The organism is Vicinamibacterales bacterium (genome assembly GCA_041659285.1).
In the GTDB taxonomy this organism is placed as follows: Bacteria; Acidobacteriota; Vicinamibacteria; order Vicinamibacterales; family UBA2999; genus 12-FULL-67-14b.
This window is the reverse complement of sequence record JBAZYO010000005.1, coordinates 57672-288357: the sequence shown is the minus strand read 5'-3', so window position 1 is coordinate 288357 and position 230686 is coordinate 57672. Positions and strand designations below refer to the sequence as shown.

The window sequence follows — 230686 nt, the reverse complement described above, 5'->3', positions numbered from 1 at the left end:
ATCTGGCCGAGCTTGCGTGGCGCTTGGTCGTGGGCAAGAATCACGGGCTGTTGTGGGGGCCGTCGTCGATGATTCCGCAGCCGCGTGACGCCGTGCAGTTCTGGCAGCACCTCATGTGGTTCGCCGGCAAGGCCGACCGCCCACGATTCGATCGCTACACGTATTGGGAGAAGTTCGATTACTGGGCCGTGTTCTGGGGCATGATCATCATCGGTGGATCGGGGCTGCTGCTGTGGTTCCCGCAATTCTTTGCGTCGTGGTCCCTCCCAGGCTGGATCTACAACGTCGCCACAGTGCTCCACGGTGAGGAGGCGCTCCTCGCCACCGGCTTCATTTTCACGATCCATTTCTTCAACAGCCACTTCCGGCCCGAGAAGTTCCCGATGGACATGGTGATGTTCACCGGGCAGGTGACGGAAGCGGAGCTTCGGCGCGAACGGCCCGCCGAGTACGAGCGGCTGGTCGCCGAAGGCAAGCTCGACAGGCTGGCCACGCCGGCGGCACCGGTGTGGCTCTCGAGAGGCGGCCGCGTGATCGGGGCAGCGGCAGTGGCGCTCGGACTGGTGCTGCTGGTATTCATCATCGCGGGAACATTTCAATGAGTGAGGATCGACCGGATCCATCCGAGCCATCGTCAGCGTCGCCCGTCGCCGTGCTTCGTAATCCCGTCACGGTCATCGGCGCGCTGCTGACCACGATCGCGGTGTTGCTGTTCGCTGGGTTCTTTGCCATCGAATTGACCGGCCTGACCGGTCACGAGAACCCGTATCTCGGCATCGTCTTCTTCATCACCCTGCCCGCGCTCGCCGTCATCGGCCTGCTGCTGATTCCGTTTGGCGCGTGGCTGGAACGGCGCCGGCGCCACCGGGGGCTGCCCCCGAGCCTGCGGCAGTGGCCGCGGCTCGACCTCAATCACCCTCACACGCGAACGACGTTGTTCATCATCGCGGTGCTGACACCCGTCAACCTGCTGATTGTGTCGGCCGCCGCCTACAAGGGCGTCGAGGCGATGGACTCGGTCGGCTTTTGCGGTCAGGTCTGTCACGAGGTGATGGAGCCGGAATACGTCGCCTATCAGAACGGCCCTCACGCCCGCGTCAAGTGCGTGTCGTGCCACATCGGCTCGGGTGCGGGCTGGTTTGCCAAGTCGAAGCTCTCCGGCACCCGCCAGGTGTTTGCCGTGCTGTTGAACACGCATAGCCGGCCGATTCCGTCACCGGTCCACGACCTTCGGCCGGCACGCGAAACGTGCGCGGAATGCCACTGGCCGGCGCAGTTTCACGGTGACAAGGTCGAGACCAGGCGCGAGTACGCCGACGACGAGAAGAACACCGAGTCGGTGACCAACCTCCGGCTGCGCATCGGCGGTGTTGACGGCACCGGCCGTCCGACCGGCATTCACTGGCACGTTGCGGAGGAGAACGTCGTCGAATACATCGCATTGGACCGCGAGCGCCAAAAGATTGGATACGTCAAGCTGACGACGGGAGACGGGGAGAGCCGCGAGTACTACGCGGAGGGCGTCACCGAGGCTGAACTTGCCGGCGGCGAACGCCGGCGTATGGACTGCGTTGACTGTCACAATCGCCCGAGCCACATTTTTGCCCGGTCGGCCGATCGGGCGGTCAACGAGGCCATGGCGTCTGGTGCCATCGCCAAGGACCTGCCGTTTGCGAAGCGCGAGGCGGTGGCGGCGCTGACCGTGCCCTACCCTGACCGCGCCACGGCCGAACGCGAGATTGCCAGCCGGGTGAGCGCGTTCTATCGTGACGGCTACCCCGCGCTGTGGACGTCGCGGCAAGAAGATATCGAGCGCACCGTGCGAGGGGTACAGGGCTTGCACAGCCGCAATGTGTTTCCAGCGATGAAGGTGACGTTTGGGACCCACCCGGACAACAAAGGCCACACGGAGTTTCCGGGCTGCTTCCGGTGTCATGACGAGGAGCACAAGACTCGCGATGGCAAGGTGATTTCGCAGGATTGCTCGACCTGCCATGAAGTGTCCTGAATGAGACAGTCAGGGCGTAGGCACCGGTGGGATATTTCCCAGCGGTGGGAAAGAATTCAGCACCGGCTAAGCCCGGAGGATGTCTATGTCGATCACTAAATATGTCTTGGTGTTGACGGCGGGCCTGTGGGGCGCGCTGTTCGTGACGCGCGGCGTCGCGTCGCCGCCAACGCCGGTTCCGGCCGCGCCGGTCGCCGTCGAGGCGCCCGCGCCGCAGCAGGCGCCCGCGACGCCGCCGGCCGGGTATGTCGGCGCCGAGGCCTGTGCCACGTGCCACGAGGGCTACGACAAGAACGTGGACGGGACCAAGCACGGGTTCAAAGCCAACGCCCGCACACCGATGGCGAAAATGGGCTGCGAGTCGTGCCATGGCCCCGGCGAGGCTCATGCCAGCGACCCGGAGAAGATCAAGCCGATTCAGTTTGACAAGGTCGCGGCGAGCGAGGGCAACCGCCAGTGCCAGACGTGCCATAACCGGGGCGAGCACGCCCTGTGGGACGGCAGCCAGCACGAAAACCGGAACCTCAAGTGCATCGACTGCCACAGCGTCCACTCGGCGGAAGGGCCGACGCTGATGCGCGCGAAGACCCAGCAGCTCACCTGCGCCCGCTGCCATCAGACCATCACCAACAAGCAGCAGCGCTTCAATCACATGCCGGTCCGCGAGGGCAAGATGACCTGCGCCTCGTGCCACAACGTCCACGGCTCGGTGAACGTGAAGCTGCTGCGCACGGGCACCACGGTGGATCAGAGCTGCACCAGCTGCCACACCGAGAAGCGGGGACCGTTCCTGTGGGAGCACGCTCCGGTTGTCGACAGCTGCACGACCTGTCACGACTCGCACGGCAGCAACAACGACCGGATGCTGGTCGCGAAGCTGCCGTTCCTGTGCCAGCGGTGTCATGTGACCTCGCGGCACCCTCCAACCGTTTACGAGGGCTCTACCCTGAACAACACGCAGAACGCCAACAAGATGTACGGCAAGTCCTGCGCGAACTGCCATCAGCAGGTTCACGGGTCGAACCACCCGAACGGCAAATTCTTCCTGCGGTGATTGGAGGCATGCGATGCGCAAACGAACGATAGCAATCTGTGCGGCACTGCTGCTGGCCTCCGCCCATCTGGCGCAGGCCCAGACGCCGCCGACCAAGCCCCTGCCTCCCGCCGGCGTGCCCACCGTGGGCCTGGCCGACTTCGGGTTCCGTGGCGGCAGCATTGATGGTGACGAAGCGCGCTTCGAGCGCTACCGGGACCTGCGCCCAGGCGCGACGACGCTCTTCGAGATGAAGAAGGACACCGAGAAGTACCGGTTTGAGGCCAAGGCCTCCAACATGGGCTACCGCGATCAGCGCTACTCGGCCGAGTACACCAACGGGAAATTCACCATGAGCGGCGTGTACGACTCGATTCCCTTGAACTACCTGTACGACGCGCCGCTGGTGTGGAAGAACGAAGGCAACGGGCGGTTCACGCTGGATGCGGCCGCGCGCCAGGCCATCCAGGGGCCAACCAACGTGGCGGGCGACGGCACGGCGGTGGGTGTACCCTGCGCCCCGGGCAGCGGGCCGACCTCCTGCAACGCCACCACGGCGGCGGCGGCCAGGGCCAACCGGTCGATCTACAACCAGTTGCTGCGGCCGGACGACATGGAAGTGCTGCGCAGCATCGCCGGAGTAAAATTCAAATACTCGGCGACGCCGTCGTTTGACATCGACGCGGACTTCTCGTCAACCGGCCGCAACGGCTCGATGCCGTGGGCGGCGTCCTTCGCCTTCAACAACGCCAACGAGCTGGCGGCACCCATCGATCACCGCAACAACGAGCTCAAGGCCGGTACCGAGTGGGTGAATGCCAAGGGCATGTTCCGCCTGAACTACTGGGGCAGCTTCTTCGAGAACAGCGTGCAGACGCTGACCTGGGACAACCCGATTCGGGCGACCGACTTCAATAATGGCCTGCTGCCCCCGAGCGGTCCCTATGACGCGAGCGCCTACAGCAACGGCAATGGTCCGGCGCTTGGGCAAGCCGCCCTCTGGCCGAGCAACACGCTCAACTCGTTTGGCTTGACCGGAATGTACAAGGTGTTGCCCAAGACCACGGTCAACGGCAACGTGCAGCTGACCTACATGCGGCAGAACGAGTCGCTGTTACCGTGGACGCTCAATTCGTCGATCAATAACGCCGTCGTGCTGGATGCATTCCACGGCTTGCGCGCCCTTCCCCGTGCCTCGGCGCAGGCCGAGGTGAACAGCCTGAACGCGCTGTTCAACCTCACCAGCCGGCCGATGCGGTACCTGACCATCCAGGCGCGCTACCGCTACAACGAGCACGACAACAACACCCCGCACTTCGACGGCCGCGAGTACGTGCGCTTCGACGGCGTGCCCGAGGAACTGGCGGACGAGCCGACCACGCCGTTCGTCGAGGGCTACTCGGAGTATTTCCACATCACGCGCAAGAACTTCGATGCCAACGCCACGTTCGGGTTGCGCGACATGGGGTCGCTCCGCGTGGGATACGCCAACGAGATGTTCGAGCGCGAGGGACGCGGCTTCAGTGACGTGTCGGAGAACACGTTCCGGTTGGCCTATGACGCCAACCTGTACAACCGGGCCACCGTGAGAGCCACCTTCGACGCGGGAAGCCGGCGCGGCGACGGCTATATCCTGAGCGGCATCGACTATGAGTCGGGCCCGGCAGGCACGCAGCCGGGGCTGCGCTACTACGACGAGGCCGACCGGGATCGGACGCGCGCGTCCGTCATCTTCAGCGTCAATCCGGCGCCGATGGTCGATGTGTTCGTGCAATGGTCGACGACCAAAGACACGTTCCTGGCCGATGAGTCCATCCCCGCCGGACGCGAGTACTTCGGCCTGATGAGCCAGGATGTGGACGCGGTGGTCGCGGGCCTCAACCTGAACCCCAACGACACCGTGCACTTCGGTCTCAGCTGGGGGCGCGACAAGTTTGACGCCTTGCAGAAGTCGCGCAACTCCAACCCGCCGCCAGACGCGAGCTGGATCGACCCGAGCCGGAACTGGACGCTCGACAACAACGAGGTCGTGAACACGTTCATGACCTACCTCGATCTGAACGGGCTGGCCGGCGCCAAGGCCGACGTCCGGTTCAGCTACGAGTTGAACGATTCGGACAACGCGTTTACCTACGGCGGCCCGCGCATTTCGGCGCTGCAGGCGACCAACGCCTTCGTCCCGCTGCCAAACGTCGTCAACGAGTGGCAGCGCTTCGCGGTGGACCTGAAGTACTTCCTGACGTCCGCCGTGGGCGCCGGCATCGGGTACGCGTACGACAAGCAAAGCATCACCGACTGGAACACCATCGACTCCAATGGTCCGGTGGGCTTCACGGATGCCACGGGCATCCCGCGCATCGACTGGCTGGGCAGCCTGAGGACCGGCTACGGCAACCGGCCCTACGAGGGGCACCGGGTATTCGTGCGCCTGCTGTACCGCTTCTAGGGCTGCTCCGTTCCGACAGGAATCCTCCGGGGCGGCCGCCAGCCGCCCCGTTTTTTTGTACCGATCCGAAAGGCACCTTTTTTGCTTAAGCAGGCCTCATCCGACGGGGTCATAAATGAAAATTCCCGAGCAGGTCAAACGGCTTTTGGTCGTGAATGCGGTGCTCGTCGGCACCGCCCTGGCGATCCGGTTTTATGTGATCCCGAAGGACCTCGTCTCCACCGAGGTGCACCGCTCGACCACCGTCGAACGGGAGCTCGCCAAGCCGGTGAAGTTCGCCGGATCCGAGACGTGCGTCGTCTGCCACGAGGACGAGGGCACCACCAAGGGTAAGAGCTTCCACCGGAGTCTCTCGTGCGAGGGGTGTCACGGGCCGGCCTCGGGCCATGCTGCTGACCCGGGGGCGATAAAGCCGCCCGCACCGCGCGACCGGAAGTTCTGCCCCGTCTGCCATGCCTACGACGCCTCGCGGCCGACGGGCTTCCCGCAGATCAACCCGACCGCCCACAATCCGCTCAAGGCGTGTATCGAGTGCCACAACCCACACGATCCGTCGCCGCCTGAGACGCCGCGGGCCTGTTCCGCGTGTCATGCGCAGATCGAGCGGACCAAGGCCGTCTCGAGCCACGCGCTCCTGGACTGCACGACGTGCCACGTCACGCCCGAGTTGCACAAGACGTCGCCGCGGACGGCGCTGCCGTCGAAGCCTCAGTCGCGGGAGTTCTGCGCCACGTGTCACGGGAACGATTCGAAGCAGAAGGACCCGCCGAAGGTTGACATCACGACCCACGGCACTCCGTATCTCTGCTGGCAATGCCACTATCCGCACCTTCCGGAGGGCCGGTGATGAACAAGCGCGAATTCTTGAAGAGCATGCAGGGCCTCATCCTGTTCTTCCCGGCGGCCGGCGTGCTGGGCGCGCTGGGCGTGGACGTGCAGGCGCAGGAGGCGGCGCCCGCGCCACCGGGCACCCCTGACTACAACCCCCAGGACCACCTCTACGGCATGGGCATCGAGATCGACAAGTGCATCGGCTGCAACCGGTGTGTCGAGGCGTGCAAGGCGGAAAACGACGTGCCGCAGGACGACTTCCACTACCGCACCTGGGTGGAGCGGTACGTGATCAAGAAGGACGGCGAGGTCACGGTGACCAACATCAGCCGCCACAGCGAGGCCGCCAGGGAGGCGTTGCCCGAGGATGCCGACGTGCTGCGGACCTTCTTCGTGCCCAAGCTCTGCAACCAGTGCGTGAATCCCCCGTGCGTGCAGGTCTGCCCGGTCGGCGCCACCTTCTCGACCGAAGACGGGGTGGTGCTCGTCGATGCCAATCGCTGCATCGGCTGCTCGTACTGCATCCAGGCGTGTCCGTACGGCGCGCGGTACATGAACCCGAAGACCCACACCGCGGACAAGTGCACTTTCTGCTACCACCGCGTCCGCCAGGGGTTACTGCCCGCTTGCGTCGAGGTCTGCCCGACCCAGGCGCGCGTCTTCGGCGACCTCAGGAGCAAGGCCAGCCGGCTCGTGCGATTCGCGCGGATGAACAAGATCCACGTCCTCAAGCCGGCGCTCAACACCGAGCCCAAGGTCTACTACGCGCAGCTCGACGGAGAAGTGCGATGACCCCCGAAGCCACGGCGCACCTGTCGGAGTTGCTGGCCCAGGTCACCGGGTTCATCTATCCCAACGAGATCGAAATCCACTGGTCGATCCTGATCGTGGTGTATCCCTACATCACGGGCCTGGTCGCGGGGGCGTTCATCCTGGCGTCGCTCGAGAATGTCTTCAACGTGGAAGAGGTGCGGCCAACCTATCGGCTGGCCCTGCTCACCGCGTTCAGCTTCATGATGGTGGCGCCGCTGCCCCTCTTGCTGCACCTCGGTCACCCCGAGCGGTTCTACGAGATCCTGCTGGCCCCGAACCTGACCTCGGCGATGGCCATGTTCGGGTTCGTCTACGGGTGGTATCTCGTCGGTGTCCTGCTGCTCGAGGTCTGGTTCGAGTACCGGCGGGACCTCATCCTGCTCTCGCGGCGCGCGCCGGTGCCGATGCGGTGGTTCTACCGGGCGGCGTCGCTGTTCTCGACTGACATCAGCGCGGCAGCGCTGGCGTTCGACCAGAAGGCCATCCGGATCATCACCATCGTCGGCATCCCGTCGGCCTTCCTGCTGCACGGGTACGTGGGCTTCATCTTCGGGTCGGTGAAGGCGAACCCCTGGTGGAGCAGCGTGCTGATCCCGATCGTGTTCCTGATGTCGGCCATCGTCTCCGGGATCGCGCTCGTCATCTTTCTCTACATGATCCTGGCCGCGCTCCGGAAGGAGCAGGTGGACATGAAGTGCCTCGACACCATCACGTCCTACCTCTTCTACGCCGTGATCGTGGACTTCACGCTCGAGGCGCTCGACTTCACCCACCGTCTCTACGAGAGCGAGGAGTCGGTGCGAATCCTTGGCTCGCTCATCAGGCAGAAGCTGTTCCTGAGCCTGATCGTGCTGCAGATCCTGCTCGGCATGCTGGTCCCGCTCGGCCTCCTGATCGTCGCCAAGTGGCAGAAACTCAGCGAGGACGGCCGGAAGCTGCTGTACTTCACGGCGGTCATCCTGATCCAGGTGGGCATCTTCAGCACGCGCTGGAACATCGTGATTGGCGGGCAGCTCTTCTCGAAAAGCTTCCGGGGGCTGATGGAATACAAGATGGCGATCATGGGCCTCGAGGGTTTCCTGACCGCGCTCTTGCTCCTCGTGCTGCCGTTCGTGGTCCTGGCGGTGTTGATCAAGCTGCTGCCCACCAAACCGCTCATGGACGAGGCGCACACGCCCGCGTGAGCCGGCGGCCGCGTCACTCCGTCAGCTTGCGCAGCCGCGGCACCAGCACCAGCGCGGCGCCGTAGAACGCCAGCGCCGCGAACAAGGTCGATGCTTGCGAAGAGCGAAGGTCGATCGCCACCAGCTTCAGGCCGGTTGCGGCCAGCAGCGGGTACGCCAGCCAACCGATCGCCGAGAAGCGTCCCGTGCGAGCCAGCCGCGCGCATCCAACCGCGACCATCGACAGCACGGCCGTGCGCATCGTCGTCAACATGTCGGCGCTCACCGGCAGCGACACCGCGGCGGCGGCCGCGACAGCCGCCAACGTGACGAGGCCCGCGAGCCCGACCACGGCGACGAGCCCGAGCGTGAGGCCCGGCGCGTCGGCTGCCGAGAGCGCGCCGCGGCAGGCGGTGAGCCGGCTCCCGCTGAGGGCCAGCACGGCGCCGAATGCCACCAGCGCCGGCCATAGCGACAGGCTGGCGGACGGGAGCTCGCCCATGAACACCGCGAGACCCAGGGTCAAAAGACCGGCGTCCCCGGCGGCGGCGACCAGGGCAATCGCCGTGTGAGCCCCGAGCGTGGCCCGCGACGATCGCGACCACGCCACCGCCAGCGCGACGCCGATGCCGGTCAGCGCCAGCGCGCGGGCGGGGCCGTGAAGCGCCGTCCACGTGCCCACCATCACGAAGATCAGCGCCAGCGAACTGTAGAAGTAGAAGTTGAGCGCGCCCGGCGCGTGGCGGGCCAGGAACTGGAACGACACCGCATACGCGGCCGCGCCCAATCCGATGATCACGCCACCGAGCAACCGGTCGCCGTCGTCAGCGCCGTGCCCGACCGCGATCATGCCGCCCAGGCCGACGACGAGGACCAGCACCGTCTGCGCCATCTCGAACACGATCACCTGCCGGCCGCGTACGAGTGTCCGGATGGCGATCGAACCGAGATACGCCACCAGCAGGAACCCCTGGATCGCCCACGCCGTCGTGGCCGGATCCACCGGCGGCTGCGCCACGGCGCGCAGGGTGACGCCGAGCACGGCAAAGCAGGCCACCGCGCCGGTGGGCCAGCGCAGCCCGCGCCATTCACGCAAGTAGCCCAGCCACAGCGTGCCGACGCCAAGGCTGGTGAAGTAGAACGACAGGGGCGCCACCGCGCCGGTGCGGGCCATCAGCGTCAGACCGGTCGCGAGTCCGCCCAAGCTGGCCAGCCACGCCAGACTCTGTAACCGGCCGTAGTTGGCCGACAGGAGGACGCAGGCGGTGAAGACGCCGAGAGCGGCGGCCGTCATCGTGGGTGTGAACAGGCCGAACTTGAGCGCCGCCTCCATAATCAACGGGAAGCCGATGGCGACCGCCGTTCCCCCGTCGAAGGTCGCCAGGAGGCGGCGGCCGCCGGCCGCCGCACGGCCGGACGCCACCAGCCATGTCAGCGCGTAGAGGAGTCCCATCGAAACACCGACGACGGGCGGCCAGGTGCCGGCTTCGGTGAGGGCGCGGAGCAGAAAGGCGCCGCCTAGAATAATGAGCGATCGGCCCAGGTAGGTCAGCGCGCCCAGTGGATCGAAGGCGGTGGCGGTGGCTGCCGGCGGTGGGGATTCGACGGCCGTGGCGAACACGCCCGCGCGGGGTGCGGCCTGTTCGATGGCTGCCAGGCGTGACTCGAACTCTTCGAGCCGGCGCGTCAGCTGCTGAACTTGCTCCTCGATCGAACTCGACAGAGGCGGCATGTTCGGTCTCCTCCGCGGCGCCGGGGCTGACAGCAAGCCGCAGTTGAATTCTACACCCCAGCCGTGTGAGCGGAGGTGTATACTCGGCGACAGCGGAACGCGGCCCGCCGATCCACTTCCAGGTCCACTCCACGCCACCTCGCCGCAACGGGGTCACGTCATGTCGTCTCAGGACGCGCATCTCCAACAGCGAGAGTCGCCGCGACGCACTTTCCTAGACACGCTCCTCGGCCTCGGCTTCGCCTCGACCTTCATGTCGATCCTTTATCCCGTCTGGCGCTACGTCATTCCGCCGGCGAACGCGGAACCGGCCACCGACAGTGTGGTCGCCGGCAAGGTGTCGGAGTTCAGGCCCAACACCGGCGCCGTCCTGAAGTTCGGCACCAAGCCCGCGATCCTGGTGCGCACCAGTGACGGGCAGTTCAAGGCCTTCAACGCCGTCTGCACCCACCTCGAATGCACGGTTCAGTACAAATCCGAGACGTCGCAAATCTGGTGCGCGTGCCACAACGGCCTCTACGACCTCTCGGGCAACGTGATCTCGGGGCCGCCGCCGCGCCCGCTGGAAGTTTTCAAGGTCAACCTGCGCGGCGAGCCCGGGCAGGAAGACGTCGTCATTTCGCGGACCTAGCACACGCCAGATGGTGAGGGCATGACCGAGCACCTGTTCGCGTGGCTTGATGAGCGCCTCGACCTGAGCGAGCTGCGCGCCTTCGTGGCCGAGAAGAGCGTGCCGAAGCACCGGCACAGCGTCTGGTACTACATGGGCGGCATCACGCTGTTCCTGGTGGGCGTTCAGGTCGCCACCGGCATCCTGCTGCTCCTCTACTACCGCCCCAGCGCCGGCGAGGCCTACGAAAGCGTCAAGTTCATCGTCAGCCAGGTCCAGTTCGGGTGGCTGATTCGCAACGTCCACAGCTGGTCGGCCAACCTGCTGATCCTCATGGCGTTCGTCCACCTGTTCAGCACGTTCTTCCTGCGCGCCTATCGCAAGCCGCGCGAGCTGACCTGGATCACCGGCGTGCTGCTGCTTTTCGTCATGATGGGCTTCGGCTTCAGCGGCTACCTGCTGCCGTGGAACGAGCTGGCGTTCTTCGCCACCAAGGTGGGCACCGGCATCGCCGGCGCCATTCCGTTCGTCGGCGACTTCATGGTCCGCTTCCTGCGCGGCGGCGACGACGTGACCGGCGCGACGCTGACGCGGTTCTACGGCATCCACGTCGCCATTCTTCCGGCCATCACCACGGTGTTGCTCGGCGTCCACCTGCTCTTCATCCAGCGGCAGGGCATGAGCGTGCCGCCAAGCGTGGAGAAGCGCGAGCAGGCCGGCGAGAAGATTCCGCAGGAGCCGTTCTTCCCAAACTACGTCCTGCACGACGTGATGTGGTGGTACGTGGCGCTGGCGGTGCTGGCCGCGCTGGCGCTGTTTCTGCCGTGGGAACTCGGCACCAAGGCAGATGCGTTTGCGCCGGTGCCCGCGGGCATCCGGCCCGAGTGGTACTTCCTCGCCATGTTCCAGACCTTGAAGCTGATCCCGAGCCATGTGCTCGGGATCGAAGGCGAGATGCTTGGCGTGCTGGGCTTCAGCCTGGCCGCCCTGCTGCTGTTGGTGATGCCGTTTCTCGATCGCGGCGCGGCCGTCGGCCGGCCCAGCAAGATCATCACCGCCGCGGCCGTCCTCACCGTTCTCTACCTGATTATCTTCACCATATATGGCTACCTGGCCGCGTAACGTCGTTGGTCCGGCTAAAGCCGGACGCCACATGACCGTGGCGAAAGCCGGAGGCCACATGACCGTAGCTAAAGGCGGACGCCACATCGTCGCGTGTTGGCTGCTCGCTGCGCTGGCCCTCATCGCGATACCGGGCCTCGCCGCAGCCCAGCCAGCCCAGGTCTCGGGGTGCGAGACCTGCCATAAGGAGCATCCGCAGCCGGCGCTCTCCTCGCCGGCGAAGGACTTCTCGGCCACCGACGTGCACCGCGATCGCGGCTTCACGTGCGTGGATTGCCACGGCGGCAACCCCAGCGAAACCGACAAGGTCCGCGCCAAGGCGCCTGCGACCGGCTTCAAGGGCAAGCCGTCAGGCCAGGCGGTGATTGCCGTGTGCTCGCGCTGCCACAGCGATGCGACGTTGATGCGCAAGTACGCGCCGAAGCAGCGGGTGGACCAGGCCACCGAGTACGCCACGAGCGTGCACGGCCAGCAACTGGCCAAGGGCGATACCAAGGTCGCCACCTGCATCAGCTGCCACGGCGCGCACGGCATCCGCCTGGTCAGCGACGCCCAGTCACCGGTCTATGCGATGAATGTCGCGGCCACCTGCACCAAGTGCCACGCCGACCCGGAGCGCATGAAGGGCTACACGCTGCCGGACGGCTCGGCCCTCCCCACCGACCAGCGCGCGAAGTACGAGAAGAGCGTGCACCACGCGGCGATGGTCGGGAAGAACGACCTCTCGGCGCCCACCTGCAACGACTGCCACGGCAACCACGGCGCGGCGCCCCCGGGCGTGGGCGCGGTCGCCAACGTCTGCGGCACCTGCCACAGCGTGTTTGCCACCAAGTTCGCGCTGAGCACGCATAGCCAGATCTTCGATCGCGGATGCGTGGAGTGCCACAGCAACCACGACATCACCAAGCCGACCGACGCCATGCTCGGCACCGACAAGACGAGCGTCTGCGGCAATTGTCACAGCGACGGCGACAACGGCTTCAACGCCGCCACCAGCATGCGCGCGGAGATCGAGAAGCTGAAGACCGCCATCGATCGCTCGCACGCGCTGGTCGCCTCGGCCGAGAACGCCGGCATGGAGATGGGCGAACAGTCGCTGACGCTGCGGGAAGCCGCCAACCACCTCACGCTCGCCCGCACCGAGATGCACACGTTCGATCCGAAGAAGGTAGACACCGTGCTGCAGGCCGGCCTGGGCCTGACGAGCAAGGTCGATGCCGAAGGCCAGACCGCCCTGGCCGAGGTGTCGTTCCGCAAGACCGGCCTGTCCGTGTCGCTGGGCGCAATCCTGCTGGTCGTGGTGGCGCTCGCCTTGAAGGTCCGGAGCCTCAAGCCGCGCGAGTGACGGGCGCGCTGGTACGGCGCTTGCTTCTGGGAGACGGGGAGTATTCCCGTGGACACACCAAGCAGGCTCCAGATCGGGCGCGTCTTGTGCCCGGTAGACTTTTCGGAACATTCAGAGCACGCGCTGAAGCACGCCGCCGCCGTGGCCCGCTGGTACGGCGCGCAACTGCGGGCGCTGCACGTCTTTGCCATCGCGCCACCGGTAACGATGTTGCCGCCGCTGGCGAGCCCGCCACCGGTTTTTGCCCTCACGCCAGGCGACCGCAAGCAAGTCCTCAATCACATGCGGCAGCTGGTCACGCGGGCCGGCGGCCGCGACGACGTGGAGCTGCTGGTCCAGGAGGCGCCCAATGTCGCCAACGAGATTCTCGATCACGCACTGGGGTGGAACGCCGACCTCCTGGTGCTCGGCAACCACGGCTTCTCGGGCGTCACCAGGCTGGTCCTGGGATCGGTCGCCGAAAAGGTGTTGCGGCTGTCGAAATGCCCGGTGCTGTTGGTGCCGCACGGCGCGGAGCGGCCGGCGCCTCCGGGCGACGTCGAGTTCGATCGCATCCTGTGCGCGGTGGACTTCTCCGAGAGTTCACACCATGCCCTGGCCCTGGCGCTGTCGATGGGCGCCGAAGCCGGCGCCCACGTCACCGTGCTGAACGCCATCGAGATGCCGCCGGAGCTGCGCGAAACGCCGATCTCATACGATTTCAGCGTCGAGGCGGTGCGCGCCAAAGCCGAGTCCGCGCAGTTGCAGCGCCTCGAGGGGCTCATCCCCAACGCGGTCCGCGACTACTGCACCGTGGAAATGTCGGTGGTCGAGGGCAAGGCCTCCCGCGAGATCCTGCGGATGGCCGCGGCGCAAAAGAGCGATTTGATCGTGATGGGCGTGCAGGGCCGCCGCGCCCTGGACATTGCTGTATTCGGATCGAACGCGCAGGAAGTGGTGCGCCACGCCACCTGCCCCGTGCTGATCGTCCGTGCGCGCAAGCCGTAGGCGGTGTCCAATACGGAACAGCGTGGGCAACCCGCAGGTGCACTAAATGAAGGTGATGGCAAGAATGCGGTTTACCGGGTTGGGCGTCGTGGTGGCGGTCGTGTGCTTCGCATCCACGGCGGCGGCCCAGGCGCCGGTGACGCAACCGGCCCCTCGGGCTCCTGACTTCAGGGTCGAGATCTGGGGCGACGCCGTCGCGGATTTCAGCGCCCGCATGACGGCGTATGCCGCGCTTCGGGCCAGGCTGGCGCAAGGCTTGCCCGTCCTCGCCGTCACCGACAATCCGGTTGAGATCCTGAAGGCCGAAACCGCGCTGGCCGAACGAATTCGGCAGGCCCGGGCGGGGGCGCGGCGAGGCGCAATCTTTTCACGGGACATTCGCGCCGCATTCAAGCGGGCCATGGCCGGCCAACTCAACGAGGGAATCTGCGAGTCGATCCGCGACGACAATCCCGGCGAGTTTTCCTACCGCATCAACGGCACCTACCCGAAGCAGGAGCCGCTCTCGACGATGCCTCCCAGCATCCTCGCGGCGTTGCCCAGGCTGCCCGACGATGTCATGTATCGCTTCTTGGACCGCAACCTGGTCCTGCACGACACGCGGGCCAACATCATCCTCGACGAGATCCACGAAGCCATCAAGTGTAAGTAGCCCCGCGCGTCAGGGTTTCTTCGGGTGCACGTGCTTGCTCGAGGTGCCGTCGCCCACCAGCACCGTGCCCATCAACCCGCCATCGGCGTGATCGAGGATGTGGCAGTGGAACATCCACTCGCCGGGCCGCTCGTCAAACGTCACCAGCAACCTCATCGTCGTCTTCATGGGAATGTTGACGGTGTCCTTCAACGCCAGCGGACGAACCGGCTGGCCCTTGTCGTCGATCACCTGGAAGAAGAAGCCGTGCAGGTGGAACGGGTGATCCCAATCGCTGTCGTTCTTGACGATCCACAGCTGCGTCTCGCCGAGCTTCGCCAGGAACGGCTCGGCCTTCCAGAACGGCACGCCGTTGATCCGGAACTCCGACTTGCCGTTCTCCATCGGCGGCAGCGTCAGCACCACGTTCACCGGGGTGGCACCCTCGACCTTCGGGAGCGGCAGGGCGCGGCTGACGCGGACCGGCGCGGCGGTCACCGGCGGCTGGGTCGTGAACTCGACGAACATCACGTCTTCAACGCTGCGGTACTGGACGCTGCCATAGCCGCGGTTGTAGAGCATCGCCCGTAGCGTCAGCGGCGTGCCGGCCTTGCCTTTCGGCGTCACGACCACGTCCACGCGCTCGCCCGGCGTCACCAGCAGGATGTCGCTGGTCACCGGCTTTTCCTGCAGCCCGCCATCCACGCCGATCACGGTGAACGGCTGGCCCTCGAGATCCAGATAGAAGAAGCGGCTCTTGGCGGTGTTGACGATGCGCCAGCGCTGCGGCGCGCCGGGGCGGGCTTTCAGCGTCGGGCGGGTGCGGCCGTTCACCAGCACGTAGTCGCCCTCGCGGCCGAACACCATGCCGGCGGATCCGCCGCTGTCGGCGGGCTCGAGCACACCCTTGGCGTCGAACCCGATGTCGCTCAGCACGATGGTGACCTGGTCGGCCACGCCGACGCCGTCATCCGGATCTTCGACGAGCAGCGCGCCGTAGAGGCCGAACCCGACCTGCGCGGCCGACATCACGTGCGGGTGATACCAGTAGAGACCGGCATCGCGAACGACGAAGTCGTAGAGGAACGTCTCGCCCTGCTTCACTTCGGGCTGCGAGATGTCGGGCACGCCGTCCATCTCGATGGGCACGCGCACGCCGTGCCAGTGCACCGTCGTCGGTTCCTTCAGTTCGTTCTTGAAGTGCACGATCACCCGATCGCCGACGCGCGCCTTGATCAGCGGACCCGGGAGGCCGCCGTCATAGGTCCAGGCGTGCACCAGCTTGCCGGGCGCCACCTCGACGTCGGCCAGCTTCGCGGTGAGGTTGATTTCAACGATGCGCGGATCGGGATTGAGATCCGCTGGTTCGTTCAGCTTGAGGCCTGCGTCCCAGCCGGCTGGCGCGAGCGACTGCGCGGCGGCCATTTCGGGCATGAGCAGGCATACAAGTATCAGGATGAGCATCGTCATTGATTAGCAGGCTGCAAGTTAGGATCCTATGATCCTTGTCAGATCTGTGGGATTTTGTGTGAAATTCTTCGCTTTCGCGGGGAATATCCCGAGATTCCGCAAGCCCGTCCGTACCAGGTGGAGCGTTTCCACTTAATGGCATGAACTGTGCTCCATCAGCCTGCGAGGGACGTATGGCAACAGTAGCCTTGAATGCGGGGGGAACGATGACGCTCTTCATCCGGCGGTTCATCGGCGCGCTCGTTTTGGATCCGGTGACATTTGAAGACGTGGAATCGGACCGCAAGGCCGGCGGCCAGGCCGCGCTGGTGGTGCTGCTGGCCTGCATCGCTGCCGGGTTCGCGGCCATGGGCAGCACGTCGATATCGCTGGCGACGTTCGCGGCCGGCATGATCGCCATGCTGGGGGCGTGGGTGGTGTGGGCGATGCTGATCACGACCATCGGCACGATCCTCCTGGCGGAGCCGCAAACCAGCAGCAAGCCGACCGAGTTGTTGCGAACCATGGGGTTTGCCGCCGCACCGGGCGTGTTCATCGCCTTCGGCGCGATGCGCGCCGCCGCGCCGTTTGCGTTCGTGGCCGGGTCGATCTGGATGATCGCGGCGACGGTGCTCGCCGTGCGGCAGGCGCTCGACTACAAGAGCCTGGCCCGCGCCGTGGTGGTGTGTGTGGTCGCGTGGTTCGTCGCGTTCGGGCTGGTGGCGCTCGGCGCGGTGATGTTCACGCGCCCGGTCAGTTAGTCGTGGCTGGAATTCGCCTGCGCCACGTCGGCATCGGACTGGTCGTCATCGCGGCGGCGGCGGCGGCCACGCTCGTCTTCACGATGAGCACGTGGAACCGGGCCACGGCCGCCAAAGTCGAAGAGTTGCGGGCGGCGGGCAGGGCACGGCCGGACGCCTACTCGCCGGCGCTCGTTGAAGGCTTGCCGGCGCCGGTCGCACGATACTTCAAGCGCGCGCTGAGGAACCGCCAGAGGTTCATCACCTGGGCGGTGGTGACACAGGACGCGGAGTTCCTTGTGAATGACGCGTGGCGCCCGTTACGCGCCACGCAGCACTTCAGCGCGGTGCCGCCCGGGTTTGTGTGGGACGCGCGCATCGAAATGGCGCTGTTGATGCCCGCCCACGTGCGGGATGCCTACGTCGCCGGCCACGGGTCGATGCAGGCCACCATGTTCGGAGCCTACTCGCTGGTCGATCAATCCGCGCTCCCGCAGCTCGACTCAGGCGCCCTGCAACGCTACCTGGGAGAAGCCGCGTGGTTCCCCACGGTGCTGCTGCCCGGCGAGGGCGTGACGTGGCAGGCGGTGGACGACCGCTCGGCCCTGGCAACGCTGACCGACGGCTCGACCTCCGTGTCACTGACCTTTCGCTTCGACGACCAGGACCGCATCATCGAAACCAGCGGCGATCGGTATTTCGAGAAAGACGGCGGCTACCAGCTCCGGCCCTGGCGCGTGGTCTGTTCGGATCACGTGGAGCACGAGGGCATCATGATTCCGCAATACTGTGAAGTGGCGTGGATGGGCGACAGGGGACCCGAGCCGTACTGGCGCGGGCGCCTCGCCTCGATCGTTTATTCATTCGACTGATTGGAGTAGCATCGAACCATGCGTATCAAACACATGGCGGCCCTCTCGGTATTGGCCGTGGCGGGCTTCGGGCTGGTGGCCTCGGCCCAACAGAAGCCGGCCACCGCGCCGCGAACTTCCAGCACCCCTTCGGTGGTGGTCTACAAGTCACCGACTTGAGGGTGCTGCAGCTCCTGGATGCAGCATCTCCAGGCGCAAGGCTTCCAGGTGGAAGCCAACAACGTGAACGACTCTCAACTGCGCGCCATCGGCATGCAGGCCGGCGTGACCGACGACCTCGCCTCGTGCCACACCGCGAAAGTGGGCGGCTATATCATTGAAGGCCACGTCCCCGCCGCCGACATCCAGCGGCTCCTGAAAGAGAAGCCGGCCATTGCCGGTCTCGCCGCCCCGGGCATGCCCCAGGGAGCGCCCGGCATGGAACAGGGCGGCATGAAGGAGCCGTACAACGTGATCGCGTTCACGAAAGACGGCAAGAAGTACGTGTTCGCCAAGCACTAGCCGGCTTCGCCGGGCCTTTCTGGGGGCGCGATCGTGAATGACCTCGACGCGTCACCGTGGAGCACGCCGGCCACGGTGGCGGGTTTCGCGACCGCGGCCCCCAATCTCACCTTGATTGACTACGCGGCCGCGCAACTGGGCCGCACCCATTCCGCTCACTTGCTCGACATTGGCTGCGGCGCCGGCCGTAATGCCGTGCCGCTCGCCCGCATGGGGTGGCACGTCGCCGGCACCGACCTGTCGCGGCCCATGCTGCAGGCGGCCGCCGCCCGCGAGGGCGGCCACCGCCTTCGCCTGGTGAACGCGCCCATGCACGCGCTGCCCATCCGCGGCGCGTCCATGGACTTCATCGTCGCGCATGGCATCTGGAACCTCGCCCGCTCCGGCGGCGAGTTCCGGCAGGCGGTGAACGAAGCCGCGCGCGTGGCGAAGCCGGGCACGGCGCTGTTCGTCTTCACGTTCTCACGACACACGCTGCCGGACGCCGTCGAACCGATGGCCGGCGAACCGTTCGTCTTCACGCAGTTCTCGGGCGCGCCGCAGTGCTTCCTGACCGAGCCGCAACTGCTCGCGGAACTGCAGGCCGCGGGATTCAGGCCGGACCCCACGCTCCCCTTGCGCGAGCTCAATCGCCCCGGGCCGGGCCTGCGCACCACCGGGGCCCCGGTCATCTACGAGGGCGGCTTCCGTTTTTCATGAGGAACAGAGAATGACGACCACTGGAACCATCCCCGCCGCCGAAGCATTGGCGCTCGCGGATCTGATCGCGCCGACCGAGCGCGGCATTGCCAGCCGCGTGCTGGCGAAGAACGGCGGCGGCAACGTCACGCTGTTCGCCTTCGACCAGGGTGAGGGCCTGAGCGAGCACACCACGCCCTTCGACGCGCTGGTGATCGTCCTCGATGGCCTGCTCACGCTCACCATCGGCGGCCAGCCCGTGATCGCCAGACCCGGCACCATCGTCCGCATGCCCGCGAACGTGCCGCACGCGGTGGAGGCCATCGCGGCGGCGCGCATGCTGCTGGTGATGCTGCGGGAGCCAAAGACGGGAGCGTAGAAGATCTCCTGTTACGGGTGCGAGTAGCTCGACGCGTTGGGGATCAACTGGAAGAACATGTCCTCGGGCGTATTCCCGTGCCAGTGACCGGTAATCCGCGCATACCCAATCACCACGACGAAGATCGCGGCGACGCCGATGGCAATGCGCGGGGCGGTGACGCGGCGGCGGGTGCGCAGCGTGCGCATCTCCAACGCGCCTTTCACCGGGCATACCGTCACGCAGGTGAGGCAGCCGTTGCATTCCGGCGTGCGGACGGTCATCAGCCGGTCCACCGGGATCAATGACGGGCACGCCTTGGCGCACTTGCCGCAGTCGATGCACGAGATCGGGTCGCGCGTGATACGCGTGGGGCTCAGCATCGACACCAGTCCCATCAGCGCGCCGTACGGGCAGAGATAGCGGCACCAGAAGTTCTTCGTGAACACCGACAGAATCACCAGGACCAGGCAGACCTGGAGGGTGAGGCGCCCGGCGTCGCGGAAAAAGTCGAGCATCTTGACGTCGGCGACCAGCCCGTAAGGACTCGACAGGAATGCGCGCAGTTCCGGTACCGGCATGCTGACCACGGCATACGCGAACAGTCCCAGGAGGATGTACTTCAGGCTTCGCAGCGGCATGTCGGCCCACCGCGGCAGCGCGAAGTTGCGGCCGACCAGCTCGCGCCCGCCCTGCCATAACCACTCGGAGATCGTGCCGATGGGACACAACCAGCTGCAGAACGCCTTGCGGAACACGATCGACATTGCCAGGAAGGCGATCAGCAGGAACAAGCCGGCGGGGTGAACCTCGGGAACGCTGGCGGTGAGGACCAGGTACTTCAGGTTCATCAGCGCGGCGACCGGGAGCCAGCCCTCGACGCCTGGCGGGCGCGAGACGTACATCGACTGGCCGCCGGTTTCGAAGTAGCGCACCCAAATGTAGAACTGGACACCCAGCCCGAGGTTCAGGAGCAGGAATGCCGTCTGCACCCCGCGGCGGACCAGTGGCGTGTGTTCGATCGGGCGCTTCTCGTAGGCTCGGGCCATGCGGCCTTATCTCCGGATCGAAGATATCGGGCCGCCGACACCCGGCGTATGACACCGGTCATATCGCCGGCGCCGCCGATTGCCTACGCTGCCCCACTGAAGGAGGCGAGCCATGAGGCAGCCACAAACACTAACGAGCGTTCTCCTCGGAACCGCGGCCCTGGTCGGTCTGCTGGCACTGGTTCCCGCCCACGCGCAAGGCACGAAAGACATCGTCGACGTCGCGGTCGCCGCAGGCTCGTTCAAGACGCTGGTGGCCGCCGTCCAGGCCGCCAACCTGGTGGACGTACTCAAGCGCCCCGGCCCACTCACCGTGCTCGCCCCCACCGACGAGGCCTTTGCGAAAATCCCCAAGGCCGACCTCGATGCGCTGATGAAGGACAAGGTCAAGCTGGCCGCGGTGCTGCAATACCACGTCCTCACCGGCAACGTCGCTGCCGCCGACCTGAAGATGATGAAGGACTTCGGCACGGTGCAGGGCCAACGCGTCCGGATTTCGAGTGCCGGCTCGGTACTCAAGATCAACAACGCCACCATCATCAAGGCCGATGTCCCCGCCAGCAATGGCGTGATTCACGTGATCGATACCGTGCTGATGCCCAAGTAGCCGCGAGATGCTGACCCGGGCCGGGGCCTGATCATTCGCGCCCGCTTCGCCGATCCACAAATGTGCGGGGCTCCAGCACACGGCCGGCCGGGGCAAGGCGGGCGTCGCGGCGGGCGCTCCACAAGAGCATCGGACCCACCAGCCGATCGATCACCGGCGCCAACCCGCCGACCTCGCGTTCGATTTGCACCCGCAAGTCGGCGATCCGGTCGCTGACCACGCGGTTCGACTCCCTCAGGTATTTCTCCATCGCCCAGAGGGCCGCTCCGTATCCCAGTCGCAACTGCGCGGCCTCCCCTCGCACGCGCGCCCGCACGCGGGGGTCGGGGTCGTCACGATAGCGCCGCCAGCCTGTGAGCATGCTGGCAATCAGCCGGTACAGGCTCGGGCCGTTCAGCTCGAAGTCGCGGCGGAACGCGCGGTCGAGAAAGCTCTTCGACTGATCGCGGGAGATCGCGGCGTGCCGGAAGTTGAACTTGAACTGGCCGTGGATGTCGGCCAGGTCCACGCCCTCGAGGAGCCGCCCCTCCGCTTCGACCTCGCGGTAGAGCGGCGTGCCCGGCACCGGCGTGTAGAGCATGAACTGGTGAAACACCGTTTCGTGCGCCACGGCGTGCTCGATGACCGCGTCGATGTTGCCGGGCGTGTGGTGCTCGAGGCCGATGATGGTGGAGCCGTGCACGCGAATGCCGTGCGACTGGAGCTCGCTCGCCAGTGCCTGCGTATCGGCGCCCTTGAGTTTTTGGTACTGGCTGCCGGAGGATTCCAGCCCGAGCCAGATCCACTCCACGCCCAGCTCCACGAGCTGGCGCACGTCGTACTTGCGGATGGCGTTCGCCGACGAGAACACATACAGCGACCAGGACTTGCCGTGGGCCTTCATCAGCTCGAGCAGCTCGAGGGCCCGCTTCTTATAGAGGAGGAAATTCTCGTCCATCATGAAGAACGCGCGGGCGCCCAGGTGCTGTTCCGCCTCGCACATCACGCGGAACACGTCTTCGCCGCGCTCGAGGAACGTCACCATCTTGCCCTTGCCGCCGAAGAACTCGGAGGTCGTGCAGAAGTTGCAGCCCATCGGACACCCGACCGACGGGATGATGGTGGCCGCGGCGTTGCCGCCGCCGCGAGGCGCCGGCAGGCCCATCAGCCGGAAGCTGAACGACGACGGAATCAAGGGATGCGCGATCCGGTGTTCGCTGTCCTCGCCGAGAAACGCCCGCAGCCACGCGACGCCCTCGCCCTTGACGATGTGATCGGCGTCGATCATCTGCTCGATGCCGGGGATCGCGGTGACGTGACCGCCCACGATCAGGGTTGAGTGGGGAGAGTGCTCACGGACCAGCCGGCACATCTCGCGAATCTTGCCGACATTGACGATGATGCCGGTGAGCCCGACCACGTCGTACTGGTGCGCGGTCAACTCGCGCACGAAGCCCTCGCGGGTGGGGAAATCGAGCACCGTGCACGGTGCCGAGATGTTCTGCTGCAGCAGCATCAGGCTCCAGGTGCGATGGAACATGCGGAGCGAGAACGGCCCCTGCTCGCGTGTGACCTGGTTGTGGTAGAGCTCGACCGGGTTGATGGCCCGGCTGCCGTATTCGTCATCTTGCGCGAACGGCTTGAAGACCGAAGAGAGGAGCACGTGGGCGCGCGGGCCCTTGGGGTGTGGCTGCATGAGCAAGCCCTCCTTCTCCCGATGGTAGCGAGCGGGGCGCCCGGCGATTGTAAGGGTTGTGTATTAGTTGCGCCCGGACCGCTGCGGGGCGCTACAAATCCAGCACCTCCCGAACCTTTCGGAGCAACGCCGTCGCGGTGAACGGTTTGTTGAGGAACGGCGTCTGCGCCTCCAACACCCCGTGTCGCACGATGGTGTCGCCCGTGTAGCCGGACATGTAGAGCACCTTCATTCCCGGATGAGTCTGCGCGAGCTGCTCCGAGAGTTGCCGGCCGCTCATGCCGGGCATCACCACATCGCTGAGCAGGAGGTGGACCGGTTCCTCATGACGTTCCAGCAGGCGCAGCGCTTCCTCGCCCGTGGCCGCCCCGAGCACGGTGTAGCCGGCGCGTTCGAGCACACGCGTGGCCAACATGCTGAGCGCGACGTTATCTTCCACGAGGAGGACGGCTTCGGTGCCGGAACTGGACACCACGGTCGGCCCCGGTCGGGCGGTGCTCGCTGCCCCGGTCGTCACCTGTGGCAAATAGATCTTGAAGCTGGTCCCCCGGCCGACTTCGCTATCCACCCAGATGAACCCGTGGCTCTGCTTGACGATGCCGTACACGGTCGACAGCCCCAGCCCCGTGCCCTTGCCCGGACCCTTGGTGGTGAAAAACGGCTCGAAGACGCGCGTGCGGGTGGCCTCGTCCATGCCGGCGCCGCCGTCACTCACGGCCAGCAGTACATACGGTCCGGACCACCCGGTCGCACCGCGCTGGCGGGCATCGTCTTCGTCGATCGTGACGTTCTGCGTTTCGATGGTCAGCCGGCCGCCCTGCGGCATGGCGTCTCGCGCATTCACGGCCAGGTTGGTGATCACTTGCTCGATTTGCCCGGGGTCCGCCTTGACGGTGCCCAAGCCTGGTGCCGGCACGATCACCAGGTCGATGTCCTCGCCGAGTAGACGCCGGAGCAGACTCTCCATCCCGGCGACGACCGTGTTGAAGTCCATGACCCGTGGCTCCAGCAGCTGCTGGCGGCTGAAGGCCAGCAGCTGGCGGGTCAACGTGGCGGCTCGCTCGCCGGCTCGGTGAATCTCCCGCACATCCGCGTGTACCGGATCGTCTTGACTGACCTGCTCCAGCACCAGGTCCGCCATCCCGTTGATCACGGTAAGCAGGTTGTTGAAATCGTGCGCAATGCCGCTGGCGAGCTGCCCCACACTTTCCATTTTCTGCGCCTGACGGAACTGGGCCTGGAGCTGCAAGCGCTCGGTGATGTCTTCTTTGACCGCGACGAAGTGCGTGATGGCGCCGGACTCACTCAAGACCGGCGTGATGGACAGGTCCTCGCTATACAGGCTGCCATCTTTGCGGCGGTTGGTGATCTCGGCGCGCCACGTCCGTCCGGAAAGAACCGTGTCCCACAGCGACTGATAGAACGCCCGATCGTGCTTGTCGGACTTGAGGATCCGGGAGTTCTTGCCAAGGACGTCGACCGCGGCGTAACCGGTGAGCGCCGTGAAGGCGCGATTCACCCATTCGATTGTGCCGGAGCGGTCGGTGACAACGATGGCATTGGCGGCGGCGTTCAGGGCGGCGCTCTGCAGGTGCCGGGATTCGTCCGCATCGATGTGATCGAGCGCAAACGAGACGTCACCGGCGAGCTCGGTGAGCAGCTGCATCTCCTTCGTGTCGAAGAAATTCGTTTCCGATGCGTAGAGCGCGAGGACGCCCAATACCTTATCGCCGAATTGCAGTGGGAACACGACCACCGACCGATAGCCGCGCGGCAGCGCGTCCGCGCGCCAGCGCGCCATCCGCGGATCGGTGTCGATATCGTTGCAGACGACGGCCGTCTTTTCCCGCAACGCCCACGCCAACAGCTCGCAGCGGTCGGGCGCACCATCCCTGGCCGTCAGTTGGATACTGTCGAGGTAACCTTCGTCGACGCCCGCCCTGGCCACGGGCATCACGTCCACGCCATTGGCGTCGAGCAGGCCGATCCAGGCCAACCTGAACTCGCCTTCTTCCACCGCGATGCGGCACGCCTCATCGAACAGCTCCTGCCGATCCCGCGTGCGAACGATCGTCGTGTTGATGCCGCTCAGGACGGCATACACGCGGTTCAGGCGGGTGATGATCTTTTCGTGCTTCTTTTGCTGCGTGATGTCGCGCGCGATGGTGGACAGGTACTCCACCGATCCGTCGGGTCTCTTGTGCGCAATGATCGCCTGGGAAACGGGGATTTCGTGACCATCACGCCGGAGCAGTGCCGTTTCCCCGCTCCAGGCGCCATGCTCGATGGCGTGGGGAATCCCGGTCTCCGCCACCAGCTTCGCCGCCCACTCCGGATGGGTGTCAAGAAAGCGTACCGTCGACGGATCCAGCCCCGGCTCGAACCCGAGCATCCGCAGCCCCGCCCGGTTGTAGTAGAGCACATGACCATTTGGGCCACCCGTGGCTACCAGGTCCGGTGTCGCCTCGATGATCGCCACCAGCCGGGCCTGTTCTTTCTCGATACGCTTTCTTTCCACGATCTCCGCTTCGAGCGCAGCGGTTCTCTCGTGCACCAAGCGCTCCAGATGTTCGTGCAGATGCGCCCGCTCCAGCGCCACCGCCACCTGGTTGCCGACGCCGTACAGGATCTTCAGTTCCGCTTCATTGAACAGTCCCTTTTCCGGCCCGACGAGATTCATCACGCCCAGTGTCCGGTCGCCAAGCCACAATGGAACGGCGGCGTGGTAGCACAGGCCGCGCGTGTCGCCGGTTGCCTTGCCGAGGCGTTCGCAGGCCATGATGTTGGTTACGTGGTCGAGTTCGCCGGAGACGAGCCGGCGACGGCAGGCGCAATCCCCCTCCATGGCGCCGGCGGCCTCGAGCGCCGGCGGCAGGTTGCGAGCGCCGCCCAGCCGGAAGCCCGACTCTCCCTCCCGCAGGGAGATCCAGCCGGCCTGGATCCCCGGCAGCTCCATCGCCCGCTCCAGCACGGTCTCCACCACCTCCCGTTCAGTGCCCGCGCGATTGAGGCCTTCCGCGATACGGTACAGGGCGGCAAGCACTTCGCTGGAATGCGCCAGGTCCTTTTCCCGCTGCTTGAGTTCGCTGTTGATCTCGATCGCCTGCTCGTAGGTCGAGATCAGCAAGTCCAGGATCTGTTGCCGTTCGGAACTGATGAAATGCTTCTGACCTCCCAGGTCGATCTCCATGCCCATCTGCATCTTCTGGTTCTTGCGCAGCGCAAGATTCATCAGCAGGTAGTCGATGCGCGAGAGCAGGTAGCGCTCGTCGTACGGCTTGCGCAGGAAATTGTCCGCGCCGCACTCCAACCCGCGGATGAGGTCCCGCGGATCGGAGAGCGTGGTCAGCAGCATGACCGGGATGCCCTTCAGTTGCTCGTCGGCCTTGATCGCCTTGCACAAGCCGTAACCATCCAGCTCCGGCATCACGATGTCGGTGATCACCAGCGCGGGCTTGTGTCGCTCGATCGAGGCGAGCGCCTCGCGGCCGTTGGCGGCGGTCGTCACTGAATAACCGTTCTGCTCGAGCAGGTGCGCCAGTTGCACCGCCTGGGTCGGGCTGTCCTCGGCAATCAGAATCTCCGCCTTGCCGTTGGCTCGCTGGTCAGTTGTCATGGACCGGTCCTCGTTCGGGCTCTTCGGAGAATCATGTGGACCATTCGGCAGGAGAATACAGTATCGAGCGGTCGTGGTTCCGAATGATTGTTCTCAGTTGGACGGCGCCCCTGGCACCGGTCCGAGTCGGTCACCCACGCGACGATCGCTGCGAAGAAGGGCGCGAGGTCAAGCCTCGGCAGGCGGCAATCCGACGTCCGGCGGGGCGAGTCGACCTTGCTCAACTGCCGCAAAGTGTTCTATAACCAGCAACGTCGCCACCCGACGCCTGCGCGTAACTACACAGCCCACCGAATCGATCAGGGCGATGCCGCGCAAATAGGAGCCCTCATGCAAGAGCACGGTTCGTCCCAGTTCCATCGCACCGTCGCCAGGGTCAACCACGCGGCCACACTGATCGTGGACCATCGCGACCACGTCGGTGAGCCGCTGTGGCGCCGCCTGTTTGAAGTGCCGCTGGAACCCAGTCTCATCGACGTTACCAGACACTTCGTGGCCGCACTCGATGAGGTGATGGGGACGCCGGCGGTGGAGCTGAGCCGACAAGACGTGGCGACCGTTGAGAAGCACGTCAATCAGGTTGTGGATCGGCTGGAGTTGCGGATCGACGCGATGTCAGATTCGAAGGAGGCCGTGGTGTTTGCAACGGCGATCTACATCTTACGCGCTCGCTTCGAGAAAATCGCCGCGCGGGGCGAGCAGCATCGCGACGACCCTCAAGCCTGACGTTCCCGCCAGCAACGCGTCATCCACGTCATCGACACCGTCCTGCTGCCGAAGTAGCCACGCTGTACCGGTCGATGGGGAGTAATCCGCTGTAAGAGCGGAAAAACCCGGTCCGCCAGGTCCGGCGGACCGCTGCCCCAGCCGTGCACCTGGGGATTCTGCCGGCTGATGGCACCTCCCTACCGACAGCCTCCGGGCACGGCTCTTGCTCATTTGGAGTGGATCGGGCCGGTCTCTGCTCGCAGGGGCTGACCGGCATATGACACAGGTCATAGCGCAAGCCGGCGAACTCGCACACGCTGCACCAAGAAGAGGGGCTGATGGGCATTCGTACGGAACTGCCGGATCTCGCGCACTGGAAGGCCCAGGTCAAGTGCCAGGCCGGGTGTCCCGTCGCCACCGACGCCGGCCGCTACGTCCAGCTCATCGCCGACGGCCGCCCCGAAGAGGCCTTCCTGGTGGCGCGTGCGCCCAACCCCTTTGCCTCGGTGTGCGGACGCGTCTGCGCCGCACCCTGTGAAGACGCCTGCCGCCGCGGCGCCATCGACGCGCCGGTGTCGATTCGCGCGCTCAAGCGCCACGTCACCGAACAGTTCGGCGTCGAGTCGATCCGGCCCGACACGCAAGCCCGGCTGCTAACCGAGGGCATTGCCGAAGGCAACCGCTACACCGGCCATCTGCCGCTGCCCTTCTATCGTTCATCCCCTCCGCCCGCCACCCGGGGCCCACGCCGCCGTATCGCGGTGATCGGCGCCGGTCCGGCGGGCATGGCCGCCGCGCACGACCTGGCGCTGCTCAACTACGACGTGTCAGTGTTCGAGGCCGCGGCCGAACCCGGCGGCATGATGCGATTCGGCATTCCCGAGTACCGGCTGCCGCGCACGCTGCTGCGCGCCGAAATCGACCGCATCGTCTCGCTCGGCGTGGACCTGCGGCTGAACACGCCGCTCTCGCCGGAATTCGGGATTGCCCAGCTGCGCGCGCAGGGCTTCGAAGCGGTGTTCCTGTCGGTGGGCGTCTCGCGCGGCCGCGACCTGCAGGCGCCCGGGGTTGAGCTCGACGGCGTGATCAAGGCCGTGGACTACCTGCTCAACGTCAATCGCGGTTATCGCGTGGACCTGGGCAGGCGCGTGGTCGTCATCGGCGGCGGCTTCGTCGCCTTCGACGCCGCCCGCACCGCCCTCCGCGCCGGCCGCGACGAAGAGGCGCCGGCCGACCGCGCCGAAACCGACGCACGCGTGAAAGAAGCGCTGGATTCGGCGCGCGCCGCCATCCGCGGCGGCGCCACCGAGGTCACCGTTGTCTCGCTCGAAGACTTCTCGGAGATGCCCGTGCTGCGGACCACGCAGGGCCATGAGGAATTCGAGGAAGCCAAGCGCGAGGGCGTCCGCTTCATCACCCGCCGCGGACCCAAGGAGTTCAAGGGGACAGCGCGCCTCGAGACCATCGCCCTCCGCGCCGTCACCTCGGTGTTCGACGCCAACGGCCGCTTCGCGCCGCAGTTCGTGGAAGACGACGTGCTCAACATCGAGGCCGACGCCTGCGTGCTCGCGATTGGCCAGAAGGCCGACCTGTCGTTCCTCACCGCGGCTGATGGCGTGACGCTGACGCCCGGCGGCACCATCAAGATCGATCCGGCGACGCTGGCCACCTCCGCGCCCGGCATCTATGCCGGCGGCGACGTCGCCTTCGGTCCCCGCAACCTGATCGAGGCGGTCGCCAACGGCAAGCGCGCCGCCCGCTCGATCCACGAATTTCTCGCGGGTCAGGATGCCCGCATCGACACGCACCTCGAGGTCGAGGCGCTGGTGACGTCGCGCTACCGGATGGTGGCGGGCTTCGAGCACTTCGATCGCGAGGCGCCGCCCACGCTCGACGTCGGCCGCCGCACCGGCATCACCGAGGTCGAGACCGGCTACGACGTCGACGCCGCGCGCGTCCAGGCGGCGCGGTGCCTGATCTGCCACGTGCAGACCATCTACGACCCGGAAAAATGCGTGCTCTGCAACCGCTGCGTGGACATCTGCCCCGAGTACTGCCTCTCGTTCGTGCCGCTGGACACCCTCGACCTGCCGCCGGACCAGCGCGCCGAGGTTGAGGCGCGGGCCGAGGTCTCGCCGGAGCGGCCTTGGGCCGCGAAGGCGAACGGCCCGCTGGCGGCGCTGATCAAAGACGACGACCGCTGCATTCGTTGTGGCCTGTGCGCCATCCGGTGCCCCACCGAGGCCATGACCATGGAGCGCTTCACCATCACGGAACGCTGGAACGGGAGTGCGGCGTCATGAGCCATGACCACAAGCCAACCGATCGACGCGACTTTCTTCTCACGCTGGGCGCCGGCGCCGGCGTCGCCGCCATCACCGTCCAGGCCGCGGCGTCCCTGCGCTCGCTGGTGCCGAACGTCTCGTACGACTCGCCGACGACCGTGAAGCTGGGTCCGCCCTCGGACTTCCCCGACGGTCTCAAGTTCCTTCCCGACGAGCGCGTGCTCGTGTTCCGCGAGGGCAACACCTTCCACGCCATCTCGGCGGTGTGCACACACCTCGGCTGCACCGTGCGCGCCGAGGCGCTGCCCAACCCGCAGACCACCGAGGCCGGCGGCGCCGCGCTGCGGCTGACCCATCGCTTTCTCTGCCCCTGCCACGGCTCCGAATACAAGGGCGACGGCACCAACGTGGCCGGCCCCGCGCCGAAGCCGCTGGCCTGGTTCCGCCTGCTGCTGGCGCCCGACGATGGGCAACTGGTGATCGACCTCGCGGACGAAGTCGGCCGCGATTTCCGCCTGACGGTGGGGTGATTGTGATGCGTCTGCCTTCCCTGAACCGCACCAAGCCCGAGGCTCCGGGCGTGCACGCCGAGCCGCTCTGGAGTTTGCGCCCGCAGTCGGACCGCGAAGCCGGCGACGCCGTGGTCTCGAACTTCATGCTGCACTGGTTCCCGGCCAAGATCAGCAAGGCCTCGATGGCCTGGAACTACTCGTTCTGGCTCGGCACCGTTTCCGCGGCGCTCTTTTTCCTGACGATTCTCTCGGGCCTGCCGCTGCTCTTTCTCTATGTGCCGTCGGTGGAGCGTGCCTATCAATCGGTCAAGGACATCGAGTTCGTGATCACGTTTGGATCGTGGATTCGTGCCGTGCATCGCATCTCGGCGCACCTGATGGTGATCGTCGTCGCCCTGCACCTGATGCGCGTGTTCCTCACCGGCGCCTACAAGAACGGCATCGGCCGCGGGCAGCAACGCGAGATCAACTGGGTGATCGGCGTGGTGATGTTCCTCGTCACGCTGTTCCTTTCGTTCACCGGCTACCTGTTGCCCTGGGATCAGCTGGCGTTCTGGGCGGTCACGGTCGGCACCAACATCGCGTCGTCGATCCCGGCGATTGGCCCGGCGGTCCGCGAGCTGCTGATCGGCGGCCGCAACATCGACCAGCCCACCCTGATCCGCTTCTACGTGCTGCACGTCGTCTTCCTGCCTGGCCTGCTGGGCGTGCTGTTCGCGTATCACATGTGGCGGGTCCGCAAGGATGGCGGCCTGGCTCGCGCGGATGCCCAGTGCGTGCTGGAATCGCCGCGCACCACCGACGCGGTGCCGACCAAGACCTACACGTTGCTGGGCGTCGCCCGCGGCACGGCGCCGACCGTGACCACGCGGACGCTCGAGGCGGCGGACACCACCGTCAATGCGGTGCCGGACCTGACACGGCGGGCTCTGATCGCGACGCTCGGCACCATCGCGATCGTCAGCATCATGTCGGTGTTCATCGCCTCGCCGCTCGAAGAGCCGGCCAACGCGCTGATTACCCCCAACCCGGCGAAGGCGCCCTGGTACTTCCTGTGGCTGCAGGAAATCGTCACCGACACCACCATCCGGATCGGTTCGTTCACGCTGAACGGCGCCTTCGTCGGCGGCGTGATCCTGCCGGGCCTGCTGGTCGGGTTGATGACGTTCTGGCCGTGGCTCGATCGGTCGCCGCACCTGGCCGCCGGGGTCTGGCTGCCGCGCGACCGCCGCCGGCAGAACATCGTCTTCCTGCTCCTCGTCCTGTTCATCCTGGCGCTGACGTTCGTGGGCATGGTGCTGCGCGGGCCGTACTGGAACTTCTACTGGCCGTGGGAAGCCTGGCCCGACATCCCCGGGAGGATCTGACATGGAACAGCGCACATCCTCTCCGTATCCCCGCGTTGACCGCCTGGTGCTGGCCGTCGTCGGCGTGGTCCTCGTGATCGGCACCGGCCTGTTCATGTGGAGCGACCGCGCCCACGACTGGCGGTATTACCAGGCCGAGTTCAAGCAGCAGGTGGCCGAGAAGTTCGGCGACGACAAGGCGGCGATTATCCCGGGCGGCGTCCAGCAGGTCTGGGCCGACGAGCTGTCGCGCGCGGACCGCTGCATCACGTGCCACCAGGCCGTGAGCTACAAGGGCTTCGAGCAGGCGGAGCATCCCTATCGCACGCATCCGATCGAGCCGCTGAAGCTCCACGCCGTTGAAGACTTCGGCTGCACGTCGTGCCACGGCGGCCAGGGCTGGGCCATCGACACGGCGGCGGCCCACGGCGAAGTGGCGCACTGGGAAGAGCCGTTGCTCAGCCGATCGCTCGGCGAGTCCTACACGCTCGCCGGCAACAAGAACGCGCTGATGCAGATGAACTGCAACACCTGCCATCGCTACGACCGCGAGACCAAGGGCGCCGAGGCCATCAACCTGGCCAAGCGCCTGGTCAACGAGAAGGGGTGCCGCGCCTGTCACGTGGTCAACGGCTTCGGCGGCACGATTGGCCCCGACCTCACCAACGTCGGCGAGAAAGCGCCCGAGCAGTACGACATGAGCCGGCTGTCTGGCCAGCGCACGGCGTTCGCCTGGCACATGGCGCACTTCAAGGATCCGCGCGCGCTGACCGAGGGCACGGTGATGCCCAACTTCAACTTCAGCACCGAGCAGGCGCAGGCGCTGTCGATGCTGATGCTGTCGTGGCGGCGGCAGGAGGTGCCGGCGCTGTTTGTCTCGGGCACGCCCCGGACCGACCCGCGCAGCGCCGATGAACTGAAGGCTGAGGAGGCCATGAAGACCGGCCCCGGCGGCTGGTTCGTGCAAACCGGCTGCTTCGTGTGCCACTCGATCTCGGCGCTCGGCGTGAGGAGCCCGGCGCAAATTGGACCGGACCTGTCGAACGCGGTCGAGGACGTGCAGAGCCGGTTCGGCGTGACCATCGACACGTTCCTCGCCAACCCCACCGGCACGATGAGCGTGGTGCTGTCGCGCCAGATCATCCTGACACCCGAGCAGAAGCAAGTGGCGATTCAGAAATTGCGCGAGGCGTTTGCCGAGTACCAACGCCAACGCGGAACGCCCGGCACCGTGGTTCCCAAGTAGGAGGAGGCATTCATATGGATCGAAAGAATCGCGTGGCGTGGTCGAGGGCATCCGCCCTGTTGGTGCTGGCGCTGATCGCCAGCCAGTGCACGCCGAGCCAGCCCGCGTCACGGCGCGCCGGCGGCGGGGTGCAGTCGGACGCCGCAGTGGCCGCGCAGAAGACCTACGTGGCGCCGGGCGACCTCGACGAGTACTACATGTTCTCCTCGGGCGGGCATTCCGGCCAGATCTACGTCTACGGGCTGCCCTCGATGCGGCATCTCTCGACCATCCCGGTCTACACGCCCTACCCGGCCACCGGCTACGGCTTCGATGACGACTCCAAGAAGATGCTGGGCGAGCTGACCTGGGGCGACGCGCATCACCCGGCGCTGTCGGAGACCAAGGGTGACTACGACGGCCGCTGGCTGTTCATCAACGAGATGAACGGGCGCATCGCGCGCATCGACCTGCGCGACTTCAAGACCAAGCAGATCCTCGGGCCGGTGCCGAACCTGCATGGCAACCACGCCTCGTCGTTCGTCACGCCGAACACCGAATACGCGATGATGGCGACGCGGTTCTCGCGTCCGGTGCCCAACCGGGTGGTCGGCATCGACAAGTACGCGACCGAGTACAAGGGCATCATCGCCGGCGTCAAGATCGATCCGAAGTCTGGCGAGATGTCGCTGGCCTGGCAGATCCTGATGCCGCCCTTCGACTACGACCTCGGCGACGCCGGCAAGCTGGCGTCCGACGGCTGGATGTTCTTCAGCTCGTACAACTCCGAGCGGGCCACCGGCAAGCTCGAGGTCACCGCCTCGCAGCGCGACCAGGACTACATTGCCGCCGTCGACTGGCGCGCCGCCGAGAAGGCGATTGCCGAAGGCAAGGGTGACGTCATCGCCGGCGTCAAGGTGCTCGACCCGAAGAAGGTGCCCGGCATCGTCTACCTGATGCCCTGCGGCAAGTCGCCGCACGGGGTCGACGTGTCGCCGGACGGCAAGTGGATCATCGGCTCCGGCAAGCTCCAGGGCGTGACCACGGCGTTCAACTTCGAGAAGATCCAGACGGCGATTCGCAACAAGGACTTCACCGGCGAGGAAGACGGCATCCCGGTGCTGAAGTACGAGTCGATCAAGGACGCCGAGATCGCGGTCGGTTTGGGCCCGCTGCACACGCAGTTCGGCACCGACGGCTGGGCCTACACCTCGCTGTTCGTAGACAGCGCGATCGCTAAGTGGAAGCTCGGCACGTGGGAGGTCGTTGACAAGGCGCCGATGTCGTACTCGATCGGCCACCTGGCGGCGGCGGAAGGCGACACCGTGAGCCCCGACGGCAATTACCTGGTCGGCCTCAACAAGCTGTCGCACGGCCGCCACCTCAACGTCGGACCGTCGCAGCCCGAGTCGTCTCAGCTCCTCGACATCACCGAGGAGAAGATGAAGCTGCTCTACGACGCCTTCACCGAGCCCGAGCCGCACTACGCGCAGATCATCAAGGCCGACAAGATCCACCCGATCGAGGTGTATCCGAAAGAGGAGAACAAGCACCCGATGGCGGTCTGGGACGTCAAGGACGCCGGCGTCACCCGCAACGGCAAGAAGGTGCTGGTCAAGGTGGTGGCGGTGCGCTCGACGCTGACGCCGACCTCGTTCGAGGTCAGCGCCGGTGACGAGGTGACGGTGGCCATCACCAACATCGAGCAGACCACCGACGAGCTGCACGGCTTCGGGCTGCTCGACTACAACATCAACGTCGTGATCGACCCGGGCGAGACCAAGACGGTGACCTTCACCGCCAAGAAGAGCGGCGTGTTCGCCTACTACTGCACCAACTTCTGTTCGGCGCTACACCAGGAGATGCAGGGCTACATGATCGTGAAGTGAGCAGTCGGAAGTGAGAAGTCAGAAGCAGTTTTGAGGTGGTCATCATGCAGGCGTCCCTCCAACGCGCGAATCGGTTTCTCGATCAACCGATCGGCTACCCGGCGAGACTCATGCTCCTCGCCGCGGCGGTGCTGCTGGTGGCCACCTATTTCTTCCCCCTCTGGAACCTGACGATGTTCGCACCGCAGTATCCAGAGGGGCTTCGCCTCGACATCTATTCCTACACGCTGGTCGGCGGCAACAACGGACAGGACGTCAAGGAAATCAACCTGCTCAACCACTACATCGGCATGCACGACCTGGTGAACGAATCGTTCACCGAGTTCAAGTGGATGCCGTTCGTGATTGGTGCGCTCGGCCTGATCGTGCTGCGCGCCGCGGTCCACGGCACCGTCGTCGCGCTGGTGGATGTGACCATGCTGTTCGTCTACTTCGGCGGTTTCTCGCTGTGGTCGTTCGGCTACAAGCTGTATCGCTACGGCCACGACCTGGCGCCGGAGGCGGCGGTGCAGGTGCCGCCATTCATGCCGCCGATGTTCGGCTACCGGCAGATCGCGAACTTCGAGGTCTATTCGTACCCCCGGCCGGCGTCGTACGCGATGGCCGGCGTGGTGGTGCTCCTGCTCGGCGCGTTGCTCTGGACGTGGTGGCAAGCCCGCCACCGCGTGCCCCCCGTGGCGGCGGACCGGGGATGACCTCATGACGGCGGGCACGGTATTGTTGCTGATGGGCCTGCTGCAGGGGGCCGTGACCGACCCGGACGCGCTGCCGCCTGGGCCCGGGGTCGAGGGACGTCCGCCCGCGCAGCACGCCTCGCCCCTCCAGGCCCTGGTCGATCGCGCGCACCGTGGCGATCGAGTGGTGGTGCCGGCCGGCACCTACGACGGCGACCTGTTCATCGATGTCCCGATCACCCTCAGCGGCATGGGTCGTCCGACCCTCCGCGGATCGGGCACCGGTAGCGTGGTCCGCGTGCGTGCCGCCGGCGTCATCATCGAGGGCTTCGATATCGACGGCCGCGGCACCGGCGACCTGGGCCGGGACACCTCCGGCATTCACGTCGCCGCGGCGCGCGTCACCATTCGCGACTGCCGCATCCGCCAGGCGCTGTTCGGCGTCTACTTGCGGGAAGCGGACGATGCAACGGTCGAGCAGACCACGATCACCGGCATTCCCGGGCGCGATCCGGGCGAGAAGGGCAGCGGCATCCACGTCTGGAACAGCCTGCGCTTCCGCCTGACCGGCAACACCATCACCGGCGCCCGCGACGGGTTCTACATCCAGTCCTCGTCTCACGGGTTGGTGCGCGGCAACCACGCCAGCGACCTCCGCTACGGCCTCCATTACATGTTCTCGGACGACAACGTGTTCGAAGACAACGTGTTCGAGCGCGGCGCCGCCGGCGCGGCGCTGATGTATTCCAACCGCATGGTCTTCCGCCGCAACCGCTTCGTGAACAACCGCGGCTTCGCCTCGGTCGGCCTGCTCCTCAAGGCATGTGACGACGTGGTGGCCGAAGACAACCTGATTGCCGACAACGCCCGCGGCATCTTCCTCGAGGGCTCGTACCGCAATCACTTCCGCCGCAACCTCGTGGCGATGTCCGACATGGCGCTGGTGATCTACGACTCGAGTGGCGCCAACACCTTCGAGGGCAACGCCTTCGTCGGCAACCTGACACCGTTGTCGCTGTCGGGCAAGCGCACCGACACCGTGTTCGACGGCAACTACTGGTCCGACCACGGCGACCCCGACCTCGACGGCGACGGCGTCAGCGACCGGCCGTACCGGTTGTCGAATGTGTTCGATCACCTGCGCGGCAACCTGACCGCCGCCGACCTGTTCTCGCGCAGCCTGGCGGCAACGGCGCTGGGCGCGGCGGAACGGGCCTTCCCGGTCCTCGACCCGATTCCCGTTGTCGACGCGCATCCGCTGGCGCGTCTTCCCGTTCTCGACGCGGTGCCGACGCAGGCGTCCGTCGCCGCATCCCGCTCCGTCGCGAGCACCGGCCCGCCGCTCCTTCTCCTCCTGCTTGGCGGCGGGTTGCTCGCGGCGGGCCGCCTCCGCCCAGGCTTCGGCGGGCCAAGGCGGGCATCGTGATCGAATACCGCGCCTTCACGAAGCGCTTCGACGGCAGGACCGCCGTGGACGCCCTGACGCTGGTGGTGCCGTCCGGGGCGGTGGTGGCGCTGCTCGGACCGAACGGGTCCGGCAAGACCACGTCGATCAAGGCGGCGGCCGGCCTGATCCGGCCCGACGCCGGCGAGGTGGTGTTGGGCCACGATCGCATCAGCGCACTCGACCCTCGCGGCCGCCGCTCCTGTTCGTTCCTGCCGCAGCGGGTGTCGTTTCCGGAAACGCTCACCGGCCGCGAAGTCGTCGAGTTCTACCGCCGGCTGCGCTCGGCTCCCGCTGATGCCGCCGATCGCGTCCTGAAGTTCGCGTCGCTCAACGGCGCCGGGGCGCGGACCGTCGGCACCTACTCCGGCGGCATGGTGCAGCGGCTCGGGCTGGCGGTGGCCACGCTGGGCACCACCGAAGTGCTGCTGCTCGACGAGCCCACCGCGGCGCTCGACCCCGATGGCCTTTGTGCGTTCTATGGCCTGGTCGAGACGCGCCGGCGCTCGGGCGGCACCGTCTTCTTCAGCTCGCACCAGCTCGGCGACATCGAACGCCTCGCCGACGTCGTCGCGGTCATCGTCGCCGGCAAGCTCGTGGCCCAGTTCACCGAGCGCGACCTGGCGGCGCGGCTGGCGGACCGTGGCGTCATGCGCGTGCGGCTGGCGGCGCGAATCGACGGGCTGCTCGAGCGCGTCCGCGCCAGCGCCCCCGAGGCCCGGTGGTCCGGCGATGAGCTGATCATCCCCGGCTCGGCATCGACGCGCCCGCTGGTGCTCGATCTGATCCGCGAGTCCGGCGCCGAGATCCGTGGCCTCACCGCGGAAGAAGGCCGGCTCGACGCGTTCTATCGCGAGCTGATTGGAGCGGCGTCATGACGAGGTGGATGCTGGCCGCCGCCCTGGTCACCATGAGCGCGTGTGCCGGAGGGCCGCCGGAGCCGGCCACCGTGGCACTGGGCGAAGACGCGTGCGCCTACTGCCGCATGACGATCGTGTCACGCGCCACGGCCGCGCAAATCGTCCGCGCCGGCGACGAGCCGGTGTTCTTCGACGAGATCGGCTGCCTGCGGGACTACCTGGCCAGGCGCGCCGCGCCGGCCGATGCGGTGGTCTACGTGACCGACCATCGCACCGGTGCCTGGGTGGAGGCACGGACCGCGGTGTTCACCAGGACCTCAACTTCCACGCCGATGGCGTCTGGCCTGCTCGCCCATGCCGACGCGGCGTCTCGAGACGCCGATCCGGCCGCGGCCGGCGGCAGCCAGGCGGCGGTGATCCCATGACCTCCCTGCGATCGGTGCTCTGGATCTGCGCGCGTTACGAGCTCGTGCTGGCCGTGCGGTCGCGGTGGCTGCAGTTGTTCGCCGTGGTTTTCGCCCTGCTCGCGCTCGCGGTGTCGGGCGCCGGCTACATCCTCTCCGGCGGGTACGGCGTCCAGGACTTCTCGCGCACCGCCGTGTCGCTGGTCCAGATCGTGTTGTTGCTGGTGCCGCTGGCCGCGCTGGTGTTCGGCGGGCTCGCCCTCACGCCCGACCGCGGCGCCGCGGAGCTGCTCTACTCGCAACCGGTGCACCGGGGCGCCATCCTGCTGGGGCGGATGCTGGGCGTGTGGCTGGCGCTGGCCGCGGCGGAGTTCATCGGCTTCGGCATCGCGGGGGTGTTCATGCAATACCAGGCCGGTCCGGACGGGCTCTGGCGCTACGGCGCGCTGGTGCTGACCGCCGTCGCCATCACCGGCGTGTTTCTCGCCATCGCCACCCTGCTCGCCAGCATCAACGCCGGCCGCCGCACCCGCGTGCTGGCCGCGGCCCTGGTGGTCTGGTTCGTCACGGTGGTGATGTTCGACGTAGCGGTGCTTGGCGTCGCCTCGATGTTGCGGTCGGGCACCGCGTCGCGCCTGCTGATTACGGCGACGTTGATCAATCCGGTGGACGCGGCCCGCACCGGGTCGCTGCTCGCCATCGAAGGCACGGCCGCGTTCGGGGCGGCGTCGCTGGCGCTGTTGCGCTTTACCGGCGGGGCGGGAATGGCGGCGGTCCTGATCGCGGCGTCGCTCTTCGCCTGGTTGATCGCGCCGCTGCTGGTGGCCATGCGCGCGCTCTCACGCGCCGACATCTAGGGCTCCGCCGCCTCTCCTACCACCCAGCAAAAGGCTCGTCAGACGTGTCGTCGACTGCTTTCTGGTCAGGGCCGGCGCCCGGCTTCGAGATGGAATTGCCAGCCGGCCGCGCCGACCGCGGTCTCGAGTGCCTCGCGGAAGTGCCCGATGTCGAATGTCCCGCCGCCCGCGATCGACTTCACGGTGGTCGACTGCCTGGTGCGCATGCCCGACTGCGAGGTGACCTCGACCTTGAAGCCTGGCGGCGGCACGCCCCAAGACGACTCCGTGGTCATCTCGCGGAACTTCACGTCGTGGGCGCTGTCATCGAGATTGCAGGACATGCGGTACACGGCTTTGCGGCCGCCGAGGAACCACTTGCCCATCGGGATCTCGCGCTCGGCGGTGAGGCCGTTCGCGGCACTTTCGGCGTGGAGGCCTTCGGCCTCGGCGAGCGTGCGGAGAGTGTCGAGGAGTGCGGCGCGTTGAAGACTAGCCATGATTCCCTCCGAACATGTTTCTGAGCGTGATCACTGCTGCTTGGGGTCTCGGCCTTCCAGGCAGGCCAGCAGGACGCTGTCGCTCACATTGACGGGGCAGCCGCAAACGACCACCTCCATCGGTGCCGCCGAGGGCTGGCCAGACGGGTCGGGCGGATTCTTCGCCGCCTCGGCACGGTAGTACGCCGTCGGCGACATGCCGGCCGCCGACGCGCTCTCGAGAACGCTGGCGCAGAGGTTGTCGTCGTTGTCCGGCTTCGGATCATCGACGGGCGTCGCGGCAGAGTTTACGTTCACGTACTTGAAGTCAATATAGGCGTAGTCGCTCTGCGCCGCAGTGCGCTTGCCGACAAGCGCCACGCCGACTTCATTCCTGCCTGGACGCAACTCGTACATTCCGTTGACGCTCTTCTCTGCGGGCGCGCCATTGAGGTAGATCAGGGCTGCGGACTCCGCGGCACCAGTCACTTTGAAGGCGAACTTGACGTAGGTCTGCTCGATGACCGCGCCCTCCGTCAGCGGCGTCGGCTGGCCCTGTTCGTTCACCCAGTACAGCTGGTATCCCGGAAACAAGCTGGTCCCGATCGACCCGGCCTGCATCTCCCCCCAGCGGCGACCAATCACCCCCCAGTCGACCGTAGCCGACTTCGCGGCGTACTGAATCGTTTCGAAGGCCTGGCCATGGCCTGCGGCGATGGCAGCCGCATTGAGTCCCGAGTTGTAGGGCTTGAACTTTCCGGTCGCATGGTCGAACACGATTCGACGATTGTTGTCACCCGGATAGTTGGGGTCGGCGATGTAGAGAGTGCTGTCCTTTATCAGGTACGCGACCATGTCGTGGCCACCCCCCGTGGAACTGAAGATGCCCACTTCCTGCGGTTCACCGGTGGCGATCATCGCGTACGCGAACGCGCGGAGCGTCAAGTGATCGCTCGCGCCGGCCAACTGGAACATCAGCTTGTTCTCCCACGTCCCCCAGTTGATGTCGTTGTGAACAGTTGAGGCCAGGCGATATGCCCGGCTGTCGTCGTACCACAGGTCGGGCGTGGCCGGCCTGGCGCCGTTGCGATCGTAGCGGTTCCAAAGGTGCACGCCAGGGCCGTCAGGGCGGTTCACGAAGTACCACAGGGCGGTGAGTGACTGGCCGGCGCAGTGACCGTCGGGTTCGATATACGAACCCAGGTTCGGAAACTCCCAGTCGTCCAGGCCAGGCCGGAAACCCGTGTCGATCATCCCGCTGAGGATGGATTGGTCGAGCTCCGCCAGCGGGATCATGCTGACCAGAAACGAGGAGAAGTGCCTGGTTGCAACGGTGATCGCCTCACGGCTGATCGCCAGCAGCGGCATGCCTTCGAGCTTTCCCGACCGCGGGTCAACAAAGAACCCCATCGCAAAGTAGCCTTCCGGCACCTTGACGGGGATCGTGACTCTCATCATGGCGTCGGCCAGGGCGCCGCCGTTATCCACGGTGATCAAAGGCGAAATCGGCGTCACGCTGCGGCCCAACGTGTGGCTGACGATCGGCTCATAGGAAACGGCAAAGCGGCGGGCGGCGGGGTAGGAGTTCAGTGGCACCTCGATCGTGAAGCGATCCAGGGGATCGCCGGGTCTCTGGACGCTCAACGTTCCGCCGGCCGGCGGCACGTTGGCCGACAAGACCTGAACGGCCGGCCCCGTCCGAACTCCTCCAGCGCCCGGAGATGGCGGCACCGTGCCCCCTTGAGTCCCGCCGGTCGTGAGCACCCCGTTGCCGGGCGCCGTGATCTTCAGGTTGCGGAACTGCAACACCTGCACGTCCCCCGCGTCGTATACGCGCGCGCCAAAGGCCAGGTGCCGCCGCTCGCCCGGGCGCGGCGGCGACGCCAGGGGGTAGGTGACGGCTGGAAATCCCGCGGACTCGTACGTGACCCGCCCGTTCGCGATCGTGAGAACGTGCCTGGCGAATCTCGGCTCATTCAGTCCCGCGAAGATCGCATCCGGATGGTCCTTCATCACGCCACCGACGTTGATGGTGACGCCGCGCGTGCCGCGGTTCTCCCAGCGATAGGTCGCCTGCACGCCGATCAGCGGAGGCCCCGTGCTCACATTGCCGGCACCGGAGAGATTTCTCGCATCGGCACTCCACCACACGGTGGGACCCACGTAGCCCCTGCCGGTGCCGGCTTCGCCGCGGAACTCGAACTCCACGCGCACGTTGTCCATCGGGAACGTATCGACGGTCTCGACCAGGTCCTCGATGTACTCGCCGGTGCCGAGGGCCTCGAACGACAGGCTGTTGTTGTTGATGCGCCACGGGCTCTCCTCGGCGCGCACCGTGTTTCGCCGCAGCGTGTACTCGCGCCAGCGCGGACCGGGAGTGTTGGCGTCGGGACTCGCGAAGCGGTCCTCGAACAGCACCGCGGATGCCGCCGGGGTCGACACGGTGGCGGTCTGAGGGGACTGGGCACTCGCAACGGCCACGAGGCCGGCGAAAGCGAGGCTGGCAAGGAGCGCAGAGCGGGTCACGGCGGCACCTCCAACGGGCCAACCACTCGTCCCACGGGTGATCGCGATCGAGGACGATCGCTGGCTGCCTATCCCTTGGATAGAGGCAAGGTACGTGCCGCCGGTTACCCCTCAGGGTGGCCGTGCATAACCGGAAACCGCACCCGGCACTGGGGAATATTCGCAACTTTCGTGGAAATCTCCGCCGTGGTTCACGCGATCGTACCAGGCCCGAGGCCGGCCCCCGGCACGTCTCTAGCTCAGCAAGTGGAGGCGGGTCGACTTCTGCGCAGCGGGCCGGCGAACTCGCGCGCGCTGTCGCGCGCCGACATCTGAGCGACCGCCTGTTTACCTGGGGAAAAGACCCTTGAACTCAATGCGGATCTGTGGCCCCACTTTCAGCAACCCCAGCATCACCACCGGCGGATCGACGCCGAACTTCGTCATGTCGATTCGCGTGTTCCCCTCGATCTGAACATCCTTGTCGGATGCTTTCAGCGCGACGGGCAAGCTGATTGGCTGCGTCACACCGGTAATCGTCAGCGTGCCTGTCGCCTGAGTCTGTCCGCCCTTCACCTCGTATTGCTCCAGGCGGTAAACGATCTCGGCGAACTTGTCGGCCTTCATGGCCTCGAGAAGATGTTGCGTCATCTCGTCGTTGGGGCACTTGAACTCCTTGACCGGAACCGTAACCGTCGCGGCCTGCACCCCAGTCGCAAAGCCCGGCGCCGCCGGCTGGGCCGAGCCGGCGCCGGGAGTCACGGCCATCACACCCCTCACCGAACACGTCCACCCGCGGATGGTCGATGTCCCAGACACCGTGAAGTCAACGTTTTGTTGTTGCGCGGCCGCCGAGCGCGCCGGCACGGCCACCAGTCCGGCACTGAGCGTGATCGCCAGCCCAAGCTTGATTCCCCAACGCGGTGACATTCGCGACACTCCTTCCGCTCCCGCCGGCGTCGACATCACAGACCGAAGCCCAGGTTGTTGTTGCGCGTCATGATCGGCGCCCGCCCTTCCATCACGAACTGCGGACCGATTTGATCGATCGTCGTCGTCCGCGTCTGCCTCATGACCATCGTGAACTCGTCGAGGAGCAGCCCGATCACCTTGTCGACGCCTTCCTGACCGAACGCGCCAAGGCCCCAGACGTAAGGCCGGCCGATCCCCACGGCGTCGGCGCCAAGCGCAAGGGCCTTGAAAATATCGGCGCCGCGGCGGACGCCGCTGTCGACGAGAACGGGAACCCGGCCCTTCACGCCGGCGACGACCTCGGGGAGGGCCTCGATCGTCGAACGGAGGCTGTTCTCGGCGCGGCCGCCGTGGTTGGACACGAAGATGCCGTCGGCGCCGTTGGCGATGGCCAACTCCGCGTCCTCACGCGTGACGATGCCCTTCAGGATCACCTTCATGCTGGTGGCATCCTTAAGACGCTTGACGTAGTCCCACGTGTATGACGGACGAGGTCCGGGAGGACCGTCCAGGCCGCGGCGCATCGGCCTCTGGTAGCCCGGCTTGTGGTTGTGACAGTTCTGGCAGAGCGGTCGGTCGTATTGCTGGCTGCCGAGAGAGCGCCTCGCGAGCTCCCGATTGCTGCCACCCAGCAGATCAATGGTCCACACCAGAACGGGGCACCCTGCCGCCGCCACGCGGTCGATCACTTTCTTATTCACGTTCCAGTCGGGTGTCGTGTAGAGCTGAAACCACTGTGGCTCGCCCCTCGCCTCCGCGATGGCTTCATACGACTGCGAGCTCTGATTCGACTGAATCTGCAGAATGCCTCGCGCTCGCGCCGCGCGGGCGGCTCCACTTTCGCCCTGGGTGTGATACGCCTCGAGCGCCGCGACCGGACAAAGAAACAGCGGCGTGCCCCATTTGCGACCGAACAACTGGACCGACGTGTCCAACTTGGTGGTATCAGGCCCCAGGCGCCGTGGGCGAAGCATGAGGCGCTGGAAGCCTTCTCGGTTCGCCACGCGCGTCTCGAGATCGTCGACACCCATGTGGAGGTAGGCCCAATGTTCAGGCAGGTTGCCGGCGTGGGCGACCCTCTCGAAATCCCACACGTTGATAGCTTCAGCGGCCGTCTCAATCAGCTGCCCGGTGAAGTGCGTATCCAGGGCGCTTGGTGCCTGCAGCGTTGCGCCGCCGGCCTGCAGCTCCTGCCTCACCGCCTGCTGCCAGCTGGACGGCAGTGTGGGGTAGGCCAGGGCGAGCAGCGGGCTTCCAGCTAGCAGCTTGAAGAAATGTCGCCGACTTGTCAGATGGTCTGACGCGGCCATGTCCGCTGCTCGATCGTCGCCGGTATCAGGGGGAACCATGTTCGCTCCATCCTTTCTCTTTCCCGCACCGCGAACGCGGGCGGCCGTTCAACACGGCCGCCCGTTAGTCCGCTCATCTACCCTCGACTGCGCTCAGAAGGCGAAGCGGACGCCCATCTGCGCTTGTCGTGGGAACCCGCCGCCGCCTCGCAGATTCGTCAGCACGAGGAAGGTCGCGGCTGTCCGGCGATCCGACGAGGCTGCCGTCGGATTGTCGAAGTTCGCGCGGTTGGTGAGGTTGAAGACGTCCAGAAAGAGTTCCAACGCCCTCTCACCGCCGACCTTGCGACGCCAGCCGGCCCGGAGGTCGACCTGGAAGTAGTCGGGGCCGTACGCGCCGTTGCGCCCGCCAGCGTACTCCACGTCTTTCAACGCGTTCGTGCCGGTGCCGCTATAGGTACCGGCCGGGAGCGGATCGTTGAGTTCGCCGTTTTGATTGGCATCGATGCTGCTGTCGTACAGCGTGAACGGCGATCCGCTCATGTACCGCACGGTGGTGGACACGGTCGCCCCGCCGGTCTTCGGAATCTCGGCTCGGGCGCCGATCGACAGGATGTGACGGCGGTCTACGTCGCTCGGTGCCCGCCACTCGTCCAGGTTGAGGTCGGTCAGGACCTGGTAGGTGTTCTTGTCAGCCTGGTTGTTGGCCGTGCCGACGCCTTTCGACAAGGAGTACGAGACCCGGCCCGACCAGTTGTTGGAGTGCCGTTTTTCGAGCGACAGGTTCAACGCGTTATAGGTCGATTCGCCCGTGTTCTCCATCACCCAGACCTGCTGATTGTACGGCTCGCCCAGCACGCCAAAGGCATCCACGCGCGTGATCGCGCCGGTGCGGGTGGTGTTCGCCCGGACCATTGGGTTGAGGTTGCGCGCCAGGAACATGTCCTTATTGGCCATCCGGACGTAGTCGACGTGGAGCGCCATCGAGGAGGCCAGCTCCCGCACGTAGCCCACTGTGAGCTGATGCGCGTAGGGGATCTGCCGGTCCGGAGAATCGAAGATCACGGCCCCCGCGTTCTTCACGAGCGCCCCGGCCGGGTACTGCTGCCGGAGCAGCGTCCAGTTGACGACGGGGCCGTTGACGAGGAACGGGTCGGTCGGGAAGCGTCCCGCCGCCGGACCGGGGTCGGCGCTGTTATTCGGGAAGGTGGCGTTGACCGACGAGGTGTACTTGCCGAATTCCAGCGTGTCGTCGATGGCTCCCAGAATCGTCCGGTTGTAGAAGATCCCATATCCGGCACGCAGCACTGACTTGCCCGCCTCGTCCATCGAGTGCGTCAGCCCGATTCGGGGTGCGAAGTTGTTGCGATCGACCGGGGACTTGCTGCCCGCAGCAAACAGCGGATTGCCGGTCTCGTCGATCGGGATGATCTCGAGGTCGTAGCGAAGCCCGATGCTCAGGGTCGTCCGCGCGCCCATCTTCCACTTGTCCTGGGCGAACGCTTCGACCGTGTGGTTCTTCATGGTCGCGTCGTACTCCCCGGTCCGGATGGTGAGCCGTTCGGGATAGGTTCTCGGATTGGCAGCGTCGAACGGCAGGTCCGTGTTGAAGCGGAACGTGCCATTCATGTTGATTTGAGAAACCCGCCGCAGCTCCGTGTAGTTGTAGCGGGCGCCGAACTTGATCTCGTGGTCCCCCCGCTTGCCTGGGAGGAACCAGGAAAAGTCGTCTTCAATCTGGTAGTTGGAGTCCCAGGGGCCCTGGGCCTCGGTACTGGCCTGGCCCAGGAAGCTCAACTGGTCGAGCTGTGGCGGGCAATCGGACATCTTGGCAAGGTCTTCCTCACCCAGGGCACGGGAGCAGGCGTTGCCGTGCCACCAGTGTTCCCACGTCCGCGCCACCCGAAACGTATTGACCCGGGCATTGCCGAGCACGCTCGTCAAGGTGCCGACCGCGGTCTGATCGATGTCGGTCTCGTCCGACACCGATTGCAGGGTTTGTCGGGTCCCGACGATGGGGAACTGCGGCGCGCTCTCGCGCAGCCAGCGGACCGCCCACGTGTGATTCCCGCTGATCTGGTGGTCGAAGCGGACGACCGTGTTCCAGCCGGTACGATCCTCAGCAATCGAGAAGTTCAGGTCCGGCCGGTTTTGAAACACCCGCGTCCGGTTTGGGTTATCCACCTGCCGCTCGAGACTGACGAAGAAGTGCGCCTTGTTCTTGATGATCGGGCCCCCGAGCACGCCCCCCCACTCCTGCTTCTTGGATGTGGGCTTAGTCAGGTTTCCCGTCTTGACGAAGTAATCGGCGGCCGTCAGTTTGGGGCTCGCCATGTATCCGAACACCACACCCTTGAACTGGTTGGTCCCGGCTTTGGTCACCGCGTTGATGATCGCGCCGCCCGCGCGGCCATACTCCGCGTCGTACATGCTGGTCACGACCTGGAATTCCTGGATCGCCTCGAGCGGGGTGCGAACCTGCGCACCCGAACTGGTGCCGAGGGCGTCGTCCCCGTTGTAGCCGCCATCGACCGACACGTTGTTCCCTTGCGTGGACTGGCCGGACGCGACGATGGTGTCATTGCCCATCTGGTTGGAGGCCGAAAACTGAATGCCCGGCAGGAGGGCCACCACCGAAAAGTAGTTGCGGTTCATCGCCGGAAGCTCGCTCAGTTCCGCGGTGCCGATGTTGCCGCCCACCCTGGAGCTGGTCGTATCAATTAGCGGCGATTCGCCCGTGACACGCACGGTCTCCTCGAGCCCGCCGACCGCGAGCGACAGGTTGATCGTAAGCGTCTTTCCGACCTGCAGGATCAGGCCGGTCCGATCGGTCGTGCGGAAGCCCGGAAGCTTGGCGACGAGCCGGTACGGCCCTGGAACAAGCTGGGAGAGGAAGAAGGTCCCGGCGGGGCCACTGGTGGCCTCGCGAAACACGCCGGTGGCTTCGTTGGTGGCGACAATCGCCACGCCGGGAAGCACCGCGCCCTGTTCGTCCGCGATCTTTCCGGCGATTTCCGCCGTGCCCTGTTGAGCCCGCAACGGGACCGCCGCCGCGCACAAGAACAACGTGACGAGCCAACTGACAAGCAGCCTGCGCATCTACCACCTCCGGATTCGTCGTTTACGAGTGCGGAGCGGAGCAAACCGAACGCTTATGAAAGCGGACTCAAGAAAATGAAGGGACGGCCGGGACTATACCAGAATCTTCGCGCGCAGAGTGGGTGGGAACCGGGGCGCCCCACGTAATTCGTGCACACCCGGCCGCCGATGCCGTTTACGTCGCCGACGCCTCGTCCAGCGCGTTGCGATCGAGCACCACGAATCCGTCCTTCTCCGTGTGCAGGACGTTTTCCTTCTGCCAGCGGCTCATGATCCGGATCGCGGTTTCGATGGTCGTCCCCGTCAGGTCCGCCAGCTCCTGCCGCGACAGCGGCATGGCGACATACACACCGCCGCGCTCCGGCCGGCCGATCTGATCGCACAGCTTGAGGAACAGGCGGGCAAAGCGGGCTTCGACGCGCGCGCCGGTCAGCTCGGCCAGGCGGCGCGTCAGCTCCGCCAGGCGCAGGGTCAGGCCCGACAGCATGCCGCGCACCAGCGACGGATCCTGCTCGAGCAGGCGGAAGAACGCCGACTGCTCGATGTGCAGGCACTGCGTCGGCTCGAGGGTCAGCGCCGACGCCGGAAACGGCGCGCCCTCGTAGACCGCCACCGCGCCCAGCGGATCGCCGGCACCGAAGATCTCCAGGATGATTTCCTTGCCGGCCGGCGTGGACTTGAACACTTTGACGCGGCCGGTGACGATGGCGATGAAGCAGTCGCCGGGCTCGCCCTCGGAAAAGATCAGGTCACCGCGCTCGTAGGACTTCAGGTGCGCGACCTGTCCCACCCGGGCGCGGGCCTCAGGCGGGAGGCGCCGGAACAACGCGATCCGGCGTAGCAGGTCGTCATCCGGAGGCGCGGGCACGGGGGCATGATAGCCCACCCGCGCCAAGGCCACGACCGAGAGGCCGGCTAAGGCAGGCGCCGTTCGAGATCGAGCGCGCGTGGGAACAGCTCCTCGTTCTCGGTGCGGTGATGCTCGCGCAGGTCGGCGTCGAGTTGCGCCAGCTGGGTCAGGCAATGTCGCCACGCCAGGGTGGCGTCGTCCTGCGGAGCAAATCCCTGCGTCAGAGCGCGCAGGCGCGCCATCGCGGTCTCAATCCTGGCGTGCTCGGTCTCCATCATGCGGATGGGGTGAAGCACGGTGGGGAACGGCAGCGGGGGACGGCTCCTGCCTTCGCGATCCGCCTGCGCCAGCGCCACCAGCGCGGGGAACAGGACGTTCTCTTCCTTCGAGAGGTGGCCTTTCAGTTGCTGCATGAGGTCGGCGACCACGGCGCGCGTCTCGGCCAGCGCGCCCGCCGCACAGTCGTCGTCCGCCAGGCGGCCGAGGTCTTCCTGGATGATCGGCAAGGCGCGGTGCAGGTAAGCGTGGTGCCGCGAGACAATGCTTGCGCAGAGGTCGTCGATGGGCGGTGCGACGTCGTGATTGCCTTCGCGCATCCGGTGTTCCCTCCTGGGACACCCCCAGGCACTCGCGCCTCACTCGATGCTACCGGAGCGGCGCCACCCGCCACATGATCGCCGTCATATGGCCCCGCGCGGCGCGCTGAGCGCTGGCTCAGCGTGGAGCCAGCTTGCCGCCTTCGGCGAGAGTCTTCATGTTGGTCATCGCCCGCTGGAACGTGGCCGTGCGAGACGCCTTGTCCTTTTCCCTCGCCGCATCGTCCGGCAGCATCGAGTTGTCGTACATCAGCGTGTAGACGATCTTCGAGGTCTTGTCGGTGACCGGCCTGGCCTCAAGCGTGCCGTGATAAAGGTTGTACGGCCGGCCCGCGCGCACGGTCTGCGTGTAGGTGTATGACAGCTCGGTCTTGCCGACGAGCACTTCATTGGCGACCGATCGCACCGAGCCTACTTCGCCTTCGACTCCAGACAGCATCTTGCAGCCGGCTGGGATCTGCAGCCATTCGGCGATGTCGCAGTACTTGCCAACGCGCTTCCACACGTCCGCGGCGGGCCGGTCCACGGCAATCTCGAGGGGGATCGTGATGTAGGCCGGGTTGTCGACGACGATGCCGGCGGCCGGTGCGGCGGCCTGGGCGGCCGCCGCGGGCGCCTTGGCGTGGGCGATGTGAGGGGTGCAGAACAATGCCAGCGCGCCGGCGGCCATGGTGTGAGCGAGAGCAGTCCGCATCAGTCCTCCAATGCCCGTCGGCCGTGACTCGGCCCGGCGCGAGCTAGTCTACGTCAAGGCCATCGCAAATGACCCGGTGGCGAGCAGGATCAATCATTACGCGCAGGTGTGTCGTACCGCATCATCGTCATGAAGCCCATGTCCATGTGGAACTGATGGTGGCAATGGAACAGCGACAGCCCCGGCTGGGTGGTGGGCACGTCGATCTCCACCTGGCTCCACGCCGGCACGACGACGACGTCCTTCCAGATGCCTGAGACGCGCTGGCCCGCGTATTTGACCAGCTCGAAGGTGTGGCGATGCAGGTGGATCGGATGCGCGTCGGCGCTCTGGTTGTCCATCAGCCAGCGATAGCGCTGGTTGGCGCGCACGACGATCGGGTCGATACGCGGGTGTGACTGGCCGTTGATGGTCCAGCTGTGCCCGTCGCCCTTGGGCTTGAACACCATGGTCAGGCGGCCGTCGGGCTCCGCGACCGCGTCGGGCTTGCCGAACGGCAGGTAGCTCCAGCCGTCGATCGCCGGCGGCAGCCATCGCGGCGGGCCCGCCTGGCCCGCGTACTCGATGGCAATCCCCAATCCGGCATCGCGCTGAGCGGTCCGCGTCTCACCGAGGATCCACACGCCGGGACGGTTCATCTCGACAATCGCATCCACGCGCTCGCCGGGGCCGAGTTCCAGCATCGGCACGCTGGCCGGCGTGGGCACCGCGTTGCCGTCGAGGGCGATGACGTGAAACAGGTGTCCGGGCAGGGCCAGCTTGTGATGCAGCGTGGCGCTCGCGTTCAGGATGCGGAACAGCACGCGCTGCCCTTGCCGCACGCGCACCGGTTCGCCGGCGCCCAGCATCTTGCCGTTGATCGAGTGGTAGCGGTAGGTCACGTCGGCCGGGCCTTCGGCCGTCACCCGCGGATCCCATTCGTGAAGCAGGATCGGCACTTCCAGATCGTGGGCGCCCGGTTCATCGCCGTTCTCGACCACCAGCATGCCGAACTGGCCGGTGTAGGTGCCCACCTTGAAGTTGCGGCCGGCGGTGTTGTGGCTGTGGTACCAACGGGTGCCGGCGGGGTCCGGCGTAAAGCGGTAACGGGTGCGGCCGCCGTTGGGCGGGACGCCGGGCGTGCCCTCGTCATACACGCCGTCGACGTCCGACGGGATGTGAAGGCCGTGCCAGTGGACGATGTCCATTTCCTTGCTGTCGTTGTACACATCAAGGATCACGGGGCGGCCGCGCTGCGCACGCAGCAGCGGACCCGGCACCTGGCCGTTGTAGGCGAGGGTCTTCACCGTGCGGCCGGGCTTCAACTCGAGCGACAGCTCGCCGATGCGCAGCGTGATGTCGGCCGGTTCCGTAAACTGTTGGGGCTGGAGCGGAGACTGGGGCCGCGGCGCGTCCCCGTGTTGGGTGTGCTGGGCGCGGCCGATCGCAGCAGACGAACCCCACCAACACGTCAACGCGAGGAGTTGACGACGAGTCATGGGTGTGACGCTAGCACGTGCGGGCGAGGCGAGGGAACGGCCTCGCCCCGCCGACGGGACTTGAAACTAGGGCTTCTGCAACGACTTGATGTAGTCCGCCAGCGCCGCGACGCGAAGCTGGGCGGTGTCACGGCTCAACGAGTTGAACAAGGTGCCCCACATCGGCATGTCTCTGGTGCCGTGCGCAGGTACTTCATCCAGGCCCTCGATGTAGCGGCGAACCTTGACGTCCGGGAACTTCCCGCCATTCCGCGTGCTGACCTTGGTGAGATCGGCGGGAACCTTGGCGAGCGCGGTGGCAGCCGGGCCTTTGCCCAGGCCGTCCTTGCCGTGACACACGGCGCAGTAGCTGTCGAACATGCCCTTGGCGTCCGAAGCGGAGACGTTCTTGATTGGACCGGTTTCGATCTTCGGCTGGGCGAATGCCGAGCCGGCGGAAATCACGAGAGCGACGAGCGTGGCGAAGACAAGTCGGACCATCTGGAGCTTCTCCTTCTGCTGTGGGTCAGCTTTTGTAACGTTAAGCAGGAGCCATGCCAAGCGCCATGACCGTCGTCATACTGCCTCGGATCGCCGCAAAAAGCTATCTGCACAGTATGACCAAGCGGGACACTGCGAAATAGTCCGCAGGGATGGGAGATCCTGAGGGGCCATCTGGGGGGGGCGGCGACACACTTCTGGAAATCACAGGACGAGCATCAGCGCGCCGGCCACCGCCATGGCGAGCAGCGAAGCCGCCACCTGCCAGGCGAACCGCCGCTCCCCGACGACAGCCGCTATGCCGGCCTTCATCAACGAATTGGCGATCACGCCCATGAGGATGGCACGGCACGCCAGATCGATGGATGTGCCGGTCGAGACGCTCCGGGTCATGGCCAGCGTGAGCGCATCCACGTCGGTGAGACCGAGCAGGAAGCCGCCAGCCATCAGCCCGCCTTCGCCCAGCCACGATCGCGCGAAGTGCACGCCGTACAGGACGGCCTGGAACAGCGCCGCCATCTCGAGCGCGGCGCGAAACTGCAGCGGGTTCTTCAGCGCCGACGGCGTGGACGCGGGCCCGTCCATCGATCGCCACGCCAGCGCGAGCGCGATCAGGCCGGCCACGAACGGCGCCGCCAGGTACCACCCAAGCGTCTGGAGCAGCGTCGCGTTCAGCACCGCCACGGCGACGGCGACGCGCAGGAACAGGAGCGTGCTGGCGGCCACGGCGCCGGTGGCCAGCGCCGGGGCATGCGCGCGATGCACGCGGCTCAGGCGCGCGAACGCCAGCGTCACGCTGGTCGATGAGACGATACCGCCCAGCAGTCCGGTCAACGGATAGCCGGCGGCGCCGGCCATCTTCTGCGCGATGAAACCAATGAAGCTCAGACCGGAGAACAGCAGGACGAGGATCCACAAGTCGCGCGGCCGGATCCCGGGTGCCGGCCCGAACGGGCCTTCCGGGAGCAGCGGCAGGATCACGACCGACATCACCGCCACGCGCGCTGCCGCGACCAGCATGGTCTCGTCAAGGCGGTCAACGAACCGGTGCAGGCCCTGCTTCTCGGCCAGCAACAGCACCGTGAGCGTCGTCAGGGCCGCGGAGAAGCGCAGTTCGCCCAGGCCGCTGAGCACACCGGCGCCCAGGACGACAAGCGCCGCCACCTCGGTGGTGGCGTCGATGTCTTTCTTGCTGGCGCGAATGTAGCCGGCCACGACCAGGGCAAGGGCGCCGGCGATCAGCAGCCCCGCAGTCAGGCCGTAACCCGCGCCGGTGAGCAGGCCGACAATGCCCGCGAGCGCGCCGAGCAAGGTGAAGGTCCGCACGCCGCCCAGCCGCGCGTCGGGGCCGGTCGCGTGCCCGGATCGCTGGCGCTCAACGCCCACCGCGGCGCCGCCCAGGATGGCGACGACCAGGCCGGCAATGGCGTTCAGATCGAGGCTCACAAAGACAGCATACGTCTACCGCCAGGCCGCGACAGCCTAGCGGGTGGCGCGGACGTCACGCTTGCCGAGCGCGTCTTGCAGGGCGCGGAGGCCGTCCTCGCATCTCGCCGCCAGCACGCCCTTTTCGCCCAGCGCGAGGGCCAGCGCGCGCACGTTGCTGTTGCGCCGCGACAGGCTGGTGATCTCGACATTCAGGGCGATGAAGCGATCAAAGGCGGTGTGTGCCTGGGCGAGCGCGGCTTGCGGGGAAGCAGGGAGCGCGAGGGCCAGTTGCCGCAGTGATTGGCGCGCGACCGCTTCAGCGGCGGCCATTTGCTGTTCCAGTCGTGTCATGGCCGCGTCGTCGTCTTCGGGAATGTGCTGAAACTGAAGCACCTGGATTTCGCGCACGGCCGCCACCGCAGTCGCGCCAAGCGCCCGCCCGCGCCACATCGCGTCCGCCGGAACCGAATCGGTTGCCTTTTGTATGCCTTGCTGCACGGCATTGGCGGCCTCGTGGGCCGGCCCGGACGCCTGCTCGTGCGCCTTGACATTGCTGCCTTCGAGCGCCAACGCGAGAATCCGGCCGTCGAGCGCGCGGTAGTCATCGAAGCGGCGCCGGAACTCCGCGAGCAGCCGCGACTCCTCGGCGTAGCCAAGACTTTCGAGCAGCGGCTTCAACGCCTCGGCGTTCCGCTGCGCCGCCGCGGTGGCGTCCTCGGCTTGGCGCGCAGACCTCTTCGACAGGTCGTTCCCGCCCGCCATCACTGTCCGGTTGGTCGCATCCGCGGCGCTGGTGAACTGCTGCAAGAGATCGGCGGAGAGTCGACGCGCCTCGAAAAGGCGACGCAGTGCCGGGTCACCGGCACAGCCGATGGCGCACGCCAGCAGCATGACCGCGCTGCCATATCTGAGACCCATCATGACCCCTCCTCCCGCGCCGCCGGCGCCATTGGCAAGGTGAAGGTGAACGTCGCGCCCCGGCCGGGTTCGGATTGCACGATCATCTGTCCGCCGTGGCTTTCGACGATCCGCCGCGAGATGGCGAGGCCGAGCCCCGCGCCGCCGGCCGGCGGCCCCGGCACCTGGATGAATGGGACGAAGATGCGATTGAGGTACTCCGCCGGAATGCCGTAGCCATTATCGGCGACCGCCATCGCGACGCGCGATCCGGCGACCGCGGCACTCAGGACGATGCGGCCGCCGGCGGGGGTCGCACGCACCGCGTTGGTGAGCAGGTTGGCAATCACCCGTTCGATCTGCGTGCGGTCGGCCATCACGTCGGGCAGGCCCGCCGGCGCCTCGACCACGAGCGAGATGTCGTGTGCTTCGACCTGCAGGCGAATCGGTTCGATCGCACCGTGCAGCAGCTTGTCGACCGGAATGCGCGCCAACCGCGGCGCGGCCTCTCCCGATTCGATCTTCGAGAGGTCAAGCAACTCGCTCGACAACCGGACCAGCCTGGCGCTCTCGTCGCGGCACAGATGCAGCAGCTCGAGCTGCCGCGCGGTCAGGTTGCCGGCGTCCTCCAGCAGGAGGTGCACGCCCATCTGAAAGCTCATCAACGGCGTGCGCAGTTCGTGCGACGCCGCGGCGACGAATGCTGACTTCAACCGATCGATCTCCTTGAGCTGGTTGACGTTCTCGAGCAGCACCTGGCGCGCGCGCATCAGCTCGCCGAGGTTCGAATCGCGCACGTCGCGGAGCTTGCCGGCCATGTCGTTGAAGGCCGCCGCCAGCCCGGCGATCTCCCGGCCACCCGTGGCCGGCACCGTGACATCCAGGTCGCCCGCCGCCACCGCCGCCGTCGCCGCCGTCAGGCGCCCGATTGGGCGGAGGAGCGAACCGACGATCAGCACCGCGATCACAATGCCGGTGACGGTCAGAACGAGGGCGAGCGTCACGGCCGTGACGACGTTGCCGCGGGAGATCGCGGCTGCCTCCGCGGCTTTGCGGCGCATCGCCTGTTGATTGAGGGTCAGCAGCTGGTCGCATTCCGCGCGCAGGCGGTTGAAACGCGGCTCGGCGTCGACAAAGTACGTCCGGCTCGGCAGGCCTCCGGCCAGCGCCGATCCCGACACCAACGTGTCGACACCGCGGGAGTAGTCGGCGAAGTTGCGCATGATCGCCTCGACCACTTCGCGCTCGCCCTGTTCCGTGATGTTGTGAGCGGCACGGTCGAGCGCAGCCGCAAACCGCCCCCGATGCTCGGCCAGTTGCCGTTCGGCCCTGACCCGTTCGCCGACGAGCAGAAAGAGGATGGCGGAATCCTGCCGCTCCAGGCTCTCCTTCATCTCCTGCGCGGCCACGACCGAGTCGTAGTTGTCGGCGATGATGCGGTTGGACACCGCGCCCATTTCCCACTGGCGCCATGCGCTCCAGGCGCCGAGACCGGCCAGCGCGGCCAGCACGATCGCGAAAGCGCCGATGAGCCGGACCCGCAGAGACACGATGCCCTGCTACTTCCCCGTCGGCCAGAAGTTGATGCTGTTCAGGTCGTCGGCAGTGACGTCCTTCAGCACGATCGGCTGCGTCGGAATGTGCTGGTCGTTCCAGAGAAAGGCGGCGAGGTAGTCCTCGGCGAGCACTTCCCAGTGCGGGCCCGCCGGATCGAACGGGCGGCCGACCAGCCGTTCCACGCTTGCCATCGCGTCCTTGCTGATTTGAACGACAACGGGGGCGCCGGTTTCCGACGCGCCAGAGAAGACGAGAAACCGATGGCGGCCGTCGGCCGCGTCCGAACTTTCGTGCACGATGCGAAACCCGTTCATCGTGATCATTTCGATATCGGGACGCTCCTTGCCCTTGGCGCTCGTGACCGCGACCGCCGAGCCGGGCCGCACCTGCAGGGCGGCCGCGACCGCCGACCGCAGGATGTCGGGCGTCACCGGCTTGCGCAAGAAATCGACGGCGCCGATCTTCATGGCATCAACCGCCAGGTCGATCGACGGGTAGGCGGTGATCATGATCACGGGCACGGCCGTGGTGATCGCCTTGATCCGCCTCAACACTTCCAGCCCCTCCATGCCCGGCATGCGTTGATCGAGCAGCACCGCGTCCCAGCCGGCGCCGACGCCGAATCGCGCCAGGCCCATGGGCCCGTCGTCGGCCGTGACGACGTCGTAGCCGGTTGGCTCCAGCGCCATGGTCATCAGCCGGCGGATGGCGGGTTCGTCTTCGACGATGAGAATGCGTTTCTTCATGGCTGCTGGACCTCGCCCAGCGGAACCACTTGCACGGCCGCGTCGGGCACGGCGCTGAGGAACTTGTTGAGCGTGGATCCGCGCCAGAGAATCTCGATGCGCGTACGCGCGCTTTGCCCGAAGATGACGTGCGTGATGCCTTCACGCTGGGCAAAGGCGGTCAGGCCGTCGGACGCATGATCAGCCTTGACGCGCACGACCGTGGCGCCGAGGCTCTCGGCCAGGCGAATGTTCTGCTGCAACGCCTCGGCATGAGCGGTCTTGATGCGCCCGGGCTGCTCGCGCGGTGTCTCAACGTAGACGGCGTACCACTTGGAGCCCAGGCGCCCCGCGATGCGGGCCCCGGTCCGCAGCACGCGCGGCGCCAGCGCGTTGGAACTCATGCACACCATCACCCGCTCGGGAATCTGCGCCGGCTCGAGGCCTTCGCGGGCGCGATAGCTCGCCGCCTTCTCGCCGACTTCGTCGGCCACCGCCCGCAGCGCCAGCTCCCGGAGTGTCGAAAGATTGCCCTTCCGGAAGAAGTTGGTGAGCGCCTGTTCGACCTTCTCGGGCCGGTAGATCTTCCCTTCGCGGAGGCGGTTGCGCAGCTCCTCGACCGTCACGTCGACGTTGATCACCTCATCGGCCCGTTCGAGGAAAGTATCGGGCACCGTCTCGCGGACGCGCACGCCGGTGACCTTCGCCACCGCGTCGTTCAGCGTTTCAAGATGCTGGATGTTGACGGCAGTCAGCACGTGGATGCCGGCATCAAGAATGTCGTTCACGTCCTGGAAGCGCTTCTCGTTCTTGCTGCCGGGGATGTTGGTGTGCGCCAGCTCGTCGACCACGCACACCTGCGGGTGGCGCCTGATGATGGCGTCGACATCCATCTCGTCCAGCGTCACGCCCCGGTACTCGGTGGCGCGGCGCGGTATCTGCTCGAGGTCCCTGACCTGCGCGTCGGTGTCTTTCCGCCCGTAGGTCTCGACGACGCCGACGACCACGTCCAGGCCGCGAGCGCGTAGGGCGTGCGCCTCCTGGAGCATGGCGTAGGTTTTGCCGACGCCGGGCGCGGCGCCGATGTAGATGCGCAGGCGGGCCTTGTCGCGCTCTTTCAAGCGCGCCAGCAGGGCGTCGGCGGACGGGCGTTGTTCAGGCAGCATCACGGCACTATCGGCGCATCGGCGCGCGCTCGTCCAGGGCGAGGTTCAGCATCAGCACGTTCACCACGGGCTCGCCCAGCACGCCGAACTGGCGGCCCTCGGTGTGCGCGTCCACCATCTGGCGGACCATGTCTTCGGCCAGGCCGCGTTCGCGCGCCACGCGCGGCACCTGGTAGATCGCAGCGGCGGGGCTGATATGCGGGTCGAGCCCCGAGCCCGAGGTCGTCACCAGGTCGATCGGGATGGCCACGCCCGGGTTGTCGGCCTGCAGCCGCGCCACGTCGGCGGCGACGCGGTCGATCAGCTTCTTGTTGGTCGGGCCCAGGTTCGAGCCGGACGACGCGCCGGCGTCGTAGCCACTGCCCGCGGCCGACGGCCGCGAGTAGAAGTAGCCGGGCGAGCTGAACGGCTGGCCGATGATGCGCGAGCCAATCACCTTGCCGTCGCGTTCGATCAGCTGCCCGTTGGCCTGGTCGGGAAACAGCACCTGCGCCAGGCCGGTGATCACGAGTGGGTAGACGAGTCCCAGCAACACGGTGGTGACCACCGTCATCAAGGTTGCGGTCCAGAGATGTTTGATCATGATTACGCCAATCCAATCGCGGTGATGAGCATGTCAATGAGCTTGATGCCGACAAACGGCGCGATGATGCCGCCGAGACCATAAACCAGCAGGTTGCGGCGCAACAGCGCCGCGGCGCTCAACGGCTTGAATTGCACGCCTTTCAGCGCCAACGGCACGAGGGCGATGATGATCAGGGCGTTGAAGATCACCGCCGAGAGAATCGCCGACTCCGGTGTCTGCAGGCGCATGATGTTCAACGCGCCGAGCGAGGGGTACGCCACCAGGAACATCGCCGGGATGATCGCGAAATACTTCGCCACATCGTTGGCGATGGAAAAGGTCGTCAGCGTGCCGCGGGTCATCAGCAACTGCTTGCCGATCTCGACGATCTCGATCAGCTTGGTCGGGTTGGAGTCGAGGTCCACCATGTTGCCGGCTTCCTTGGCGGCCTGGGTCCCGGTGTTCATCGCCACACCGACGTCGGCCTGGGCCAGTGCCGGGGCGTCATTGGTACCGTCGCCGGTCATGGCGACGAGCTTGCCGGCGCGCTGCTCCTGCTTGATCAGCGCCATCTTGTCTTCCGGCGTGGCCTCGGCGAGGAAGTCGTCGACGCCCGCCTCGCTGGCAATCGCCGCGGCGGTCAACGGGTTGTCACCCGTGATCATCACCGTCTTGATGCCCATGGCGCGAAGGGCCGCGAACCGCTCGCGCATGCCGCCCTTGATCACGTCCTTGAGGTGGATGACGCCCAGGGCGCGGTTCCGTTCGGCCACCACCAGCGGCGTGCCGCCGGCGCGGGCAATCCGCTCGACAATCGCGTTCAGTTCGGGTGACGCCGTGCCGCCGTTGGCCGCAACGTACCTGGCCACGGAGTCCGCCGCGCCCTTGCGGATCTCGCGTCCATCCAGATCCACGCCCGACATGCGCGTCTGCGCGGTGAACGGCACGAAGGCGGCGGCATGCGCGGCGAGATCCCGTCCCCGAATGCCGTATTTCTGCTTGGCCAGGACCACGATCGACCTTCCCTCGGGCGTCTCGTCCGCCAGTGACGCCAGCTGCGCGGCGTCGGCCAACATCGCCTCGGTGACGCCGGGCAGCGGGATGAACTCACTGGCCTGCCGGTTGCCGAGCGTGATGGTCCCGGTCTTGTCCAGCAGCAGCGTGTGCACGTCGCCGGCGGCCTCGACGGCCCGGCCCGACATCGCCAGCACGTTGTGCTGAATCAGCCGGTCCATGCCGGCAATGCCAATCGCCGACAGCAGGCCGCCAATGGTGGTCGGGATCAGGCAGACGAGCAGCGACACCAGGACGAACACCGATTGCGGTGCGTTGGCGTAGACCGCGAACGGTTGCAGGGTGACCACCGCCATCAGGAAGACGATGGTCAGGCCCGCCAGCAGGATGTTGAGCGCGATTTCGTTCGGCGTCTTCTGCCGCTCGGCGCCTTCCACGAGCGCGATCATGCGATCGAGGAACGTGTGTCCGGGATCGGCCGTGACCTTCACCTTGATCCAATCCGACAGCACCCGCGTGCCGCCGGTAACGGCCGAGCGATCGCCGCCGGCCTCGCGAATGACCGGCGCCGATTCACCGGTGATGGCCGACTCGTCCACCGACGCCACACCTTCGACGATCTCGCCGTCCGACGGAATGAACTCCCCCGCCTTCACCAGCACGACGTCGCCTGACCGCAGGGATGCAGCTGGCACCGTCTCGGTCGTGCCCGACGAGGTCAGCCGGTTGGCCACGGTTTCGGTGCGCGCTTTCCGCAGCGTGTCAGCCTGGGCCTTGCCCCGGCCCTCGGCCATGGCTTCCGCCAGGTTGGCGAACAGGACCGTCGCCCACAACCACAACGTGATCTGCAGCTCGAAACCGATGCTGCTGCCGCCGGATACCAGGTCGCGGACGAGCAGGACGGTCGTCAGGGCAGCGCCGATTTCGACCACGAACATGACGGGGTTCTTGATCATCACGCGGGGATTCAGCTTGCGCAGGGCGTCGACGACGCCCGCGCCAACCAGCGCCGGATCCCAGATGCTGAGTTTCTGTGTCTTTGCCACGATTCAGTTCCTTTTGCCTTCTGCCTTCAGAACGTGGTTCCCGCGCGCATGAGGAAGTGCTCGACGATCGGGCCGAGGCTCAGCACGGGGAAGAACGTCAGGACGCCGACGATGAGAATCACGCCGACGAGCAGCGCCGTGAAGAGCGGCGTGGTCACCGGGAACGTCCCCAGCGACGGCGGCACCAGCTTCTTGCGCCCGAGGTTGCCGGCCAGGGCCAGCATCGGGATGATGATCATGAACCGGCCGAGCAGCATCGCGATGCCGAGCGTGACGTTGTACCACTTGGTGTTAGCGGAGATGCCGGCAAACGCCGACCCGTTGTTCGCGGTGCCGGACGTGTAGGCATAGAGCATTTCCGACAGTCCGTGCGGGCCGGGGTTCCAGATGCTGGACGTCCCGAAGTCAGGCGACACCGCGGAGATGCCGGTGAACACCAAGATGGTGAGCGGGAACACCAGCACGGCGAGCATCGCCATCTGCACGTCGAACGCCTCGATCTTCTTGCCGAGATACTCCGGCGTGCGGCCGACCATCAGGCCGGCGATGAAGACCGAGAGCACGACGAAGATGAGAATGCCGTACATGCCCGCGCCGACGCCGCCGAAGATCACCTCGCCGAGCATCATGTTGACGAGCGGCACCAGGCCGCCAATCGGCGTGAACGAATCGTGCATGCCGTTGACGGCGCCGCAGCTGGCGTCGGTCGTGACGGTGGCGAAGAGCGCCGAGTTGGCGATGCCGAACCGCGCCTCCTTTCCTTCCATGTTCCCACCCGGACACATCGCACCTGCCGTCTGGTCGGTCCCGGCCAGCAGGGGATTGCCGGCGGCCTCCGCCCAGTACGCGGTGGTGACACCGGCCAGGAACAGGAAGGCCATGGCGGCCCACACGGCCCAGCCGTGGCGGGGCGACTTCGTCATGGATCCCAGCGTGTAGGTGAGGCCGGAGGAGATCGCGAAGATCGCGAACATCTCGATGAAGTTCGTGAACGGCGTCGGGTTCTCATACGGATGGGCGCTGTTGGCGTTGAAGAAGCCGCCGCCGTTGGTGCCCCACTCCTTGATTGCCTCCTGCGACGCCACCGGGCCCTGCGCGATGACCTGCTCTTTGACGTCGCCCTGGGGATCAACCAGCTGCACGCGGTCATAAGGCTTCAGGTTCTGCACCACACCCTGCGACACGAGCGCCAGGGCGCCGACGATGCAGAACGGCAGCAGCACCCACAGCGTGGCGCGGGTCATGTCGACCCAGAAGTTGCCCAGCGTGTCCTTCTCGCGCGAGGCAATGCCGCGGATGAACGCGATCGCCAGGGCAATGCCGACGGCCGCCGACATGAAGTTGTGATACGCCAGCCCCGCCATCTGCGTGAAGTAGCTCATCGTCGTCTCGCCGACGTACGACTGCCAGTTGGTGTTCGTGGTGAACGAGGCCGCGGTGTTGAACGCGAGGTCGGGCCCCACGGCCGCGAGCGCCTGCGGGTTGAACGGCAGCACGGCCTGCAGGCGCTGCATCGCATACAGCACCAGCATCGACACCACGCTGAAGGCGAGCATCGCCAGGCCGTACTCGGTCCACCGCATCTCGTGCGTCTCGTTGACGCCGGTGAGCCGGTAGATCAGGCGTTCGAGCGGGCGCAGGACGGGGTCGAGCCAGGTCCGCTCCCGCGCGAACACGCGCACCATGAACCGGCCGAGCGGCACGGTCACCGCCGCAATCGCGGCGAGGAACAAGGCGATTTGGAACCAACCATTGAGAGTCATGTCAGAACTTCTCCGGACGCAGCATCGCGTAAACGAGATACCCGAGCAGCAGCACCGAGATCACGAGGCCGACAATCGATTCAATACCCATGGTCCTGTTGCCTCACTGAAGCCGCCGGCAGCCGGCCACGTAGGCGGCGCCGAGGACGAAGAACAGCAGCGACAAGCCGACGAAGATTACGTCCGCCATGGCCTCACCATGCTCCTTGCTTGTTGCCGAACCACCACACCAGGCCGACGAGCGCCGTGTTCTGGTGATCGCTGAGGTCGTCCGGACGCGCGCCCGTGAAGAACCGCTGATTCGACCAGTCGCGGCGGAACTCGCCGCGGACCAGGAAGCCATCGGCGAACTTGTACTCGACGGTCGCGGTCAGTTCCTGGAGTACCTGCTCGATGCCGCCGAACAGGCCTTGGTCATCGAGCCGCTCGTAGCGGAGCGCCAGGGCGGACGGACCGCTGATCTGGTAGCGCGCATAGGCACCGACGCCCTGAAGCGACAACTCCGGATCGGCCTTGTTCACCTCGTTGGTCACGTAGTTCACGTCAATCCCGAAGCTCGCCTTTGGCGTAGCGGTGTAGCTGATGTAGCTGTCGATCACGCGGAAGAATCCGTCGGGGCCGTCCGGCGCGAAGCCGTCGGGCTGCTCCTGGCCGAAGTAATAGCTCGTCGTCCACGCCACGCTGCCGGTGGGCTTGACGATGGCCGCGAAGTGACTGCTCTTGAAGTTGTTGAAGTCCTCGGTCTGCTGGATGCCGTTGGTCAGCATGTACATCACTGTCACCTGGTCGCTGAGCGGAAGGGTGGCGCGAAGCCCCGAATGGTAGAACGGCAGGAAGTTGAACAGGTACGCGCGCGAGAACTGATTGTTGTCTTTCGCGTAGTTGGTCTCGTAGCCGAGGTTCGACGCGAACTTGCCGAAGTCGGTCTGCAAGCCGCGGCCGACCGGGAACACGTAGGTGCCGTAGGCCTGCCACACGTGGCGATACGCATCGGGTCGCGGCTCGTTAGCGGCGCCGCCCTGCACCGTCTCAGTGGCCTGGCCGAACTGCAGGTCAACGCGCGCGCCGAAGCGGCGGCCCTTGTCCACGGCCGGCACACTCTCGACGATGACGTTCGCCTGCTGAATGCCAAACACGTTCGCGCGCGTGTCGTAGGCGCGCAACAGGTTGGTGCGGTCGTACGGTTTGTTGGCGTTGTACTGGTAGAAGCCTTCAAGGCCGACGCCAAAGACGACGTGCTCGAAGGGATCGGAGGGGGCTGGCGCCGCCGCCGGTTCCTGCGCGTGGGCAAGCGTGGCGATGCAAAGAAAGAGAGCGACGTAGCAACTCAAGCGAACCATGACTCGTGAACTCCTGACTCCACGATAGGAAGTCAGGCCTCAGAACGGGCCAAAAGGTTCCTGAAAAAGTCCTAAGAATCCTGGGCGGCGGTGGTGAACCGGTAACCAACCCACGGCTCACTAAGGAGATAGCGTGGCGCGGTGGGATCGGGTTCGATCTTCTTTCGCAGCTGGGCGACCAGCGCCCACAGGTGCTCGGGCTGGTTGACCGCGTTGGGCCCCCACACCGCCTTGAGGATGGCGCGATGGGTCAGAACGCGGTCGTGGTTCCGGGCCAGCAGCGACAGCAGTTCGAACTCCTTCGGCGTGAGGCGAATCTCGTCGTCGCCGCGGACGACGCGGCGCCGGTCGTAGTCGATCGTCAAGTCGCCTGCCTGCAATTGACCGGTCGCTTCGTCGTCCGCCGCCATGGCGCGGCGAAGGGCGACGCGAATGCGCGCCAGCAGTTCTTCCGGCCCGAACGGCTTGGTGACGAAATCGTCGGCGCCAAGATCGAGCGCGCGCACCTTGTCGGCTTCGCGATCGCGCGCCGACAGGATGATGATCGGCACCTTCGACTCCTCGCGGATGCGACGGCACACTTCCGTGCCGTCGAGGTCGGGCAGGCCGAGGTCGAGCACGACCAGATCCGGCGGATGATCGGCGGCCGCCGTCAGCGCGAGCTGCCCAGTCCCCGCAATCTCCACGTCGTAGCCATGCGACTGCAGGAGCGGTGCCAGCGACCGCTGAATCGACACCTCATCGTCCACGAGCAGGATGCGCGGGATTCTCGTCATGACAGCGGTCGTGCCTCGGCCGGGACGACCATGGTGAACTGCGCGCCGCCATCGGCGCAATTCTCTCCCCAGATGCGGCCCTGCTCGGCCGCCAGCAGCCCGCGGGCAATCGACAGGCCCATCCCGGTGCCCGAGGTGTGTGCCTTGGCCGCGCCGCCGCGGTAGAAGCGATCGAACAGGCGTGGCAGGTCCGCCGGCGCGATGCCAGGGCCATGATCGCGAATGCTCACGACCAGGCCTTCAGCAGTGACCGCGGTGTGCACGGCAATGACCGACTGCGCCGGCGCGTACTGGGCGGCGTTCTCCAGCACGTGGGCGATCGCCGACGCGGTCAGCCGCGGATCGATCATCACCGGCGTGTCCGGGTCGACCACGACCTCGACCTTGTGGCCTTGCATCACGCGCTCGACCTGCCCACGCGCCGCGGTGATGACCTCAGACGGGTGGACCCAGCGCAGCTCGGTCGCCACCGCCCCGGAGTCGATGCGGGCCATCTCGATGATGTTCTCGAACAACCGGCCGAGCCGCTCTGCCTCTTCGAGGATGAGGGTGCTCTGTTCGCGGAGACGATCGGGACCGAGGTCCGGCGATTGCAGGTTGCTGGCGGCGACGCGAATGGCCGTCAACGGCGTCCGCAGGTCGTGGCCGAGCGAGGCCAGGAGCGTTGTCTTCAGTTCCTCGCCGCGGCGGGCCACCTCCGCGGCCTTGCGTTCGTCAAGCAGCGACGCCCGCTCGATGGCAATGGCCACCACGGCAGCCAGCGCGTCGAGCGTGCCGGGCTCCACCGGGCGTCCGGTCGCCGCCATCAGCCCAATCGGTTTGGTGCCCACGCGCAGCGGCACCAGCCGCACCACGTGGTCTCCGACGGTCATCGTGCGATGTCCGGAGTAGGTGCGCTCGTAAGCATCGAACTCGAGGCCGCCTTGCGCGCCGGCAAAGGCGAGGGAGAGCGGGTTGGTGTCGAGCGCGATGGTCAACGGGCCTGCCTCGAACAGCTCCCATTCGGCGCCCCGCGGCAGCGCAATCGCCACGTAGGCCAGGTCGAAGCGCCGGGCGATCGATCGCGCCAGCGCCGAGATGGCCTCGCGGCCCTCGGTGGTCAGCAGCACTTCCCGGCTGAGGTCGAACAGCCGTGCCACTTCGTCGCGGCGCGAGCGGGCTTCATGCGTGCGTGCGCGCGCCTGCGACGACAGGTTGCTGGCCACCAGGCTCACCGCCAGAAACGCAAACAGGGCCACCCAGTTCTGGGGATCGGCGACCGTCCAGGTGCCGACGGGCGGCAGGAAGAAGTAGTTGAAGCTGAGCATCGCCAGGACCGACGTGACGGCGGCCACCCAGAAGCGCGAGGTGGCGGCCACCACCAGCACGATCAGCAAAAACGTCATTGCGACCGTGGTGGTGTTGGACACCTGCAGCCAGCGCGCGTAGACGACAGTGGCGCCGGCGATCCCACCCGCGCCCCCGGCCAGCCGGGCGATCTCGTCCCACTTCGGCATCTGGCTCAGCTTACTGGAGGGAACAGCCATTTCAGCATCGGGCCCACCCGCGCCGCCCACGCCCCTTCGCTGTGCGTCGCGCCCTCGTATTCCGCGTAGTGCAGGTCCACGCCTTCGACGAATCCCGCACCGACCAGCGCCGCCTTCAGCAGCCGCGCGTCATCCAGTCCGCTCCGCCCTTCGGCGGTGCCCATGTCCACCCACAGGCGCAGTTTTGGCTTCGGCCGGGCCTGCCGCACGGTCTTGAGAATCGCGCGGCGGTCCCACCACACCGACGGCGACAGCACGGCGAGGCGGCTGAACACGCCGGGGTGCGCGAAGCCGAGGTGCAGCGTCACCAAGCCACCCAGCGATGAGCCGCCCAGCCCGGTATGCGCGGCGTCCGGCAGGGTCCGGTAGGTGCGGTCGATGAACGGCTTCAATTCCTCGACCATCAGCCGGCCGTAGTCGCCGGCCAGGCCGCCGCCGCGATCGACGTCGTTGGTCGGGGTGTATTCGTGCAGGCGGGTCTCGCCGGTGTTGTAGACGCCGACGATGATCAACGGCTCGAGCCGCGCCGCCGCGATCAGCTCGGCGGCGGTTTCGCCGAGCCGCCAGTGCTCGCCCGGCTGGAACGCGGTGTCGGGGTCGAACAGGTTCTGACCATCGTGCATGTAGAGCACGGGATACCGCCGATCGCCGGCGCCCTCGTCGTAGCCCGGCGGCAGCCACACCACCACGTCGCGATCGTCCGGCAGGAATGCGGAATGGAACTGATCGTGCTGGCGGAGCGTGGCGTTCGGAGAGTGCATCGGGCGGCACGATCAGTATATGTTTCTGGGTGCATGACTCGCGACCACCATAAATGGTTCTCGCGTTCGCTGAACCGCGACATGGAGATGCTGATCTTCGGGCACGACGGCCCGCCGGTCATCGTCTTTCCTTCGTCGATGGGCGCGTTCTTCGAGTACGAGGACCGCGGGATGATCGGCGCGCTCGCCGACAAGCTGGAGCATGGCCGGCTGCGCCTGTTCTGCGTGCCGTCGGTGGACAGCGAAAGCTGGTACTGCAGGAAGATTCACCCGCGCCACCGCGTCGAACGGCACCTGCATTACGAGGACTACATCCTCAACGAGGTGGTGCCGCTCGTGCGCCACCTGACGCGGCACGACGGCATCGGCGTGACCGGCTGCAGCTTCGGCGCCTACCACGCCATGGTGCTGGCGTTGCGCCATCCCTACACCTTCACGTCGTGCGTCACCATGGGCGGCGCCTTCGACATCTCGCAGTTCCTCGACGGCTATCACGACGAAGACTGCTACTTCCTGAACCCGCCGTCGTTCCTGCCCGGGCTGTCGGAAGCGTACTACCTGGATCAGTTCCGGCGGAACAAGTGGGTGATCGTCACCGGCGACCACGACATTTGCCGCGCCCCCAACGAGCAGTTCTCGGCGATCATGCGCGCCAAGGGCATTCCGCATGCGCTGCATGTCTGGAACGACTCCAGGCACGACTGGCCATACTGGCGGCCGATGGCGCAGGCGTATTTGCCGTAAGATGCCCAGAGTTCCCTTATGAAAAAAATCGGCGTCCTGTTCGGAATGGAAAACACGTTTCCCGGCGCGCTCGTCGAGCGCATTACCGCCATGAACGTGGCCGGCGTGTCGGCGGAATTCGTGCAAATCGGCGACGTCCGCATGGCCGAACCGTGCGGCTACGACGTGATCGTCGACCGCATCTCGCACGACATTCCCTACTACCGCGCGTATCTCAAGAACGCCGCGCTCTGCGGCACCCGGGTCATCAACAACCCGTTCTGGTGGAGCGCCGACGACAAGTTCTTCAACTACGCCCTCGCCACCAAGCTGGGCGTCGCCGTTCCGCCCACGGTGCTGCTGCCGCACAAGGAACATCCGACCGGCACTACCGAGCGCTCGATGCGCAACCTCCGCTACCCGCTCGACTGGGCGGCCATCTTCGAGTACGTCGGCTTCCCGGCGTTCCTGAAGCCGTTCGACGGCGGCGGCTGGCGCGACGTCTACAAGATCAACACGCGCGAGGAATTCTTCGAGGCCTACGACCAGACCCGGACGTTGTGCATGACGCTGCAGCGCGGCGTCAACTTCAAGGAGTACTTCCGCTGCTACGTCGTCGGGCAGGAGCATGTGCACGTCATGCCCTACGACCCGCGGGCGCCGTTCCACGAGCGCTACGTGCTGAACCCGCCGGCGTATCCCAAGGAGTTGATGGCGCGGGTCGAGCGTGACGCGCGGACGCTGTGCCAGGCGCTCGGCTACGACCTCAACACGGTCGAGTTCGCGGTCGAAGACGGCGTGCCCTACGCCATCGACTTCATGAACCCGGCCCCGGACGCCGACCTGCATTCCGTGGGACAGGTGAACTTCGACTGGATCGTGAACGCGGTGGCCGACCTGGCGGTGAAGCAGGCGACCGAGACCACGCCGCCCGCCACGTATCGCTGGGACAGGTTTCTCAGAGGCACCCCATGAAGGGGTGCCCTACCAACAGGTCCCCTGTAGGGCGCCCCTTTATGGGGCGCCGGCGATGAAGCCATCTTTCAGCATCGGCATCGAAGAGGAATACCAGACCATCGACCCGGTCTCGTACGACCTGCGCTCGCACATCAACGCCGAGATCATCTCGAAGGGCAAGCGGCAGCTCGATGAGCGCATCAAGGCCGAGATGCACCAGTCGGTGGTCGAGGTCGGCACCGGCGTCTGCCGCAACATGCAGGAGGCGCGCGCCGACATCCTCAACCTCCGCCGCGCCATGGTCAAGCTGGCGCGTGAGAACGGCCTGCTGCTGTGCGCCGGCGCCACCCATCCGTTCGCCGACTGGCGGGCGCAGGACATTTATCCCGACGCCCGCTACCTGCAAGTGGTCGAAGACATGCAGCTGGTGGCGCGGTCGAACCTGATCTTCGGCCTGCACGTGCACATCGGCATCGAAGACCGCGAGGTCGCCATCCACCTGATGAACCAGGTGCGCTACTTCCTGCCGCACCTGCTGGCGCTGTCGGCCAACTCGCCGTTCTGGATCGGCCTCAACACCGGCCTCAAGTCGTACCGCTGCAAGGTGTTCGACAAGTTTCCGCGCACCAACATCCCCGACACCTTCACCAGCTGGGCCGACTACGAGAGCTTCGTCAACCTGCTGGTCAAGACCAACAGCATGGACAACGCCAAGAAGATCTGGTGGGACGTGCGCCCGCACCCGTTCTTTTCCACCGTCGAAGTGCGCATTTGCGACATCCCGATGCGCGTGGACGAGTCGCTGGCGCTCGCCGCCCTGATCCAGGCGACCATGGCCAAGCTCTACAAGCTGCACTCGCGCAACCAGGGCTTCCGGATGTACAGCCGCGCCCTGATCATGGAGAACAAGTGGCGCGCCGCCCGCTACGGCCTCGAAGGCAAGCTGATCGACTTCGGCCGCGAGATCGAGGTGCCGGCCAAGGAACTGATGCTCGAGTACCTCGACTTCGTGGACGATGTCGTTGACGAGCTCGGGAGCCGCAGCGAAATCGACTATGTCAAGACCATCCTCGAACAGGGCTGCGGCGCCGAACGCCAGCTGAAAGTGTTCGCCGAGACCCAGGATCTCAAGAAGGTGGTCGAATACATGGTTTCGGAGACTCAGGCGGGATTGTAGAATTTGAACATGACCTCGACGATTGACCTCGAGCTCGAGCCGGGCGCCCGCAACGCCATTCGCGTCTGCCTCAACGTGCAGCCGCACGAGCGGGTGACCGTGGTCGCCGATCGCGAGTGCGCCGACATCGCCGCCAGCCTGGTGCACGAGATCGAGGCCGTCGGCGCGCCCTACCGGGCGTTCATCCTCGAAGACGTCGCCACCCGCCCGCTGGTCGATCTGCCGGCGGTGATTGCCGCCGACATGGAGCACAGCCAGGTCAGCATCCTCGCGGTCCACGTGCAGCGCAACGAGCTGAAGTCGCGCATGCAGCTCACCGACATCGTCAATCGCCGCCGGATGCGCCATGGCCACATGGTGAACATCAACCGGCAGATGATGCTCGAGGGCATGCGCGCCGACTTCCACAAGGTCGACGTGCTCAGCTCGAAGGTCATCGACATCGTCCGCCACGCCAGGCGCGTGCGCGCCACCACCAGGGGCGGCAGCGACTTCGTCGCCGACCTCAACCCCAACTATCGATGGGTCAAGACCAGCGGCCTGATCAGCCCCGACAAGTGGGGCAACCTGCCGGGCGGCGAGGTGTTCACGACCCCGGGCAACGTCGACGGCACGCTGGTGATCGACGGCGTCGTCGGCGACTTCCTGTGCGAGAAGTTCGGCAGCCTGGCCGGGGCGCCGTTGACGCTGCGCGTGAAAGACAACCGGCTGGTCGAGGCGTTCAGCGAGAACAAGGAGCTCGAGAACGACTTCTGGGCCTACACGCACACCGACGAGAACTCGGACCGCGTCGGCGAGTTCGCCATCGGCACCAACATCGAGCTCAAGCAGGTGATCGGCCACATCCTGCAGGACGAGAAGTTCCCCGGCATCCACATCGCCTTCGGCAACCCCTACGGCGTGCACACCGGCGCCGACTGGTTCTCGTCCACGCACATCGACGTGGTGGCCACCCGCTTCGACATCTGGGTGGACGACCGCCAGATCATGGACGATGGGAAATTCCTGATCGACTAGGGGTCTGACCCCGAGCCAGCAGTTCCGAGGGGTCTGACCCCTGCGTTGCGCATGAAGCCAGCAGTTCAGAGGGGCCTGACCCCGCCGTACCGCGCATGATCCAATCCCTCCGGCAGCAATTCAACAACTCCTGGACCGAGGCCCGATACCGCGACCTCGTCGCGCGGCTCGAACTAAGCACGGGCGCCACGCTCGGCTTTCCGATCTGCGAGACCCCCTGCTTCTTCCCGCGCGCGTTGATGGACGAGTTGTCGGCCACCGGCCTCGAACTGGTCGAACAGATCCTCGGCAATCCCGCGGCCCGCGCCGCCGCGCTCGCCGCCGTGCCCGCCCGCTTTCGCGGCCCCAACGCCGAATCGCTTCCCACGTTCCTGCAGGTCGACTTCGGCCTGGTGCGCGGGCCGTCCGGCGCGATCGAGCCGAAGCTGGTCGAGTTGCAGGCGTTCGCCTCGCTCTACGGATTTCAGCTCGCCGTGGCGCGGGCCTATCGCGACGCGTTCGGCCTGCCGCCGGCGCTGGGCCTGTATCTCGGCGGCTTCACCGACGCCTCGTATCACGAGGCGATGGGCCGGGTGCTGCTGAACGGGCACGACCCCAAGCACGTGGTGCTGATGGAGATCGAGCCGCGGAAGCAGAAGACGTGGCCCGACTTCGTGGTGACCGGGCAGATGTGGGGCATCCGCGCCGTTGACACGTCGGAGGTGGAACGCGAGGGCCGCCGCCTGTTCTACCGTCACGACGGGTTGCGGTTGCCAATCGCGCGCATCTACAACCGCGTCATCCCCGACGAGCTCGAGCGGAAGAACGTGCCGCTGCCGTTCGACTATCGCGACGACCTCGACGTGGAATGGGCCGGGCACCCGTCGTGGTACTTCCAGATCAGCAAGTTCTCGATTCCGTGGCTGAAGCATCGCGCCGTGCCCGAAACCACGTTCCTGCACCAGATCGATCGCCTGCCCGCGGATCGCGATCGCTACCTGCTGAAGCCGCTGTTCTCGTTCGCGGGCGGCGGCATCGTGTTCGCGCCGACCGACGCGCAGATTGCCGCCATTCCCGATGCGGAGCGCGCCAACTACATCCTGCAGGAACGCATCCGGTTCGAACCGGTGATCGACACGCCTGAAGGGCCGGCCCAGGCTGAAATCCGCATCATGTATGTGCGTGTGAACGGGGCGTTCCAGCCGGTGCTGCCGCTCATTCGCATGGGCCGCGGCAAGATGATGGGCGTCGATCACAACAAGGGGCTGCGCTGGGTGGGCGCGTCCGCCGGCCTCATCGCTCCCGGGATCTAGCGCGCCTGCCGTGCGGTTGCCGACGGCGGACCCGCCGCCACCACCAAGCCAGCGTCGAGCTGCAGCACGCGATCCGCAATCGCGTTCAGCTCGGTCTCGTCGTGGGTGACGTAGACGAGCGGGACGTGCAGGTCGCGGCGAATGCGCAGCACGTAGGGCAGGATGCGGTCGCGCCGGGCGCGATCGACGCCGGCCAGCGGCTCATCCAGGAGCAACACCGCCGGCCGGGTCATCAACGCGCGGGCAATCGCCACGCGCTGCTTTTCCCCACCCGACAGCTTCTGCACGCGGCGCTCGAGCAGCGTCGAGAGATCGAGAATGTCAACGAGCGCGCCGCGGCGGTCGCGGCTCGCCGTGTCGGCGTGGCGGATCCCATAATCGATGTTTCCTGAGACATCGAGATGGGGAAACAACAGCGCGTCTTGCGGCACGTAGCCGATGTGGCGGTCGCGAGCCGGCACGTTGAGGCGCGACGACGACGAGAACAACACGCGCTCGCCGACGCGAATCTCGCCCGCATCGGGCGTCCGGATGCCGGCGATGGCCTCGAGCAGCGAGGTCTTGCCGCTCCCCGACGGCCCGAAGATGCCCAGCACTTCCACCGCCGAGGTGTCGCGGACCTGCAACTCGAACGACTGCTGCCGAAGCGTGACGTCGATGGTCAGGGCGATCATGGCTTGACGGCGACCAGGCGGTTGGAGAGATAGATCGCGCCGAAGGCCAGCAGCGCCGACAGCAGGAGCAGGCCCCAGGCCGCCTCTTCGCGACCGGTTTCCACGAACGTGTAGATGCCGACGGCCAGTGTCTGGGTGCGGCCGGGGATGGCGCCGGCCACCATGATGGTGGCGCCAAATTCGCCCAGCGCGCGGGAGAAGCCGAGCACGGCGCCGGCCACGATACCGCGCGAGGCGAGGGGCAACGTGATGGTCCGCAGGATCCGGAGCGGGCCGGCGCCGAGGGTCGCCGCCAGGTCCTCGTAGCGGCGGTCGACCTGCTCGATCCCCGACCGCACGCTGCGCGCCACGAGCGGAAAGCTGACCACCATCATCGCAATCACCACGGCCTTCCACGTGAAGACCACCTCGATGCCCAGCGCATCCAGCGCCTGCCCCACCGGGCTCCGGCGCCCGAAGAGCCACAGCAGCAGCAGGCCGGTGGCCACGGGCGGAAGCACCAGCGGAAGCGAGACGACGGTCTCGACCAGGGCCTTGCCGGGAAACGTGCGGCGCGCCAGCAGCCAGCCCGCGGCAATGGCCGGCGGCAGCGTCAACGCGGTGGCGATGAGCGCCATCAGCACGGTGAACCGCGCGATGGCCCAGGTTTCCGGGCTCATCCTTCGACTCGTTCAAACTGACGTTTGGGTTCGCTCAGGACAGGCGGCCGACCGAAGCCGCGCCTGTCGAACACCGCGCGTGCGGCGGGTCCTTGCAGGTACTGCAGGAACCGCCGCCCTTCGGCTTCAGCCGGCCCCACAATCACCGCCGCCGGCTGCACGATGTTCAGGTAGGCGTGGTCCTTCGCCGCCAACGTCGCCACCAGGCGCGCGGACGACTCGCGCGCGTCGGTGCGGTAGACGATGCCGGCATCGACGCGGCCGGCCTCGACCGCCGAGAGCACCGCGCGCACGGTGGGAAACGGGATGACCTTGGGCTGCAGGCGCGCCCACGCGCCCTCGTGCTCGAGCCAGCGCCGGCCGTACACGCCAGCCGGCACGCTGGATGTCTCACCCATGGCGAGACGCGCGAGCCGCCCTTCGAGCAGCGCCGCCAGGGTGAAGGACGAGGGCGCATCGACCGGCACGACCACGGCAAGTTCGTTGGTCAGCAGCGGCGTGCGCGTGCCGGCGGCGATGCGGCCGGCCTTCTCGACCACGTCCATCTGGAGGTCGTCAGCGCTCAGGAAGACCGCGGCGCGCGCGCCTTCGACAATCTGCCGCGCGAGGGTGTTGGAACTACCGGTATTGAGGGCGATCGTGACGCCGGTCGCCGCGCGATACGAGCCGGCGATCTCGGCGAGCGCCTCGTGCATGCTCGCGGCGACCGAGACGACCACCGCGGGAGGCTGCGCCACGGCGGGTGCGCTGAACGCCGCCAATAAAGCGAGGCCGGCCAGCCAGCACTTCGCCAACTCCATGGCCGAACGGGGCGTGGTCATCAGGGGGTTAATTTAGTATGCTTCGAGCCGATTTCTACAACGATTTGAGGTGATTCAGTGCTGATGGGAAGTTCCGTGAAGGTCGCCGTCGCGGTGGTGGTGTGCGCGCTGGCGGTGGCCCTGCCGGCCCGCGCGCAATCGAGCGTCGACGTCGTGGCGCTCGACGGCCGACGGGTCGCCGTGACCTTCGACGGGATGGATCGGAAGACCGTGATCACGAGCGACCACGGCTTGAAGACCACCTTCGAGGGCGTGGCGCTGCGCGACATCCTCGCCAGGGCCGGCGTGCCGCTCGGCGAGGCCCTCCGCGGCAAGGCACTGGCGCGGATCATCATCGCCACCGCCACCGACGGTTACCAGGTCGCGTTTGCCATCGCCGAGGTCGATGCCGGGTTCACGGACCAGGTCATCCTCGTCGCCGACAAGCGCAATGGCCAGCCGTTGCTGCCCGATACCGGCCCCCTGCAGATCGTGGTGCCGCTGGACAAGCGGGCCGGTCGTTGGATCCGGCAGGTGACGAAGCTGGAAGTGCGGGACGTGAGATGAGCGACCTGCTGACCGTGCGGGCGGCCGCCGACCGGCTCGGCGTGGCGTATTCCACGCTCAAGCAGTGGATCTACGACGGCTCCATTCGCACCACGCGAACACGCGGCGGACACCACCGCGTCGCGGAGTCCGAAGTGTTGCGCCTGCAAATGTCGGCGGGTAAATCGGCGTCATCGGCGTCATCGGCGTCGTCTGCGGCCCTGGTCCGCAAATCGGCGTCATCCGCCGCCGCGCTTCGCGCTATGGCGGACAAGTCGGCGGCCCGGGGGGTGCTGGTGGCGCTCAGCGGCCGCAATCAACTGCGCGGCATCGTCGAAGAGGTCCGCAGCGACGGCCTGTTGTCGCAGGTGCGCTTGCGCATCGGCAATCAGATGCTGACGGCGGTGATCACGCGCGACGCGGTCACCGAACTGAAGCTGAAGCGCGGCGACGAGGCGGTGGCGATTATCAAGTCCACCGAGGTGATGATCGGCCGGGAAAGCCCGGCACCGGCGCCGGCGGGGCGATCCCGGCGCTCCTGATGCGGCGCGGCCGGCCTTGGCGTCGGCCCACCCGCTCGAGCGTGCCTCGGTCCGCGCGCTGGCCACGTGGATCGAGACGATCCCGATCCGGTTTACAACGAATCCAGAAAACTAGCGACGCGGGCCTGGAGCAACTCGCGATCGCGATCAATCGCGACGAGGTGAGCCGAGCCCGGCAGGTCGAGGCGCTCCACACGCGCGGCGCGGGTGAGCGACGCGGCCAGCCCGTCCACTTGCGCGCGCGATACGGTGGCATCCAGGTCGCCATGCACCAGCAACACGGGCTGCGTCACCTCGCCCAGGCGCCGGCGGACCGCGGTCATCATGTCGAGGAGCTGACCGAGCGTCTCCAGTGGATAAGCCGGCAGCGATCGCAAGCCCGCCGCCAATGAGCGGTCGCTCACGTTCGGGCCACCGCCGGGCTTCGGGATCACGTTGAGCCGTTGTGGGCGAAGGGCCGCGGGAATCAACAGGCGGAGGCGGATCTGCGAGGCGACGACCGGGCGCAGCGAGGTGGGCGTGGCCAGCAGCACGAGGCCGCTCACGTCGCGTGGGCGCGTGGCCGCCAGGTGCAGCGCGAGCAAGCCGCCGGCCGACGCGGCCACCACCGCCGCCGGGTGGCCGCCCGCCACGCACGCCGTCAACGCGGCATCGGCGGACGCGAGCCAGTCGGTCCAGCGCGTCGCCGCCAGCGCCGCCACATCGCGGCCATGGCCGGCCAGCATCGGCGTGCTGACCGCGCGGCCGGTGGCCGACAACGCGCCGGCCAACGGCAACAGCTCATCCGGGCTGCCGGTGAGTCCGTGAACGCAGAGCACCGGACCGCGGCCAGCCCGTCGATCGTCAGCCACCCGTTACTGCGGCCGCCTGAACAGCCCGACGTAAACCGCCTTGCCGAGGACGTGTCCTTGCGCCGCCTTCATCACCGCGGTGCGCGTCTCGAACGCATCGGCGCCCATCGGCACGTCGAGTTTCGTGTCCAGCGCGTAGATCTCGAAGGTGTAGTGGTGCGGCGGACCGCTGGCCGGCGCGCCCGGTCCGCGATACACCGGACCGCTCGCGCTGGTCTGGTGGCTGCCGTCCGGCAGGTCGGCGCCCTTCGGCACGCCTTCGGGCAGGCCGGTGGCGGTCGCCGGGATGTTCCACATCAGCCAGTGCACTTGTGTCTCGGTGGTCTTGTTGCGGGCGACGTCGGGGTCGTGCATGTGCAGCAGGAAGCTCTGCGTGCCCGGCGGCGTGTTGGTCCACCGCAACTCCGGTGACACCTGCTCCCCCGCCTGTGTGTACTTCGCGGGAATGGGATCGCCATCCGGGAAGGCGGGCGTGGTCAGGGTCATCGCGGGCCGCGGCGGCGCGGCGGCCGGTGCGGGCGCCTGTGCGGCGGCGGCGACAGCGGTCGCAAGGCATGCCGCCAGGGCGGCCATGGGCGTTCGGATCAGGTGGGTCATGTTCATTTGCTTCGCTCCAGACTGCCGACAATATCAGACACGAGTTTGAGAATAGAATCTGGCTCATGCGACGTTTGATGTTTCTGACCTCCGCCCTGCTCACCATCACGCTGACGTTGAGCGCGCAGGCGCCGCCGGCCGGCGTTGACCCCGCCACCATCAACCGGATTCGCGGTGAGGCGGTCACGCGTTCGCAGGCGATGGAAACGCACTGGTGGCTGTCGGAGGTGTACGGCCCGCGCGCGACCGGCACGCCGTCGTACACGCAAGGCGCCGATTGGGTGATGAAGAAGTTCAACGAGTGGGGATTGAAGAACATCCACGTCGAGCGCTTCCCGTTCGGACAGGGATGGACGATCGAACGATTCTCCATCCACATGATCGCGCCGCAGACCGCCGCGCTCATCGGCCAGCCGCGGTGGAATTCGCCGTCCACCAACGGGCCGGTCGCCGCTGACGTCGTGCACGTGCAAGCCGCGACCGAGGCCGACCTCGCCAGGTACAAGGGCCAGTTGCAGGGCAAGATCGTCGTCAGCCAAGGCGTCCGCGCGGTACGGATGCTCGATGGCCGCGTCGTCCTCCAGATGACCGACGCCGACTGGGCAGAAGCGATGAAGGTGCCGGAGCCGGCGGCGGCACGTCCTCCGGTTGCGCCGGCCGCGGGCGCGCCCGCGCCCCTGACGCCCGCGGCGCTGCAGCGCTTCCTCGTCGCTGAAGGCGCCGCCGCGTATCTCGATCGCGGGTCCGACAACGACGCGCCGGCCGGCGGCAGCAACCTGTCGTGGCAAACCCAGCTCGTTGACGGCGGCACGATTTTCCCCGGCAGCGGCGGCAGCCGCGACCCCAAGGTACCCGCGCTGGTGCCGTCGGCCACCATCGCCGTCGAACACTACAACCGCATCGTCCGCCTGCTGGCACGCGGCCAGGCGGTGCGGATGGAAATCAACATCCAGGCCACGTTCCATCCGGAAACGGATCCGGCCGGCAACGCCTTCAACATCATTGCGGAGATCCCGGGCACCGACCTCGCCAACGAGGTCGTGATCATGGGCGCGCACTTCGACACCTACCCGTACGCGACCGGGGCCACCGACAACACCACCGGATCGTCGGCGATGATCGAAGCGGTGCGCGTGATCCAGGCGCTGGGGCTGAAGCCGCGGCGGACGATCCGCGTGGCGTTATGGGCGGCCGAGGAGCAGGGCCTGCTCGGCTCGCGTGAGTACGTCGCGCGCCACTTCTACGATGCCAAGATCAAGACCCCGAAGCCGGGCCACGAGAACGTGCAGGCCTACTTCAACCTCGACAACGGCACCGGCCGCATTGTTGGCATCTGGGGCCAGGGCAATACCGGCGCGATGAAGCTGTTCGAGGAGTGGGGCAAGCCGTTGAAGGACATCGGCTGGAAGAACGTGAGCCCACGCTCGGTGAGCCAGACCGACCATGGCTCGTTCGAGGACGCCGGCATTCCCGGCTTCCAGTTCATCCAGGAGCGCCTGGAGTACAACTCGCGCACGCATCACTCGAACATGGACACATTCGATCACGTTCAAAAAGACGATGTGATCCAGCAAGGCGCGGTGGCCGCGGTGTTCGCGTGGTACGCCGCGAACACGCCCGGGCGTTTACCGCGCAAGCAGTAGCCCCTCCGCGCCGCTTTTGTAACCACGTTTCTGACGAAGGGTTGTTCCGATGTGGAACAGCCCTTCACCTTCCAGCTCATCTTTGCACTCGCGCTAACTGTTTGAAGGCTTGCCAGTTCGGCCGCGGTGGCGACCGAGGTACATTTCTTGCGAGGCAGCCCGCAAGTTTGTCTTCGACATGACGTCCATCCGTCTGCTGCAGGTCGAAGACACCGAGGATGACGCGGCCTTGGTGTCTGTCGCGCTGACGCGCGCCGGTTTTGACTTGTACTCCAGGCGGGTCGGCACCGCCGCCGCACTGCGCCACGAGCTGGACACCGAGGAGTGGGACCTCGTCATCGCCGACTACGCAATGCCCGGCTTCAGCGGCGCCAAGGCCCTCCACATCGTCCGCGAGCGGCGCGCGGATCTGCCGTTCATCTTCGTGTCGGGCACCGGCGGCGAAGACACCGCCGTGGCCGCCATGCGGACGGGCGCGCACGACTACATCATGAGGGGCAACCTCTCCCGGCTCGCGCCGGCGGTGGAGCGCGAGCTGCGCGAGGCCGCGGCGCGGCGGGAACGCCTGCTCGCCAACCAGCGGGTCGCCTACCTCGCGTACCACGATTCGCTGACCGACCTGCCCAACCGGGCGCTGTTTCACGATCGCCTGCAACAGGCCATCCTGCGGTCGCATCGGGATGAGCGGGGCCTGGTCGTGCTGCTGATCGATCTTGATGGCTTCAGGGAAATCAACGACGCGCTCGGCCACCATGCCGGCGACCAGGTGCTGCAGGAGGTGGCGAGCCGGCTGCGCGGCGCCCTGCGCGCGTCCGACACCGTGGCGCGGCTCGGCGGCGACGAGTTCGCGGTGCTGCTGCCGGCCACCGACGTGAACCGGGCCGAGCTGGCGGCGCGCAAGATCCTGCACGATTTGGAGCACGCCTTCGTCGCCGACGAGCGGCCGCTGATGGTCACCGCCAGCATCGGCATTGCCGGCTGCCCGGCGCACGCGTCCACGAGCGACGAGCTGCTGCAGAAGGCCGACTCGGCGATGTACGTCGCCAAAGGCGACGGGTGCGGGTGCGCCGTCTACGACGTCACCCGCGATCAGCGCGTCTATCAGCGCGTGAGCATGGCAACGGCCCTGCGCCAGGCGCTCGACGCCCGCCAGTTCGAAGTGGACTACCAGCCGATCGTCCATTTGCACACCGGCACCGTCATCGGCGTCGAATCGCTGGTGCGCTGGAACCATCCCGAGCGCGGGCGGCTGCTGCCGGACGACTTCATCCGGGTGGCGGAGCGCACCGGCCTGGTGAACCCGCTGACGGCGTTCGTGCTCGACCGCGCCTTTTCGGAGTGGCCGGCGTCGCAGCTGCCGGCGGGATGCACGATTGCCGTGAACGTTTCGCCGCGCAGCCTGCATCACTCCGCCTTCCCCGGGCGGGTGAGCGAGTTGCTCGACGGCTACGGCACGCCGCCGGGGTCGCTGATGCTGGAAATCACCGAGAACATGGTGATGTCGGATCCGGACGGGGCGGCGCGGTGCCTGCACCAGCTTCACGAGATGGGCGTCAACCTCGCCATCGACGATTTCGGCCGGGGCTACTCGTCGCTGAGCTACCTGCGGCAGCTGCCGGTGGATCAACTGAAGATCGATCGCTCGTTCCAGATCGGGCTGGCCAGCGGCGAAGACGAAACGCTGGTGCGCTGCATGATCGACCTGGCGCACAACCTGGGCATGATGGTGGTGGCCGAGGGCGTGGAAACCGAGGGCGTTTACCAGCAGCTGGTCGGGATGGGCTGCGACGCGGTCCAGGGCTTCTTCATCAACCGCCCGGCCCCGGCGGCCGACGTGGCCGGCTGGATCGGGCGCCGGGCCCCTGCCTAGCCGCCATTTGCAATTCCCGCCGCGGATCAATTACCCTTTTCAGGTCATGTCGTTGGTCCACCACGCGCACCGCAGCCATCATCACCGTTCACGGAACGGCACGGCAGGAGTTTGCGCGTAGAGTTCGGGACGACATCCAACAGGATTCGTTTGACGCAAAGGCCCGCCGGCAACGGCGGGCTTTTTGTTTTTAACCCCCCAAGGACGCGAAGGAACAGGTCATGGATTTCTCCAAGCTTGACGGGCTGATCCCGGCGGTCGTGCAAGACGAAACCAGCAGTGAGGTGTTGATGGTGGGCTTCATGAACGACGAAGCCTGGGCGCTGACGAAACAGACCGGCTACGTCACCTTCTTCAGCCGCACCCGCAACCAGCTGTGGATGAAGGGCGAGACGTCGGGGAACAAGCTGGCGGTGCGCCAGGTGTTCCTGGACTGCGACGAAGACACGCTGCTCATCAAGGTCAGGCGCGAAGGCGACGGCAATGTCTGCCACACCGGCCAGCGCTCGTGCTTCTACAACGAGATCGAGAACGCGCAACTGGGAGAAAGACGATGAAGCTGAAATTGGGGATCCCGAAAGGCTCGCTGCAGGACGCCACCATCCAGTTGTTCCAGCGCGCCGGCTACCAGATGCGCGTGGACTCGCGGTCGTACTTCCCGTCGATCGACGACCCCGACATCGAGTGCATGCTGATTCGCGCGCAGGAGATGGCCCGCTACGTCGCCGACGGCGTGCTCGACGCCGGTCTCACCGGCCAGGACTGGATTGCCGAGCACGAGATTGGCCACCCTGAACAGACGCCGCTGGCGCGGATCTGCGACCTGGTCTACTCCAAGCAGAGCTTCGGCAAGGTGAAGTGGGTGCTGGCCGCGCCGGAGGATTCGCCCTTCAAGACCGTGGCCGACCTCAACGGCAAGCGCATCGCCACCGAGCTGGTGCGGGTGACCAGGAACTACTTCACCACCAAGGGCCTCGACGTGGACGTCGAGTTCTCGTGGGGCGCGACCGAGGTCAAGCCGCCGGTGCTGGCCGACGCCATCGTCGAGGCCACTGAAACCGGGTCCACGCTTCGCGCCAACCGCCTGCGCATCCTCGAGACCATCATGGAGTCCAACACCCAGTTGATCGCCAACCAGCCGGCGATGACCGATCCGTGGAAGAAGACCAAGATCGAGAACCTCGCCATGCTGCTGCGCGCCGCCATCGACGCGCAGGGCCGCGTCGGCCTCATGCTCAACGCGCGGCGGACCGATCTCGAGAAACTGATCGCGATCCTGCCCGCGCTGCAGCGACCGACGGTGTCGTCGCTGAGCGATCCGGAGTGGGTGGCGATCAACACGATTCTCGAAGAGAAGGTGGCGAGAGACCTGATCCCGAAGCTGAAGGCGGCCGGCGGCCAGGGCATTGTCGAGTATCCGCTGACGAAGATCGTCGTATGAAGATCGCCGACTCGACCAACCGCCGCGCCGTCGCTGCCCTGTTGTCGGCGACGCGCATCCGCGATCGCGCCACCGAGACGGGCGCCGCCGCCATTGTCGATCGCGTGCGCAAGGGTGGCGACGCCGCGCTCCTCGAGTTCGCGCGCGAGCTGGATGGGCTGCAGGGCCGCATCGAGGTGCCGCGGCGGGTGTGGGAGGCGCAGGCGCGCACGCTCGCCCCCGGCACGCGGCGGGCCATCACGCGCGCCGCCGCCAGCATCCGCAAAGTGGCGAAGGCGCAAGTCCCCAAGGGTTGGCGCCTGAACGTGGGCGGCGGGATCAGCGTCGAGCAGCGGGTCATTCCGGTGTCGCGGGTTGGCTGCTACGTTCCCGCCGGCCGCTATCCCCTCCCGTCGTCGCTCCTCATGTCGGCCATACCCGCGCGCGCCGCCGGCGTGCCCGAAGTGATCGTGGCCTGCCCGCGGCCGGACGCCGCGGTGTTTGCGGCGGCGCTGGAAGCCGGGGTCGATCGCCTGTTCCAGGTCGGAGGCGCACACGCGGTGGCCGCCATGGCCTACGGCACGCGCACCGTGCCGCGCGTGGACAAGATCGTCGGGCCCGGCAACCGCTGGGTGGCCGCGGCCAAGTCGATCGTCTCGGCCGACTGCGGCATCGACTTCTACGCCGGACCGACGGAGATCCTGATCGTGACGGCGTCGGGCCCGGCGTCGTGGATTGCCGCCGACCTGATCGCGCAAGCGGAGCACGACCCCGATGCGCGGGCCGTGTTCGTCACCTCGAATCGCCGGCTGGCCGAACAGGTCGCGCGCGAAGTGGCGGCGCAAATGCCCGACACCGGGCCGGCGCTGCAGTCGCTCGAACGCCACGGCGGCATCATCGTCTGCCGCGACATGAACGAGGCGATCGACCTCGCCAACGCGGCGGCGTCCGAGCACCTCGTGGTGGGAACCGAGGCGTTGGCCAAACGCGTCTGGAATGCCGGAGCCGTGTTCGTGGGCGCCTGGACGGCGCAGGTCGCCGGCGACTACGCGATTGGTTCGAATCACGTGCTGCCCACGGCGGGCGCGGCCCGCTACCGCGGCGGACTGAACGCCGCTGATTTCGTGAAGCTGGTGTCGGTGCAACGCCTGACGAAGCGAGGGCTGCAACGCCTTGCCGGCACCGTGACAACATTGGCCAGAGCCGAAGGCCTCGAAGGCCACGCCCGATCGATTGCGGTTCGCGTTTCGACTCCCGACTCCCGACTCCAGACTCCCGGCAGGAAACACTGATGACCACCATTCAAGGCGTCCCCGATCTCGGCCCCGGCCTCCGGCTCCATCTCAACGAGAACACCGGCGGCTGCTCGCCGAAAGTGGTCGAGGCCGTCCGCGCGTTCGACGCGCAGCGGCTCGCCACCTACCCCGACTTTCGCGACGCCATCTTCGAGACCGCGGCCTTTCTGGGCGTGGACGCGGACCGCATCGTGCTCACCAATGGTCTCGATGAAGGCATCCTGCTCGCGTCGGTGGGCTACCTCGGCCAGCGCACGCCCGAGGCGCTGGTGGAGCTCGGCGCGCCGCTCACCGCCGTGTCGGGCGCGCCGGAGATCGTGGTGGCGCAGCCGGCGTTCGAGCCGTACCTGAGTACCGCCCACGCCATGGGCGCACGCGTGGTGTCGGTGCCGGCGGGCAGGGACTTCGCGTATCCGCTGGAGGCCGTGCTCAAGGCCATCACGCCCAACACCCGCATCGTTTACGTGAACAACCCCAACAACCCGAGCGGCCAGCCGGTGCCGCAAGAGGCCATTCGCACGGTCGCTCGCGAGGCGGGCCACGCGCTGGTGTTCGTGGACGAGGCGTACCAGGACTTTCTCGGCGAGAACTTCCTGAGCGAGGCGGGGAACTATCCGAACGTCATCGTCGGGCGCACGTTCTCGAAGGCGTTCGGCCTCGCCGGCATGCGCGTCGGCGTGATGATCGCCTCGCCCGCGATTCTCAAGCCCATTCGCCGGGCCATGCCGTTGTTCAATTTGAACGTGGTCGCCGTGGCGGCGCTGCGCGCCGCAATCGCGGATCCCGAGTTCCGGTCCTGGTATGTGGCGCAGGCGAAGGCATCGAAGGAACTGGTCTACGCCGCCTGCGAGCGGGCCGGCCTGCGCTACTGGAAGAGCGGCGCCAACTTCGTGCTGATCGACGGCGGCGCCCGCGCCCGGGCGCTGGTGGACGGGATGATCGCGCAGGGCGTGTTCGTCCGCGATCGCACGAGCGACCCGGCTTGTCCCAACTGCTTCCGGCTGACGGCCGGAGTAGTCGAGCACACGCGCCGGGCCGTGGACACGCTGGAGGCCCTATGCGCCCGCCTCCGCTAAAGCTTCCACCTCCGCTCAAGCTACGGCGGACAGGACGGCCGGCAAGCCGCAAGGCCGTGATCGATCGGCGGACCGCCGAAACGCAGATCAAGGTGACGCTGTCGCTCGACGGTAAGGGCAAGTACGAGAACCGCACCGGCATCCGCTTTCTCGATCACATGCTGGACCTGGTGGCGCGCCACGGCGGGTTCGACCTCAAGGTCAAGGCCACCGGCGACCTCGACGTCGATCAGCACCACACCGTGGAAGACGCCGGCATCGCGCTGGGCGAGGCGGTGCTGGCGGCGATCGGCAACAAGCGCGGCATCAACCGCGCCGGCTACTTCGTGATGCCGATGGACGAGACGCTGGCGGTGGCGGCCATCGACCTGAGCGGGCGCCCGCACGCGGTGATCGACACCAAGGTCACGGTGCGGATGGTCGGCGACCTGCAGACCGAGCTGGTGCACGACTTTTTCGACGGCTTCGCAATGGCGGCCCGCGCCAACGTCCACCTCAAGGTGATGTACGGCCGCTCCAACCATCACAAGATCGAAGCCTGCTTCAAGGCGTTCGCGCGCGCGCTGCGGGTGGCGTGCTCGAAAGACAAGCGGATGGCGCGCACGCTGCCGAGCACCAAGGGCCTGCTGTGATCGCACTCGTTGACTACGGCGCCGGCAACCTCACCTCGGTGCGCAAGGCGCTGGCGGCGATCGGCGCCAGTGCCTGGACGCCGACGGTGCCCGGCGAGCTCGGCCGCGCCCACGGCATCATCGTCCCGGGCGTCGGCCACTTCGACGCCACGCGCGGACTGACGGAAGACTGGCGGACGGCGATCACGGCCACGGTCGCCGGCGGCACGCCGCTGCTGGGCATCTGCGTCGGCCTGCAGTGGCTGTTCGAAGGCAGCGTCGAGGCCCCGGACGTTCCCGGGCTCGGGCTGTTTAAGGGAATGTGCCGGCGCGTAGGGGTCAGACCCCTCGACATCAGGAACCCCTCTCGGGGTCAGACCCCCTTGAAAGTGCCGCATGTTGGCTGGAACAGCCTCTCCATGCCCCGGCCGAGCAAGTTGATGGCCGGAATCACGCCGGGCACGCAGGTCTACTTCACGCACTCCTACGCCGCGCCGGTGATCGACGACACCGTGGCGATCTGCGAATACGGCGTCCCGTTCAGCGCTGCGGTTGAGCGGGGCCGGGTGTCCGGTGTTCAGTTTCATCCTGAGAAGTCCGGCGATGCCGGCCTGAAGATTTTGAGTAACTGGTTGCAGTCGTGTGACCCGAAATGATCTGTGTAATCTGCGCCATCTGCGGCCCTGGACGAAATGATCTGTGTAATCTGTGTAATCTGCGGCCCTGGTGATCATCTGTGTTATCCAAACGAATAATTGCCTGCCTCGACGTCCGCGACGGCAAGGTCGTGAAGGGCGTCAACTTCGAGGGCCTGCGCGATGCCGGCGATCCGGCGGCACTGGCGCGGCGCTACAACGTGGAAGGCATCGACGAGATCGTGATCCTCGACGTCACCGCCACGGTGGAGGCGCGCCAGGCGCGCGCCCATACCATTGCGGCCGTGGCGCGGGAGATCTTCCTGCCGCTGGCGGTGGGCGGCGGCATCCACAGCGAAGCCGATGCCGCGGCGGCAATCGAAGCGGGCGCCGACAAGGTCAGCCTGAACACCGCGGCGCTCAAGCAACCCGGGCTGATCACCACGTTGGCGAAACGCTACGGCAGCCAGGCGGTGATCGTGGCCATTGATGCGAAGTCAATCCGGCTAAAGCCGGACTCCACGGAAACCAGGTACGCGGTCTACGTCCGCAGCGGGCAGGCGGCCACACCGCGCGACGCCGTCGAGTGGGCGCGCGAGGCCACCGACCGCGGCGCCGGGGAGATCCTGCTCACCTCGATCGATCGGGATGGGACGAAAGCCGGGTTCGACTGCGCGATGACGGCCGCGGTGTCGGACGCGGTGAACATCCCCGTGATCGCGTCAGGCGGCGCCGGCACCTTCGAGCACTTCGCCGAGGTCTTCCGCGAGGGCCACGCCGACGCCGCGCTGGCCGCATCGATCTTTCACTTCAATGAGAAATCGGTGAGCGCGCTGAAGGCCTTTTTGAGCAACGCTGGCATTCCAGTAAGAATATGCTGATCCCTTCGATTGATTTACAAGGCGGCAAGGTTGTCCAACTCGTCCAGGGCGACAAGCTCGCGATCTCGTCCGACGATCTCGATGGCTGGATCGCGAAGTTCGCGAAGTTCCCCAAGGTCCAGCTGATCGACCTCGACGCCGCCATGTCGCGCGGCAACAACGACGCGCTGGTGCGGCGGATCGCCGCGAAGCTGCCCTGCCGGGTCGGCGGCGGCGTGCGCAGCGTGCGCCGCGCCGAAGAGCTGATTGCCGCCGGCGCGCGGGCGGTGATTGCCGGCTCGGGATTGTTCCGCCGCGGCGACGGCAACGACCTGTCGCAGATGATCGACCACGACTTCGCGCGCGCGCTGGCCGACACCGTCGGCATGAGCCGCGTGATCGCCGCGGTTGACTCACGCGCCGGGCACGTCTGCATCCACGGCTGGAAGACGGTGCTGCCGCTGACCGCTGTGCAGGCCGTGCGGCTGCTCGAGGGCTACTGCGAGGAGTTCCTCTACACGCACGTGGACAAAGAAGGCTTGATGCAGGGCACCGACATGGCCGCCATCAAGGCCGTCGCGGGCGCCACCGAGCGCAAGCTCACCGCCGCCGGCGGCATCACCACCCGCCAGGAAATCGACGCCCTCGACGCCCTCGGCATCGACGCCGTCGTCGGGATGGCCATCTATACGGGGTCGTTAGCCATCGATTGAGCCGCAGAAAGACAGCCATGGATCAGGCACAGATCTTATGGGGTAGGATGGCCGGCGAAGGAGGGGCCCCATGGTTCCAGTGCTGACGTTGCTCGTCCCGATCCTGGTCTCGGCCATCTTCGTGTTCGTGGCCAGTTCGATCATCCACATGTTCACGCCGTTCCATAAGGGCGACGTGAAGCGCGTGCCCAACGAAGACGGTGTGATGTCGGCGTTGCGGAACTTCAACCTCGCGCCCGGCGACTACGCCATGCCGCTGGCCTCGTCGATGGCGGCAATGGGCTCTCCGGAGTTCCAGGACAAGATGAAGGCCGGTCCAGTGGTGATGATGACCGTCAGGCCCTCCGGCAAGTTCAGCATGACCGGCAGCCTGATCCAGTGGTTCATCTACTCGATCGTCGTCTCCCTGTTCGCCGGCTACATCGCCGGCGTGGCCCTCGCCCCCGGCACCGACTACCTCAAGGTCTTCCAGATCGCGGGTTGCGTGGCGTTCACCGGCTACGCCATGGGCCTCCCCCAGGCGTCCATCTGGGGAGGGAAGAACTGGGGCACGACGCTGCGCGGCATGGCCGACGGCTTGCTGTACGGCCTGCTGACCGGCGGCACTTTCGGCTGGTTGTGGCCTCGGTAGTCGTAGAATAGGGGCATGCGGTACGTCCTCGCCCTCGCCCTCGCGTGCACCATCGGCGTCTCCGGCCAGGAGTTGCTGCCGGGCACGGCTCGCCCGCTGATCGATCCCAGCAAGCCCTCCACCACCAGCGGATACATCTGCCCGATGCATCCCAACGAGGTGAAGGCCGAGCCGGGGACGTGCAGCATTTGCGGCATGACGCTGGTGCCGGGCGATCCCATGGCGACGGCGGATTACGTGATGGGCGTCACCCTGGAGCCGCGCGCGCCGAAGGTGGGGCAGAAGGTGAAGTTCCGCTTCGCGGTGCTGCACCCGCTCACCGGCGCGCCGGTGAAGGACTTCGCTGAAGTCCACGACCGCCTCTTCCACCTCTTCATCGTCAGCCGCGACATGACGCAGTGGTTCCACGAGCATCCGGTGATGGACAAGGACGGGAGCTTCGTCCTGGAGCACACCATCCCCTCGGCCGGCCACTACGTGCTGTTCAGCGACTTCATGCCGCTTGGCGGCGGGCCGCAGCTGATTGCCACGCCGTTCTCAACCGCGGGTTTCGAGGGCGACCTTGCCTCGTCCATCCCCGCGCTCACGCCCGACACGACGTTCACCAAGACCGCCGACGGCGTGGTGGTCGAGCTCGCCGCGACCCCGGCGAAGCTGATCTCCGGCGAAGAAACCGACCTTCCGATTCACTTCGAGGATGAGAAGACCGGCGAGCCGGTGAAGAACCTGCAGCGCTACCTCGGCGCCTTCGGCCACGCGATGATGCTGAGCGAAGACATGACCGAGCACGTGCACGCGCATCCGGAAGAGATGCTCGAAGGCACGACCGTCACCGAGGGCGGCGGGCCGGATCTCGTCTTCCACGCGCTCTTCCCGAAGCCAGGCATGTATCGCATCTGGCTGCAGTTCCAGCGCAACGGCCGCCTGTCGATGATCCCGTTTACGGTGCGAGTGTTGCGGGCGGGCGAGACGCCTGCCTCGCCGTAGCGACGCGAAGGCGGGGCGGAAAGGCAGTAACCGACAGCAGCGGCTGGGCGCGCAGCGGCGCGCCGGCCGTGTTGTCGTAGAACGCGGTCACCACCAGGCGGGTCCCCGCCGGCAGCGTCACCGGTTCCTTGAAGATGTAGGGCGACGGCCAGTCGGCCCGGTAATCTTTCAGCCACAACAGCGACTCGACCACGCCGTCCGGGCGGATGGCGGTGACTTCCACCGACCTGGCGCCGGCACCCAGGCTGGGCCACAGCGCCGCAGTGGTGGTGGCGGCCTTCAACGTCAACTCGGTCCGCACGCGCTCGCCGGACTTGCCGGCGGCCACCGTCACGGGCGGCGCGCTGATTTCAAGCGCCGAGGCCACCTGCGCAGGCTTCTGCTCAGAGAAATAGAGGCCGATCTCGCCGGCGCCGCTCGCCGCTTCGGCCGTGCCCCGATACCCGATCTCCACCGCGATCTTGCCGCTGGCCGGCAGCTGGATGCCGACGCCCTCGGGCATGCTGCTCACCTGATGCGTGGGTGTCCACGTGCCGAGCCATTGTCCGGTGCGCAGTTCGTAGACCGCGGCGTAGCGGACCACGCGCCGATCGGTGAAGTTCAGCTGCATGGCGCGCAGCCACTTCGCCTGCTTCAGCCCCGTCGCCACTTCGATGCGGGCCGTGCGATCCTGCGAATCCGCGGCCACCTTTTCGCCGGCCGCCACGGCCACCACGGCGTCGGGTTGGCCATGGTCCCAGCCGCTGAGCGCGGGCACGATCACCGCCGGCTTGTCTTCATCCGCCACCAGCACGCCGCTCGGCGCGCCGCCGTCGGCCCACGACAGGATCAGGCTCACTTCGCGCGCGGTCAGGCTGACGTCGTTCGAGAAGTGGCCGTAGCCGTTCACCGCGCTCCAGGGCGGCATGCGCCGCTCGAGAATCTCTTCCTTGATCGCCACCGCCCACGGCCGCGCGTCCCGGTAGGTGGTAAGCGACATCGAGACGTTGGCCTCGGTGTGGCACTGGAAGCACTTCTTCTGGAAGATCTGCGAGACCTCGCGGTTGAAGACGATGCTGGTCGTGATGCGCCCGTGGGTGTAGACGGGCTCCGGGCGGAGAGCCTGCCAGCTGACCACGGCCAAGCCAAGGAACACCACACCGGCGAGAGGCTTCATCCATGTCTTCATGATGGGTCTGACCAATAGGCTACCGCACTCGGGGGCCGAGCGCACCCCCTTCCGATCTCCTGAACTCCTGTCGCTATTGTTGTTGGGTAGCTACCGGCGACGCTTTCTTCTGTGCCGCCAGGAACTCGAAGGCTTTCGGCAGGTTCGGCACCACCACGTCGGTGTGGCTGCCGCCGGGAATCTCGAGATAGGTCACGGTGGCGCCGGCCTGTTTCAGCGCCGCGACCATCGATCGCGATCCGTTGACGTTGACGGTGGCGTCGTTGTCGCCGTGGACCACGAACTGCGGGATGCCCTTCATCCGCTCCGCCATCGTGGCGGCGCCCATCCCCGAAAACGGCACCAGCGCCGCCCAGGTGTCCGGGTACTTGGCGCCGAGCGCCCATGTGCCGATCGCGCCCATCGAATGGCCGAGGAGGTAGATCCGCGACTCGTCCACCTTGTAGTTGGCCTTCATCAGGCGCAGCACCTCGAGCACGTCTTTCTCGCTGTATTCGACGCGGCGCCTCGACGCGGCGTCACCGGCGCCCATCATGGTCGAGCCGTAGAACCCGTCCACCCGGAAGCCGTTCGGCGCGGCCAGCAGGAAGCCGTGCTTCTCCGCGAGCTGCGGCGGCAGCTTCGAGTACTGGTCGAACATCGAGTCTTCGTTCCCGCCGAGGCCATGCAGCGCGATCACGAGCGGCGTGCCGGTGGTGGCGGAGTACGACTTGGGCACGTAGACGCGGTACGGCATCACCTCGTTCGGTCCTTCGAGCACGTAGTGGCGCTCGAAGTCGCCGGTCTTCGTCTTGAACGGGTTCTTGCCGCCCTGGGCCGCCGCCAGCACCGCTTCGGCCGTGGCGATCTCGGGGCCGACGCTGAACGTGCCGAGGCCGTAGCGGCCGCGGTTGACGTTGCGGATGTAGTCCGCCGGATAGGTGACGTCGGCGCGAACTGCCGGCACCAGGGACGTCGCCGCGGCCTCGAGCGCGCGCAGCCGCGCGTCGAGCCCCTTGTGCAGCACGACGCCCAGCGTGGCGGTGGCAAGCGACGTCGTGCCGTCCAGCACCTCGGTCTCAATCACGTACGGTCCGTCTTCGGCGCCCGCCAGGTTGAGCTCGATCGCGAATGGCGACTCGCGCAGGTCGCGGCTGAGCCCGTCGAACACGCCAAGCTCGCGCCCCGGCGGCGCCATCGCCGGCGCGCTCCCGGGCGGGGGCGGCGGCATCCGCTTGCGCAGCACGACCTTGGCCGAGAGCGCCGGGGTCAATTCCATCGACGGGCTGTAGATCTGCTCGAGCCGCAGCGCGTACGGCACCGACGAATCGATCACGGTCCGCTCGCTGCGCAGCGCGAGTGAGTTCTGGAAGTCGAGGGCCGGCGTCCACGGCTGGCCGTCGAGCAGCGTCATGCCCTTCGCGATCTGCCGACGCACCTCGCCGATCCTGCCGAGCCGGTTCGCCGCGGCGATCTCCTTGTCCACCGCGTCGATCTGCGCCTTCAGCTCGCCCTGAGGCTTCACCGTCGCCTTCCGCGTGTTGTAGCGGACCGACAGCGAACTGATGTTCGGTAATGCCTGCGCGGCGGCCAGCGACGGGACCATCACAAGGGCGGCCACGACGATGGTCCGGCTGACGTGGAATATCCGGCTGAAGCCGGATGCTACATTTCGCATGATTACGACCCCAATGTGAATGCAATCAGTTCAGCCGACGCACCACTGCCCGCGGCAACAACCAGGTACTGAACGCCCTGGAACGAGTAGGTCATCGGCGACGCCAGCGGGCGCGCCGGGGGCAGGAATTCCCACACCAACGCGCCGGTGGCCTTGTCGTAGGCGCGGAGCTTGACCGGGTCGGGTGTCACGCCTGTGGACAGCGGACGTCCGCCGACCGGCAGGTTGCGGCCACCGCCGAGGTTGCCCTGGCCCGTCGCGATGAACAGCAGGCTCCTGGTCACCAGCGGCGCGTGGCGAAGCGCCGCGCCGAGCGGCGGCAGCTTCAGGTCCTTGAGCAGCGGATGCTCGCGCGGGCCGTCGCCGACCGCCGTCATCCACTTGGTGTCGCCCTTGTTGAGATCGATCGCCGTCACGCGCCCGTACGGCGGCTTCACCACCGGCAAGCCGTCCAGCGTCGGCGGCGCCTGCACGCCGCCGCGCACGTAGAGGAGGTTGCTCTTCGACGGGTCTGGCTTCACCAGCTGAATGACGATGGGGCTCGTGAGCGACGGCACGTAGAGCGTGCCGTGCTCCGGATCGAACGCCGCTCCGGCCCAGTTGGCGCCTCCGACCCATCCGGGCAGCGCGATCGTGCCCTTCTCGGACGGCGGCGTATACAACGGACCGTAGTCGAACGGCTTGATCGCCTCGAGCGCCGCCTGCTTCAGCTCGGGCGTGAAGTCGATGAGGTCGCTTTCGGACAGCCCCTGCCGCTCGAACGCGGGCGGCTTGGACGGAAACGGCTGGGTCGCCGAGGTGCGTTCACCGGGCACCGTGGACTGCGGCACCGGCCGCTCCTCGATCGGCCATACCGGCGTACCGGTCCGCCGATCGAGCACGTAGGTGAAGCCCTGCTTGCTGACCTGCGCCACCGCCTTGATGTCCTTGCCGTCCACGCGTATGTCGGCCAGCACCGGCGCCGCCGGCAGGTCGTAGTCCCACACGCCATGATGCACGGCCTGGAAGTGCCACACGCGCTTGCCGGTGCGCGCGTCGAGCGCGACCAGGCTTTCCGCGAACAGGTTGGCGCCCGGACGATGGCCGCCGTACCAGTCGTCGGTCGGCGTGCCGAAGGGCAGATACACGTAGCCGAGCTCTTCGTCGGCTGACATGTTGGTCCACACGTTGGTGCTGCCGGAGTAGCTCGCCGAGTCGTCCGACCACGTCTCGTTGCCGAACTCACCCTTCTGCGGGATCGAATGCAGCGTCCACAGCTTCTTGCCGGTGCGCACGTCGAAGCCGCTCACGTCGCCGCGCGGCCACTCCTTGTGCGTCGGGACGTCGTGGATGCTGGCGCCGACGACGACCACGTCGCGGCAGATGATCGGCGCGGCGGTCACTGCGTAGTTCGTGCTGCGCACGGCGTTGGCCAGGCCGTCCATCAGATCGATCCGCCCGCCCTGGCCGAACGTGGGGTCGAGCGCGCCGGTCTTCGCGTCCACCGAGATCAGATACGCGTCGGACGTGCCGAGCAGCAGGCGTTCCTTCGCGCCGCCTGGCCCGAGCGCAGTCGAGGGCTCCGACCAGTACGAGATGCCGCGATGCACGAACCCGAGGTTGCCGGGCCGGCCCGCCTTCCAGTTGGCGGGGTCGAACACCCAGATCGACGCGCCGGTCGCCGGGTTGATGGCGGCAATCTGCCCCAGCGACGTCACCGTGTAGAGCACGCCCTTCACCATCAGCGGCGTGTCGTGGTACATGCCGGGCCGCGACATCGGGTTCGCCGCCACAATCGCGTTGTCGGGCGACGTCCACCGCCAGGCCACCTTCAGCCTGGCGACGTTGTCCTGGTTGATTTGATCGAGCGGCGAGTACTTCTGCGAGGCCGCGTTGCCACCGTAATGCGTCCACTCGACGGACGGTGATTGGGCGCCAAACGTCCCGGTCCAGCAGACGGCGAGCGCGATCAGGATTCCGACTCGGCGCATAAGTTGTGGACCCCTTGGGAAAGACGGACCATCCTAGCATCCGCCTACGCTCGCGGACATTCTGGCGAGCTACGGCGGGACCTCGCCGAAGCGGCCTTCGGCCGCGAAGGCGGGCCCTTGGCACTTGTAATCCCATGTAACGCATTTTTGGGTTAGCATTCGCGTGCCCCTAAGGAGGGTCTAGAGATGAAGTCGATTTTTCACAAGGTCAGCGCGGTCGTATTCGTGATCGGATTGCTCGCTTCCGCACAGGTGCTCGCCCAGGCGACCAACGTCACCGGCGACTGGAACTTCAACGTCACCACCGATCAGGGCGGCGGCACGCCCACCATCACCTTCAAGCAGGAAGGCGAAAAGCTCACCGGCAAGTACAACGGCCAGTTGGGCGCCGCCGATCTGACGGGAACCGTGAAGGGCAACGCCATTCACTTCACGTTCAGCATCGACATGCAGGGCCAGATGGCGCCTGTTACCTACGACGGAACGGTCGAAAAGAACACGATGAAGGGCACGCTGGACATCGCCGGCCAGGTGAACGGCACCTTCACTGCGACCAAGAAATAGCTCCGAAATCAGAACGATCGGTCAGTCAGGCCGCCATTGACACTTTGGGGCGGCCTGCTGCCTAATGATGCGGTTTACGCGGACTTTACTTTGGAACGGTAATTCAATTCGTTTGGTTCGTCGCTTCGGTCGCTTGTTTGAAATGGTGTCACCCACGCGCCGTGGGCGGTTGGGCTTGCAACTTCGTGGAGGTCTTGTGATGCGTGCGCTCACGGTTCGGATTTCTGTAGTTCTCTGTCTTCTTCTCACGCCGATCGTCGCATCGGCGCAAACCAGTACCATTTCAGGCACCGTGAAGGACGCGTCGGGTGGCGTGCTTCCGGGTGTCACCGTGGAAGCCGCGAGTCCGGTGCTGATTGAAAAGACCCGCTCCACGGTCACCAGCGGGTCGGGCACCTACTCGATTCTCGCCCTCCGGCCCGGCACCTACACCGTCACCTACTCGCTCCCGGGTTTCGGCACCGTGGTGCGCGCAGGCGTCGTGCTGACGTCGGACTTCACGGCCACCATCAACGTCGACCTGAAGGTCGGCGCGCTCGAGGAAACCCTCACCGTGACCGGCGAATCCCCCATCGTTGACACGCAGAGCATCACGCAGCGCGTGGTGATGACGGCGGAAGTCCGCGAGGCGCTGCCGACCGGCCGCAACATCCAGGCCGTGGGCATCATGATCCCGGGCACGACCATTGCCCAGGGCGGCGGCGGCGCGCTGTCGCGCGACGTCGGCGGTTCGGGCAACCTGCAGCAGTCGCCCCTCCAGTACCGCGGCTCCGGCGACACGGTGCAGACCATCGACGGCATCCGCCTCAACAACCTGTGCGCCCAGGGCGCGTATAGCGGCGTTTACTGGAACGACTCGAGCTTCGAGGAGTTCAGCTACGTGACCGGCGCCGACTCGGCCGAAGTCGGCCAGGGCGGCATGCGCGTCAACATGGTGCCGAAGGACGGCGGCAACTCGTTCCGCGGCTCGATCATCGCGAACTACGCCGGCAAAGACTTCACCTCCGACAATTGCGGATCGCCGGGCATCGGCCAGCCGTGCACCCGCTCGAACCTGAGCGGCAGCAAGACCTTCAACGCCAACAACACGCTTACCAACGTGGACGCGATCCAGAAGATCTGGGACGTCAATCCCTCGATCGGCGGTCCGATCCTCCGCAACAAGATCTGGTTCAACTACACGTTCAGGCACTGGGGCTCATCGAAGACCAAGGCCGACTCCTACTTCGACGCCGACCCCTCGCCCTTCCGCTATGTGGCCGACACCAGCAAGCCTGGCATCGACGATGGCCACATCGTCAGCAACGCGGGCCGCGTTTCGTGGCAGGCGAGCAGCAACGACAAGTTCTCGGGCTATTTCGACAACCAGCGGAAGTACCGCAACCACTGGGGCATCGCCTCGACCATTCCGCCCGAGGCGGCCGGCGTCCAGGTAACGCCGACCAGCTACGTGGGCGTGGCCAAGTGGACGAGGACCCACACCAACAAGCTGTTGTTCGAGGCCGGCTTCGGCGTCTACAACCAGAATTACACCGAGCTGTACCAGCCCAGCGTCACCGGCTCCGAAGACAAGGTGTGGAGTGACGACGCGATCATGGCCGCACGGGTCTACAACGTCGTCGATCAGTCGAACGGCCGCCAGGCCAATGCCTGGCCGAACCCGGCGGACCACTATTCGGTGCTCCGCACGTTCTCGGGTGCGGCGTCGTACGTGGCCGGCGCGCACAGCTTCCGCCTCGGCGGCACCTTCAGCAACGGCGACTGGAAGCTGCTCACCCGGTGGACCGGCGACATGCAGCCGATCACCTACAACGCCGGCGTGCCGGTGTCGGTGACGCTCCGGCTGCCGTCCGACCGCAACAACGGCATCAATCGCGACCTCGGCATCTACGCGCAGGACCGCTGGTCGATCGGCCGGATCACGTTGAACCTGGGCATCCGCTTCGACCAGTTCATCGGCGAATCGCGCGAGAGCTCGGTGCTGGCCAGCCGGCTGAGCGGCGGCGCCACGTTCGGCGAGTGCTCGGACGGCAAGGTCGATCCGGGCGAACTGTGCACCGGCACGGTGCAGAACTGGAAGGACATCTCGCCGCGCGTCGGCGTCGCCATGGACGTGTTCGGCAACGGCCGCACGGCGATCAAGGCCAGCTGGGCGCGCTACGTGGCGGGCCAGGCAATCGCCTTCGCAAACCAGGTGAACCCGATCGGCGCGCTCACCGGCACCGACACCCGGGCGTGGCGCGACCTCGACGGCAACGGCCTGCCGCTCGATAACGCCGGCAACATCCAGTTCGGAGAGCTGACCAACTCCGCAGCGACGCCGACCTTCGGCCGGCTCACCGTTCCCACCACTCAGTACTCGCCCGACCTGCTCGATGGATGGGGCAAGCGCGGCTACAACAACGAAATCACTTTCGCGATGCAGCACCAGCTGGCGGATCGCGTGTCGGTGAACGGCGGTTACTACCGCCGCACGTTCGGCAACGCGACGTTCGTGGACGACCTCCGCTACGACGAGAGCAGCTACGACACGTTCTGCATCAAGGCGCCCGTGGATCCCGACCTCCCGGGCGGCGGCGGCTACCAGGTGTGCGGCGTGAAGGACCTGAAGCCCGCGGTGTTCGCCCAGAACCTGCCGGCCAACAGCTTGATCCGGTTCTCGGACGACTTCGGCGGCGAGACCAACCTCTACCAGGGTTTCGACCTCAACCTCGAAGCCCGCTTCCGCAACGGCGCGTTCCTGCGCGGCGGCATCGCCGCTACGGCGCGCACGTTCGACAACTGCAACCTGCTGGCGGCCGGCCTTGATGCCGTGGTCGGCGCTGCCGCCCAGGGGACCGAGATCTACGAGGATGGCTCCACCGGGTGCCACCGCGAGTACGGCTACCGGCCGGACGCCAAGGTGTCGGGTTCCTACACGCTGCCGCTCGACATCCAACTTGCCGGCACGTTCCAGCATTCGCGGGGCGTGCAGAACGGCGGCGCCGGTCCAAGCGTGGGCGCGAGCTGGGGTGTCATCAACGCGGTGGCCAACCCCCAGATCGGCCGCAACTGGACCGGCGTGGCATCGCGCACCGTCCAGTTGATGCGCGAGGGTCTCGAGTACGGTGAGCACAACCTCAATCAGCTCGACCTCCGCCTCGCCAAGCGCTTCAACGTCGGCAAGGCGCGGCTGCGCGTGGACTTCGACCTCTACAACGTCTTCAACAGCAGCTGGCCGTTCACCATCAACGCCGCCTACTCGACGGCGGCCACGGGCACGTGGCAGCGTCCGACCAACGTCCTGCAGAGCCGCTTCTTCAAGCTCGGGGGGCAGATTAGCTTCTAATCGCCTCAGCGGCAGTTAGAAGATCGACGCAAGAAGTCGTAGAATCGACGTCGTGAAGAGCGGGAAGTCCAGGCACATCGTCCAGGGCTTCCCGCTCTTTGTCTTTCTGGTTGTCCTTCTCACCTCGTCCTTCCCACTTCTCACCTCGCCGGCGGCGCAGCATGCGGCGCACGCCATCCCGGTGGTCCCGCAAGCGCTGCTGGAGCGCGCGGTCCCGCTGCGGACTGGCATCGGGCGGGCGCACGACGCGGTGTCCACGCAGTCCACCGAGGCCCAGGCCTTCTACGACCAGGGCCTGGCCTATCTGCATTCGTTCGTCTGGATCGAAGCGGCGCGATCGTTTCACCAGGCGCTGCGCAGCGACCCCGGGCTCGCGCTGGCCCACGTCGGCCTCAGCTACGCCTACATCGAAGTCAATAAGCCCACCGAAGCCAAGCAGGCGATCGAGCGGGCGAGGGCGCTGATCCCGAAGGCCACCGGGCACGAGCGGCAACACATCGAGACGCGGGCGCTGCAGATGGCCGCCGAAGACGCCCCGCGCGACACGGCGAAGCTGGCGGCCTATCGAAAGGCGCTCGATTCCGCGATCGCCGCGCTCCCAAACGACGCGGAGTTGATCCTGAAGCGCGGGATTGCGGAGTCACCCGATCCCGCGGATCGCGGACAGGGTTCGGTGACGGCGTCGATCCCGTTCTTCGAGCGGGCGCTCAAGGTGTCGCCGAACCACTTCGGCGCGCAGCATTACCTGGCGCACGCCTACGAGAACAGCGGCCGCATCAACGAGTCGCTCGCGCAGGCCGCGGCTTATGCGGCGCAGGCGGCGGAGGTGCCGCACGCGCGCCACATGCATGGACACGAGCTCCGCCGGGCTGGAAGGCCGGTGGAAGCGGTGGCGCAGTTCGAGGCCGCCGACAAGCTGCAGCGCGAGTATTTCGCGCGCGAGAAGGTCAGCGCCGATCTCGACTGGCACCATCAGCACAATCTCGATCTGCTGGCCGCCACCTACCAGTACCTCGGGCAGATGAAGAAGGCCGAGGCGCTGTTGAAACAGTCGTTTTCGCTGCCGTCGAACCTGCTCACGCAGGTGGTGAACAAGCGCGAGTGGCCCGCCTACCTGCTGGCGCGCAATCGCCCCGCGGAGGCGCTGGAAGCCGCGAAGGTCCTCATCGGCCACCCGCACCCCATCGTCCAGGCGGCCGGCCACATCGAGGCCGGGTTCGTCTACCTGGCGACCAGCCGCCCGGGGGATGCCGCCACCGCCTCGAACGCGGCGCTCCGCGCCTTCAAGAGCGCGCCGGATGGGCAGGCGCTGGTCTTCATCACCCTCGAGGCGCTGCAGGGCGAGTTCCGGCTGCGGACGGCGCAGCGCGAGCAGGGCCGCAAGGGCATGGAGAGCGCGGCGCAGAAATGGCGCTCGCTGCCCGGGCCCGACGCGTGGAGCCAGTCGCTGTTCCGGCTCGAGGCCCTGGCGCGATCGGCGAGGGCGGTCGGCGATTGGGAGCTGGCGGGACGAATGGCGCAGCTTATGGTCGAACACGACCCTGCCTACTTCGGCAGCCACTACGCCCTGGCCCTGGTGGCCCAGCACGACGACAACCTCCCCACCGCCCGCCGCGAGTTCGGTCTGGGGCTGAAAGCGTGGGCCACGGCGGATAAAGACCTGCCGGAACTGGCCGTCGCCCGCAAAAAATAACAGGAGATCAGAAGGGTGGAAGAAACGCCTCCTGTGGCAACCCTTGGGGGATGGCTCTCGTCTATTTCCACCGAGGACATATGCTCAAGACCACTTTCGCCCTGTTATTCGCCCTGGCCCTGGCGGCTCCGGTCGCGGCCCAGACCAACACCGAGAACGTCGAGAAGACCCTCACCCTTCAGCCGGGCGGCACGCTGCGGCTGAAGACCTTCTCCGGCCGCGTCCGCATCACCGGCGTGTCCGGTGACCAAGTCGTGATCAAGGCCGTGCGCCGCGCCAAGCAGGACCGGCTCGACGACATCAAGCTCGAGATCACGCAGAGCGGCAACACCATCGAGGTGGACGCCAATCACCGCCTGGTGGAGCGCCGCAATGACAACGTGGTCGAAACCGACTTCGACATCCAGGTGCCGTCCCGCACGCGGCTCGAGATCAAGACCTTCAGCGCGCCCGTCACCGTGATCGGTGTCAACGCCAACCAGGACATCGACGGCTTCAGCTCCAGCGTCACGGTGGAGGCCACCGAGTGGGCCGACCACGACCTCGACATCAAGACGTTCAGTGGCGGCGTGCGCCTGCGCCTGCCCGACGGCGCGCGCGGCAACATCGACTTCAACAGCTTCAGCGGCACCTTCGAGAGCGACCTGCCGGTCACGCTCAGCAACAGCAGCCGCCGCAACTTCCGCGGCGCCCTCAACGGCGGCGGCAACGGCGACTTCAGGCTGAAGACCTTCAGCGGCGACGTCTCGATTCGCAAGTAGGTCTGGGATCGGGGATCAGCAGGACGCTCTTGGAGAAAACGGCACCGCTTACGGTGCGCTTCATGAGCTCATCTCAACGGCTTTCTCCAAGAGCGTCCTGCTGATCCCTGATCCGGCTATGATGTGCCCGGATGTTCGCCCGGTTAATGGCCCGCGTGGGCCTGGTCACGCCTGAGCAGCGCGCCTGGGCGTGGTACGACTGGGCCAACTCCGCCTTCTTCACCACCGTCGTCACCGCCGTCTTCCCCGGCTTCTACGCCACCTATGCCGCCGCCGGCCTCGCACCGGCGGAGGCCACCGCGCGCTTCGGGCTGGTCACCACGCTGTCGATGGCCACGGTCGCGATCTCGGCACCCGTCCTGGGCGCGTTTGCCGATTACACCGGCGCCAAGAAGAAACTGCTGGCCGGGTGCACCGCCGTTGGCGTGTCGGCGTGCGCCTCGATGGTGTTCATCGGCGAAGGCGACATCGGCCTGGCGTCGGTGCTGTTCTTCATCGCCAACCTCGGCGTCTCCGGATCGATCGTTTTCTACGATTCGCTGTTGCCGCACGTGGCGAAGCCGGCGGAGACCGACCGCGTGTCGGCGGCCGGCTATGCCATGGGCTACATCGGCGGCGGGGTGTTGCTGCTGATCAACCTCGCGTGGATCCTGCAGCCGGCCTGGTTCGGGTTCTCGGGCACCGTGCCTGCCATCAAGGCGTCGTTCTTCTCGGTCGCCGTGTGGTGGGCGGTGTTCTCGCTGCCCATCTTCAGGAAGGTTCCAGAGCCCAAGACTCGAGCCAAGCACGACGGGGAGTCGGGGATCGCGATTGTCGCGGCCTTTGCGAGGCTCGCCACCACCTTCCACGAGGTGCGGAAGTACCGGAACGCGTTCCTGCTGTTCATCGCGATGCTGCTCTACCAGGACGGCATCCAGACCATCATCCGGATGGCCGGGGTCTACGGCGCCGAGGTCGGCGTCGAGCAGACGGCGCAGATTGCCGCCTTCGTGATGGTCCAGTTTCTCGGCATCCCGTTCTCGTTCCTGTTCGGGTCGCTCGGCGTCCGCATCGGCACCAAGCGCGCCATCTTCATCGCCATCTCGGTCTACGCGCTGGCCACCGTGCTCGCCTACTTCATGACCACCGTCACGCACTTCTTCATCCTGGCGGGGATGATCGCCACGGTGCAGGGCGGGGCGCAGGCGCTCAGCCGCGCCCTGTTCTCGCGCATGGTGCCGGCGGACCGCACGGCAGAGTTCTTCGGGTTCTTCGCGGTGGCGGAGAGGTTCGCCACCGTGCTCGGTCCGCTGGTGTTCACGCTGAGCGTGACGATCACCGGCAGCAGTCACGCCGCAATCATCGCCATCCTCGGCTTCTTCGTCGCCGGAGCCTGGGTACTGAGCCTGGTCGACGAGGACGAGGGGATTCGGGCGGCTCAGATGATTTCGTGATCTGGTGATTTGGTGATGTGGTGATTTGGAATCCAGATCTCTAGATCCAGCGATCTTCAGATTTCGAGTCCCAGATCACCCGATCACGAGATCGCAAGGTCCCCAAATCATCCGAGCCGTTTCGACGAGCGGAGCGTGGCGAGTGCGAGGACCGTCGCTCCCCAGGTGAAGAGGGCGAGCGCCTGCGGCCAGAGCACTTCCATCCCGACCCCCTTGAGGAAGATCCCCCGGACAATCACCAGGAAGTAGCGCAACGGAATCAGGTAGGTGAACGGCTGGATCCACTCCGGCATGTTCTCGATCGGGAAGACGAACCCTGACAGGTAGATCATCGGCATCAGGAAAAAGAAGATGGTCGTCATCATCGCCTGCTGCTGGGTGTTCGAGACCGACGACACGAACAACCCGAGGCCGAGCGTGGACATCAGGTAGATCAGGCACATCCCGAACAGCAGCGGGATGCTGCCGCGCATCGGCACCTCGAACCAGTAGATCGCCACCACCAGCACCAGGACGACGTCGATGATGCCGATCAGGGCGTAGGGCAGGAGCTTGCCGGCAATCAGCTCCCAGCGCGCGAGGGGCGTGACGCTCAACTGCTCCAGCGTGCCGAGCTCCTTCTCGCGGACAATCGCCATCGCCGACAGGTTGGTGGTCACCACCAGCAACAGCAGGGCGACAATGCCGGGGATCATGAAGTCGCGGCTTTCGAGCCGCGGGTTGAACCAGACGCGGATCTCGGCGCTGACCGGCGCCGCCACGGGGAGACCCGGCGCCGCCGCCGCGATCACGTCCTGCGCGTAGCCGCCAATCAGCGTCTGCGCGTAGCCCAGCGCCACGGTGGTGGAGTTGGAGTCCGTGCCATCGGCCACCACCTGCAGCGTGCTGGCCCGCCCGGACGACATCGCCTGTCCGAAGTTGGCGGGTATGTTCAGCGCCATCCACGCCTCGCCGCGATCGAGATAGGGATCGATCTCGGTGGTCGAACCCGGCATGCCGACAATCTTGAAGTTGGCAGACGACTCGAAACGGTGGATCAGGGCGCGGCTCTCGGTCGAGCGGTCGGCGTCCACGATCACGATCGGCACGTCTTTGACGTCGGTGGTGGCGGCGTAGCCGAGCACCGTCAACTGGATGATCGGCGCCATGATGACCACGCTGAACAGGCGCGGATCCATCTTGAGCTCCAGCATCTCCTTCCGCATCAAGTGGAGCACGCGCCTCATGCCCACTCCCGTCTCAGGCGCAGCGACGCCAGCCCCATGGCCACGGTGGCGAAGATCGCCAACGCCGCCAGGTCCTGCCAGAACGCCGTGATGTCGGCGCCCTTCAGCACGATGGCGCGCAACGCGACCAGAAAGTAACGCGCCGGCACGATGTGCGTGATGGCCTGCACCACCGGCGGCATGCTCGAGATCGGAAAAATGAACCCCGACAGGATCATCGTCGGCAGCATCGACGACAGCAGCGCCAGCTGAAAGGCGACCTGTTGCGTGTCGGCGATCGTCGAGATCAACAGACCCTGCGCCTGCGCGCCGACGAGGTAGAGGAGAAGGGAGAAGCACAGGAGCAGCCAGGAGCCGCGCATCGGCAGGTCAAAGAGGACCATGGCCGACAGCACGATGATGATCGCCGAGGTGAACGAGATGGCCAGGTAAGGCAGCGCCTTGCCGAGGATGTACGAGACCGGCCCCACCGGCGACATCCGCACCTGCTCCATGGTGCCGCGCTCCTTCTCGCGGACCACCGAGAGCGCCGTCGACACCACGGCGGTGATCATCGCGATGTAGGCGATCAGGCCGGGCACGAGGAACAGCGCGCTGCGCAGCTGCGGGTTGTACCAGATGCGGGGTTCCACGCGGACGGCCGGGAGCCGGGATCCGGGAACCGGGCTCCGGGTGGTCATCTGCACCGCACCGAACTCGGCGATCAGTGTGCGCGCGTAGCCTGACACCGTCGACGCGGTATTGGCGTTGTCGCCGTCGATCACCACCTGCACCGTGACCGGGCGCTTGAGCGTGAGGTCGTGCTCGAAGCCGGAGGGGATCGACAGGATCGCGCGCACTCTTCCTTCATCGACCAGGCCCGCCAGTGCCGCGTCCGAGTCTTCGTAGCCCACGAGCTTGAAGTACCCCGAGTTGACGAACGCCGACACCAACTTGCGGCTCTGCGTGCTGCGGTCGCGGTCCTGGACGGCGAGGCGGACATCGCGGATGTCGAAGTTGAGGGCGTAACCGTAGAGCAGCAGGAAGAACGCGGGGATGAACAGCAGGATGAGCAGCGTCCGCCGATCGCGGACGATCTGGCGCATCTCCTTCGAGCCCACGGCCAGGATCTTGCCCATCACGCGGCTCCCACGCGCTCGACCACGTCGAGAAAGACGTCTTCGAGCGACGGCGACACCGGATCGATCCCGCGCACGTCCACGCCGGCGCCGGCCAGGGCGGCGGCCAGCATGGCCGGCGAGGTCTGCGCGCTGCGCATCACGGCGTGAACGGCAGTGCCGAACAGGCTCGTCTTCTCGACGCTGTCGAGGCGATCGAGCGCGTCCATGGCCGCGACCGGATGCGCCGCCTGGATCTCCAGGATGGGCCGGGAGGTGAAGACCTGCTTCAGTTCGTTCGCCGTGCCCATGGCCGCCAGCTTGCCGGCGTGGATGATCGCCAGGCGATGGCAGTGCTCGGCCTCGTCCAGGTAGTGCGTGGTGACGAGCACGGTCACGCCATTCGACGAGAGGCTGCCGATCAGGTCCCAGAAGCGCCGCCGCGACAGCGGGTCGACACCGCCGGTCGGCTCGTCGAGAAACACGATCTTTGGCTCGTGCAGGATGGCGCACCCCAGCGCGAGGCGCTGGCGCCAGCCGCCGGGCAGGTCCCTGGTGAGCGTGTTCTCGCGGCCGTCGAGCCCGGCCATTGCCAGCACGAACTTGCGCCGCGCCGCGAAGCGCTCTCCCGACAGCCCGTAGATGCCGCCAAAGAAGCGGATGTTCTGGTCCACGGTCAGCGGCTCGTAGAGCGAGAACCGCTGCGACATGTAGCCGATGCGCCGCTTCACCGCCTCGGGGTCGCGGCTCACGTCCACGCCGCCCACCAACGCCGTGCCGCTGGTCGGCTTGAGCAGCCCGCACAGCATGCGGATGGTGGTGGACTTGCCGGCGCCATTGGCGCCGAGAAAGCCGAAGATCTCGCCCTGCTTCACCGAGAACGACAGATCGTTCACGGCGACGAAGTCGCCGAACTTGCGCGTCAGGCCGCGCACGTCGATGGCGAGATCCTCGGTCCGGCTAAAGCCGGACGCCACATGTTCTGGCGTGTCTGATGTCGCGTCCGGCTTCTGCAATGTGGCGTCCGGCTTTAGCCGGACCTTGTCCGCCGTCATGGCCGCCCCAGCACGCGATGCAGCCGCGCTTCGGCCAGCCGCACGCCGGCCAGCGCGCGCGTCCGCGCCAGCTCGGTTTCGAGCATCGCCACCTGCGCCACGATCACGTCGGTGCTGGTGGCCACGCCGGCGGCGAACCGATCGCCGACGACTCGCCGCGCCTCCGCCGCGCTGCGGACGGCGTCCGACGCCGCCTTGACCATGGCCTGGCTGGAGTCCAGGTCGAGCAGCCGCTGACGGATGTCGGCGGACACCACCGAATCAAACTCCGCAATGCGCTCCCGCGTGGCGGCGGCCGCGGCCGCGGCCTCGGCCACCTGCGCCTTGGTGCGGCCGGAATCGAAGAACGGCCAGTTGACGTTCACCGACACATCCCAGGACTCCTGCCACTCGCCCTTGCGCGGGAAGATGCGCTGGTTCGGGCTCGCGTAGTCCACGCCGCCGCCGAACGCGACGACGGGCTTGTTGCCGGTCATGGCCGCCTGCTGCCGCGCTTCAACGCCGCCAAGCCGCAGCGCCAACGCTTTACGCTCGGGCCGCTGCGCGAACGCTTCCGTTACCAGCGCACCTATTGCACCCGATGCACCTGATGCACCCGCATCGAGCGTGTCCGCCAGCTCGACGACGGTCTCTGGATCCACGCCGGCGAGCCGCCTCAGGTCGATCAGCGTCGATTCGCGGATGTTGCTGGCCTCGATCAACTGCGCCTGCTCCCGTGACCGCTGCGCCTCGAGGCTCGACACTTCGTTGGGCGGAACCAGGCCGACGTCGAAGCGCTGGCGGGCATCGCGCAGCTGTGCGTCGGCGCGGGCGGTGGATTCCTCGAGCACCCGCACCGCTTCGCGGGCTGTCGCCGCCGCCCAGTAGGCGCGCACGATCTCCAGCCGCAGGTCGGCGCGGGTGGTGTCGATGTCGGCGGCAATCGCCTGGGCCTCCGCGGCGGCCGCACGCTCGAGCGCGTCCACGCGTCCCGAGGTGTAGATCGGCCACTGGAACGACATCCGCGACACCACGTTGTCGGGTATGTCCGGATACACGACCTGGCGCACGCTGCCCTGGACGAACGCGAACTCCGGCACGTGATTGGTGCGCGAGTAGCCGGCCGAGGCCGACACGATCGGCCGGTCCGCCGCCTGCGCGCCCCGCACCGCGGCCTGCGCCCCCTGCTCGCGGGCGCGGCCTTCGGCCAGCCGATGGCTGGTCTCGAAGCCGCGGGCAATCGCGTCGGCGAGCGTCAGCCGAATCGGCGCGGGCTGCGCGAGGAGCGGCAGCGGCAACAGGGTCAGGAGCACGAATGCGGAAAGGGTGCGCGTCATGATGCGGCGGTCTCTCTTGAAGAATCGAGTTTCGCGATGAAGACGTCTTCGAGCGAGGGGACGATGGCGCGGACGCCGTCCGGGTGGACGTTGGTGCGGCTGGCGATCACCGCAAGGTCGGCCTCGGCGCCGGCCGGGGTGTCGCGGTCGCTCCACACGTGCAGGCGGTCGCCGAACACCTGGGCGTGCTTCACGCCGCCCGGGCCCTTCAGCTTCACCAGGGCCTCCGCCGGCGACGCCACCAGCACCTCGAGCAGCGTGCCGGGCAGGCTCGACCTGAGGGCACCCGGCTCGTCCAGTGCCAGCACCCGGCCCTCGTGCAGCAGCACGATGCGGCTGCAACGCTCGGCCTCGTCCAGATAGGGGGTGGACATGAGGATGGTGATCCCTTGCGCGAGAAACTGCGAGAGCAGCTTCCAGAATTCCCGGCGCGACACGGGGTCAACCCCGGTAGTCGGCTCGTCCAGCAGGATGACCTGCGGCTCGTGAACGAGGGTGCACGCCAACGCGAGCTTCTGCTTCATGCCGCCGGAGAGTTGATCCGCCAGCCGCCCGCGAAACGGCGTCAGCTGGGTCATCTCAAGCAGGCGGTCCCTCCGCGCGCGGTAGTCGGTCACGCCATGGATCTCCGCAAAGAACGCGATGTTCTCGTCGATGCTGAGGTCACCGTACAGGCTGAAGCGCTGCGAGAAGTAGCCGACCGTTCCGGTGATGGCGCGGTGATCCTTGACCGGATCCTTGCCCAGCACGCGGATCTGGCCGGCGTCCACGTGCAGCAGGCCGCACATCGCGCGAATGGCGGTGGTCTTGCCGGCGCCGTCGGGCCCAATCAGCCCGAACATCTCGCCCCGCCCAACGCTGAACGACACGCCGCGCAGCGCTTCCACGGCGCCGTAGCGCTTGCTGACGTTGGCGAACTCGATGGCCATGTTCATGGTTGTGTTGGCACCCTAGGCACCTTGGTTACTAGCGAAGCACTATTTCCGCCTCGACCGGCATTCCCTGCTTCAGCACGCCGTCCTTGTTGTCCACCGAGATGCGGATGCGGTACACCAGCTTCGAGCGCTCTTCGGCCGTCTGCACGTTGCGCGGCGTGAACTCGGCCTTCGGTGAGATGTAGGTGATGGTGCCGGCAATGCCCGGGCCGCCGGCGTCGGTGAACACCATGGCGGGCTGGCTGATGCGCAGCTGGGGGACCACCGGCTCCGGCACGAACACGTCGGCCCACGCGTGATCGAGGTCGACGACCACAATGGCCGGGGCGCGAGGCGCGATGACCTCCCCGACTTCCACCAGTTTCTCGGTGACGAGTCCGCCGACCGGCGCCGTGAGCGTGGCGTCGCCCAGGGTCTTCTCCAGGGCGGCGATCTGCGCGCCGACCACGTTCAACCGCGCCCGCGCGGCGTCCACTTCTTCGCGCCTGGCGCCGGCGCGCACGCGCGCGAGCACTTCTTCGGCGGTGCGCACGCGGCTCTGTGCCGCCGCGACGCGGTCGCGCGCCACATCCCTGCGCGTCGCCGCATCGTCTCGCTGCTTGCGCGAGCCCGAGTTGGCCTTGAGCAGGCTGTCGAACCGGTCGAGGTCCTGTGCCGAGGCCGCGAGTTCCGAGGTCGCGGCGGATTGGTCGGCTCGGGCGGTGACGATTTGGGACTCCGCCTGCCGCACGTCCTCGGGCCGCGCCGCCGCCTGCACGAGGCGAAGCTGCGCGTCGGCCGCGGCCTGCTCCGCCTTCGCGCGATCGATGGCGAGCGCGACGTCGCGGGTGTCGAGCGTCAGCACGGTCTGCCCCACCTGCACGCGGTCGCCTTCCTTCACCGTGAGCGTGAGGACGCGCCCGCCCGCATCGGGCGCCAGCCGCACTTCCGTGGCTTCGACGTGTCCCGACACGCGAATGCGATCGGTCGGCGCTTGCTCCGCGCAGCCGATGGCAAGCGTCAGGATCGGGATCAGGGTTAGTCGTGTGATCGTCGTCATCTGCGTAATCTGTGTCATCTGCGGCCCTGGTGTGATCTCTGTGTCATCTGCGGCCCTGGTGTGATCTCGGCGTCATCCCTGTCGGAGCATGCGCTGCGCCGTCAACTGGCTGTGCGCGATCAGGTCAGCGTGAGAGACGTCAACGAACATTGGCAACTGCGATCGGCCCGGTTGCGCCGCCATGCGCTCGCGCGCGGCGTTCATCAGCAGTGGTCCGACGATCGAGGTGTAGGCCAGGATCGGATGCACCGGGCGGAACGTGCCGGCGGCAGCGCCCTCGGCGAGGATGCGACCGAACGCCGCGAACACGCCTTTCATCGCGGCCAGCGTGTCGAGGTCGAGGTGCGGCGCGCCCTCCGCGATCTCGCGCAGCATCAGCGTGGGGAACCACGGGCGCTGGTCGGCGAGGCGCACGAAGTTCTCGATGAACTGATTGAGCTTGTCGGATGGCGACTGCCCGGATTCGGCGATCGCGACGGCGCTGGCCGCCACGGTGTTGAGCATGTCGGCGACGACCGCGCGGTAGAGCGCCAGTTTGTCGGCGAAGTGGTAGTAGATCATCGCCTTGTTGACCTTGGCCTGCCTGGCGATGTCGTCCACGCCGACGCCGTCGAAGCCCCGCGATGAAAAGGCCGTGGCGGCCGCCTGAAAGATGGCGTTGCGGGTGTCTGGCCGGGTCTTGGTTCGAGCCTTCATGTAAACTAACTGGTTAGTTAATGACGGCCATGGACCCTCTGTCAAGAGATTGGTTTCAAAGTGACGAAATCCGCCAGTTTCCAGCTCATCCTTGATTTGGCGAGCTGACCAGGTTCATCCCTCCATACAATCAGTGCAGCGCATGACTATCGTTGTCGCGGGCGGTTCAGGTTTTCTCGGCACCAGGCTGCGGGCGCATCTCGAGCGCGAGGGGCACCGTGTGCTCAACCTCACGCGATCGCCACGCCCGGACCACCAGCCAGGCGACATCCCCTGGCCACCAGGCGGCTCCCCCGGCCAACTGGCCGCGCACCTCGAAGGCGCCGACGTCGTCATCAACCTCGCCGGCGAAGGCATCGCCGCCAAACGCTGGTCCACCGCGCGCAAGGCCGAACTGCGCAACAGCCGGCTCCACGCCACGCGCACCATTGTTCGCGCCATGGCCGCGTGCGCGCGCCCGCCAAAGACGCTGATCAGCGGATCGGCCGTCGGCTACTACGGCGCCCGCGGCGCTGAGCCGGTGACCGAACGCACGCCGCCCGGGCCGGATTTTCTCGCCCAGTTGTGCGTGGACTGGGAGCATGAGGCGAGCGCGGTCCCCGCCAACACGCGCCTCGTCCTCCTCCGCACCGGCATGGTGCTCGGCAAAAGCGGCGGCGCGCTCAAGAAGATGATCGTGCCCTTCAAGCTCGGGCTCGGCGCCACGCTGGGACCAGGCGACCAGTACATGCCGTGGATCCACGTCGATGACTGGGTGGCGATGGTCGCCTGGCTCGCCACCGCGGACCGGGCCATGGGTGCGTTCAACGCCACGGCGCCGGCGCCGGTCACCAACCGCGATTTCACGCGGACGCTGGCGCGCGTCATCAGGCGGCCCGCCGTCTTTCAGGCGCCCGCCGTCGTCTTGAACATAGCCCTCGGCGAAATGGCGAGCATGCTGCTGACCGGGCAGCGGGTGGTGCCGGCCGCCGCGGAGGAAATGGGGTTTCGCTTCGTGTTTCGCGCGCTCGAGCCGGCGCTGCGAAGCCTGGGGCTTTAGCCGCAGGGGCCTGACCCGGTCCGATACAGGAGGGGTCTGACTCCGCTCTACCCGTCAACGAGGGGTCTGACCCCTGCGCAGTAGGATCAAATCATGAGAACAGCTCTCGCCATCGTCGCGCTCTCGCTCACCACGCTCGCCGCGCAAACCTCCGATGAGGTCAAGCGCATCACCGACGCCACCATCGTCCTCGACGAGATCATGTCGGCGGGCGACAAGGCGGTGCCGCGCGCCATCATGGAGAAGGCGGAAGGCATCGCCGTGTTCCCCTCGCTGATCAAGGGCGGCATCGTCGTCGGCGGCCAGCGCGGGCACGGCATTCTCAGCGTCCGCGACAAGAAGACCGGCGGCTGGTCGGCGCCGGCGTTTCTCACCATCACCGGCGGCAGCATCGGCGCGCAATTCGGCGCCCAGGCCATCGACCTCATCCTGGTGGTGAACAACCAGCGCGGCCTCGAGCAGTTGGTGAAGAACCAGTTCAAGGTCGGCGCCGACGCCTCGGTGGCGGCGGGACCCCTCGGCCGGGAGGCCAGCGCGTCCACCGACATCCAGATGCGGGCGCAGATCCTCAGCTACTCGCGTGCGCGCGGATTGTTCGCCGGCGTGACGCTGAACGGTTCAACGATTCGACAGGACCGCGATGCGAACGAGCGGTTCTACGGCACCGCCTACCGGACGGGACAGATCGTGTTCGAAGGGAAGACTGGAGCACCTGAGCCGGTGCCCGCGTGGCGGGATGCGTTGGCCAAGTACGCGAAATGACATCAGAGGATGTTCGGCGCGCCCGCCCGGTAATCGCCGCCGAGGATCGTGACCGAGTTCGATCCCAGCCAGCTGTCCAGGATCTTTGCGTAGACCGATCGGAAGTCCGTCTCGTACTTGACGTCGCCGGCGTTGTTCTCGAGCGTCGGGTTGGCCGGGTCGGTGCTCAGGTTCGGCGCCGTGCCGTAGAGGCCGCCGCGCACGCCGCCGCCGAGCACCATCATGTTGGCGCCGGCGCCGTGGTCGGTGCCCTGGCTGCCGTTCTCGGTGATGCGCCGGCCGAATTCCGAATACACCAGCACCAGCGTGCTGCTCAACAGGCCCTGCGCGCTCAGGTCGTCGTAGAAGGCCTTGAGGCCGTCGTTGAGCGTCGCCATCAGGTTGAAATACGAGCCCTGGTTCACGCCTTGCGAGGCATGCGTGTCGAAGCCGCCGGTCTGCACCCAGAACACCTTGGTGCCGATCTGCTTGTTCATGGCGCCGGCGACCGCGGTCAGCGCCTGGCCGAAGCCGTTGGTCGGATAGGTGTTGGCCGGCCGATAGGTGGCCACGGTGGCGACCCGGTCCAGCGTGCTCAGCGCCGCCTGCGTCGTCGAGTTCACAAACGCGAGGTGCGGACGATCGACGGGGATGTGCGACGAGATGCGTGTCTGCGCCGTGCGCTCGTAGGTGGCCTCGGCGCCTGAGTTGGCGCCCGAGAACGCGTAGGTGGCTGGACTGGTGATGGCCGGCACGCCCACGAGCCGCGCCATCAGCGGCCGCGGTGTCTCACGCTGGGTGTTCCAAGCCACCAGCGGATTCACGGGCGGCGGCGTCAGGTCCAGATAGCGGCCCAGCCATCCGGTGCCGGACGTGTTCGTGACGTTCGCCGTTCCCCAGATGTCGAAGCCGGTAAAGTGCGAGCGGCTCTGGTTGGCGTAGCCGGTGCGCTGGATCACCGCCAGGCGGCCGGCGTCAAATATGGACTTGAGCCCGGTCAATCGCGGGTGCAAGCCCAATTCGACGCCAGAGGCGTCGGCGCCGATCTGCAGCACGTCTGCGGCCGGAATCGCAATGGTCGGCCGCCGGGTGGTGTAGTTCGGATCACGATACGGGATGATCGTGCTCAGCGAGTCGTTGCCGCCGCTGAGGTACACCACCACGAGGTTGCGGGCCGCGGACCCTTGCGCGAAGGCGATGTCGCAAATCGCCTGTGGTGCCGCGAACCCGAAGGTGAACGCGGTGACGCCGCCCTTGACGAACTGTCGTCGTGAGAAAGACATGTCGTCCCCTAGTTTCCCGTTCTCTGCGTCATCTGCGTCATCTGCGGCCTTAGTTGAACTGATACTCGCCGGACCCGACGATCAGGCGCGTGAGCCCGGGAACCCTCTGCTGCAGCTGCGCGTCGGTGCCGGTCCACGCGGTAGACCGGAGGTACTCCGACATCGCCACGGTGGCGGTCGAGGTGAACCCGATGGTCGGGAAGCGCGCGAGCATGTATTCGAGGACGCGATCCGGCGACTGCCGGTAGGGCTGCGCGTCGCGCGCCAGGTTGAAGCGCTGGTTCTGCGCGAGCGCGGCCGAGAAGTTCATTCGCGACAGCATCGACGAAGTGGAAATCCAGCCGGGACCGGTTTCCCAACCGTTGACGTCGGGCGGCTCGTAGAGCTGCTGGCCCATGTTGCTCAGCGGGTTCATGGCGCTGTTGACGGTGAACCCGGCCCAGCCGGTTTCCTTGATCGCGCGCACCACGTATTCGATCGGCCACGAGTAGCGCTGGAAGAAGTTGGCGGGATCGCGGAACTGCGACGACTGGAACAACGTCCGCAACACCGCCTTGATGTTGTAGTTGTTCCCCAGGTAGGCGTTGGCCATGGCGTTGACCAGGGCCGCGTCGGGCTCGGACGTCTCGTTGACAAAGAACTTGTAGAGCCTGGTGGCCAGCCGTCGCGCGGTCGCGGGATGGCGGGCCAGGGCGAGGATCAAATCCAGGGCATCCTGTTCCCCTGCCGCCGCCGCGCGCGCCGGTATCGTCTTGCCGCCGTCCGGGTAGATGGCAAAGGTGAAGGTCTTGGCGTTGGTGTCGTGGTCGGCCGCCCGGTAGAGGAACGTGTAGTAGCTGGCCGTCGTGCTGGCGCGGTCGCCGACGAGCTGCCAGTTGAAGCCGGTGAAGACGCGGGCCGCGGCATACACGTCCTGCTCCGTGTAGTTGCCGATGCCCAGGCTGAACAGCTCCATGATCTCGCGGCCGAAGTTTTCCTGGGGCCGGGTCCGCGTGTTCAGCTGGCTGTCCAGCCAATACACCATGGCCGGGTGTTTCGCCATGGCCATCAGCATGCCGGGGAAGCTGCCGGTGGCGTACTGGCGCAGCACCTGGATTTGGCCGGCCTGACTGCCTTCGAGGCTCGACGGATCGTTGTCCATCAACCGCGTCGCGCGCTCCTGGCCCACCGCGCCCGCGAGCTTGGAATACGCGGTCGCGAAGTGGTTGTGCCAGAACAGCGCCATCTTCTCTTCGAGCGGGCGCTGCGAGTGGATCATGCGAAACAGCCAGCGCTGCCGCGCATCGTTGATCAATGTGTTTGGGGAAAACGGATTACCGGAGGACGTGGTGATGCCCACGTACTCCGGCCGCCCGATCTTCGAGTCATGATCGGTCGTCGCCGACTCGTAGTTCAGGAGGCGATCGATCACCGTATCGATGGGGACGCCCGCCCAGGCGGCGAGTTCCGCAGGATTGGCGCCAAACCCCATGCGACGCAGGATGTGTTCGAGCATTTGGTGTGCCTACAATATCTCGGCGGACGCGAGCTCTTCCATTAACTTTTGACACCCGGACCAACGACGGCTCCGTGACGGTGATCACTAAAGCGTGATCAGCGCTGCCGCGTGCAATTCCGGGAACATAGGCACTTGGACCACCCGCCCGCCCGTGGGGTTTAATCAAGAGTTCAGGAGAAAACCTGGTTTCCCTCCTGAACTCCGGTTCAAGGAACCAGGCTGATCAGGTTTGCCATCAGCCGGAATGCACCATCCGTGCCCGCCGGCAACTGACGCCACAGGCCCAGGCCGACGTAGATCCAGCGGCCCCGGCCGACCTTGGCTTCGACGAGGGCGCCCCGCTTCACGCCCTGGTTGTACGGGAACGGCTCGGTGAACTCGATGAGGTCGGTGTACTGCCGGTCGCGGCCGGCTTCGTCCAGGAAGTACAACCCGCGCTCCTGCACCCAGCCCGCCCAGTCGGCGCGGCCGATCACGTTGGGCGAGTTGAACACCGGGTGCTGCGGCGCCAGCAGCTTCATCTCCGCGTTTTCGTCGGTCACGCGCTCGCGTCCGACCTTCGCCGGAAACGGGCCGTACTGCGCGTCGTTGAACTCGAACTTGTTGTACTGGACGATCACCGTGCCGCCGGCCTTGGCGTAGTCGAGCAGCCGCTGGTTGTTGGCCCGCAGGTCAACGCGCCGCTCGTAGGCGCGCACACCGGTCATGATCACGTTGTAGCGGCTGAGATCGCCCCACGCCAGTTCCTCAGGATCGATCAACGTCAGCTTGACGCCCAACTGGATCAGCGCGGCTGGCACCTCGTCGCCGACGCCCATCACGTAGCCCAGGCTCAGGTTCGGCTTCACGTTCACGTCGAGCGCCTTCACGGCCACCTGCGGAGCGGTGAGCACATGACGACGAGTCGTGTGCGGATACTCGACCACTTGGTAGCCCTGCGTGAAGGTCCGGCTTAAGCCGGACGCCACCTCGGAGCTGCGGACGACGGCGTTGACCTTGAACTGGTTGCCGCCCGGCTTCATGGCCGCGACCGCGAGCACCGACGCGGCAGGCGGTTGCACGGCAAAGCGCACCGTCACCGACTCGTCTTCGCGCGAGAAGGTCACGGGCTGCGACGGTGGCGTCGCGCGCCAGCCCTGCGGCACGTCCAACGTGACGTCGGCCTTGGCGGCGCCCTTCGAGTGGTTGGTCACCGTGACGCGCACATCCTTGGTGACCGGCGTCGCCGACTTCAACGGCACGATCACCGTGCCGGGCGTCGTCGCCACCGAGAACGCGGGCACCACGTGAATCTCCTGGCGCTTCTCGCCGGCAAAGATGTCGCGCTCCGATCGCGCCTGGATGGGCAACGTGATCGAGAACGGCGTGTTCTCCACCGTCATGGTGAACGTCGCCGTGTAAGGGGTCGGGCGGAACGGCAAACCGAACGGGACATCGGCGTCGAACACGTAGCGCGCGCCCTGGGTGCCGGTGTGGAAGTGCGCCGCGGTCAGCCGGGCATCGGCCGGAACCGCCATCGCGGCCGAGCAGTTCTGCGTGCCGCCCTTCGTGAGCTCACCCTTGCAAGCCGCGACGGCCGCGGGCGGATTGCCGCCACCGATCAGCCCGTTCACCTTTGCTTCGATCGCGACGGCGGTGGTGCCGCGATTAGCTGCCATCAGGTTGACGGCCACGCCCTGTCCTGCCGGCACGAGGCCATCCTGTGCCAGCGCGTCGAGACGAACGTCGGCGGCCAGCATCAGTGCCTGCGAGAACTGCGGTTCTTTCTGCGCCAGGCGGAAATCGATCTCAAACCGGGCATCGTCGCTCAGGCCCATCGCGGCCAGGCCCGCGCGCAACTCGCGCAGCGCCCGCAGTCCGCGCGCCAACGGCGCCACGGCGGCATTGGTCCCGCCAGCGGCCAGCGCCTTGCGCGCATCGGCCACGGTTGCGCCAATCGTGTCGAGCCGCGCGCCCAACTCCGCCGGAGCATTGGCGCCGGCAAACGCCAGCAGGCTGCGCAGGCCGGTGTCGACGCCTTCGAACACTTCACGCTCCTGCCGGCCCACACCACCAGCCAGCACCGTGTCGCGCAGGCGGTAGTTACGAACGCCGCCCGGGCCCATGGGCCCGCCGCCGGTCATGGGCGCCGGCGCCGGCAACAGCTGCGACATGCCCTGGCACTTGTGCATGCTGCGCGCCTCGCCCGCCAGCTCGTTGTAAGTGCGGCCGAGCACCGGATCGAACGAATCACCCCCAGCGAACTGGAGCATCGTCGGCGCCTCCACAAGCGGCGCATTGGGTGCGGCCGCTTGCCCTGAGCGAGCGTCTGCGCGAGTCGAAGGGAAGCCGGCCGTGTAATAGAACTTCTTCGGCTGCCACGCGCGCAGCCCCTCCTTGATCTGCTCGGGGAACTTCCCGGGATCCGCGGCCGCGCGGAACGCCTCGAGCGTGAGCCGGGACGAGGTCTGGTGGTGCTGGCCGCCGCCGTCGCCGTCGAACACAAAGCCGACGATCACGTCGGGGCGAATCGTCCGGATCATGCGGACGTAGTCGCCGAGGATGTCCTGGTGGCCCCACTTCTCCAGCGTCTCTTCGACACTGAACGAGAACCCGAAGTCGATGGCGCGCGTGAAGTACTGGTCCGCGCCGTCAAACCGATGCGCGGCCGCCAGTTCTTCGGTGCGCAGCACGGCCAGCGCCTCGAACAGCTCGGGGCCAATCTCGTTCTGCCCGCCTTCGCCGTGCGTCGCCGTGACCAGCGAAGTCCGGAACCCCTTGCCGTGCGAGAAATACGCCAGCATCGCGTTGTTCTCATCGTCCGGGTGGGCCGTGCTCATCATGAAGTTGCCCACGGTGTCGAGCTTGCGAAGGGCAAGGTCGAGCGCCGGCGCGCCCTTCAGTTGGGACACGGGCACCAGTTGATGCTGGGCGGTCGAGTGGGCGGAAAAGACGGCGATGCCGAGAATGACGAGGAAGAGAGACGTGCGGCGCATTGCTACCTCAAAACGAAAGTAGCCAGTCGCCAGTAGCCCGTAGCCAGAATGACTCTGGTCTTCCTGGCCGCTGGCTTACTGGCTACTGGCATCTGGCTACTGGCTACGAACTAGAACGTGAACTTGAAACCCAACTGGAACTGGCGCTGTTCGTAGCCGCCCGTCGGCGTCAGGTCCTTGCCCGAGGCCGGCAGGGGGCCGGTCGGCGCGCCAAACAAATCCGTGACGATCGTGGCGTTCACGCCCGACACCTGCTCGGTGTTGAAGACGTTCTTCACTTCGCCAATCACTTCCGCCGCCATGGCGCCGCGAATGCGGAACTTGCGTGAGTAGCGGAAGTCCACGTTCTGGCGTGACGGCAGCGTCAGCGAGTTGCGGGCGACGCCGGCCGGGCGGTCGCTCGCCGTGCCGTCGTTGTTCAGCTCGCGATTGCTGCGCAGGTTGACGGGGATGCCGCTCGCCGCCTGGATGGCGATGCCGAACACGTTGTTGTTGAGGATGGCGCCGGCAACGCCGCCGCGCTCGAACTGCGGCATGGCGACGACGCTGGCGACGAAGGTGTGGCGCTGGTCGAGCGCGTTCGGCCCGAGGTCGCGATCGAGGTTGGTCATGTCGGTACGGCCGGGGTCGCCCTGCACCGACAGCACGCCGGTGATCGGGGCGTTGTCTTCGCTCTTGCCGAGGGTGTAGGCGAGGTCGAAGCCGATGCCCTTGTAGGTGCGGCGCGTCAGCTGCAGCGTCATGTTCTTGTAGGTGGAGTCGCCGGGCGACTGCACGCTGTTGATCACGTTGTAGCGGGGATCGAGGCGCGTGCTCGAGTTCACCGCCGTGCTGAACACCGCCAGGCCGTCAGGCAGCGTCGAGGCCGGGTTGATGACGTTGATGTTGGTCACCACCGGCAGGTTGTAGCCGGTCACGTACGAACCGCCGATGGCCACCGAGTAGTGATCACCGATGGCGCGCTCGAACTGCACGTTGTTCTGCCACGACCGCGCCACCTTGAAGTCGGGATCGACCGTCCAGGCGAGGTTCGGCGTCGCGCCCGAACCGGCGCTGAGCACGGCCGGGAAGACCGGGGCGCCAACCTGGGTGGGCGTGAACGACGCCGAGGCGCGCGCGTTGGTGCCATCGTTCTGCAGCGCCTGCTCGTAGATGGCGTTCAGCGTCTGGTCGTACATCACGCCGGTGTTGAAGCGCAGCACGGTCTTGCGCTCGCTGCCGAGGGTCCACACCGCGCCCAGGCGCGGCGCGAAGTTGTTGTTGGAGGTCGGGAACTTGCGCGACGTGGTGAGCGGCGCGTTGGCGTCGCCGTCGGGCACGCCGTAGAGGTCGTAGCGCACGCCGTAGAGGATCTTGAAGTCCGACGACACCCGCCAGTCGTCCTGCACGAACAGGCCGTACTGGGCCGTGTTGTATTCGAGGTCGGGCAGGCCGAAGTACTGCGTGAAGCTGGTGTAGCCGAGGCGGTTCGAGCCGTCGCGCGCCGCGAGGTAGGCCGCCGCATTCGGGAAGGTGTAAAGCTGGGCGGGCGCCGCGGTGCGCGTGTCGGCGACAAACTGCAGGTCGAACCCGGCCTTGAAGGCGTGGCTGCCGCGCATCAGCGTCGTGCTGTTGTTCACCTGGGCGACGTTCTGGGTGAAGCCGAAGCCGACGTCCTGGGTGCTGGCGACCGAGCCGCCGAAATTGGCCACGCCGGTCACGTTGATGGCCGGGCCGGTGCCCGACTCCTTGTTCGCCGCACGGCTCTGCGCGCGGGTCGCGTACTGGACGCGCAACTCGTTGAGCATGTTCGAGCCGATCGTCGAGATCAACTGCGCGCCGGTCGAGTGCTGGCGGTCCGCGAAGTCGTTGGCGCGCTGCACCGACGACAGCCCGCCGCCGACGTTGGCGGTGATGAAGTTGTCGAAGAACATGTAGCGCACCGACAGGCGGTTGGCGCTGTTCAACTGGTGATCGATCTTGCCGATCGCGAACTCGGTGTTCAGGCCGCGCGGCATGTAGGCCGGCTCGGTGAGGCCCAGCAGCGCCTGGTTGGCCGGCGAGATCGTGATCACGCTCAGGCCCGACAGGTCGCGCTCGGTGTGCTCGTAGCCGCCGAAGAAGTGCGTCTTGTCCTTCACCAGCGGTCCGCCAAGGTCAACCGTGTAGACGTTGACGTCGGTGGGCGGCTTCACCGCGTTGGCGGCGGCGAAAAACGGCATCTCCACCATCGACTGGCGCTGCATGCGGTAGCTGCCCTGGCCCTTGAACGTGTTGGTGCCCGACGGCGTGATGGCGTTGTAGACCATGCCCATGGTCTGGCCGAACTCCGGCGCGTAGCCGCTGGTCACGACCTTCACTTCGCGAATCATCACCTCCGACATCGGCATCTGGCGCAGGCCGGCGCGGTCCTTCTGGGTGTTGTTGCTGCCGTCCACCTGGTAGTTGACGCGCAGCAGCGCGCCGTTGGCGGTGATGCGGGGCACGCCGAACTCGTTGGTCTCAAAACCCACCACGCCCGGCTGCAGCAGCGCGAAGTTGTAGGGGTTGCGCGAGGTCAGCGGCAGCGTCTTGATTTCCGCCTCGCTCAGCGTGCGCCCCTGTTCGATCTTCGCCAGGTCCACGAGCGGCGCATCGGCGGTGACCGTGATCGTCTCGGTCAGCGCGCCCACGGTGAGCTGCAGGTCGATGACCGCGGTCTGGCCGGCGCGCAGCGACACGCCGGTTTGCTCGAACTTCCGGAAGCCCTGCAGTTCCGCGCTCACGCGATAGGTTCCAAGCGAGAGCAGCGGCGCCCGGTAGAGCCCGCGCTCGTTGGTCACCACGACGCGCTGGTCGCCGGTGTCGATGTTGACCACGGTCACGGTGACGCCGGGCAGCATCGCGCCCTGTTCGTCCTTGATCGTGCCTTCGATGGTGCCGTTGATGGCCGTGGACTGCGCGAGCGCCGGCGACACGAGTGCCAGGCTCAGGAGAAACGCCGAAATGATGCGGAGCATGGGGAGTAACGCCTCCAAGGAAGAGAAACGAAGTTCAGTCAGCCAGTATAGACCCAGTGGTGCCAGGCACCTGGACATGGGCTTTTGATGCAATTGCCGCCATCCGGGTTCCCGGATGGCCGGCAATTCCTGGGATGAACTGTCTAGCTGCGGCTGCGCCGTTCACCGGAACGGCGTTCGCCCCGACGGCGTTCGCCAACCCCGGACGGGGGGCCCAGGTTGGCCTTGCGGCGGTCGTTGGCCCGGCGCTCCCGGGCCCGGCGTTCGGCCCGTTCGGTGAGGGCGGCCTTGCGCGTGGCCTCGCTCATCTCCCGCTGCATCCTGACCGTGCGGCGGGCCGGGTCGAGCACCTCCAGCAGGCCGTCGTGCGCCGCCTTGGCTGCCGCGTCGGCCGGCGGGTTGCCAAACCGTTCGCGAACGAACTGCGCGGCCTTCAGGATGGCGTCACGCTGCCAGCCTTGCAGCGGGTTGATGCGAAAGATGCCTGAGTCCGCCATGTGCTCTCCCCTACAGGTTTCGAGCGAACGAGAAATGCACGTCGTCTTTTTCCGGCTTGCCCTGGATGCTCCGCAGGATGATGCGGCTGGCCAGGAACGCCCGCGCCGGATCGTGCGACGTGCCGAACGCAAACAGCTGGTGCGGGAAATTCCGGTGCGCGCCGGCATACAACACGCCGTCCACCGGATGCGCGAGCGGCACGTCCCACCCATAGGCCGGGACCGCGCCGGAAATCGCGGGATACATGCGCGTAAGCTCGTACATCAGCTGGCCGGTCCGCTGTACAAGGGTCTGGTCCCTCAGCCGATCCGCCGGCCGCTTCTGATCCGCGCCGGTGAAGAGCGCCCGATGATCCGCGGTGAACCACAGTTGATGCGCCGGCGACTCGGTGTCGGTCAGGAGCGCCGCCTGCTGGCCCAGCTCGGCGCGCACGGCCGCGGGCAGCGGCTCGGTCAGCACCGCATACCGGTCTTCGTGCCGCAAGTGCCTCTTGAGCGGCTTGAACAGGCTGGTCGGCTCGCCGATGCAGATGATCAGGTTCGAGGTGGTAATCGCGCCGCCGCCCTCGAGGAAAGCGGTGGCGTTCTTGCGATTGAACGTGATCCTGGAAATGCGTGATCGCTCGTGGACCTTGGCGCCCTTCTTGATGGCCGCCGACAGGAACCCGAGCGTCAGCCGGTAGGGATCCACGAAGCCCCAATCCGGCAGCTTCAGGGCGCCGGCGGAGGCCAGCGCGGCCTGGCGCTGCACCATGGCCGGCGACATCCACGACGCGGTCAGGCCCGCTTCCTTGCGGCCGGCCAGCTCGCGTTGAAGGATCTTGTCGGAGCCGCCCTCGGGCAGCGTGCGCACCGCGTCCCGCAGCTCGAGTCCGGCCTTGATGCCGAGGCGCTTGACCGCGGCCGCCAGCTCGCGCGGCGCTTTCTCGGTCAGCTCGAACAACGCCCGGGCCGCCCGCTTCCCCGCGCGCGCTTCCAGCTCGCGATACGACCCGCTCGCCTCGCTCGAAATGAGGCCGGTGGCCCGCCCGCTCCCGCCCTGCCCGATGCGCCCGGCCTCGAGCAGGATCACCTTCATCCCCGCCGCCGCGCAGGCCTGCGCGGCCATGGCGCCGGACATGCCGCCGCCGACCACGACGACCGGGTAAGTGATGACGTCACGAAACGCGGGGAACTCACGTCTCTTCTTGACGGGAACGGCATCAAGCCAGGGGGAGATGCCGTAGCGAGTCGAAGGCACGGGTAGATATTAGCGTGCCTCCGACTCGCTAAGGTGCCTAAGGTGCCTAAGGGGTGCCTGGGGTGCCATGATGCGCAGATCTGTATGCCTTGGTGCTCGTTGCGCGCGCACCCGAGACACCCTAGACCCCGGTAGGCACCCTAGGCACCTTGCTTTGTGCGCCGTCTTTTCGCCGTCAGGAGCCGGGCCTTGCGCTCCGTTCCCCAGCGGTACCCGCCGACCCCGCCGGCCGTCGGCACGACCCGGTGGCAGGGGACGACGAGGCAGACGGGGTTGGTGGCGCAGGCGCGGGCGACCGCACGCACGGCGGTGGGTCGGCCGATGCTCTTCGCCACCTCGGCATACGCCCGCGTCTCGCCGTACGGGATCCGCTGCAACGCGCGCCACACCTTCCACTGAAAGGCCGTGGCCTGCACGTCGATCGGCAGATCGAGTGACGGTGCCGTCCCGCGCAGGTGCTGGACGATGGCCTTCACCCATTCGGTTCGCGGTTGCTGGTTGGCGTGAATCTCGGCGGCCGGGTATTCGCGGCGGAGGTCCCGCACCAGCGCGGCGTCGCTGCCGCCGAGCTTCACCGCGCACACGCCGTTGTCGGTCGCCGCCACCAGCACCTGCCCAAGCGGGCTCGACACCGTTGAGTAGCCGATGTTCATGCCGGCGCCGCCGCGGCGGTACCGCGACGGCGTCATGCCCTTGCCCGTGGGCGCCGCCTCGTAGACGCGGCTGGGCGATCCGTAGCCCGCCTCGTAAATCGCCGTGGTCACGTCACGGCCGTCGCGCAAGCTCGTCCGCAGCCGGCCGGCGCGTACCGCCGCCTGGAACTCCCGCGGCGACAAGCCGACAATGGCCTTGAAGCGGCGTTGGAGGTGATGCGGGCTCATGGACGCCACGCGGGCGAGCTGGCCGAGTGTCACCTGTCGATCGGCATGGGTCGCGAGATACGCGGAGGCGCGCCGGACCGCCTCGACGCCCGGCTGCGCCAGCCCGACGGTGTCGGGACGGCACCGCTTGCAGGCGCGGAACCCGGCCTGCCGGGCCGCGGTCGTGGTATCGAAAAAGCGGACCCGGTCGGCCCGGGGCCGCCGGCTCGGACAACTCGGGCGGCAGTAGATTCCCGTGGAAGTCACGCCGTAAAAATAGGTGCCATCGGCAGTGGGGTCGCGCTCTGACAGTGATTTCCACCGTGGATCGAGCGCCCCCGCGACGCCGGTGCCTAAGGTGCCTAGGGTGCCTTGCGTGCGGGTCACAACTTCACTTTGCATCATGGATTGAAGTTACGCCAGCGGCCGCCCCGCCCGCGATCCGCCCCTTGCGATCAGAATGGGATGATTGGGGATGATTGGGGTCAGGTCAAGAAAATCACACTTAGGGATGATTGGGGACAGGTCTCCAAACACCGGACGGACCCAGAGGTAATATCAGCCCGTGCGCCGACTACTTCGATTTCTCGTCGCCTCCCTGGTTGTGTTGGCCGTTCTCGTGATCGCCGGCGGCGTATACGCGCGGTCGCAGCTGCGGGCGAGCCTGCCGCAGGTTGAGGGGGCATCGGCCATTCCCAACCTCGGCTCCCCGGTTCGCGTGGACCGCGACGCGCTCGGCGTGCCCACCATCGTCGGCGACTCGCGCGCCGACGTGGCGCGCGCGCTGGGCTTCGTCCATGCGCAGGACCGCTTCTTCCAGATGGATCTGCAACGGCGCCAGCCCGCCGGGGAGCTCTCGGCGCTGGTCGGTGCGCGGGCGCTCGCGCTGGATGAAGACGCGCGCGTGCATCGCCTCCGCGACGTCGCGCACCGCGCGGTGGAGCAGACCGAGCCCGCCTATCGCGCCGTGCTCGAGGCTTACGCCGAAGGCGTGAACGCCGGGCTCGGCGGGCTCGGCGCGGCGCCGCCGGAATATCTCGTGCTGCGCGCCACGCCGGAGCCGTGGAAGCCCGAAGACACCATTCTCACCGTGCTGGCGATGTTCAACACGCTGCAGGGACGCCAGGCGCTGTTCGAACAAACCATCGGCGCCATGCGCGACGCGCTGCCCGAGCCGATGTTCCGCTTTGTCGCCGCCGCCGGCTCTGAATGGGAGACCCCGGTTGTGGGGAGCGCGATTGCCCGGCCCCCGATTCCCGGGCCGGAGGTCTTCGATCTGCGAAAACTGCAGGCCACGGATACACGGGAGCACGGAGTCAATTCTCTAACCCAGACGGAAAGAGAAAACCGTTTCAGTGCTTCCGTGATTCCGTGGCAAGCATTTGACCCGGAGGAGGCGGCCATCATCGGCAGCAACAACTGGGCGGTGGATGGCGCGCACAGCGCGTCGGGTGTGGCGCTGATTGCCAACGACATGCACCTGTCGATCGGCGTCCCGATCATTTGGTATCGCGCGGTGTTGTCGTTCCCGGGCGCCGACGGCGCGGCGCAGAGCATCGCCGGCGTCACGCTGCCCGGGCTGCCGAGCATGGTGGTGGGCAGCAACGGGCACGTCGCGTGGGGCTTCACCAACACCGGCGGTGACTGGAGCGACCTGGTCCGCATCGAGCCCGATCCGCGCGACCCCGGCAAGTACCTGACACCCGGCGGCCCGAAGCCGTTCGACGTGTTCCGCGAGACCATCGCCATCAAGGGCGCGGAATCGGCGATCGTTCCCGTCCGCTGGACCATGTGGGGACCCGTCGTGTGGAAGGACGCTCACGGCCGCGACTACGCGCAGCACTGGATCGCGCACGACGCGGCGACGCTCGCGTCCGACATCACCAGGCCCGAGCGCGCGCGATCGGTGGACGACCTGCTCGGCGCCATCGCCGGACTCGGCATGCCGAACCAGAACGTGACGATGGGCGACGACACCGGGCGCATCGCGTGGATCATCGGCGGCGCCATTCCGCGCCGCGTCGGCTTCGACGGTTTCACGCCCGAATCCTGGGCCGATGGCACGCGCAGGTGGGATGGCTATCTCTCGCCCTCCGAGTTCCCGCGTATCGTCGATCCAGCAGAGGGCCGCATCTGGACCGCGAACGCGCCGGTGGTTGGCGACGCCATGTTGGCCACCATCGGCGAAGGCGGGTATGCCGACGGCATTCGCGCGCGGCTGATTCGCGATCGGCTGCGTTCGCTCGACAAGGCGACACCGAAGGACATGCTCGCCATCCAGCTCGAAGACAAGGCGCTCTATCTCGAGCGGTGGCGAACCCTGTTGCTGGCGACGCTCGCATCGAGCAGCACCGGCCCGCGCGCGGAGTTCAGGCAACTGGTCGACACCACCTGGACCGGCCGCGCCTCTCCGGATTCGGTGGCCTATCGCCTCGTGCGCCAGTTCCGCACCACGTTCGTGCGTGACGTGATGACGACGCTCACCGCGCCGGCGGCGGCGCTCGATCCAGCGTTCGACTACACGCGATCGCTCCGGGGTGAGGGGCCGGTGTGGCAGCTGGTGACCGAACGTCCGGCGCACCTGCTGAATCCGAAATTCAAGTCCTGGGATGAGTGGATGTTGTCGGCGGTCGATCGCGCGATCGGGGAGCTCACCGACGGCGGACGCCGGCTGGCCGACAGAAAGTGGGGCGAGGTCAATCGCACCCAGTTCCTGCATCCGCTGGCGGCGGCCATTCCCTGGTTCGGGCGCTACATGAACATGCCCGAGGAGCCGTTGCCGGGCGACGTCTACACGCCGCGCGCGCAGGCGCCCCGCACCGGACCGTCGGAACGGATGGCGGTGTCACCGGGCCGCGAACAGGAGGGCATCCTGCACGTGCCGACGGGCCAGAGCGGACATCCGCTGTCGCCGCACTACGGCGATCAGTACCGCGCGTGGCTCAACGGCGAGCCGTCGCCGTTCCTGCCCGGCCCGGCGGTGTCAACCCTGATCCTGACGCCGGCGAAGTAGAACGGCAATTTCACGCCGCCGGATATCCCGCAGGCTCATCGCATCTTCCACACGAAGTTGATCATCGGGAACGCGACGAATTCGCCGGCGCCAAGCGGCGACACCATTCCGAGGTCGGCCGAGAGCCGCTCGCCCATGAAGCGCAGGCCGCCGCTCAGCAGCCCGGCGTTGCTGAACCAGTAGTTCTCGGTCACCAGCTTCAACCGCTTCGACACCCGCTTCTCGCCGCCGAGCATCACCACCGGCGCGCCGGCGCGGCTCTCGTCGGCGCTCGCATACGCATAGCCGCCGCCGATGGTGACGGCCGAGTCCGGGTTGCCCTGGGTGACCACCGCATAGGCAATGCCGACGCTGGCGTCGCCCATGTTGACGAAGTGCAGCACGCCCACCGAGGCCCCGGTCGAACGTCCCTTCACGACCTGGAACTTCGGCGTGAACCAGAACGGCTGATCGCCGCCAAACCCGAACACGAGCGGCGTGCCGCCGCCGATCGAAAACCGATCCGTCACGCCGTACTGCACGAAGGGCAGCAGCACTTCGTAGACGCCGAAGTAGGCCTCGCCTTGGTCGAGCGAACGTCCGGTTGGCGCGAAGAAGAGGCGCGTCGGGTTCGGATCCGCCGGCCAGACATCGGCCGGAGACGCATTGGCCGACGCTTGCGCTTCAGCCGAAGCGGTGATGGGCGCAGGTGCCTGCGCCTCCTGCGGACCGGCCAGAGCGACGACGAACGTTGCAATCAGCAGACTCACCATGACAGCCTCCACAGCCATCGTGGCGGCGAGAGGGGGCGGAAGTCCTGAGCCGCCGATGAGTAGGAGGTGAGAAATGGTGAGCGGAGGACATTGTCAGGAGGCGCGGGCGGCGAGTTTGGCCAGCAGCTTCGACCGGCCCGGGGCAAAACGCACGGCGGCCAGCATCGGGTCCACCGGAATGATCCACCCGGCCGGGCCGGTGGGCGCGTCGGCCAGCATCCGATCGAGCAGTTCCACCGCTTCCAGCGTGCGGCCGAGCATGCACTGCTCGCCGGCGGCGACCAGCGCGGCCTCAACCTGGCGGCCGCCGCGGACCAGTTCATCGATCACCTTGCGGACCGGCGCGAACGAGTCTGCCGATGACCGCAGCTCACGCAACTTGATGCGCGCGGCCACCAGGCCAAGGGTGGCCCGCGCGTGGCGCGGGGTGTCAGTGAGCGCCTGCCTGAAGCTGTCCGCGGCGCTCTCGGCGTCACCGCGTTCGAGCCGCACGAAGCCGGCGGCGACCCGCGCGTTAGCGATGAACTCGCGCCCGTAGACGTGCCCATCCGTCCCCGCCGCAATCTCATCGTCAAAGCACTGAAGCGCCGCTTGCGGCTCGCCGCGGGCCGACAACACCAGGCCCTTGAGCCAGTGCAGGCCGGCGGCGGGAATGGGCGTGTGGTCGCCCGTGCTCTGGCGTTGAATCTCCGCGCCGCGCGTCGCTTCCTGTTCCGCGCGGGCCAGCGCGCCGCGGGCCACGAACACCATGGCCGACAGCATGTGGGCGGGCGCAAACGCCGGCATCAGCTCGATGATGCGGTCGGCGGCGCGCAGGCGTTCCTCACCCCAGGTCACGTAGCCCAGGCGGAAGTGGTGCCGCCAGTTGCCGGGTTCGAGGGCCGTCGCCCGCCGCGCCGCGGCCTGGCCTTCCGCCACCTGCCCGGTGGCCGCCAGCAGGTAGCCGAGCACCGCCCAGCCCTCGCCGAGCGCCGGATCCGCCGCGCACGCGCGCCGCGCCGCGGTCATGGCGCGGTCGAGCGTCTCGCGGTCGGGGATGTTGCTGAAGCGCGTGGTCTCGAAGCGCAGCATGTAGGCGTTGGCGAGCCCCGCATACGCGGGCGCGTACGATGGCAGCTCCACGGCCGCGCGCTCGAAGGCCGCAATCGCCTGATCCAGCCGCGAGAGATCGAGAGACTCGAGCGCAAGACGTCCCTGTTCCCAGGCCTGGAAGGGATCCTCTTCACCCGACGCACCTGAGGCGTCCGCCTCCGCTCGCGAACCGTCTGGCGAGCTACGGCGAGACCTCGCCGAAGCGGCCTCCGGCCGCGAAGGCGGGCCTGAGGCCCCCACAAACCGATACCCTCGCCGCGCCAGCGTCTGCACGTAGGCCGGCTCCGACGCGGAATCTCCCAGCGCCTTGCGGATGTCCGCCACCGCGCGGGTCAGCGTGTTGTCGGTGATGTTGACGCCCGGCCAGAAGCGTTCGAGCAGTTCGTCCTTGGTGACGATCTCGCCGCCGCGGGTTGCGAGGTGGCCGAGGATCTCGACGAGGCGGGGAGAGAGTTCGACCGATTGCCCATCGCGGACCAGAGTCCACGTGCGCGGATCAATCTGGAACGGCCCGAAGCGCAGCACGGAGTGATTCTAGTCGTTCAGAACGGTTCAGAACCGTTCGGAACCGTTCTGAACCGTTCAGAACCGTTCAGCAGAGCACATCCCGGGCCGCGAGGGCCTTCGCCGCCGCCTCATCCACCGTGTCGCCGAGCGCGGTGATGTGTCCCATCTTGCGGCCCGCGCGCGGGTCGCCCTTGCCGTACAGGTGCAGCTTCACGTCCGATATCGCCAGCGCGGCCGCCCAATCGGGTTCGCCGTTGATCCACAGATCGCCCAGCAGGTTGACCATCGCCGCCGGCTTGATCTGCGCGGTGTCGCCCAGCGACAGCCCGCACACCGCGCGCACCTGCTGCTCGAACTGCGAGGTGACGCAGGCGTCAATGGTGAGGTGGCCCGAGTTGTGCGGCCGCGGCGCAATCTCGTTGATCAGCAGCCGGCCGTCGCGGGCGACGAAGAACTCCACGCACAACACGCCGACATACCCGAGGTCGTCGAGCACGCGGTGCGCCAGGTGCACGGCCTCGCCGGCAATCCCCTGCGGCACGCGGGCGGGGCTCACCGACAGGTCGAGGATGTGATGGCGATGGATGTTCTCGATCGCCCCATAGTGCGCGAACTCGCCGTCGAGCCCGCGCGCCGCCACCACCGAGATCTCGTGCGTGAAGTCGACGACGGTCTCGATGATCGCTTCCTGGTGGCCGATCAGCCCCCACACGCGCTCGCCGTCTTCGATGCGATCGATGCGGTGCTGGCCCTTGCCGTCGTAGCCGAAGGCCGCGGTCTTGACGATGGCCGGGAGACCGACGATGCCAAGGCCGATCGCCAGCTCGTCGAGCGACTGGGCCTTGGCAAACGCCGCCACCGGGTAGCCGCGGTCGGCGAGAAAGCCCTTCTCGCGCGCCCGCTGCTGGGTGATGTGCAGCGCCGCCCCGCCCGGCCGCACCGGCACCAGCTCCGCGGCCGCGTCGGCGGCGTCGGTGGAGACGTTCTCGAATTCGAACGTCATCACGTCGACGCCGCGGGCGAAGGTGCGGATGGCTTCGAGGTCGTCGTACTCGGCGCTGACTTCAAGGTCCGCCACCTGTCCGGTGGGCGTGTCGACGCCGGGCGACAGCGTGTGGACGCGGTAGCCCATGCGCCGGGCCTCGAGGGCGAGCATGCGCCCCAGTTGGCCGCTGCCAAGCACGCCAATCGTGGCGCCGGGCAGCACGGGATGGTTCACGGCAGCGTGTCCTGGCGGACCTTCGCGGTCTGCTCCGCGCGGAAGGCGCGGAGGCGCTCCTGGAGGTCGGGACGGGTGGTGGCGAGAATGCTCACGGCGAGCAGGCCGGCGTTGATGGCGCCGGGCTTGCCGATGGCGAGCGTGCCGACGGGGATGCCGCCTGGCATCTGCACGATCGACAGCAGCGAGTCGAGGCCCTGGAGCGCGGCGCTGTTGACGGGCACGCCGAGCACGGGCAGCACGGTGTGCGACGCGACCATGCCGGGCAGGTGCGCGGCGCCGCCGGCGCCGGCGATGATCACCTGGATGCCGCGCGCTTCCGCGCCCTGCGCGAACTCCGCCATCCACACCGGCGTGCGATGGGCGGAGACGACTTGTTTTTCGTAGGGCACGCCGAAGCGCTCGAGCATTTCGACCGCGTGGCTCATCGTCTCCCAGTCGGACGTCGAGCCCATGATGACCGCTACAAGTGGTTTGTCAGTCACGATGGAAACGGAAAGTATATCGTAGACCCTGCATGGAGTGGCTGAACTACCACCACCTGCTTTACTTCTGGACCGTCGCGCGCCAGGGCACCATCGCGCGCGCCAGCGAGGAACTGCGGCTGGCACAACCGACCATCAGCGGGCAGATTCGCGCGCTCGAGCACCAGCTCGGGGAGAAACTCTTCCAGCGCGCAGGCCGCAACCTGGTCCTCACCGACGTCGGCCGCGTCGTCTATCGCTACGCCGACGACATCTTCAGCATCGGCCGCGAGCTGATGGACACCCTCAAGGACCGTCCCACGGGACGGCCCATGCGGTTCCAGGTCGGGGTGGCGGATGAAGTCACGAAGATCATCGCGTATCGCCTGCTCGAGCCCGCGTTGCGATTGCCGCAACCGGTCCAGATCGTGTGCCGCGACGGCGCCCCGGAGCGGCTGCTGACGGAGCTGGCCACCCACGCGCTGGACCTGGTGATTGCCGACACGCCGATGTCGCCGGCCATCAAGGTCAAGGCCTTCAGCCACGCCCTGGGAGAAACGCCGGTCACGGTGTTCGGCACGGCCAAGCTGGCGGCGCCGCGGCGCAAGAACTTCCCGCGGTCGCTCGACGGCGCGCCGTTCCTGCTGCCCACCGACGGCAAGACGCTGCGGCGCGCGCTCGACAACTGGTTCGACGAGAACAATCTTCGTCCGCGCATCGTCGCCGAGGTGGACGACAGCGCGTTGCTCACCACGTTCGGGCAGGCCGGCGCGGGGTTGTTCGTGGCGCCGACGGTGATTGAAAAGGAAGTGATGCGCCAGTACGGCGTGGTGCCGGCCGGCCGGATCGACGCGGTGCGCGAGCGGTACTTCGCGATTTCAGTCGAACGCCGGCTCAAGCATCCGGCGGTGGTTGCCATTTCGGAGGCCGCCAACGAGATGCTGGCGAAGCCGAAGAAGCCGGCGTAGCCGGGCTGGGACGAGTGGCGGGGGCGCGCACGCGCCCTCCGCAGCGTGCGCTAGACTTGGCGGATGACGCGCTGGCTCACCTGCACACCACTGGCCCTGGCCACGGCAATCCTCGTGCTCGCCGGTGGCCCCGCGATTGGCATCGAGCGTTCCCTCCAGGCGCAAACCGCCGCGCTGACGGTGCCCTACACGCAGTTCACCCTGCCCAACGGCCTGAACGTGATCCTCCATCGCGACACCAGCGTGCCGGTGGTGACGGTCAACGTCTGGTATCACGTCGGCTCGGCCAACGAGCGCGCCGGACGCACCGGGTTCGCGCACCTGTTCGAACACGTCATGTTCGAGGGTTCGATGCACGTGCCCGAAGGGTCGTTCGACACGTGGCTCGAGGCCGCGGGCGCCAACAACAACGGCTCCACCAACACCGACCGCACCAACTACTACATCGACCTGCCGGCCAACGCGCTCGAGCTGGCGCTGTTCCTCGAGTCGGATCGCATGGGCTTCCTGCTCGACGACAAGGCGCCCGGCAAGGTCGACGGCCAGCGCGACGTGGTGAAGAACGAGAAGCGGATGCGCGTGGACAACCAGCCCTACGGCCAGGCGTTCGTCGAGTTGTCGTCGCTGCTCTACCCGCCCGCGCATCCGTACAGCTGGCCGGTGATCGGCTCGATGGAAGACCTGAGCGCCGCCAGCTTCGAAGACGTCGCGCGCTTCTTCCGCACCTACTACGTCCCCAACAACGCCAGCCTCGTGATTGCCGGCGACATCGACATCGCGTCAACCCGCAAGCTGGTCGAGAAGTGGTTTGACGACGTGCCGCGCGGCAAGCCGGTGCCGCCGCTGGAGCCGCTCAGCGCCGTGCTCGACGGCGTCAAGAAGAAGACCATTACCGATCGCGTGCAGTTGCCGCGGTTGTACATGGCGTGGCACACGCCCGGGCTGCTCAAGCCCGGCGATGCGACCATGGACATCATCGCCAACCTGCTCAGCAGCGGCAAGAACTCGCGGCTCTATCGCCGGTTGGTGTACGACCTGCAGATCGCGCAGGACGTCGCGGCGTTCCAACAGTCGCAGGCGCTCGGCAGCAACTTCGTGATCATCGCCACGGCGCGGCCCGGCCAGTCGCTGGACCGGCTGCAAGCCGTGATCGACGAGGAACTGGACACCCTTCGCAAGGCGCCGCCGGCGGCCCGCGAGATGACCCGCGCGTTGAACCAGACCGAGGCCTCGTTCTACCGCAACATGGAGCGCGTCAACGGCAAGGCCGATCAGTTGAACGCCTACTTCAAGGCGGCGGGCACGCCGGATTACTTCGAGAAGGACCTGGCGCGCTACCGCGCCGTGACGGCGGCGGAGGTGCAGGCGGCGGTTGATCGCTACCTGCCGAAAGATCGACGGGTCGAGCTCAGCGTCGTTCCGGGAGACCAGAAATGAAGCGCGCGTTGATCCTCTTCGGTGTGCTGGCGGCGTCAATCACGCTGGCGGCGCAACAGCCGGACCGCAGGCAGCCGCCCCCGATTGGCCCGGCGCCGTCGCTCAAGCTGCCCGCCATCCAGAAGCACAAACTGTCGAACGGCCTCGCGGTGTGGATTGTCGAGCACCACGAGGTGCCGCTCGCGCAGGTCAACCTGATCGTGCGGTCGGGCAGCGCCGCGGACCCCATCGGCAAGTACGGCGTCGGCAGCCTCACCGCCGCCATGCTGGATGAAGGCGCCGGCACGCGCTCGTCGCTCGACCTCGCCGACGCCATCGAGTTCCTCGGCGCCAACCTGTCCACGACCAGCTCGTTCGACTTCTCGGCCGTGCGCATGTCGGTGCCGGTGTCGAAGCTGGCCGACGCGCTGCCGCTGATGTCGGACGTGGCGCTGCGGCCCGTCTTTCCGGTGGCCGAGCTCGAGCGGATGCGCAAGGAACGGCTCACCGGCCTGCTGCAGGCCCGCGACAACGTCGCCGCGCTCATCCAGCTCGCCTTCCCTCGCATCGTCTACGGCCCGACGCATCGGTATGGGACCTCGGCGAACGGCCTGCCGGCCACTATCGAGTCACTGACGGTTGACGATCTCAAGGCGTTCTACCGCGCGCACTTCCGGCCCGACAACGCCACGCTGCTGGTGGTAGGCGACCTGACTCCGGCGGCGGCGCTGCCGATGCTGGAGAAGGCGTTCGGCGCGTGGCGGTCGGAGGGCATGGCCGCGCTCGTCGCCGAAGTGCCGACCGCGCCGCAGCTGGGCAAGCGCCAGATTTACCTCGTGGACAAGCCCGAGGCCGCGCAATCGCAGATTCGCATCGGCTGGGTCGGCGTGCCGCGATCGACGCCCGACTACGCCGTGCTGCAGGTGTTGAACACGGTGCTCGGCGGATCGTTCACCTCGCGGCTGAACCAGAACCTGCGCGAGAAGAACGGCTACGCCTACGGCGCCAGCTCCGGGTTCGACATGCGGCTGTCGGCCGGCCCCTTTCTCGCCACGGCCGGCGTGCAGACCGACAAGACCGCCGAGGCGCTGCGGGAGTTCTTCAACGAGCTCGACGGGATTCTCTCGCCGGTGCCGGCCGACGAACTGGCCAAGTCCAAGAACTACGTGGCGCTCGGCTTCCCCGGGGAGTTCGAGACCACCGGCGACATGGCGCGCAAGCTCGAGGAGCTGGTGGTCTACAACCTGCCCGACACCACGTTCAGCAACTTCGTGCCGAGCGTCACCGGCGTGACCGCCGCGGACGTGCAGCGGGCCGCGGCGCGTTACGTTCAACCCGAGAAGATGGCGGTGGTGGTGGTCGGCGATCGCAAGGTGATCGAGGGGCCGATTCGCGCCCTCAACCTCGGACCCATCACCATCGTCCCGATCGACGACCTCTTCCGATAGTGACGGGGCGGCACTGCTTGACGGGAATGGCGACTAGGTCTACACGCCGATGACGCACACAATCACGCTCGACGAACTGCTCGGTTGGACCGCGGAAGAGCGCGCGCAGTGGCTGCCGTGGTTCAAGGCGAGCCCGGCCGCGCTCGACCTGACCATGCAGCCCGGCGGCCGGTTCCCGACGGTCGGCTCGCTCGTGGACCACATTTTTCTCGTCGAGGTCCGCCACACGCTGCGCCTCCAGGGTCAGGAACTGCCGACCCAGAGCGGGGTCGCCGCCGGCGACATCGACGGGTTGTGGGACTACGCCGCCCGCGGCCGTGACGCGCTGCACCGTTACCTGCCGACGCTGACCGCGGAAGATGCCGTCACGCCGCGTGACGTGGCGGTGCAGTCCGGCACCTATCCGATGACCCCGCGCAAGCTCCTGTTCCACATGGCCCTCCACGAGGTGCGCCATTGGGCGCAGGTCGCCGCGATCGTGCGCTTGGCCGGAATCGCCCCTCCCGGCGACCACGATCTGTTCTACTCGCGGGCGCTTCTCTAGAACCCCCCGGGGCGGCACTGCCTGACGGGGCGGAACTGCTTGACGGCGTCACGTTTTCAGACGGGGAAAGACCTTTTGATTTCTGTGTTGTCGGCGTCATCTGTGGCCCTGATTTGAGATTCGCGTCATCTGTGGCCGTCATCGGCGGCGGCGCGGCCGGCCTGGTCGCGGCGGCGTTTGCGGCGGCGAACGGCGCCGACGTCGTGCTGATCGAACGCACCGCTGACGGCGGGCGCAAGATCCTGATCAGCGGCGGCGGGCGCTGCAACGTGCTGCCGTCGGTGCTGGCCCCCGAGCGCTTCGTCACCGACTCGCCCGCGCATCTGCTGCGCGGCATGCTGCGCTCGTGGCCGCTGCGCGAGCAGCGCGCGTTCTTCGAGGGTGACCTCGGCATTCCCCTCGCGTTGGAGGCCGGGTCCGGCAAGCTATTCCCCAGGTCCAACCGCGCCCGCGACATCCGCGACGGCCTGGTCGCGTTCGCGCGCAAGCGCGGCGTGCGGATGCAGTTCGACACCACCGTCACGGACCTCAAGGTCTCGCCAGGGGGATTCACGATCGCGACCTCCGCCGGGGACCTGCAAGCCTCACGCGTGGTGGTGGCGACCGGCGGGCTCTCGGTGCCCACCACCGGCAGCGACGGCACGGGCCTGCGCGTGGCCGAAGCGCTGGGCCACCGGATGATCGACACCTACCCCGCACTCACGCCGCTCGTCGGCTCGCCTGCCTCCGGACATGCGGCGCTGTCGGGCGTGTCCCTGGACGTGCGCCTGCGCGCCAAACTGGGGACGCGCGCGGTTGAAACCTCGGGCGGCTTTCTTTTCACGCATCGCGGTTACAGTGGGCCCAGCGTGCTGGACATCTCGCACGTCGTGACGCGCGCATCTAGATCTGCGTCATCTGCGTCATCTGCGGCCCTGGTTGAATCCTCGGCGGACAAGTCTGCGGCGATCAGGGCACAGTGGTCGGCACTGGATTCGGCGTCGTGGGAGCGCGAATTCGACGCGCCCTCCGCGCTGATCTCGGCATTGCTCGCGCGTCACCTGCCCTCGCGCCTCGGTGAACGCCTGATGATCGAGGCCGGCATTCCGCCTGAACGGCGGAGCAGCGGCCTGCGCCGCACCGAACGGCTGTCGCTCATCGCCCGCCTGACCTCGTACGAACTGCCGGTGACCGGCGACGAAGGCTACAAGAAGGCGGAAGTCACCGGGGGCGGCGTGGCGCTGGACGAGGTGGAGCCGCGCACGCTCGAAAGCCGCCGCTGCCCGGGCCTCTACTTCTGCGGCGAAGTGCTGGACGCATTCGGCCCGATCGGCGGGCACAACTTTGCCTGGGCGTGGGCCACCGGCCGCGCCGCCGGGCGCGCCGCCGGCGAGGTCGAACCTCTGCTGGAGGACAAGCGGTAGAATCGGGCGTTCCGGAGGGAACCCTCAATGCGTGATCGACTCCTCGCCATCGCCGCCCTCGTGTCTCTTGGATCGGTTGCGGTGCTGGCCCAGGCACCCGCGGCGCCGGGCTACCTGGTGCCGCCCAAGGTCATCGTTGACATCCTCGACGCGCCGCCGCCGCCGACCGCCGAGCTGAGCCCGGCGCGCGACGTGGTGGCGCTGCTCGAGCGCACCAGCATGCCGACCATTGCCGAACTGGCGCAGCCCATGCTGCGGCTGGCCGGCGTGCGCATCAACCCGAAGACCAACGCGCCGCACCGGTCGAACACGCGCTACCGCAACCTCACGCTCAAGCTCGTCGCCGACAGCAGCGAACGGAAGGTGACGCTGCCGGCGTCGCCGGTGTTGTCGTGGATTGGATTTTCGCCCGACGGCCGCCGCTTCGCCTTCACCAACATGCGCGACAACGGCGTCGAGCTGTGGATTGGCGACACCGCCACGGGCCAGGCCAAGGCCGTGACCCCGGCGCAGTTGAACGCCGTGTTCGGCGCGCCCTGCAACTGGATTGGCGACGGCGGTTCGCTGCTGTGCGCCTTCACCAACAGCAACCGCGGCGCCGCCCGAAGCGCCCACCGGCCCCAACGTCCAGGAAAGCCGCGGACGCGTGGCGCCGACGCCCACCGTGCAGGACATGCTGACCAGCGTTCAAGACGAGGCGCTGTTCGAGTACTACGGCACCAGCCAGCTCGCCACCGTCGATGCCGCCACGGGCCAGCGCTCGCCGCTCGGCCGGCCCGCAATCTACACGGACTTCCGGCCCTCGCCGGATGGCCAGTTCACGCTGGTCACGCGGATCAAGCGGCCGTTCTCGTGGCTGGTCCGCTATGACGACTTCCCGACCATGGCTGAAATTTGGGATCGCCGGGGCGCGCTCGTGAAGGTGATCGCCGACCTGCCGCTCGCGGATGACGTGCCGCGCAACGGCGTGCTGACGGGCCCGCGCAGCTGGCGCTGGCACCCGACGCTGCCGGCAACGGTGGCGTGGGCCGAGGCGCTCGACGGCGGCGACCCGAAAGCCACGGTGCCGCAGCGCGACAAGGTGATGACGTGGGCGGCGCCGTTCGCCCTCAACCCGGTGGAGATGACCCGCACCGAATACCGCTTCCAGAACATCACCTGGACCACCGCCGGCGCCGCCTGGATCAACGAGGGCAACCGCGACACGCGCGCCGTGCGCACCTCGGTGATCGACACGCCCGGCGGGCCGCTGCGCAAGCTGTGGGAACGCAGCTCCGAAGATGCCTATGCCAACGCCGGCGCGCCGATTCGCCAGCCGCGATCGTCCGGCGTGGACTCGTTGTTCCAGTCCGGCGACACGGTTTACCTCACCGGCGTCGGCTCGTCGCCGCGAGGCGATCATCCCTTCCTCGACAAGGTCAACATCAAGACCGGCGCCAAGGAACGGATCTTCCAGACCGAAGACGGCGGCTACGAGACGGTGCTCGGGCTGCTGTCGGACGATGGGGCGAAGTTCATCACGCGCTACGAGACGCGGAACGAGCCGCCCAACTTCTTCGTGCGCGGGCGCGAGTCGAATTCCCGCCGGCCGATCTCGAACTACGCCGACCCGGCGCCGCCGCTCAAGGGCGTCAAGTCCGAGATGGTCACCTACACGCGCCCCGACGGCGTGCAGATGCGCGCCACCATTCACACGCCGCCGGGCTGGACGCCCGCGCAGGGCCGCCTGCCGGCGTTGCTGTGGGCGTATCCGCAGGAGTTCGCGGATCCGAAGATGGCCAGCCAGGTGACCGGCTCGCCGGACCGCTTCACCACGCCCGGCTGGGGCACGCTGCACATGCTGTTCCTGACGCAGGGCTTCGCGGTGATCGACGACCCGAAGATGCCGATTGTCGGCGCCGGCGAGACCGCCAACGACACCTACATCGAGCAGCTCGTCGCCAGCGCCCGCGCCGCCGTCGACAAGGCCGCCGCCATGGGCATTGTCGATCCGGATCGGGTGGTCGCCGGCGGGCACAGCTACGGCGCCTTCATGACGGCGAACCTGCTGGCGCACTCCGACATCTTCCGCGCCGGCATCGCCCGCAGCGGCGCCTACAACCGCACGCTGACGCCGTTCGGCTTCCAGAACGAGGAGCGCACGTTCTGGGAAGTGCCGCAGCTCTACGCGCGGATGTCGCCGTTCAACCACGCCGACAAGATCAAGGAGCCGATCCTCCTGATGCACGGCGAAGCCGACGACAACGCCGGCACGTATCCGATCCAGTCGGAGCGCTTCTACCGCGCGCTCAAGGGCCACGGCGCGACGGTGCGCTACGTCACGCTGCCGTACGAGGCGCACGGCTACGTGGCGCGCGAATCGGTGCTGCACACGGTGGCGGAGATGCTGAACTGGGCGAACGAGTGGGGCAAGGCCGCCAAGCCGCGCACCACCACGTCGTCGCCGCAGTAGGGGTCTGACCCCGAGTGTGATGTGCCGAGGGGTCTGACCCCTCGGCGGGCCTATAATGAGTACCCCCTCTTGGAGATGACAGACATGAAACGGTTCATCCTCGCGGCTCTCCTCGCGTTTGGCCTTGCGGTCCCCTCGTTTGCCGATGTCACGGTGAAGTCCACCGGCGGCGGCAAGGGCATGGGCATGTCCACCACCATGCAGACGGTCACCTACATCAAGGGCAACAAGATGCGGACCGACACCGTGATGGGCGACACCACCCGCACGATGATCTTCGACGTCGATAACCAGCGCCTCTACTCCTTCGACTCGAAGCAGAAGGAAGCCGACGCGTGGGACATGCAGGCGTTCGGCGCCAACCTGGCGGCCAGCGTTGACACCAGCGGGATGAAGGCGTCGGTCAAGGCCAACGGCCAGACCAAGGTGATTGCCGGCAAGACCGCCAGCGGCTACGACATGTCGATCGCGATGCCGACCACCGTCGGCGGCAAGGACGGCATGAAGATGACGGTGAACCTCACCGGGCCGATGTGGGTCGTGAAGGGCGCGCCCGGCACGGCGGAGTACATCGCGTTCTACAAGGGCGCGCTGGACAAGGGCTGGATCTTCAGCGACCCGCGCGGCGCCAAGGGCTCGCCGGGCCAGGCCAAGGCGATGGCCGAGATGTATCGCGAGCTCGCCGCCACCGGCGGCATCCCGTACGAGCAGGAGATGAGCATCAAGATGAGCGGCGACGGCCCGATGGCCGGGATGATGGCGAAGATGGGCAACATCACGAGCACGACCACCGTGACGTCGGTGGAAACCGGCGCGCTCGCCGCCGAACTGTTCGCGCCGCCGGCCGGCTACAAGATCAAGGAACAGAAGTAAGGCTTGTCCTCATACCTCTCGCTGCTTCGGCGCGAGTCCACCAGCGTGATCGCCGTCGAGCTTCGCCCGCCCAGGGCGGAGCTCGAGTCGGCGGAAGGCATGGACGCGTGGATTGACACCTACCACGCGATCCGCTCGCTGACGCGCCACGACGTGCGCGTGATGGTGACCGACAGCGCGGTGGGCGCACAGGAAGAAAACAACCTGCGCCACCTGGTGAACAACCTCGGCGACACCGTCGGCCGCCACCAGATCATCCCGTTCCTGACGACCAAGCACTCGCTGGAGTTCTGCCTGGCCTATGCCGACCAGACGGCGCAAAGCGGCTTCCCGTCGCTGGTTGTGCTGGGCGGCGACAAGCACGTCGGCCGGCCGCGCTGCCTCGAGCACGCCTGGCAGTTGCGCAAGGTGATTCGCAGCCGGCATCCCGAGCTGGAACTCGGCGGCTGGGCCAACCCCATCGCCAACCCGAAGGGGCAGGTGGACTTCCTGCTGCAGCCCGACGTCAGCGCGGATTTCTATCTGACGCAGATCGTGTCGCACCACCAGGAGGGCCAGGTCGCCGCGTTCCTCGACGCCGGCCGCGCCGGCGGTCTCGAGATGCCCGGCGTGTTCGGCGTGTTTTACTACCGCAGCGCCAACCAGAAGACGCTCGACATCCTGAACCAGTTCCTGCCCGTGCCCGTGGCGGAACTGAAGGCCGAGTTCGCCGCCGGCGCGACGCCGATCGACGTTTGCGCGCGCACCATTCGATCGCTGCTCGACCTGGGCGCGAAGCATTTCTACGTTAGCAACCTGCCGACGAAGAAGACGGCGGCCACGCTGAACGCCATCCTCGAAAAAGCCGGCGTGACGGTAGGGACCCACCGCTAGACCTGTCCCGCACCTCAAATACGTTCGGCCGCAGATTACGCAGATTACGCCGATTCCCCCACGGCACGCGATTCGCAAACAAGACACCAAGGCCCGCGACGGCCTTCGGCCGTGCGATGAAGCAGGAAGCCGGCATTGAGAGATCGGCAAGAACCGACCCGAGCTCTCTCAATGCCGGCTTCCTGCTTCATCGCCGCGCGCCGGGCGTAGCCCGGCGCTGCGGGCCTATGCGTCTGCGTCATCTGTGTAATCTGCGGCTCTGATTAGAGACGGGCGAATCGCTTCGGCCCAATCAGCGGCTATAATTTCTCCATGGGTAAGTTTTACGATTCCGTTCCGGTCTCCGCTATCGTCCGCATCCGCGACATGATGTACTCCGTCAAGGATCCGTTCCGCCTCGATCAGGGCGACGTCTCGTTCGACGCGCCCGACACGTTCAAGGCGGCCGTCGCCCAGGCGATGAAGGACAACCGCACTCATTACCTGCCCACGGCCGGCATTCCGCAACTGCGGAAGGCGGTGGCCGAGAAGATGCGCACCAAGAACGGCATCCCCGTCGAATCCGATGAACAGGTGATGATCACCAACGGTGGCACCCACGGCTTGTACGCCGTGATGCACGCGCTGCTCGAGCCGGGCGACGAGATGATCGTGCCCGGCCCCGAATGGCCGCCGACCATGGCCATTTGCCAGGCGGCGCAGGGCGTGCCGGTGCAGGTGCCGCTGCGCGAGGAGCTCGGCTGGCGTTGGAACATCGACGAGGTCGAAAAAGCCATCACGCCGAAGACCCGCGTGCTGTACCTGAACTCGCCGAACAACCCGACCGGCGGCATCCTTACCCGCGCCGACATCGAACGGCTGGCGGCGATTGCGCGCGAGCGTAACTTGTGGGTGATCTCGGACGAGGCGTACGAAGACCTGCTCTTCACCGGCGAACACGTCAGCATCGCGTCGCTGCCGGGGATGTACGAGCGCACCATCCCGGTCTGCACCATGAGCAAGTCGTACGCGATCACCGGCGTGCGGGTCGGCTATTTCGCGATCCGCGACAAGGCGCTGCTCGCCCGCGCGCTCAAGATCGTGCTCTACACGACCAGCAACGTCTGCTCGATCGCGCAGTACGGCGCCGTCGGCGCGCTCGAGGGTTCGCAGGACTGCATCGCTGAATTCCGCACCGAGCTGAAGGCCCGCCGCGACCTGTTCTACAAGGGCCTGGCCGAAGCGGCACCCGGCGTGTTCTCCGGCACGCCGCCCGATGGCGCGTTCTACGCGTTCGTGAAAATCAATGCCGACTGGGCCAGGGACGCCGGCATCACCGGCGACTCGTTGTCGTGGGCCATGGCTGAGTACCTGATCAAGCACGGCCGCATTGGCTGCGTGCCCGGCGTTGACTTCAGCGCCGCCTGCGAGGGCTACATGCGCTTCTGCACCGGCCGCAGCCGCGAAGAGCTCACCGGCGCCCTGGCGTCGATGAAGGAGGCCTTCTCCGCTATAGCCCGAACTGCCTGAAGTGATGATCGGTGTGCCGCGCGATTAGCACGCCGTAGGCGCGGTGGGTCAGTGGGCCGAACGCCGGATGCGGCTGCAGTCGCGTCTGCGGGGTGACCGCAGCCAGCCGCGCCAGCAGCTCGGTGTAGCCCTTCTGCTCGTCGGCGAGCACCGCGCCGTCGCACCGCGCGATCAACTCCGGCGCCGTCGGCGTGCCCTTGGGGAACGGCATCACGTAGATGATGAACTGCTTCAGCGGCGTGAACCGGATCGGCAGGTTCTTCGATTTCACCGTCAGCTCACCGAGCGCCATGCGATAGCTGTCGTTGACGTGCGCCAGCATGCCGCTCGCGCTCATCTTGCCCCACGCCGGTGTGGTATCGGCACTCAACCGCTTGACGCGATCGGCGAGTGCGTTGCGGAACGACGGATCCCAAGCTGTCATTTGACGTGTCTCCCACCATCGACGCGAATCGTCTCACCGGTCACGAAGTCAGACGCCACGAGGAACATCACGGCCTTGGCGATCTCGGCTTCGCCGCCCCAGCGGCCCAGCGGCGTGTTCCGCACCACCGACGCGCTCTCTTTCGCCGGCATGTCGGGCGGCGCCAGGATGGGGCCGGGCGCAATCGCGTTCACCAGGATCTGATCGGCCGCCAGTTCGAGGGCCAGCCCTTCGGTCAGCGCTTTCACGCCCGCCTTGGCCACATAGTAGGGCAGAAACCCCGGGTAGCGCGGCCGGCCGCTCGCCACCACCCAGTCGGTGAAGTTGATGATGCGACCGCCGCCCACGCGCTTCATGACGATGGCCGCGGCGCGCGAAAACAGGAAGGTCGCCCGCAGGTCCACCGACATCTGGCGGTCCCAGTCAGCGGCGGAGAGCTGGTCGAACGGCTTCGAGCCATACAGCGACGCCATGTTGATCAGGATGTCGAGCCGTCCGAGCTGCGACACGGTCGCTTCCACGGCCTGGACACAGTCGAGCTCGCTCGAGACGTCGGCCTGCACCGACACGGCCTTGCGGCCGATCTCGCGCACCGCCGCAACCGTGGCGTCGGCCTCCGCGCGCGACTGGTTGTAGACCATCGCCACGTCCGCACCTGCCTTGGCCAGCGTGGTGGCGACGACCGCGCCAATACGTTTGCCGCCGGTAATGAGGGCGACCTTGCCGTTGAGCTCCATGGTTGTTCAATTAGGCCACTGAAGCACGGCAGCACGGAAACCAAAAAATTGGCCGCGTTCTCGCGTACGCGTCGCGTAACCGCTTTCGGGCCGCGTAATCAGCCGGCGCCAGACCTTCGCGTTAAGCCCTTGGCCGATCAGGCTTTGCCGCTTGGCGCGCATCCTGCTTTAGCTCCCGGCGCGCCATGGGTTTTCCGAGGCGACAAAGGAGCGATTGAGATGCAACGTGCACTGACTCTGGCAATGGCGGGCGTGTTTGTCCTGCTGATTTCGGCGCAGGCGCAGGCCCAGACCTACAACTTCACGGCGGCGCTGCACGGGGGGAACGAGCTGCCGGCGGTCAGCACCGGTTCGGCCGGGACGGCCACGATCTCGCTGAACGCGACGACCGGTGTCCTCACCTACCGGATTGACGTCTACAACATGCCGGTGGGCACCACCGCCGGGCACTTCCACGTCGGCGCGCCGGGCGCCGCCGGGCCGACCGTGATCAACTTCACCGTCTCAACCGGCATCTCCAACGATTTCGCCATCACCGGCACCGCCTCGTCCGCCGAGCTGACCCTGCGGGCGGCGCAGGGCATTGGCTCGTGGGATGACTTCCAGCAGGCGCTCCTGCTCGGCAACATCTACGTCAACGTGCACAGCACCAACAACCCCGGCGGCGAGATCCGCGGCCAGGTCACGCGCGTTCCGTAGCGAGTGCTCACCGGAGGTTAGGAGGTCAGGAGAAATTGTTTCTCCTAATCTCCTGATCTTCTGTTTTCTTCTTACTTGGGTTGCCAGCCCCAGAAGCGGAGGATGGTGTAAACCGCCTTGAAGGCGTCCTTCAAGCCGATCTTCTTCCCCTCTTCGTAGGTGCGGCCGTTGTACGAGATGGGCACCTCGTAGATGCGCGCGCGCATCGCCGACACCTTCTGGGTGATCTCCGGCTCGATGCCGAAATCCTTCGACTGCAGGTCGAGGCGATCCGCGACCTTCCTCACCATCACCTTGTAACAGGTCTCCATGTCGGTGAGGTTCAGGTCACTGAACATGTTGGAGAGCATGGTCAGCAGGCGATTGCCGACCGAGTGCCAGAAGTACAGCACGCGATGGCCGCGCGGTGAGCCGAGGAAGCGCGAACCGTAGACCACGTCCGCTTCGCCGTCGAGAATGGGGCGGATCAACTGCGGGTACTCGCGCGGGTCGTACTCGAGGTCGGCGTCCTGGATGATCACCATGTCGCCGGTGGACTCGCGGATGCCGCGCCACACCGCCGCGCCCTTGCCCTGGTTATGAGGCTGGAACAGGACGCGGACACCGTCCTTGCCATCCAGTTCCTTGAGGATGTCCCGCGTCCCATCCTTCGACCCATCGTCCACGATCACGAGTTCCTTCTCGACGGGGCCGAGATCCACGGCGAGCACGCGCGCGACGATGGTGCGGATGGTGGCCTGCTCGTTGTAGGCAGGCATCACGACGCTGAGTTTCATGAGGCGGAGAAAGTGTAGCTCATGAACCCGTCGGGAGGGCACTTCTTGTCGGGAGGAAGCCGTCAGTCGGGGGAAACGCTGGTCGGGAGGCACTTCCCGTCGAGACTCAAAGTCCCGACTGAAAGTGTCCTCCCGTCAAGCAGTGCCAAGTGTTACGCGAGCACCTTGATGACGACGCGGCGGTTCTGCGCGCGGCCGGCGCGGGTGGTGTTCGGGGCCACCGGCTTCTCTTCGCCGTAGCTGATCACGTTGATCTTGTGCAGCGGCACCTGGTGCTTCTCGTAGAGATAGCGCTTCACGGCTTCGGCGCGCAGCAGGCCGAGCTGCTCGTTGTACTTCGCGTCGCCGACGTTGTCGGTGTGGCCTTCAATCTCGACCCACACGGCCTTCTTGTCGGCCTTGAGCGCGTTCACCATGTTGTCGATCGCCGCGGTGGCGTCTTCCGGCAGTTCGGCCTTGCCGAGCTTGAACTCGCCGCGGTCTTCGCTGAGCACGGTGGTGAAGATCAGCTTGCGGGTCTCGGCTTCAAGACCGGCGGCGCGGGCGTCGGCGGTCTTGCCGACTTCGGCGGCGCGGCCGGCGGCGGTGGCGGCGTCGGCCGCGGCGGCGTTGGCCTTGGTCGCCGAGGCGTTGGCGGCGGCGGCCTTGGCGTCCACTTCGGTGATGCGGCCTTCAGCCGTGCGCACGCGCTCCTGGGTTTCCTCGAGCGACTTGCCCATGGTGCCGACCTTCTCGTTCACTTCACCAACCGACGTGCGGACGAACTTCTTGGTGGCGCACGCCGGAGCGACGGCCAATGCGACCGTGAAAACACCGATGACGAAAAGAGACTTACGCATAATCACATTCTCCCTGCGATCCAAATCACGAGATCGCCAAATCACTAAACTACCAAATTTCCACTACCGCCTCGACCCGGCGACGTAACCGCCGCGGGTCCTGACCACAAAGTCCTTCTGCGACGTCCGTATTTCCAAGGGGTGCCACCCCGGTGATGCGCCCGGCTCGAATGCGATCAGATACAGGTGGCGCAATTCGTCAATCACCGCGCGCGCGGCCTTGTGGGCCGAGGCCGAGGTGCTGCTGTAGTGCAGCGCGCCGCCGGTCCAGCGCGCGAGGTCTTCAATCGTGCCAACCGACGCGGGGGCCTGCCGCTTCGAGCCCGGCGTGGCCCGATCGGAACCCGGATCGTCGATCGGCAAGACCACGGCGATGATGTAGACCGGCACGTCGATGGCCGCGGCCTTCGCCGACACCTGGGCCGGCGTCATCAGGCTCGAGGTATCAATGCCGTCCGTCAACACCACCACCGCGCGGCGGGCCATCGGGCGGGCTGCCACCCGCTCCGCCGCCGCCGAAATGGCGTCATGTAACGAAGTGGCCCCGAATGGATCGACCTCCCCCAGCGCACCCTTAAGGGCACGCGTATCGACCGTAAACGGGGCCACCTCGTGTAGCCGGCTGTCAAACGCGAACAGCCCGGCTTCGTCGCGGCCTTCGTCCAGCGAGGACAACAAGTGATAGGCCGCAAATCTGGCTGCGGTCGTGCGGGCGGCAATATCCATGCTGCCGCTCACGTCGAAGAGAATGGCCAGGCTCAACGGCGCCCGTTCGGAGCGGAACTCGTTGATCGCACGGTGCTCGCCGCGGTCGATCACTTCAAAGTCCTGCCTGGTGAGGTTGGTCACGAGTCGTCCTTTGTTGTCGCGCACCGTCGCGCTTACCGTGACAAGGTCAACACCCGAACGGAACGTTGCCTGCTTCTCTGCGGCCCCCTGCGCCCAACCGGACACCGGTTGGCTCACAATCGCGAGGGCGAGGAGGAACCGCCGCATGCCATTCCCGTATCCAAGTTTGCTGCCAACCAGGTAACCCATTTGTATTCAGTAGTTTAACTGAAACTGTTGAGCTGGGACAAGGTCTTGAGTCATGTAAGGGTGTAGCAATTACATGGCGCCAGGGGGGTAAGATCGCCCGTCATGCCTGTCACCTCCGCGCCGATCAGGACCGCGAAGCGAGTCGATCGTTTCACCTACGCCATCCGCAACATCGTTGGCGAGGCGAAAAAGGTGGAGCAGACCGGCATGACGGTGCGGTACCTCAACATCGGGGATCCGAACCAGTTCGGGTTTCTCACGCCGCCGCACCTGATCGAGGCGGTGGCGAAGGCGATGCGCGATGGCCACAACGGCTACACGCCGTCGCCCGGCATTGCGGAAGCGCGTGAGGCGGCGGCGGCCGACTTCGCCGCCCGCGGCGTCAACGTCTCGGCGGATCGCGTGTTGATCACCACGGGCACCTCCGAAGGCATCGAACTGGCGCTCACCGGCATCGTCGATGAGGGCGAAGAAGTGCTGGTGCCGTCGCCGACCTATCCGCTCTACACCGCGGTGCTCGCGAAGATCGGCGCCCGGCCGGCCTACTACCGCACCGATCACACGCGCGAGTGGATGCCGGACCTCGATCACATCCGCAGCCTGATCAACCCGAAGACGCGCGCGCTCGTCGTGATCGATCCGAACAACCCGACCGGCGCGATCTATCCCGAGCCGATGCGGCGCGCGCTGATCGCCCTGGCCGAGGAACATGGCCTGGTCATCCTCGCCGACGAGGTCTACGGCGATCTCGCCTACGACGGCCCCGTGCCGCCGATGGCGGCGCTCGACAACCACGCGCCGATCATTTCGTATTCGAGCCTGTCGAAGGCCTACCTCGCGCCGGGGTGGCGGGCCGGGTGGATGGCGGTGGGCTCGTCGCCGCGGCTCGATCCCGCGCTGGCCGCCATCAAGAAGCTCGCCGACGGACGCCTCTGCAGCCCCGGCCCCATGCAGTACGCGGTCACCGCCGCGCTCACCGGCGACCGCTCGCATCAAATCGCATTCCGGCAACAGCTGCGCGAGCGCGCGGAGCTGACCACCGCGCGCATGAACGCCATCCCCGGCATCTCGTGCGTGGCGCCGCGCGGCGCGTTCTACGCCATGCCGAAGGTCGAGTTGCCCGGGGGCAAGACCGACGTCGATTTCGTGCTCGGCCTGCTGCGCGCCAAGGGCATTCTCACCGTTTACGGCTCGGGCTTCGGCACAGCTCCCGGCGACGGCTTCTTCCGCATTGTCTTCCTCGCCTCTCCGAAAGAGCTCGGCGCGATCTATGACGATGTGGACGCGTTTACGCGGCAGTTCCTTGGCGCCTGACGATTCGCGCGCGACCGTGAAAAGGGAACCTGCTTCCTTTTTTGCGTTTCTTACGTATTCCGTGATTGCGCTCGTGCTGACCTGGCCCCTCGCCGCCGGCCTCGGGCGCGACGTGCCCGGCGACCTCGGCGACTCGCTGCTCAACATGTGGATCCTGGCGTGGGGCGCGCAGCACCTCCCCGGCCTGCTGACCGGCGGCATGGGCTGGCAGCAGTTCTGGGACGCCAACATCTTTCATCCCGCGCCGCTGGCGCTGACGATGTCGGAGCACCTGTTCGGCCAGGTGTTGCAGATCCTCCCGGTCTACTGGATCACCGGCAACATCATCCTCTGCTACAACCTGTTGTTCCTCTCGACGTTCGTGCTGTCGGCGTTCGGCACCTACCTGCTGGTCCGGGATCTGACCGGCGATCGCCGGTCCGCCTTCATTGCCGGGCTGGTCTACGGCTTCCTCCCGTACCGCATCGCGTCGGTGCCTCACATCCAGGTGATGAGCTCGCAGTGGATGCCGTTCGCGCTGTACGGCTTGAATCGGTTTGTGACAGGCGGCTTGCCCCGCCGTAGCTCGACTGACGGCGTTCGAGCGAAGGCGGGATCGCGCAGAGCACTCGCGGGCGGAACCTTCGCGCTCGTGATGCAGAACTGGTCCTGCGGTTACTACCTGCTCTACTTCGCGCCGTTCGCGCCACTGTTCGTCGTCCATCGCATGTGGGCGGCGAAGAAACTTGCGGATGCCCGGATCTGGATCGGCCTGGTCGCCGCCGCCGGGGCGACCATGGCGCTGACACTCCCCTTTCTGCTGCCGTATACGAAGTCGCAGCAGCTGTTCGGCTTCGAGCGCCCGTTCGGAGAAGTGGTCCAGTTCTCGGCCAACGTCTGGTCGTATGTGACCGCGTCCGAAAACCTGTGGTTGTTCGGCAAGGCGCTGCGCTACTACCCGCACGGTGAGGGGGAAACGTTTCTTGGTTTCGTGCCGTGGATCCTCGCTGCGATTGGGATCGTCGGGTTGCTGATTGGTACGAAGGGGTCAGACCCCTCGGCAACTCTTGCTCGGGGTCAGACCCCACGGGTGCCGGGGTCAGACCCCGAGCAGGAAGTGCCGAGGGGTCTGACCCCTTCGCGGTGGCGCCGCATCTTGACCTGGGTGCTCGCTGTCGCCGTCGTGACGCAGTTGGTGGGCGTGGTCGCCGCCCTGGTGTTTGGCGGGTTCGATCTCGACGTGCTCGGCGTCACCATCCGTGCCCGCACCCCGCAGCGGCTGTTGCTGCAGTTGCTGGCCGCGGCGCTGTTGTTGCTGGCGGCCTCGCTCCGCGCGCGAGCCACCGCCGCGCGGGCGGCGCGCTCGCCGCTCGTGTTCTTTGCCATGGCGACGGTGCTCGCCATGTGGCTGTCGCTCGGTCCGCTGCCCAACGCCGGCGAGGTCCACCTCTCGGGCTTCGGCCTGTACCGCGTGCTCTACGACTACGTCCCCGGCTTCAACGGCGTGCGCGTGCCGGCGCGTTACGCCATGCTCGCCGGGTTGTTCCTCGCGGTGATGGCCGGGTACGGGATGGCGCGAAGGGGTCAGACCCCTCGGCACATCCCTCTCGGGGTCAGACCCCTCGCACTGACGGTGGTGGTCGCCCTGCTGATCCTTCTCGAAGGCGCCGCGATCCCCATGGAGATGAACCGCACCTGGGCGCAGAACGAAGCCATGCCCCCGGCGCGCGTGGTCCCCGCGGCCCAAGCACCGCCGGTGTATGCCAGGGTGGCCGCGCTGCCGGCCGGTTCGGCGATCACCGAGTTTCCGTTCGGCGACGCGGCCTGGGAAATTCGTTACGTCTACTACTCGGCCGCGCACTGGAAGCCGATCACCAACGGCTACAGCGGCAACTTCCCCCCGGCCTACAAGGTCCTGGTGGCGCGGCTCCAGAGGGTCACCACCGATCCGGAGGCGTCGTGGCAGGCCCTGACCGGCTCCGGCAGCACGCACGTCGTCTTGCACACGAACGCCTTCGCCACCCCGGCCGACGCCGAAACCGTGCGCGCGTGGCTCACGGCCCACGCCGCGCGGATGCTCGAACAGTTCCCGGACGGCGATACACTGTTTGCATTACCGTAATCGGCTTCCGACTCCCGACTCCCGGTTCCCGGCAGAATCCATATGCGCCCTGATCCCCTTTCATACCTGAACGCCGAACTGACCGCTCTCAAGGAGCAAGGCCTCTACCGCAAGCTTCGCATCCTTGAAGGCGAGCCGGCCGCCCACGCCACGTTCGATCACAAGTCGGTCGTCAACCTGTCGTCGAACAACTACCTGGGCCTGGCCACGCATCCCCGGCTGAAGCAGGCCGCGCTCGACGCGGTGGCCAAGTACGGCGTCGGCTCCGGGGCCGTGCGCACCATCTCGGGCACCATGGAAATGCACATGGAGCTCGAGCGCCGGCTGGCCGAGTTCAAGCACGTCGAGGCGGTGGTGGTGTTCCAGAGCGGTTTCTCCGCCAACGCCGGCACCGTGTCGGCGGTGCTCACCAAGGATGACGTGGTGATCTCGGATGAATTGAACCACGCCAGCATCATCGACGGCTGCCGCTTGAGCCGCGCCGCCATCAAGGTGTTCCCACACAAGGACGTCGACGCCGCCCGCAAGATCCTGAAGGACCTGCCCACGTCGCAGCGCAAGATCCTGATCACCGACGGCGTGTTCTCGATGGAAGGCGACCTGGGCCCGTTGCCCGGGCTGTGCACGATCGCGGAAGAGTACGGCGCCATCATGATGGTGGACGACGCGCACGCCAGTGGCGTGTTCGGAAAGAACGGCAGCGGCACCGTGGACCATTTCAAGTGCCACGGGCGCGTGGACATCCAGGTCGGCACGCTGTCGAAGGCCGTTGGCGTGCTCGGCGGCTACGTCGCCGGCACCAAGACCCTGATCGAGTTCCTCTACCACCGCGCGCGGCCGTTCCTGTTCTCGACCTCGCATCCGCCGGCGGTCACCGCCGCGTGCATTGCCGCCCTCGACGTGCTGGAAAGCGAGCCGCAGTGGATCGAGCAGCTGTGGGACAACACCCGCTTTTTCAAGGCGGGCCTCGAACAGCTCGGCTTCAACACCGGCCTCAGCGAAAGCCCGATCACGCCGGTGATTGTCGGCGAGGCGGCCACCGCGGCGCGCATGTCGGACGCCCTGTTTGCGCAGGGTGTGTTCGCCCAGAGCATCGGCTTCCCGACCGTGGCCCGCGACAAGGCCCGCTTGCGCACGATTGTGGCCGCCACCCACACCAAGGCCGACCTGCAGTACGCCCTGGACATGTTCGCCAAGGTCGGCAGGGAACTCGGCGTGATCAACTAACGTCCGAGATAAGAGCTGATGCCCAAGGCGTTCTTCCGCCGCTACACCCACGACCTCACGTCCGAGGAGCTGGGGAAGCTGTTCACGCGCGAAACGCCGGAGGCCTACCACTTCTTCGCCAAGGGCATCAACACCGCGGAGCTCGAGGGCCTGCCTTGGTACAAGAAGGCGGTCAAGTACGCGCAGGGGTTCTTCCTGGCGTTCACCATGCGGCTGTCGCCCGCCCGCCGGCTGATGTACGGTGTGGCGCTGGGTCTCTCGGTAATTGGCCTGCTGCAGCTCTTTCGCGGGTTCGGCTTGATGAGCGTGCCGATCCCGATTGCGCTCTTCTTCGTTCACATCCGCGTGCCGGCGCCGCTGTTCAGCGACGGCACCCTGTGGCTGCTCGGCGGCTTCCTGCTGATGAACCTGCTGGTGCTGCTGGAAGTGGCCGACCGCCTCTCGCTCAAGCGCGACCTCGAAGTGGCGCGCGAGATTCAGCAGGCGATGCTGCCCGAAGGCACGTGGTCGGGCCCGGGCGTGGAGGCGTTCGGCCTCACCAAGCCCGCCAACACCGTGGGCGGCGACTTCTACGACATCCTGCCGCAACCGGACGGCACGGTGCTGGTGGCGCTCGGGGACGTGGCGGGCAAGGCCAGCCCCGCGGCCCTGCTTATGGCGCTGCTGCTCGCCATCCTGCGCACGCTGGCGGACGAAGGCCTGCCGCTGCCCGCGCTGGTCAAGCGCCTCAACCTGCAGGTGGCCCGGCACGCGCCGGCGTCGCGATTCATCACGTTGTTTCTCGGGTCATACACCCCGGCGACCGGCCGTCTCGAATTTGTGAACGCCGGCCAGACACCTCCCCTGCTCCGCCGGCAAAATGGCTCGATCGAGCGGTTGATGAGCGGCGGCGTCGCCCTGGGCATGTTCGAAGGCAGCACCTACGAATCCGGAGAAGTCCAGCTCAACCCCGGTGACGCGCTGCTGATGTATAGCGACGGCCTCACCGAGGCGGAAAGCCCCGACGGCACGCCATTCGACGAGGCCGGGCTCGAACGCACCCTGGCGCTGTATGCGGGCGCGTATCAGCAAGCCGCGGCAGGCGACCTGGGGCGTGCGGTGTTCGACGCGGTCGAGCGCCACCGCCGCGACCAGCGGCTCGCCGACGACCTCACCGTGCTGGTGCTGAGCAGGCTCGCGTAGACGGAATCGGACTTCCAAGCCACATTCCGATAGCCGGATTCGCCCCTTCGGCGTCTAATTGGGCTTGAAGGTCCGGCTGAAATGCGCCTCTTCGTTGCCTTGATCGTTCTCGCCTCCGCGCCCGCGTTCGCGGGACAAGTGCCCGCCCGGGCACAAGGCGCTGAAGGACTGTCTCTGCAGGCGTTCATGCAGGCGGTGGAAACCGCCATCTCGACCATGGACCGCGACCGCTGGACGGCCTTGCTGTCGCCCGCCGCCGACCGCGAACAGTCCCTCCAGTTTTTCGACGCCATGGTCCCCCAGGGCATCACCCGCGTCGTCGTCAAGGAGCGGGATCGATCGCCGCTGCCGGGCTCGCTGCCGGGCGAAGGCTATCGCCTCGTGATCGAGGTGTTCCAGGAAACCGGACGTCGCGGGCGCATCGCGACGTGGCGGCTCGACATCCGGCGGCCGCGCGGCGACGACATCGGGTCGCAGCCGTGGCGCATCATCAGCGAAGACCGGCTCGCGTCCATCGAGGGCCTGCACCGCCTGGCGCTGGAGGCGGAGAAGCAGTACAGCGCGCGCAACCTGGTGCTGGTGGCCGTGGACTTCACGCTGCGGCTGCCCGAAGGTGACGTGTTCGTGGCGGAAACCGCCGAAGGCGTGACCGCGCTCGTGCTGGTCGGCGAGGGCAGCATGGTGTTCGAGCCGGCGCCGAAAGAAGAGAAGGGCCAGCTGCGCATCTTCGCCGGGTCCGAAACGCTCGAGACGCCCTTCACCATGGCGTTCGTGCGGATCAGCCCGTTCGAGTTCGAGCAGCGAGTGGCCGCGGACGTGCTGACGCCGGTGCCCGTGGATCCGCGCGCGCTGCGCCGCGGCCAGGCGATCTTCGACGAGGACGTCGCCAAGTCGTTCAACCTCGACTTGAGCGACTTGAGCCGCGACGTGTGGTCGCTGCTGCCGCAGCCCGGCGACTTCGTCGCCGAGGTGCGCACGCGGCGGTTCAACGCGCTCACCTACGCGCGTTCGAGCGGCGAGCCCGAAGACGTCTCGGTGTTCCAGCGCGCCAGCCGGCGCAACATCTCCGCCTACGCCTCGGAGCAGAAGCTGGCCAGCCGTGGCCGCTTCTACGACGAAGACGACCTGATTGACTACGACGTCACCGACTACGACGTGGACGCGCAGTTCATTCCCGAACGCGAATGGATGGAGGGCCGCACGCGCATCAAGCTGCGCGTCAAGTCGCACGCGCTGGGCGTGCTCACGCTGCGCTTCGCCGACACGCTGAACGTGTCGTCGGTGACCAGCGACGAATTCGGGCGCCTGTTGTTCCTCCGCGTGCGCAACCAGAACAGCGTGCTCGTCAACCTGCCGTCGCCGGTGTCGCGCGACTTCCCGCTCACGCTGACCATCGCCTACTCGGGCCGCATCCCGCGCCAGGGCATGCAAGATGAGTCCGTCTTCGCGTCTGGAGACGCCGACGCTACGACGGACAAGTCGCGCGACCTGTCCGCCATAGCGGCGGAGGCGCCAGCCGCGACGGTGGAGCAGCGCAACACGCAACCAGACGATGTGCCGTTTGCGCCGGCGGAGCCCAAGTGGTTGTTGAGCAACCGCAGCTACTGGCATCCGCAGGCGCAGGTCACCGACTTCGCCAGCGCGCGCATGCGCATCACCGTGCCGGCCGAGTACGCCGTGGTCGCCTCGGGCGTGCTCGAATCCGGGTCGCCGTCGCCGGCCGAGCCCGCCATCCTCGAAGGGTCCGGGCGCTCGGTGCCGCGGGTCTCCTACACCTTCAACTCGCCGCAGCCGCTGCGCTACCTGTCGTTGCTGGTGAGCCGGATGAACCGCGTCGACGCCGCCACCGTGGCGCTCGACATCGACACCCGGGCGCCGGCGCGCAGCCAGGCGCTGTCGGTGCCCGCCGACACGCTGGCGCAGCAGATCATGCGGCTTCAGGCGCTGCTCACCGCCGTTCCGCCGGTGGGCGCGCGCAACACGGTGCGGATGTCGGTGGAGGCCAACAAGCGGCAGGAATCCAGGGGCCGCGACACCGTGGCCCTGGGCGCCGACATCATGCGGCTGTATGCGTCGATCACCGGTGACGTGCCGTACGACACCATCACCATTGCCATGGTGGAAGACGAGTTCCCGGGCGGCCACGCGCCCGGCTACTTCGCGATGATCAACAACCCGCCGCCGATCGTGGCCCACAGCTGGCGCAACGACCCCGCGGCGTTCCAGGGCTTCCCCGAGTTCTTCCTCGCGCACGAGCTGGCGCACCAGTGGTTCGGCCAGGCCGTGGGCTGGAAGAACTACCACGAGCAGTGGTTGAGCGAAGGCTTCGCGCAGTATTTCGCGGCGCTGTATGCGAAGGAGCGCCGGGGTGAAGCCGCCTTCCGCGACGTCCTCCGCCAGTTTCGGCGCTGGAGCATGGATGAGTCCGACCAGGGCCCGATCTATCTCGGCTACCGGCTCGGCCACATCAAGGGCGAGAGCCGCGTGTTCCGCGCGCTGCTCTACAACAAGGGCGCCGCGGTGCTCCACATGCTGCGCCGCTTCGTCGGCGACGACCAGTTCTTCCGCGGCCTGCGCCGCTACTACGCCGACAACCGGTTCAAGAAGGCCGGCACCGACGACCTGCGCAAGGCCATGGAAGCCGAAAGCGGCCGCAGCCTCGACCGGTTCTTCGAGCGCTGGGTCTACGACTCGTCACTCCCCCACCTGCGGTTCAGCTCGACCCAGGAGGGCCAGGAGCTGCTGGTCCGGTTCGAGCAGGCCGGCGAGCTGTTCGACGTGCCGGTGACCGTCACGGTGACCTACGCCGACGGCAAGACCAGCGAGCACCTGGTGATCGTCTCCGACGCGGTCACCGAGCAGCGGCTCCCCCTGTCCGGTGCCTTCCGGTCGGTAGACACCAACCAGGACGGCGGGGCGGTGGCGGTCATAGAGCGACGGTAGGCCCTGTTGTAGCCTCCGGCTTTGGCCGGAGCTTGCCCGTGGGCGAAAATCCGCCTGAAGGCGGATGCTACAGCCCCCCTGGGATATCATTCCAAGGTCATGGAAAACGTCACGCTGACCATTGATGGCCGCCAGTTGTCCGTCGCCAAGGGCACCTCGGTCCTCAAGGCCGCCATCGAGGCCGGCATCCAGGTTCCCTATTACTGCTACCACCCCGGTCTCGGCATCGACGCGTCGTGCCGCGTCTGCCTCGTGAAGATCGAGAAGATGGCCAAGCTGCAGACGTCGTGCTCGACGCCGGTGGCCGAGGGCATGGTGGTGCACACGCAAGACCCCGAGGCCGTGGAAGGCCGCAAGGGCGTCTTCGAGTTCCTGCTGATCAACCACCCGCTCGACTGCCCTGTGTGCGACAAGGGCGGCGAGTGCCCGCTGCAGGACTTCTCGAACCAGTTCGGCAACGACCACAGCCGCATGGACTTCCCGCGCCGCACCTTCGACGGCGAGGGCGTCAAGGCCGACATCGACTTCGGCCCGACGCTGATGCTGAACCGCAACCGCTGCATCCTGTGCACGCGCTGCAGCCGCTTCATGGCGGAAGTCGATGGTGACGCGCAGATCGGCACCATCAACCGCGGCAACGGCAGCGAGATTGCGACCTTCAACGAACAGGGCGTCCACTCGCTGCTCTCGGGCAACCTGATGGACGTCTGCCCGGTCGGCGCCATCACCACCAGGCAGTACCGCTTCCGCTCGCGGCCGTGGGACAACCCGCACGCCGTTGACACCACCTGCACGCTCTGCGCGAAGGGCTGCAGTACCACCGCGTGGCTCAAGGCCAAGCCGGAGTGGGCGAAGGGCGCCCGCCTCGCCCGCATGACGCCGCGCTACAACGCGCAGGTCAACGACTTCTGGATGTGCGACATCGGCCGCTTCCAGTACCTCTGGGTGGAAGGCGACCAGCGCCTGCGCAAGCCGATGATCCTCACCAAGGACGGCGTGCACCAGGTCGCGACCTGGAAGGACGCGCTGATGCGCGTGCGCGACCTGCTCAACGCGGCCGGCCGCAAGGACCCGGCGTCGGTGCGCATGCTGGCGTCGGCCCATGCCTCGCACGAAGAGCTGTACCTGCTCAAGCGCCTCGCCGAAGACCTCAAGGGCGAGGCGGCCGCTTCGCACGTGCACGTGGCGTGGCGGCGCACCGAGAAGCAGCAGCCCGCCACCACCAAGTTCCGCGTCGCCGCCGTGGACGCGCCCAACGTCAACGGCGCCCGCGACCTCGGCCTGGCCGTGATTGGCGACGGCGACGCCGACCTCTCGGCCCTGCGCACCGCGATCGATCAGGATCGCGTCGCGGTCCTGTATGTGCTCGACCCCGGGCCCGACGGCTCGATGGGCGACCTCACCTGGCTGGTCGAGGCCCGCAAGGCCGGCCGCGTGCCGGTCATCGTCTACCAGGGCGTCCTGCAGACGGAACTCGCCAAGGTCGCCGACGTGGTGTTGCCCGGCGCCGCGTGGGTCGAGAAAGACGCCACCTACACCAACGACCAGGGCATGGTGCAGGCCGCCTCGAAGGCCATCAACGCGCCCGGCGAAGCGGTGGAAGACTGGCAGATTCTCACCAGCGTGGCCGCCGCCCTCGGCCTGCCCTACACCTACACGACGTCACAGCAGGTGCGCGCCGACGTGGCGAGGTTCCTGGTGAACCGTCCCGAGTACGCCACCCTGACCGAAACCGTGTTCAACCGCGCCGTGAGCGCGGAACACTGGCTGAAGACCAGCAACCCCATGGAACGCTGGAAGTGGGACGTCATGTTCCAGGATCTGCCGCCCGTGAAGGGCCACAACGTGCAGATGGAGAACATGGCTCAGTCCACCGTGATCCCGCTGCGGCTGGTAACCGACGAGATTTCACGGGCATCAGACTAATCAATGGAAAACGTATCGCTCTTCGGCGCCTTCATCGCAGGGGTCCTCAGCTTCATCTCCCCCTGCGTGCTGCCGCTCATTCCCGGCTACCTGTCGTTCATCTCGGGCGTCTCGCTCGAAGAGATGCGCGGCATGCCGGGGGGTGGCGGCGCCGTGGCGGTGGCGGGCGGCGTCAGCGCGGCGGCCAAGCGGCAGGTGATCATCACCTCGCTGTTCTTCATCCTCGGCTTCTCGCTCGTGTTCGTGTCGCTCGGCGCCTCGGCGACCTACCTCGGCCAGTTCCTGATGGAACGGCTCACCATCTTCGGCAAGATCGCCGGCGTGCTGCTGGTCGTGTTCGGCCTGCACACCATGGGCGTGTTCAAGATCGAGTGGCTGCTCCAGGAAAAGCGGGTGCAGGCCAACACCAAGCCCGCCAGCATGCTCGGCGCCGTCATCGTCGGCATCTCGTTCGCCTTCGGCTGGACGCCGTGCATCGGCCCCATCCTCTCGGCCATCCTGCTGGTCGCGGCGCAGCAAGACTCGGTGGGACAGGGCATCGTGCTGCTCTCCACCTACTCGCTCGGGCTGGCCATTCCCTTCCTGCTCACCGCCCTCGCCATCAACCAGTTCTTCGTCGCGTTTGCCAGGATTCGCCGTTACTACCACGCGATTGAAATCGTGTCGGGCGCGTTGATGATCATCATCGGTGTCTTGATCTTCACCAACCGCTTCACGGTCATCGCCCAGTGGCTGACACCGTACCTGCCCACGTTCTGAGCACCAGCCCTTAGGCCCCTCAGGCACGCGTACGCACCCGTCGGCACCTGGGGTTTCTGCTATCCTTTCACTCGTAATGGGTCGCCGCACTGTTCGCATCGCCCTGTTCGCGTTCGCACTGCTCGCCACCGCGGGCCTCGGTTACCGCGCGATGGCCGACGAGGCCCGGTTGGCCGCGGCCCGGCAGGACGGCGCCGCCACGGACCAGGCGGCGGAAGAAGCCTTCGGCGCCCTGCTCGACGTCCGCGGCTCCATGTACGCCTACGTCGCGCCGAACCAGGGGACCGAATTCTGGGCGCACCGCGTCGGCACGCTGCTCGACACCCTCAGGCAACGTCTCGTGACCCTGGATACGGCGGCCGCCGCGTCCGGTGGCTCGCTCTCCGATTCCCTCGACGGCGTTGACCAGCTCGCTGCCGCCGACAAGCGCGCGCGCCAGTACGTGGAGCGCGGCGAGCTCCTGCTGGCCGGCGACGTGCTGTTCACCGAGGTTCGCGACCTGTTGAACGCCGTCACCGAACAAGTGACGGCCGTCCGTTCCACCCTTCGCACCAACGCCGACCGCAGGACCGCCGGCATCCGCCAGGAGCAGGCCGCGCTGGCGGCAGCCGGTGTGGCCGCGTGGTTCCTCGTCGCGCTGCTCCTGTTGCCGGGCCGCACGCCTGCCGCGAAGGAACCCCTTGAGTGGCGGCATGACCTGGCCGACACGCTGAAAAAAGTACCGCCCGGGGAAGACCTCAACCTCAAGACAGACGAACCGCTCGAGGGTTCCGCCTCCGCTCCCAAAGGCTCTGGGGAGCTTCGGCGAGACCTCGCCGGCTTGTCCACCGGAGCTTCAGCGAAGGTGGAAGCGGCCTCCGGCCGCGAAGGCGGGCCCGACTTGAAGCTGGTCGCCGAGATCTGCGCCGACCTCTCGACGCTCACCGACATCGGCGCGCTGTCCGGGGCGCTCGCGCGCGCGGGCGACGTGATTGGCGCCAAAGGCCTCATCGTATGGGTGACGTCGAACGACGGCGCCTCGCTGTCGGCGGTCGCCTCGCATGGCTTCGACGCCCGCGTGGTCGCGCGCGTCGGCGCCATCGATCGCGCCAGTGACAACCTCACCGCCGCGGCCCTGCGCGCAAACGCGCCACGGCTGAGCGTCGCCCACGGTTCCGCCGCGGCCGCGATCGCGGTGCCGATGTGCGGGCCCACCGGCCCGGTGGGCGTGCTGTCGGCGGAACTGCAACCCGGCAAGGCCGCGGATGACGCGTGCGTGGCGGTGGCCTCGATCTTCGCGGCCCAGCTCGCCACGTTGACGGCGCCGCTGCCAATGGCCGCCGCGCCCGTGGCCGACGCGCCGCCGGCGAAGAGCGCGGCGTCATGAGCCTGGCGGTCGTACTCGCCGAGGACGACCCCGACATCCAGCTCGTCGCCAGGCTCGCGCTGAAGCGCGCCGGCTTCATCGTCAGGGTGGTCAACAACGGCCAGGAGGCGCTGGACGCCATTCGCCAGCAGCCGCCCGACGTGGTGCTGCTCGACTGGATGATGCCCGAGCTCGACGGCCCGGAAACGTGCCGGCAGCTCAAGGCGGACCCGGCCACCGCCGGCATCCCGGTCATCTTCCTGACGGCGAAGTCGCAAGAGGCGGAGATCCAGCGCGGGTTGAGCCTCGGCGCCTCCGGCTACGTAACCAAACCGTTTGACGCGCTGTCGCTCGGGCAGCAGGTCAAGGACATCGTCACCGCGAAGGTCCCGTGACCATCCGCACGCGGGCGTTCATCGGCCTCTGGCTGATTTACCTCCTCGCCGCCCTCGCCATCGGCCTCGTCGTCTATTCGTACGGCGAATCGACGAGGATGGACGCCAACCAGCAGCGCATCTCCGAAGTCCTCAACGTCCACGGCACCATGTGGCGCGCGCTGGTCGAGGCGCGGGCCAATCACCTCGCCTACGCCCTGACTGGCGCGCCGGCGTTGCGCCACGGGCGCGACGACAATCGCCGCGTCTACAGCGGGGCGATGTCGCACCTGGCGTCGCTCACGCGCGATTCGGCACAGCTCGAGCGCCTCGCCCGCATTCGCTCGGCGGCGGGTTCGTGGACCGCGCTGTGGGACCAGACCGTCCCGCTCGGCCGGGCGACGGTCGCCGACCAGGAGCTGCTCATTCGGCGCACCGCGGATGACTTCACCAGGATCAACCAGGAGCTCGTCGCATTCGACGCCCGTGAGCGCGAGCTGCTGCGCCAGGTCTCGGATACCATTGTCAACCAGCGCGCGACCCTGGCGGTGGTCAGGACCGCGTTTGCCAGCGTGTTCATCGGCGCCATCTCGCTCATCATCTGGTTCGCCAAGCGCGGCGTGCTCGATCCGCTGCGGCAGCTGACCGAGTCGGCCGAGGGCATCGAGCGGGGCGACTTCGCCGCCGCGCACCAGACCCTGCGCGCCGACGAGATCGGCGTGCTGTTCAACTCGTTTGCGAAGATGGCGCAGTCCATCCAGATCCGCGAGCGCGAGCTGGCCACGGCGCTGAGCGAAACGCGCGAGCTGGCCGCGGTGACCGTCGAATCACGCCGCCGCGTCGAGGCCGCGCACGCCGACCTGCTGGCCACGCTCGAGACCGTACCGGCGGCGCTGATGATCTTCAACACCGACGGCAGCGTGCGCCTGCGCAACCGCGCCGCCACCGACGTGTTTGGCATCGAGCCGCGGGGCGCCGAGCTGCGCGCGAACTACTGGGCGCGCTTCAAGCGCATCGCGAAAGACGGCACGCCGATCCCACCCGAGGAGTGGATCTCGGCGCGCGCGTTGCGCGGCGAGCAGGTGATCAACCAGGAGCTCGAGATTCACCATCCCGACGGCCGCGTCTTCCCCATCCTGGCCAGCGGCGCGCCGCTGCGCAACGAGCTCGGCCACGTGGCCGGCGCCGTGGTGGCCTTCCAGGACATCTCGCGCCTGCGTGAAGTGGACCGGATGAAGGACGAGTTCGTGTCGATTGTCAGCCACGAACTGCGGACCCCGCTGACCTCGATCCGCGGGTCGGTGCAGCTGGTGCTCGACGAGCCGGATTCGGTGCCCGGTGAGGAGCACCGGCAGTTGCTGCAGATCGCGTTGAACAACTGCGAGCGCCTGGTCCGCATCATCAACGACATGCTCGACATCGCGAAGATCGAGTCTGGCAACATCACGCTGCACACGAAGCCCGTGAACGTGGCCGACATCGTGCGGCAGTCGATCCAGGTGGTCGAGGGCCCGGCCCGCGCCGCCCAGGTCACCCTTGATGCCAGGCTGCCGGCCAGGCTCCGCCCCGTCATGGTGGATCCGGACCGCATCGTCCAGGCGCTGGTGAACCTGCTGTCGAACGCGGTGAAGTTCGCGCCGGAGGGCTCCACCGTCTCGGTGACCGCGGTCGGCTCCGACACCATGGTCACGCTGGCGGTGTCGGACCAGGGCGACGGGATCGCCCCAGAGAACCTCAATCGCCTGTTCAAGAAGTTCCAACAGGTCGACAGCTCGGCGTCGCGCCGCAAGGGCGGCACCGGCCTCGGCCTGGCCATCACCAAGGCGCTGGTGGAACAGCACGGCGGACGCATCTACGTGGACAGCGAGGTCAATAGGGGCACGCGCTTCTCGTTCACGCTGCCCACCGCCTCGGTGGAAGAGGCGGCAGCGCTGGCGCTGGCCCCGGTCGCGGTCAACCAGGACGGCTCGGCCCGCCTCGCCGCGCGCCGCGTGCTCGTGGTGGACGATGACGACGACTTCCGCGCGCTGATTCGGTCGCAGCTGATCCACGCCGGCTACGAAGTGCTGGACGCCCGCGACGCGGCTTCGGCCATGCACATCGCGCGCACCATGCGGCCCGACGTGATCACCGTGGACCTGCTCATGCCCGGCCTGGATGGCTGGGAGTTCATCGAGCGCCTGCGCAGCGAGGACGCGCTCGCGCGCATTCCCGTCGTGGTGGTCTCCGGCGTGCCGGATGCCACCGATTCGGGCCGCCGGCCCGAAGGCGTCGCGGTGGTGACCAAGGGCGAGGGCCTGGATCACCTGCTGCGGCAGATCAGCCAGTCGCTGGGCAGCCGCACCGGCGCCACGGTGCTGGTCGCCGAAGACGACAACGACCTGCGTGGAGTGCTGACGGCGGCGCTGACCCGGAACGGGCATCGCGTCCTGCAGGCGCGCGACGGCGCCGAGGCGCTGGCCGCCATCGAGCGCGAGCACGTCGACCTGCTGGTGCTCGACCTGGTGATGCCGAACATCGACGGCTACGAGGTGTTGGCGCGGCTCAAGGCCAACGAGAAAGACGCCCGCATCCCGGTGGTGGTGGTGTCGGGCGCCGACCGCTCGTCGAGCGAGCTGCGGTCGCTGCGCCTCGGGGCCAACGTCTACCTGACCAAGCCCATCGAGGCGGCAGCGCTCACCGCGGAGGTGACACGCCTGCTTGGGTCCGGCTAAAGCCGGACACTACATTGCGTGCGTGGCCCGGTCCACGCATAGAATCCTTGAATGGCAAAAGCGGGGGGCGAAAAGACCGCGATCCTGGCGCGGGCTGACAAGGAGGGTGTCAAGTTCCTGCGCCTGCAGTTCACCGACATCCTCGGCGTGATCAAGAACGTCGAGGTCCCCGACCGCCAGTTTGCCGACGCCCTCGACGGCAAGATCATGTTCGACGGCTCGTCGATCGAAGGCTTCGTTCGCATCGAAGAGTCGGACATGTACCTGCGGCCGGACCTGTCCACCTTCCAGGTGTTCCCGTGGGCCGACCCCAACGGCGCCCGCGTCGGCCGGCTGATCTGCGACATCGCCAATCCCGACGGCAGTCCCTTCGCCGGCTGCCCGCGCACCACGCTGAAAAACGCCATCGCGCAGGCCGGCCGGCGCGGCTTCACCATGGTGGCCGGGCCCGAAATCGAGTTCTTCCTCTTCCTCCGCCGCGACGGCCGCGCCACCACCGAGACGCACGATCGCGCCAGCTACTTCGACCTCGCGCCCATCGATCTCGGTGAAGACGTCCGCCGCGAAATCGTGATTGCCCTCGAGCAGATGGGCATCGGCGTCGAAGCGGCGCACCACGAAGTGGCGCCGGGCCAGCACGAGATCGATTTTCACTCAGAGGACGTCCTGACGACGGCGGATAACGTGAGTACGTGCCGGTTCATCGTCAAGTACGTGGCGCTGCGGAACAACCTGCACGCGACCTTCATGCCCAAGCCGATCTTCGGAGTGAACGGATCGGGCATGCACACGCACCAGTCGCTTTTCAGCGGCGGCCAGAACGCCTTCTTCGATCCCGGCAACGAGATCCTGTTGAGCCAGACCTGCCTCAACTACGTCGGCGGATTGCTCCAGCACGCCAAGGGCTTTTGCGCGATCACCAACCCGCTGGTGAACTCTTACAAGCGCCTGGTGCCCGGCTACGAGGCGCCCACCGCCATCGCCTGGTCCGAGAAGAACCGCAGCCCGCTCGTGCGCGTGCCCGCCTCGCGCGGCCCCTCGACGCGCATCGAGCTGCGCATGCCGGATCCATCGTGCAATCCCTACCTCGCCCTGGCGGTGATGTTGCGCGCCGGCCTCGACGGCATCGATCACGCGGTGGATCCCGGTCCGCCGGTGAACAAGAACATCTACAAGATGAGCCATCGCGAGCGCCGCCACCTGCGCATCGACGACCTGCCGGCCAACCTCAGCGAAGCCTTGGATGAGTTCGAGAAAGACGAGCTGGTCAAGGAGACGCTGGGCGAGCACATCTTCAATCACTTCCTCGAAGCCAAGCGCGAGGAGTGGGCCGAATACATCCGCCACGTCTCGCCGTGGGAGATGGACCGCTACCTCGGAGTGTATTGATCGTCGGACGCTTCGTCCTTGTCCGGGGACAAGACGCGAGGCTTGGGGCCTGGGGCCTGGGGCCTGGGGCCTCCGCCTGTAACTGCCTCTTTTAAAACAAGATCTGCGTTATCTGTGTCATCTGCGGCCCTGCCTTGGTCGGTGGCACGACCCTTGTAGTTCTGGGTGGCAGGCTGCGGCGGATCACCGAGGGGCGAACTATCAGGCAGGCGCTGGCATCGCCGCCCTTCGGCCGCACTCTTCACGATCCGTCCGCGGCCTACTTCTCTCTTGGCACCCCATAAAGGGGTGCCCTACGGAGAGAGTTGTAGGGCACCCCTTTTAGGGGTGCCGGGAACTGGGAGATTCGCCATGGGTCGCACACGCAACATCGTTTGGAGTCTCGTCATCGCAGCCAGCGCGCTCACCGGCGCTTGCGCGTCGATGGGCTCGCGTTCGATTTCTGAGGTGCAGACCAATCCCGGCAAGTTCGCGGACAAGACCGTGACCGTTGAGGGCGTCGTCACCACCTCGTTCGGCATCCCGTTCGTGCCGTTCAAGGTCTACCGGGTGAGCGACGGCTCCGGCGAAATGCTGGTGATCTCCGACAACAACCGCACCCCCGGCAAGAACGCCCGGGTCCGCGTGCGCGGCGAGGTCGAGGAAGTCGCGCTGATCGGCGGCCGTTCGTTCGGCCTCCACATCCGCGAAAAGAGCATTAAGTTCCTGTAAATACAGGAGTTAATGCCAGAAGGGCGGCACTTCTGTGCCGCCCTTTCTATGTACGCCCCGCCCTTGTGAAATCTAGTACAATGTCCGGCTGTGGAAGCAATTGAACATCCGTCCCCACTAGTCGCGATCATCAACCTCCTGCTCGCGACCCTCGGCATTCACGCCGAGATCCCCGACCACATGGTCTTCGTCGGGCTGATTACGCTGTTCATCCTCTTCATCGGCCTGGCCATCCGCTCGCAGCTGAGCGTCGACAACCCCGGCAAGCTCCAGATCGTCCTCGAGGACGTCGTCTCGTTCCTGGTGGGCGTGCTCGAAGACAACATGGGCAAGAAGGGCCGCAAGTACCTGCCGCTGCTCGGCACGCTCTTCGTGTTCATCCTGATCGGCAACCTGATGGGCCAGGTCCCCGGCCTCGGCTCGCCGACCAGCAACATCAACGTCCCGTTCGCGTGCGCGCTGACGCTGTGGCTCTACTATCACGCGCAGGGCGTGATGGCGAACGGCCCGATCAACTACATCAAGCACTTCGCGGTGATGCCGGGCGTGCCGATTGCGCTGGCGCCGATGATCTTCGTGATCGAAATCATCAGCCACCTGTCGCGCGTGCTGTCGCTCACGCTCCGCCTGTTCGGCAACATCTTCGGCGAGCACCTCGTCGTGCTGATTCTCGCCAGCATCGTCCCGTTCATCGCGCCGCTGCCGATTCAGTTCCTGGGATTGATCGTCGGCCCGCTCCAGGCGTTCATCTTCCTGACGCTGGGCGCCATCTACCTGACCGCCGCCACCCACGTGGACGACCACGGGGACGACTACGAGGGCGAGCCGAGCACGCACGCCCCCGCGCATTCTCACTGATTAATCTTCACCACCACGACCGTCCGGTCGTCTGACTGCTCGGCGTCGCCGCAGAACTGCTGAACGGCGCCAAAGATCTCCCCGACAATTTCCTTCGCCGGCTGCGTGTGCGTGCGTTCGATCACCTCGATCAGGCGGGCGCCCCCGAATTCCATGCCGGCCTCGTCGAACGCCTCCGAGATGCCGTCGGAACAGAACACGAACACGTCCCCGGGCGCGAGCGGCACCTGCACCTCGTCGTAGGTGGAGCTGCCGAATGAGCCGAGCGGCACGCCGGGCATGTCGATCTGCGTCGCCTTGCCGTCGCTGCACCGCACCGGGTAGGGCAGGCCAGAGTTGGCGAACGTGACGATCTGCTTCTTGAACTCGAACATCGCGTAGCACAGCGTGCAGTAGTACTCCTCCAGGTTGCGTTCGTGGAGGATGCGGTTCATGCCGGCCAGCACCGCGGCCGGCGTGCTGCGTTCCTTCTCCAGCCGGCGGCGGAACGTGCGGCCACGGACCATCTCGCCGATCGCCGCGCCATAGAGGGCCGCCGGCACGCCCTTGCCTGAGACGTCGCCGACCGCCACCACCAGCGTGTTGGGCTCGGGCGACAGGAAGTCACAGAGGTCGCCGCCCAGCTCGCGGGCCGGATCGAAGTGCCACGACACGTCCACGCCCCGCAGGCGCTTGGGCAGCTCCTGCGGCAGCAGCGCCATCTGGACGCGCTTGGCGAACCGCAGCTCCTTCTCGAAGCGCGCCTCGTTGGCGCGAATCGACTCGTAGAGGCGCGCGTTGTCGAGCGCCACCGCGGCTTCCGAGGCCAGCAGCGTGAGCAGCTTGACGTTCTTGGTGTTGAAGGCGTCGCGCTCCGGGCTTTCAAGGTCGAACACGCCGATGCAGCGGTCCTTCAGCATCAGCGGGATCACGAGCTCGGATCGCACGCCGGGCACCGCGTTGATGTAGCGCGGATCCTCCAACACGTCGGGGACCAGCACCACTTCCTTGTGGAGGGCGGCGTAGCCGACCAGGCCTTCGCCGAGCTTCACGGGTTCCATCGCCGCCGGGTCGTCGCCGTACTTGATCGCCACCTTCATTTCGAGCACGCCGGTGTCTTCGTCCAGCAGGAGGATGCCGAAGATGCGGTAGTCGATGACGCGCTTGATGAGGTGGGCGAGGCGCGTCAACAGCTCGTCGGGGTCGAGAATGGAGGTCATCTCGCGGCCGATTTCCGCGAGCGTCTCGAGCGTCTCGGCGTATTCCCGCTCCGACTCGAACAGCCGGGCCGTGGCGATGCCCTGGGCGACGTGCGCGCCGAACTGCCGCAGGATCCACTCGTCGCGTTCGGTGAACGCGCCGGTGCGGTCGCTCAGCAGGTTGAGGGCGCCGATCACCTTGCCCTTGTTGCGCAGCGGCACCGCCAGCTGCGACTTGGCGCCCGGCACCACTGCCAGGTAGCGGGCGTCGGAATCGACATCGTTCAACAGGATGGGCCGCTGCTCGGCGATGGCCGTGCCGACGATGCCCTGGCCCATCTGCAGCGTGAAGTGCTTGACGATTTCCTCGGGGTAGCCGAGGGCGTAGGCGATGCTCAGTTCCTGCCGCTTCTCGTCGAGCAGGTAGACCGAGAAGACCGTGAACTTGGTGAGCCGCGAGATGAGCTGCGGGATTCTTTCGAGGAGCGTGTTGAGGTCGAGCACGGAGCTGACCTCACGTCCCAGTTCGGCGAGGATGGCCAGCAGCTCGGCGTCGGAGGCGGTGCTGCTGGCGGCGCCATGCGGCGCGGGTTCAGTCATTGTTGTGTCGTTTTATCAGATGCGCCGAGGGTGTACTTCGTCACCCAGTCGTAGATCCGCTGCATGCGGTCCTTCTGATGATAGTACTCGCTAAACCCGTGTCCTTCGCGCGGGTAAAACACCAATTCCGTGGGCTTGCCGCGATCTTTCAGGGCCCGGTAGAGTTCCTGCGCCTGCCCCACCGGCACCCGCTCGTCGTTCGCACCGTGCAGGATGAGGGTGGGCGTCGTCACCCTGTCGATGTGGGTCATCGCCGACCGTTCCAAATAGAGCGGCAGCGTCCTGGCATTGGGGATGCCCCCGAAATAGCTGATCAGCACGCTGGGGATGTCGTTGGTGCCGTACATGCTCCACATGTTGGTGAGGCCGGCGCCGACCATGGCCGCCTTGAAGCGGCTGGTCTGCGTGATCACCCAGGCCGTCATGTAACCGCCGTAGCTCCAGCCGATGTGCGCCAGCTTGTCGGGGTCGGCGATGCCGCGCGCCACCAGCGCGTCCACGCCGGTCATGATGTCCTTGTAGTCGCCGCCGCCCCAGTCGTTGACGTTGTTCTGCAGGAACTTCTCGCCGTAGTTGGTGCTGCCGCGCGGGTTGGGATAGAACACCGCCCAGCCCTTGTTGGCCCACACCTGCCCACCCTCAAGGCCGCCCAGGCGGAAGCCGTTTACATACGCCCCGGCGGGGCCACCGTGCGCCACCACCAGCGTCGGATACTTCGTGCCGGCCGAGTAGCCCACCGGCTTCAGCAGCACGCCCTCCACTTCCAGGCCGGCGTCGCCTTTCCAGGTCACCACTTCGGTGTCGCCCTGCGCCAGCTCGGCGAGCTGCGGGTTGGTGGTGGTCAGCTTGCGGAAGCTCGCGAACGACGGATCGGTCACGAGGATCTCGGATGCCGAATCCGGCGTGTCCATGGTCACGGCGATGGTCTTGCCGTCTTTGCTGTACGACGCGCCGTTGATGGTCCGCTTCTGGCTCAACTGGCTGTAGACGCCGGTGGTCAGGTCGTAGGCGAACACCTCGGTGTAGGCGCGCTTGCCGGCGACGAAGGTGATGCGCTTGCCTTCCGCCGTCCACTGCGGCGCGCCGGCGTCGGTGTCGAAGGCCGGCGACGACACGTTCTTCACGGTCTTCGCCGCCACGTCGTAGAGCATCAGCTTCGACTGCAGCACCGGGCCCACCGCCGTGCCGTCGGGAATCGGGCCGTGGCTGTCGGGCTCGGCGGTCCAGGTGATCAGCTTGCCGTCCGGCGACCAGCGCGGCGAGCCGTCGTTGCCGAAGTTGGTGCTGATTTTCTCGACCTGTTTCGTCGCGAGGTCCGCCAGATAGACGTCGCGGCGGTTGTCGCGCAGCATCGGCGTGGCGGCGGCGCCAAACACGAAGCGCTTGCCATCCGGGGCCCACGACGGCGCCCCGCTGACCGTGAAGGCGGTGCCTTCGGTGATGCGCGTCGCGGCGGCCGCACTAAAGTGCGGCCCTACTGGCACCACCCACACGTGCGCGTAGCGGAAATCGCCCTCGAACACGCGCTCGTCGTCCCGCTTCTTGATGGCGGCCTCGTCATCGGCGCTGCGCGGGTCGGTGGACACGAAGGCGATGCGCGCGCTGTCGGGCGCCCACGAATACGCCGTCACGTTCTCCTTGGTATCGGTCACCGTCCACGCCTCGCCGCCGTCGGCGCGCATCGCGTGGACCTGCGCCTTGACCTCTTCACCGGTGCCGCGGGCCGACACGAAGCTGATGAAGCGGCCGTTGGGCGACCACTGCGGCTGGCTCTCGCCCTTGTCGCCGAACGTGATCTGCCGGGCCGGCGCCGACCCGTTGGCCGCCACCTTCCAGACGTGCGTCCGCGACTCCATGCGGTCCTTTTCGGAGACCCACGCGCGCACCGTGTACAGCACCTGGCTGCCATCCGGCGAGATGGTCGCCCCACCCACCGCCTTGACGTTGAGCACGTCGTCGAAGGTGACGGCCCGCTTCGCCTGGGCAAACGGGTTCGTGGCGGAAACCAGCACGAGCGCAACGGCGACCAGGGTCTTACGCATCACGGGGCCTCCAAAGGGCGAAGTATAATTCTGATCTCCATGGACATTGCACTGCCGCTGGACATCACGGCGATCGAGCGGATTCTGCCCCACCGCTCGCCGTTCCTGCTCGTCGATCGCATCATCGAATTCGAACCCGATCTGCGGATCGTGGGTATCAAGAACGTGTCGGTGAACGAGCCTTACCTGAGCCGGAACGGCCTCAACGGCCGGCCCACGCTGCCGCCGACCATCCTGACCGAGGCGGTCGCGCAGGTCGGCGCCATCCTCATCCTGGCCAAGCCCGAGAACAAGGGCATGTTGATCTTCTTCCGCGGCATGGAGCGGGTCCGCTTCCGCGCGCCGGTGCACGCCGGGGATCAGGTGGTGATCGAGGCCAACGTGAAGCGCCTCAAGAGCCGCATGGGCGTGCTCGAAGGCCGCGCCCGCGTCGGCAAGAAGGTGGTCATCCACGGCACGATGACATTCGCGCTCGGGGCGGAATGACGCGGCTTCCCCGCCTCGCGAAGCTCACCACAGACGATGCCGGCTGGGGCTACTTCCTCTGTACCTACAAGGAGATTCGCGCCGGCCGCAGCGGCAGCGAGTTTGCCATCCTCAACCTGCAGGATGCCTCCGGCCAGGTCACCGCGAAAATTCTCTCCGACCTCGAGCGCCTCCGCGCCGAGTTCGAACCCGGCGAGTTCGTGCGGGTCGAAGGCCGCGGCAGCCTCTACAACGGCGAGGTGCAGCTGATCCTCGGCACCATCCGCCGCGTCAGTCCCGACCAGGATCGCCTGCAGGGGTTCCGCGAAGAAGACTGCATCCTCAGCGCGCCGCGGCCGATCGACGAGATGTGGGAGGAGCTGCAAGTGCGGCTCCGCGCCGTCAGAAACGATCACATCCGTGTACTGCTGAACCGGGTGGTTGCCGATCACGCCGATCAGCTGCGGACCTGGCCGGCGGCGCAGACCATTCATCACGCGTATCGCGGCGGCTTCCTCGAGCACATCACCAAGATGGCTGAAGTCGGCGCGCACCTCGCGCGCTGCTACGGCGCCGACGAAGATGTGGTGTTCGCGGGCGTCGTCCTCCACGACATCGGCAAGCTGCAGGAGCTGGCCTACGAGGGCGGTTCCGGCAGCTACACGCGCGACGGCAACATGGTGGGCCACATCGCGCTGGGCCTGATGCTCGTGCGCGAGGCCATCAACGGCATCTCGGGCTTCCCGGTGGAGCTGCGCGCGCAGGTGGAGCACCTGATCGCCTCGCATCACGGCACCCGTGAGTACGGCTCGCCGGTGGAGCCGAAGTCGATCGAGGCGTTCATCCTGGCCTCGGTGGATGAACTCGACGCCAAGATCAACCAGGTCCGCCGCGCGATCGGCGAGGCCCCGTCGACCGACGAGTTCACGTCCTGGAACAAGCGGCTTGGCCGGGTGTTGTACAAGGGATGATTTGGTGATCTCGTGATGTGGTGATTTTGTGATTTGGGATCCGAAATCTGAAGATTTGAAAATCTTGAGATTCCGCAACCTAAATCACCAGCTCACCAAATCGCCAAATCACCAAATCCGCGTCACTTTCTGCCCACAATCCACGTCCCTGCGAGCACAAGAAGTGCCGCAAGCAAGATGCGTGGAGAAAGGGGTTCCCCTAGCAGTACGGTTCCCAGCGCCACCGCGATGATCGGGTTGATGTAGGCATAGAGCGACACCAGCGAGAGACGCAGGTGTTGAATGGCGTAGATGTACGCCGAATAGGCGACCAGCGAGCCGGCCACGCTGAGGTAGGCCAGCGCCCCCAGCGTCCGCGGCGTGAACGACAGCTGCGCCCAGTCGCCGTGCAACGTCGCCGCCGTCAGCAGCATGATCCCGCTGAACACCATCTGCAGCGCCGCCGACGGAAACGGGTTGTCGCCCAACTCGTGACGCTTGGCGTACGACGTGCCGATCACCCAGCCGATGCACGCGAGTTGAATCGCGATGACGCCGCCGATGAACGCGCGTCCGCCGGCGCCGCCTTGCGACATCTCGGGCCACACCAGGATCACAATTCCCGAAAACCCGATCGTGAGGCCGACGAGCGATCGCGTCGTGAAGCGCTCGCCGTTGGGCAGCAATCGCTCGAGCAACGCCGACCAGAACGGCGTGGTCGCGATCAACACCGCCGTCAGGCCGCTGGCGACGTACTGCTGCGCGAACACCACGAAGCCGTTGCCGACAATGTTCATCAGGAAGCCGAGCAGGACCAGCGGGCCCCACATCCGCGGCGGCGGCAGGCGCCGGCCCATCGCCAGCAGGATGCCGCTCAGCAGCAGGCCCGCCGCCATCCAGCGCAGGCCGGCCAGGAGCAGCACCGGCACGGTATCGAGCGCGACCCGAATCCCGAGGTAAGTGGTGCCCCAGACAATGCAAACGGTGATGAAGGCGGCGTAGGCGAGGCTCACGGCTCGCTCCCGCCTTCGCCAAGGCTACTGCGGACAGGACGGCGGGCAGGCCGCGGCAGCGTCTTCTCTTTCGGGATGGCGATGCGCGGATCCTCCTTCACCGTCTCGAGCACGATGGTCGTGCGCGTGGAGGTCACGCTCACCGTGGACGCGATCTGCTGGCGGAGGATCTGCCCCAAGTGCTCCGCGTCACGCGCGCGCACTTTCAGCAGGTAACAGTCGTCGCCGGCCACGTGATGCACCTCGAGCACCTCGGGTATCCGGCTCAACTCGATCGCCGACGGCATGTCCGGCCCGTGCTCCGAGGTCCGCACCGACACAAACGCCAGCAGCCCGCGGTCCACCACATGGGGGTCGATCAAGGCCACGTAATCCTTGATAATGCCCTTCGCCTCGAGCTTCCTGAGCCGCTCCGTGATCGCCGAGGGGGCCAGGCCGACCGCCTTCGCCAGTTCGGCCTGAGAAGTTCTGGCGTTGTACTGAAGAATATCCAGTAACGTGCCGTCAATTTCGTCGATCATCCGCAAAACATAACTAATTACTGGATTTTATTCAACACATGACCTTTTTGAATGAGGCCTCTCCGGCCGCCAGGAAGGCCCTGATTGCCGCCTCTCTGGGGTGGTTGGGTCGCGAGTCGCCCTCGCGCGTCTCGACGGCGCGCAAGGCGGTATGGCTCAGCGTTCGCTCTCCTTCGCCGGTCAAACCTCGGTCGGCGAGCTGTGCGCTCCGCCGATGACCAACCAAACCCCGCCGCGGCCAATTGTGGCCTACCCTCGGTTTGTCGGTCACGAACCTGCGTCGGCTCAGTCGAACGCTCACGCTGAGCCATACCGCCTCGCGCGCCGCGCCACAGTCCGAAGGCCGCTTGCCGTCAGCTGGAGCACGAGCGAGAGCGGGCGGGAGGAGGGGCGACCGCGATTTATGAGATCGGGGGTATCAACAGCGCCCCGACGGGCAGGTTTTTGGCCGACAACCTGCAGCGAGCGCTCGGGCGACAGTCAGGCCGAGCTGCGAGTTGACAGCCCTCTCGAGCGAGTGCGGAAGCTGACGGCGAGCGGCCTTCGCGTGGGGCGCTTAGGGAGCGCGTGGGAGCTAGCTGACGCGATTTTGTCGATTGCTGTCGTCGGCGATGAGCGTCGCGGTCTCGGCGGCAATGCGCACGCAGTTGCGGCCGTCGTCTTTGGCGCGGTACAGCGCCTGGTCGGCGCGCGCGATTACCGCCTGCACGTTGACCTCGCCCGGCAGCGTCTGCGCCAGGCCGAAGCTCGCCGTGATCGTCAGCCCCTCGCCGGCCCACGGCACGGGCCGGTCGGCAATCTCCTTGCGCAGCGTCTCGGCCACGCGGCGGGCGCCGTGAAGCGGCGTTTCCGGCAGCAGCACCAGGAACTCCTCGCCGCCGTAGCGGCACTTGAGGTCCGAGCCGCGCAGCACTTCTTTCATGCGCTTGCCCACCGCGCTCAGCACCGCGTCGCCGCACAGGTGGCCGTAGCGATCGTTGACGTCCTTGAAATGATCGAGGTCGAACATGATCAGCGACACCGGCGTCTGGCTGCGGCGCGCGCGCCGCAGTTCCGCGTCGATCACGTCCAGCGCGTGGCCGCGGGTGTAGCAGCCGGTGAGCGCATCGCGCACGCTGTTCTCGCGCACCTCGCGGAACAGCTGCGCGTTCTTGATCGACACCGCCAGCAGCGCCGCCGCCGCTTCGATGACGCGGCGCCGGTCCGGCGCCAGCGGTCCCGCGTCGGGACGCACGCCGAGCACGCCCAGCGCGGTGCCGGCGACCACGAGCGGAAAGCCCGCCGTGCGCGGCTGCGCGGGCTGGGCCGGCGTCTTGTCGGACCCGCCGCCGGTCAGCAGTTGCTCCGCGATGTCGCCCCACTGCAACACTTCCTCGGCGCCCCGCGTGTCGCCCGAGAGCGCCTGCCATTCCGTGCCCTCGCGCACCAGCACCCACACGTGATCGGTGCCCGCCAACACCGGCATGTGCTGGGCGATGGCCACGCGAATCGAGTCGAAGTCCAGCGCGCGGCCCAGCGCCTGGCCGAAACCGACCAGGCGCTCGAGCTCCTCGGCGCGATGCTGCGCTTCCCTGGTGGCAATCTCCGCCGCCGCGGACTTGGCCTGCTCGTGGTGACTGCGGCGGTACAGGTGGAAGAAGAAGGCGCCGGTCAGCAGGACCAGCGCCGGCATCAACGTGAGCCCGCTCTGCCGCTCGATCTCCCGCGCGTAATCGAGCATGCGCGAAATGGGCGACGAGAAGATCACGATGAGAGCCGTCGTGAGGGCGCCGATGAGCAACAGGTCCTGGCGGCCGTACAGCTTCATGGCAGAAGGGCAGTATCCAGTATCCCGCGGCCAGTATCCAGCGAAGAAAGGGGAGGGCAGTGGTGCTAAGTTATTGGGCATGAATGCCAAGGGCAAATCTGTAACTGTTCTGCTCGGTATGGCTGTGCTGGCTCTGGTCGCCACCGTGGCCCTTGCCGCAAGCTCCGCCTCCGCTGAAGCTACGGCGGACAAGCAGGCCTCGAGCCCCAGGCCGGCGGGCCAGGCAGTCAAGGGCGGCCCCTTGTTCGTCCGCAAGACCACGCCGCCGCTGCCGGCCATGGGCTTTGCCCCCGTGCGGCCGATGGACATTATCCGCGCCACCTACGACTTCGCCGCGCAGCACCCCGAAATCCTGAAGTACGTCCCGTGCTACTGCGGCTGCGGCGCCGACGGCCACTCGGCCAACGAGTCGTGCTTCATCGCGCGGCGCGACGCCAAGGGCAACGTGCTGGAGTGGGACACCCACGGCTTCGGCTGCACCATCTGCGTGGACGTGGCGCGTGAAGCCATGCAGCTCTACTCCTCGGGCGCCGACGTCGTCGCGATTCGCAACGCCATCGAAAAACGGTGGGCGGCCAACGTGGCAAACCGCACGCCCACTCCGTTTCCACCGAAGAAGTAGCGCGTGGATGTGTTCCAGGCCGTTCGCGAGGGCGTCTACATCGGCACCCTCGGGGCGGCCAGCACTTCAACGCTCTCCGCCAATCCCCACCTGAAGGCGATCTTCGGCTACCCGCCGGAGACCGCTGAACATCTCGTTCAACCGTTCGACGTCTCGCGCTTCGTCGATCCGCAGGCGCGCACCATCTTCGTCGAGCGCCTCGATCGCGAGGGCCTCGTCAACGATCACCTGCTCCGCTTGCGCCGCGTCGATGGCGCACCCATATGGGTGGAAGTGACGGCGAGCGCCGCGCACGCCGCGCAGGGCAACGAGTTGCGCGTCGAGGCGTTCATCCGCGACGTCAGCGAGCGCAAGAAGCTGGACGACCAGTCGCGCGACGGCCGCTACCAGATGCTGCAGGCGGAGAAGATGGCCGCGCTCGGCCAGACCATTTCGGGCGTCGCGCACGAGCTGAACAATCCGCTCGCCACCATCCTGTCGTGGGCGGAACGCCTCTCCGAACGGAAAGGCGTGGACGACAAGACCCGCCAGGGTCTCGAAGTGATCCTCGCCGAATCGGAACGCGCCGCCCGCATCGTCCGCAACCTGCTCACCTTCGCGCGCAAGCGGCAGACCACGCGGGCCATGGTCGATCTCAACCAGGTGGTCCGCGAAACGCTGGCGCTGCGCGCCTACGAGCAGAAGGTCACCAACATCCAGATGGTGGAGGCGCTCGCCGGCGGGCTGCCCGAGGTGTTTGCCGACGGCCACCAGATCAAGCAGGTGCTGCTCAACCTCCTGATCAACGCCGAGCAGGCCTGCATCGGCGCCAACGGCCGCGGCACCATCGTCGTGCGCACCTCGCACGACCAGGACCGCGGCTCCGCCGTGCTCGAGGTCAGTGACGATGGGCCGGGGGTGTCGGAGGAGAAGCAGGGCCGGGTATTCGATCCCTTCTTCACGACGAAAGAAGTCGGGCAAGGCACCGGCCTCGGCCTCACCGTGGCCTACGCGATCGTGCAGGAGCACAGCGGACGCATCTGGCTCGAGTCGACGCCGGTCGGCGGCCCGAAGGGCCCCGCCGAAGCGCGGAGCGCGAAGGCGGGCACCTCGTTCTTCGTGGAGCTGCCGGTCTCGGGGCAACACCTGAACGCGCCGGCCGCGCGCGCCGCGCAGCAGCCGATCTCACTCGAGGCGTTCAAGGGACTTCGCGTGCTGGTAGTGGAAGACGAGCCGGCGCTGGCGGTGGCGGTGGCGGAGGCGTTGGAAGACGCCGGCTTCACCGTCGATCGCGCCGGCGACGGCGAGGAGGGCCTGACCCGCCTCACCGAAGCCGACTACGACCTGATCGTGTGCGACCTGAAGATGCCGCGCATCGACGGCATGCAGTTCTACCGCGCGATGGCCGCGGCCACCCCCGCACTGGCGCGCCGGGTGATCTTCGTCACCGGGGATGTGGCCGGCACCGACGCCGAGCGCTTCCTCGAAGAGACCGCCTGCCGCTGGCTCTCCAAGCCTTTCAGGCTGGGCGACTTGCTCCGCGCCGCCCGCGACACGTTGTCCTGATTCGAAACCAACACCAGTCCGGCTCGCTTCTGGGCGGCGTGTGGCACCCGGGTGTCGGACTCGGGAAGCGAAGCTTTCGCCATCTTCTTGTCCGCCGAAGCGCAACGCGCGAAGGTGGACGGCTTCGCGGTCGCGGCCACCCGTTCCAGGGTCGACGCCGCCACTTCCTTGTGGCTGGCCGGCATCTCGAAGGCCATGAACGCTTCCCGCAACGCCTGCGACGCCGCGATCGGCGTGATCTCGGCGCCGAGCGCTTCGCGCATCCGCTTGATGGCGCGGGCGTGCAACTGCGACACGCGCGACTCGTTGACGCCCAGTTCGGCGCCAATGTCCTTCATGGTCACTTCGTTGTAGTAGTAGAGCGCGATCACGCGCTGCTCTCGCGGCGGCAGCGTGGCAATGGCGTTGCGCACGCGCGCCTTCACTTCATCCCGTTCGTACTGCAGGTCGGGACGTTCGGGCTCGGCCGGCACCATCACGGCCGGCAGCTGCGATTCGTCCACGTTCTCGGCGCTCGAGAACGGCGACGTCGATTCAATGGTGTTGATGCGGACGATGGTCTTGCCCAGGCGCTTTTCGTCGGAGCCGATCTCCAGGGCGAGATCGGCGAGCGACGGCTCGTGTCCCAGCGACTTGCGCAGCTTCTCGCGGGCCGCCTCCAGCTCGCGGCGGACGCGGCGCACGCCGCGCGGCCAGGCGTCCTTGCGCAGCGCGTCGATCATCGCCCCGCGAATGCGGCGCTCCGCGAACGTCTCGAACTTGATGCCCCTCGAGTCGTCGAACCGGTGCGCGGCGTCGATCAGGCCGATCACGCCGTCCTGGACGAGATCGCTGAGGTCGATCGAGTGCGGCATGGTGGCCGCCATGCGGCGGGCCAGCGCCTCCACAAAGGGCAGGCCGGCTTCCACACGAGGGTTGGCTACATCAGGCGTCGGGGTCATGTTCAAGCTTCTCCGTTGCCTGCCCTAAGGCAAAGGTGATGCCTGAGCCGTGTCAGGGTGGTCAACGGCGTGCACTTCAGGCCGCCGGCAATTCTAAGTTGCTGATAAGTCAGTCAGTTACACGGATGTGCTCACTCCGGACGGCGCAAGGTGGCGCCTCGAAGTGCTGCAATGTCTGTCAATGTTTTGACTGTATCGCAGCGTCGATAGTCAAATTTTTGGCGTAACTGGTATTTTCGTGGGGGGGAATACGATTCTGGTCGGGAGCCGCGAACCGGCTAGTCCGCGACCGTTTCGCGCAGCTCGCGCGACACGGCCATGGCCTGGAGCGCGGCGTTGACCACCCGCGACGCGCGCGCCTTTTGCGCGGCGTCTTGTGCCTTGGTCTCGAGCAACTCGGCGTGCGCCAGAATCACGCCGAGCTGGTTGTTCAGCCTGTGCAGCAGCTCTTTCGAGTCAACGGAAGTCATGGTGCTTGTTGCTCTCTCGTAGTCTTTCTCTAGTAGGGCCGCCCCTTGTGGGCGGCTCTACGCCGCGGCGTTGGGACTGTTCGGGTGCTTGGTTCCATCGGGCTCGCGCCACAACGTATCCACGAAAATGCGGATGCTGCCACCGGCCGTGCGCAGATACTCCACCTTGTTCGCCGCGATCCAGTTGTAGATGGTACGCCGGCTGACGCCGACCATCTCGCACGCCTTCATGATGCTCACTGTTTGCCGTTCCACGGGGTTAGCCTCCAAAGGTTGTATCGGAGGCTGTCACAATGAGATTAGGTGTGCAGTCAAGCCCACCCGTGTGAAGGAGCCGTTCTGCGCCTGATCTGTGGCTAATCTGTGGCTGTCCTTCTGTGGCTTGACATCCCCTCGGTGGCCCGTCAATATTCTGACATCCATGCCCCACCTGCTACTGGTAGACGATGAGGAAGGCCTCAGAAGTGTTGTAGCTGAACGACTTACAGACGAAGGCTTCGAGGTGGTCCAGGCCGCCGACGGCGAGTCTGCCATCAAGGCGCTCGACGGCTTCGCCTTCGACGTCATCGTCTCGGACCTCCGCCTGCCCGGCGTCAACGGCCGCGAGGTCATCGACGCCGCCCTCACCCGCTACCCCGGCATTGTCGCCATCGTCGTCACCGGCTACGGCACCGTGAAAGACGCCGTGGACCTGATTAAGCTCGGCGCCGCCGACTTCATTGCCAAGCCGTTTCAGTTCGACGAGTTGATGCACGTGCTCACCTCCGCGCTCGAGCAGAGGCGGTTGAAGAGCGAGAACGCCTACCTGCATCAGCAGCTCGACGAGCGCTTCGGCCTGGGTTCGATGGTCGGCAAGAGTGCGGCGATGCGCGCGTTGTTCCAGCTGATCGAGACGGTGGCGCCGACCACGGCCACGATCCTGATCAGCGGCGAGACCGGCACCGGCAAGGAGATGGTCGCGCGCGCGATCCATCAGACCAGCCCGCGTCATCGCGAGCGGTTCGTCGCCATCAACGTCAGCGCGATTCCCGAGACGCTGCTCGATGCCGAGTTGTTCGGCCACGCTCGCGGCGCCTTCACCGGCGCGGTGGCCATGCGGCAGGGCCGTCTCGAGCAGGCCGACAAGGGCACGCTGTTCCTCGACGAAGTGGGCACCATGCCCATGGCGTTGCAGATGAAGATGCTGCGCGTGCTGCAGGAGCGCGAGTTCGAGCGCGTTGGCGACAACCGCACCATCAAGGTAGACGTCCGCATTGTCGCCGCGACCAACGCCGACTTACTGAAGATGGTGAAGGACGGCACCTTCCGCGAGGACCTGTACTACCGCCTGAACGTGATCGCCGTGCAGCTCACGCCGCTGCGCGAGCGCCCCGACGACATCCCACTGCTGGTGCGGAGCTTTCTCACCAAGTTCTCAAGTCGAGAGATCACCAAATTCTCAAATCGCGAGATCACCAAATCGCCAAATCACGAAATCCAGGTCTCGCAAGAGGCAATGAGACGACTGATGTCGTTCCCGTGGCCGGGCAACGTCCGTCAGCTGGAAAACGCGATCGAGCGCGCACTGGCCATGCTCGGTGGCCGCTCGCAGATCGAGGTCACCGACCTGCCGCCGGATCTCCAGGCCGTTGCCGAAGACGTCGTCGCGCCGGCGATGGATCTGCCGGAGCAGGGGATCGACCTGCCGGCCGTGGTCGCGCAGATCGAGAAGGATTTGATTGAGCGCGCCCTCGCGCGCACGAGCCACAACAAGGGCGCCGCAGCCCGGCTGCTCGGCCTGAAGCGGACGACGCTGGTTGAGAAACTGAAGCGGATGTAGCGGATGTAAACGATGTAGCGTCCGGCTTCAGCCGGACCCTAGGCGCGCCGAATGATCTGGTCGGTGAACACCGTCACGTCCTTCGCCTGGTGCAGCAGCAAGTCAAGCGGTGTGGTGCGCTGGGTCCGCGATAACGCGGCGTGCAGCACGGGCAGCTTGCGCGGGCCGACGGCGATCAGCCAGATCTTCTTCGTGCGCAGCACGAACGGCAGCGACAGCGTGAGGCGGCGCGGCGGCGGCTTGGGGGCGTCTTCGACGGCGACCACGCGCAGGTCGTCGGCCATCAGCGCGCGGTGGCCGGGAAAGAGCGAACAGATGTGGCCGTCTTCACCGACGCCGAGCAGCGCGAGGTCCATGCCGTTGCTCCGCAGCTCGCCCGCGAGCAGGGTGTCGTACTTCATTGCCGCCGTCCGCAGGCTCACTTCGCCGGCCTCGCCCTGAGCGGAGTCGAAGGGCATCGGGAAGGCCCGCGGCGCCTTGGCGCCGAGCGGCCCCAGCAGCATGCGGTCGGCGATACCGTAGTTCGAATCCGGGTCGCTGGCGGGCACGGCGCGCTCATCGGCCCAGAACAGCGAGATTTTCGACCAGTCCACGTTGGCGTTTCTAAGCGCGCCGAGGAAAATCAGCGCCGTCGGGCCACCTGATAAAGCGCAGCTTTGCTGCCCTTCTCGCTCGTTTGCCCACCGTTCGAACGCCTCGGTGAGCCGCGGGCGGAGCTCGTCGATCCGGGCTACCACCAGCTCCATTCCGGGTTAGCATACTTCGTAGGTCTCGCGTTCCGCAGATCGATCACCCGTTCACCAGATCTGCCGTGCACCAGATCGATCACGAGCTCACCAGCTCACGAGATCAAGAAATGCCACCACGCTACGCTTACTGGACCATCCTCGTGGACGGCCAGCCCACGGCCTTCCGCTCCGGTTCTCTCGAAGACATCATGCCGACCTTCAACCGCTTGAAGGAGAAGCAGCCCACCGCCGAGCTCAAGTGGTTCCAGAACGGCCAGCTGTGGCCTTCGCGCAACGACGCGCAAGACTTCATGCGCGCGCGCGGCGCCCGCGGCCGCGAGAAGGACCCTCGGCAGGGTTCCGACAATGCCGCCTCCGGCGTCAGTCGGAGCGAGAGACCCGAACGCGCGTGGAACGCCAAGCCGGACTGGAAGACCAGGTCCTCGTTCTCCGCCAAGACTACGGCGCGGCCGGCCCCCCGCGGCGACAAGCCCGCGTGGATGTCAAAGGACGACGCAGGCGACAAACCCACGTGGACCCCGAAGGGCGATAAACCCTCCTTCGCCAAGGCTTCGGAGGGTAAACCCGAATGGAAACCCAAGGGCGATGCTGCCGACAAGCCCGGGTGGAAACCACGCTCGAAGGACGCCGTGCCAGAAGGGCGGCCCTTTACGGGCCGCCGTGACGAGAAGTCTGCGTGGACCCCGAAGGGCGACAAACCCGAATGGACGCCCGCCTCCGCCAAGGCTTCGGCGAGGCCGGCTTCTCGGGACGAGAAGCCGGAATGGAAGCCCAAGGGCACATTCAAGCCTGCAGAGGCGGGCCATCGGTCCGGTGGGGGCGACAAACCCACGTGGACCCCGAAGGGCGACAAACCCTCCTTCGCCAAGGCTTCCGACGGTAGACCCGCATGGAAGCCCAAGGGCGATGCGGGCGGCAAGCCTGCGTGGAAACCCGCCGCTTCGGCGGGGCAGGCGCGCAGTGACCGCAAGCCGGAATGGAAGCCCAAGGGCACGTTCAAGCCGAAGGAGGCGGGCCACAGCACCGGCTGGGGCGAGAAGCCCGGAATGAAACGCGAGAAGGGCCCCGTGTCAGAAGGGCGGCCCTTCACGGGCCGCCGAGACGACAAGCCCGATTGGAAGCCCAAGGGATCTCCGCGCGAGCAAGCCCGCGCGACGTTCAGGCCGAAGTCGTACACGCCCAAGGGTGATGTGCCAGAAGGGCGGCCCTCCACGGGCCGCCAGAGTGACAGGCCGACCTGGACGCCCAAGGGCGCCGCGCGTCCTGGCGGACCGAACGCAGGCTTTGCGAAGAGCGAATCCGGCGATACGCCAAAGCGGAAGTGGGTTCCCAAGGCCGAGTACAAGAAATCACTCGGCATCGAAGTCAAGCGCGACGACAAGTGGCGTCCCGGCGGCGAGCACGTCGATCCGAAGCAGAAGTACAAGGACGCGAAGAAGGCGAAGTGGACGCGCGTCAAGGCGACCATTCGCGCCCGCTCGACCGGCAAGCCTCGCAAGCGCGAAGAGTAACGATGGTCGCGCACGTCGTCCTCCTGAAGCCGCGCGCGACGCTGAGCGCCGAGGATCGCGAGGCGCTGCTCGATGCCTTGCGCGTCGCCGTCACCGGCATCCCCGAGATCCGTCGCGTCCGCATCGGCCGGCGGCTGCTGATGGGCCGGGGCTATGAAACACAAATGGCCGAGCACTTTGAGTACTCGGCCATCATCGAGTTCGATTCCGAAGCGGATCTACGCGTCTATCTGGATCATCCCCGGCACCTGGAGCTGGGCAAGCGCTTCTTCGAGTCTGCCGACGCCGCGCTCGTCTACGACTACGCCGTCGTCGATGCGGCAGCGGTCAGGGATTTGCTGTAAGGCGCGTGGGCTCACTTGGCCAGCCGCTCCATTCGCTCGTCGCAGGCCGGCCCAAGCACCGCTGCCATGTCCAGCCAGGCCGAGATCGCGTCCAGCAGAAACTGCTCGAAAGCACCGGACTCGCTTTCGTACACCGCGATGCCGCCGCTTGCAGCGTTGAAGCGGAGCGACGACCGTCCCCGTCCCCTGCGCGCCTCTAGTTCCAAAGTCCTACTAACTCGGCCCTGACGGTCAAGGGTTCGTCCGGCCCGCCGATTACGTGGTGGACGGCGGCCTCGCAACAAACCGCTCACCCAAATCAGGAGTCCGGATCATGCGTCGTGCAGCAATGCTTGCTGTTCTTGCGGCAGCTCTGTCTTCGTCGCCGGTGTTCGCTCAGCAGTCGGCTGCCACACCGAGGGACGAGGGGACGAGCGTGATCGACAGCCTGGATCTGAGCTCCACCCGCAACGCCATGTCCGTCGCCGTCGTCGAACTCAATCCGATCATGGGCCGATCCCTCGGCCATCAGGTGGCGCTCGCGGCCGCGGCTTCTACGTCGCTGGTTGTTTCGGCGGAAGCGATTCTTTCGGCCCCGTCACCATCCGGGCTGGTCGCATTCGCCACGCCTATCGCCCCCGAGGCGATCTCGATCACGCCGCGCAGTGCGCCGTGGTGGGCCACCACGCTGGCCGTGGCGGGTCCGCTGGCGGACGGACTCACTACCGTCTACGCGCTGCGTCAGTCGGGTCCACAGGGGAAGGTAGTAGAGGGCAACACGTTCTATCACAAGCTGTTCGGCGCCGACGTGAAGCCGCGCGAGATTCTGGCCTTCAAGATCGCGCAGGCGGCCTTCATGGGCTACGGTGTGCATGTGAGCGGCAAGCACTCGCTGGAGAAGGCTGTTGGGTCGGCGGTCATGCAAGCCGCGATCAATTTTTGGGTTTCGTCGCGGAACATGCGGGCGGCCGCGACGGCCAGGAAACTGAACGCCGGAGGTGCGCGATGAACTACTTGGTCTACGGTGTGGTCGCGTTGATCGTGCTGGCGGGGGCGCCGGAGTCCCATTTGACGATCCGGGATCACTGTCACGCACGCTGAGGTCGCAGCGACCGACCCGTAGAACCGGGGCAGCCGCAGCGAACCCTAACCGGGTTCGTAAAGCTGCTGTAAGCGTCAGACGTCCGCGCTGTCGCGGCCAAACGCGCGCTTGATCGTGCGGACGATGCCGGGCTGCTTGCGGATGTCGTCCAGTTGTTCGAGCAGCGCCAGCGCTTCGGAGATGGTTGACACCGGGCGCACGCCGAGACGCCTGGCGCCGGCGGGCACGTCCTTCAGGTGGCCGTGCCACAGCAGGATCACCTTGGCCTTCGACTCCACCGCGATGTCGAGGCAGTTCTCGGGGCGGTCGTCGACGAAGGCGTCGAGGTGCAGCGCGTCGGCGATCTTGCCGCGCGAGCGGTGCACCACCATCACGCTCGGGTAGCGGAAGCCGTGCGCGTCGAGCCAGCGTTGCGACTGCAGTTGCGTCATCTCGCCCGCGGTTGACGGCCGCGTCGTCAGGAAGATGATCTCCCACTGCCGTTCGGTCGCGGTCTTGGCGAGGCGCGCGATGATCCCCGGCTCCAGCTCCGGCAGCGTCGTCCAGAAGTCTTCGATCTTCCTGACGTGGTCCCACAACTGCATCTGCTGACGGGCGTTGAGGTGCAGTTCTTCCATCGCCGTGGCGCTGGTTTCGTCCTCGGGCGCTTTCGGCGCTTCCTCGGCGCCGTCGGGACTCGGCGGCGCTTTCTTGTAGGCCGACTGCGCCAGCACCTCCTCGCCGAACAGCTTGAGGGCCTCCTGGTGGAGGGCGGAGTACATGTCGGCGACGGTGCCGTCGAGATCGAATCCAATTCGTAACGGCATTAGTTCTTCACCAACTCGAGGGGACCTCGGTGACGAGCACTCCGCGGCTCCTTGCCGCGGCAATCAGTTTCCGGTCAGCCGACGCCAGCACGGCGCCTTCGCGCTCGGCCAGGGCCAGATAGACACAGTCAGGTACTTTGTGCCCGAGGGTCAGCGCCAGGGTCAGCGCCGCTGGCGCCAGCTCTTCGTCCTGTGCCAGCCGGATGACACCGTCGTCAACGGCGTCGAGAAGCGCGGCCAGCGCACTCGTGGCGTGGAGGGGAGACAGGTCTCCGCCTTCCGCCTTGCGACGAAGCGCGGAAGCGACTTCCGTCACCAGCAGCCGCGGAGCCAGCCACCGGACGGGTTGCTCGATCAGGCCGACACTCTCGGGGGTGCCAGGCTCGTTCACGACGAGCTTCACCGCAACCGAGGCGTCGAGCACGCCGACCCCTGCCGCTTCAGCCACGATCGTCTCGTTCGCGTCGAATCAGGCGCGTGCTCTCGAGGCGCGTGGTGCCTTTGGCGCCGCTCGAGTTCCGAATGGCGCCGGCCCGCCTGAGGAATGCCGCGCGGCGGGCATCAACCGACGCGGCCAGGGTCGTGCGCACTTCTTCCTCGAGGGACACGCCCTTTCGGCCGGCGCGGTCCTTGAGTGCGCTCGCCACCCGGTCGTCCAACTGCCGGACCTTGAGATCAGCCATGGCCAAGGCTACCAGTTGACCCCAAGTGGGGTCAAACGCGTTCCACTCCCCGGGCTTCGGCATGATGGGCGAGGAACCACTCGTAGGTTCCCGCGATCCCTTCACCGAGCGATGTGCGATGGCGCCATCCGAGGTTATGCAGCCTCGAGACATCCAGGAGTTTGCGCGGAGTGCCGTCCGGCTTGCTGATGTCGTAGACGATCTTCGCGGCCGGGTAGACGATGCGGCGGACCATGTCGGCGAGGTCGGCAATCGCAACTTCCTGACCGGTGCCGACGTTGATGTGCATGGCGTCGCAGTAGCGTTGCATCAGGAACACGCAGGCGTCGGCGAGGTCGTCCACGTGCAGGAACTCGCGCTTCGGCGAGCCGGTGCCCCAGATGGTGACCTCGCTGCGGCCTTCCACCTTCGCGTCATGGAACTTGCGGATCATCGCCGGCAGCACGTGCGAGCTGGTCAGGTCGAAGTTGTCGTGCGGGCCATACAGGTTGGTGGGCATGGCCGAAATGAAATCGCTGCCGTACTGTTTGCGGTAGGCCTGGCACAGCTTGATGCCGGCGATCTTCGCGATCGCGTACGACTCGTTGGTGGGCTCGAGCGGGCCGGTCAGCAGCGCTTCTTCCGGCATCGGCTGCGGGCAGTTGCGCGGATAGATGCAGGAGCTGCCGAGGTAGAGGAGCTTCTTCGCGCCGAACAGGTGCGCCGAGTGCACGACCGTGGCGTGGATCATCATGTTGTCGTAGATGAACTCCGCCGGCCGCGTGGAGTTGGCCAGGATGCCGCCGACGGTGCCGGCGACCAGATAGACGAACTCCGGCCGGTTGGCGCGGAACCAGTAGTTCACCGCCGCCTGGTCGCGCAGGTCGAGTTGGTCGCGGGTGGCGGTGAGGATGTTCGTGTAGCCGAGGTGTTCGAGGCGGCGGACGACGGCCGATCCCACCAGGCCACGGTGGCCGGCGACGAAAATTCTGGAGTTGGGCGTCATTTCTGCCATCAGAGAATTGTAGGGCACCCTTCCCGCGGACCGTGCAGGGCACCATTTTTAGCGTCGGCTACACGCATTGACGCGACAATATATGACAAAATGGTCGATAGGGGTCGAATAAATTATATGCCTGCGGGCGCAGGGTCACAGGGGGTTAGTAGCCGTCGTGTTGTGCGAGTCGTGCGGATCAATCGATATCGTGAGGGCCCGGTCGCGGGGGCTCGACAGGCTCATCAGGTTTTTCACGGGCAGAAAGCCGTTCCTATGCAGACGCTGCGGGTGGCGGGGCCGGCGTTCCTGGGCTGAGAAAGATCGGATTAACCGGAGCGACTTGACAGCATCCAACGTGTCAGATTCCAACTTGCTCGCACTCGACAAAGACCCGCGAAGGCCGAGCTAAGGGAGTATTCAAGTCTCCAACCTCGCTGCCGATTACCGGCAGGGAGGCCTTCTATGCTTCGCACCGTTCTGACGAGCCTGGCGGTCTGGACAGTGTTGTCCATACCCGTGGCACTGGTTCTTGGAAAGATCCTCTCGTTCTGCTCACGACACGACCGAATCACCGTGGTGACGGGTGATCGGGACGAACGCGAGTTCCAGACCGCAGCGTAGTTACATCGCATCGCCAGGTCCAACGATGCGAGGTCGAACGTTTCGGGGCTGGCTTCGCTCGCACCCATCGATCGTCCCTTGCGACGTGGCGGGCGCTTCCGCTTTCCTTTCGATGAGCCTGTCTCGCCGTCCAGCACCACTAGCGATGGATCGGGCTCGGCGCCGCCGGCGCCGTAATCCATCAGTGCCGTTAGTTGCTCGTCAGTCCACTCCCGGCGTCCGCGCCAGCCGCATCATCGACAGACGAACGGTCGCTTCGCGGTGAAGAAGGCCACCAGCTTGTCTACTGATTCGGGCTGGGCCCTGACGACGATACTGATCGAACCGCACTGCTCGCACAACGCCATAACAGGACACCCCGGACGGGAGGGTTCGGTTGTATCACAGGCAATCAAAGTGGGGGGCGCTAGAGGCTGAATCCAGCGGACACCGCGTCGCGGCGAAACATCTCGACGGTCTCGAGCGAGAACAAATCCAGATCCTTACCGAGTAGTGGGATCTTCTTCAGCAGGTCATTGGTCACGGTGATGATATGGCAGCCGATCTGGTCAGCTTGGAAAACATTCAGAAACTCGCGGGGGCTCGCCCATATCAACTCGGCACCGGCGATGGGGGCCAGCATAGTCAGAGCATCGACCATGATCGGCAGTGGATCACGCCCGGTATCGGCGATGCGTCCCGCGAATACGGACACACATGAGGGCACGCCCGGAGTCAGGTTCCGGCTGACGTCATGAACCTGAGAGGCGGTCATCAACGCAGTCACATTGACCTTTACACCGGCCGTAGTCAGCCTGGCTACTAGTGGTCCGGCGAACTCTCCGCGCGTATTGGTTACCGGAATCTTGACGTAAACGTTCGATCCCCAGGAGGCGATCTCGCGGGCCTGTCGTTCCATCTCGTCGAACTCGTCTGAGAAGACCTCAAATGAGATCGGGCGATCGGGAATTGCCTTCAAGGCGGCCCGGGCGAATTCGGCGTAGTCCTTGATGCCGGCCTTGTTCATCAGTGTCGGGTTCGTCGTGAACCCCTTGATGTGCGGCTCGCGTGCCATCGCAATCATTCCGTCGAGGTCGGCGCCGTCCGCAAACACCTTGACGTTCAACTGATCAAAGCTCTTCATCATTCCTCGTCTCTTGTTAGGATCCAGTCGACAGCGCCGGTCAGGGAAGTAACGCGCGCGTCAGCCGCCGGCTGGCGTTCGCTATAACCACGGTCGATGAACACGGTGCGACAGCCAGCGTTCCGCCCGGCTTCGACATCTCGCCAGCGATCGCCCACCATGAAGCTGCGGTTGAGGTCGTGGTGCGGCGCGGCAGTGAGAAGGCCAGCCCGTGGTTTCCGGCACGAGCACGCATCAACATCGTCGTGGTAGCACACGCGAATTTCGTCGAGCGGTAGGATGGCCGACAGTTGGGCGTTCATCGCCTCCACCATCTCGCGCGTCTGCGCTCCGCGAGCGACGTCGGGTTGATTGGTCACCACGACGAGCGCGAATCCAGCCTGCTTCAGCCGGGACAGACTGTCGGCTACGTCTGGATAGATTGACAAGTCGGCTAACGTCGCAGGAGGGTGGGGCCGCCCATCCTGGATAACGACCGCGTTCAGAACCCCGTCGCGGTCCAGAAACACCGCGCGTTGTGCTACTTGAGCGATTCCCACTTGGTCGGTCCCACCTTCAGAGCGGGATGCGACACCAGGAGGTGCCAGATAACCGCCTGGAACGCCTCGCTATGCGGCGTTACGTTCTCGCTATTTACCGTCGGAACCACCACAACGGCGTCAGCGACCTTTGCCGTGAAACCGCCGTCGCGCCCGACAATTCCAAGGATGGCCGCGCCCACCGTTCGCGCGTGCTCGAGCGCGCGCACGAGGTTGGGGCTCACGTTGCGCTCGACGCTGCCGCCTCCGACCGACATCACGAACACGGCGTCCTGTGTTGTCAAACGACTGCCTCTAAGCCACGCTGCGAACGTCGTGTCCCAACCCTCGTCATTAGTTCGCGCGGTCAACTCCGAAACATTGTCGGTCGGCGCATAGGCCTCAAAGGCTGCCAGCTTGCGAAAGTCATTCACCGCATGTGAGCAGTTGGCGGCGCTCCCGCCAACTCCCAGAAAGAACACCCGCCCGCCGCGCGTTCGCACGCCGGCCAGCGCTACGGCCAGAGCCTCGATCGCGGCCACATCCAGTTGCGCGACGATCGCGGCCGTCTCTTTCAGGTGCTGCTCGGTGTAGGTCAAGAGACGTCCCTCGTAGCTAACTTGGCTCGAACTTCTTCGAGGCCGGAAAGAGACCCGATCTCGTAGAAACGCTCCGGGACCTCGTACGCGGCGAGTTGGTCGCGGGCGTGGAGGTCCTGGTATACCTGCGCCAGATCGAGCTTGCGGTCCGACGGATACGGGAACAGCGCTTCCGCCCGCAAGGCGCCCAGGCCATAGTCCACATGCTTGAACGCTGGATCGCTGGTGGTCTTGTCGTACGCCTGAATGGCGCCGCGCTCGAAGCGGACGTTGCTGCGATCCCACCGGTTCTCGTTCTGGAGGACCGTCATCAGACCAAGCTTGGCGCTCGACATGAAGGCCAATGCAATGGCCTGGTAGTCGCAGTCGAGATAGGAATCGCCATACATCACGAGAAACGACTCGCCGAGGCGCGGCAGCGCTCGACGTAGCGCGCCGCCGGTCCCGACCAGCTCCGGGCCATCGTCCACGTATGACAGCCGCATACCGAATCGGCCGCCGTCGCCAAGGGCGCGCTCGATCTGGGCGCTAAGGTGGCCGACGCAGAACACGACTTCGTTGAACCCGTGTTGGTGCAAGAGGTCGAGCTGGTGCTCGGCGAATGGGCGGCCGGCAACATCAACCAACGACTTCGGAACCTCGTCGGTGAGGGGCCGCAGCCGTGTGGCGAGGCCGCCGGCGAGAATGGCTACGGGAAGCGTCACGAAAAGAGGACCTTGGTCCCTTCGAAGTCGAAACGGAACCGCACTTCGTCCAGGCCCGCCTTGCTCATGGCGAGTCGAAGCTTGCGGACATCATCGGCATAGAACATCAGGAATCCGCCTCCTCCGGCGCCAACCAGTTTCCCGCCAACCGCGCCGTTCCTCATCGCGAGGTCGTACCACTCGTCGATCTGCGGGTTGCTCATGCCGCCGGACCTGGCTTTCTTGTGCTCCCAATGCTCGTGCATCAACTCGCCAAACGTCGACAAGTTGCCGAGCTCAATCGCCTCGAGGCTGCGGTGGCCGAGTTCCTTGACGTAGTGGAGGTTCGCCAGCATCACCTGGTCATCGGCGACGGTCTTCGTCTGTTGATCCGCCAGAATGCTGCCAGCACTGCGTGAATAGCCGGTGAAGAACAACAGCAGGTGATCTTCAAGCCGGAAGAGCACATCGCTCGACACCCCGACCGGTTTGACGTCAACTTTTTCGTCGGGGTGGAACGTAAACGAGGTCACGCCACCATACGCGGCTATGTACTGGTCCTGCTTGCCGATAGGTTCCTTCAGCCGGTTGATCTCGATATCGCAAGCGGTTTCCGCCAGCGTGTCTGGATGCATCGGCTTGCGGTGAAACGCCGAGAGCGCCCGGATCAGCGCGGTCGTGAAGCTGCCGGAAGAGCCGAGTCCTGTGCCGGCCGGTATGTCGGCCAGCGTCGTAATCTCGATCTGTGACGCACCGTTCCCGAAGAGCGCCAGTGCCTCCCGCACGATCGGATGCTGGACGTCTTTGGTGTGCTCGACTTGCTCGAGTTTTGAGTACTTCAGGAAGATGCCCGGCGTGAACGGTCGCATCACCGTGACGTAGACGTACTTGTCGATGGCCGCCGCAATCAGGAAGCCGCCGTGCTGCCCATAGTATGAGGGTAGGTCGGTACCACCTCCACCGAGCGTGATGCGGAGCGGACTTCGCGTAATGATCATTGGGATTGGTAGTCGTAGGGCACCCCTTTATGGGGTGCCATTGCGATAGATCCGTTCAACAACGGCCAGCGCCGCGCGCGCATCGCTCAGCCCAGCGGCGGGTGTCCGGTTCGCGGCGATGTCATCCAGAAATTCTCCGAACTCGAGCTCCCACGATCGGTCACCGCGCGGGAACTCCCACGCTTCGGTTTCGGGTGGGCCCATTTCTGGAAGCATGCGGTACCACGTGAGCCGTTCAACACCGTAGCTGCCGCCGAGCCCCTCAATGTGGAGCTTTCCGTTGCGTCCGTAGATTTCGAGCGAGAACAGGTTCTTCCACTCCGAGCAGCTCATATGCAGGAACGCCGTCGCGCCAGTCGCGGTGCGCAGGGTCAGGAAGGCGTTGTCGTCGACCGGCATGTCCCAATAGAACGTGCCGGCGAAACCCGCGATCTCCGTGAACTCGGCCCCGAGGTACCAACGCGACAGGTCGATCAGGTGCACACCCTGGTCGATCAGTTCTCCGCCTCCCGACAGCACCGGATCGGCGCGCCACTCTCGGTCGTATCCGAGGCGGCCACCATGCCCGTAGCGGCCCCGCACGAACATGAGCGGACCCAGTGCCCCCGAGTCGACGATCTCTTTGGCTTTCAGCAGCGCCGGATGGTAGCGATGATTGAAGCCCACCCGCACTAGCCTCTGCGCGCGACCGGCAGCAGTCTTGATGCGGTCGAGTTCAGCGACCGTCCTGGCCGCAGGCTTCTCGACGATTACGTGGCAACCTGCGTCAAGCGCTGCGCACGCGGTGTCGGCCAGCGCGTCGTTGGTCGTCGCCACGACCACGATGTCGATGTTGTGTCTTAGGACCTGATCGAGACTCGTCGCTGCGATGGCTTCTGGTGAGCCGGCGGCCAGACTCTGCGCTCGGGAGAGATCGCGATCGACGCAGGCTACAAGGCGTGCCTTGCCGAGCGCCGCCTTCCGTTTCTTGCCGATCAATCCGCATCCGACGATGGCCACGGCAGGAATCAAGGCTTGTCCCAGTCCTTGCCCCGGTCGGCGGCAGTAACTCGGCGGAGGGTATAGATATCGGTCCCGGCAATCTCATTAATGCGATCCGGCAGTTTCTCCCAGGAGTCCCACGCCGCGCTGATCAGCCGGCCGGTCAGGCCGTCGCTGGCGGGCGATCCCAGAAACACCGCGAGCGCCGCACCTCGTTCCAGGGAGGTGCCGCCCTCCGATTTGATGCGCTCCATTCTCGAGTAAAAGGACTCGCCCACGGCTTCGGGTCCGGCCGCAATCAATTGATCCATCATCCGCGTGTTCAGCGCGCCCGGTGCGATTGCGTTCACATCAATGTGAAACTCCCGTACCTCTTCAGCCAGTGATTCGGCGAAGCGAATCACCGCCGCTTTTGAGGCTGCGTATGCAGTGATGCGAGGCAGAGGATTCGTGGCGCCGCCGCCGGATATCTGTACGATCTTCCCGTAGCGGCGCTTCTTGAAATGCGGTAGCAGGGCGCGCGCGGGAAGTACTGAGCCATAGAGGTTGGTCTCGATGGCTCGCGTCCATTCGAGCCAGTCCACCTCGTCCGACGGTCCTAACGGCCCGTAGACGCCGGCGTTGTTGACGAGAATGTCGACATGGTTCCACTGCTGGAGGGCCGCTTCGACCAGGTGTTCGGCCTCTTCAGGTTTGGACACGTCGGCGGTCTGGCTCAGCACGCGACCGGGGGCCAAGTCGTGCTGAAGCTCCGACTGAGCTCTCTCAAGGTCATCGGCACTGCGAGCGCAGAGCAGGACGCTTGCGCCGGCCGCGAGGTAGGCCCGCGCGATTTCCTTCCCGAGGCCCTGGCTTGCCCCGGTAATGATGGCGTTCCGTCCGGTCAGCTCGCTATTCGCGTGGGGCGCCACTTCAGATTCTCCAGTAGGGCACCACTTTAGTGGTGCCGGCCGACCGAGAAGTACTCGAACCGGGTATCCGCACCGATCGTGGCGCCAAGAAACCTGTTGGCATCCACGACCACCGGGCGTTTCATGGTCGCGAAAAGCCGATCTGGCGCGACGTCTCGATACAGCGGCCACCCGGTGGCCACCACCAGCGCATCGGTATCCGCCGCAGTTTCGATGGGATCGCTGCAGACCTCGATCGCACTGTCCAGCTCTGTCGGCGAGGTCTTCACCGTCGGATCGTGTGCCAGCACGGTAGCGCCACGCTCCAGGAGCTGGTTGCAGAGCGCAACGGCATCCGAGCGCCGCAGGGTTGTTGTTCCGGCCTTGTAGGTAAGGCCCCAAACGGCAATGCGGTGCCCGCGGAGCGACCCCAGGGTGTTTTCGACGCGGTCGATCGTCCACGACCGATGCTGGGCATTGCTCTCCGCGAGGCCGTTGAGGAGTGGCGTTGTGCGGTTGTGTTGGGTGGCGATCGCCCGGAGGAACTGGACGTCCCTGGCGAGGGTACCGCCGGCAAATGCGGCGCCGGGACCGAGATATGCCTTTGGTCCAATCCGGGCCTCGGTCTTGAGCCCACGCTCTACTTCGGCCGCATCGGCGCCAACCGCCTCACAAAGCCGGGCGACCTCGTTGATGAAGGTGACCGACGTGGCGAGGAAGGCGTTCACCGCATGTTTGGTCATCTCCGCCGATTCGACGCCCATCCACACGATTTTATCCGCGAGCGGCCCAAAGAGTTCGGCGACGAGCGGACGGTCCTGCTCCCGAGAGCCAACGACGATTCGATCTGGCGACAGAAAGACGTCAATCGCTTTCCCTAGCCTGAGGTTCTCCGGCGAGTATGCGAAGGCGACCTTCCGGCCGTCTGACCTTGCCATCCATCGACGCTCGAGCTCTCTCGTCGTGCCGACGGGAAGCTGCGACGACGTCAACACGAGCGAACCGTCTTCCAGGTTTGGAAAGGTCCGCTCCACTGCCGAGGTCACATGCTCAACGTCCGCCCTGTCTTCCTCGTCGACCGGTGTGTCGTAGGTGACCCACACCACCTCTGCTCCTCGAAGTGCGGTGGCGAGGTCAGCCGTGAACGTCAGGCGCCCGGAGTCGAGTTGCTGTTGAATCAGCTCCGGAAGTCCGGGCTCGCCCACGGGAGGCCTGGCTTCACTGAGGCCTGCTACGACCGATTCGTCCAGGTCGTGACCGACGACATCGTGTCCGAGGCTGGCCACACATGCCGCTGTCACGGAGCCCAGGTGCCAAAGGCCCAGAACGCACACCTTCACGAGCGCTGGTCCATCAGGTGCTTGTTCTCCAGCAGGTAGTCGACGGTTCGGATTACAGCCTGCTGGATGGTCAGGGTGGGCTTCCACCCGAGCGCGCGAATGCGTGAGCAGTCGAGGAAAATGAAGGGGCTGTCGCCGATCCAGCCACGCTCCCCGCCCGTGTACTGAAGCTGTGGCGAAACACCGAGGCGGTTAGTAATCCAGCCGATCGAGTCGCTGACCTGGCAGTACTCATCCGTGCCGAGATTAAAAAGGTTGAATCGATCGGGCGCTTTATCCAAGGCCATCAGGATGGCGTCGATGCAGTCGTGGACGTAGAGGTACGACTTTCGTTGTTTGCCGTTTCCCAGCACCTTCAGTGTCGACGGGTCGCGCAACAGGCTCTTGCAGAAGTCGAACACGTGTCCGTGCGTGTAGCGCTCACCAAGAATGGACACGAAGCGAAAGATGAAGCCTTCGAATCCGAAGCCCTCACAGTAGGCGGCGATCAGGCTCTCACCTGAGAGCTTCGATGCGCCGTAGAGGGATGTCTGAACCGGGAAGGGCGCGTCTTCCGGCGTGGGGAAAGTGGATGGCTCGCCGTACACCGATCCCGTGGACGAGAACACAATGCGCTTCACTCCTGATGCCCGCATGGCTTCCAGCACGGTGAAGGTGGCGATGGTGTTCTGCTGCAGGTCCTTCCCTGGATGCTCGGTGCCGAAGCGGACGTCGGCATTGGCGGCCAGGTGAAACACGACGTCGCACCCCGCTATCGCCTCAGTGAGGGGCTCGGGATGCAGTGTGTCGTTTTCGACGATGCGGAGACGGGGCGAGCGGGTGGCGGAGTCGAGGAAGCGGCGATCGCCAGTAGAGAAGTTGTCGTACACAATAACGTCGTGATCCTCGGCGATCAGCCTATCCGCCAGTGTGCTTCCAATGAAGCCGCTACCGCCTGTGATGCAAGCGCGCATTCGTGGTAATGGCGGTATTCGCCTAGAGCAGGTTCTTCGTGCCGAACCGGGTGCGCTGAATCAGCGCGCGCCGGGCTATTCCGTTGACGGCTGCGGCGGCTGCTCTCGGCTGGTCTTGTCGCTGACCGCCAGAAAGATGTTGGCAGAGCCTGTCCCTCACGCTTGTTTCAGTGTAGTCCGGCTCGTCGTCCCCGTACGCGCGCGCCAGATTCGCCGCCGACAGACTCGCCCAGTCTTCGTGGTCAGTGTCCGTCATCGGCGGCAGCACGGTCACCATCAAGCGCGCGTTCGGAGGCAAGTCAAACGGCTCCGGATCGTCTTGCCGTCGTAGTGGGCCCTGAGACTGACGGTAGGCATGAGGTTAGTGTAGCGCAGCTCGGCTACGACAACACCGTTTCCGCTCGGTAACCGACGCCGGTGGATCTCCCAGCATCACGTGGTCTCTGACCTTGAGGTTAGAAAATGGACACGAAGCGAAAGATGAAGCCTGCGCTGAATCAGCGGGCGCCGGGCTATTCCGTTGAGAGCTGCTCCGGCTGATCTTGTGAACCCTTGTGCTGAACCCCGTCAGACGTGGGCTCGAAAAATACCAGACACGGTATAGTCGAAACTGTGGGATGGACTGTCGAAACGCTCAACGACACGGTGGACGGCGAGCTTGCCGACCTCCCTGAGGAGATGCAGGCGCGTTTCGTTCGCATCGCTGAGTTGATCGAGGCCGTCGGTCTGCCCAACGTCAGAGAGCCGCACGTCAAACACATTCGGGACTCGATTTGGGAAATCCGGCTGAAGGGCCAGGCCGGCTTTGCGCGCGCGAAGGATTTGGAGAAATGACCAAGGTCAAAGACCTGCGTCGGGCCTGGATGAAGAACCCGAAATTCAAGACGGCGTACCAGGCGCTGGGAAAAGAATTAGAGCTCGTCCGCAGCATCATCGAGGCCAGGACGGGCGCCGGGTTGTCGCAAACACAACTCGCCCGGCGCATGAAAACGTCGCAATCCTACGTTGCCCGCATCGAGACGGCGCTGGTCATCAGCAGTGACTGGATCGTGTCCAGTTTCTGCCAGTGCCACCCAATCTCAAGAAAGGAAGGCCGCAGCGCGACGGCGCGGTGCGGCACGGCAGCGACGAGGCAGAACAGGGCTTAAATCGCCACTGACTGGCACATCGCGTCGCCGCGCCTCTAGGAATGAAGTGAGTTCCTTCGCAGAATCAGTCCTCGTACAGCGCCGAGATGCGCTTCCGCATCACGCGCCCCCACAGCGGCTCAACTGCAAATGGAGCTGCAGCCAACGCCCAGGCAACTAGGCCCTGCCACCCAGGCACGTATGTAACTGCACGGTCGCGGCGGATTGCCCGGATCACCTGAGCCGCGACTTGCTCAGGCATCATCCAGGAGCGGCCGTCTCGGCGGTGGTTTTGTCGGCGCTGGAAGGTTGGATGGTCATGGAACCGGGTCTTGGTCAGACCCGGGCAGACGACGTTTGCCGAGAGCCCAAAGCGGTCGAGCTCATACCGCAGCGTCCGGGTCCATGCCACCATACCGTGTTTCGCCGCACAGTACACGGCGTTGGGCGTGATGATCACTCCACCGGCTAATGAGGCGATGTTCACGATGCGCCCGGCGCGCCGGGAGATCATGGACGGCAGAAATGCCTTGGTACACCGCATCGCGCCGGCGAGATTCACGTCCAGCAGACTCTCAATCTCGTCGAGCGAGCTTTCTTCGAATGACCGGTAGACCGCGTAGCCGGCGTTGTTGATGAGTAAATCAACTCGGCCGTAGCGCGAAATTAGTTCCACGGCCATTCGTTCAACTGCCTCCCGGCTCTGCACGTCGCACAGAATGCGGTCCACCAGCCGTCCCTGGGCCGATAGTTCCCCAGCGGCCCGCTCAAGATCTGTCACCCGATCGCTTGCAATGACGACGCGTAACTCGAGATCGGTGAGCGCCGCCGCGACCGCCTGCCCAATGCCGCTCGATCCGCCAGTGACGACCGCTATGTTACCCGGCGTGAGGATACTCATTTGGCAGAACCGCTCACCGCCGAGGATCCTGCCGATCGGACCAGCGATTGCAGAACCTCTTCAAATGCAGGAAGAACGGTGCGATTGTCGAACAGCTGCTCCGCGACCGATCGGCTGCGGCGCCCCGTAGCCGTCATGTCGCTGGCCAGTAGGGCCCTGATGTTTTGCGCCATCGCAAGTGCGTCTTCGGGGGGCGTGACCAGGCCCACTTTTTGCGCCGCGACGAATCGCCCCGTTTCGCTGTCCGCGCTAACTGCTGCCAAGACGGGGCGCGCGGCCGCCATGTAGTACAAGAGCTTGCCCGGAAAGGCGAAGTCGGTGACGGCGCGGCGTTGAGTGATGACCAAGGCGTCGGCAGCACCAAGTTGCTCGGGCAGGCTCTCGCGAGGCTGGAACGGGAGAAAGTGGATGTTCTGGAGCGCCCGTGTCTCGGCTCGTTGCTTAAGCCGCTCAAGAGGTGGCCCTTCGCCTACAACGACGAACTGTAGCTTCGGTATGTCGGTGAGCAATCCCGCGGCGTCCACCATTACCTCGAGGCCCTGCTTGAGTGCGATGCTCCCCGAGTACATCAGGACGATGTCGTCCGAAGCCAGGCCGTGCGCCCTCCTAAACGGGTTGTCTTTGACGTGTTCGCGCATGAAGTTCAAATCGATCGAGTTTGGCAGAATGTGAATCTTGTCAGGCGCCAGACCTTTGGCGACAAGGTTGTTATGGAATCCCTGGCAGATCACGCCAATACCCGCAGCACGCCTGTAGACAAACCGCTCGAGCGCCCGGGCCACGCGGATTGACAATGATTCCGGCGACAACAGCCCCGTGGCGATGGCCGCGTCAGGCACAAGATCCTGAATATGGAAGAACAGGGGCACTCGGAACAGCCGGGACACGAGCCATCCGGTCAGGCCGAGCTGCAGCGGCGGCGAGATCGCGATGACGATGTCGTACCGCCCATCGCCAAAGCAGCCCGCTAGCGCAGACACACTGAACGAGCAGTCATACAGCACACGATTGATCGTACGGCGCGGATCCGCTGGCACGTACGCGTAGGTGCGCCGAACTGGGATGCCGTTGATCACCTCCCTCCGGAACCACTCACCCCGGTACCCATCCCATACTCGCCACTGCGGCGCCATCGGAAAACTGGTAACGACATGCACACTGTGCCCACGGTCCTGTAGAAAGGTGGCTAACGCCGCTGTGTACGGCCCAATCGAGGCCGACTCGGGCAGGTAATTCATACCGATTGCTAGGACTCGCACGATCGCTGGAAGATTGGCTATGTCTGGTAGGGACTTACCGCCGACGTCTGCTTCGGCTTGAACTCAGCACGGTGTTGAGTCTGATGGCTGAACGCAAATCGGTTTTGAAATAAGGACTCGCTGGTTGTTTCGAAAGAAGAGATTCGTGTTGATAAGCGTGTTCACGCATCTCTCGAAGAACCCCATGAACCAGGCGGATTCGATTCCGACTGAACTCAAGTAATGGTGAACGGGCAGGTTGTACTCGCAGACTCTCAGACTGTGGGTGACGTTGAGCCCGTTGGTCTCGGCTAATCTGACGAGAGTGCGTTGTGGAAAGATCTGAAGGTGCGCCGTATTGATGCGACGGTCTATCAGGCGGCTCCAGTGGCCTCGCGTCAACCGGGCAAGGCCGCTCGAAACACGATCGTAGACACCCCACACAGGCGTATAGATTAGTAGAACGCCTCCAGGGGCTAGCAATCTGCCCGCTTGGAACATTAACTCGCTCGGGTCTCGAACGTGCTCAAGGACGCCAATTAGCGCGATCGCCTCGAAATATCCTTCGCGGCTCTCGGATTTGAAGTCCCCCACCGTCACGTCGAGTTGATGGTCTTGTTTCGCAAGCCGGGCGGCAGCGGCCGAGAGCTCGACGCCATGAGCGTCGAAGCCTGCATCTCTCGCAATAACGAGAAAATCGCCAGCGCCGCAGCCGATGTCGAGCAGCCGGGGGCGGCGACCGCGCCGCACGGCGAAGTCTTCGGCAAGTATCGCCTCCGCCAGCAGACTGGCCCACTCTCGCCTGCGTTGAGGAACGGCCGTTACGCTGCGCTCAGCTTCGGCAAAGTGACGGTAGGTGTCTTCATCTGCGTAGAGGCTGGTCTGTTGGTGCTCGTCGATTCGCTCTTGGATGAATCGCAGCCCACAGGTCCTGCACCTGACGGTCGTGAGGCCGTTCCGGACGGAATGATGCGACAACGAGCTCGAAGTCGAATGACACGCGGGGCACGGACTGGTCATCGGGCACAAGAAGGATTGACTTCGTTCGCCACGAACGCGTAGCTGTGGTTGTCCTTGAATCTTGCGTCACCTTGAGGCTCGATGGCGCAACATCGGGTCTGATAACCTGTGCGGGCCAGCAGGTCGAGGACCGTGGTACGATCGACTCCCTCGTGAAGCTCGATGACCAACTTCGGGTGCTGCCGCCGAAGAAGGTCTTCCATTCCGCGAAGAGCGTCGATCTCCATGCCTTGCACATCGATCTTCACACCATCGATTGCGTCGATCCCCCCGTTTAGTCGCGGCCACAACCAATCGAGGCGCGCAATCTGAATGGACTCCCACCAGCGCTCCGCGTCGGCAATGAGCGTCTGGTCAGCCATTCCCCGCTCGAGTGGCAGCTTGAAGCATGCGAGACTCTCGGGGTCCCCTAATCCGCAGGGCACGACCGTGGCCTGTGTCAGGCCGTTCAGGATCCTGGTCTGAGCAACGCAGCCGGCAGTGGATACCACCGGCTCGAACGCGAACACCCGCCCGGAAGGGCCGACCAATCTCGACAGCCCAATGGCTGTATAGCCATAATGTGCGCCCACGTCGAGCCAGGTTTCGCCAGGCTTCACGTTCTGCTGGAACCAATCAAGAAGATCTCGTTCCGTGCGACCCATGATGCTGCCGGGATAGTCGTGCCACGATGTTACGATGCGGGCGCCACGAAGAGGGCCGGCAAGTATTCGATGGGGCTTGACGCGGGCCGACAAAAATCGCCGAGCTAGTGGTTTTAGTGACAAGGGTGATGAGCCTTGAACTTCATGCCCCATCAGGCTTCAACTCGAGAGGAAAAGGCTGACCTGTGAGAATGCTCTCGATGGTCATTTCGACCCGGCGTCCACAGGTATCCCATGAGTAGTTCCTGGCGAGTCTCTGCCCGTTTTGACCCATCGCCAGACGCTGTTCTGAGTTAGAAAGCAACTGTCCTATCGCTTCGGCAAAACTGGCCACTGTTCGCTCGGCAACAATCCCGGCGGCGCAACGACTGACCTCGCCGGCGTAGTTCATTGTGTTCGAACAGACCACTGCGCGCCCGCTGGCCATAGCCTCGAACATGGCAAAGCCGAAGTTCTCGGCGGCGGAAGGCAGGACGAACACGTCGCAGTCGGAGAATGCTGCGAGCTTTTCGTTCTCGTCGAGCGGCCCAGTAAGCACGGTCGTTTTCTGAATTCCGGCTTGTGCCACCCACTTCTGCACCTTGCTAGTGAAAGATGCTGGATGACCACCTCCGGCAATGGCCAGGCGAACATCTGGTATCTCTCTTACGACCCGCGCGATCGATTCCACGAGGAGGTCCAGGCCTTTCTTGACGTTCAGGCGACCGAGGTAAAGCACCAGTGGTCCCTGATGGCCAGCCATGTGTTTCTGGCGGAACGCACCGCGGGCGGGCAGATTGGCAAATTGGCGTGCATCGATCCCGTGCGGGATCACAACCGAGGGCGCCTTCAGCCCAAGCGGCCTCGCCTCGTCGCGTTCTCCTTCAGCGCTGTAAAAGAGCACCGACGCGTCGTCAAGGATCCGCCGGCCGACCATTGTGTCGTAGACCACCTTTCTTGCCCTCCCGACTTCGCGCTGGACCGGTGCAAACACGCCATGCGGCCATAATCCGAACGGCTTCCCAAAGCGCTTCGCCGCAACGTAGCCAGCAAGTACCGGGAACGAGTACATCGAATGAAGGGTGATGAAGTCGGCGCGTGGGGCACCGGCCAGGGCCGCGAGGTACAGGGCGGGCGAAAAGCACCAGCGGCCTATCGCCGGGAACGAGACGACTCCGGCGTGACCGGTCCTGGTCGAATCAAGAATGTCACCGATGGTCTCATGAAGCATCGAATGGGCCGATGGCATCGGTTGTCCGCCGATTGCCAGCACATCATTGTGCCCGTGGTCAGCCAGGGCTTGATGAATGAGCGGAACACCAATCAGCCCAATGCCTCCCGTATCAACTCGCGCACCTTCACAGAACCCAAGGACTCTTAGCATGTCGGTGGGCCGTGGGCACCCACGTCTGGCGGCGTCGGTCCCGTCAAACATCCGAGACGCTTGTCCAAGAGAGCGTCGGCGGAAGTGGTCGTGCCGGAAACTTCATCGTAGACAGCGAGCGTGAGCCTCGCAGTCTGATCCCAAGTAAACTCCTTGGCTTGCTCAAGGCCCTTGGACCGAAGTTGCATAGCATGATCGGCGTCTGTGATGATTCGCTCCAGCGCTCCCGCTAATGCGTCGTCGTCTTCTGGATCTACGAGGTCTGCCGCTTGCCCTACCGTTGCGCAGACCGATGGGATGGCGGACGCCACAACCGGCGTGCCCGATGCCATCGCCTCCAGGGGCGGCCAGCCGAACCCCTCCCATAATGATGGAAACGCCAGGACAGTAGCAGCCCGATACCAATCGGCAAGCGTCCGGTCGTCCGGGACGAAGCCAATGGATCGGATCCCGTCCATGACAGCGAGACGGTGTGCCAATGCAACCTCGTCTTCATAAAGCGGCACACCAACTCTCGCGAGGATTACGGCTGGACCAAGCTGGTGTCGCAGCTTCGCGAGGGCGCGAAGCAGACATGGCGTGTTCTTGTAGCGGCCGCGGGTGGCAACTTGCAGCACGACCTTCGTATCCGTGCTTACGTTAAGTCGCCGCCTGATGGCATGAGCCTGCCACGGCTCACAAGGTGCGAAGCACTGGCTTACCCCGAGTGGAATGACAACGATGCGAGACGCTGGAATATCCGTGTACTCCAGCAAGCTGTCTCGAGTGGCCACAGAGTCGGCCAGGATCTTGCTTGCGCGAGCCATTTCCCTGATTCGAAATCTGAATGTCGTCACGACACTTGCGGGAACACTCATTGGAACTCGCCGGTGGGCACTGAGGAGCGGAATAAGGTCGTGGCAGGTGACAATCGTTCGAGCCGGGTCAAGCGCCCTCACCAAGTGACCGTACCCATGGTCCAGCACATGGAACACGTCAGCATCCCGGCTGCGAAGGGTCAGGGGATACGTGACGTACCGAGCCACTGCGCTGTCGAGCCTTTCAGCGTGTTTGCTTTTCCATAGCGCCGAGAGCCACCGTCGCTGAACCGGCTGGACAAGCCCAAGAGCCCATCCCGCCTGGGCAACTGCTGACATTGCTGACGAGAGCTCACGGGCGTAGCGCTTCATGCTGGCGCTGCCGTCAGCTGTAACGCCGCCAAGCAGCAGCGCCCGGCGGGAACCGACGGAAACCAGAGATGACGAGCGAGCGCTCAACCGGGACCTGGTTCCAAGGGCTTTTGCGCAATGAGTTCGTAGCTACTCGTCCATATCCAGTCGAAAGGAGGGATAGCGAGCAGCTTTGGGACGAGGTGAATGGCGTTCAGTCTTGCTGAGGCGGGGACGCCGCCCATTCTCCACACCTTAGGAACCTCGAACCCGGCGTCAGTAAACAGCTGCCTAGCGGTTGCCCTTGTGAACCCCCGAACGTGTGTGTAGTCGGACCAGACGCGTCGGCTCCGATGACAGATTACGGAGGCCAGAACGATGCCACCGGGTCGGAGCACGCGATGCAACTCAGCCGCGGTCTGCCACGGACGCTGAAGATGCTCGAGAATGTCCTTGGCCACCACGGCATCGAAGTGACCGTCGGCGAACGGCAAGGGCGCTGGCGCGTCGAGGTCCCACACCGAGGCACTCGCGTAACCCTTAAGGCGAACAACGAGTTCGGGCCTAATCTCAAGGCCGTGCACTTCACGATTGTGCGGCTTCAGCGCGCCGATCGCGCCTTCGCCACATCCAAGGTCAAGAACCCGTTGCGATTCCCCGAGCTGGTCCCAATAGAAACGCGCGACGGCTGGTCTCATCTTTTAGCAGCTACGCAATTCTGAATCGTGGCGCCAGCGTCCAGCCGAGTCCACGACGGATGAGGACGTGGTTTTCTCCGTGGATGAATGCGTCGAATTCCTCTGCGGCCGTCGCCTCGAAAAGGGCGGCGGTCGAACGCAGCCGTTGGGCGTCGTTGGCCTCGACGACGATGACGTTAATCTGATGGATCCAGCCGGACGAATGTTGAAAGAGGTCGAGATCGGCGCCTTCAATATCTAGTTTTAGAATATCGATCGTAGACCACCCTTGCTCTTCCATCAGTTCGGGAATGGTGACCGCAGGCACTTGTTCCTGTAATGACTCTTCCGACAGGTTTTCGTGTACGGTGAACGCTTCGTAACTCTCTCCCGCGATTACACTCAGTTTGGCGTTCCTGTGCCACACGCCCGCGTGTTTGACGATGATTCGATCCAGTCCCGAGACGTTTCGCTGTAGAAAGGAGCAGTTGAGAGCATCGGGCTCCACCGCAACGATCGTCGCTTTCGGATACCGCAACCATAACTTGACGGTTTCGTCTCCGATGTTCGCCCCGCAGTCGACAATAGATCGCACCGGCCGCCCGTCGGTGTCCTGGATACACCAGGACTCTTTGAAGAAATGGCTCATGACGCCACGGTCTGCGGAACCGCGGAAGTGGAATGGTTTAGGAAAGCCAGGAATCCAAATCGCTCTGACCTTCGCCGAGGCGCGTGCGAAAAGCTGAATCCGCGCGGCATTTCCCAGGCCGAGGTTCGTCGTACAAATCGAGAAACTCAGCAGCCACTTCAGGAGTCGAGACACGAGCGACAGGTCGCGAGCCGGACCGACCTCGAATCGGGTCTCATGCGCGTCGAGCGTGGCGGGCTTCACTCGACCCTCCATGTTTTCCTGCTGCTAGCCGGTTGCGGGACCGACCGGCGCGAGGTTCTGCCGCGGCGGCTCGCGGGCGCTCGGGCTTCGAGATATGCGGGCTTCTGGCAGACAATGAGCATCGGCACACCGACTACCAGGAATCGAATCAGGACGCTGTATGGATTCACGAAACCTGCGTCGAGTGACAGGAACGTCGGCATCAGCGCAATGTAGAGGAAGCCTCTCGAATCCGCACTGGCGCGCTCGCACGATGGTCCCCAGCGAATGAAGATGAGTCGCCATACAAGACCCAACGCGAACATCGCGACCAATCCACCGACATAGCCGAAGTGCAGCAGGAGCTCGCCGGGAAGGGGAGGAGAAAGTCCGACGGTCCTTCGCCCACTGGCCCAATCACTGAATCGGCTGGCGGTCGTCGCCATCGGTTTCTCGGACCAAATGGCCCTTGGCACAAGCCCGGTGGCGACGGTCAGCCACAGCGGGTCCGGAGTTGGCGCCGCGTTGAGATTGGCGAAAATGACAGTGAAAGACTCGAGAGACGAACCTCGCTCCATCATGTTCTCCCACAACAACGATGGCTCCAGCTTCGGCCTATTATCAGCGTCGAGGCGAAGGATGCTGATGCCAGGCAGGACAACAAGAACACAGAACGCTATAAGAACGAGGATCAAGCGCGCAGTCAATCGGCGGTAGCCATAGTGGAATGCGCCCACGGTGACCAGCACCATGGTAAGGGCTCGCGAACGGGAGCCGATGAAGACTGACAGGCCCACTTGGAGGGGCAGCATGATGGCCCATGTGAACGCGCGATCGAAGAGAGACATGTAGGCTGCGCCCTTCGTCCGGCGCCAGATTGCGAACCGGTACATGCCGAGCGAGAACGGCAGGATGGACAGTTCTCCGAGCAAGCTCAAGTTTTCCAGGCCGCTTTGCCCGGTGTCGTCCAGCGCGACGTACCGTCCGTACCCGACAGATGCCGTGTACGCAACGAGCGTCCCGAACGTCGCGATGAACGCGATTGTCGTGACTGCCGACGCCAGCCGCGTCGCCATCGCACGGTTCTGGACATTTCGAGCGGGCGCCACGATGGCTGCGAGCCGCAGTCGATACCCGAGCAGGAACAGTGCGTATCCCAAAAGGAGGTAGAGCAGTGCTCCCAAGGAAAGGCCAGTGTCGTAGTCAAAGACCCAGCGCAGTCGATATCCAATGAGCGACGGATTCGCCCCCTCGACCAGACCGTCGACGACACTGAAACCGAAGCCGACTACATACGCTGCCGCCAGGAGCGATGGTGGCGATAGCCAGTCAATACCTGCGTTCGGCTGCATCCCCGGATGCGACACGCCTCCTGCGTGACTCCGGGAGAATAGTTTCACCACGCGAGCCTCAATCGAGTGTATGCACTCCGAAGTGCATCCCAATCACGATGCGATATGGCGCCAGAGGTCGTTAGGAGTACAGCGAGAGTCGCAGCAAATCCGCCGCTGATCGTGAAGATATGGATGGGCGATCCGCTGAGGTAGGTCGCGACATACCAACTTGCGGCAAAAGCCAGCAGCACCGCCGAGACAGTCTTCACGTAGGTCGGTTGTAGTAAGTGAATGCGTTGAAGCCGCAGCAAATAGAACTGGTAGACGGCGTTTCCAATGATTTGGGCGATGGCATAGGTTCCGACAGCTCCCGCTAGCCCCCAGCGCCCAATCAGAAAGGGACCAATGCACACGACGCTGATGCCCTGTAACATCCGAGAGACCATGATCTGGCGCGTCCTGCCGAACGCCCTGAGCAAGCTCTCGTTCGGACCTGTTGACGCATTCAAGAGAATCAAAACGCACACCGCCTGGACAACCCATGCTGCCGCGAGGTATTGCGGTCCGAAAGACCAGGCCAACACTCGCTCTGTCGAGAGCAACAACGGCGCGGCAATCAACGCTGCGCTGATGAAGCACCAGCGCGATACGAACACGTAGTCTTCGACCAGTTCCTTTGGCGACGCCGATGTGCGCCTTGCCCACATTGGTAGGGCGGCCGTGTCGAGAGCCCCGGTAGGCATGTATACAAAGCTGGTGAGAGACATCGCGACCGCGTACTGGGCGACGTCACCTGCCGATGTCGTCTTCCCGAGCAACAGGGGGATGAAGCTCATTGGAAGGCTGACTAGGCCACCGATCAGAAGGGGCAAGCCATACCTCAGAAGGTCGGCGCGCGCAAAAACTGTCGGGCTGACGCGCCATTCCTGTCGCAGCAGGTAGTAGGCGCTGGTCACGAGCAGTGACAGCAACGCGCCACTCACGTACACGACGCTCACTGCACGCAGGGAGGTGATGTGGAGCAGTGTCAATGAAGCGAGGGCCAGCGCGATCCAGACGGCTTTCGCAACGTCGATCCAGAGAACCTTAACCCACAGGCGATTGATCCCGCGGAAGCCGGCGCCCAGGATCTCGGCCAATGCGACGAAAGGGATGGACAACGCCAGGATGATGATCGTGTCTCTCAGCGGCTGACACTCTGAGGTCCCCTGGCCGGCCACATAGGTGACAAGAACGATGATGAAGGCCGCAATGCCCGCGGTGGTACCGCCGGTCCAGATGGCACGGTCCACCACACCCCTGGCTTTCTGCAACGTCGGTTCGTCCGCGTGGACCGCAACGAACCTGGCGACGGCATCCGGCAGATTCATCTGCCCGACCGTGACTCCAACGCTCACGATCGTCTGGGCTATCACGAGCACACCGAGGTCCGCGGGCGTCAGTGTTCGCGCCAGCAGGATCTTGGTCGCGAATCCGAGGCCCAAGCCGCCAATCGATCCGCCAAGGCTGAGCGTGGATTCACGGGCCACATGAATCCACCGGCTTCCACTGGCGGTACTCACAATGCCAGGACAGGACGTTTCGAACGAGCGGCGAGCCGCAGGGCCGACTCCTGCTTTCTGGCCCGGAGATTCCTGAGCCCGAATGCGATTACCCCTGGATCAAGCCCCGCCAGCGGATTGAGCGCTCTGGCCAGTTGGATCGCTCGGTGAGCCGACTCCCAATCGCCGGCTATGCCGCACCGCAGAGCCGCAATGATCGACCGGTGGCTGCACTCGCGCGAGAGACGCGCGCGCACTTCGAGGAGTCGATCTGTCACGGCCCCAGCCTCACGGAATACATCCGCCTGCTGGTTTACGATGCGAACGACGTGATCAACGCCGGGCTTTTGCATGTCGGCGGATAGGTTGCCGTCGTGCCTCCGGACGCACGCCAGGAGTTCGGGGACAAAGATAAAGCCGTGGCGGTACGCGACACGAACCGCGAACGCCCAGTCGTCGAAATAACCCTCGTCTTCGCGCCATAGCCCGACGGCCAGCATCGCGCTGCGGCGGTAGACCAGCGCAACAGGATTACAAGTCAATGTCTTGAGTTGCCAGACCAACGCATCTTCGCCGGCTGCCGTGAAGCCTGAATTTGAGGAGAGCATCTCCTGGATGCAGCGGAGGTCCTGGTCCACAGCGTAGAATCCAGCTTGGGCAAAACCTGTCGTGGGGTTCAATTCGAGAGCCGCAACCATCCGTTGAAGGTACTGCGGAGCATAAAGGTCGTCGTCTGGTAGCAAGGCGAAGAGTTCGCCCTGGGCGATCCTGACGCATTCGTTGAAATGCCTGGGCACGCCGAGTTTTCCGGCTGTACGCCGATACTTAACGCGGGGGTCGCCTGTGCTTCGGGCGACCTCGACGGTCTCCGAGTTCGAACCGTCGTCGCTAACAATGACTTCGTAATCCTGATAGGTCTGAAGAAGAACGCTCTGGATTGCCTGTTTGAGCAAGGCAGGGCGATCGTACGTCGGAATGGCGATGGTGACCTTGGGCATCAACTGTTTCGAAGGGCCACGGCGGCAAGGGTTGAGCCTTCGAGCCGGTTCATCTCGATATTGTGAACGCCTGCCGACCCGCCGAAGCACCCGCCGCCCTGCGTGCTAGAGTCGCCGAGATGGATGATCTCCTGGATCGCTGCCTGTCCGGCAATCGTCCCCTTGGCCGGGCCCTGCGTTGGCCGCTTGGTTTGCTTCCGTCGTCCCTGACCCTGCCGATCCTGAGCGGTCCGGCTAGGGGATGTCGCTGGCGACTTGGCTCGACGATGCGCCGCGCGTGGGTAGGCGTCTACGATCGCGCCATTCTGGCTGCGGTCCTGCCGCATATTCCTCTGGGTTCCGTGGTCTTCGATCTTGGCGCCCATGCGGGCTACTACACGCTCGCCCGGCTCTCGAAGGCCGGCCATGTTTATGCTTTTGAGCCCAACCCCTCCGATCTCACTCAGCATGTGGCAATGAATCATCTGGAATCCCGCGTCACGATTTACCCTGTGGCAGTTGGCGCTCAGTCTGGTAGCGGGTTTCTGAGTCAGGATGACGATCCGTCAGTTAGGCACATCGCCTTCGCTGGTGATCCCGTGCGCATTGTCGCGTTGGACGACATCGACCTGCCCGATCCGGTCTTCATAAAGATGGACATCGAAGGCGCCGAAGAGGAGGCGCTGCTTGGGATGGCGAAATTGATCCAGCGAGCACGCCCCCCTGCTGATCGCTTGCCACGGCGACGGCGTCAAACGGCGTACTCTCGCGTGGCTTTCCGCGCAGCGGTACGAGATGAAATTGGTCAAACCGCCCGACACACTGCTCGCACATCACACTGATACCCCACTCTCAGCTCTGGCTCCGGGCTATCGCGTGTAGCGTCGAGCCCTCGAGCTTGGCTGCCCGACCAACCAGGCTTAGTATCGACGACACGAAACTGTAGAGAGGACCCTTCGACAATCCCAGTCGCCCGGTCACAAATCGGTCGATGCGGCCCATGTCTTCAAAGGGTCTGGGGATGCACTCCACGACCGAGAATCCGGCATGTGTGAGGGCCTTGCGGAGCGAAGCTGTCGACCAGAACGTAATGTGGTGCGGCGGGTAGTTATTCCACGTGCAGGTCCCATTTCTCAGCGAGTGGCCGACGCTGTACCAATTCCGATTGGGGATTTCGATTACTAGAAGTCCTCCAGGACTAAGAATCTGATGAATGTGCCGAAGTAAGCCGAGGGGATCATCGACGTGCTCCAGAACGTGCGACAGCAGCGCCACATCGAAACGTGCACCAATCTTGGCAAGATTTCGCACATCGTCCACGCGCGCCGGTACGCCGAAGCGCTCGTTGGCGACCCGGACGAGATCTTCGTTGAAGTCGATGCCCAGGCATTCGAAACCCCGCCGCTGCAAGTCGACGAGTAGATAGCCGGCTCCACAGCCGACGTCGATCGCACGGTTCGCGTCCGGAGTCAGGTGAGCCACTGCCTGTCGGATCTTGCGGATCGTGAACTGATATCCGGGGTGGATCTCTTCGTATGATGGCGCGACGTAGTCCATGTAGTTGGCCTGATAGTAGTCAAGGGGCGCGGCCACAAACGGTTCCGCGAATTCAAGATCGCACGACCGGCAGGCGACGATCACAGACTCCTTGTATCGCCAGGCCTCTGCAACCTGGGTCGAGCGGCAGATTGGACAGGTTCTATCCATAGTTCTAGCCGAGCGTCTCCAATTGCTCACTGGTAGCCTCGACGTCGCTTGGACGCCCGAGCACGCGCTTGAACACTGCCAAGTTCCGATGGCCGTATTCATCCCACGTTCGGGTTCGAGCTGCGGCCGCAGCTTCGGCACCCATGGCGCGCCGCAACTCGGCGCTCTCGTACAACTCAAGGAGGCGCGCCTTCAGAGTGTCCACATCGCGTGCTGGGACGACGAATCCAGACTTGCCCTGCTCAACCGCATCGGCGCTTCCGGCATTGGCCGATACGATCACCGGTAGCCCACTGGACATGGCCTCTAGCGTCACATGTCCCCAACCGTCCTCGATAGACGGCAGCACGAAGACCGACGACTCGTTGTACCAGCGCGCCAGTTCCGCGTCCGACACACGACCGGTCAGCCGGTACCATCCGCGGTACTCATTCAGCAGCGCGTCAAACTCAGGCTGCGGCCCACCGACCAGCAACAACTCGGCGTTCGGCAACCGAAGGTCGCGAAAGGCTTGCAGCAAGTACTGAATACCCTTTCGAAACTCGATGCGGCCGACCGCGATCACTCTGAAGACATCGTCTGTCTTCCTGCCTGGACTGAAGAGTCTTGTCACCCCGTCTGGAACGATGCTGATCTTGCGGTCCGGTATGCCACGATCGAGGAGACTTCGCTTCACAAAGGTCGATGCAACGATGATGTGATCGGCCTCCTCGAATTCCTGAACGCCTTGGTCAACGAGCCGCTGATCGGTGACCACTCGCCGCAGGCCGAAAGCGGCGTATTCCTCTTCGAGCATCTGCTTCTGAGTGGCAATGTGTACGGACCCAGTATTAAGAACGGTCACGGCACCAAGGGACTTCGCCTTCCGCATCGACTCCAGGGCCGACGAGCACCAGCCGTTGAAGAGGTCGCAACCCTCAAGATTCCGCACGACGACATTCTCGAACATTCGCATCGTCCAGTAGTTGCGCTCCGCCCGAGCCCGTAAAATCGGCACCTGGCGCATAACGTAGTTCAACCCGCCGATCCAAGGTGCCGTTACGAGATGTGAGGGCGCTAGTGCTAGTGGTTCGAGCGTGAACCGCGGGAGCGTCGTAACAATCCGCCCGAGGCAGTCCCGTCGTTCGAGGTATTCCGCAAGCCTGAATGGTGACGGGAAGCGTCCTCCAATTGAGATAACAACTTTCATCTACGACCGCCCTCGTCGGCAATTCCGCTGGAGACTATTTCGATTTGAGCGAGGGCGTCACTCATGACCTCGACACAGCTATTGCCGGACGCAAGGCACCGCCTAGTTCCGGCATCAGCGATAGCGCGCCGCTCCTCATCATGCGATAGGTAGTACCGGATCTTCTCCAGACACTCGTCACTCGAACCGAAGAACGCCGCTTCGCGGCCTTCGGCGTAAAGTTCACGGTGCTTCTCGGTACGTTCAGCCAGAAGAAAGCCGCCACAGGCCGGGATTTCGATTGATCGGCCAGTGTAATCGTCTCGGTTCGATGCCGAGACGAATCCCAGGCAGATTTTGCTCTTTGCGACAAGGGCAGCGTATTGACTCTCGTGGACGTTGCCGTGGAAGTGCCGACGGTGGCGGTAGTAGACGATGTGGCGGTTCCAAAGGCCACCATACACATCGACCTGTACGGACGCCGAAGCCAGAAGTCGCGCGATGGCATCTACGCGGCGGTCGATGGCCGTCCCGATGAACAAGACCTCATGCTGATAGTCCGCAGTTTCCGTGGCCTGCGCGGGTGGCGCGTGAAGAGCGGGGTAGTAGTGGTGTCTGGTCAGATAGACATCGGTTGCACCACTAGCGCGATAGGCGCTGATGTCGTGCGGCCTAAACACGAAGTGGATGTCGTACTCGGGAATTGATGCGATGAACTTGCCCCACAGTTTCGCTTCCCTTGTCCGATTTCCGAAAGGGTTATCCGTTTGATAATCAACAAATATCGCGCCTGGTGCGATTCGTTTCGCCGCGCGAAGGGTCGGCGGATCCATGAGAACGGCCTTTTCTATCCAGACTACGTCAGCCTGGGCGCCGCGAACACTCGCCAGGAACGATTGATTGAACGCATGTATGGTTTTGGGGGGAAATGGCTCCCTACGGATTCGCCCGATCAGTCTGTCAATCTGGGTTCGTTCTTCAAGTGGCGCGAAATCGAACGGTTGAACATCGCACCCGAGCTGGCGAAGCGACTCAAGTCGCTGTCTGCCTGTAAGGCGATGTGATTCGAGGTGGCCGCAGAAGAGTATCCTTGGACGGAAAGGCATAGTCTTCGCGGATCAGCGGCTCACAGTGCTTCGAGATGTGATGCGCTGTCCCGTGACCAGTTCAAGAGCTGCAATGACGCCAGCGACGCACTCCCGATAGGTGTAACGTCTTATCTTGTCTCGCGCCGCTTCACCCAAACGCCGCCTCAGCTTCTCGTCGCCAATGAGCGCCCCAAGTAGTCGTGCGAGGTCTTCGCAATCGCCAGCTTGGTACGTGTAGCCCGTGTGATTGGGAACCACCAAATCGCGGCTCGCGCCGACCTGAGTCGTGGTCACAACAGGAAGCCCAAGGGCCATCGCTTCGTTCAATACTAACCCCCAGGTCTCGTTGCTCGACGGGAGCACGAGCACGTCAGCACACACGTAGTAACGCGCTAACTGCGTCTGATTCTGGAATCCCACAAACGAAGCGGTAACGTTAGCGTCGGCAGCAATTTGAGTTAGTTCCTCCCGAAGAGGCCCGTCACCAATCACAAGCAGGCTGGCTGCATGACCTTGCCTGCCGAGTATGTGAATGGCCTGGATTAGATCTTGGACGCGCTTGAGCCTGATCAGCTTGCCGCTGTAGACGATGATCGGCCGATCACGGGGCAGGCCAATGTCGCGGATGGTCGTAGCCTTTCCGGGAATGTGTCTTAGTCCTTGCTCGCTCAAATAGTCGTTGTCCACGCAATACGGAGTGGAGAACATGTGTCTTTCGTCCACGCCGTAATGCAAGAAGAACTCTCTGTTCGCCCGTCCGATTGTCAGAAAGGCGTCTGTCCATGTGAAGAGACGCCTCAGAACGATGCCTTTCAGCCATTCGATTACCGCTGGACGCCGCCTCAGGCGGTGGGATTCCGTTCTCAGGAGAATCGGGGTTCTAGTTATCCACGCGCCCAGATAGGCCAGTAACGAAAGTCTGGTCGCGTAGCTGTGGATAAGGATGGCGTCATACCTACCGCGCCATAGGTAACCGATTATTGCCGCTGTCCGGAGCATTACCAGCCATCGATCGAGACACCTCGTTCGCGTGCTAAGAAACGTGCTGTGGTAACCAGTGAGCAAAGGACGGTCCCACACGATCGGGATCCCGAATTCTCGGTCCAATTCGCCGGTGACACTTCCATCGTGTCCGTAGTAGACCATCAAGTCGACTCGTGGGTGCCGTGCGAGCTGCTGAAAGAGAGGTGCTTGGTACTGAACTGGGTGAGACGTGACTGCGGCAAGCCTGAATCTGTATTGGGGAATAGCCTGTTCCACGTCAGGTGCGCTCACAACCGATTAATGCGGTCACGAGCCCGTGCCACGCACAACGGCGGTGACTGTCCGAAAAAGGATCTTCATGTCGAGCCAGAGCGACCACCGGTCGATGTACTCGAGATCCATAGCAACCCAGTCGTCAAACTTGCTCACCGTGTTTCTGCCACGTACTTGCCATAGACACGTAATCCCCGGTTTGATCGACAGCTTCCGCTTATGCCACAACTCGTAGCGCTCGAGCTCGTGCCGGAACGCCGGCCGCGGACCAACGAGGCTCATATCGCCTATGAGCACACTCCAGAGTTGTGGCAACTCGTTCAGGCTGTATTTGCGCAGGAACTTGCCGAGGCGCGTCGTCCGCGGATCGTCCTGAATCTTGAAGACCGGTCCGGACATCTCATTCTTATCGAGCAAAGCCTCGCGCAGGCTTTCTGCCTCGGCGACCATTGTCGTGAACTTGTACCCGGTAAAGGGGAGTCCCTTGAATCCGATCACCCGCCACGGGTAGAACACGGGCAAGTTGGGTGTCGTCAGTTTGATGGCTAGGGCAACGAGCGCAAACAGTGGGGCGAGCAGCACAAGCAGTAGGCTCGAGGCGAATACGTCGAACAGCCGTTTCACGAACATCGCATCGGAGTTGAGACCGCGCGGCAACAGCACAATCTCAGGCAAACCTGTGGCCGAGGCGCTGGCCAGTTGAAGGTCCCTGAGCTCTGGCGCCACAAAAGCGATCGGCACGATGCGAAGGGTCACTCGGTAGTAGTCGCACGCCTCCACGATGCCTGTGAGGCCAACATCCACGGCATCCGATTGAACGACGACGATCTCCTGCACCGGTTGGTGGATCAGTAACTGGCTCAAGTCACTTGAGGAGCCGAGACACGTCAGGGCGGGATCACCGTCTGGCGCGGCCTCGCCTGGTGGAACCAAGTATCCAACCATGACGTAGTCGGTTGGCGACAGCCGCTGGCGCATGTGGTCCGACACGCGCCTGACGCCTTCAGGCGCCCCGACCAGGAGGACCTGTTTGACGTATCGCCCTGATGCGGCGGCCCGGCGCTGATAGGTAGCGACGGCCAACCGGTACGCAAAGAGACCGAGACCCACGAACGCCGTGCCCGAGAAGATCAGGAGGCGACTGGCGCTCGAGACCTTGAGTGCATAAAGGACCATTGTGACGACGGCGAGGCCGAGCACTGGTCCCAGGGTGCTGCTGATGAACAGCCTGGTCCTCGACTGCGCCCTCAACTGTCCATAGCCCCCGAGTAGCTCTACGGAGAAGAGCACAGTCGGGACCATCAGCAGCACGGGCCACAGCGCCTCTTCCCATCCTGGCAGCTGCCCGCCTGCAATTTCGTCCGGCACGGCGAGCCACAGCAGTAATGGTTCCGGCACCAGTCCACTCGCGACGACGATGCCCTGGAGAAAGGGGAACGCTCCGTACGAGGCGATGAACCCGGCGACAACAATTATCGCGTCCATAAACCAAAGGAACCGCCTTGGCAGACCGTCTGACGAAGCCGGAGTCTGGCGGAATGGCGCCGCTGGCGCCAGCCGACGGCCCCGTGCGAATGGGCTTACCGGGGTGGGCGGTTTGAGGGCCGCTCGGGATCCTAGGGGCATTCTCTGGATGTCATCTTCCGAGGCGCTCGAAGGCATGGTCGCTCTCAGACACCTGCCTTTGAGTAGTAGTTCCGGTATTCACGGCGGTAATGGCGCGCGTAGTAGTACGGGTTTCGTCGGACATCCACCCGATTGAGAATTCCGCCCACATACTTTGCCCTGGCTGAATCCAGTTGCTCGAGTGCTGCCTTGGCGGCGCCTTTGCTCGTCATCTCGGCACCAACCACAAATACAACGCCGGTCGCGCCGTGAGCGATCACGCTCGCGTCCGTCACCGCCATCACCGGCGGCGAGTCGATGATCACCCAGTCGAAGTGCTCAGCGAGCGACGCCATGAAGTCCTTGAATCGCCGCGACCCCAGGAGTTCAGCGGGGTTCGGCGGGTGCTTGCCCGCCGCCATCAGCCACAGGTTTGGCGTCAACGTCTTCTTCACCGTCTCGCTTGCCTTCGCGTCGCCGACCATGACGTTCGAGAGACCCGGTTCAAGCCCCACTCCAAAGAACTCGTGTGCTTTCGGCCGGCGCATGTCGGCGTCGATGAGAAGCACACGTTGCCCCGCAAGCGCCAGCGACATCGCGATGTTCGCCGACACCACGCTCTTGCCTTCGCCCGGACCCGTGCTCGTGACGACGATGGACTTCGAGCCGGCATCCGCGGAGGAAAACAGAACGTTGGTTCGAATCCCGCGGAAGGCTTCTGAGAATTCGTGAGGCATGCCGTTGCCAATCAGCGGCGGGCCCACCGCGTCTTTTGCGGCGAAGAGCGGCACCATTCCCAGGAACGGCAGCCCCAGCTGCGTCTTGATCTCATCCGGTTGCTTGATCCGGCTGTCGAGATACTCGAAGAAGAATGCCAGCCCGATGCCCAGGAACGAACCGCCGAAGAGCGCCAGCAACAGGTTGTTCCTGGTGTTGGGACTCGACGGGCGCCTCGGGATCTCAGCCTGATCCACAACCCGGATGTTGCTGGTCTTGAGCTCCCCAGAGATACCCGTCTCTCGGCTTCGCTCAAGGAGGCCCGAGAACATTGTTTGGTTGCTGGTCGCGTCGCGCTGCAAAACACCGTACTGGATGGAAGCCCGGTTCAGATCTTGCGCCTCGGCCCGCTGCTGATCCAGCGATGCCTGCATCGACCGTTCGTTGGCCTGGGCTGCCAGGTAGTCGTTGCGCAGCGCCTGCACCACTTTCTGCACCTCGGCGTTGATGCGCGTTTCCGTGGTCCCGATCGCCGAATCAACCTTCACCATGTCTGGATGGCGTGCCAACATTTTGTCGCCGAGCTGTGCCTTCAGCCGTTGTTGCTCGTTCAATTGCCCTTTGAGCTGTTGAATGAAGGCGTTGTTGAGGATGGCGGGAAACGTGTCGACGGCTGTGCGGTCGTTTTGAATGGCCCGGATTTGGTTGTAGACGGACTCTTTCTCGATTCGGTCGGTGCGCGCGCGCGTGACGGCAGCATTCAAATCCGACAAACGCTGGAGGACGATGTTCTGCCGGTCCTCAAGAGCCATCGCACCGGTTTTCTCGCGGTACTGCTGCAGCGCCTGCTCGCTCTTCTCCAGTGATTTGCGTTGCTCGGCGGTCCGCGCGTTTAGAAAGTCCGTGGCTTCCTTGGTGGCCAGGAACTTGAACTCGAGATTTTGCTCGATGTACTGCCTGGCAAGCGCATTGGCCACCCGCGAAGACAGGGCCGGGTCGGACGACCGGAAGCTGACATCCACGAGCCGGCTGTTGCGAACGGGGGTCACGGTGACGCCGGTCAGGAACGTGTCGATGGTGCGAGACTGGGTGGCATTTTCAGCGACCTCCGGTGCTTCAGCTTCAGGCTCCGCAACGAAGAACCCCTGCACGAACTTCACGCCCGCGCCGGCCCAGGCGATTGGGTTTAGGCTAATACCAGGCGATTCACCGGTACCCGCCAATAACGGATGCTCCCAGAGTTTCTCGGCCTCGAGCGTGCGGCGTGCCAGGGCACGGCTTTGCAGCAGTCGGTACTGCGTCTGGTAGTAGTCGAGTGCCTTGTTCTGTTCGTACACCTCCTCGAACTTCACTACGTTCGGGGTTTCGTTTTCGATCAGGATTTGCGTCCGCGCGCTGTAAATCGGCGTGGTCGTAAATGTGTAAATGGTCACCGAACCAAAAACGAGCAGGAACGCCGTGATTGCTGACCAGCGCCGCTTGTGCAGCACGCGCAGGTAGTCAACCAGGTGCACTTCGTCGCCGCCCGCCGCTTGGCCGTACCCGGCGCCGTACCCGCTGTACCCCGGTGGCGCGCCGCCGGCAGGGGCGGGCGCGGGATCAGCGAATCGCCCATCCGCCTCAGCCCGGACCGAGCCCTGGCGCTCGGCGCCTGGAGGGGAGAGCGGCGCAGCGTCAAGGTCCAGGCGCAGCGAGTCGCGCTTGGGATCGATCGGCTGGTCGGACATCAGAAAAACCTTTCGGGAACCATGATCGTGTCGCCCGGCCGCACGATGTCGGTGAGCTTCACTCGCACCTCGATCGTCTTGCCTTTCTCAATCCGCACGATCTTGATCCGGCCGGTAGCACCCCGGTCATTGACTCCACCCGCGAGCGATAGGGCCTGGAGAACCGTAGTGCTTCGTTGAATTGAATATGCCCCAGGATTCTTGACCTGGCCGAACACGTAGACCGATTCGGCGCGAGGAACGAAGATGGTGTCGCCATCCCTCAGCGACACGTTCTGGCTGAAGGCGCCGCTCTGGAGTTGCTTCAGGTCAACCGTGGTCACATCCGTCTCGTCGCCGTTCGGCAGCACTGGGGCCGAAGTCTGTTGGCCTGGCTTGGCCCGGACCACCAGCGCCTCTCCCGACGCACTCGGCAGGGTCGATCCGGCGCGCGCCACGGCCTCGATCAGGCTCATGTCGCCCGCCAGGGGATACGTGCCGGGATTGCGGACCTCGCCGACGATGTGGATCTTCTGGCTGCGGTATTGCTCCACGCCAACCGAGAGCTGCGGATCCTTGAAGAAGCCGTCCTTCAACAACCGCTTGATCTCGGCTTCGAGTTCGCGCAGCGTCAGGCCGCCGGCCTTGACCCGGCCGACCAGCGGAAACGTGAACGTGCCGTCGGCGTCGACCGGATACTTGCCGCTCAAGTCGTCCTGGTCGAACGAGGTGACGGTCAGGATGTCTTGTGGGCCAACCACGTAGTTGTTCGGCTGCAGTGCCTGGAAACCGCGGACTGCACTGACAGTTAGCGCGACACAACAAAGGGTGAGAACAAGTGATCTAGTACCCATAAGTCATGGAAAACCCTGCGCGCACGCCGCCATACTCGCGGCCGCGAATTGCTGAACTGCGGTAGAACGACTGCACGTCAAAACTCGCCCGGACGCCGTCTCGCACCGCGTAGCCGATGCCGCCGGCGAAGCGGCCCACGAAATCCTTACGCCGGTCGGCGGCGTTGTTGGACTGGTACGCGAGCCGGTCGCGGCCACCGGAGAGCTGCGCGTCCCACTTGCCGGTGACGCGTTGGGTCAAGGTGGCGGTCCAGCCGGTCTGCACGTAATACGGCGTTCGGTTGTCATACGAATACTGGATGTCGCGATCGACCGCCGCGCCAAGGCGAGTCTGCGTCGGCGCGGTGTACGACACGTCGACATCAGCCGTGACTCCCGAGAAACCGGGCAGGGTGCCGCCATCGGCCGCGGTCAGCTTGCGGAACCCCGCGAACGCGCTGCCGCGGATCAGCGCGAAACGGCCCAGTTCGAATCCGCTCGATACTCGGAAGCTATCGGAGTTGCGTGCGTCCTCGAACTCGAACCGCTCGCTCTCCCGCGACACGCGGGTGACCCACGTCGTCAAGGCGGTCAGGCGCTGGCGCCAGCCGAGGTCGACGGCTTTCAGGGTGCGGTTCAGTCCCTGGTTGAGCGGCCGGCCATCGAACACGGCGTCGCCCGCGAATTTGTAGTCAAGCTTCCTGAACTCGAGGCGAGCGCTCGACTTCGACATGAACATGACGTCGCTGCCAAACTTGAGATCGGTCTCGTAATGGCGTGCGCGGACGTCGATCTCATGGCCGGGGCGCTGCTTGGTGTTCAGCGTGCCGGCCGACGCGTACGGCCGCACGCGGTTGAACCGGAACTCGTATCGCCCGGTAGCATTGCTGTTGACCGACCGCTCGGTGTCGAACTTCTGGAAGTAGACGAACTCCGCACCGCCCGAGACGCTCAAGAGGCCGCGGCCCGTGCGCAGATAGAGGTCCGCACTTGGCGCCGTCGTGAAGGTGAAATCGCGCTGTCGATCGTCGACCGTGTTGAACACGTTGGTGTCGATACCGGCGTTGCTGAGAACGAAGCGTGGGCTGACGCCAACCACGCCTAGGTGGATCGGTGCCGACGCGACGGGATCGTCGGCCGGGGCTTGCTGCGCATGTGCCGCCTGCGAGAAGGACAACGCGTACAAGAGGATGACAAGAGAACGCTTTATCAATGCCGACTCTCGAATTCTAATCCGGCGCCCGACCACAGCAGAGGTCCGACCAGGCGCCCGGCAGTTGTCTTCGTCTGTCTCTTTCGGAGTTGGATAGAGCTTCGCCCTCTGACTTACAGGCGGGGCCGCGGGCGGGCGCGTCGATGCAGTATTCCCGGCCGTAGGCTGGGGGGCAAAATCCTCCCTGTTTTTCCAGAATCGACCCGTTTGCACAGGATCTGGAATTTCGGTGTATTCGCAGAGTCTACCTCAGCCGACCATTCGCGGTCGGCCGGAACACCGGCAATTCCAGGCGGCTGGGATGCAGGGAGTCGCGGTGCATCCGGTAGACCGGGGGCCGGGCCGGATAGGGGTGCGAGAAGTTGGCGGCATCGTGGCCGGCGAAGGCAAGGCGAATCCGGTGGCCGGCGGCAAAGTCGTACGACGTCGGCAGCAAGTCGAACACCACTTCGGTCACCTGGCCCGGCACCATCTCTCGCGCATCAGCCCTTCGAAAACTGCGGACCGGGGTCAGGTCGCCCGGCCCAAGCGTGGCCTGCCGATGGATGAGCCGCAGCTGGCCTTCGGTGACATACGTGACGCGGCCATCGGGCGCGACGTCCTCCAGGTAGGCAAACACGGCGCCGTCGGTCGCGTCGGATGCGACAAATAGCCGCACGCGTGGGTGCCCGGTGACCTCCAGGGCCTGGGGCAGCGCCGGGGTGGTATAGGTCAGCATCCCCGTTTCGAGGCGGCGGCGGTTGCCGTAACCCCGCCTTGCGCTGGTGCCGACCACCAGGCCCCATCGCGATCCGGGCGGGCTGGCTTGCGCCGGATCCACCTGGTAGGTGTCGTCCGCGTCGGCGGCGGTGGCCGGCGTGGCCGTCATCGCGCGATCCGCGTCAAGGTACCAGGACTGCCACGTGGCTCCAGGTGGCGGCCAGGTGCTGCTGCCGCGCCACTCTTCACGGCCCATGGTGTAGTACTGCACCGGCGCCTCGTGACCGGCGCCGGCATCGATGCCGCGCAGATGCTGGTCGAAGAAACGGATGACCTCGGCGGCGTGATCGAACGGACGCTGACCGCGCCTGGCAAAGGGACTGGCGTTGAACTCGCCGCCATGGAACCAGGGCCCGAGGCGCAGCCGGCTGCCGGCGTGCGCCAATGCCAGGTAGGCGCGAATTTCGCCGCGGACCATGGCTCCATCAAACCAGCCGCTATAGGCATAGATCGGGACACCGGGCGGGGTCGTGGTATGCGGACTGAAGTTGTCAATCGTGACCGGCAGCGGCGGCGTCAGCGGATCATCCCGGTAGACGACCGGACTCAGGAGATCGAACGCGTTGACGTTGCTCACATGCTGCGCGATGGCCGGCTCGAGCTCGGCCTCGGTGACGGGACGCACGCTTCTGATCGCCAGCCCGGTGGACCAGCCGAACACATCCGGGAAACGATTGCGATCGAACGATTCGACCAGTCGCGACCAGGCAGACAGGAACGGATGGCTCTGGACACCGCCCGGAAGCCACACATCCTCGTACATGTCCCAGCCGCTGAAGCGCGGCACCACCGCCTTGAGCGCGGGGTGGCGATTGCCCAATAGCATCAGCGCCATGGAACCGTTGTAGGACGCGCCGGTCGTGCCAACCACGCGCGCGGCCCACGGCTGCTTGACGATCCAGTCGATCACTTCGGCGCCGTCACGCACTTCGACCTGGGACAAGGGATAGTCGTGATGGCCAAACGAGGCGCCGGCGCCGCGGACATCCACGTCCACCCACGAGTAGCCCGCCTTGACCATCGGCTCGCGCAGATCCAGTTCGGTGATCGGGATTACGCCGAACCCGGCGAAGGGCTTCCACGGGCCACGCACCGCGACCGAGCGGTAGTAGCGCGACATGTGCAGGATGGTGGCCGTGCGTTCGCCCGGCGCCAGGCCCTCGGGCAGATGGACGTCGACGGCCAGCTTCACGCCGTCGCGCATGGTCACGAACTCGGACCAGGCCCGCGTGGACTTGAACGTCCTCGTCGTCTGCGCGCCGGGATTGCCAACCAGCACCATCGACAGCGCGACGGCGCCGAGCGCGGCGCCGAACCTAACGCGCAGGCGGACCATCGGGCTGGCCGTCTTCGTTGGCATCGATGAAGGTGTCCATCAGGATGCCGTCTTCGTAGGTCATCCACCGATCGGCCTTGCCGTTGCCGTCGGTATCGAGATCGACGCGAATCAACTGTTCCCTGGCGTACTGCTCCCAGCGGTCGATCCGGCCGTCGCGTTTGGTGGCAACCTCGATTCGCGCGGTCCCCAACCTGGCGTCACGAGTGGCAAACGCGTCGATCACCCCATCGTTGCGGGTCGAGAATGCGACGCGTGTGCCACTGTTGGTCAGCTGCTCGACGACGGGCCCGACCGCGGCTCCACTCAGGTCGGTTTGCTGCACGTCCAGGGTATCGGTGAGCAGCCGGCGGATGCGCAAACCGGCGTTGGTGGTGGTCTCGTGCACCAGCTGATAGCTGCGGGTCCGCGGATTCCATTCGCGGTGAAAGCCGGTGAGGATGGGGCCGCCGTACAGGCCGACCGCGCGATAGGTCCAGACGCCTGAGGCTGCCGCGGCAACCAGTCCGGCAATGAACACGATCAGCGACAGCGGCGATGGCCAGCGACTGTTCGACGTCATCGCCGAACCTGCCCGTCGCAACGCAACGGCTGGTCAACCCACAACCAGGGCCGCAGCAATACCGTGAGTCGATCGCACCAACGGCGCGCGTGCTCACCGCGGCCGTCTTCGTCGTACAGCGTCCAGAGGCGCTGCCATGCCACCGTCAAGTCTGGCTTCGCCCTCACGGCTGCCTGCAGGTAGCGTTCGCGGTCTGATGGCGACGACGACAGCAACGCCAGGTACAAGGCGGAACTGTAACGATCGTGATCGGCGTCGAGCGCCTGCGAGAGCCAGGCCCGGGCTTGATCCGGTTGATTGCGCAGGAAGTAATGTGTGCCCATCACCTCGAGGGCCAGCGGCTCTCGCGAATCGAGCGACAGCGCCCGGCGCACCAGCGGCAGGGCGGCGTCCGGCCGCTCGCCAAACACCAGCATGTTTGCCCGTTCGGCGAGTGATCGTGCTTCGGAAATGGGTTGTGGTTGGGTCCGGCTAGCCGCCTTCGCCAAGGCTTCCACCTTCGCCGAGGCTACGGCGGACGAGTCGGCGCCCAAGAAGCCGGACGCTACATTGACGTCGTGGCTTGATTGAATCGAGACTTCGCGAAATTGTCCTCCGGTCACATAGACACGAACGGCGGCATCGAGTTGCGGCGTCCACTGCTGCTCGGACGGCGCGAAAGTGAGTGGCGAGGTCGAGCCTCTACCAAGCAGCAGGTAGTGCACGATGGCCCACGACTGCGCGTAGAACATCGACGCCCGGGCCTGGTCAGCTGCCAATTTTCCCCGTTGGTGTTGCCGCATGTCGTCCAGCGGCAGCCACGTGCGCGTGCGCAACAGATTCAGGTGACGCGCAGGCGGGCGGCCAATCACGATTCGCTGGCCGTCTAGCACGAGCGCACCCCAGAACTCCGACAGCCCTTCATCCAGCCAGGCGGGTGCCTGGGGTACATGCGCCGCGGTCAGCAGGTGCACGTACTCATGCAGCAACAACGGGAATTGCTGCGGGATCGGGATGTCTGTGCGAACGGCGATGAAGGCGGCGTGTGGTCCGGTGTACGAGGCCCCGTGGGGCCGCACGCCGCGGCGCTCCCAGTACTGCGGCATCAGTTCCCGCAGCATCGCCTCATTCTTCACGGCAAACGCCCGCACGGGCGGCAGCGGCTCGACGGCCGCCACCTGCTGCATCACGGCCCGCGCCATCGTCAAGGCCGCGAGGACGCGGGCGGCAGCGGATGAATCGTCGCTGATAGCAACGGCTGTCTCGCTCGTCGCCATGAACCATTGGGTCCGGCTAAAGCCGGACGCCACATTGGCGCTTGCGATCACCAGCGCCAACAGCGTGACCGCTCGCGGGTTACTCGGCATGCCGTTCAGGGCTGGCCATCCTGGGCCGCGGGTGGTGAATGGCAATGGCCAGCAGCGTCGCGAACATCGCCGCGGCGCCCGGCATCTGCAACGTGAACTCCACCAGTGACTGTGCAGCAATACCGACGAGCCCGGTCACAGCACCGACCCGCACCCAGTAGGTGCGGGTGTCGTCGGCGCGTTCGTTGAAACGGCGACGAATCTCAACCACCAGACTTGAAATCAGGATCAACGTTGGGATGCCAACCAGCAGCCCTCCTTCAGCAGCCAGTTGCAGATAGTCGTTGTGCGCTTCGACATATTGAGCCCCATCAGCAGCTGTTTGGTAGTGCAGCATCGCGGTGCCATACGTGTTGAAGCCGGTGCCTGTGAGCCAGAAATGGCTGAGAACTGGCAGTGTGTCATTCCAAACTGCCACCCGCCCGTCCATCGTGTACCAAGACGTACCCGCAATGCGCGCTGCCACGTCGGAACCACTGATTGCGACTGCAAGCAGGATGACGGCGATCAGCCCACCGGTCACCGCACGGCGTTGCAACTTGGAGGCCTGCCTGCGCCCACCCCACCAGCGCATTGCCACCAACGCCAGCGAGAACGTCGCGGCGCCTGATCGAGACTGGGTGGCCAGGATTGCGATGGCCATCAAAGCGATCGTGAACAGCAGCAAGAGGGCGACGTTCGCTTGTTTCGTAGAAAACCAGAGGATGCGTGCCCGCCAGGCCGACGCAACAGTCCGCATGCCCCGAGCCACTTCACCGACGAACAACCCGATCGCGAGCGAGCTCACCATGACGAGCCATCCTGCTTGATGGTTGTGATTCATGAATGGTGCAGAGAGACGGCTGGGAGCAAGGGGGGCGTACAGGCCGTACAGATCGAAAGAGTCGCGAGTCCGTTGATAGAGCCCCATAAACGCAACAACTGCACCCAGGAGCAATATGCCCCGCGATACCCTCGGAAGGCTGACCGCCGACAAGCCACGAGCAGCCCCCAATGTGAAGAGCGCGAAGGCGGCCGCAAAGCCAAGTCCCCACCACGTGCGGGCGGGAGCAATCGAGAGGGGACGTGATGCGCCCGCGGCGACCGTTGGCACCAACTCCGGGTCGCGCCGGTCTGCCGTGGCGAGCAGCCGCTCGAACGCCGCGACATCATGAGCCGGACTCAACCTGGTGACGATGGATTCTGGCAACGGCACCAGTTGCACCCCGATCGCCGCCAGGAACAGGCACAGCGCAAGGATCACGGGCCGGTGCGGAAGCGTTGGGGCACTCTCGCGTCGCTCGAGAAATCCGAGAATCCCGGTGGTGGCCGCAAACACCGCAACCGGAGCGGCGGCCCAAGAGGGAGACCCGCCCACGGCCAGCGCTCCCCACGCCAGCAGCAGGATGACGGAAGTCGGGAAGAGCCGCACCGGCCGATCCTACACGGCCTCTACTTGTGGTGGAACAGACGACTGCGTTGTTGGTGCCAAAAGCAAACGGCGGCCCTGAAAGCAGGCCGCCGCGGCTGAAGCTGAAACTATTAGGACGCTCTTGCGAGTGTCAGAGCTATTGGGTACCGCTCGCGGGAACGGTCGGGATGAAGGTGAATAGCGGTGGCGTCCCAGGCGGCGCGGGGACCTGCGCGTTCAAAGTCTCAAGGTAAGCCTGGGCTTGAGCAACACTGGTGGCCACGAAATTCAGGTCGCTGTTGTTGGCTGACTGGATGACAATCGTGTTTCCAACGATGGTCACTGTCGCGGCGACGATGCTTCCAAGCGCCGGGCCAACCACTGCCAGAATCACGCCAGGAGACGCCGCGGCCACGCTTGGCAGCACCAGCAGAGCCGTTGCCGCACTCTGACCCGCCGTCACCGATACCCGCACTCCGGTCGGCTGGCCGTTGACGGTGGTTCGCACCACGTAGTTGTCGGCCGGCACCCCTGCGAAGTTGAAATGGCCGTCGGTCGAGCTGATAGTTGTGGCCACCACCAGGCGGTCGCTCACCAGCTCCACGCGCATACCCGTCGCGCCGCGACCGCCGGCATCAACGATCTGGCCACGCAGTGTTGAAGCGGGTGCCTGCGCAATGCCGACGATCGGTGCCCCAAACGTGAGCGTCAACGCAGAAAGCAGAACCGCGAGCGATTTACGCATGACCATTATGTCCTTGGTGTCCAATCAGTTGAGACACCTATGGCTGAAGGTTGGCATGGTGCGTCACGGAACGCAAGCGAAAATACAACGAAACAGCCCATGTTTTGCCAAAAACGATCGATTCAAGCGTATACTCCTCAGCCAGACTCGGTTTCTGGAAGGTTGAGACGATGAAGGGTGCCCGTGCTTCGTGGCTGTTCCTGTTTGTGTTCGCTTCGTCCGCGGGCATGGCCTTTGCCCAGGACGCTCCCGCGGTTGCCATCATGGCCGGCGTTAACCAGTCTTACTTCGCGACCACGCCGAAAAGCGATACCAGCGCCAAGCAAGGTCTCCTGCTCGGCGGCTTTGCCGTGCTTCGGCGTGACAAGTACTTCCAGATTCAGCCGGAGGTCCAGTTGTCGCAGCGCCGGGCCGAGGTGGCCTACGCCGGCACGAACACCACCTATTCCACGACCTACGTGAATCTCTCCCTGTTGCTCCGGACCAAACTGTTCAAGGGCCTTTACACCACGCAGGGTCCACAGTTTTCCATTCCGGTGCGCGCCAGCCTGAAAGTTCCCGGCGGTACCGCGGACATCAAGGACAACATCGCGAAAGACATCAGCCTGGTTATCGGCCTCGGCCGTCAGTTTGGCCGCATTGGCATTGAGGGACGCTGGGATTCGGGCTTGAAACGTGTCGAAGTGGTTCCGCTGGGCGGTTTCGTCAAGCGCAACCGCGCCATCACCGTCGTCGGAATCTTCGCGTTCTAGCTCGGTTCTCGGTTTACTCACCGTATTGACACGGACCTGGTGGTCGCACCTAGCGAACGTCGCTGTCGGAAAGGTGCGTGTCGGTGGGGATGTCGCGTTTCGCGGTCTTGCCGAGCAGGCCCTCGTAACGCTCCGCCGGAATGGCGCCCGTGCCGGGCCGCTTCACCCAGAGGTTCTGCTTCGTAAACGCCTCGCCGGCCTTGACCGGCTGGATGGTGACGACCGTCGCGAACGCGAAGTCCATCGTCACTTGCTCTTCCTTGACCGGCCCCTTGGTGCCGCCCAGCTCCGCGTGCAGGGTCTTGGCCGCCTCGATCAGCTCGCGGCAGTGCGCCTCGTCCATCGAGCAGACGATGTCGGGGCCGACGCGGGACATGTGGTCGGTGAAGTGGCGTTCGACGATCGACGCGCCGAGCGCCATGGCGCCGATGCAGGCGATGTTGTCGGTGGTGTGATCCGAAAGGCCGATCACCGCGCGCGGGAAGGCCTTGCCGAGCTCCACCATCGCGCCCAGGCGGACGAGGTGCGGCGGCGTGGGATAGAGGTTCGTCGTGTGGAGCAACGCGTACGGCGTGCCGGCCTGCTCAAAGATGGCCACGGCCTTCGCCACGCTCTCGATGGTGTTCATGCCCGTGCCGAGGATGACGGGCTTGCCGAACGACGCGATGTGCTTCAACAACGGGTAGTTGTTGCACTCGCCGGACCCGATCTTGTACGCCGGCACGTTCATGCGCTCGAGGCGGTCCGCGGCCGCGCGTGAGAAGGGCGTGCTCATGAAGATCATGCCCTTCGACTCGACGTAGTCCTTGAGCTGCCGCTCGTCGGCTTCCGACAGCGCGCAGCGCTCCATGATCGTGTAGATCGAGACGTCGGCGTTACCCGGCACCACTTTCTTCGCGGCGCCGCTCATCTCGTCGTCCACGACGTGGGTCTGGTGCTTCACCACTTCGACCCCGGCGCGGGCCGCGGCATCCACCATCTCGCGGGCCACCGCCAGGCTGCCCTCGTGGTTGATGCCGATTTCGGCGACGACAAGCGGCACGTGCGCGGGCCCGACCCGGCGGCCGGCGATGATGATTTCGGGAGTCACGGTTGTTTGATTCTATCGCGCCGTGCGGGGCGGTGTGGCTGCGGCCGGGTCAGACCCCTCGGCATTACTTGCTCGGGGTCAGACCCGCCTCACGCAGGAAGAAGTTGGCGATCAGCGCTTCGACCTCCGCGATCGACTTCGCCGAGTTCACGCCGATGCGGAACTGCGCGCCGCCCTCGAAGCCCTTGCTGTACCACGCGCAGAGGGCGCGGAGCTTGTTGATCACCCAGCGCTCTTTCGAGTCTACCGGCCGTGGACGCGTGGCCTGGATCACCAGGTGGCGGAACCCCTCCTGCTCGCCGAGTTCATCGGCCAGCAGCAGGCCCATGTAGTCCAGCAGGAACTGCCCGCGATCTTCGTCGGTGACGACGCGCGCCGGGAGGCCGGCCATCAGGTCTTGCGCCTGGGCCAGGATCCAGGGATTGCGCAGCACTCCGCGGCCGACGAACACGCCGCTGACACCGGACTGCATCCGCGCCACGATGTCTTCGGGCTCGACGCAGTCGCCCGACCCGAACACCGGGATGCTCACCGACCGGGCGATGCCGGCGACGACATCCCAATCCGCGGATCCGCTGTAACTCTGCTCCGCCGTGCGGCCGTGCACGGCAATGGCCGCCGCACCGGCGCCTTCCACGCGCTTCGCCAGCTCCGGCGCGTTGACCTCGCCGGCGTCCCAGCCCTTGCGCATCTTCACGGTCACGGGGATCGTCACCGCTCTCGTCATCGCGGCGATGATCTCGGCGGCGTGCCCCGGCTCGCGCATCAGGCTGCAGCCGGCGTTGTGCCTGGAAATTTTCGGGACCGGGCAGCCCATGTTGACGTCAACGATGTTGGCGCCCATGGCCTCGACCACGCGCGCGGCCTCGGCCATCCTGGCCGGCTCGCCGCCGAAGATCTGGATCGAGACGGGCCGCTCTTCCTCGGTGTATTCCGCGTACTCGAGCGTGCGATCGATGCCGCGGACCAGGCCCTCGCTGCTGACCATTTCAGACACGACCAGCCCGCACCCACCCTGGCGCTTGACCAGGCGGCGAAACGCCGTGTCGGTCATGCCTGCCATGGGCGAGATGACGAACGGTGAGTCCAGTTGGACGGTGCCGATCTTCATTAGTAGGGTTTCACGTCCGACGCGTCCACGGTTACCGCGACCGCCTGGCCGATCAAGTCCACCGAGAGCACGAGGCGAGCATGCGCGCCCTTGCGAACCAGGCGCCCGACCACGCCGCGGAGTGGGCCGTGCGTCACCTTCACCATGTCCCCTTCCTTGATCAGCGGGACGGGATCGTAGGCCAGCTCGCTTTCGACCAGCGTCCGGATGCTCTCGATCTCCTCATCCGGAATCGACGACAGCACGCCGTTGTTGCTGATGATCTGGACGACGCCGTCGCACTTGAGGATGCCGATCCGCTCATCGGGCACGAAGCGGGCGAAGACGTAGCCGGGGAACAGCGGCCAGTCGATCTTCTTCTTGCGATCCTTCCAGTGGCTCCACTTGCCAATGGTGGGCAGGAAGACCTCGACGGATTTCTTGTCCAGCTGGTCGCGAACCTGCTTTTCGTGCCGCGACCTGGTCCAGATCGCAAACCAGCTTGACGCGCCAGAATCTTGGCGAAGGTGGTTGGGATCCATGAATAGACGGCGGCGCCCCTGAAGGGGCGCCCTACTGGGTGACGGTGCCCCTGAAGGACTTCACGCCGAGGTCGTAGGCCTTCTTCAGGTCGTCGTTCTTCCAGTCGATGATGGCGTCGGTGCGCAGCTTCTCGAGGAACTTGTCGAACTCGACCTTGCGCTTCTCGTTGGCGATCTTGTCGGCGATGTCCGATTTGGCCTCTTCGAACGGCTTGGTGGTGGAATCCTGCAGCGCTTCCACCTTGATGATCTGGTAGCCGCGCGTCGTCCTCAGCACCGGCGTGAGGCCGCCGGCCTTCAGGCCGGCAATGGCCTTCTGCAACTCTTCCGACAGATCCGCCTTGCTGAGCGGGCCGACCAGGCCGCCGTTGGCCTTGGAACCGGAGTCCGAATAGTCCGCCGCCAGCCGCGCGAACGGCTCGCCCGCCACGATCTTGGCGCGGACCTCTTCCGCCTTGGCCTTGGCATCGTCGTCTTTGCCGACGTTGATGCCCTGGGGGTCGGCCGGCACGGCGACGGTGATCTCGCGCAGCGTCACCTGCGGCACGGTGTCGAAGTCGCCGAGGTGCGCGTCGTAGTAGGCCTTCAGCTCGGTGTCGGTGACCTGCAGCTTCGACATCACTTCGGTCTGCTGCACGCGCTGGATGACCGAGGTCCGCTCCAACTGCTTGCGCAGGTCGGCCATGGTCATGCCTTCCTGCTTGAGCGCCGCCTGCAGCGCTTCGTCGGTCTCGATCTTGTTTTCTTTCTTGATGTTCTCGAGGATGCTGTTGAACTGCTCGGTTGACATCGTGTAGCCGAGCTCCTTGCCCCGCTGCACGATCAGCAGTTCGTCCACGGCGTCCACGATCACCTGCGGCGTCACTTCGAGGAGCGCGGCCTGCAAGGCGGCGTCGCTGTCGGGGCGCAGGTTGGGGTTCTTCTGCCGCAGCGCGAGAATCTGCTTCTGCTCGAGATCGGTCTTGGTGATGATCTCGCCGTTCACCTTGACCAGGACCTGTTCGAGAATATCCCCTTCGACTCGCGCGCTTCCGGCGACGCCGGAACCATGCTCGCTCAGGGCAAGAGCGCTGACCGTGGCGAACGCTGCCAGGACCAGGGCCGCCGCGGTCAGGCCGGTAATTCGTAATTTCATGGATCTCCAATTATAGCCGCGCCAGGGTCAGACCCCTCGGCACTGCCCGCTCGGGGTCAGACCCTAGTCGCCCAGGTCCTCGAGGAACTCGGTCACTTTAGCTAAGACTCCGTCCGGCGCCCGGGGGTCTTCCGGGGCCGCCTTCAGGATTTCGGCCTTGGTGAAGCCCGGCGTGACCTCCCCGGCCGTAGCGCGAGCCGTCCACCAGGCTGGCTGGCGCTTTGGCTTAGGGATGGGCTTGGGCCCGCGCGCCTCCGCCAGCTTCTGCAGGGGCGATTTCGGGCCGGCCGGCGCCGGTTTCGGGGGTGCAGGGGGCGCGGGCCGAAGGTCGAGCTTCACAGTGCTGGGCGGCAGCAGCGTCAGGTCTGCACGTTCCTGCACCATGCCAATCAGCCGCATCGGATCCGCCTTGGCCTTCTCGCGGAACTTGAACACCACGAGCGGGCCGTCGCGATCCACCGTGTCGATGCCGAGGTTGTCGGCCAGCACGCGGATGCGGGCGAAGTCGGCGAGGTTGAGCACGGCGGTGGGCGGCGGGCCGTAGCGGTCGCGCACCTCGGCGACGTTCTTCGCGATTTCGTCTTCGCTGCGCGCCGCCGCCATGCGCCGGTAGATCATCAGGCGCTGGTTCATGTCGGGCACGTAGGCCTCGTCCAGCCGGAAGTCCACCTTCAGGTTCACGGTGGCGCGCACGTCGTCTTCGAGATCCTCGCCCTTGAGCTCGCGAATCGTCTCTTCGAGCAGCTTCATGTACATCTCGAAGCCGACCGAGTCGATGGTGCCGCTCTGCTCGCCGCCGAGCAGGTTGCCGGCGCCGCGGATCTCGAGGTCGAGCGCGGCGACGCGGAAGCCGCTGCCCAGGTCGCTGAACTCCTTCATCGCCGACAGGCGCTTGCGCGCGACGGGCGACAGTGCCTCTTCAGGCGGGATCAGCAGATACGCGTACGCCGCGCGGTCGCTGCGGCCGACGCGTCCACGCAACTGATAGAGCTGCGACAGGCCATACCGATCCGCGCGATTGATCACGATGGTGTTCGCGTTCGGGATGTCGAGGCCGTTCTCGACGATGGTCGTCGACAACAACACGTCGCACTTGTGCGTCATGAAGTCGAGCATGGCCTTTTCGAGCGTGTCCTCCGCCATCTGGCCATGTCCGACGACGACGCGCGCTTCGGGCACCAGGCGTTGGATCAGGTTGGCCATCGAGTAGATCGACTCGACGCGGTTGTGGACGAAGAACACCTGGCCGCCGCGCGCGAGCTCGGCGCGGATGGCGCGCGTGATCACCGCCGAGTCGAACTTCACCACGTTGGTCTGGATCGACAGCCGATCCTTCGGCGGGGTTTCGATGATCGACATGTCGCGGATGCCGACCAGTGACATGTTCAGCGTGCGCGGGATGGGCGTCGCCGTCATCGTGAGCACGTCGATCTTCTTGCGCATCTGCTTGATGCGTTCCTTGTGCGCCACGCCGAAGCGCTGCTCTTCGTCCACGACCAGCAGGCCGAGGTCCTTGAACTGGACGTCTTTCGACAGCAGCCGGTGCGTGCCGACGATCACGTCGAGGCGGCCGGAGGCCAGCGCATCCAGCGTTTCTTTGATCTCCTGCCTGGTCCGGAAGCGGCTGACCATGTCGATCTTCGCGGGGAACGAGGCGAAGCGCTCCGTCAGCGTCTTGAGATGCTGCGCGGCGAGCACGGTGGTGGGCGCGAGAAAGGCGACCTGCTTGCCGTCCATCACCGCCTTGAACGCGGCCCGCATCGCCACTTCGGTCTTGCCGTAGCCGACGTCGCCGCACAGCAGGCGGTCCATGGGCGTGGACGATTCCATGTCGCGCTTGATGTCGGCCACCGCGGTGGCCTGGTCGGGCGTGAGGTCGAACTCGAAGGCGCCTTCGAACTCTTCCTGCCAATGCGAGTCGGCGCTGAAGGCGTGGCCCGGCACCGCCTTGCGCGCGGCGTAGAGCTTGAGCAGCTCCTCCGCCATGTCGCGCATCGCCTTCTTGACCTTCGACTTGGCCTTCTCCCACGACGCGCCGCCCAGCCGATCCAGCGGCGGGTTCGATCCGCCGGTGTACTTCTGGATCAGATCCAGCCGCTCCACCGGGACGAACAGCTTGGCGTCGCCGTGATACTGGAGCTCGAGGAACTCCTGCACGATGTCGCCGCCGCCGATCGAGATCTGCTTGAGGCCGACGAAGCGGCCAATGCCGTGATCGACGTGGACGATCAGGTCGTTGACCTTGAGGTCGCGCAGGTCCGAGAGAAAGGTCGCAGCGAGCGAGCGCTTGCGGCCACCGCCGGTCTTGCGCCGCTCTTCCTCGAAGATGTCGGTTTCGACGTAGAGCTGGAGGGCGGGGGTCTCGCCGGTTCGTAAACGAAACCCCTTCGACAGCCACCCTTCCGCCACCAGCACCGCGCCGGCCACGACATCGCCGGCGTCGCTGGCCATCACCGCGCGCACGTCGTAGTCTTTCAGCAGTTCAACGGTGCGCTCGGCGCGCCCGTGCGTGCCGGCCACGAACACCACCAGGTCGCCGCGTTCCTGTGCCGCCCGCGCATCCGCCACCCAGTCGGCAATGCGCCCGTGAAACGACGCCACCGGCTGGACCGACAGTTCAGTCCCGGTTCCCTGATCCCCGATCGCCAGCTCTTCGAGCACCGTCGCCCCTTCGAGCGCCAACTCGACTTCGGCCCACGACAGCATCAGCTCCGCGGGCGGCGCCTTCGGCGCGCCCTTCTGCCGCTCGAGGGCGTCGGCATAGGAGGTCTCAATCTGCTCCCAGGCGGCCAGCACCTGCTTCTCCACATCGGCTGGCTCAGACAGCAACACCTGCGCCTTGTGGGTCCGCAGGTACTGAAACAAATCCGATGTAACCGTGCCAGGCCCCGTCCCCTCGCGGACCGGCACGAGGCCGAAGCGATCCAGGGTTTCGACAGACCGCTGCGTACCGGGATCGAAGCGGCGAATCGACTCGACCGTGTCGCCGATGAATTCAATGCGGATCGGCAGCTCTTCGCCGGCCGGGAACACGTCGAGGATGCCGCCGCGCCGAGCGAACTCGCCGTGCGCGTCCACGGGGTCGGCCGGCTCGTAGCCGCCGGCCACCAGCGTGGTGGCGAGCGCCTGCGGATCGATGTCGATGCCGGGCGTGATCTCGTAGGAGGCCAGCAGCAGCGCCGCGGCTTCGGGCACGCGCGTCAGCAACGCCGGCGCCGACGCCACGATGACAAGAGCCGGCCTGCCCCCCGAAGCTCCAGAGGAGCGAAGGGGGATGGCGAGCGAATGGAGCGCCCGCGCCCGCGCCGAGGCCACCTTCAGGTGCGGCTGGAACCCGCGATAGGGATCGACCTGCGTGGACGGGAACGGCAGCACCTGCTGCTCAACCACCGCGTCGGCCGAGCCTTCGAGCGCGCCCAGGAAGAAGCGGATGTCGCTGACCGCCGCCTCGATGTCGGCGTCGTTGGGCACGACGAGGAGCACGACGCCGTCGCGCAGGCGCCGGGACGCCGCCGCCACCGCCATCGCGCGTACAGGGGGAGTCGCGCCGCTGATGCGCCGGGTGGGGTCTGACAACCCGCTGTGCCCGATGACCGAAATCAGCAGCGACCGTAACGCGAGTGACGGAGCGCTAGACATGCACGAACTTTCCTGACCGCCGAGCTTTCTATTGTCTCACGACCGGGATCCGGGGTCAGACCCCCGTCCGTATCCGTTCGATGATGGCGGTCGTCGAATAGCCCGGGGCGAGGTCGATGCGGACCACCTTGCCGCCGCGCGCTTCGACGACGTCGCGGCCGACAATGGCGTCGGCGCCCCAGTCGGCGCCCTTGACGAGAATGTCTGGCTGCAGGGCCGAGACGATCGCGTGCGGGGTCTCTTCGTCGAACACCACCACCACATCCACCGCCGCCAGCGCGGAGAGCACTTCAACGCGCTCGTGTTCGGGATGGATGGGGCGGTCCGGGGCCTTGCCCAGCGACCGCGCCGAACGATCGCTGTTGACGCCGACGATCAGCACGTCGCCCAGGGCGCGGGCGTCGCGGAGGTAGCGGACGTGGCCGGGATGCAGGATGTCGAAGACGCCGTTGGTAAAGATGATCGTGCGCCCGAGACTCCGCTCGCGGTGCCCGAACGCCACGGCTTCGTTCAATGACAGGATCATTCGCCCCTCGCTCCGCCTAGAGACGGAGGCGACATCATCATTACTCGGCGGAGCCTTTGAAGGTGATGCCGCCGCCGAACGTCCACCGGTGGGCCGGACGGTAAATGCCCACGTCCCTCACGCGCGACTTGATGCGGAAGGTGTAGAGCAGCCGGTGATAATCGTACGGGTAACCATCGGCCTTGTGAGCCGCGAGGTCCAGGCGGTAGGTGCCTTCAACGAGGTCGAGGCTATCGATCTCGAACGTGACCGAGCACTCACCCACGATCTCGCTGGGCTGGAACTCCTCGAGGTTGGTGTTGGTGCCGTAGACGCACACGCCGTCGGCGTTGAACAGGCCGAGGCCGAACACGAAGTCCGTGATCGGCTCCTTGGCCGTCATCGTCATGTGCACCTTGATGTCGTCGCCGCTCTGGAACACGTGGCCCGACTCGCCGTCGGGTCCGCTGATCGAGACGTTCGTGATCTCGATCTCGCGCGTGCCCCAGCGGCCTTCGGTGGACTTGAACCCGTCCCTCACCGTCTCCGCGTCGTCCACCGGATTCTCGGGAGCGCTCTCACCATCCACGTCGGGTGGCGGAGCCTGGGGAACCTCAGACGCTGACGCGGCGACGCGCATGGCCTCGGCCTTGGCGAGCTCGTTCTCTTCGCTGTCTTCGACGTTGATGATGTAGGCGGCGACCACGCGCTTGGGGTCGCCCTCGCCGCGCGACACGCCCTTGTCGAGCCAGTGTGCTTCGTCGCAGAACTTCTCCACCAGGTCGAGTGAGTGCGTGACCAGCAGGATCGACTTGTTGCGGCGCCGGAACTCCGAGAACTTGTCGAGGCACTTGTGGGTGAA

At 65.8% G+C, this 230686-nt stretch carries 205 protein-coding genes and 1 pseudogene (2 of these 206 only partly in view); 94 read left to right on the top strand and 112 right to left on the bottom strand.

The features are described from left to right. The 7 genes from WC815_10370 to nrfD all read left to right on the top strand — a co-directional run. Positions 1-602, top strand: the 3' portion of a protein-coding gene (locus WC815_10370) for a hypothetical protein (GenBank protein ID MFA5909170.1). It extends 223 nt beyond the left edge of the window; the window shows 602 of its 825 coding nt (coding positions 224-825); its start codon lies beyond the left edge, outside the window; it ends in the stop codon at positions 600-602. A gap of 50 nt (positions 603-652) precedes the next feature. Then, on the top strand, positions 653-2008 hold the full coding sequence (locus WC815_10365; protein ID MFA5909169.1) for a NapC/NirT family cytochrome c: 1356 nt from the start codon (positions 653-655) through the stop codon (positions 2006-2008). 85 nt (positions 2009-2093) lie between these two features. Beyond that, on the top strand, positions 2094-3062 hold the full coding sequence (locus tag WC815_10360; protein ID MFA5909168.1) for a DmsE family decaheme c-type cytochrome: 969 nt from the start codon (positions 2094-2096) through the stop codon (positions 3060-3062). 13 nt (positions 3063-3075) lie between these two features. Beyond that, positions 3076-5487: an MtrB/PioB family outer membrane beta-barrel protein gene (locus WC815_10355; GenBank protein ID MFA5909167.1), complete on the top strand. Its 2412-nt coding sequence runs from the start codon at positions 3076-3078 to the stop codon at positions 5485-5487. A gap of 115 nt (positions 5488-5602) precedes the next feature. Beyond that, positions 5603-6334 (top strand): hypothetical protein, encoded by a 732-nt coding sequence (locus tag WC815_10350; GenBank protein ID MFA5909166.1) that lies wholly within the window; start codon positions 5603-5605, stop codon positions 6332-6334. Further along, a complete protein-coding gene (locus WC815_10345; protein ID MFA5909165.1) occupies positions 6334-7110 on the top strand; it encodes a 4Fe-4S dicluster domain-containing protein in 777 nt (258 codons plus the stop codon). The genes WC815_10350 and WC815_10345 overlap by 1 nt, the downstream gene beginning before the upstream one ends. Then, entirely contained in the window at positions 7107-8315 is a 1209-nt protein-coding gene (gene nrfD, locus WC815_10340; GenBank protein ID MFA5909164.1) for an NrfD/PsrC family molybdoenzyme membrane anchor subunit, read from the top strand. Before WC815_10345 ends, nrfD begins: the two co-directional genes overlap by 4 nt. 13 nt (positions 8316-8328) lie before the next feature. Here nrfD and WC815_10335 read toward each other — a convergent pair whose 3' ends face one another. Further along, positions 8329-10026 (bottom strand): hypothetical protein, encoded by a 1698-nt coding sequence (locus WC815_10335; protein ID MFA5909163.1) that lies wholly within the window; start codon positions 10024-10026, stop codon positions 8329-8331. A gap of 160 nt (positions 10027-10186) precedes the next feature. On the opposite strand from WC815_10335, the gene WC815_10330 reads away from it, so the two are divergent. The 5 genes from WC815_10330 to WC815_10310 all read left to right on the top strand — a co-directional run bounded on the left by WC815_10330 (position 10187) and on the right by WC815_10310 (position 14742). After that, positions 10187-10657, top strand: coding sequence for a Rieske (2Fe-2S) protein (locus WC815_10330; GenBank protein MFA5909162.1), 471 nt, complete (start codon positions 10187-10189; stop codon positions 10655-10657). 21 nt (positions 10658-10678) lie between these two features. Continuing rightward, positions 10679-11758, top strand: coding sequence for a cytochrome b N-terminal domain-containing protein (locus WC815_10325; protein MFA5909161.1), 1080 nt, complete (start codon positions 10679-10681; stop codon positions 11756-11758). 31 nt (positions 11759-11789) lie between these two features. Further along, positions 11790-13103 carry a cytochrome c3 family protein gene (locus tag WC815_10320; GenBank protein MFA5909160.1) on the top strand — a complete coding sequence of 438 codons (1314 nt, stop codon included), beginning with the start codon at positions 11790-11792 and terminating at the stop codon, positions 13101-13103. Between the two features lie 48 nt (positions 13104-13151). Further along, entirely contained in the window at positions 13152-14090 is a 939-nt protein-coding gene (locus WC815_10315; protein MFA5909159.1) for a universal stress protein, read from the top strand. Between the two features lie 64 nt (positions 14091-14154). Further along, positions 14155-14742: a hypothetical protein gene (locus WC815_10310; GenBank protein MFA5909158.1), complete on the top strand. Its 588-nt coding sequence runs from the start codon at positions 14155-14157 to the stop codon at positions 14740-14742. Between the two features lie 9 nt (positions 14743-14751). On the opposite strand, the gene WC815_10305 is transcribed toward WC815_10310, so the two are convergent. Next, a complete protein-coding gene (locus WC815_10305) occupies positions 14752-16191 on the bottom strand; it encodes a multicopper oxidase family protein (protein MFA5909157.1) in 1440 nt (479 codons plus the stop codon). 206 nt (positions 16192-16397) lie between these two features. Here WC815_10305 and WC815_10300 point away from each other — a divergent pair, with 206 nt between their 5' ends. Genes WC815_10300 through WC815_10275 form a run of 6 tightly spaced genes read left to right on the top strand, consistent with a single transcriptional unit; the run spans position 16398 to position 19340 of the window. After that, positions 16398-16931: a YIP1 family protein gene (locus tag WC815_10300; protein ID MFA5909156.1), complete on the top strand. Its 534-nt coding sequence runs from the start codon at positions 16398-16400 to the stop codon at positions 16929-16931. A 2-nt stretch (positions 16932-16933) separates the two neighbouring features. Beyond that, positions 16934-17782: a DUF6544 family protein gene (locus tag WC815_10295; GenBank protein ID MFA5909155.1), complete on the top strand. Its 849-nt coding sequence runs from the start codon at positions 16934-16936 to the stop codon at positions 17780-17782. Positions 17783-17800: 18 nt separating this feature from the next. Next, positions 17801-17941 (top strand): hypothetical protein, encoded by a 141-nt coding sequence (locus tag WC815_10290; protein MFA5909154.1) that lies wholly within the window; start codon positions 17801-17803, stop codon positions 17939-17941. Positions 17942-17959: 18 nt separating this feature from the next. Beyond that, on the top strand, positions 17960-18283 hold the full coding sequence (locus WC815_10285) for a DUF411 domain-containing protein (protein ID MFA5909153.1): 324 nt from the start codon (positions 17960-17962) through the stop codon (positions 18281-18283). Between the two features lie 33 nt (positions 18284-18316). Beyond that, entirely contained in the window at positions 18317-18982 is a 666-nt protein-coding gene (locus tag WC815_10280; protein MFA5909152.1) for a class I SAM-dependent methyltransferase, read from the top strand. A 10-nt stretch (positions 18983-18992) separates the two neighbouring features. After that, the gene (locus WC815_10275) at positions 18993-19340 is read left to right on the top strand and encodes a cupin domain-containing protein (protein MFA5909151.1); all 348 of its coding nucleotides are present in this window, start codon (positions 18993-18995) and stop codon (positions 19338-19340) included. A gap of 11 nt (positions 19341-19351) precedes the next feature. Here the strand turns inward: WC815_10275 and WC815_10270 are convergent, their stop codons facing one another. Next, a complete protein-coding gene (locus tag WC815_10270; GenBank protein ID MFA5909150.1) occupies positions 19352-20368 on the bottom strand; it encodes a 4Fe-4S binding protein in 1017 nt (338 codons plus the stop codon). A 112-nt stretch (positions 20369-20480) separates the two neighbouring features. On the opposite strand from WC815_10270, the gene WC815_10265 reads away from it, so the two are divergent. Further along, positions 20481-20975, top strand: a complete 495-nt coding sequence (locus WC815_10265) for a fasciclin domain-containing protein (GenBank protein MFA5909149.1) — start codon at positions 20481-20483, stop codon at positions 20973-20975. Between the two features lie 31 nt (positions 20976-21006). Here the strand turns inward: WC815_10265 and WC815_10260 are convergent, their stop codons facing one another. Both WC815_10260 and WC815_10255 read right to left on the bottom strand, forming a co-directional pair. Continuing rightward, on the bottom strand, positions 21007-22650 hold the full coding sequence (locus WC815_10260; GenBank protein ID MFA5909148.1) for a radical SAM protein: 1644 nt from the start codon (positions 22648-22650) through the stop codon (positions 21007-21009). Positions 22651-22741: 91 nt separating this feature from the next. After that, positions 22742-26266: a response regulator gene (locus WC815_10255; GenBank protein MFA5909147.1), complete on the bottom strand. Its 3525-nt coding sequence runs from the start codon at positions 26264-26266 to the stop codon at positions 22742-22744. A 216-nt stretch (positions 26267-26482) separates the two neighbouring features. Between WC815_10255 and WC815_10250 the strand changes: the two genes are divergently transcribed. The 11 genes from WC815_10250 (at position 26483) to WC815_10200 (ending at position 38470) form a co-directional block, all read left to right on the top strand. Then, entirely contained in the window at positions 26483-26992 is a 510-nt protein-coding gene (locus WC815_10250; protein ID MFA5909146.1) for a hypothetical protein, read from the top strand. A gap of 320 nt (positions 26993-27312) precedes the next feature. Continuing rightward, positions 27313-29277 carry an FAD-dependent oxidoreductase gene (locus tag WC815_10245; protein MFA5909145.1) on the top strand — a complete coding sequence of 655 codons (1965 nt, stop codon included), beginning with the start codon at positions 27313-27315 and terminating at the stop codon, positions 29275-29277. After that, positions 29274-29789, top strand: a complete 516-nt coding sequence (locus WC815_10240; protein ID MFA5909144.1) for a ubiquinol-cytochrome c reductase iron-sulfur subunit — start codon at positions 29274-29276, stop codon at positions 29787-29789. The genes WC815_10245 and WC815_10240 overlap by 4 nt, the downstream gene beginning before the upstream one ends. Before the next feature lie 5 nt (positions 29790-29794). After that, positions 29795-31138 (top strand): cytochrome b N-terminal domain-containing protein, encoded by a 1344-nt coding sequence (locus WC815_10235; GenBank protein MFA5909143.1) that lies wholly within the window; start codon positions 29795-29797, stop codon positions 31136-31138. A 1-nt stretch (position 31139) separates the two neighbouring features. Next, positions 31140-32363, top strand: coding sequence for a c-type cytochrome (locus WC815_10230; GenBank protein ID MFA5909142.1), 1224 nt, complete (start codon positions 31140-31142; stop codon positions 32361-32363). A gap of 14 nt (positions 32364-32377) precedes the next feature. Further along, on the top strand, positions 32378-34231 hold the full coding sequence (nosZ, locus tag WC815_10225) for a Sec-dependent nitrous-oxide reductase (GenBank protein MFA5909141.1): 1854 nt from the start codon (positions 32378-32380) through the stop codon (positions 34229-34231). Positions 34232-34275: 44 nt separating this feature from the next. Further along, complete coding sequence (locus tag WC815_10220; GenBank protein MFA5909140.1) at positions 34276-34926, top strand: hypothetical protein; 651 nt, start codon at positions 34276-34278, stop codon at positions 34924-34926. Positions 34927-34930: 4 nt separating this feature from the next. Next, positions 34931-36331: a nitrous oxide reductase family maturation protein NosD gene (locus tag WC815_10215; GenBank protein MFA5909139.1), complete on the top strand. Its 1401-nt coding sequence runs from the start codon at positions 34931-34933 to the stop codon at positions 36329-36331. Further along, positions 36328-37227, top strand: coding sequence for an ABC transporter ATP-binding protein (locus WC815_10210; GenBank protein ID MFA5909138.1), 900 nt, complete (start codon positions 36328-36330; stop codon positions 37225-37227). Before WC815_10215 ends, WC815_10210 begins: the two co-directional genes overlap by 4 nt. Next, a complete protein-coding gene (locus WC815_10205) occupies positions 37224-37634 on the top strand; it encodes a nitrous oxide reductase accessory protein NosL (GenBank protein MFA5909137.1) in 411 nt (136 codons plus the stop codon). The genes WC815_10210 and WC815_10205 overlap by 4 nt, the downstream gene beginning before the upstream one ends. After that, positions 37631-38470 carry an ABC transporter permease subunit gene (locus WC815_10200; GenBank protein MFA5909136.1) on the top strand — a complete coding sequence of 280 codons (840 nt, stop codon included), beginning with the start codon at positions 37631-37633 and terminating at the stop codon, positions 38468-38470. Before WC815_10205 ends, WC815_10200 begins: the two co-directional genes overlap by 4 nt. A 65-nt stretch (positions 38471-38535) precedes the next feature. Here the strand turns inward: WC815_10200 and WC815_10195 are convergent, their stop codons facing one another. From WC815_10195 to WC815_10085, 23 genes are all read right to left on the bottom strand, one after another. Then, positions 38536-38949 carry a hypothetical protein gene (locus WC815_10195; GenBank protein MFA5909135.1) on the bottom strand — a complete coding sequence of 138 codons (414 nt, stop codon included), beginning with the start codon at positions 38947-38949 and terminating at the stop codon, positions 38536-38538. Between the two features lie 30 nt (positions 38950-38979). After that, a complete protein-coding gene (locus tag WC815_10190; GenBank protein ID MFA5909134.1) occupies positions 38980-41454 on the bottom strand; it encodes a hypothetical protein in 2475 nt (824 codons plus the stop codon). A gap of 327 nt (positions 41455-41781) precedes the next feature. Further along, on the bottom strand, positions 41782-42399 hold the full coding sequence (locus WC815_10185; protein MFA5909133.1) for a YceI family protein: 618 nt from the start codon (positions 42397-42399) through the stop codon (positions 41782-41784). Beyond that, positions 42399-43715, bottom strand: coding sequence for an alpha-hydroxy acid oxidase (locus WC815_10180; GenBank protein MFA5909132.1), 1317 nt, complete (start codon positions 43713-43715; stop codon positions 42399-42401). The genes WC815_10185 and WC815_10180 overlap by 1 nt, the downstream gene beginning before the upstream one ends. A 132-nt stretch (positions 43716-43847) precedes the next feature. Continuing rightward, positions 43848-46793: a carboxypeptidase regulatory-like domain-containing protein gene (locus tag WC815_10175; protein ID MFA5909131.1), complete on the bottom strand. Its 2946-nt coding sequence runs from the start codon at positions 46791-46793 to the stop codon at positions 43848-43850. A gap of 175 nt (positions 46794-46968) precedes the next feature. After that, positions 46969-47661, bottom strand: coding sequence for a Crp/Fnr family transcriptional regulator (locus WC815_10170; GenBank protein ID MFA5909130.1), 693 nt, complete (start codon positions 47659-47661; stop codon positions 46969-46971). A 47-nt stretch (positions 47662-47708) separates the two neighbouring features. Beyond that, on the bottom strand, positions 47709-48239 hold the full coding sequence (locus tag WC815_10165) for a hemerythrin domain-containing protein (GenBank protein MFA5909129.1): 531 nt from the start codon (positions 48237-48239) through the stop codon (positions 47709-47711). A 118-nt stretch (positions 48240-48357) separates the two neighbouring features. Next, positions 48358-48933: an SRPBCC family protein gene (locus tag WC815_10160; protein ID MFA5909128.1), complete on the bottom strand. Its 576-nt coding sequence runs from the start codon at positions 48931-48933 to the stop codon at positions 48358-48360. A gap of 89 nt (positions 48934-49022) precedes the next feature. Then, the gene (locus tag WC815_10155; protein ID MFA5909127.1) at positions 49023-50411 is read right to left on the bottom strand and encodes a multicopper oxidase family protein; all 1389 of its coding nucleotides are present in this window, start codon (positions 50409-50411) and stop codon (positions 49023-49025) included. A 66-nt stretch (positions 50412-50477) separates the two neighbouring features. Further along, positions 50478-50891, bottom strand: a complete 414-nt coding sequence (locus tag WC815_10150) for a cytochrome c (protein ID MFA5909126.1) — start codon at positions 50889-50891, stop codon at positions 50478-50480. Between the two features lie 204 nt (positions 50892-51095). After that, the gene (locus tag WC815_10145; GenBank protein ID MFA5909125.1) at positions 51096-52337 is read right to left on the bottom strand and encodes an MgtC/SapB family protein; all 1242 of its coding nucleotides are present in this window, start codon (positions 52335-52337) and stop codon (positions 51096-51098) included. A gap of 36 nt (positions 52338-52373) precedes the next feature. Next, positions 52374-53240, bottom strand: coding sequence for an MCP four helix bundle domain-containing protein (locus WC815_10140; GenBank protein ID MFA5909124.1), 867 nt, complete (start codon positions 53238-53240; stop codon positions 52374-52376). Beyond that, positions 53237-54766, bottom strand: a complete 1530-nt coding sequence (locus WC815_10135; protein MFA5909123.1) for a HAMP domain-containing sensor histidine kinase — start codon at positions 54764-54766, stop codon at positions 53237-53239. Before WC815_10135 ends, WC815_10140 begins: the two co-directional genes overlap by 4 nt. 9 nt (positions 54767-54775) lie before the next feature. Then, the gene (locus WC815_10130; protein MFA5909122.1) at positions 54776-55519 is read right to left on the bottom strand and encodes a response regulator; all 744 of its coding nucleotides are present in this window, start codon (positions 55517-55519) and stop codon (positions 54776-54778) included. Continuing rightward, complete coding sequence (locus WC815_10125; GenBank protein MFA5909121.1) at positions 55516-56664, bottom strand: universal stress protein; 1149 nt, start codon at positions 56662-56664, stop codon at positions 55516-55518. The genes WC815_10130 and WC815_10125 overlap by 4 nt, the downstream gene beginning before the upstream one ends. Positions 56665-56671: 7 nt before the next feature. Further along, positions 56672-57247 carry a potassium-transporting ATPase subunit KdpC gene (kdpC, locus tag WC815_10120; GenBank protein MFA5909120.1) on the bottom strand — a complete coding sequence of 192 codons (576 nt, stop codon included), beginning with the start codon at positions 57245-57247 and terminating at the stop codon, positions 56672-56674. Positions 57248-57249: 2 nt separating this feature from the next. Next, positions 57250-59289, bottom strand: a complete 2040-nt coding sequence (gene kdpB, locus WC815_10115; protein MFA5909119.1) for a potassium-transporting ATPase subunit KdpB — start codon at positions 59287-59289, stop codon at positions 57250-57252. Positions 59290-59315: 26 nt separating this feature from the next. Further along, positions 59316-61052: a potassium-transporting ATPase subunit KdpA gene (kdpA, locus tag WC815_10110; GenBank protein ID MFA5909118.1), complete on the bottom strand. Its 1737-nt coding sequence runs from the start codon at positions 61050-61052 to the stop codon at positions 59316-59318. A 1-nt stretch (position 61053) separates the two neighbouring features. Continuing rightward, on the bottom strand, positions 61054-61143 hold the full coding sequence (gene kdpF / locus WC815_10105) for a K(+)-transporting ATPase subunit F (protein ID MFA5909117.1): 90 nt from the start codon (positions 61141-61143) through the stop codon (positions 61054-61056). 103 nt (positions 61144-61246) lie between these two features. Continuing rightward, the gene (locus WC815_10100) at positions 61247-62392 is read right to left on the bottom strand and encodes an outer membrane beta-barrel protein (protein ID MFA5909116.1); all 1146 of its coding nucleotides are present in this window, start codon (positions 62390-62392) and stop codon (positions 61247-61249) included. Positions 62393-62463: 71 nt separating this feature from the next. Further along, positions 62464-63168, bottom strand: a complete 705-nt coding sequence (locus tag WC815_10095) for a response regulator transcription factor (protein MFA5909115.1) — start codon at positions 63166-63168, stop codon at positions 62464-62466. Further along, a complete protein-coding gene (locus tag WC815_10090; GenBank protein MFA5909114.1) occupies positions 63165-64664 on the bottom strand; it encodes a DUF4118 domain-containing protein in 1500 nt (499 codons plus the stop codon). Before WC815_10090 ends, WC815_10095 begins: the two co-directional genes overlap by 4 nt. 5 nt (positions 64665-64669) lie before the next feature. Beyond that, complete coding sequence (locus WC815_10085; GenBank protein ID MFA5909113.1) at positions 64670-65455, bottom strand: alpha/beta hydrolase-fold protein; 786 nt, start codon at positions 65453-65455, stop codon at positions 64670-64672. A 33-nt stretch (positions 65456-65488) separates the two neighbouring features. On the opposite strand from WC815_10085, the gene WC815_10080 reads away from it, so the two are divergent. The 5 genes from WC815_10080 to WC815_10060 all read left to right on the top strand — a co-directional run bounded on the left by WC815_10080 (position 65489) and on the right by WC815_10060 (position 70621). Next, positions 65489-66199, top strand: coding sequence for an alpha/beta hydrolase-fold protein (locus WC815_10080; GenBank protein MFA5909112.1), 711 nt, complete (start codon positions 65489-65491; stop codon positions 66197-66199). An 18-nt stretch (positions 66200-66217) separates the two neighbouring features. After that, positions 66218-67153 carry a hypothetical protein gene (locus WC815_10075; protein ID MFA5909111.1) on the top strand — a complete coding sequence of 312 codons (936 nt, stop codon included), beginning with the start codon at positions 66218-66220 and terminating at the stop codon, positions 67151-67153. Positions 67154-67208: 55 nt separating this feature from the next. Continuing rightward, positions 67209-68312 carry a carboxylate-amine ligase gene (locus tag WC815_10070; GenBank protein ID MFA5909110.1) on the top strand — a complete coding sequence of 368 codons (1104 nt, stop codon included), beginning with the start codon at positions 67209-67211 and terminating at the stop codon, positions 68310-68312. A 9-nt stretch (positions 68313-68321) separates the two neighbouring features. Beyond that, positions 68322-69329, top strand: a complete 1008-nt coding sequence (locus tag WC815_10065) for an aminopeptidase (protein MFA5909109.1) — start codon at positions 68322-68324, stop codon at positions 69327-69329. Between the two features lie 95 nt (positions 69330-69424). Then, positions 69425-70621, top strand: a complete 1197-nt coding sequence (locus tag WC815_10060; GenBank protein ID MFA5909108.1) for a hypothetical protein — start codon at positions 69425-69427, stop codon at positions 70619-70621. On the opposite strand, the gene WC815_10055 is transcribed toward WC815_10060, so the two are convergent. Genes WC815_10055 through modA form a run of 3 tightly spaced genes read right to left on the bottom strand, consistent with a single transcriptional unit; the run spans position 70618 to position 72775 of the window. Beyond that, complete coding sequence (locus WC815_10055) at positions 70618-71295, bottom strand: ATP-binding cassette domain-containing protein (protein ID MFA5909107.1); 678 nt, start codon at positions 71293-71295, stop codon at positions 70618-70620. The genes WC815_10060 and WC815_10055 overlap by 4 nt on opposite strands. After that, a complete protein-coding gene (modB, locus tag WC815_10050) occupies positions 71292-71954 on the bottom strand; it encodes a molybdate ABC transporter permease subunit (protein MFA5909106.1) in 663 nt (220 codons plus the stop codon). Before modB ends, WC815_10055 begins: the two co-directional genes overlap by 4 nt. Then, complete coding sequence (gene modA, locus WC815_10045) at positions 71951-72775, bottom strand: molybdate ABC transporter substrate-binding protein (protein MFA5909105.1); 825 nt, start codon at positions 72773-72775, stop codon at positions 71951-71953. The genes modB and modA overlap by 4 nt, the downstream gene beginning before the upstream one ends. Positions 72776-72850: 75 nt before the next feature. Here modA and WC815_10040 point away from each other — a divergent pair, with 75 nt between their 5' ends. Both WC815_10040 and WC815_10035 read left to right on the top strand, forming a co-directional pair. Continuing rightward, positions 72851-73321 carry a molybdopterin-dependent oxidoreductase gene (locus WC815_10040; GenBank protein MFA5909104.1) on the top strand — a complete coding sequence of 157 codons (471 nt, stop codon included), beginning with the start codon at positions 72851-72853 and terminating at the stop codon, positions 73319-73321. Continuing rightward, complete coding sequence (locus WC815_10035; protein ID MFA5909103.1) at positions 73318-73842, top strand: TOBE domain-containing protein; 525 nt, start codon at positions 73318-73320, stop codon at positions 73840-73842. The genes WC815_10040 and WC815_10035 overlap by 4 nt, the downstream gene beginning before the upstream one ends. Before the next feature lie 92 nt (positions 73843-73934). On the opposite strand, the gene WC815_10030 is transcribed toward WC815_10035, so the two are convergent. Together WC815_10030 and WC815_10025 are read right to left on the bottom strand one after the other, a co-directional pair. Continuing rightward, positions 73935-74693, bottom strand: coding sequence for an alpha/beta fold hydrolase (locus tag WC815_10030; GenBank protein ID MFA5909102.1), 759 nt, complete (start codon positions 74691-74693; stop codon positions 73935-73937). 3 nt (positions 74694-74696) lie between these two features. Then, the gene (locus WC815_10025) at positions 74697-75290 is read right to left on the bottom strand and encodes a YbhB/YbcL family Raf kinase inhibitor-like protein (GenBank protein MFA5909101.1); all 594 of its coding nucleotides are present in this window, start codon (positions 75288-75290) and stop codon (positions 74697-74699) included. Between the two features lie 65 nt (positions 75291-75355). Between WC815_10025 and WC815_10020 the strand changes: the two genes are divergently transcribed. The 12 genes from WC815_10020 to WC815_09965 all read left to right on the top strand — a co-directional run bounded on the left by WC815_10020 (position 75356) and on the right by WC815_09965 (position 87031). After that, entirely contained in the window at positions 75356-76933 is a 1578-nt protein-coding gene (locus WC815_10020) for a M20/M25/M40 family metallo-hydrolase (protein ID MFA5909100.1), read from the top strand. Positions 76934-77111: 178 nt separating this feature from the next. Beyond that, entirely contained in the window at positions 77112-78803 is a 1692-nt protein-coding gene (locus WC815_10015) for an EAL domain-containing protein (protein MFA5909099.1), read from the top strand. 221 nt (positions 78804-79024) lie between these two features. After that, positions 79025-79360, top strand: coding sequence for a phosphoribosyl-AMP cyclohydrolase (gene hisI, locus WC815_10010; GenBank protein MFA5909098.1), 336 nt, complete (start codon positions 79025-79027; stop codon positions 79358-79360). Beyond that, positions 79357-80244 carry an ATP phosphoribosyltransferase gene (gene hisG, locus WC815_10005; GenBank protein ID MFA5909097.1) on the top strand — a complete coding sequence of 296 codons (888 nt, stop codon included), beginning with the start codon at positions 79357-79359 and terminating at the stop codon, positions 80242-80244. The genes hisI and hisG overlap by 4 nt, the downstream gene beginning before the upstream one ends. Further along, the gene (gene hisD / locus WC815_10000) at positions 80241-81515 is read left to right on the top strand and encodes a histidinol dehydrogenase (protein ID MFA5909096.1); all 1275 of its coding nucleotides are present in this window, start codon (positions 80241-80243) and stop codon (positions 81513-81515) included. Before hisG ends, hisD begins: the two co-directional genes overlap by 4 nt. Further along, a complete protein-coding gene (locus WC815_09995; GenBank protein ID MFA5909095.1) occupies positions 81515-82594 on the top strand; it encodes a histidinol-phosphate transaminase in 1080 nt (359 codons plus the stop codon). The genes hisD and WC815_09995 overlap by 1 nt, the downstream gene beginning before the upstream one ends. A 56-nt stretch (positions 82595-82650) precedes the next feature. Beyond that, positions 82651-83226 carry an imidazoleglycerol-phosphate dehydratase HisB gene (hisB, locus tag WC815_09990; protein MFA5909094.1) on the top strand — a complete coding sequence of 192 codons (576 nt, stop codon included), beginning with the start codon at positions 82651-82653 and terminating at the stop codon, positions 83224-83226. Continuing rightward, positions 83223-83861 carry an imidazole glycerol phosphate synthase subunit HisH gene (gene hisH, locus WC815_09985; protein ID MFA5909093.1) on the top strand — a complete coding sequence of 213 codons (639 nt, stop codon included), beginning with the start codon at positions 83223-83225 and terminating at the stop codon, positions 83859-83861. Before hisB ends, hisH begins: the two co-directional genes overlap by 4 nt. 80 nt (positions 83862-83941) lie before the next feature. Next, positions 83942-84721 (top strand): imidazole glycerol phosphate synthase subunit HisF, encoded by a 780-nt coding sequence (gene hisF / locus WC815_09980; protein MFA5909092.1) that lies wholly within the window; start codon positions 83942-83944, stop codon positions 84719-84721. Continuing rightward, positions 84715-85413, top strand: coding sequence for a HisA/HisF-related TIM barrel protein (locus WC815_09975; GenBank protein MFA5909091.1), 699 nt, complete (start codon positions 84715-84717; stop codon positions 85411-85413). Before hisF ends, WC815_09975 begins: the two co-directional genes overlap by 7 nt. Before the next feature lie 70 nt (positions 85414-85483). Continuing rightward, positions 85484-86044: a hypothetical protein gene (locus WC815_09970; GenBank protein ID MFA5909090.1), complete on the top strand. Its 561-nt coding sequence runs from the start codon at positions 85484-85486 to the stop codon at positions 86042-86044. Between the two features lie 15 nt (positions 86045-86059). Then, entirely contained in the window at positions 86060-87031 is a 972-nt protein-coding gene (locus WC815_09965; GenBank protein ID MFA5909089.1) for a heavy metal-binding domain-containing protein, read from the top strand. Here the strand turns inward: WC815_09965 and WC815_09960 are convergent. From WC815_09960 to WC815_09950, 3 genes are all read right to left on the bottom strand, one after another. Next, positions 86985-88187: a hypothetical protein gene (locus WC815_09960; protein ID MFA5909088.1), complete on the bottom strand. Its 1203-nt coding sequence runs from the start codon at positions 88185-88187 to the stop codon at positions 86985-86987. The two genes, WC815_09965 and WC815_09960, sit on opposite strands and share 47 nt — an antisense overlap. Positions 88188-88272: 85 nt before the next feature. Beyond that, a complete protein-coding gene (locus WC815_09955; protein ID MFA5909087.1) occupies positions 88273-89856 on the bottom strand; it encodes a PHB depolymerase family esterase in 1584 nt (527 codons plus the stop codon). 2 nt (positions 89857-89858) lie between these two features. Continuing rightward, the gene (locus WC815_09950; GenBank protein MFA5909086.1) at positions 89859-91826 is read right to left on the bottom strand and encodes a pyrroloquinoline quinone-dependent dehydrogenase; all 1968 of its coding nucleotides are present in this window, start codon (positions 91824-91826) and stop codon (positions 89859-89861) included. A 186-nt stretch (positions 91827-92012) separates the two neighbouring features. Between WC815_09950 and WC815_09945 the strand changes: the two genes are divergently transcribed. From WC815_09945 to WC815_09925, 5 genes are all read left to right on the top strand, one after another. After that, complete coding sequence (locus WC815_09945; protein MFA5909085.1) at positions 92013-92390, top strand: hypothetical protein; 378 nt, start codon at positions 92013-92015, stop codon at positions 92388-92390. 64 nt (positions 92391-92454) lie between these two features. Beyond that, positions 92455-95718, top strand: coding sequence for a TonB-dependent receptor (locus WC815_09940; GenBank protein MFA5909084.1), 3264 nt, complete (start codon positions 92455-92457; stop codon positions 95716-95718). Between the two features lie 52 nt (positions 95719-95770). Then, positions 95771-97411 carry a hypothetical protein gene (locus tag WC815_09935; GenBank protein MFA5909083.1) on the top strand — a complete coding sequence of 547 codons (1641 nt, stop codon included), beginning with the start codon at positions 95771-95773 and terminating at the stop codon, positions 97409-97411. Positions 97412-97491: 80 nt separating this feature from the next. Continuing rightward, positions 97492-98172, top strand: a complete 681-nt coding sequence (locus WC815_09930; protein MFA5909082.1) for a DUF4097 family beta strand repeat-containing protein — start codon at positions 97492-97494, stop codon at positions 98170-98172. A 131-nt stretch (positions 98173-98303) separates the two neighbouring features. After that, entirely contained in the window at positions 98304-99605 is a 1302-nt protein-coding gene (locus WC815_09925; protein ID MFA5909081.1) for an MFS transporter, read from the top strand. A 107-nt stretch (positions 99606-99712) separates the two neighbouring features. Here the strand turns inward: WC815_09925 and WC815_09920 are convergent, their stop codons facing one another. The 7 genes from WC815_09920 to WC815_09890 all read right to left on the bottom strand — a co-directional run bounded on the left by WC815_09920 (position 99713) and on the right by WC815_09890 (position 106969). After that, positions 99713-100831 carry an ABC transporter permease gene (locus tag WC815_09920; GenBank protein ID MFA5909080.1) on the bottom strand — a complete coding sequence of 373 codons (1119 nt, stop codon included), beginning with the start codon at positions 100829-100831 and terminating at the stop codon, positions 99713-99715. Continuing rightward, on the bottom strand, positions 100828-101949 hold the full coding sequence (locus WC815_09915) for an ABC transporter permease (protein ID MFA5909079.1): 1122 nt from the start codon (positions 101947-101949) through the stop codon (positions 100828-100830). Before WC815_09915 ends, WC815_09920 begins: the two co-directional genes overlap by 4 nt. Next, the gene (locus tag WC815_09910; protein ID MFA5909078.1) at positions 101949-102983 is read right to left on the bottom strand and encodes an ABC transporter ATP-binding protein; all 1035 of its coding nucleotides are present in this window, start codon (positions 102981-102983) and stop codon (positions 101949-101951) included. The genes WC815_09915 and WC815_09910 overlap by 1 nt, the downstream gene beginning before the upstream one ends. Then, a complete protein-coding gene (locus WC815_09905) occupies positions 102980-104299 on the bottom strand; it encodes a TolC family protein (protein MFA5909077.1) in 1320 nt (439 codons plus the stop codon). Before WC815_09905 ends, WC815_09910 begins: the two co-directional genes overlap by 4 nt. Next, a complete protein-coding gene (locus WC815_09900) occupies positions 104296-105234 on the bottom strand; it encodes an ABC transporter ATP-binding protein (protein ID MFA5909076.1) in 939 nt (312 codons plus the stop codon). Before WC815_09900 ends, WC815_09905 begins: the two co-directional genes overlap by 4 nt. 31 nt (positions 105235-105265) lie before the next feature. After that, positions 105266-106273, bottom strand: coding sequence for an efflux RND transporter periplasmic adaptor subunit (locus tag WC815_09895; protein MFA5909075.1), 1008 nt, complete (start codon positions 106271-106273; stop codon positions 105266-105268). 72 nt (positions 106274-106345) lie between these two features. Further along, positions 106346-106969, bottom strand: coding sequence for a TetR/AcrR family transcriptional regulator (locus WC815_09890; GenBank protein ID MFA5909074.1), 624 nt, complete (start codon positions 106967-106969; stop codon positions 106346-106348). Positions 106970-107111: 142 nt separating this feature from the next. Here WC815_09890 and WC815_09885 point away from each other — a divergent pair, with 142 nt between their 5' ends. Together WC815_09885 and WC815_09880 are read left to right on the top strand one after the other, a co-directional pair. Beyond that, on the top strand, positions 107112-108008 hold the full coding sequence (locus WC815_09885) for a TIGR01777 family oxidoreductase (protein ID MFA5909073.1): 897 nt from the start codon (positions 107112-107114) through the stop codon (positions 108006-108008). Positions 108009-108101: 93 nt separating this feature from the next. Further along, complete coding sequence (locus WC815_09880) at positions 108102-108770, top strand: lipid-binding SYLF domain-containing protein (protein MFA5909072.1); 669 nt, start codon at positions 108102-108104, stop codon at positions 108768-108770. 2 nt (positions 108771-108772) lie between these two features. Here WC815_09880 and WC815_09875 read toward each other — a convergent pair whose 3' ends face one another. The 7 genes from WC815_09875 to ada form a co-directional block, all read right to left on the bottom strand. Further along, complete coding sequence (locus WC815_09875; GenBank protein ID MFA5909071.1) at positions 108773-110032, bottom strand: DUF1501 domain-containing protein; 1260 nt, start codon at positions 110030-110032, stop codon at positions 108773-108775. Between the two features lie 49 nt (positions 110033-110081). Beyond that, a complete protein-coding gene (locus tag WC815_09870; protein MFA5909070.1) occupies positions 110082-111527 on the bottom strand; it encodes a DUF1800 domain-containing protein in 1446 nt (481 codons plus the stop codon). Between the two features lie 209 nt (positions 111528-111736). Beyond that, complete coding sequence (locus tag WC815_09865; protein MFA5909069.1) at positions 111737-114505, bottom strand: PIG-L family deacetylase; 2769 nt, start codon at positions 114503-114505, stop codon at positions 111737-111739. Positions 114506-114615: 110 nt separating this feature from the next. Next, entirely contained in the window at positions 114616-117483 is a 2868-nt protein-coding gene (locus WC815_09860; protein ID MFA5909068.1) for a TonB-dependent receptor, read from the bottom strand. A gap of 143 nt (positions 117484-117626) precedes the next feature. Next, on the bottom strand, positions 117627-117980 hold the full coding sequence (locus WC815_09855; protein MFA5909067.1) for a hypothetical protein: 354 nt from the start codon (positions 117978-117980) through the stop codon (positions 117627-117629). A 10-nt stretch (positions 117981-117990) separates the two neighbouring features. Then, a complete protein-coding gene (locus WC815_09850) occupies positions 117991-119220 on the bottom strand; it encodes an FAD-binding oxidoreductase (GenBank protein MFA5909066.1) in 1230 nt (409 codons plus the stop codon). Positions 119221-119360: 140 nt separating this feature from the next. Next, entirely contained in the window at positions 119361-120467 is a 1107-nt protein-coding gene (gene ada / locus WC815_09845; GenBank protein ID MFA5909065.1) for a bifunctional DNA-binding transcriptional regulator/O6-methylguanine-DNA methyltransferase Ada, read from the bottom strand. A 178-nt stretch (positions 120468-120645) separates the two neighbouring features. Here ada and WC815_09840 point away from each other — a divergent pair, with 178 nt between their 5' ends. Then, a complete protein-coding gene (locus WC815_09840; GenBank protein ID MFA5909064.1) occupies positions 120646-123093 on the top strand; it encodes a penicillin acylase family protein in 2448 nt (815 codons plus the stop codon). Between the two features lie 35 nt (positions 123094-123128). Here WC815_09840 and WC815_09835 read toward each other — a convergent pair whose 3' ends face one another. The 4 genes from WC815_09835 to purE form a co-directional block, all read right to left on the bottom strand. Further along, entirely contained in the window at positions 123129-123845 is a 717-nt protein-coding gene (locus WC815_09835) for a hypothetical protein (protein MFA5909063.1), read from the bottom strand. 93 nt (positions 123846-123938) lie between these two features. Next, on the bottom strand, positions 123939-125462 hold the full coding sequence (locus WC815_09830) for a winged helix-turn-helix domain-containing protein (GenBank protein MFA5909062.1): 1524 nt from the start codon (positions 125460-125462) through the stop codon (positions 123939-123941). Positions 125463-125529: 67 nt separating this feature from the next. Next, positions 125530-126663 carry a 5-(carboxyamino)imidazole ribonucleotide synthase gene (locus tag WC815_09825; GenBank protein ID MFA5909061.1) on the bottom strand — a complete coding sequence of 378 codons (1134 nt, stop codon included), beginning with the start codon at positions 126661-126663 and terminating at the stop codon, positions 125530-125532. Further along, positions 126660-127148 (bottom strand): 5-(carboxyamino)imidazole ribonucleotide mutase, encoded by a 489-nt coding sequence (gene purE / locus WC815_09820; GenBank protein ID MFA5909060.1) that lies wholly within the window; start codon positions 127146-127148, stop codon positions 126660-126662. Before purE ends, WC815_09825 begins: the two co-directional genes overlap by 4 nt. Before the next feature lie 32 nt (positions 127149-127180). Between purE and nhaR the strand changes: the two genes are divergently transcribed. The 10 genes from nhaR (at position 127181) to WC815_09770 (ending at position 138613) form a co-directional block, all read left to right on the top strand. Continuing rightward, the gene (gene nhaR, locus WC815_09815; protein ID MFA5909059.1) at positions 127181-128095 is read left to right on the top strand and encodes a transcriptional activator NhaR; all 915 of its coding nucleotides are present in this window, start codon (positions 127181-127183) and stop codon (positions 128093-128095) included. Between the two features lie 63 nt (positions 128096-128158). Beyond that, positions 128159-129532: a pitrilysin family protein gene (locus tag WC815_09810; GenBank protein MFA5909058.1), complete on the top strand. Its 1374-nt coding sequence runs from the start codon at positions 128159-128161 to the stop codon at positions 129530-129532. After that, the gene (locus WC815_09805) at positions 129529-130959 is read left to right on the top strand and encodes a pitrilysin family protein (GenBank protein MFA5909057.1); all 1431 of its coding nucleotides are present in this window, start codon (positions 129529-129531) and stop codon (positions 130957-130959) included. The genes WC815_09810 and WC815_09805 overlap by 4 nt, the downstream gene beginning before the upstream one ends. A gap of 49 nt (positions 130960-131008) precedes the next feature. Beyond that, positions 131009-131503 carry a DinB family protein gene (locus WC815_09800; protein MFA5909056.1) on the top strand — a complete coding sequence of 165 codons (495 nt, stop codon included), beginning with the start codon at positions 131009-131011 and terminating at the stop codon, positions 131501-131503. Positions 131504-131634: 131 nt separating this feature from the next. Continuing rightward, positions 131635-132906 carry an aminoacetone oxidase family FAD-binding enzyme gene (locus WC815_09795; protein MFA5909055.1) on the top strand — a complete coding sequence of 424 codons (1272 nt, stop codon included), beginning with the start codon at positions 131635-131637 and terminating at the stop codon, positions 132904-132906. A 27-nt stretch (positions 132907-132933) separates the two neighbouring features. Next, positions 132934-133776: a hypothetical protein gene (locus WC815_09790; protein MFA5909054.1), complete on the top strand. Its 843-nt coding sequence runs from the start codon at positions 132934-132936 to the stop codon at positions 133774-133776. Between the two features lie 13 nt (positions 133777-133789). Further along, entirely contained in the window at positions 133790-135358 is a 1569-nt protein-coding gene (locus WC815_09785) for a prolyl oligopeptidase family serine peptidase (GenBank protein MFA5909053.1), read from the top strand. Positions 135359-135442: 84 nt separating this feature from the next. Beyond that, the gene (locus tag WC815_09780; GenBank protein ID MFA5909052.1) at positions 135443-136231 is read left to right on the top strand and encodes a hypothetical protein; all 789 of its coding nucleotides are present in this window, start codon (positions 135443-135445) and stop codon (positions 136229-136231) included. Between the two features lie 3 nt (positions 136232-136234). Beyond that, complete coding sequence (locus tag WC815_09775) at positions 136235-137104, top strand: hypothetical protein (GenBank protein MFA5909051.1); 870 nt, start codon at positions 136235-136237, stop codon at positions 137102-137104. Between the two features lie 312 nt (positions 137105-137416). Next, positions 137417-138613 (top strand): pyridoxal phosphate-dependent aminotransferase, encoded by a 1197-nt coding sequence (locus WC815_09770; GenBank protein ID MFA5909050.1) that lies wholly within the window; start codon positions 137417-137419, stop codon positions 138611-138613. Here WC815_09770 and WC815_09765 read toward each other — a convergent pair. Together WC815_09765 and WC815_09760 are read right to left on the bottom strand one after the other, a co-directional pair. After that, positions 138594-139037, bottom strand: coding sequence for a DinB family protein (locus tag WC815_09765; protein MFA5909049.1), 444 nt, complete (start codon positions 139035-139037; stop codon positions 138594-138596). The genes WC815_09770 and WC815_09765 overlap by 20 nt on opposite strands. Next, positions 139034-139774, bottom strand: a complete 741-nt coding sequence (locus tag WC815_09760) for an SDR family oxidoreductase (GenBank protein MFA5909048.1) — start codon at positions 139772-139774, stop codon at positions 139034-139036. The genes WC815_09765 and WC815_09760 overlap by 4 nt, the downstream gene beginning before the upstream one ends. Positions 139775-139993: 219 nt before the next feature. On the opposite strand from WC815_09760, the gene WC815_09755 reads away from it, so the two are divergent. Next, on the top strand, positions 139994-140473 hold the full coding sequence (locus WC815_09755; protein ID MFA5909047.1) for a CHRD domain-containing protein: 480 nt from the start codon (positions 139994-139996) through the stop codon (positions 140471-140473). A 71-nt stretch (positions 140474-140544) separates the two neighbouring features. Here WC815_09755 and WC815_09750 read toward each other — a convergent pair whose 3' ends face one another. From WC815_09750 to WC815_09740, 3 genes are all read right to left on the bottom strand, one after another. Further along, positions 140545-141249 carry a glycosyltransferase family 2 protein gene (locus tag WC815_09750; GenBank protein MFA5909046.1) on the bottom strand — a complete coding sequence of 235 codons (705 nt, stop codon included), beginning with the start codon at positions 141247-141249 and terminating at the stop codon, positions 140545-140547. A gap of 152 nt (positions 141250-141401) precedes the next feature. Next, positions 141402-142088: an OmpA family protein gene (locus WC815_09745; GenBank protein MFA5909045.1), complete on the bottom strand. Its 687-nt coding sequence runs from the start codon at positions 142086-142088 to the stop codon at positions 141402-141404. A 63-nt stretch (positions 142089-142151) separates the two neighbouring features. Next, positions 142152-143084: a VWA domain-containing protein gene (locus tag WC815_09740; GenBank protein ID MFA5909044.1), complete on the bottom strand. Its 933-nt coding sequence runs from the start codon at positions 143082-143084 to the stop codon at positions 142152-142154. Positions 143085-143228: 144 nt separating this feature from the next. Here WC815_09740 and WC815_09735 point away from each other — a divergent pair, with 144 nt between their 5' ends. The 13 genes from WC815_09735 (at position 143229) to atpB (ending at position 161969) form a co-directional block, all read left to right on the top strand. After that, a complete protein-coding gene (locus WC815_09735) occupies positions 143229-144440 on the top strand; it encodes an aminotransferase class I/II-fold pyridoxal phosphate-dependent enzyme (protein MFA5909043.1) in 1212 nt (403 codons plus the stop codon). 73 nt (positions 144441-144513) lie between these two features. Then, on the top strand, positions 144514-146541 hold the full coding sequence (locus tag WC815_09730; GenBank protein MFA5909042.1) for a hypothetical protein: 2028 nt from the start codon (positions 144514-144516) through the stop codon (positions 146539-146541). Between the two features lie 42 nt (positions 146542-146583). Then, on the top strand, positions 146584-147768 hold the full coding sequence (locus WC815_09725) for a glycine C-acetyltransferase (protein ID MFA5909041.1): 1185 nt from the start codon (positions 146584-146586) through the stop codon (positions 147766-147768). Between the two features lie 18 nt (positions 147769-147786). After that, positions 147787-148950 (top strand): PP2C family protein-serine/threonine phosphatase, encoded by a 1164-nt coding sequence (locus WC815_09720; protein MFA5909040.1) that lies wholly within the window; start codon positions 147787-147789, stop codon positions 148948-148950. 81 nt (positions 148951-149031) lie between these two features. Beyond that, positions 149032-151893, top strand: a complete 2862-nt coding sequence (locus WC815_09715) for a M1 family aminopeptidase (protein ID MFA5909039.1) — start codon at positions 149032-149034, stop codon at positions 151891-151893. Between the two features lie 99 nt (positions 151894-151992). Then, complete coding sequence (locus tag WC815_09710) at positions 151993-153819, top strand: molybdopterin-dependent oxidoreductase (protein MFA5909038.1); 1827 nt, start codon at positions 151993-151995, stop codon at positions 153817-153819. Positions 153820-153822: 3 nt separating this feature from the next. Next, complete coding sequence (locus tag WC815_09705) at positions 153823-154578, top strand: cytochrome c biogenesis protein CcdA (GenBank protein MFA5909037.1); 756 nt, start codon at positions 153823-153825, stop codon at positions 154576-154578. Positions 154579-154654: 76 nt separating this feature from the next. After that, entirely contained in the window at positions 154655-155944 is a 1290-nt protein-coding gene (locus WC815_09700; protein MFA5909036.1) for a hypothetical protein, read from the top strand. After that, entirely contained in the window at positions 155941-156318 is a 378-nt protein-coding gene (locus tag WC815_09695) for a response regulator (GenBank protein ID MFA5909035.1), read from the top strand. Before WC815_09700 ends, WC815_09695 begins: the two co-directional genes overlap by 4 nt. Further along, positions 156315-159011, top strand: a complete 2697-nt coding sequence (locus tag WC815_09690) for a response regulator (protein MFA5909034.1) — start codon at positions 156315-156317, stop codon at positions 159009-159011. Before WC815_09695 ends, WC815_09690 begins: the two co-directional genes overlap by 4 nt. A 51-nt stretch (positions 159012-159062) precedes the next feature. Next, on the top strand, positions 159063-160400 hold the full coding sequence (locus WC815_09685; GenBank protein MFA5909033.1) for a glutamine synthetase family protein: 1338 nt from the start codon (positions 159063-159065) through the stop codon (positions 160398-160400). Between the two features lie 351 nt (positions 160401-160751). Beyond that, on the top strand, positions 160752-161111 hold the full coding sequence (locus WC815_09680) for a hypothetical protein (GenBank protein MFA5909032.1): 360 nt from the start codon (positions 160752-160754) through the stop codon (positions 161109-161111). A gap of 90 nt (positions 161112-161201) precedes the next feature. After that, on the top strand, positions 161202-161969 hold the full coding sequence (atpB, locus tag WC815_09675; protein ID MFA5909031.1) for a F0F1 ATP synthase subunit A: 768 nt from the start codon (positions 161202-161204) through the stop codon (positions 161967-161969). Here the strand turns inward: atpB and WC815_09670 are convergent. Further along, a complete protein-coding gene (locus tag WC815_09670) occupies positions 161963-163747 on the bottom strand; it encodes a GAF domain-containing SpoIIE family protein phosphatase (protein MFA5909030.1) in 1785 nt (594 codons plus the stop codon). The two genes, atpB and WC815_09670, sit on opposite strands and share 7 nt — an antisense overlap. After that, positions 163744-165789: a S9 family peptidase gene (locus WC815_09665; protein MFA5909029.1), complete on the bottom strand. Its 2046-nt coding sequence runs from the start codon at positions 165787-165789 to the stop codon at positions 163744-163746. Before WC815_09665 ends, WC815_09670 begins: the two co-directional genes overlap by 4 nt. Before the next feature lie 39 nt (positions 165790-165828). On the opposite strand from WC815_09665, the gene fabZ reads away from it, so the two are divergent. Further along, a complete protein-coding gene (gene fabZ, locus WC815_09660; GenBank protein MFA5909028.1) occupies positions 165829-166275 on the top strand; it encodes a 3-hydroxyacyl-ACP dehydratase FabZ in 447 nt (148 codons plus the stop codon). Then, complete coding sequence (locus WC815_09655; GenBank protein MFA5909027.1) at positions 166272-167225, top strand: HD domain-containing protein; 954 nt, start codon at positions 166272-166274, stop codon at positions 167223-167225. The genes fabZ and WC815_09655 overlap by 4 nt, the downstream gene beginning before the upstream one ends. Positions 167226-167347: 122 nt before the next feature. Here the strand turns inward: WC815_09655 and WC815_09650 are convergent, their stop codons facing one another. From WC815_09650 to WC815_09640, 3 genes are all read right to left on the bottom strand, one after another. Beyond that, complete coding sequence (locus WC815_09650) at positions 167348-168217, bottom strand: EamA family transporter (GenBank protein ID MFA5909026.1); 870 nt, start codon at positions 168215-168217, stop codon at positions 167348-167350. Then, entirely contained in the window at positions 168214-168738 is a 525-nt protein-coding gene (locus WC815_09645; protein MFA5909025.1) for an Lrp/AsnC family transcriptional regulator, read from the bottom strand. The genes WC815_09650 and WC815_09645 overlap by 4 nt, the downstream gene beginning before the upstream one ends. A gap of 574 nt (positions 168739-169312) precedes the next feature. Continuing rightward, positions 169313-170545 (bottom strand): diguanylate cyclase, encoded by a 1233-nt coding sequence (locus tag WC815_09640; protein MFA5909024.1) that lies wholly within the window; start codon positions 170543-170545, stop codon positions 169313-169315. A 118-nt stretch (positions 170546-170663) separates the two neighbouring features. Here WC815_09640 and WC815_09635 point away from each other — a divergent pair, with 118 nt between their 5' ends. Continuing rightward, positions 170664-171167: a PCYCGC motif-containing (lipo)protein gene (locus tag WC815_09635; GenBank protein ID MFA5909023.1), complete on the top strand. Its 504-nt coding sequence runs from the start codon at positions 170664-170666 to the stop codon at positions 171165-171167. Between the two features lie 3 nt (positions 171168-171170). Next, positions 171171-172712 (top strand): ATP-binding protein, encoded by a 1542-nt coding sequence (locus WC815_09630; GenBank protein ID MFA5909022.1) that lies wholly within the window; start codon positions 171171-171173, stop codon positions 172710-172712. 260 nt (positions 172713-172972) lie between these two features. Here WC815_09630 and WC815_09625 read toward each other — a convergent pair. From WC815_09625 to WC815_09615, 3 genes and pseudogenes are all read right to left on the bottom strand, one after another. Beyond that, positions 172973-173653 (bottom strand): annotated as a pseudogene (locus WC815_09625) (FliA/WhiG family RNA polymerase sigma factor). Positions 173654-173931: 278 nt separating this feature from the next. After that, positions 173932-174123 (bottom strand): hypothetical protein, encoded by a 192-nt coding sequence (locus WC815_09620; protein ID MFA5909021.1) that lies wholly within the window; start codon positions 174121-174123, stop codon positions 173932-173934. A 57-nt stretch (positions 174124-174180) separates the two neighbouring features. Next, on the bottom strand, positions 174181-174378 hold the full coding sequence (locus tag WC815_09615) for a helix-turn-helix domain-containing protein (GenBank protein MFA5909020.1): 198 nt from the start codon (positions 174376-174378) through the stop codon (positions 174181-174183). A 166-nt stretch (positions 174379-174544) separates the two neighbouring features. On the opposite strand from WC815_09615, the gene WC815_09610 reads away from it, so the two are divergent. After that, the gene (locus tag WC815_09610) at positions 174545-175942 is read left to right on the top strand and encodes a sigma-54 dependent transcriptional regulator (protein ID MFA5909019.1); all 1398 of its coding nucleotides are present in this window, start codon (positions 174545-174547) and stop codon (positions 175940-175942) included. A 38-nt stretch (positions 175943-175980) separates the two neighbouring features. Here WC815_09610 and pgl read toward each other — a convergent pair whose 3' ends face one another. Next, the gene (gene pgl / locus WC815_09605; protein ID MFA5909018.1) at positions 175981-176688 is read right to left on the bottom strand and encodes a 6-phosphogluconolactonase; all 708 of its coding nucleotides are present in this window, start codon (positions 176686-176688) and stop codon (positions 175981-175983) included. Positions 176689-176798: 110 nt separating this feature from the next. On the opposite strand from pgl, the gene WC815_09600 reads away from it, so the two are divergent. Next, the gene (locus tag WC815_09600) at positions 176799-178202 is read left to right on the top strand and encodes a hypothetical protein (GenBank protein ID MFA5909017.1); all 1404 of its coding nucleotides are present in this window, start codon (positions 176799-176801) and stop codon (positions 178200-178202) included. A gap of 2 nt (positions 178203-178204) precedes the next feature. After that, positions 178205-178546: a Dabb family protein gene (locus WC815_09595; GenBank protein ID MFA5909016.1), complete on the top strand. Its 342-nt coding sequence runs from the start codon at positions 178205-178207 to the stop codon at positions 178544-178546. Positions 178547-178557: 11 nt separating this feature from the next. On the opposite strand, the gene WC815_09590 is transcribed toward WC815_09595, so the two are convergent. After that, positions 178558-178752, bottom strand: coding sequence for a hypothetical protein (locus WC815_09590; protein ID MFA5909015.1), 195 nt, complete (start codon positions 178750-178752; stop codon positions 178558-178560). Between the two features lie 209 nt (positions 178753-178961). Here WC815_09590 and WC815_09585 point away from each other — a divergent pair, with 209 nt between their 5' ends. After that, positions 178962-179534 carry a hypothetical protein gene (locus WC815_09585; GenBank protein ID MFA5909014.1) on the top strand — a complete coding sequence of 191 codons (573 nt, stop codon included), beginning with the start codon at positions 178962-178964 and terminating at the stop codon, positions 179532-179534. Positions 179535-179701: 167 nt separating this feature from the next. On the opposite strand, the gene WC815_09580 is transcribed toward WC815_09585, so the two are convergent. From WC815_09580 to WC815_09515, 14 genes are all read right to left on the bottom strand, one after another. Then, positions 179702-180433 carry a hypothetical protein gene (locus WC815_09580; GenBank protein ID MFA5909013.1) on the bottom strand — a complete coding sequence of 244 codons (732 nt, stop codon included), beginning with the start codon at positions 180431-180433 and terminating at the stop codon, positions 179702-179704. 7 nt (positions 180434-180440) lie between these two features. Beyond that, positions 180441-180881: a type II toxin-antitoxin system VapC family toxin gene (locus WC815_09575; GenBank protein ID MFA5909012.1), complete on the bottom strand. Its 441-nt coding sequence runs from the start codon at positions 180879-180881 to the stop codon at positions 180441-180443. Beyond that, positions 180874-181116 carry a hypothetical protein gene (locus tag WC815_09570; protein MFA5909011.1) on the bottom strand — a complete coding sequence of 81 codons (243 nt, stop codon included), beginning with the start codon at positions 181114-181116 and terminating at the stop codon, positions 180874-180876. The genes WC815_09575 and WC815_09570 overlap by 8 nt, the downstream gene beginning before the upstream one ends. Before the next feature lie 31 nt (positions 181117-181147). Beyond that, entirely contained in the window at positions 181148-182110 is a 963-nt protein-coding gene (locus tag WC815_09565; protein ID MFA5909010.1) for a GDP-L-fucose synthase, read from the bottom strand. A 1009-nt stretch (positions 182111-183119) separates the two neighbouring features. After that, positions 183120-183839, bottom strand: coding sequence for a transaldolase (locus tag WC815_09560; protein MFA5909009.1), 720 nt, complete (start codon positions 183837-183839; stop codon positions 183120-183122). Further along, a complete protein-coding gene (locus tag WC815_09555) occupies positions 183836-184345 on the bottom strand; it encodes an HAD-IIIA family hydrolase (GenBank protein ID MFA5909008.1) in 510 nt (169 codons plus the stop codon). The genes WC815_09560 and WC815_09555 overlap by 4 nt, the downstream gene beginning before the upstream one ends. Positions 184346-184356: 11 nt before the next feature. Further along, entirely contained in the window at positions 184357-184953 is a 597-nt protein-coding gene (locus tag WC815_09550; GenBank protein MFA5909007.1) for an SIS domain-containing protein, read from the bottom strand. Next, on the bottom strand, positions 184950-185657 hold the full coding sequence (locus WC815_09545; protein MFA5909006.1) for a nucleotidyltransferase family protein: 708 nt from the start codon (positions 185655-185657) through the stop codon (positions 184950-184952). Before WC815_09545 ends, WC815_09550 begins: the two co-directional genes overlap by 4 nt. Continuing rightward, positions 185654-186634, bottom strand: a complete 981-nt coding sequence (locus tag WC815_09540; GenBank protein ID MFA5909005.1) for a hypothetical protein — start codon at positions 186632-186634, stop codon at positions 185654-185656. Before WC815_09540 ends, WC815_09545 begins: the two co-directional genes overlap by 4 nt. A 27-nt stretch (positions 186635-186661) precedes the next feature. After that, positions 186662-187633 (bottom strand): Gfo/Idh/MocA family oxidoreductase, encoded by a 972-nt coding sequence (locus WC815_09535; protein ID MFA5909004.1) that lies wholly within the window; start codon positions 187631-187633, stop codon positions 186662-186664. Positions 187634-187641: 8 nt separating this feature from the next. Beyond that, on the bottom strand, positions 187642-188526 hold the full coding sequence (locus WC815_09530) for an SDR family oxidoreductase (protein MFA5909003.1): 885 nt from the start codon (positions 188524-188526) through the stop codon (positions 187642-187644). 26 nt (positions 188527-188552) lie between these two features. Beyond that, a complete protein-coding gene (locus WC815_09525; GenBank protein MFA5909002.1) occupies positions 188553-189839 on the bottom strand; it encodes a nucleotide sugar dehydrogenase in 1287 nt (428 codons plus the stop codon). Positions 189840-189841: 2 nt separating this feature from the next. Continuing rightward, entirely contained in the window at positions 189842-190798 is a 957-nt protein-coding gene (locus WC815_09520; GenBank protein MFA5909001.1) for an NAD-dependent epimerase/dehydratase family protein, read from the bottom strand. A 22-nt stretch (positions 190799-190820) separates the two neighbouring features. After that, positions 190821-191075: a hypothetical protein gene (locus WC815_09515; protein MFA5909000.1), complete on the bottom strand. Its 255-nt coding sequence runs from the start codon at positions 191073-191075 to the stop codon at positions 190821-190823. A 335-nt stretch (positions 191076-191410) separates the two neighbouring features. Between WC815_09515 and WC815_09510 the strand changes: the two genes are divergently transcribed. Further along, positions 191411-191632 (top strand): type II toxin-antitoxin system RelE/ParE family toxin, encoded by a 222-nt coding sequence (locus tag WC815_09510; protein MFA5908999.1) that lies wholly within the window; start codon positions 191411-191413, stop codon positions 191630-191632. Beyond that, complete coding sequence (locus WC815_09505; protein MFA5908998.1) at positions 191629-191946, top strand: helix-turn-helix transcriptional regulator; 318 nt, start codon at positions 191629-191631, stop codon at positions 191944-191946. Before WC815_09510 ends, WC815_09505 begins: the two co-directional genes overlap by 4 nt. 64 nt (positions 191947-192010) lie before the next feature. On the opposite strand, the gene WC815_09500 is transcribed toward WC815_09505, so the two are convergent. The 5 genes from WC815_09500 to WC815_09480 form a co-directional block, all read right to left on the bottom strand. Continuing rightward, positions 192011-192826 (bottom strand): SDR family NAD(P)-dependent oxidoreductase, encoded by an 816-nt coding sequence (locus tag WC815_09500; GenBank protein MFA5908997.1) that lies wholly within the window; start codon positions 192824-192826, stop codon positions 192011-192013. After that, on the bottom strand, positions 192823-194085 hold the full coding sequence (locus tag WC815_09495; protein ID MFA5908996.1) for a WcaI family glycosyltransferase: 1263 nt from the start codon (positions 194083-194085) through the stop codon (positions 192823-192825). Before WC815_09495 ends, WC815_09500 begins: the two co-directional genes overlap by 4 nt. 63 nt (positions 194086-194148) lie before the next feature. Beyond that, positions 194149-195042, bottom strand: a complete 894-nt coding sequence (locus WC815_09490; GenBank protein MFA5908995.1) for a class I SAM-dependent methyltransferase — start codon at positions 195040-195042, stop codon at positions 194149-194151. A gap of 38 nt (positions 195043-195080) precedes the next feature. Continuing rightward, entirely contained in the window at positions 195081-195728 is a 648-nt protein-coding gene (locus tag WC815_09485; GenBank protein ID MFA5908994.1) for an FkbM family methyltransferase, read from the bottom strand. A gap of 142 nt (positions 195729-195870) precedes the next feature. Beyond that, on the bottom strand, positions 195871-197142 hold the full coding sequence (locus WC815_09480; protein MFA5908993.1) for a glycosyltransferase: 1272 nt from the start codon (positions 197140-197142) through the stop codon (positions 195871-195873). 1450 nt (positions 197143-198592) lie between these two features. Between WC815_09480 and WC815_09475 the strand changes: the two genes are divergently transcribed. Continuing rightward, positions 198593-198961, top strand: coding sequence for a hypothetical protein (locus WC815_09475; protein ID MFA5908992.1), 369 nt, complete (start codon positions 198593-198595; stop codon positions 198959-198961). On the opposite strand, the gene WC815_09470 is transcribed toward WC815_09475, so the two are convergent. Genes WC815_09470 through WC815_09455 form a run of 4 tightly spaced genes read right to left on the bottom strand, consistent with a single transcriptional unit; the run spans position 198948 to position 203660 of the window. Then, the gene (locus tag WC815_09470) at positions 198948-199808 is read right to left on the bottom strand and encodes an FkbM family methyltransferase (protein MFA5908991.1); all 861 of its coding nucleotides are present in this window, start codon (positions 199806-199808) and stop codon (positions 198948-198950) included. The two genes, WC815_09475 and WC815_09470, sit on opposite strands and share 14 nt — an antisense overlap. After that, entirely contained in the window at positions 199805-201139 is a 1335-nt protein-coding gene (locus WC815_09465) for an O-antigen polymerase (GenBank protein MFA5908990.1), read from the bottom strand. Before WC815_09465 ends, WC815_09470 begins: the two co-directional genes overlap by 4 nt. 44 nt (positions 201140-201183) lie before the next feature. Beyond that, positions 201184-202650, bottom strand: coding sequence for an oligosaccharide flippase family protein (locus WC815_09460; GenBank protein MFA5908989.1), 1467 nt, complete (start codon positions 202648-202650; stop codon positions 201184-201186). A gap of 29 nt (positions 202651-202679) precedes the next feature. Continuing rightward, complete coding sequence (locus WC815_09455) at positions 202680-203660, bottom strand: glycosyltransferase family 2 protein (protein ID MFA5908988.1); 981 nt, start codon at positions 203658-203660, stop codon at positions 202680-202682. 119 nt (positions 203661-203779) lie between these two features. On the opposite strand from WC815_09455, the gene WC815_09450 reads away from it, so the two are divergent. After that, entirely contained in the window at positions 203780-204481 is a 702-nt protein-coding gene (locus WC815_09450; protein MFA5908987.1) for an FkbM family methyltransferase, read from the top strand. A 10-nt stretch (positions 204482-204491) separates the two neighbouring features. On the opposite strand, the gene WC815_09445 is transcribed toward WC815_09450, so the two are convergent. The 13 genes from WC815_09445 to WC815_09385 all read right to left on the bottom strand — a co-directional run bounded on the left by WC815_09445 (position 204492) and on the right by WC815_09385 (position 221071). Beyond that, positions 204492-205280 carry a class I SAM-dependent methyltransferase gene (locus WC815_09445; protein MFA5908986.1) on the bottom strand — a complete coding sequence of 263 codons (789 nt, stop codon included), beginning with the start codon at positions 205278-205280 and terminating at the stop codon, positions 204492-204494. Positions 205281-205350: 70 nt separating this feature from the next. Further along, positions 205351-206364 carry a glycosyltransferase family 4 protein gene (locus WC815_09440; protein ID MFA5908985.1) on the bottom strand — a complete coding sequence of 338 codons (1014 nt, stop codon included), beginning with the start codon at positions 206362-206364 and terminating at the stop codon, positions 205351-205353. 167 nt (positions 206365-206531) lie between these two features. Then, on the bottom strand, positions 206532-207347 hold the full coding sequence (locus tag WC815_09435) for a glycosyltransferase (protein ID MFA5908984.1): 816 nt from the start codon (positions 207345-207347) through the stop codon (positions 206532-206534). Between the two features lie 285 nt (positions 207348-207632). Beyond that, on the bottom strand, positions 207633-208325 hold the full coding sequence (locus WC815_09430; GenBank protein MFA5908983.1) for a glycosyltransferase family 4 protein: 693 nt from the start codon (positions 208323-208325) through the stop codon (positions 207633-207635). 567 nt (positions 208326-208892) lie between these two features. Continuing rightward, positions 208893-210344, bottom strand: coding sequence for an exopolysaccharide biosynthesis polyprenyl glycosylphosphotransferase (locus WC815_09425; GenBank protein MFA5908982.1), 1452 nt, complete (start codon positions 210342-210344; stop codon positions 208893-208895). Between the two features lie 185 nt (positions 210345-210529). Further along, the gene (locus WC815_09420) at positions 210530-212908 is read right to left on the bottom strand and encodes a polysaccharide biosynthesis tyrosine autokinase (protein ID MFA5908981.1); all 2379 of its coding nucleotides are present in this window, start codon (positions 212906-212908) and stop codon (positions 210530-210532) included. Then, positions 212908-213741: a polysaccharide biosynthesis/export family protein gene (locus tag WC815_09415; protein MFA5908980.1), complete on the bottom strand. Its 834-nt coding sequence runs from the start codon at positions 213739-213741 to the stop codon at positions 212908-212910. Before WC815_09415 ends, WC815_09420 begins: the two co-directional genes overlap by 1 nt. Next, entirely contained in the window at positions 213731-214933 is a 1203-nt protein-coding gene (locus WC815_09410; protein MFA5908979.1) for an outer membrane beta-barrel protein, read from the bottom strand. The genes WC815_09415 and WC815_09410 overlap by 11 nt, the downstream gene beginning before the upstream one ends. A 244-nt stretch (positions 214934-215177) precedes the next feature. Beyond that, on the bottom strand, positions 215178-217052 hold the full coding sequence (locus WC815_09405) for a CocE/NonD family hydrolase (protein ID MFA5908978.1): 1875 nt from the start codon (positions 217050-217052) through the stop codon (positions 215178-215180). Next, a complete protein-coding gene (locus WC815_09400; GenBank protein MFA5908977.1) occupies positions 217009-217590 on the bottom strand; it encodes a hypothetical protein in 582 nt (193 codons plus the stop codon). Before WC815_09400 ends, WC815_09405 begins: the two co-directional genes overlap by 44 nt. Then, positions 217587-218906 carry a hypothetical protein gene (locus WC815_09395; protein ID MFA5908976.1) on the bottom strand — a complete coding sequence of 440 codons (1320 nt, stop codon included), beginning with the start codon at positions 218904-218906 and terminating at the stop codon, positions 217587-217589. The genes WC815_09400 and WC815_09395 overlap by 4 nt, the downstream gene beginning before the upstream one ends. Positions 218907-218925: 19 nt before the next feature. Beyond that, on the bottom strand, positions 218926-220347 hold the full coding sequence (locus WC815_09390) for an O-antigen ligase family protein (GenBank protein ID MFA5908975.1): 1422 nt from the start codon (positions 220345-220347) through the stop codon (positions 218926-218928). 136 nt (positions 220348-220483) lie between these two features. Next, entirely contained in the window at positions 220484-221071 is a 588-nt protein-coding gene (locus WC815_09385; GenBank protein MFA5908974.1) for a carboxypeptidase-like regulatory domain-containing protein, read from the bottom strand. 170 nt (positions 221072-221241) lie between these two features. Here WC815_09385 and WC815_09380 point away from each other — a divergent pair, with 170 nt between their 5' ends. Beyond that, positions 221242-221823: an outer membrane beta-barrel protein gene (locus WC815_09380; GenBank protein ID MFA5908973.1), complete on the top strand. Its 582-nt coding sequence runs from the start codon at positions 221242-221244 to the stop codon at positions 221821-221823. Positions 221824-221872: 49 nt separating this feature from the next. Here WC815_09380 and WC815_09375 read toward each other — a convergent pair whose 3' ends face one another. The 7 genes from WC815_09375 to WC815_09345 form a co-directional block, all read right to left on the bottom strand. Then, positions 221873-222913, bottom strand: coding sequence for an N-acetylneuraminate synthase family protein (locus WC815_09375; protein ID MFA5908972.1), 1041 nt, complete (start codon positions 222911-222913; stop codon positions 221873-221875). Between the two features lie 64 nt (positions 222914-222977). After that, positions 222978-224024 (bottom strand): tRNA-dihydrouridine synthase, encoded by a 1047-nt coding sequence (locus tag WC815_09370; protein ID MFA5908971.1) that lies wholly within the window; start codon positions 224022-224024, stop codon positions 222978-222980. Further along, positions 224024-224545 carry a UpxY family transcription antiterminator gene (locus tag WC815_09365; protein MFA5908970.1) on the bottom strand — a complete coding sequence of 174 codons (522 nt, stop codon included), beginning with the start codon at positions 224543-224545 and terminating at the stop codon, positions 224024-224026. Before WC815_09365 ends, WC815_09370 begins: the two co-directional genes overlap by 1 nt. A gap of 31 nt (positions 224546-224576) precedes the next feature. Beyond that, positions 224577-225680: a peptidyl-prolyl cis-trans isomerase gene (locus WC815_09360; protein ID MFA5908969.1), complete on the bottom strand. Its 1104-nt coding sequence runs from the start codon at positions 225678-225680 to the stop codon at positions 224577-224579. A gap of 63 nt (positions 225681-225743) precedes the next feature. Then, the gene (mfd, locus tag WC815_09355; protein ID MFA5908968.1) at positions 225744-229319 is read right to left on the bottom strand and encodes a transcription-repair coupling factor; all 3576 of its coding nucleotides are present in this window, start codon (positions 229317-229319) and stop codon (positions 225744-225746) included. 55 nt (positions 229320-229374) lie between these two features. After that, entirely contained in the window at positions 229375-229845 is a 471-nt protein-coding gene (rfaE2, locus tag WC815_09350; GenBank protein MFA5908967.1) for a D-glycero-beta-D-manno-heptose 1-phosphate adenylyltransferase, read from the bottom strand. Between the two features lie 40 nt (positions 229846-229885). Beyond that, positions 229886-230686, bottom strand: partial view of an ABC transporter ATP-binding protein gene (locus WC815_09345; GenBank protein ID MFA5908966.1) — the 3' portion only. Its footprint extends 558 nt past the window's final position; 801 of the gene's 1359 nt are visible here — the last part of the coding sequence; its start codon lies off the right edge, out of view; its stop codon occupies positions 229886-229888.

What these genes read in the sequence shown, in the direction of transcription:
- WC815_09380 (MFA5908973.1), top strand. Translation starts at nt 221,242, where the DNA reads ATGAAGGGTGCCCGTGCTTCGTGGCTGTTCCTGTTTGTGTTCGCTTCG.
- WC815_09425 (MFA5908982.1), bottom strand. Translation starts at nt 210,344, where the DNA reads ATGGACGCGATAATTGTTGTCGCCGGGTTCATCGCCTCGTACGGAGCG.
- WC815_10015 (MFA5909099.1), top strand. Translation starts at nt 77,112, where the DNA reads ATGACGTCCATCCGTCTGCTGCAGGTCGAAGACACCGAGGATGACGCG.
- WC815_10070 (MFA5909110.1), top strand. Translation starts at nt 67,209, where the DNA reads ATGAAGCCATCTTTCAGCATCGGCATCGAAGAGGAATACCAGACCATC.
- WC815_09515 (MFA5909000.1), bottom strand. Translation starts at nt 191,075, where the DNA reads ATGGTGACCGTGCTGCCGCCGATGACGGACACTGACCACGAAGACTGG.
- WC815_09465 (MFA5908990.1), bottom strand. Translation starts at nt 201,139, where the DNA reads ATGCAGCCGAACGCAGGTATTGACTGGCTATCGCCACCATCGCTCCTG.
- WC815_09765 (MFA5909049.1), bottom strand. Translation starts at nt 139,037, where the DNA reads ATGACAGCTTGGGATCCGTCGTTCCGCAACGCACTCGCCGATCGCGTC.
- WC815_10235 (MFA5909143.1), top strand. Translation starts at nt 29,795, where the DNA reads ATGCGTCTGCCTTCCCTGAACCGCACCAAGCCCGAGGCTCCGGGCGTG.
- WC815_09385 (MFA5908974.1), bottom strand. Translation starts at nt 221,071, where the DNA reads ATGCGTAAATCGCTCGCGGTTCTGCTTTCTGCGTTGACGCTCACGTTT.
- WC815_10350 (MFA5909166.1), top strand. Translation starts at nt 5,603, where the DNA reads ATGAAAATTCCCGAGCAGGTCAAACGGCTTTTGGTCGTGAATGCGGTG.
- WC815_10090 (MFA5909114.1), bottom strand. Translation starts at nt 64,664, where the DNA reads ATGCCGAAGTGGGACGAGATCGCCCGGCTGGCCGGGGGCGCGGGTGGG.
- WC815_09475 (MFA5908992.1), top strand. Translation starts at nt 198,593, where the DNA reads ATGACAGATTACGGAGGCCAGAACGATGCCACCGGGTCGGAGCACGCG.
- WC815_10075 (MFA5909111.1), top strand. Translation starts at nt 66,218, where the DNA reads ATGAAAAAAATCGGCGTCCTGTTCGGAATGGAAAACACGTTTCCCGGC.
- WC815_09680 (MFA5909032.1), top strand. Translation starts at nt 160,752, where the DNA reads ATGGGTCGCACACGCAACATCGTTTGGAGTCTCGTCATCGCAGCCAGC.
- WC815_10185 (MFA5909133.1), bottom strand. Translation starts at nt 42,399, where the DNA reads ATGTCGACGCCGGCGGGAGCGGAAGGAGTGTCGCGAATGTCACCGCGT.
- rfaE2 (MFA5908967.1), bottom strand. Translation starts at nt 229,845, where the DNA reads ATGATCCTGTCATTGAACGAAGCCGTGGCGTTCGGGCACCGCGAGCGG.
- WC815_09805 (MFA5909057.1), top strand. Translation starts at nt 129,529, where the DNA reads ATGAAGCGCGCGTTGATCCTCTTCGGTGTGCTGGCGGCGTCAATCACG.
- WC815_10290 (MFA5909154.1), top strand. Translation starts at nt 17,801, where the DNA reads ATGCGTATCAAACACATGGCGGCCCTCTCGGTATTGGCCGTGGCGGGC.
- WC815_09900 (MFA5909076.1), bottom strand. Translation starts at nt 105,234, where the DNA reads ATGAACATGGCCATCGAGTTCGCCAACGTCAGCAAGCGCTACGGCGCC.
- WC815_09685 (MFA5909033.1), top strand. Translation starts at nt 159,063, where the DNA reads ATGGCAAAAGCGGGGGGCGAAAAGACCGCGATCCTGGCGCGGGCTGAC.
- WC815_09435 (MFA5908984.1), bottom strand. Translation starts at nt 207,347, where the DNA reads ATGGATCCGCCGACCCTTCGCGCGGCGAAACGAATCGCACCAGGCGCG.
- WC815_10270 (MFA5909150.1), bottom strand. Translation starts at nt 20,368, where the DNA reads ATGGCCCGAGCCTACGAGAAGCGCCCGATCGAACACACGCCACTGGTC.
- WC815_10035 (MFA5909103.1), top strand. Translation starts at nt 73,318, where the DNA reads ATGAGCGACCTGCTGACCGTGCGGGCGGCCGCCGACCGGCTCGGCGTG.
- WC815_09905 (MFA5909077.1), bottom strand. Translation starts at nt 104,299, where the DNA reads ATGACGCGCACCCTTTCCGCATTCGTGCTCCTGACCCTGTTGCCGCTG.
- WC815_09930 (MFA5909082.1), top strand. Translation starts at nt 97,492, where the DNA reads ATGCTCAAGACCACTTTCGCCCTGTTATTCGCCCTGGCCCTGGCGGCT.
- kdpA (MFA5909118.1), bottom strand. Translation starts at nt 61,052, where the DNA reads ATGACTCTCAATGGTTGGTTCCAAATCGCCTTGTTCCTCGCCGCGATT.
- WC815_09700 (MFA5909036.1), top strand. Translation starts at nt 154,655, where the DNA reads ATGGGTCGCCGCACTGTTCGCATCGCCCTGTTCGCGTTCGCACTGCTC.
- WC815_10245 (MFA5909145.1), top strand. Translation starts at nt 27,313, where the DNA reads ATGGGCATTCGTACGGAACTGCCGGATCTCGCGCACTGGAAGGCCCAG.
- WC815_09725 (MFA5909041.1), top strand. Translation starts at nt 146,584, where the DNA reads ATGCGCCCTGATCCCCTTTCATACCTGAACGCCGAACTGACCGCTCTC.
- WC815_09880 (MFA5909072.1), top strand. Translation starts at nt 108,102, where the DNA reads ATGAGAACAGCTCTCGCCATCGTCGCGCTCTCGCTCACCACGCTCGCC.
- WC815_10355 (MFA5909167.1), top strand. Translation starts at nt 3,076, where the DNA reads ATGCGCAAACGAACGATAGCAATCTGTGCGGCACTGCTGCTGGCCTCC.
- WC815_10265 (MFA5909149.1), top strand. Translation starts at nt 20,481, where the DNA reads ATGAGGCAGCCACAAACACTAACGAGCGTTCTCCTCGGAACCGCGGCC.
- WC815_09790 (MFA5909054.1), top strand. Translation starts at nt 132,934, where the DNA reads ATGCGTGATCGACTCCTCGCCATCGCCGCCCTCGTGTCTCTTGGATCG.
- WC815_09895 (MFA5909075.1), bottom strand. Translation starts at nt 106,273, where the DNA reads ATGACGACGATCACACGACTAACCCTGATCCCGATCCTGACGCTTGCC.
- WC815_09955 (MFA5909087.1), bottom strand. Translation starts at nt 89,856, where the DNA reads ATGCGAAATGTAGCATCCGGCTTCAGCCGGATATTCCACGTCAGCCGG.
- WC815_09965 (MFA5909089.1), top strand. Translation starts at nt 86,060, where the DNA reads ATGCGGTACGTCCTCGCCCTCGCCCTCGCGTGCACCATCGGCGTCTCC.
- WC815_09780 (MFA5909052.1), top strand. Translation starts at nt 135,443, where the DNA reads ATGAAACGGTTCATCCTCGCGGCTCTCCTCGCGTTTGGCCTTGCGGTC.
- WC815_09760 (MFA5909048.1), bottom strand. Translation starts at nt 139,774, where the DNA reads ATGGAGCTCAACGGCAAGGTCGCCCTCATTACCGGCGGCAAACGTATT.
- WC815_10325 (MFA5909161.1), top strand. Translation starts at nt 10,679, where the DNA reads ATGACCGAGCACCTGTTCGCGTGGCTTGATGAGCGCCTCGACCTGAGC.
- WC815_10360 (MFA5909168.1), top strand. Translation starts at nt 2,094, where the DNA reads ATGTCGATCACTAAATATGTCTTGGTGTTGACGGCGGGCCTGTGGGGC.
- WC815_09635 (MFA5909023.1), top strand. Translation starts at nt 170,664, where the DNA reads ATGGCTGTGCTGGCTCTGGTCGCCACCGTGGCCCTTGCCGCAAGCTCC.
- WC815_10220 (MFA5909140.1), top strand. Translation starts at nt 34,276, where the DNA reads ATGCAGGCGTCCCTCCAACGCGCGAATCGGTTTCTCGATCAACCGATC.
- WC815_10065 (MFA5909109.1), top strand. Translation starts at nt 68,322, where the DNA reads ATGACCTCGACGATTGACCTCGAGCTCGAGCCGGGCGCCCGCAACGCC.
- WC815_10100 (MFA5909116.1), bottom strand. Translation starts at nt 62,392, where the DNA reads ATGGTTCGCTTGAGTTGCTACGTCGCTCTCTTTCTTTGCATCGCCACG.
- WC815_09925 (MFA5909081.1), top strand. Translation starts at nt 98,304, where the DNA reads ATGTTCGCCCGGTTAATGGCCCGCGTGGGCCTGGTCACGCCTGAGCAG.
- WC815_09620 (MFA5909021.1), bottom strand. Translation starts at nt 174,123, where the DNA reads ATGACTTCCGTTGACTCGAAAGAGCTGCTGCACAGGCTGAACAACCAG.
- nhaR (MFA5909059.1), top strand. Translation starts at nt 127,181, where the DNA reads ATGGAGTGGCTGAACTACCACCACCTGCTTTACTTCTGGACCGTCGCG.
- WC815_09995 (MFA5909095.1), top strand. Translation starts at nt 81,515, where the DNA reads ATGACCACCATTCAAGGCGTCCCCGATCTCGGCCCCGGCCTCCGGCTC.
- WC815_09560 (MFA5909009.1), bottom strand. Translation starts at nt 183,839, where the DNA reads ATGATGAAGAGCTTTGATCAGTTGAACGTCAAGGTGTTTGCGGACGGC.
- WC815_09705 (MFA5909037.1), top strand. Translation starts at nt 153,823, where the DNA reads ATGGAAAACGTATCGCTCTTCGGCGCCTTCATCGCAGGGGTCCTCAGC.
- WC815_09870 (MFA5909070.1), bottom strand. Translation starts at nt 111,527, where the DNA reads ATGCTCGAACACATCCTGCGTCGCATGGGGTTTGGCGCCAATCCTGCG.
- WC815_09945 (MFA5909085.1), top strand. Translation starts at nt 92,013, where the DNA reads ATGAAGTCGATTTTTCACAAGGTCAGCGCGGTCGTATTCGTGATCGGA.
- WC815_09695 (MFA5909035.1), top strand. Translation starts at nt 155,941, where the DNA reads ATGAGCCTGGCGGTCGTACTCGCCGAGGACGACCCCGACATCCAGCTC.
- hisD (MFA5909096.1), top strand. Translation starts at nt 80,241, where the DNA reads ATGAAGATCGCCGACTCGACCAACCGCCGCGCCGTCGCTGCCCTGTTG.
- WC815_09520 (MFA5909001.1), bottom strand. Translation starts at nt 190,798, where the DNA reads ATGCGCGCTTGCATCACAGGCGGTAGCGGCTTCATTGGAAGCACACTG.
- WC815_09915 (MFA5909079.1), bottom strand. Translation starts at nt 101,949, where the DNA reads ATGGGCAAGATCCTGGCCGTGGGCTCGAAGGAGATGCGCCAGATCGTC.
- WC815_10215 (MFA5909139.1), top strand. Translation starts at nt 34,931, where the DNA reads ATGACGGCGGGCACGGTATTGTTGCTGATGGGCCTGCTGCAGGGGGCC.
- WC815_09580 (MFA5909013.1), bottom strand. Translation starts at nt 180,433, where the DNA reads ATGCCGTTACGAATTGGATTCGATCTCGACGGCACCGTCGCCGACATG.
- WC815_09500 (MFA5908997.1), bottom strand. Translation starts at nt 192,826, where the DNA reads ATGAGTATCCTCACGCCGGGTAACATAGCGGTCGTCACTGGCGGATCG.
- WC815_10025 (MFA5909101.1), bottom strand. Translation starts at nt 75,290, where the DNA reads ATGACCCACCTGATCCGAACGCCCATGGCCGCCCTGGCGGCATGCCTT.
- WC815_09810 (MFA5909058.1), top strand. Translation starts at nt 128,159, where the DNA reads ATGACGCGCTGGCTCACCTGCACACCACTGGCCCTGGCCACGGCAATC.
- WC815_09365 (MFA5908970.1), bottom strand. Translation starts at nt 224,545, where the DNA reads ATGGATCCCAACCACCTTCGCCAAGATTCTGGCGCGTCAAGCTGGTTT.
- kdpC (MFA5909120.1), bottom strand. Translation starts at nt 57,247, where the DNA reads ATGATCAAACATCTCTGGACCGCAACCTTGATGACGGTGGTCACCACC.
- WC815_09855 (MFA5909067.1), bottom strand. Translation starts at nt 117,980, where the DNA reads ATGGCGGACTCAGGCATCTTTCGCATCAACCCGCTGCAAGGCTGGCAG.
- WC815_10175 (MFA5909131.1), bottom strand. Translation starts at nt 46,793, where the DNA reads ATGCGCAGGCTGCTTGTCAGTTGGCTCGTCACGTTGTTCTTGTGCGCG.
- WC815_10150 (MFA5909126.1), bottom strand. Translation starts at nt 50,891, where the DNA reads ATGGTCCGACTTGTCTTCGCCACGCTCGTCGCTCTCGTGATTTCCGCC.
- modA (MFA5909105.1), bottom strand. Translation starts at nt 72,775, where the DNA reads ATGACCACGCCCCGTTCGGCCATGGAGTTGGCGAAGTGCTGGCTGGCC.
- hisI (MFA5909098.1), top strand. Translation starts at nt 79,025, where the DNA reads ATGGATTTCTCCAAGCTTGACGGGCTGATCCCGGCGGTCGTGCAAGAC.
- WC815_09670 (MFA5909030.1), bottom strand. Translation starts at nt 163,747, where the DNA reads ATGACTGAACCCGCGCCGCATGGCGCCGCCAGCAGCACCGCCTCCGAC.
- WC815_09655 (MFA5909027.1), top strand. Translation starts at nt 166,272, where the DNA reads ATGACGCGGCTTCCCCGCCTCGCGAAGCTCACCACAGACGATGCCGGC.
- WC815_10180 (MFA5909132.1), bottom strand. Translation starts at nt 43,715, where the DNA reads ATGGCCGCGTCAGACCATCTGACAAGTCGGCGACATTTCTTCAAGCTG.
- WC815_09720 (MFA5909040.1), top strand. Translation starts at nt 147,787, where the DNA reads ATGCCCAAGGCGTTCTTCCGCCGCTACACCCACGACCTCACGTCCGAG.
- WC815_09885 (MFA5909073.1), top strand. Translation starts at nt 107,112, where the DNA reads ATGACTATCGTTGTCGCGGGCGGTTCAGGTTTTCTCGGCACCAGGCTG.
- WC815_10130 (MFA5909122.1), bottom strand. Translation starts at nt 55,519, where the DNA reads ATGAAGAAACGCATTCTCATCGTCGAAGACGAACCCGCCATCCGCCGG.
- WC815_09570 (MFA5909011.1), bottom strand. Translation starts at nt 181,116, where the DNA reads ATGGCTGATCTCAAGGTCCGGCAGTTGGACGACCGGGTGGCGAGCGCA.
- WC815_10255 (MFA5909147.1), bottom strand. Translation starts at nt 26,266, where the DNA reads ATGACAACTGACCAGCGAGCCAACGGCAAGGCGGAGATTCTGATTGCC.
- WC815_09890 (MFA5909074.1), bottom strand. Translation starts at nt 106,969, where the DNA reads ATGAAGGCTCGAACCAAGACCCGGCCAGACACCCGCAACGCCATCTTT.
- WC815_10160 (MFA5909128.1), bottom strand. Translation starts at nt 48,933, where the DNA reads ATGCGGACTGCTCTCGCTCACACCATGGCCGCCGGCGCGCTGGCATTG.
- WC815_09480 (MFA5908993.1), bottom strand. Translation starts at nt 197,142, where the DNA reads ATGTTTGACGGGACCGACGCCGCCAGACGTGGGTGCCCACGGCCCACC.
- WC815_10240 (MFA5909144.1), top strand. Translation starts at nt 29,274, where the DNA reads ATGAGCCATGACCACAAGCCAACCGATCGACGCGACTTTCTTCTCACG.
- WC815_10300 (MFA5909156.1), top strand. Translation starts at nt 16,398, where the DNA reads ATGACGCTCTTCATCCGGCGGTTCATCGGCGCGCTCGTTTTGGATCCG.
- WC815_10095 (MFA5909115.1), bottom strand. Translation starts at nt 63,168, where the DNA reads ATGACGAGAATCCCGCGCATCCTGCTCGTGGACGATGAGGTGTCGATT.
- WC815_09835 (MFA5909063.1), bottom strand. Translation starts at nt 123,845, where the DNA reads ATGGTGAGTCTGCTGATTGCAACGTTCGTCGTCGCTCTGGCCGGTCCG.
- WC815_09665 (MFA5909029.1), bottom strand. Translation starts at nt 165,789, where the DNA reads ATGCGTAAGACCCTGGTCGCCGTTGCGCTCGTGCTGGTTTCCGCCACG.
- WC815_09565 (MFA5909010.1), bottom strand. Translation starts at nt 182,110, where the DNA reads ATGGCAGAAATGACGCCCAACTCCAGAATTTTCGTCGCCGGCCACCGT.
- WC815_09975 (MFA5909091.1), top strand. Translation starts at nt 84,715, where the DNA reads ATGCTGATCCCTTCGATTGATTTACAAGGCGGCAAGGTTGTCCAACTC.
- WC815_09745 (MFA5909045.1), bottom strand. Translation starts at nt 142,088, where the DNA reads ATGCGTAAGTCTCTTTTCGTCATCGGTGTTTTCACGGTCGCATTGGCC.
- WC815_10125 (MFA5909121.1), bottom strand. Translation starts at nt 56,664, where the DNA reads ATGCTGCCTGAACAACGCCCGTCCGCCGACGCCCTGCTGGCGCGCTTG.
- WC815_10205 (MFA5909137.1), top strand. Translation starts at nt 37,224, where the DNA reads ATGACGAGGTGGATGCTGGCCGCCGCCCTGGTCACCATGAGCGCGTGT.
- WC815_10285 (MFA5909153.1), top strand. Translation starts at nt 17,960, where the DNA reads ATGCAGCATCTCCAGGCGCAAGGCTTCCAGGTGGAAGCCAACAACGTG.
- nrfD (MFA5909164.1), top strand. Translation starts at nt 7,107, where the DNA reads ATGACCCCCGAAGCCACGGCGCACCTGTCGGAGTTGCTGGCCCAGGTC.
- WC815_10195 (MFA5909135.1), bottom strand. Translation starts at nt 38,949, where the DNA reads ATGGCTAGTCTTCAACGCGCCGCACTCCTCGACACTCTCCGCACGCTC.
- WC815_10060 (MFA5909108.1), top strand. Translation starts at nt 69,425, where the DNA reads ATGATCCAATCCCTCCGGCAGCAATTCAACAACTCCTGGACCGAGGCC.
- WC815_09415 (MFA5908980.1), bottom strand. Translation starts at nt 213,741, where the DNA reads ATGGGTACTAGATCACTTGTTCTCACCCTTTGTTGTGTCGCGCTAACT.
- WC815_09735 (MFA5909043.1), top strand. Translation starts at nt 143,229, where the DNA reads ATGCCTGTCACCTCCGCGCCGATCAGGACCGCGAAGCGAGTCGATCGT.
- WC815_09865 (MFA5909069.1), bottom strand. Translation starts at nt 114,505, where the DNA reads ATGCGCCGCACGTCTCTCTTCCTCGTCATTCTCGGCATCGCCGTCTTT.
- WC815_10320 (MFA5909160.1), top strand. Translation starts at nt 11,790, where the DNA reads ATGACCGTGGCGAAAGCCGGAGGCCACATGACCGTAGCTAAAGGCGGA.
- WC815_09450 (MFA5908987.1), top strand. Translation starts at nt 203,780, where the DNA reads ATGGATGATCTCCTGGATCGCTGCCTGTCCGGCAATCGTCCCCTTGGC.
- fabZ (MFA5909028.1), top strand. Translation starts at nt 165,829, where the DNA reads ATGGACATTGCACTGCCGCTGGACATCACGGCGATCGAGCGGATTCTG.
- WC815_10020 (MFA5909100.1), top strand. Translation starts at nt 75,356, where the DNA reads ATGCGACGTTTGATGTTTCTGACCTCCGCCCTGCTCACCATCACGCTG.
- WC815_09595 (MFA5909016.1), top strand. Translation starts at nt 178,205, where the DNA reads ATGGTCGCGCACGTCGTCCTCCTGAAGCCGCGCGCGACGCTGAGCGCC.
- WC815_09910 (MFA5909078.1), bottom strand. Translation starts at nt 102,983, where the DNA reads ATGACGGCGGACAAGGTCCGGCTAAAGCCGGACGCCACATTGCAGAAG.
- WC815_10200 (MFA5909136.1), top strand. Translation starts at nt 37,631, where the DNA reads ATGACCTCCCTGCGATCGGTGCTCTGGATCTGCGCGCGTTACGAGCTC.
- WC815_09755 (MFA5909047.1), top strand. Translation starts at nt 139,994, where the DNA reads ATGCAACGTGCACTGACTCTGGCAATGGCGGGCGTGTTTGTCCTGCTG.
- WC815_09785 (MFA5909053.1), top strand. Translation starts at nt 133,790, where the DNA reads ATGGCTGAAATTTGGGATCGCCGGGGCGCGCTCGTGAAGGTGATCGCC.
- WC815_09370 (MFA5908971.1), bottom strand. Translation starts at nt 224,024, where the DNA reads ATGAAGATCGGCACCGTCCAACTGGACTCACCGTTCGTCATCTCGCCC.
- WC815_09485 (MFA5908994.1), bottom strand. Translation starts at nt 195,728, where the DNA reads ATGGGTCGCACGGAACGAGATCTTCTTGATTGGTTCCAGCAGAACGTG.
- WC815_09770 (MFA5909050.1), top strand. Translation starts at nt 137,417, where the DNA reads ATGGGTAAGTTTTACGATTCCGTTCCGGTCTCCGCTATCGTCCGCATC.
- WC815_09875 (MFA5909071.1), bottom strand. Translation starts at nt 110,032, where the DNA reads ATGTCTTTCTCACGACGACAGTTCGTCAAGGGCGGCGTCACCGCGTTC.
- WC815_09750 (MFA5909046.1), bottom strand. Translation starts at nt 141,249, where the DNA reads ATGAAACTCAGCGTCGTGATGCCTGCCTACAACGAGCAGGCCACCATC.
- WC815_10165 (MFA5909129.1), bottom strand. Translation starts at nt 48,239, where the DNA reads ATGCGCGAAGGCAATCACGACGTCGCACCGCCCATCGACGACCTCTGC.
- WC815_10330 (MFA5909162.1), top strand. Translation starts at nt 10,187, where the DNA reads ATGTCGTCTCAGGACGCGCATCTCCAACAGCGAGAGTCGCCGCGACGC.
- WC815_09970 (MFA5909090.1), top strand. Translation starts at nt 85,484, where the DNA reads ATGGTTCCAGTGCTGACGTTGCTCGTCCCGATCCTGGTCTCGGCCATC.
- WC815_09950 (MFA5909086.1), bottom strand. Translation starts at nt 91,826, where the DNA reads ATGCGCCGAGTCGGAATCCTGATCGCGCTCGCCGTCTGCTGGACCGGG.
- WC815_09715 (MFA5909039.1), top strand. Translation starts at nt 149,032, where the DNA reads ATGCGCCTCTTCGTTGCCTTGATCGTTCTCGCCTCCGCGCCCGCGTTC.
- mfd (MFA5908968.1), bottom strand. Translation starts at nt 229,319, where the DNA reads ATGTCTAGCGCTCCGTCACTCGCGTTACGGTCGCTGCTGATTTCGGTC.
- WC815_09610 (MFA5909019.1), top strand. Translation starts at nt 174,545, where the DNA reads ATGCCCCACCTGCTACTGGTAGACGATGAGGAAGGCCTCAGAAGTGTT.
- WC815_10345 (MFA5909165.1), top strand. Translation starts at nt 6,334, where the DNA reads ATGAACAAGCGCGAATTCTTGAAGAGCATGCAGGGCCTCATCCTGTTC.
- WC815_09860 (MFA5909068.1), bottom strand. Translation starts at nt 117,483, where the DNA reads ATGCTCCGCATCATTTCGGCGTTTCTCCTGAGCCTGGCACTCGTGTCG.
- WC815_09740 (MFA5909044.1), bottom strand. Translation starts at nt 143,084, where the DNA reads ATGCGGCGGTTCCTCCTCGCCCTCGCGATTGTGAGCCAACCGGTGTCC.
- WC815_09405 (MFA5908978.1), bottom strand. Translation starts at nt 217,052, where the DNA reads ATGCCAACGAAGACGGCCAGCCCGATGGTCCGCCTGCGCGTTAGGTTC.
- modB (MFA5909106.1), bottom strand. Translation starts at nt 71,954, where the DNA reads ATGAGCCCGGAAACCTGGGCCATCGCGCGGTTCACCGTGCTGATGGCG.
- WC815_09920 (MFA5909080.1), bottom strand. Translation starts at nt 100,831, where the DNA reads ATGAGGCGCGTGCTCCACTTGATGCGGAAGGAGATGCTGGAGCTCAAG.
- WC815_10230 (MFA5909142.1), top strand. Translation starts at nt 31,140, where the DNA reads ATGGAACAGCGCACATCCTCTCCGTATCCCCGCGTTGACCGCCTGGTG.
- WC815_10275 (MFA5909151.1), top strand. Translation starts at nt 18,993, where the DNA reads ATGACGACCACTGGAACCATCCCCGCCGCCGAAGCATTGGCGCTCGCG.
- WC815_10140 (MFA5909124.1), bottom strand. Translation starts at nt 53,240, where the DNA reads ATGATGGGTCTCAGATATGGCAGCGCGGTCATGCTGCTGGCGTGCGCC.
- WC815_09505 (MFA5908998.1), top strand. Translation starts at nt 191,629, where the DNA reads ATGACCAAGGTCAAAGACCTGCGTCGGGCCTGGATGAAGAACCCGAAA.
- WC815_09455 (MFA5908988.1), bottom strand. Translation starts at nt 203,660, where the DNA reads ATGCCCAAGGTCACCATCGCCATTCCGACGTACGATCGCCCTGCCTTG.
- WC815_09800 (MFA5909056.1), top strand. Translation starts at nt 131,009, where the DNA reads ATGACGCACACAATCACGCTCGACGAACTGCTCGGTTGGACCGCGGAA.
- WC815_09960 (MFA5909088.1), bottom strand. Translation starts at nt 88,187, where the DNA reads ATGAAGCCTCTCGCCGGTGTGGTGTTCCTTGGCTTGGCCGTGGTCAGC.
- WC815_09710 (MFA5909038.1), top strand. Translation starts at nt 151,993, where the DNA reads ATGGAAAACGTCACGCTGACCATTGATGGCCGCCAGTTGTCCGTCGCC.
- WC815_10080 (MFA5909112.1), top strand. Translation starts at nt 65,489, where the DNA reads ATGACTCGCGACCACCATAAATGGTTCTCGCGTTCGCTGAACCGCGAC.
- WC815_09640 (MFA5909024.1), bottom strand. Translation starts at nt 170,545, where the DNA reads ATGAAGCTGTACGGCCGCCAGGACCTGTTGCTCATCGGCGCCCTCACG.
- pgl (MFA5909018.1), bottom strand. Translation starts at nt 176,688, where the DNA reads ATGGAGCTGGTGGTAGCCCGGATCGACGAGCTCCGCCCGCGGCTCACC.
- kdpF (MFA5909117.1), bottom strand. Translation starts at nt 61,143, where the DNA reads ATGGGTATTGAATCGATTGTCGGCCTCGTGATCTCGGTGCTGCTGCTC.
- WC815_09420 (MFA5908981.1), bottom strand. Translation starts at nt 212,908, where the DNA reads ATGTCCGACCAGCCGATCGATCCCAAGCGCGACTCGCTGCGCCTGGAC.
- WC815_09360 (MFA5908969.1), bottom strand. Translation starts at nt 225,680, where the DNA reads ATGAAATTACGAATTACCGGCCTGACCGCGGCGGCCCTGGTCCTGGCA.
- WC815_10085 (MFA5909113.1), bottom strand. Translation starts at nt 65,455, where the DNA reads ATGCACTCTCCGAACGCCACGCTCCGCCAGCACGATCAGTTCCATTCC.
- hisG (MFA5909097.1), top strand. Translation starts at nt 79,357, where the DNA reads ATGAAGCTGAAATTGGGGATCCCGAAAGGCTCGCTGCAGGACGCCACC.
- nosZ (MFA5909141.1), top strand. Translation starts at nt 32,378, where the DNA reads ATGGATCGAAAGAATCGCGTGGCGTGGTCGAGGGCATCCGCCCTGTTG.
- WC815_10155 (MFA5909127.1), bottom strand. Translation starts at nt 50,411, where the DNA reads ATGACTCGTCGTCAACTCCTCGCGTTGACGTGTTGGTGGGGTTCGTCT.
- WC815_10305 (MFA5909157.1), bottom strand. Translation starts at nt 16,191, where the DNA reads ATGACGATGCTCATCCTGATACTTGTATGCCTGCTCATGCCCGAAATG.
- WC815_09600 (MFA5909017.1), top strand. Translation starts at nt 176,799, where the DNA reads ATGCCACCACGCTACGCTTACTGGACCATCCTCGTGGACGGCCAGCCC.
- WC815_09645 (MFA5909025.1), bottom strand. Translation starts at nt 168,738, where the DNA reads ATGATCGACGAAATTGACGGCACGTTACTGGATATTCTTCAGTACAAC.
- WC815_10055 (MFA5909107.1), bottom strand. Translation starts at nt 71,295, where the DNA reads ATGATCGCCCTGACCATCGACGTCACGCTTCGGCAGCAGTCGTTCGAG.
- WC815_10260 (MFA5909148.1), bottom strand. Translation starts at nt 22,650, where the DNA reads ATGCAGCCACACCCCAAGGGCCCGCGCGCCCACGTGCTCCTCTCTTCG.
- WC815_10310 (MFA5909158.1), top strand. Translation starts at nt 14,155, where the DNA reads ATGCGGTTTACCGGGTTGGGCGTCGTGGTGGCGGTCGTGTGCTTCGCA.
- WC815_09940 (MFA5909084.1), top strand. Translation starts at nt 92,455, where the DNA reads ATGATGCGGTTTACGCGGACTTTACTTTGGAACGGTAATTCAATTCGT.
- WC815_09400 (MFA5908977.1), bottom strand. Translation starts at nt 217,590, where the DNA reads ATGACGTCGAACAGTCGCTGGCCATCGCCGCTGTCGCTGATCGTGTTC.
- WC815_10335 (MFA5909163.1), bottom strand. Translation starts at nt 10,026, where the DNA reads ATGCCGCCTCTGTCGAGTTCGATCGAGGAGCAAGTTCAGCAGCTGACG.
- WC815_09540 (MFA5909005.1), bottom strand. Translation starts at nt 186,634, where the DNA reads ATGATCATTACGCGAAGTCCGCTCCGCATCACGCTCGGTGGAGGTGGT.